Genomic DNA, 230,686 nt, shown 5'->3' with positions numbered 1-230,686 from the left:
GGCCGGGAATGGCCTGGGCAAGCTGAGGTGCAAGGGATATGAGCTGTCTTGCAACCAACGCACGGCTTTCATCCATACGGCTTACATAAACTAAAGTAGGGTCTTCCTCCTTTAAGGAAAATTCCTTTCGCACTTTACTGCCATCCGTTTGGGGTGAAAACTTTTCTGTATCAATCCCATTAATGGTAACAAAAATATCTTCATTGCGCACATGATAATTTTCGATTAAATATCTGCGAATATCCTCACTGACTGCAACAACCTTTTGACCCCAGTTAGTCAAATATTTCAATCCCATCCCTGTATAGAAAACCCAGTGAGCTGACGTCACAAAGGTAAATTTCTCTTTTTTAAATAGCAATCCACAGATAAAACCCGGAATTCTTGCATGAGAATGAACAATATCCACTTTTTCCTTGCGAATGATTTTTTTCAGTAGAAAATAGGATTTAATCATCTTAAATACGTTTCGCTGATGCATGGGTACTTTATAATGCTTAATCCCAACCTCTTCCAATTCTTTTTCGTAAACACCACCATTGGAGGCCACAATGATATCATATCCTTGCTTTTTCAATTCCTTTGACAGCTCAACCACATGGGTTTCCGCGCCGCCGATTTCCAGACCCATTAAAGCCATTAATATTTTGTAATTCATATCCACCCCGCCTGTCACATTTCAATATTTGTAACCTTGATTGTAGGCTTTGCATACTTTGTAAAAACATCCATTTCAGAGTTTACCTTAAGCTCAACCACACCATCCACAAAATATCCATCTTCTTTTTCCATCACAGAGCCATCAATGGTCATTTTCACTCTATAATAATCAGGATATTGGGCACGAACCACACCGCCATTGCCATCGGGCAAATTATAAAACAAAGGAGAGTACTCAATTCCCTTGATTTCACCGATGCAAATTCCTGTCTTATCATCAAATATTAAATCACCTTCATGAAGTGCTTTCACCGTAGGCATACGCACCTTATCAATAAAAGCGGTATATGTGGTTTTCTCCGCCTCTTCATCAACCCCTGAGGATTCCACCCGATTAATGACACCAGTCTTCAGAACGGCTAAAGCAACCACAGCCACTAAAGTTAGTATAATCAGTATATCTACGATATTCGGTCTTCTTTTGGCCATCCTTATTCACCGTCCCTTACTTCGACAACAATACCCTTAAATGCGTACCCCTTGCCCTTTACATTTAACTCCATACCAACCTTTACCGTTGTACCCTCCACGGTAATATCCTTCTCTGTTTCCGTACCGTTACCTTCCACAGTTAAGGCGATATTGCTATATCCTTCCACAGGCAGTTTCTGATACGCGCCTGTTTCCTTGCTGAAAATCACTTCCGTATAGGGTTCGGAGGTAACCTCTTTGGCAACGCCCAAATAAGCACCAGTGGAACTGTTAAAAACTTTACCGTCAATCACAGGCGCCTTGGCCGTTTCCGATAGAACTTCTCTTCCCTCTACAACGTAAGTATAAGTTTTTGTGGCAGAAGTGTCCTGTTTTCCACCGCCCATAAATAGCTTAACTCCAATAATCCCTGCAATAATGATAAGCAGAATCAAAATGATATCCACAATATTGAATATCCCAAATAGTTTTCTGTTTTTCTTCATTTTCTTTCCTCCAAATAGAGCCGCTCAATTCTAGACGTCATTTTCCGGGCAGTAAAGTTCTCTCTTGCCCAAGCTTTGGCATGAACTGCAAGCTTTTGATAATTTTCTTCATCCTCAAAAACCTCGGTAATCCTTTCAGCCAATGCCTTCCAATCCCCTACGGAAACAAGATAGCCATTTTCACCATGACGGATCACTTCATTCACGCCGCCACTGTCTGTACCCACAGCAGGTATTCCCACGCTCATAGATTCAATCACCGATAAGCAGAGCGCCTCTTGCTTCGACGTAATTACGTTCAGATCCAATGCAGCCTCTATTTTTTCCACATCCTTTACAAAGCCTGTAAAGAAAACATGGTCTAAAATTCCCAATTCCTTTGCTTCATCCTCCAAGGAGGCTCTCAAACTGCCATCACCAATAATATAAAAGGCAAAATCCTGTCGATGACTTAAAATTTCCTGAACCGCCAGAAAAAAAGTCTTATGATCCTTCACCTCTTCCAGCCTTGCCACAATGCCAACAGCTTTTTTCAGAGGATCCCCCCCATAGTTTGATAGAATCTCCCATCTTTCTGCCGAAGAAATTGGCTCAATGGCGTCAATGCCGTTATAAATAACCACAATCTGCTTGGGGTCCGTTCCACCGGCAATCATACTATGCTTTACTGCTTTACTTACAGCAATAATGGTGTGGCTGTATAACTTGTTCAGGGTTCTTCTTGCAATTTTTTTCCCTAGAGAGCCCGGTTCCCCTTCCATACAATGCTTTGTATTAATAATTTTAGGAACCTTGGCTTGCTTTGCCGCTATTCTTGCTGACAAACTGGCATGGGTATGAACAATATCCGGTTTTTCTTCCTTAAATAAATCATAAAGAGGCTTTTGTGCCTTTTTATCAAAGGATTTGTCATCCATTTCTTTCATGGGAATCACTGCCACATCCAATGCAGTCACTGCAGCATAAAGGGCGCTGTCGTCAGGCAAAACCACCCAAACGTCAAACTTATCCCTATTATGATGCTTCAGATAGTTCAGCAGCCATCTTCCTGCTCCACCAATATTACGGTCAGTCAAAACATGGAATACTTTTATTTTTCTCTCTGCCACTGCTTTTCACCCACTCTCACGCTTGCCATACCAATACCCATAAAGCACCAGAATAGCAAAACTATACTATAGTCAAACCAAATATGGTCCGTCATTCCCTGTAACAATAATCCCGCAAATCCGCCGAAAAAGGCCGCCAATAGCATATGGAATCGCTTAGGAACTCTAACCATACTGCCATAAAGCTTTTGGAAAAAGAACAGAAATAATACAATTAAAATCACAAAACCTAATATGCCAAGCTCGATAAATTCCTGTAAAAATAAATTATGCACATGGTAAGCATTGGCCGCTTCAAAAGAAAACAGTGGATAAACCTGATTAAAAGCATCCACACCGATTCCTGTTGCCCAATAGTGCTTTACAATCTCCCCACCTGCTCGATAAATTGACAAGCGATATTGAGAAGAAGAATCGCTCATGGTAATTGAGCTTGCCAATCTGGCCCAAAGAGACGCAGGCAATACAAAAGGCATGGCCACAAGTCCCGCCAATCCCAGAGGGATTAACCTCCGCTCCGCCAAAAGCACAAAGAGCCCTGCGGAAAGCATTAATCCAAGCATTGCCCCTCGAGAGTTGGTGGCAAGCAGACCTAAGCAAATCACACCAAAGCAACCTAAATAGAAAAATCTTCCCAACCAATTTCGTACCTTCCATAGCATTCCTGCCGCAAGGGAGCCGATTAAAATCAAATATTCACCTAAAACATTGGGGTTATTAAAGGTTCCATATGCACGGGTTTGGATATTAAAGCTTTCTGCGTCCACCCAAGCCGCGTCCATTTCAACCCCAACAACATATTGATAAACCGCATAAAGGGCAATCAAAACCCCAGTAGAAATCATAACAAAAATTACAAAATCCAGTTTCTCCTCAGTGTCTATACAGTCCTTGGCAACAAAAAACATTGACATAAAAAGTAAGAAAATCGCCATAACTTGTAAAGCTCGGGGGAAATGATAGCTAGTAAAACTGCCATAAATCAAGCAAATACCAAACAGTCCCAAAAATATACTAACTAAGCTTGTTCGCTGTACGCGAATACGCCCTAAGAATAGGTTAATTCCATACAATCCTAAAGTCCCAAAACAAAGGAGCGCCAATAGCATTGTGGGTAAAATGGGAATGGCAAACACAATGGCACATAAACATAAAATAATAAAATTCTGATTGAACACCCGAAGGAAAAAGCTTTCTCCAAAGGCTATTGCAAGGGTATTTCTCTTTTCCTTCACGGCCTTGCCTGAAAGAACCGTCAGCCTATGCCATGCTCTGGGTATTCGTCCATGCCATGTCCCCAAGGAAGCATCCCAATTTCCACGGAAAAACCCAAGGATTCCACTTTGCCAAAATGCATTTCCTATCCCCACGCTAACTTTACTGTAGCAAGCATAAACCAAGCTCCCCATCCAAAGATGAACCACAGTGGTTATGATTTTTTCTATCACACGGAAGCAAAAACTATCTTCAATTATCCAAGAAATTCTTTGGAACATGCGAATATATCCTCTCTGTTCTTTTCTTCTTCTATTATGGTTGTCCATGGAATCGGATTTTCCTCTGTTCCTAAATTTCCCTAATAGTGAAAATACCATTTTGGCTTCCTCAATGCCCAAGGCAAAAGAAAGCAACATATAGGCTGTCCCACCAATTGCGACAGGAATACCCAGAACAAGAACCCGACCGATTAATCGCATACCCACTCTTGCTTCAAGAAAGCGAAAACTTGACAATACGAAAACAAGCATAATCCCAGCACTCAATGCCATCTTACCAAGGCCAATAATCAGCTTTTTATCAATTATTTCAGGGTACTGTTTCACCGTTGGTACCAAAAGCATTACTGCCGCCACTGTTGATGAAGCCGCAGCTGCCAATGCTAAACCGCCAACGCCCATAGGCTCTAATAATAATTTGCACAAAATTGCATTCACCACAACCGATACAACCCCTGAATAAAATGGGGTCTTTCCATCCTGATTTGCATAAAAAGCCCTGCTCAAAATGGTTTGTATCCCATAACCAATCATTCCAAGGGAGAAAAAGAATAGAGCTGTAGAGGTTAAACGGGTTCCTTCAGCGTTGAAAGCCCCTCTTTCATAAATCAACGCAACTAAGGGATAACTCAATGCCATGATCCCAACCATCATTGGAATCAGCAAAAACATCATAGAGCGCAGAGTGGCCTTTACGGTAATACCAAACTCCTCCTGATTCTCACCGCTGGAAATACGGGAAAGCTTGGGGAAAATTAAATTGGCAATGGCCAAAACAAACACACCCACAATAATGGTATATAAGTTATTGGCATAATCCAATACCGAAACACTTTGCTTCCCATTGGAAAGCTGAGAAGCAAAGCGGCAGTTAATCATAAAATTGATAGGCTGTACCCATGTGGCAATCATAACAGGCAACATCAACTTGCCGATTTTTTTCAAGCCCTCATCCCGAAAATGGAAGTCCGGTCGATACCAATACCCTTTTTTCTGCAAAGAAGGAATCTGAATAAATGCCTGCATGGCCCAACCAATTAAAAAAGCCGCAGTTAATCCATATATTCCATATTTCTCATTGAAAAATATATAATATAAGATAATAATTGCGTTGGAAGCCACGCTGATTGCCGCTGGCACATTAAATTCGTCTAAAGATTGCAGAATTCCCACAAAGGAGAAAGCAATAGCAGTAAATAGAATGGTTGGAAAAAGCATACGAGCAAGGGAGGCACACAGTTGCGCCGCTTCGTTATCAAAGCCAACTGCAAACAGCCATACAAACTGTTCGGCAAAGATAATGCCAAATACCATTAAAACAAAAGTTACTACTGTAATAAGGGTAACAAAACGATTGGCAAGAGAAAAGGCTTCTGCTTTCCCTTTTTTTTGTAGATACTCATTAAAGATAGGAATAAAACTTGCTGAAATTGCCGAAGCAAAAACAGCATCAAAAAAAGTCCTGGGAATGCGGCTGGCAAGCATAAATGCCGCTGCTTCCATACCCAAGCCATAATTTGCAGCAAGAAATTGTTCTCGCATCAAGCCAAGAACCTTCCCCACCAATGTTATCATCATCATAAAGCTGACAGCTTTCACTGCCTGATTGCCTTTTTGTGACATAATTGTTCTCCTGTTGAAAAGCTCCCTTAAGGAAGCAAAAATTTTTGCAGACACACAAGATGGGTAGAGATTATTCTCCACCCACCTAATCTTACCTTATTTTGCCCAATTTTACAATAAATACTGTAAATTTGAAAGATTATTATACCTTGCCTATTTCATAAGAAATATCCTGACCCTGAACACGTAATTTCAACATGCTAAAGTTGCCATTTACACTGCCATCTGTCTTCCAAAGATTGGGAAGATTGATATAACGCACACCGTCCTTTGCCGATGTCCACTGGGCAGTACCACAACAGGATACCACAAATACTGTTTTGCCTTGGGCAACATATTTATTCAAAATTCCACGGAAATACGAAGTCTCAGCTGCTGATTTAAATTCTCCAGGTGTTTTATCCATAATAATTACAATCGTGTCATTATTTGAAGCATCCAAATCTCTGGTTAAGCTTGCATACTGGGTAGGGTTTGTGGCACGAATGCCTCCCCCTGACGCAGAAACCATGGCTACGCTTGTGCCACCTCTGCTTAAGAACCGATAACCGCCATTCCAGCTCAAGGTATCCAGCTTGGGTGCCGTTTTAATGTCGTTTGTGCCACCGTAGATTGCCACCTCTGCATTGGAATCCACCGCATCTCTTACCCTTGTTCTTACATCCGCATAAGTTGTATCATTAATCTTTTCTGTGCCGTTGTAAGCCACAGTACCTGAAATATTCAGATAAAAAGCACCATCATTTGCCTTTGTAATTTTCTTTTGCAAAGGATCCTCCGCTGTGGTGGCATTTGGCGTTGTCACAGCCTTGCAGTCCCCAACAGTCACTGAGATATAAGCAGTTTGCCCATCTCTGGTACATTTAATATAGGTTGAACCTGCTTTTGTTGCAGTAAAAACATTGGACTTCATCGTGCCAATGGAAGGATCTGCAACCTCATAATTAGTTGTTGTGGACACCCAATGATTGAAACCATCTGTATCAAGCACCTGCATAGCAATGGTTGCTGTTTCCCCCGCCTTGTTCAGCTTTATACTGTTTGAAGAAGGCTTCAATTTGCTTGTTGTTGCAGAAACAACCCCAGTCTGGGAAGCTGTCTTATCCTTGTAAAGAGCGGTAACTTCAAAAGTTCCCTTCTGAGAAGGAATAAAATCATATCCATTCCAAGTGCCCTCCACGCCAACTGCTTGCATGGTAACCTCATTTGCAGGAATTTCAATTCGATTATAATATTCATCTAAGCCATAAACTTTAAATGTCATTGTCTTATTGGGAAGTGTCCGAACCAAGGATGGCGTAATGGCTATTTTCTCAATTTCACCTGCTTGTGCCCTCTGAAAAATACCTACCGCATTAATTACTTTTCTTTCGGAGCCGTCAGAAACCGTGTTTTTTACAGCTACTGCTGAATCATCCACAGTTTTTACTGCCATTGTTGAAGAACCACCGCCATCTAAATGCATGGCATTATATGCGCCGTATTCTCTCATATACGCACCCATTTCGCTATGGGTTACACCAACGCTGTCACCACGACCATCAACCACCATAAAAATAGCAGTTTTCCCGTCTTGAGAAATACCAAAAGCTGTTCTGGGTTGACGTCCTGTTGCCACAATTGCAGTAGCAGGTGCCTCAGCTCCATCAATGAGAAGCTTTCCGCCACCGCCAAAAGCGAACTCCTTATTTTCAAAATCAACGGAGCTATTAATATTTAAGGTAATAGCATCATTCACCTGAAATACATTGGCTGCATTGTTACGATAATCCTTACTCATCACAATCAAATATCCGTCTTCGGGAACGGCTACAGTTTCTCCCGGTTGTGAAATGTAGGTAATCATGTCACCTTCCACCACAAATTTTACAAGCTCCGGAAAACGTTTGTCCAAATCCGCTGTACTTTTTGCCGCTTGTTTATCAAAATAAATGGGGTAAACCATGGCAGTCACTTTGTTCATAGATGCAAGCTCAATGGCTTTCTGGCTATTGGCAAAGGTTGCGGTCATTTTAAAATAATCGAAAAAGGGATTATTGTTTTCATCCATGAAAAAGGATGCATATAAATCCCCATCATGATTTAAAGATGTACCAGCCGAAACCAATTCTCCATCCCTCATTACTGCTCCAAAAGGTGCCGAATAGCTACCGGACATACCAAAAAAGTCGGAATTTACTCCAGCAAGGGCACCGTTATCAGCCAAAAGCTTTTTCACAGTTTCCTTTAAGCCATATTCAACAGTACTCTCCACTTCTTTAAATTCCAGTGTACTTTCTGTTAAGTCTACCTTTAAAACATGCAGATTCTGAATGCCTGCATCGGTCATACGACTGCTTTTTTCGTAAACAACTCCACGGGTTACTGTCTGCTCTGTTTTTTGATCATAATATGTAGTAGCACCAAAGACCCCTGTGGTGGACACAGAAATAGTCAATGTTGCCGCCAGCAAAGCCCCTAGTAGTCTTCTCATTTTTCCTAATCGATATTTCATTGCCCAATCTCCTTTATTCCATAATTACTATTTAGACGCACTCTTTTGGTTTTTGTTCCCAAAAATTTTTCGGAGATTTCCCAAAAAAGACGTATTCTGTCAACTAACGACTTTCATTTTAGCACTTTTCAGTATAGATTTCTTCCTAATTCAAAAAATTTAATATATATGTAATATTTCAGTATAATGCTTCCAGTTAACTAAATTCCTTTTCTCCCATGGGAAAAAGCTGCTTTTTCTGATGAAAAAGACAGCACAAAAAAAGTTTTCTATCTAACTATCTCGTTGCTTTCACTTGCCTTATTGGAATTTATGAAGGGATATCTTCTTTTTCCCATCCTTCTTCTCATAGAAAATTTGTCCTTTTCATAAAATAATACTGATACAAATTAGGAGGTATTAATGATATGAAGAAAGCAGTAGCCGTTTGTCTTAGTTTACTCCTTCTTTTTAGCCTTGGCGGATGCAAAAAAGAGGAGCCTTTATCAGAACTGGAGACAATACAAAAGCAACTAAACGAAATGGATGGGTATTACTGTACCGCTTCCCTCACCCGCATCTCCAACAAAGGGGAAACCACTTACGGCACCAAGCAGTACGCCAAATCAACGGGGGAATATCGTCTAGAGTTAACCTCACCTGAAAACGTGGCTGGCAACTATACCATATTTGACGGTCAAAAAATTTGCCAGTATAACCCCAGGTTGAATAACCAACTGGTAAGGGATGTTCCTGCTTCCCAGCACAGAAACGAATTATTTTTAGGGCAGTTTATTAAAAACTATATGAAGTCTGAAGGAGTGGGTGTAGAAGCTGCCGCCTTGGATGAGTCCAAATGCATTGTAATGGAAGCCGTAATCCCAGGTACTGATGGTGCTTTATCCTCAGAAAAACTATGGGTAGACCGAGAAACCTATTTACCAAAACGCCTTGTTTTATATGACAACCAAGGTCAAGAGCGTTATCGTCTGGATTATGATGAATTTGTTTATAATCCAGATTTTGAAGAAAATCTTTTTCAAATTAAAGAATAAAGGCTCTATTTCGTGGCAATAATGGTAGCAGTCAGGACAGAAGCCAAATTTTAACATTACATATTTCTATGCCGCTGCTGCCTGATGAATTTTTCAGCGGAGCGTGAGCCTATGATCGTTAGAAGAGGAGATATTTTTTTTGCAGACCTAAGCCCAGTTGTGGGCAGTGAACAAGGGGGAATACGCCCCGTATTAATCATACAAAACGATGTAGGCAATAAATATAGCCCCACTGTCATCTGTGCCGCTATAACATCGCAGATGAATAAAGCAAAGCTTCCAACACACATCCCCCTATCCGCCGCGGAATATGACTTACCTAAGGATTCTGTCATTTTACTGGAACAAATCCGCACCATTGATAAGCAAAGGCTGAAAGAAAAAGTATGCCGCTTGGACACGGAAATGATGCAGCGGGTAAATCAAAGCTTATTGGTCAGCCTTGGTTTGCAGCAAGCTTCGCAACAAAAAGGGGTATCAAATGAATAAGAAGAACACAAGGCGGCTTCCTTTCAGAGAAGCCGCCTTGTTCATATGATTTCATGAAAAAAGCAATGATCTTTATAAAAAATCATTGCTTTTATTTTTTTGTTATCTTAGAAACAATATTTGCTGGCTGTTCATAAATCTATTCAGCCTTTTCTGCCTTTTGAAGCCAACAAAAGCCACAAAAAATATAAGCCGATGAAAACAACAGTAAATAAGATTATATTTTTTATCGTAACAGGCTGGCCTATCATTAGTAATGTGCCATGATAGACTATTGTAGAAAGAATTCCCGTTCCGAAAGCTTTTTTGAATATGTCAAACCAATTCATACCTTATCCCCTTAAATCATGGTACCACACACATGGTTATGTATCCTCTGAATTAATATATCCAGAGCAACCACGTTGTTACCGCCTTCTAATACAATAATATCTGATGAGCGCTTGCTGGGTTCAACAAACTGCTCATGCATCGGCTTAACCGTTGTCAGATATTGAGAAACTACGGAATCCAAACTTCTGCCTCGCTCTTGAACATCCCGCAAAATACGCCGCAAAATTCTTACATCCGCATCGGTATCCACAAAAATTTTTATATCCATGAGATTGCGCAAAAATTCATTTTCAAAAATCAGAATACCCTCTATCACAATAACCTTTGTGGGTTGAATCACCATGGTCTGGGCAGAGCGGTTGTGGTCTGCAAAATCATAAACTGGACACTCTATCTGCATGCCTTGTCTAAGCATCTGAATATGTTCAATCATAAGCTGAGTATCAAAAGCATCAGGATGGTCGTAATTTAATAAGCTGCGCTCTTCATAGGACATATCGTCATGGCGCTTGTAATAATTATCATGATATACCACAGTTACATCATTGCCAAAGCGTTCCTTAAGTCTGTTGGTCAGCGTTGTTTTCCCGCTGCCCGTTCCACCAGCAATACCGATAATCATTATATCATCCACTGAATTTGCCTCCCCTTTCGTTTTACCTACTGTTCCTTTGTCCCCAATATAATTCTAATATCCGCATTTGTCCCAATCTCGTTGGGTGCAACCTCTACCTTTGCATCTTTAAAGAAGGAAATCAGATCGGCACCAATCCCCTCATTCTTCACTTGAATTCTTGTATAGGTATTATGTTGTCCCGTGTAATTAGAGGGTGAACCCACTCGATACCCCGCATCCTCCAGCTTTTTACTATAGGTTGCAGCCAAGCCGTTTATATCCCCTCCGTTGGCAACCTCTATCAAAAGCGCCTTGCTATCTGAGGCAGTACCTTGGGTATCCGATGCAGCTACACTATAAAATACACGATCAACCATCTCTCTGGTTGCTTCTGCATCGTGAAGAAAATAAGACACGCTGCCAACATACTGACCAACACCAGGAAGGGTCTCCATAGAGACGTTACCCATATTTATTTTATCTACATAATTTACATATTTTAATGCGTCCGCCATGGATATATCTGTATCAATGTACTTGTACATAACAGAAATTAAGTCGGGAAGGTTTTTTAAAATTGTTTCTGTGCTTAAAACCTTTTCAGCCAAGGCTTTTAAAAATAATTGCTGCGTTTGAATACGTGCCACGTCTCCCTCAACATAACGACGGAAGCGAACTAACTGCTCAGCTTTTTCTCCATCCAGATGTTGGTCTCCTTTTTTTAGATTAATCAAAGGATCCCCGGTATCCCGCATGTCCCAATACATATCCTGAGGCACATACATATCCACGCCGCCAATGGCATCCACAATGGCACGAAATGCCTCCAAATCTATTTTAACATAGTGGTCAATCTTAATCCCCAATAGGTCTTCTATTTCCAAAACCGTATTCTGACATCCAATTTTTTCACCGCTGTACGCGTGCACCGCATTTAACTTTGTTACTTGATTGTAAGAACGACCCTCAGCTTTGATATTCGCCTTAACTTCATCTGTAAGGGAAACCCTAGTATCTCTCGGCAAAGAAACCAAACTTATGCTTTCAGCCGCACTATCATAATGTACAACAAAAATAACGTCCGTGCGGGTTCCATCCTTATCCACGCCAAATACCGCAACATTCATTTTGATATTGCGTTTTAACAATGCATCCAAAAGGCTGGTATCCGATGCATTGTTTCGCACCACTCCTTTGTCTGCAAAGGGAGGATTACCCGTTATTTTGTAATATGCAAAGCAAGCCCCACCGGCCAGCATTACAAATGCCAAAACAATAGATACTACTATTTTAAAGAACACCTTCACTGGGTTAAAACCCTTTTTCTTTGGTGTAGTTCGTTCTGCTTGCCGTACAGGCTTTCTTTGTTTTCCGCTCATCTTCTCACCTATCTGTCTTTTTTATTCTGCCATATTTTGCTCCGATTCCGGGGTTTCAATACCATAAATTAAACTTTGAATCAAAGCCTTTGTTCCCGCTTCATCCATATCAAAGAATTTCCCACCTTCACCTGGAATGGTAACCGTCGTCATTTTTGCAGGATCAATTTCTTTTAAATATTTCACATATTTCAATGCCTCAGAAAGAGTGATATCACTTTCCGTCTTGTCCAAAGCAACTTGAATGAGACTGCTCATATTTTTTATTATTGATTCTGTACTGCAAACTTTTGCCAAAAATGCACGCATAAAATCCTGCTGAACTTGTATTCTTTTCAGATCCTTTTGGGCATATCCCTCTCGAAAGCGCACCAATTGTTCCGCTTTTTTTCCATCTAAGTGTTGGAACCCTGGTTGAAGGTCAATATACAAATCCTGATAAGGATCAACATAGTAAAGCCTGTCCTTCACCTCCATATCAACGCCGCCGATGGCATCTACAATATCACGAAATGCAGTTAAATCTACCTTAACATAGTAATCAACCTGTATTCCAAGAATTTCCTCCATCATCTTAACGGAAAAAGCACAACGGTTGTCCTTTCCTGCATAGGCATGCAATTCCGTCAGCTTGCATTCTCCATAAACACCGTCTCTCTTTGGAACAGTCCTTCCATTTTTCTCCAAAATAGAAGTCATCTCATTGGTCATTACCACCCTTGTATCTCTGGGAACCCCGATTAAGCTAAGTGCCTTTGTTCTGGTGTTAAAGCTGGCTATCATGCTCACATCAGCACGGAATCCATCCTCATCCGTACCTAAAATCGCCAAATTGATAATTTCATCTTCAATCTCAGAGGGTGAAGAAGCAGAAACCTGAAAAGTTGGTTTCTCAGCCTTTCCTTCCCATTTTTGCAGTGCAACATATGCCTTGGAGCCACCATATACCAACCCCAGAAAAAAAAGAATGCCAAAAACCATAAAAAATCCTTGCATCCTTCTTTTTTGTGCCAATCTTCTGCGCCTGACATTTCGTTTTCCTTGGGGTGCTTTTGCCGGCACCTCTTTATATACCCTTGCAATTGGTTTTTGCTCAACTCTCCTCCGTTGACCCCTTACTTCCTGCCGCCGAGCAACCTGCCTCTTTATATTTATCTCGTCACGTCTATCTCGATACTCATAATCTATTCTTTTTCTTCGCATTCTACGTTTCTCCTCAAACGTCAGCCTACACTGACAATTCTATAACTTATTTATTATACCAAAGCATGCAAAAACTGACAATAAAAAATAGCAGCATTTATAAATCTAAGCTGTTTTTCTACAATTTCAGCACTTACAACCTTTAAGCCTGCATAAAAAGAACGACCATTTGTCAAGTTTCATTCGAAAACCAATTATATTTTCTTCCAAACTTTAAATCGTTTTAACATGAACTCCAAACTAGCCCTTGGTTTTGGAGATATTATGGTGCTTTTATCCACAATTAGATTATACAGGATTTTTCTATGTAAAATTTTACAAATTTCTTAAGGTAAATTCGACATTATTTTGCAATTTCTTTACTTTTATCGAAAAAGCCCTTATAATGCAAGCAATGAAATTTTTTCGGAGGTCTTAAAAATGACAGAATCAAACTTAAACAATAAAGAAAATAAACTTTTCTTATTCCTAAAAAAACATAGACTATGGATTATTTTAATCACAGCCTCAGTTATCATAACTGGAGGGGTCTTTCTCATCACATCAAATCATCTATATTTGCTCTTCCTCAATTTTTTACATTTTCCTGCATTATTCATCTTGAATATTTTACCTGTATTCCTATTAATAGTGCTTGTTTATTTTATAACCGGAAAGGCTGCCTTCTCAGCAACATTAAGCGCTGCTGTTTTTTTTATCTTATCCTTTGTTGACAAAATAAAAATAACTATGCGACAAGAACCACTGCTCCCCTCTGATTTAACCTTGGCGAAAGAGGTATGGGCCATTGTCAAAAACTTTCCACGCCCTCAACTTATCCTCGTTGCTCTTTCCTTCATGGCACTCATCGTTCTTTTGGGTTCGGCATTTTACTTATCAAAAGGAGAAAAGCCTCAATGGAAAATCCGGATAATTGGTTTTCTAGTCTTTCTTGTAATCGGATATGGTGTCAATACATTGTTATTTGCCAATGTTGCCCTATATAATAAATTTCCCGTCATGGGGAACCCCTATTTTCAAGTAAACCAATATAACTCCAAGGGAATGATCTATTCCTTCTGTCATCAATTTAACATTACAAGGGTAACGTCACCTCAGGGTTACGATAAGGCATTTTTTGACCAGTTAGAAAGTGCTGAAACGGTAACCACAGCGCCTAATAAGCCTCATATTGTCATGATTATGGGAGAAGCATTTTCCGACTTAAGTGATAATCCCAACTTGGACTTTACAAATTATAAAGATCCTTTGGAAAACTTTAGGGAGATGGCAAACAGTAAGAACGCAGTCAGTGGTAAAATTGTAGTACCTGGCTTTGGTGGTGGTACTTCAAACACAGAGTATGATGTGCTAACGGCTTGCCCAACCAGACTTCTGAACAATCCATTGCCATCCTATAATTTTATCCGTCAACCCTTTGATGCACTGCCTGAAAGATTGGCACAAATGGGATACGAAACCCAAGCTATTCATCCAGGTTATCAGTGGTTTTATAACCGTAAAAATGTGTATCCAAATTTAGGTTTTGAAAACAGTTACTTTTTGGAAAGCTCCTTCGACTTGGCAACACAGGGAATAGGCGGATATATTAGCGACAAGGCAGCCATGGATAGCATTATAAAGAACTTAGATACCCATATTAAAACAAAGGATACTCCGCTATTTTCTTTTACTGTAACCATACAGAACCATGGGCCTTATGATGGCCATTATGGCACTTTGCCAAAAAGCTTTGATACGGATATTACATTGACAGATACCCAAAATGACTTATTGACTCAATATTTTAAAGGAATTCACGATGCAGACCATGAGTTAGGACGCTTAAGAGATTATGCACAAGAGAGCACCGAGCCTATTGTGATTGTATATTTTGGAGACCATCTTCCCGGTTTCTCCAATGGTATGGAATTTTTTGACCTCCTAGATTATCCTATAAATCCAAACGGCACATTGGAAGAACGCCTTGCTTTATATGAAACACCTTTTCTGATTTGGCAAAATGATGCTGCAAAAAAACAGTGTGCCTTTCATGATACAGCAAAGGATGCGAAGCTGCCTGCCTCTGGGATAATCAATGCCCATTATTTAGGCGCCCTTCTGACGCAGCTGTTAGATATGAAAGGAGTTTCGCCTCTTTTTGATTACGCAAACCAAGCACGCCAAGTACTTCCATCAGGTACAAATAATATTTATGTTGATAACAACGGAAGTTTTTCAGACGTAGCAACAAAGGAACAGTTGGATGTGATACATCGCCTTCAAGACTGGCAATACTATAAACTTTTTGATCAAACAAAAATAAAATAGTCACCAATAATTTTCGCAGTGAGAAATATTTCACTGCTTTTTTCTTTTTATGAAATTAATTACAGTTTGATAAAATTGGTTTGTCTTCTTGATAATACATAAATATACAAATATATTCTTATTTTACTTAAATAATGAATAATAAGTCACTTAAATATTTTTAAAATGCTATGGTTTTATCGCATTTTTTGGTTATATTCCTTGGTCTCAAAACGTATTTTATAAAAATGAATATTATAACGCACAAAAAAAATTATTTATTTTTCATTTTTTTATTGAATTTGATTAATTTTTCATGTAAAATAAAAAGCAATCCATCACCATCTGGAGTTTATGGTAATTGTATGTACACCGCTCGGTGTCACAATGATGTCACGGGGCAAATAATGCAAGATTACTTGGAGGGAGGGCTTAAGGTGTAGCATTTTTTCGTCACACGAAACTTTTGTGGCGAGTAGTTGCTTGATGGATTTGACTAGGAATAGTCAAAACGAAATTATTCATTTTTTTAAGGAGGTATTATATGTCAGCATCATTAGAAAACCGCGGTCAATTTGGCTCCAAACTAGGCTTTATCCTTTCTGCGGCTGGTTCTGCAGTAGGTCTTGGAAACATCTGGAAATTCCCTGGCAAAGCATATAATAATGGCGGTGGATCTTTCCTGGTAATCTACATACTTATGGTAGCTTTAATCGGTACAACAGTAATGCTTGCAGAATTTACGCTTGGTCGTAAAACACAAAAAAACGCAGTTGGTGCTTTGCGCGAACTCAACGCAAAATACTCTTGGGTCGGCGGTCTTGGAATTTTAACCGGTTTTATTATTCTATGTTATTACTGTCAGGTTGGCGGCTGGACCATCAAGTATATTGTTGCTTATCTTACAGAGTCTGCCACCGTATACGCTGACCCTACAGCTTACTTCCTGAACATGTTGGGTGTTAACGGTTTCCCTCTGGAAGGTGCTATCATTTACCCCCTCATCTTCCTTGGTCTGACAGCTTTTATTATCAGCCGTGGTGTTGCTGAAGGTATTGAAAAACTCAGTAAATTCCTTATGCCTTTATTGTTCGTTCTGTTGTTAGGCTTAATGATTCGTGCTTGTACATTGCCCGGCGCAGGCGAAGGTGTTGCTTACATGTTCCACTTTGATCCTTCCACAATCAATGGCAACTCTTTCCTTGTAGCACTTGGTCAGGCATTCTTCTCCCTATCTTTAGGTATGGGCGTTATGATTACTTATGCTTCTTACCTGAGCAAGGACGATAACTTAGTAACAAATACAGGCGTAGTTTGTGTATTGGATACATTAGTTGCATTGTTTGCGGGCTTTATGATTATTCCCGCTGTATTCGCAACAGGTATTGACCCTGGCATGGGTGGTGGATTTGCTTTCGCAACACTCGCCGGTGTATTTATGTCAATTCCAGGGGGTACAATTTTCGGTTTATTATTCTATGCATTATTATTCTTCGCCGCAATTACATCCTCCATCTCCATTCTGGAAGGCACCGTAGCCTTTCTGGTTGAAGAAAAAGGTATGGAGCGTAAGAAAACTGTTGTTTATGTTTCCGTTGTACTATTCTTGATCGGTATTTTCTATACACTGTCTCAGGCATATTTACCCATCAAGGGTGTTTGGTGGTCATTGAATGGTATTGAATTCCCTATCTTTGGTGACTTTATGGAATACCTGACTGACCGTTTACTGTTGCCTTTCGGTGCATTCTTCACAACGGTATTCGTTGGCTGGGTTTGGGGTACTGATAATGCAATTAAGGAAGCAAGCTCTGATGGAAAATTTAAATTTAGTCTTGCTCCCTTCTGGGCATTCCTTGTAAAATTTGCAGCTCCTATCGCTATTTTATGGATTATTGTAGCAGGCCTATTGTTAGGTATGTCTATTTCCTAATACCTATGGATGTAAAAAATACGAGAAGCATTCATATATTCTCCAAAGGGTGTCGACATTGTCGACACCCTTTTTTTAATTCCAAATTTCAGCATACAAAAAGCGGCACATAGTTCAATGCCGCTTTTTAAGACAACTATTCAGATCTTATATTACCAAGATCGTTGCAATACTAAAATAAATGACCAATGCAACAGCATCAACTACAGTAGAAATCAATGGTCCTGCCATCATTGCCGGGTCAAGCTTCAGAGCCTTTGCTAAAATCGGAAGCAAACAACCGATGGTTTTTGCTAAAACAACCACTGCGGCCATACTTAACGAAACTGAAAAATCAATCCAAAAACCTGTATCCCGATTCACTAAAGTCATTTTCAGCATATTAATCAATCCTAATGCAACGCCACATAAAACGCCAACACGAATTTCCTTCCAAACAACCTTTAGTGCATCTCTTATTTCAATCTCTCCTAAGGCCATACCACGAATAATCATAGTAGAAGCCTGTGAACCTGCATTTCCACCTGTGCCTGTAATAATAGGAATAAATCCGGAAAGTACCACAGCCACCTCTAAAAGACTATTGAAATGACCAATAACTAAACTGCTTAGAGTTCCGGAAATCATTAAAACAGAAAGCCAAACAATTCTGTTTTTTGCTAATACCATAACAGGGGTTTTTAGATATTCTTCATCAGATGGGATCAAAGCCGCCATCTTTTCCATATCCTCTGTTGTTTCTTGCTCAATAACATCTACGATATCGTCAACGGTAATAATTCCAACTAAACGCCCTTCTGTATCAGTAACAGGTAAAGCCATCCAGTTGTATTTTTTAAAGATGTTTGCTACCTCTTCCTGATCATCAGTCGTTAATACAGAAACAACGTCATCCTGCATCAGCTCATCTATGGTATTGTCATCCGCCGCACAAATTAGCGTTCTTAGCGGAATAACTCCAATCAGCTTTCTTTGATCATCTATGACATAACAAGTATAGATTGTTTCCTTATCCGTTCCCGTTTGCTTAATCTGCTTCATGGCATTGGCCACAGTCATGCTGCTGCGTAGTCTTACGACCTCAATGGTCATTAAGCTTCCTGCTGAATTTTCAGGATAATTTAAGAAACGGTTAATCAGCTTTCTCGTATCCGCATCTGTGTTACGCAAAACCTTTTTCACAAGATTCGCAGGTGCCTCTTCCAAAAAGTCCACTGTATCATCCAAAAACATCTCGTCCACAATGTTGCGAACTTCTCTATCTGTTATGGAATGAACAATATGCTCCTGGGTATCACTATCCATATAAGAAAAGACCTCTGCCGCCATATCTTTGGTCAGCAAACGGAACACAAAAAGCTGTTTTTCCGCAGTCAATTCTTCAAAATACTCTGCCACATTGGCAGGCTGTTCTGAGTTCAATTCCTCTTTTAATCGAGCATATTCCCCTGATTCCATTAATTTATTTAAGAAATCAAATAATTCCTGCATTTCCTCCATAATCTTCACCCCGTTCCAATAAAAAAACACGACTTATTTTTTTCAAATTAGCCGTGTATTATCCGAAAAAAGGCGTACGAACTGAAGGGTTTAGTCCAAGTCATAAGGCAAACCCAAATACACGGCAATATTTAACTGATACGTTCGATAACTCTCAGGTTCTAAAGGTATACTTTCACTTTTGCCGTCCATTCAAATCCACCTCAGCTTTCATAAAAAAAATTAATATATACTTAGTATATGCTTGAAAAAATTTAACGTCAACACCATATGAGAAATTTCTTCGAAAACTTTCAAACTTCATCAACAAAATTCGCCATTATAAAATGCATTAGCCAGGCTAAAATTATTAAAACAGTTAGTATTTCTTCAAAAAGTTTCCAAACTTAGTATATTGACCTAACCAAGTCAGATCAACGGTACCCGTTGGGCCATTTCTTTGCTTTGCAATAATCAATTCTGCTTGGTTCTTTTTCTCCGTTTCCGGGAAGTAATATTCATCTCGATAAAGAAAAGCCACAACGTCAGCGTCCTGCTCAATGGCACCGGATTCACGCAAGTCTGATAGCATAGGCCTATGGTCACTTCTTTGCTCACAGGCACGGCTTAACTGAGATAACGCAATAACTGGTGATTCCATCTCACGGGCTATTGCCTTTAAATTTCGGGAAATTTCCGATATTTCTTGTTGTCTGGAGTCCGTTCTTCCGTTACCACTCATTAATTGTAGGTAATCAATTACAATCAGCCCCAAGCCCTTTTCCACCTTTAAACGGCGGCATTTTGAACGTACATCCATGGGAGAAATACCCGGAGTGTCATCAATATAAATTGGCGCTTGAGAAAGAGGACCCATAGCACGAATCAAATCTTCCCAATCCTTATCGTTTAATTCTCCGGTTCTAAGCTTTTGCGCATCCAGCATTGCCTCTGAGCAAAGCATACGGTTTACCAACTGTTCCCGACTCATTTCCAAAGAAAATACAGCCACGGGTACATTTCCTCGAATTGCTGCATTTTGAATGATATTCAATGCAAAGGCAGTTTTACCCATGGAAGGACGGGCAGCAAGGAGCACTAAATCTGACTTTTGCAGCCCCGCAGTTTTTGCATCAAAATCAACAAATCCCGTAGGCACTCCTGTTAGCTTGCCTTTAGAGCGGTAAATATCCTCAATTTTTTCAATGGAATCTACAGCAATATCTCTAATATGGTGAAACTCCTCAGAATGACGTTTCTGCATAATATCAAAGATACTTTTTTCCGCCTGATCCATTATGCTGTTGATTGATTCTTTTCCCTCGAAGCTCATTTGAGAGAGATCCCCCGCCGTCCGTATCAAACGACGCAAAACAGATTTCTCTTCAACAATTGCCGCATAGTGGCGCACGTTGACAGAACTGCCCACGGCAGTGGATAGCGTTGCCAAGAAAGGCACACCGCCCACCTGCTCAAATACACCCTTTTCTTCCAGTTTATTTTTTACTGTAACCACATCAATGGGCGATGCATGACGATACAATTCTTCTGCCGCTTCAAAAACCATTCTATGGTCAGGACGATAAAAATCCTCTCCCGAAAGAATTTCAAGGGCAACCGATGCCGCTTCTCTGTCTAAAAACATTGACCCTAATACGGCCTGTTCCGCTGTTTCATCGTGGGGCGGCACGCCACGGATATTTTCATTTTGTTTTTGCTGTTCCATGTATTCCGCCTCCGCTTTAATTAAACCTCTACAATCTTAATGGTTACTTCTGCGGTAACCTTAGGATGCAGCTTAATGGTAGCTGTTCTTTCCCCAACCATTTTAATAGGGTCGCCGATAGAAACCTTCTTTTTATCAATATCTTGTTTCGTTTGCTCTACAATTGCGTCTGCAACTTCTTTATTTGTAACAGAACCGAATAATTTTCCGTTTCCGCCTGTTTTCACCTTGATTGTAACAACCTGATCCTTTAAATTTTCTGCAATTTTCTGAGCATTTTCCAGCTCCTCTTGTTTTCTCTTTTCCTCGGATTTTTGCTTTAATTCAAAGTCATTTAAATTAGACTTGGTAGCTTCCACTGCAAGCTTCTTTGGAAATAAAAAGTTTTTTGCATAGCCTTCACTTGCATTCACTAACTCACCCTTTTTACCAACACTTTTTACATCTTGTAATAAAATCACTTTCATATTACGCTTCCTCCTTCAAATATTCTTCAATGGCATGGCGAATGGCATCTTTTGCTTCTTCTGTGGTAACATTTTGCAGTTGCGCTCCAGAAACCGTAAGATGTCCGCCGCCGCCTAATCTTTCCATAATTCTTTGTACGTTAATATCTCCAAAGCTGCGGGCGCTGATATAAACCGTATCCCCCACCTTGCAGCATACAAAGGACGCCTTCACTCCTGTTACATTCATTAATTCATCCGCCGCTTGGGCTGCCGTCAGGGTTGAATTCTCCACATTAGCAGGGCACACGGATATAGCGATGTTGCCCATAAAAAGCTCTGCATCCTTTACTGTGGAAGCTTTTGCTTTATAAGCATCCATATCATTTTGAAATAATAACCTCACGCGGATGCTGTCTGCCCCGTTACGGCGTAAAAATCCTGCGGCTTCAAAGGTAATAGCCCCCGTCTTTACACAGAAATTTTTTGTATCAACAGTAATACCTGCCAAAAGAGCATCTGCCTCCACACTGGTAAGCTTGACTTTTTTTCCAATATGCTGAATCATCTCTGTGATTAGCTCTGCCGTTGAGGATGCATATGCCTCATGGTAAACCAAAACTGCCTGATCAATGGCATCAGCACTTTTTCTATGATGATCAAATAAAACAATCCTTTTTGCAGCCTCTAATACCTGGGGGCTTTCCACCATGCTTTTGCGATGGGTATCTACAATAATCACCAAGGTTTTAGCATCCATGGTTTTCAAGGCTTCCGCTGTTTTCAACGTTAGATTCAAATGGCTTCCATTGGCCATCATTTTATCCCAAAGTCTGCGAATACCAACGCCCACCTCGTCCATTACAATATTACACCGTTTGTCCATGGCTCTTGCAATAGCACAAATGCCCAAACAAGCGCCCATACTGTCCAGATCCCCGTTCTTATGGCCCATAACCAAAATCCCCGAAGACTCACCCATAAGCTCCCATAGTGCATCTGCCTTTACCCGAGCACGAATGCGGGCATTTCGCCCCATCTCCCCCGTCTTGCCGCCGTAGAAAAGAAAGCTTTCACCCTCCTTCACTACAACTTGGTCACCACCTCTGCCCAGTGCTAAATCAATGGCAGCTTTTGCATTCTGCATGGCTTCATCCAAAGAATTACCACCAATTCCAATGCCCATGCTGACAGTTACAGGGATATGATCTCCCACGCTAATCTCTCGAATATCGTTCAAAATATCAAACTTCTTTTCTTTTAATTGCAATAGCATACCTTTTTTCAGTAAAAAGAAGTATCGATCCTTCTCCAGCTTTCGGATGACACCATCCACATCTTGTGCCAGTTGATTTAACTTTCTGTCAATCAATGCCGACAATATGGGCCAACGGCTTTCATCCAAGTTGTCCACAACTTCCTCATAGTTATCTAAGAAAATCATACCCGCAACAGTTTGCTGTTCTGCCAAGCATATTGAAAGCCGCTGTCTTTCTGTAACATCTACCAAGGTCATAGTCAAAACCGTACCAACAGCACCATTTTCCTCAATGATATCACAATGATCCAAAGCTGCCTCAAAACTTTTTTCACCATAAGAAATCAATATTTTTTTACCACCACCACTGTTTTTTAACAACTTTTCAACAATGGGCTTTACATCTTCAATTTCAGTAAACACCTCGGCAAATAGTTCATTATACATTAATATGTGTCCACGAATATCCAAAACAGCATATGGAATTGGTAAATTATGTGGAATCTGAAAATTCTCCTGCAAAACTGCAGTATCCAAAAAAGAAAGGGGCTCCTCTGTGGCTCCTTCAAAGGGCACATAAAGCTCTTTTAAGAGAGGCCAGCCGAAAAAAACAGCGGCGCCACCAATTAATGTGCCAATACCCAAATAAATATCCACCAAGGTACATACAAAAACTACTACTACAATCAATACAATAGCAAGTATTACGTTGTCTTGCTTTTTCGATTTAAACATTTATACGCCTCCAAAACCCAACGGTTTCCTTCAAGCCTTTGGCCCCAATTCTCGGAGCAATTCCAATAGAGGGGTTTTCCATTCAGGTCTTTCCTCCTCTAATAGGCCAACCTTCAGCTTTGCTGTGGCCTTTTCATCAAGGGATTGCTTGGAAATACCCATCCTAGCCGCTAAAAGATACATTACAATTTCCAAATCGGCCAATATTTCTGCTTTCTCCCCTTTTGTAGCATTTTCCTGCATCGCCGTATAAAATTGCGCCACTGACGACAGCATCCTACACTGCAAATTTTCTGTCATTTTAACATTTTTAGCAACATCAAAATCCTTTCCGTTCATTTAAAAACCGCCTCCTACTAGATGGTTTTGGTTATTATATGCAATAATATATTATAGCATAAACTTTTGTCTATCTCAACATGAAAGTACCCTTTGGATATTCTAAAACTCCAATGATTCGCTGAAATCCACCAATTTATGACCTTTTCCCAGCTTAAACCTAGGTCTTTCTATAGTAAAACTACCTTTTTGAAACTTAACATTCAACACAATAAACCATCAAAAAAAGCTGAAACAGTTTGAAAAAACCATTTCAGCTTATTCTGTCTATTTTTAGAGTATTTCTCTCATTGCAGAAAAAAGAGGAGTGTCCTCTTTCATTCCATAAAATACCGATCCTGAGCGATGGCAAAGCTCACCTAATGCTGCCCTGTGTTCCTTCAATGCTTTATCATATGCCCTTAGCACAGAAGGCGTTAATTCCAAATCACAAGTTTCTCCTGTTTCAGAATCTACAAGACGTACCGCTTGTCCCTCTTTCGGCTGTTCTTCCTCAGAGGCTAATACCTGTACCAAACAAACCTGTTGCTTTTTCCCCAGTAATACACGCAAAGCCTCCTCCAAAGGAGCTTCTGAAAAAAAATCGGAAATCACAAAAGAGATGCCACGTCCCAACTTGCCACTGTAAAGCCCTGCCCGCAAAAGATTAGATCCACCGCTGCTTTCAGCCTTATCTAGTAGACTTAGGAGTTCAAAAAAACCATTTTTTTGTGCAGCGCCTCGCTTTTCCAGAATGATTGAATCGTTCCAAAGAAATAAATTCACACGGTCTCCACTGCAAAGGCTGACGTAAGCCAAGGATGCAGTAATTGCCTTTGCCTGTAAAAACTTCTCTCCTTTTTCCATGGAAGTGCTGCAATCCAAAAAAAGATTGATTTCCGCCTGCTTCTCCTCCATAAAAACCTTAACGTAAAGCTTGCCAAAGCGACCGTAACTGTTCCAGTCCACCCTCCGTAGATCGTCCCCCATAATATAATCACGAAAATCAGAAAACTCTAATGAGCTGCCCTTTGCATGGGACTTTCTGGCACCACTGTAGCCGTCAACGCTTAACCTTTGGCGTAGGGTAACAGAGAGCTTTTCAAGCTGTAATAAATATTCCTTTGTAAATATATCCTGTAACGTTCTCATATCAACAACGCCTCAATGATTTGATCTACTGTAACGCCATCTGCCATACCCTCAAAATTCAGAAAAATACGATGACGCAATGCTGCCTTTGCCACTACTTTCACATCTTCATAAGCCACATTGTACCGCCCAGCCATAAGTGCATACACCCTTGCTGTCATCATAATCGCCTGGGCCCCCCTAGGGCTGGCACCATAACGTACATATTTTTTCACCATCTCTGGAGCATCTGCATAGTCCGGATGGCTTTTTAAAACCACGTCCATAATATACTCTGCCACAGGTGTGGCAACAGGCACTTCCTTGGCAATCTCCCGCATTTCCAAAAGCTGTTCCTGACTGCAAATTTTGTTTGCTTCTCTTGGACTCCCCGTTGTAGTAGAAGTTACAATCTCCAAAAGCTCAGCCTTAGTGGGAAATGTCACGTCAAGCTTGAATAAAAAACGATCCATCTGGGCTTCCGGTAAAGGATAGGTTCCCTCTGATTCCAATGGATTCTGTGTTGCCAACACAAAGAAAGGTTCTGGCAATGTATATGTGGCGTTTCCGCTGGTTACTGTGTGCTCTTGCATTGCTTCTAGCAAAGCACTCTGGGTTTTCGGTGTTGCTCTGTTAATCTCATCTGCCAAAACGATATTTGAAAAAATAGGTCCCTTTCGAAACTCCAGCCCCATTTCTCCCTTAGGATTTTTAGTCATAACCGATGTTCCTGTAACATCTGCAGGCATCAGGTCAGGCGTAAACTGAATTCTTGAGAAATCTAAGTCCAAAACCTTTCCAATGGTTTTCACCAGCTGTGTCTTGCCAAGGCCGGGCAGTCCTTCCAACAAAACATTACCTCCGGCAATCATAGATGTTAATACACCTCGAATCAAATCCTTCTGTCCAATTATAACAGTGCCTATTTCTGCTTCTATTTTTTGAAGTTCCGCCCCAAACTGGCGAATCTTTTCCTCGTTCATTTTGCAAACCTCCTTTTTTTCCATGATTACATTATACGGTCTTTGGACTTCCCCCGTCAATCAAAGGGGAAAAACGTAAAGAAATATAAGGAATTTGTTTTGTTTTTCTTAAAAAAGGGCATGTATACTATCAGAAAACCTTAAAAATTAGGAGTTTAAAAGTAAAGGACTTTCCATTTCTCTATATATGCAGCCGTTATACTTTATTACAAAGTCTTCTATGAAGGGTTTTTTGAACACTGTATCTATTGGAAAACAGAAGAGAAGGTGGCAGTTCTTTAATTTTAAAATAATTGTTATGGAAATATTGTGAAATTCATAGTATTATATTTTATGTAAGATAAAATTTTACAAATGAGGTTAAGGGGAATACCTATGAAAAAAATTGATTTTAAAAACCTAGATAAATCCTATCTAAAAATTTCATTGTATCTTTTTGCTGTTGCAGCAGCCGTTATTTTGTTTGAAAAAATAATTGGACACCTGCCTAATTTAGGAAATGTAATCCATACCTTCCTCATCACCGTACTGCGCTTGGGCTCTCCGTTCTTTTTGGGCTTTGCAATCGCATATGTGATGAACCCTTTTATGAAGTTTTTTGAAAGGATGTTCCTGAAATATATTCCAAAGGCACAAACCCATAAGAGATCTACCCGTATTTTCTGTATTCTAATCAATTACATTATTATTATCGGGGGTATTTTCTGGATTTTCATTTATCTTGTTCCTGAGCTAAAGGGCTCTGTTGTCTCCTTTGTGTCACAGCTTTCCACTTACTCAACACAGTTAAATGAATCTACCACGGATCTTTTCGACCGTATTCATTTTATCAATTCAGAGGATGTAAACAATATCTTAAATAAAGTGCTGGCTCCAATTATGGGCGTATTCCAAAACGTTCCGGCACTGATTACTAATATTCTTACAAACCTTTATTCTGTAGGAAAAATTACGGTGGATATTATCATGGCTATCTTTATTTCTTTTTATATGCTCTATGATAAAGAGAATTTCAGAAACCATGCATTAAAAATCGTTTATGCCATTTCAAGCCGTAAAAGCGCAGAACATCTATTTTATAATGCCCAACGAATCAATCGAATTTTTCAGAACTTTATTGTTGGCAAAGCAGTAGACTCTTTAATTATTGGGATTCTTGCCTTCATTGGCTTTTCCCTGCTAAGCGCCCCCTTCCCTTTGATTTTAAGTTTAATCGTGGGTGTGACAAATATGATTCCATATTTCGGCCCGTTTATTGGTGCAATACCCGCTATTTTCATTTCACTTTTGGTGAATCCAACCACGGCAATTTGGGTGGCACTGTTCATCCTTGCTTTGCAGCAATTTGATGGAAACTTCTTAGGTCCTAAAATTTTAGGAAACTCCTTAGACATCAGCCCGATCTGGATTATTTTAGCAGTCGTGTTAGGCGGCGCATTGATGGGTCCTATCGGCATGTTCATTGGTGTTCCAATTTTAGCGACAATTAAAATGTTCTTAACAGAATATATTAATCATAAATATCAAGATAAATATGCTGAAGATGATCCCCTTGCTCTGGAGAACCATGAATAAAAATCCCCGTTTGTGGCGTAAGCCGGAATAAAAAAAGAAGGATCAGACTTTCAAAGTCTGTCCTGCGGATTTTCGGAGGAAAAAAATGAATCAAACCAAACAAACAAATTTATTTGCATTAATCTTTTTTGTCTTTTTTATTGTAATCGGACAGCTTTTGTATCTTATACCTTTGATGCAAAAAATTCCCTATGTCTGGTTTTCCAGCATCGTGCAGATCGTGTATTGCACTGTTCCCATTACCGGTTACTTTATTTGGACAAAAAAAAATCCTAAGGAGGTTTTTCGTTTATACCCCTTGGGATGGAAAAACTTATTGTTGATTGTTGCCTTTGGCTTTGCCATACAGCCCCTAATGCGTTTTCTTTCCTTCTTTACCTCCATGTTTTTCCCAAATGTTGCCCAAGAATTTGCGGATGCATTGGATGGAACAAGCTTTTTAGGAACCTTAATTACCATGGCAATACTTCCGGCATTTTTAGAGGAGCTCTCCTTGCGGGGAGTATTCCTTTCGGGTTACCGCCGTTTGGGCACTTGGAAAGCAATTTTCTGTACCGCCCTTTTATTTGGACTTTTGCACATGAATCCACAGCAGTTTCCCTATGCATTTTTTGCGGGATTATTTTTCTGCTTTTTGGTGGAAAGAACAGGCTCCATTTGGGCCTCCATTATCCCCCATTTTATTATTAATGCCACAAATGTAATCAGTATGTACCTCCCTATGGCTGAGGATGTTGCTAAAATAGATATGCCTAGCAACACGATTCTTCTCCTTTATACCGGTGTGAGTGCATTTATTTCATTGCCATTCTTAGGTCTGATTTTTTATCAATTTTTGAAAATTAACCCTGTAAGAAATTCCTATGTGCCAAAGGATGGAACAAAAGAGCGCTTTCTTTCCATTCCGATCTTTTGTGTATTTGGGCTGTTTCTAATATTTGGCATTCTTCCATATCTGAATTACTTATTTTAAAATATTAAGGCCCACTTCCTTTTGAGGAGTGGCCTTTTTTAATGGAAAAAATTCCTATTCCTGTGTTAGACGAAAGCGAGGAATCTCATTCCCATCTACTCTTACCATTTCCAAAAACATTTCCTTTGGTCGCACCCATAGACCATGCTCACCATAAAGTTGACGATATACTACCATTTCTTCTAGCGTCTCGGAATGGTACGCCACTCCCACAACACAGTATTTTTTTCCTTTGTAATGCTCATAAATTCCACCAATCACAATATCCATTTGTTTTTTCCTCTCCAAATAAAAATACTTCCATATTTCTGTTCCTGTCACTTTTTCACTGAATTCTATTTCCTTTTATAATGTCTTTTCTACATAACTCTTATCAGCCTATCATATTTTACTCACCCTTACAACACAATAAAATCAGCATTAAAAAACGGCATCCGTTCTGCTTACGGATACCGTTTTTATACTTCAAATTCAAATCAAAGGGTAGTTTATTCATTGAAAATAATTAAACAATTATTGTTCCATCTGTCTGCCCAAAAATCCTGCTGCTGTTTGAGCAAGCTTGCCCTCAACCTCACCCATTTTTTTATCCTTGGAGAGGAAAATAATTGCACCCATGGCATCTCCTTCAGCAATAATAGGGGTAATCAACTGATGATTATAACCCTCCATGCTGTCGTCATCCAAAATTGGCACAAAATTGCTGTCGTTTTTATCGGCAATCAACGTTGTTCTGCGGTTTATGCACTTTTCCATCTCTGGGCTAATGTGTTTTTCATACAGTTCTCTTTTTGAGCCGCCGGAAACGGCAATAATCTGATCCTTATCAACAATACAGGTTACATGTCCGGCAGTTTGTGCCAAGCTCTCTGCATATTCTTTCGCAAATGTCCCTAATTCACCAATGGGTGAATATTTCTTTAAAATAATTTCACCCTCTCTGTCGGTGAATATTTCCAATGGATCTCCTTCTCTAATGCGCAATGTGCGTCGAATTTCCTTTGGGATTACCACCCTTCCTAAATCATCTATTCTTCTTACGATTCCCGTCGCTTTCATAGAAAATACCTCCGTTTACAAATAAGGTTGTTACATTTGATTTCCTTGTGCTTGTATTATTTGTAAAAGAAAAGAAAATATACCTACTCCTTATATAGAATAAAAAATAAAATTTCGATATAACTTCTCATAATAATCTGACTAGAAAAAACAACGGTAAATGAAAGAAAATACTTAAAAAAAGTTTTTCTATATTTAAGAAATCAATACATTTTTTTGTTTTTAATTTCTTAGAAGGCACAAAAAATGCTCCAATTTTATAAAAATCGGAGCATCTCATTTTCATTCAGCCTTACCATCCCTGCTCATTAAATCAAGCACAGCCTGCTCCGCATTTTTGCCTTGGAACAGCACTTCATAAATTGCATTGGTTATAGGCATTTCCACGTTGTGCTCTTTTGCCAGCGTATACGCCGCCTGCACAGTGTTTACGCCTTCTACAACCATTTTAATCTCTGCAAGGGTCTCTGCAAGGGTTTTCCCTTGACCCAATAAAATGCCGGCTCTGCGGTTTCTGGAGTGCATACTGGTACAGGTTACAATTAAATCTCCAATTCCCGAAAGTCCTGCAAAGGTCTCCAGCTTACCACCCATCTCAATGCCAAGACGGCTCATTTCTGCAATACCTCGGGTCATAATTGCAGCCTTTGTATTATCGCCAAAGCCTAACCCATCAGAAATACCTGCTGCTAGAGCCATAACATTTTTCAGTGCCGCACCCATTTCCACCCCAACCATGTCTGTATTGGTGTAAAGGCGAAACCTTGGGTTCATGAATTCCCCTTGTACCATCTTTGCCGTCTCTGCATTTTCAGAGGCGATTAAGCAGGTTGTGGGAATCTCTCTTGCTACCTCCTCAGCATGGCTTGGGCCTGATAGCACACAAACCTGACATTGAGGTACACATTCCTGAATTACCTGAGACAGACGTTTTAAGCTGTTCTCCTCTAACCCCTTGGCAACGTTCACCAAAACCTGATTGGGTTTCAAATATGGAGCAAAATCCATAGCTGTTTGACGTACAGCCTTGGAGGGCACCGAAAGAATAATGATTTCCGCATCCTTCACTGCTTTCTCTCTCTCAGCTGTAAAATTTAAGCCCTCGGGCAATAACACTCCCGGCAAATATTCTTTATTTTCTCTCTCTTTTTGCATTTGCTCCACAGCGTCCTGCCGTCTGGACCAAATCACAACGTCATGTCCATGTTTTTGAAGCATTACAGCCAAAGCCGTTCCCCAACTGCCAGAACCGATTACTGCAACTTTTTTCACTGTTGCCACCTCCAATATAACTCCTACTGCACATTTTTATGCAGTGTAAATTTATTTTCCGTGCCGGATATTAACCGTTTTATATTTGCCCTATGGAGCCAAGTTGCCAAAACCGCCAATGCAGTAAAAATCGCCACTGCTTCTGTTGGCATTCCTAAAAAATAGGCACTGATTGGAATAGAAATTGAAAATAAGATAGAGCCCATAGAAATAAAACCGGAACAAGCTACACCCAAAATCCCTATGGCTATGGTAATCGCCCCAAGAAATGGGGAAAATACAAATGTCAAGGATAGTACAATACCAATGGTAGAAGCAATACCCTTTCCGCCCTTAAATTTCAAATAGAAGGGGAAGTCATGGCCTAAAATGGCTCCTGCACCTGCATAAATACCCGCCAGCAAACTATCATCAGGAAAAATCAGTCTACAAAGAAAGAATGCCACAACACCTTTCAGAATATCCCCAAGAAAAGTCGCCAGACCTGCACGAAAACCCAGCACGCGCAAGGCATTGGTTGTCCCCAAATTTCCGCTTCCTTTTTTTCGTAAATCTGTTTTTGTAAGCTTTCCAACAATAAAGCCCATGGAAATGCAACCAATAAAATACCCGATTAGCAAACTAATGAGTCTAAACATATCAATCCTTTGCCCCTTTTTCCCTCGCTATAAAATGAATTGGTGTGCCAACAAAGCCAAATGCATCTCTCAATTGATTTTCTATATATCTACGATAGGAGAAATGGAATAATTCCTTTTCATTTACAAAAATAACAAAGGTTGGCGGTTTTACCGAAACCTGAGTCATATAATATAGCTTTAACTGACGCCCCTTATCTGCTGGAGGTTGTTGCATCGCCATTGCCTCAATCAATACCTCGTTTAACACACCTGTGCTGATGCGCAAAGCGTGATTTTCGTGTACTGTTTGAATTAATTCCAGCATTTTGCTGATTCTCTGGCCATTTAGGGCGGAAATAAATACCCTTGGCGCATAAGGCATATAAGCTAACTCATTGCCGATATCCTTTAAATAACTGTTCATGGTTTTATCATCTTTTTCAATGGAATCCCACTTATTTACCGCGATAATGGCCGCCTTACCTCTTTCGTGGGCAATTCCTGCAATTTTGGTATCCTGATCGGTAATCCCTTCATTGGCATCAATAACCAAAATTGCCACATCACAGCGCTCCACCGCTGCAACGGCACGAATGATGCTGAAACGCTCAATCTCTTCTTTAATTTTGCTCTTGCGTCGCATTCCCGCAGTATCAATAAAGATATATTTTTTTCCATCGATTGTAATGGGTGTATCAATAGCATCTCTGGTTGTTCCTGGAATATTGCTTACAATTAAGCGATCTTCTCCAAGAATTTTGTTAATCAAAGAAGACTTACCAACATTTGGCTTTCCAATGATTGCAACGCGAATGGCATCTTCCTCTTCACCCATGCTTGAATCATCAGGAAAATGCTCTACAACCTGATCCAGCATATCTCCAAGGCCCAATGCCTGTCCTGCTGAAATGGGCATAGGATCACCAATACCCAGCTCATAAAATTCATAAATATCCAAAGTGTCCCGTTTGGTGCTGTCCACCTTGTTAACTGCCAATACCACAGGCTTCTTGGTGCGTCGCAGCATATTTGCCACCTGACGATCATCATCTGTTACACCTGTTTTTACATCAGTAATAAATAAAACAACATCAGCAGTTTCAATGGCAATTTCCGCCTGCTGTAAAATTTGTTTTTGTATAATTTCTTCAGAACCGATTTCCATACCACCGGTATCTATCAAGGTAAATTTATAGTTCAGCCATTCCACATCCGCATAGATACGGTCACGGGTTACCCCAGGTGTATCTTGCACAATGGAGATTCTTTCTCCAGCTAAGCGGTTAAACAATGTGGATTTCCCCACATTGGGACGGCCAACCACTGCTACGATTGGTCTACTCATAATGATTCCTCCATATTTCTCTCTATCGCAAATAAATTCTTTTTTGCATTAATTAGGTAAATTCAGCCTTAAAAGCCACCTTAGGATTATACCACAGTATTCTTTCCAAATACAATAGCACATCTTTTGTTTTCAGCCCTTCAGCTCCATAATACCCGCCATTACACCCCTGTCTTCTTTCATCTTTCTGTGGGAATAAAAACGCTCTGTGTCGCACATGGTGCAAAGCCCTGCGATTTCGATGTTTTTCACCCCCATATTCTCCAACAAACGGCGGTTTGTCTCCCAAAGATCAATACGATATTTCCCTTCTTCGTTAGGGTCGTCAAATATAATCTCATCTGCAAAGGCTATGTTTTTGCGAAACAGCTCTACCACAGGGGCATCCACCTGAAAACAACATTTCCCAATGGACGGCCCAATTGCCGCAACCACATTTTCGGGTTCTGTTCCAAATGCATCCACCATTGCCTTTAGGGTATGCTCTGCCATACGGTTGCCCGTTCCCATCCATCCGCAATGTGCCATACCAATTGCCTTTTTTTGGGTATCCAATAAAAAAACAGGAACACAATCGGCCCCAAAAATTACAAGGGGTATATTGGGCTCGTTGGTAATCAATCCATCCACATCAAAATATTCCCTTTCCCGCAGTACGCCTTTGCCTTTGTCTTGCCCTTTTATCTGTCGCACGTTTGTCGTATGGGTCTGCTGGGAGGTCACATAGTTTTCTTTGGAAAAACCCATGGCATCCCCAAGTATCTCATAATTTTTCAACACCAGCTCTTTATCTTCACCTCTGGTCAAGCCCATATTCATCGTTGCATAAAAGCCCTTGCTTACACCGCCATGACGTGTGGTAAAACAATGCTTTACCATGCCCGTTTGATTTAGATTGTCAAAAACAACAACTTCCAATTCTCCCAAATTTTCTATTCTCATAGCCCACTCCTTATGCTATCCAAAACGCATTCTCTGTATAACGGAAATATGATTTGCCATTCTCCTCTAATACCTCAGCAACATCAAAACGAAAATCACAATCTAAGGAATATTCTGCAATATATGCCTTTGCTGTGCGAATAATATGCTCCTGCTTACGGTGATTCACCGCTTCGCAAGGCTCACCCTTTTTCCGTCCTGCCCTATATTTTACTTCGGTAAAGATGATGTATGTATCCTTTTTTGCAATAATATCAATTTCTCCCCCTTGGATACGATAATTTCTAGTCAAAATTTCATACCCCAGTCGACGCATTTCTTTGACCGCCATTTCCTCACCAATGACACCTTTGGTCTGATTATCCTCGGGATTGACAAAATTTTTCACGAAGCTTTTGCGATGAATGGGGCAAAGACCATGAACACGTATGCCCGCAATATGCTCCGTTGATCCATAACCTTTATTGGAAGCAAAACCATAACCGGGATATAACTCCTCATAAGCCTCCATCAGCCTGTCACGGTATACCTTTGCCACAATGCTTGCCGCACCAATGGAAAGACTCTTTGCATCTCCTTTTATAATGCCCCTTTGGGGTATAAAAATTTCAGGAATCGTCACCGCATCTGCCAAAATAAACCTTGGCACTGGGTTTAGCTGGGCAAGTGCCTCTCGCATAGCCTCATAAGTTGCCTGCAAGATATTGATTTCATCGATTCTCTCCCAAGAAACCACACCAACTCCATAAGATACTGCTTTTTCTAAAATCTCATCATAAAGGGTTTCTCGTTTTTTTGCTGAAAGCTTTTTAGAATCATCAACACCCTCAATCAAACAGTTTTTAGGTAAAATAACAGCCGCCGCAACAACAGGCCCCGCCAACGGACCACGGCCAACCTCATCTACCCCTGCAACCAAATCAAACCCCTGGGCATAACAAGCCCTTTCATATTCCAATAAGGCATCCAAACGCAATTGCTCTTTTTCAAAGGCGGCTCTTCTTTTCAAAGCCGAAGCAACGGCCAATTGGACTCCCTTTCTCTCATCAGTTTCAAATGCTCCTACAGCTTGATGTAATTCCTCCAAAGGGCATTGCTCTAAGTATTCTTTGATTTCCTTTATTGATTGCATGATCCGTCCCGCCTTTCCTAAAATCATTATATCATAAAAGTGGACGCATGCGCTAAAGGCCAACGGTAAAAAATTTGTTCAAATACTATTTTGGAGAGAATAATAGTAAGAAAGGATTAAATTGAAGCTCTTTAAACATAAATAAAATAAAAATATGAATTGTGTTTTGAGAAAGAAAAGAAGAAGAGACGTCCGCATATCATCGAGGGGCAACTCCATTGTTCTCTCATTTAAACCAATAGTGATAATTATTAAAGACAAGTATTAAGATTGTACATTATTGACTGGAAAACATTGCTGTTCTAAGGTGATGTCCTACTCAGCAAGTTTAACTTAGAATGGTCTAAAACCTGAAATTGGAAAATCTGCTGCTATTGCCTCAAATTTTAAAGACAAGTAAATTTTTGCTTCCCTTATAAACGAAATTTTCAAACAACATCTTCTGTAGGTATCTCCCTGCAGGATATTCAGTCCTCTTCGTTTTTAATCGACCAATGAATCATAAAGGCTAGGGCTGCTCGCAGTACTATAATACCGCCTATAATAAGGATTTCAGAAAAATCATGGACTATAACCGTTCGTAAAATTTCGCCGCCAAGTTTGAACTCAAGTGCCATGGCCATACCTTTGGAGAGATTTAATCGGGTATGGGAATCTCGACGAATATAGTTATAAATCCCCCTAACACCGGCTATAATCATGATTCCCACACCAACAAACTCAAACATTAAAATTGCCGATTCCGTAAGCATAATTAAATATTCTCGTAAAAATAGCATTGCAACAACTCCTTCTAAAAAAATTTTTATAAGTGTACCATTATTCTCGTCAAAAATCTACTTTTTTCGTATAATTTTTAAAATTTCCTAGAATTTTCACAAAGTACAAAAAAATATTTACCAATTATAACGTTTAAAATTAGCAAATTTCACAAATACAATAGAATACTTTCTCTGAAATAATGCCAAATTGTATTGACATAATGATACCAACGCGAATTATCTACTAGTCAAAAAACAAAGTTATTTTTCATTTCAACTGCCCTTTTTCCTTTCGCGACAAAAAATCCCCCAAAAATGCTCTATCAGCATTCTTGGGGGATTTGATTATACATCCATGATTATTGGTAAAATCATAGGGCTTCTTTTTGTTTTCTGCCAGAGGAAATTCTTTAGAGTATCTTTAATGACACCCTTAATATAATTCCAACTGGTGATATTCTTCTCCTCGCAATCCAGTAATGCTTCCAGCACCACTTTCTTTGCCTCGTCCATAAGGTCCTCCGCCACTCGAACGTATACGAAACCTCTGGAAATAATATCGGGTCCGGCAACAATGGTACCACTCTCCCGATCCATGGTGACAACCACCACCATTAAACCGTCCTGAGATAAGTGCTTTCTGTCTCGCAATACAATGTTACCAACATCGCCAACGCCAAGTCCATCTACCATAACACGACCGGCAGGTACTGTGCCGTTAACCTTTGCCTCATTACGTGTTACTTCTAACACCTCACCCAATTTCATAATGAAGATATTGTTTTTATCTAAGCCCATGGAAAGGGCTAAATCTTTATGGCATGAAAGATGCATAAATTCACCATGCACCGGCATAAAGAACTTAGGTTTTGTTAACGCTAGCATTAACTTAAGCTCTTCTTGTCTAGCATGACCGGAAACGTGAATTTCTTCCATATCGCCGTAAATAACATTTGCACCCTTCTTCAACAACTCATTTATCACACGGGTAACATTCTTTTCGTTACCGGGAATTGCAGATGCACTGATAATAATTTTATCTTCAGGCTTCACGCTTACCTGCTTATGCTCATTCATTGCAATCCTAGTGAGGGCGGACATGGTTTCGCCCTGACTGCCAGTGGTGATAATGACAAGCTGTTCATCTTTATAGTTTTTAATTTCGCCAATATCAATCAGTGTGCGAGGAGGAATGGTCAAGTAATCTAACTCAGAAGCAGTTTTCACTGCATTGACCATACTTCTGCCGATAATGGCAACCTTACGTCCATACATATGCGCAGCATTTACGACCTGCTGTATTCGATGGATGTTAGACGAGAACGTTGCAACCATAATACGGTTTTTGGGAGTATCCTCAAAAATCTTCTCAAAAACCTTACCAACGTTCTTTTCAGACATAGTGAAGCCTTTTCTTTCTGCATTGGTACTATCACTCATTAACAGAAGAACGCCTTCTTTGCCTAACTCTCCAAAACGCTGTAGGTCAATAATTTCCCCATCAATGGGTGTATAATCCACCTTGAAATCTCCTGTGTGCACCACCGTTCCGATGGGTGTATGAATCGCCAGAGCGACAGAATCCGCAATAGAGTGATTGGTGTGGATAAATTCCACATTAAATTGACCCAAATTCACCCTTTCTCTTGGAACAACTGTGTGCAACACGGTTTTGTCCAGCATTTTGTGTTCTCTCAGCTTGTTTTCCAACAGCCCTAGTGTTAAAAGCGTACCAAATACCGGTACATTCAGCTGTTTCAGAATATAAGGTAATGCACCAATATGATCCTCATGACCATGGGTCAGTACAATTCCCCTTACTTTGTCTATGTTTTTGATCAGATAAGTTACATCGGGGATAACCAAGTCAATTCCAAGCATATCATCCTCAGGGAATGCCAGACCGCAGTCAATGACCATAATATCATTCCCATATTCAAGCATGGTCATATTTTTCCCGATTTCTTCTAACCCACCCAATGCGGCAATCTTTAACTTTGCCTTGGGTTTTGGTTTTCTTCCTGCCAAAAAACACACCTCCTTTTCATTTCATTTTCCGTTTTCCTTATTTCATAATTATGCCGCAAAAAAGCGGAGTTTAAACCGCAAAAACATAACCCTATACAAATAAAAAGCTTTTTATCTGTTTTTTGGGTATACATAAAAAGGGCAGTCACCAGCATTATTTGAAAGCATCTCTCGCACCATGCTTTCTTCCTAGAGGCTCTGCCAAATCCTATGTAGTTTGTTTTCTTTCTTTTCACGCACATGATGATTCGGCAGTTAGCCTATCATCTATCGTAAACGCTTATTTCGTATGCGTCTTAGATCAATATCATTATATAATTCCCATTAAAAAGAACGGCACTTCACCTAGACCCCTGTTAAATGAAGGAGCTTCCAAAATCAGTGCCCATATATTATTGTATGTTTCTCATATATTAAGGTGAGCAACCCACCCTTTTCATCAAGCTTATTCTGCCACAAAAGGCATTACTTATAAGCATTCCTCTAAAAAAGGAATGCCCACAATTACTGTCGAAAAATAAGGATTGTAAAATAATACTTACTATAGGCGGCCTGTTACCGTTGTTCCTATCAAAGTCCTTATTAAAAAGCTTCACTTTATCTTATGAAAAGAGCTTGCACAAGGGATAGCGTCTGGATATCCTCATCCAAAGGATTCTATCCCTTCTTCACTCATAAAAGTCCTTTTATAAATAAAATCAACTTAGTCAATTTCTACTTCGTAGTCGTCACTCTTTTGTGCAAATAGGTCTGCAACACGGTCAAATTCTGCATCATCTTCAACCATTTCATAGGTTACATCATCTGTATTAATTGAGGTTTCCTTTAAAATTAGGGCCTCTGCCTCATCATCATCAATCAATTCTGTTTCAACAACCAGTAAATACCGCTCGCCACCACAGGCTACATTATCAATAATAGAAAACTCAACTTCTGAACCATCTTCAGCGGTCATTGTCACGGTTTCAAACTCATATTCATTTACTTCGTCAAAAATATCTGCCATATAAACTAGCTCCTTTACATTCCGTCTGCCACAGGCTTATCCTCTGTTTCTGCTATCTAAATAGCCTTGAAGGATATGCACAGCGGCCATCTTATCAATCACACTTTTTCGCTTCTCATGGCTTAACGCCGCCTCACGCAACGCTCGCTCAGCGGCAATGGTGCTAAATCGTTCATCCCATAAAACAAGTTCAATATTGGGAAAACGTCTTTCAATGCGCTCTGCAAAAGCTTTTGTCTTGATACAGCGCTCTCCTTCAGAATTATCCAGGTTTTTGGGATAGCCCATAACAATCACCTCAGGCTGATACTCCTCTGCCAATTCTGACAAACGCTTTAAGCTCTTCTTATATTCGCCAGGGTTATCCCTACGGATAATTTCCAAACCCTGTGCTGTCCACCCCAAGGGATCGCTCACTGCAACCCCAATGGTTTTATCGCCATAATCCAATCCTAAAATTCGCAAATAGGTTCCTCTTTCTTATTCATTACGATTCATGTAGTCCTTTACCAATTCTTCCAGCAGTTCATCTCGCTCCAATTTACGAATCATTACACGGGCATTCATATAGCTGGTAATATAGGTAGGATCTCCGGATAAAATATATCCAACAATCTGATTTACGGGGTTATATCCTTTTTCCTTCAAAGCCGTACTAACAGCGATGAGGATCTTTTTTGCTTCGTTCTCGGGTTCTTTTTCTACTCTACCAAAATATTGTGTTTCGTTGATATTACTCATACTTCTCACTCCCCACCCACTTGATCCATTCGCTCTTCTTAATTATCTTACTTCATCATAATATAAACCAAAGCGGATTGCAACTATATTATCCTTACAGAATAATTACAAAATTGCCTCGCCAAAAGCATTTTCTCCTTGCACTTCAACAATCTTTGTGAAAACCAGCTGATTAGATAAGTCCATTTCGCTTTTTGTCAGCACCTTCATGTAGTTTGAAGTATGGCCTTCATAAATGCCCGCTTCCACAGGTCTTTCATACAAAACCTCCAAGGTTTTGCCAACATATTTATTTAAAAATTCTTCGCTCATTTTATCGCTCAATGCAAGCAATTGATGGCTTCGTTCTGTTTTTACATTACTTGGAAGCTGGTCTTTTCTCTGTGCCGCCGGCGTTCCGGTCTTTGGGGAATAGGGAAAAACATGAATTTTTGCAAAGCCGATTTCCTCTGCAAATTCATAGGATGCCTTGAAATCTTCCTCTGTTTCACCGGGGAAACCCACAATGATATCTGTGGTTAATGCCACATCGGGCAAATACCTTCTTAGAAGGGCCACCGCTTCACGGTATTTTTGCGTATCATACTTACGGTTCATTTCCTTCAGGGTTTTGTCGCACCCACTTTGTAAGGAAAGATGAAAATGATGGCACACCTTCGGCAATTCTGCTATGGTCTTTGCAAACTCATCCGTTACTACATTGGGCTCAATAGAACTAAAACGAATACGACGAATCCCATTCACTTCATGAACCTGCTGCAAAATATCCAAAAGGCTGGTATCTGTCCTATCCTTCCCATAGCTTGCCACATGGATTCCTGCTAAAACAATTTCTTGAAAACCATTTTCTTCCAGCCTCTTAACCTCATCCACTACATCCTTGGGTTCTCGACTGCGGATTGGTCCACGGGCATAAGGAATAATGCAGTAAGAACAATATTGACTGCATCCATCCTGTATTTTTAAATAGGCACGGGTACGATTTGCCAGCTTTTGAATTGAAAGGGGCTCAAACACCCGCTCCTTCATAATATCAGTTACATGGTTTTCCACGCCATTTTGCGGTTGATATTGCTCCACCATTTCCACAATCTGTCCACGGTCTTTGGTTCCAATAACCAAATTTACACCCTCAACAGACATAATTTCATCAGGTGCTGTCTGGGCATAACATCCCACTACGGCAACCACAGCATTTTCATTCTGCCTTTTTACCTTGCGTATCAATTGTCTGGACTTTTTATCTCCAAAATTGGTTACCGTACAGGTATTAATGACATATACATCTGCTGCTTCATCTATTCCTACAATTTCATATCCCTTTTCAGCAAATAACTCGGCAATGGCTTCGCTTTCGTATTGGTTTACCTTGCACCCAAGGGCATAACTTGCTGCTCTTTTCATGGTTCTCTCCGTTCCTTCTCGGTTTCAAAGCCCAGTCAATTCTCGAATGGCTTTGACTACCCCACCGTTATTGTTACTTCCCGCCTGAAAACGGGCGAATCTTTTTACACCGCTGGATGCACCTTCCATGGCGTAGCTGTAATAAGCCTGTTTTAGCATCTCAACATCATTATATTGATCCCCAAAAACCACTGTTTCCTCGGGGGTTATGTTCCACATATTTTGCAAGGCCGCAACCGCCGTTCCTTTTGTAACATCCCTCAACCCTGTGTCTAAACAAGCATCGCCAGAAATCACAAGATTTAAACTGTCATCCAATTTGGGGCGTAATCTATCATAGCAGCTTTCTGCACTTTCTCCTCCATGCGAAATCATGGATACTTTAAAAATGTCATCTTCCACATGATATAAATCCTCTGCTAATCTCATTTCATAATGAAATAGAGGTGATGACAAATAGTCCAAAAGCTCTGGGCTTCTGGTATAACTACAATATTTTGCACAAAGTAAAGGTTCTACACCTTTGAGGGCAAAAACATTTTCCAAACAATGGTTTACTTCCTGCTTTGCCATAGGCTCAACCACAAGCTCTTTCCCATCATCCACCACAAAGGCACCGTTTTCTGCAATTACAACAACATCCTTTATATGCTCATGAAAATGCTTTTTGAGGCTTGGGTATTGTCTGCCGCTGGCAACAACAAAGCGAATTCCCTTTTCCTTAAGCATGGGCAAAATATTATAGATTTCTCCATCAATATTTTTTTCATCATTGAGCAGTGTGCCATCCATATCCGATACAATTAACTTAATCATTTTATTCCCTCTTACACTTTGCTTATTTTAAAAAAAATGGGAAGTATCTTTAATGCTATATCCACATCTTTGCCTGAAAGCCAGACCAAATATCTGCGCAATTGATCCCACTTCTGCCGTTTTAATAACACTTGTGAACAGATTTCTTCCATTTCTCCTAATTTTTCAATTATTTCATCCTTTTCATGCCTAGATAAGCTTTCCATAAACCCAATTTCCAAGCGCAACTGGGTAAAATCAACTTCCATGCTGATGTCTTTTTGCTCTTGGCTCAGGTAATATTCCAATAAACCTTCGTTTTTATAACCGTTCTGACGAAAGCCCTCTAGCCGCTCCAGCATTTTTTTTACATTTTCACGATATGCCTCCGCCTGTAATGCAGTTTTCTCATAGGGTTGAATCACTCTAAGTTCATCACAAAAACCCTCTATAAGCGCTCCATAAGTAACCATCAAATAACGGAATAAAACGGACATTTTCTCTTCATCATACGAGTAGGCATCCCAAGTTTCAAGACTGCGGTCAATATCTTCATCCAACTTGCGACAAAAATCTTTTTCAACCATAAAGACCCCATCCTTTCCAGAACTTTATCCACCCTCGTATGCTTCTGTATCTTTGCAGTATATCATAAATTGAAACGTCTTTGCAAGGCTTCCCATAAAAGGAAAAGAGTCTTTCCCGAAGGAAAAACTCTTTCTTTTACTTAGACCTCATCATCCTCAATAATTACAACCATACCGCCTAAACGTCTGTTTAGCTCGCTTCTGGTAATTTTAATGATGTTAGGGGTAACGCCGTCTGCCTGAACTTCAATGAAATATGGCTCCTCATTGTCACAGTCATTTTCATCCAGCCAACCGCCGAAGAAGGACAAAATTGAACGCATAATTTCTACGCTATGACCCCAATAATCCAGGTCAAGGAAAATCATGCGATTTTTCTCTCCGTTTTTAGAAAATTTACGGCTTTTATAAACCATTGTAAAAAGTCGTCTTTCCTCGCCCTTGTATGTGAAATAAACTGCCATTTCGTTGCTTTCGCCGAAACGATTTTCATAGCGGTTTATTTTTGCACTGGGGTCGAAATATTTTAAAACAAACTGATAAAGCTGTTCCAGTTCTATTTCTTTTGTAATATATCCATGAGTTTTTGCTGTCATAGATGGCACTCCTTTCTAGGCTCTCTCGTGTCAAAAAATAGTTTGTGTGCGAAATATCTCTTCATGATTGCATTATACAGTAACAAAACAGCTCTGACAAGAGCAATACCGCAGAATCATTAGAAAAAAATCGAGGTCATTTTTAGGCACTTTTTTATCCATATATTACAATAAAATACCAAATATATGGATGTGTATGACGTTTTTGTCCTTCTATGTTTATCCCCATGCTATTATATGCAAAATTTATAATTTTTCTAGTATTTTTTCCACCAGGTCACTGCAACGCTTTGCAGCCATAATGCTGAATTTCTCATAGGAAATATTTGCTTCCTCCCCTGCACCATCGGAAATTGCTCGTACAATTAAAAATGGAATGCGGTTTAACCAACATGCATGGGCAATAGCCGCCCCTTCCATCTCCGCACAGGTTCCTTGCACATTCTTTCGGATGGTTGCTTTGCCTTCCTTTGTGCAAATAAATTGATCACCACTGGCAATACGCCCAGTGATAACCCGATAGCCCTCAGCAATTTCTGCTGCTGAAGCTTGAGCCAAACGAATCAATTCCTCGTCAGCTTTAAAGTAGCTTTCCGCCATACGAGGAATCATCCCAATCGGGTCTCCTAAGGCTGATGTATCCATATCGTGCTGTACTGCATCGGTAGAAATCACGATATCTCCAATTTTCAGTTCCTCAACCAGTGCTCCCGCAACACCCAGCACCAGAATATAATCCACACCAAACAAATCAATCATGGCTTGGGTGCAAATAGCGGCATTTACCTTGCCGATTCCACTTCTCACCAAAACGATATTATTCCCATTATATCTGCCAATATAAAAAGACAGGCCAACAACATTTTTTGTCGTAACAATTTCGATTTTCTCTTTTAAACAAAGAATTTCTTCCTCCATTGCCCCAATAATTCCAATGGTCTTCATTTTTGTCATCTCCACTCTGTGTAATGTTTGTTGGACGGTTACATCTTCGCCCATTTATCTGTATTTTAATCATAGCACAATATCCTGCTGTTTTACAAGAGAACATATTTCTCCTTGTCCTCCATTGCAAAACTTTCTCATCTTTTGTATACTATTAGGAAAGTTTATAAAAAGGAAGGATTCTATGCAACCGGTAATCGGCATTACTCCAGACTATGATAGCAGCATCCGTAGATATAAAATTCATGAAGATTATATTTCCGCCATCTTATCTGCCGGTGGACTCCCAATCTTATTGTTTCCCTATGCTGAAATTCCCCCTTTTCTCGATGGAATTATTTTCAGTGGCGGAGGAGACATTGATCCGTTACTGTTCCAAGAGGAACCATTAGCACAAAGCGGAGAAATTTCCCCATTGAGGGATCAATACGAAATCGCTCTGTGCCGTGAAGCCATTGGGAAAAATATACCTATATTGGGAATTTGCCGTGGTATGCAAGTGATTAATATTGCATTAGGCGGAACAATTTACCAGGATATTTTTGTTCAAACGGGCAGTAAACTAAAGCATAGTCAGCAGGCACCCCGTGAATATGGAACCCACAGTATTCTCATTGAAAATGACTCTCTGCTTTCCGCCTTGTTGGGTAAGGAAAAGGTTACGGTAAATTCCTTCCATCATCAGGCGGTTGCCCTTTTGGGTGACGGACTCCGTGTTTCGGCAAAAAGTCAGGACGGTCTCATTGAAGCCATTGAGCATACGCAAAATCTCTTTGTCTTAGGGGTACAGTGGCATCCCGAAGCAATGGTCAATGAAGAACAAAAGAAGCTTTTTTCTGCTTTTTTAGCTGCCGCAGAAAAATTCAAAGAAACAGGAGGAAACAATGGGAAAAATGCAAGGAGTTCTTAGCTTTGAAGCTTTGATGGAAACCGCCGCCACCCTTGGTGTGAAAATTCTTGAAGTTGGAGGCACCTTACTTCTCTGTTGGATTATCATACGTATCTCCAATCGTGTGGCGGAAAAGTTCTTTCAAAAGCAAACACAAAAACAACGTTTGGCTATGTCTGAGAGAAAGGCAAATACGTTAAATACAATCACCTCCAGCGTAGTGAAATATGTTGTTTACTTTGTTGGATTGTTTACAATCTTGAAATTGTTGGGCGTTGACCCAAGATCCTTATTGGTTATTGCAAGTGCGGGTTCTGTTGCCATCGGCTTGGGCGCACAAAGTGTTGTCACGGATATGCTGGAGGGATTCTTCATTTTTTTTGAAGACCACTTTGCCGTTGGAGATGTGGTTACCATTCAAAATATCACAGGCACCGTAGAGAGTGTTACTCTACGCTACACAACAATACGGGATGCTCAGGGAAAAGTTCACATCATCCCAAATGGCTCCGTTGGTATTGTGACAAATATGACCAGCGAATTTATCAATGCCATCGTAAATGTAGGAGTGGGCTACGAAGAAAATATTGACCATGTATTATCCATTCTTGAGGATGAAATGAAGAAAACTTCGGATATGGAGAGCATTTTGGAATCACCTGTTATTCTTGGTATGGTTGGCTTGGATGAATCCGCCGTTACCATTCGAATTGTCGCAAAATGCATGGTAAAGACCAATTTTGCCGTGGAGGTAGAATTACGCAGACGTATCAAAAACCGTTTTGATCAAGAGGGAATACAAATCCCTTTCCCCCAGCGTACCGTTCATATTGTAAAAGAAAAGGAGGAGGCATAAAATATGGTATTTTCAGTTGGAGATATTGTGCAGATGAAGAAGACCCACCCATGTGGTTCCAGCCAGTGGGAAATTCTGCGTGTAGGCATTGATTTTCGTATTAAATGCTGCGGCTGTGGCCATATGGTTATGCTGCCCAGAGTAAAGTTTGAAAAGAATGTAAAAAAAATAGTCTCTGAAAGTAAAGAAGAAAAATAAGATTCTTCATTTTAAACAGACTAAAAGCCTTTCCAAAAAACACCCACAGTATCATCTATGGGAGTGATAGTTTGGAAAGGCTTTTTTACGAGGTTCCTACAACTTTCTTAAATAAGTAGTACCATTTTCTAAAACAATTGATATTCCTAATTTTTAATTGTAAAATTTTAGAAGCTATCTTAAACAATCTACAAACTAGGATCTAAAGATAATTTACTTTACTGTTGCGTAGATTTTACGCACTATTTGAAATTGAAGAGGTGGGATAAACATTGAAAAAATTTATTAAATCTATATTCATCATACTTGGGATATATTTAGCGTGTGATGCACTCATTTTGTCACTGGTAATTAGTTTTAATATCGGTGTTATAGCAACATTTATGGTGGGTGCTGCCTATTTCATCTATGGTTTTTATTACGAAAGGATTCAAAAACTTTCAAAAAAAGGCGTTGTTAAGTGGCTAAAAAATCTATTCTTAATAGGTAACACAATTATGATTTCGGCTATTTTGTTTATTGCTGTCTTTGGTCAAATAGACACTGCAACTTATAAAGAGGATGCTGTGATTGTTCTTGGTGCAGGACTGAACGGCGATAAAATAACCCTTCCCCTTTATTATAGGTTGGAAAAAAGCATAGAATATTTCAATAAAAATCCAAACGCAATGATCGTTGTATCTGGAGGACAAGGCCGCAACGAAACCATAACGGAAGCCTTAGCAATGGAAAGATATTTGCTTTCAAGAGGAATTCCCGAAAATAAGATAATAAAAGAAGACCGTTCTACAAGCACCTATGAAAACTTTGTTTTATCCCAAAAGCTATTAGATACCCATTTTAAAAACGAATACACGTCAGTTTTTATAACAAATGATTTTCATTTATTTAGAGCAAACGAGTTATCTAAAATTGTAGGAATCAATAGTAACTATCTGCACGCAAAAATACAATGGTATTTAGTTCCTGTAAACTATATTCGGGAGGTCCTAGCCCTTATAAAGCTTTTGATACTAAGACAGTAACTATACCAACATTAAAAAATAACGTAGATAGGTTCCTTTAATTGGACAGGCTAAAACTCACTGCGGAGGGAACTATGAAAAAATTAAAAGTATTTTTAGTCGGCGTTGTAATAGCAAGTATATTGGCTTATTTTATTGGTTTTCGATAGACTATCAACGGATAAGAGGGTTCAATGTATTTTCTGAAAATGTCGTACAAGCCTTTGTCTATGAACATGGTTGCCTAGCCGAAAAAGAGAACTATACCCAAATTGACCAGTCTGATTATGAATCTTTATTACAGATAGCATCCAAAATTAAATATATGAATCCAAACATTAATCCACTTTCAATAGATTACATTCTTTACGGTGGTGGTGGGTACGAATTTGAAATTGTCTCAGAAAATGCAGTAACAACCTTTGGTGTCAGTTGCAATGAATTAGAACCTAATATCCGTAGAGTTACTCTTTCTAATGAGAACATAGAAAGGTCTATATCGGCATATGTAAACGAAGATGTTTATAAGGAATATGAACAATTGGCACAGAAATATATTAAAAATTCTAAAAAAGGATCTTGATTCCTGTAATCCTATGGCAATAAAGTAATAAAAAATCGTACTTGCCCTTATTTATCAAATTTTCATTAATAACATCATTTACTATAGTATGATTTACAATAAAAGAACCTTCTGTCTTCACATATAAGACACAGACGGTTCTTTTTTAACAAAACGCTATAGTTTAGTGCCATTTCCATGGACAAAAACCCCTGCAGTGTATCGAGGGTACAAAAAAATGGCAGAGAACGCTTTTTCCAAAAATGAAAACCACATTCCCCGCCAAACATTTGTCTTATAAAATTAACAGTAAATCACTCTGCTGAAAAACCCTCTTATTTTTTATTTCTTTCTCATAGCGTTTAAAATTGCCAATACTGCCACACCAACATCCGCAAAAACTGCCATCCACATAGTTGCCATACCAACAGCACTCAATACCAAAACCAATGCTTTGACGCCTAATGCAAAGGCAATGTTTTGCCTTACGATAACCCGTGTGTTTTTGGCAATGCGAATACCCACAGACAGTTTTCCGATGTCATCATCCATCAGTACCACATCCGCCGCCTCAATGGCCGCATCAGACCCAATGCCACCCATAGCAACACCCAAATCCGCCCCAGCCAAAACAGGGGCATCATTAATGCCATCCCCTACAAAGGCAACCTTTCCGCTTGTTTCTTTACCTTTAATTTCTTCTAAAATACGAACTTTATCCTCAGGCAATAATTCCGCATAGAATTGATCAATCCCCAATTCTTTCGCCATAACTTGGGCATTTTCTTTCCTATCCCCTGTGAGCATTGTCATGTTGTGGACACCCATACTCCGTAAAGAAGACAATGCCTCCTTACAGTTATCCTTAAGGGTATCAGCTACCACAATATAACCCATATACGTACCATCTTTTGCAACATAAACCACTGAACCAATTCCCTCATAGGGCTTGAAGGAAATTTTTTCACGCTCCATTAATCTATGATTTCCTAATAAAACTTGCTCTCCATTTACGCTGTAAGAAACACCAAAGCCACCCAATTCCTTATAATCCATTGCCAAATCTGCAGAGATTTCCTTTGTCTTTTTATATTCCTGAACAATAGCTTCTGCAATGGGATGATTGCTATTGGCCTCACCCAAAACAGCCAAATGCATAAGCTCCTCTTTATTCTCCCCTTCTATTTTCACTACGGAAAATTTCCCCTTGGTTAATGTACCCGTCTTATCAAAAACAAGCTGTGATACATGGCATAAGGTATCCAAATCTCCTCCGCCTTTTACTAAAATACCATTTTTGGAGGATGCACCAATCCCAGCAAAATAGCTTAATGGCACCGAGAGCACCAAAGCACATGGGCAAGATACTACCAAGAAAATCAAAGCACGCCCAAACCACATCTGGAATTCACCAAAGCCTAATACTGGAGGCAGTACCGCTAAAGCTACAGCCAAACCTACTACAACCGGAGTATAAACCCTTGCAAAGCGCGTAATAAAACGCTCTGTTTTGGATTTTTTACCTGCGGCATTTTCAACCATTTCCAGAATCTTCATAACGGTAGAGTCTTTAAATGGTCTTGTTACTTCAACCTTCAAATTACCATCCAAATTAATGCATCCGCTTAAAACATCACTACCCGGTTCTACCCCTCTGGGCAACGCTTCTCCTGTCAAAGCCGCTGTATCTAAATTGGCATGGCCTTCCTTTACCCTGCCATCCAGAGGAATTCTTTCCCCTGCCTTCACCAAGATGATATCTCCAATTTTAACCTCTTCGGGATGCACCCGTTTGATACCACTTTCGGTGATCACTTCCGCCGAATCTGGGCGAATATCCAATAGAGCGGTGATAGATTTTCTGGATCTGCGTACTGCATAATCCTGAAAAGCCTCACCAATCTGATAAAACATCATAACGAATACCGCTTCTGGCATTTCCCCAATGGCAATGGCACCTACGGTAGAGATAGACATTAAAAAGTTTTCATCAAAAATTTGACCTCTTGCAATGTTTTTAATTGCCCTTAGCAAAACATCATAACCAAAAATACCGTAAGAAACCAAAAATAATGGCACCGCCCAAGTGGTCTCTCGCATAAAAACTGCCGCTAAAAACAAAATACCGCCCAGACCAAAACGAATCAGAATTTTTTTTCCTTCTCCTTCTTCCCCTTGCCCATGGTCGTGTCCATGATCATCCTCATGCTCATGACTATCTTCATGTTCATGGCAGCCTTCATTGCAATGGGAACAGGAACAACCGGCAGTCTCTATGGCTCTACTGCTCTCCATGGCTACCACTACATCCGGCTCAAATTTATGTACAATTTTCTCAATTTTGTGCAAAACACCCAGCTCTTCAGTCCCCTCTGATAGAGAAACCTCCATAGTTTGCTTTACTAGGTTAATTTCAGCTTGACGGGTCTCACTCAATGCGTTCACCGCTGTTTCAATCTTTCCCGCACAATTGGCACAGGTTAAACCTTTTAAATATACTTTCACACCAAAACACCTCCACAAATGTTCATATGATTATTTGTTCATATATTGTTTTTTAAGATAGGCTGTCAAAATAATTATTTAACAGCCTTATTCCTTTACTCAGTATACCCACGTTTATGCTGAATATGAGTCATACCTTGCTCTAATATTGTTTGTACGTGTTCGTCATCCAAAGAATAGAAAACTGTCTTTCCTTCCTTACGGTATTTCACCAATAGATTTTGACGCAATACCCGCAATTGATGGCTCACAGCCGATTGGGACATTTCTAAACAATCAGCCAGCTCTCCAACATTCTTTTCACCTGCTAAAAGGCTTTGCAATAATCTGATTCTTGTAACATCCCCAAAGACCTTAAAAAACTCTGCAACATCCCGTAAATAATCTTGCTCTATCTCATCAAGTACATGAATATCGCTAGGCTTGATGGAATCATGCTTCATAGAATCACCTCATTCCTCTGAACACTTGAACATCCATTCATATATTATCATGAAGAACGTTTTCTGTCAACGCAAATTTAATTTTTTTGAAATTCAATTAACTGAATAAATCCTCTTACCGCATGAGGTAGGGTTACATTTTTTAAATGAACCATGCCAATATTGCGCTTTGGCAATGGTGGCGTAATGGGAATTTCGTAAAGACGTTTCTCCTTTAATGCTTCCTCTGTAAACTCCTTAATAACATAGGTCAAACCCAAATTAATTTGGGCAAAGCTTATCAATAAGTCACTGCTGCCCAGTTCCAAAATAGGGTTTAATATAACACCATTATCTTCAGCATAGCGGTCAATATATTTTCTGGAATTACTCAAATCCTCCAATAGAAGTAATGGGTAGCCGGGCAAATCCTTTAGATCTAACCCAACCTCAGACAGGCGCTTATACCGTTCTCCACCAACCAAAATATCATGTATTTCAATGCAAGGTCTTATCTCCAAATCCCCATCATCATTAATTGGCAAATTAATAAAACAAACATCCACGCTTCCGTTTTTCAATAAACGTAAGGACTCATAGGTTGTTTTATTGGTCACTTTAATATTAATGTCAGGATAAAGCTTATGATATTTTTCTAAATAAGGCAGGAGAAAATTTGCAATGACTGTATCACTGGCACCAATTTTCAACTCACCCATTTCCATATTTACCATTTGAAAATATTTTTCTTCTGCGGCGTGAATCAATCCCAAAGCCTGCTCCAAATAAGTATACAGAAGCTTCCCTTCTGCAGTGGGGTATACCCCTTTTGCCGTGCGAATCAAAAGAGGGCTTCCCATGCGATCCTCCAATTGCCGAATTGCCATGCTCACCGCTGGCTGAGAAATGTATAACTCTCTGGCCGCAGCAGACATGTTCCCAGAGCGCACCACAGCACAAAAAATTCGGTACAAATCCAACGAAACATCAACCTTCATGCAAAACTCCCCTTTCATCGTTTATCATACTCGAAAAAAACAGGCTGTGCAATATAAAATAAAAGCACCCTTATATAGATAAAGGTGCGATGACATTCTGATTAATCTTAGATTCTATAAAGGTAACGTCCCTCATGCAAACCTTGCCTGCTATATTAGCTTTCTATGGTATTGACTATATAAAAAATTCCGGCTCGGCTCTTCTTTCGTAAAGCTCCTCCAGCTCTTCCTTGTGATAAATAAATCCCCCATCATCAAAATACTTTGCTCCCGTGGGACATTTTTTAACACAAGCACAGCACTTCATACAAATTCCCGGAATCAAAGAATAATCTTCCTTTGAAATAGCCCCCATAGGACAGACCTCTGCACAAATTCCGCAGTTACAGCAACTTTCATCGGTAACAGGTTTCACCTTACGAATATCGATTGCACCCTCATGCCTATCTCGTGGGGTGAAATAAGGGCGAATGGGTTCTTCCCCTTTTACATATGCAGGCTGGCTATATACCCAACCTTGATTTATTTTTACGCCGATTTTTTCACCAAACTGTGTCAACAAAGTAAGGTCTTTATCATCAGGCCTGCCTGCACCAAGCTTGCGAGAAAAAGAGTGTTCACTGATAAATGCTCCCCCTGCAACGGTTTGAAAACCTCTATCCTCCATGATATTGCGTAGTTCTATTAACGCATCATCATAATCTCTATTTCCAAAGGAAACAACAGGAACACCAATGGCACCTGTACCCTTTATTTTTTCCTTCAAATAAGGCAACAAAAGATTAGGCACCCGTCCTGCAATAACAGGGGTTCCTAAAACCACTAAGTCGCCTTCTCCAAATACGACCTCATTTTCTCTGCCCTGTGGTAATGTAAAATCATAAGTATCATATGCGGCGCAGAGTGCTTTTGCCACCGCTTGTGCCACAGTTGTTGCTACCTTTTCCGTCCCCCCTGTAGGACTAAAAAACACTGCCCAAACCTTCTTGATTTCCATCTTCTGCGGATGCTTTCATTTGATGCACCCTTCCTCCCTTCCTAAACCTCTTCTTTTATGATACTCTATCCTAACTTGTTTTTCAACAAAGAAAAAGAAGAGCTTCTCAATCATTTCTGATTGAAAAACTCCTCCAAACTACTGCTTTGCAACCTTTGTATCGTGGAACTTTTCAAGGCTGTTATAAACCTTATCCACATATTCAACCTTTTGTGCAGCAATCATTTCAGCAAATCTGGCGTCACTATATTCCGCCTGCTTCTGATTCACAAAAGCAGTTTCCGCCATTTTCTTTACCTCACTGTCCTCAGGAACAGTAATCTTATTCACACGCACAACAAAGTAATTATTATCCATCTTAATCGGTTCACTAATCTGACCTACCTCCGGAACAGCATCCATGGCAAAAGAAGATAAAAACTGTGCTTTATACACGGACATTTTGCCACCTTCTGCCTCTTGCTTCGCATTTTCATCTACATCATATTCTTTAAATAAGCTGTTGAAGTCCTCACCAGCTTTCGCCTTCTTTACAACCTCATTTGCCTTATCCAAATCGTTTAAAACAATGGTGTCAATGTCCAGTGTGGTATAGTCATCCTTCATTTGCGCCTTGTTCTGTTCATAATATTGTGCCTTTTCCCCATCATCAACCTCGCATTCAGCTGCTAAGGCTTGATATACCATGGAATATAAGTAGGAGCCTTCCATAAATGGAGTCAATGTTTTAGCATCAATTCCCATTTTCTGAATATCCTCTGCCGGCACATTTGTGACAAACTGTTCAGATGCCTTAGCCGCCGCTTCTTTTTGCTCCTTCGTTAAGGCAATATTATTTTCCTCTGCATACTTTATTGCGGCAATAACACTCTGTAAGGTGTTCAGTGTGCGTTCTGCCACCAATTCATCTGCCGTCTGTCCATCAAAATCCATAGTCCAAATATCGTCACCACCTACGGCAGTAAAGCTCTTTGTGGTTGTATATAAATATACCATATATTCTGATTTCATGATTTCTCTGCCATCAACCTTCATGACAACCTCATCATTAAATTTGCTGGTTTTTCCAGCATCTGCACTACAGGCAGAAAGAGCCATCACGCCGGCAGCCAACAGGCAAAGAAGTCCTTTTTTCTTCATGCTTTATCCCTCTTTCTTCTCTTTTTTATATTTTCAGGAAGTACTTTTCTTTTGTTATTTTAAAATATCTACTCAAAAAGTAAACTCCGTTTCATAATCTTTCCTTGAATATGCTATCCTTTGTCAGAGCGAAATTATGCACTCTCCAAAAAGAAACAGATAAAAAATTCAAATCATAATCATTCAGAAAACACCTAATATTTCTATTATACACACTCCATTATCAAATGACTATCCCTTAATTGCATTTAATAGAAATTTAATTTCCTCTAATACTTTATTTTTTTTATCCTTAGGCAGTTTTAAAGTTAAATAAGGATTTGCCCCGGCTGTAAATAAATATTTCCCCCGTCCCTCCGAAATGATTTTTGTAAGCTTCATGGGGTCGGTACTTCCATCTGTGCGGAACTCAAAAAGAATGCTGTCCCGTTTTTGTACAATAGAAGAAATTCCAAGCTCCCTTGCTTCTCCTTTCAACAACACAATCTCCAAAAGAGTCTGTACACTTTTGGGTAAATCCCCATAGCGATCTTCCATCTCCTCTTGAATGTCAAAATACTCTTCTCGTGTTCTGATAATAGCAATTTTCTTATATAACTCCATACGCTGCTCTTGATTTTTGATATAAAAATCAGGAATGTATGCGCTGATATTTAAATCCACCGTGGTCTCAATTTCCTTCGCCTTTGGTTCCTCACCCTTTAGCTGTTGTACTTCTTCCTCCAGCAATCGGCAATACATATCATACCCCACGGATTCCATGTGCCCATGCTGTTCCGCCCCCAAAAGGTTTCCGGCACCACGAATTTCCAAATCTCGCATTGCAATTTTAAAGCCAGAGCCAAACTCCGTAAACTCACGTATGGTTTGCAAACGCTTTTCAGCCACCTCTCGCAGCATTTTATCACGGCGATACAGCAAGTATGCATAGGCAATGCGGTTACTGCGCCCCACACGCCCCCTCAGCTGATAGAGCTGAGACAGACCCATGCGGTCGGCGTCCTGAATGATAATGGTATTGGCATTGGAAATATCCATACCTGTTTCAATGATGGTTGTACATACCAATACATCCGTCTCTCCGCTGATAAAATCCTCCATAATGCCTTCCAGCTCCCGTTCAGACATTTGCCCATGGGCAAAGGCAATATTGGCCTCAGGTATCATTTTCTGCAGTCGGAAGGCTTCCTCGCTGATAGAGTCCACCCGATTATATAAATAATATACCTGGCCGCCCCTTGCTACCTCTCGATGAATTGCCTCTCGCACAAACTCAGGATTACTTTCCATAACATAGGTCTGTACAGGTCTTCTCTCCTGAGGGGGCTCCTCCAAAAGGCTCATATCTCGTATTCCCGAAAGACTCATATGCAGGGTTCTGGGAATGGGTGTCGCAGAAAGGGTGAGCACATCCACATTTTCCCTTAAACGCTTCAGTTTTTCCTTGTGTGAAACACCAAAGCGCTGTTCCTCATCCACAATAATCAATCCCAAGTCCTTAAATCCCACATCTTTTGATAATATCCGATGGGTTCCAATTACAATGTCAGCATACCCTCGCTCCAAGTTTTTCAAGCTTTCCTTCTGCTGTTTTGGCGTTCTGAAACGAGAAAGCAATTCAATAGTGACAGGATAACCGGACATACGCTGTATAAAGGTGTTATAGTGCTGTTGCGCCAAAATCGTCGTGGGCACCAGAAAGGCCACCTGTTTTCCATCCTGTACAGCTTTGAAGGCGGCACGAATGGCAACCTCCGTTTTTCCATACCCTACATCACCACAGATTAGGCGATCCATAACCTTGCCGCTCTCCATATCGTGCTTCACATCTTCAATGGCATTTAGCTGATCTTCTGTTTCTGCATAAGGAAAGGCTTCCTCAAACTCCCTTTGCCACACGGTATCAGGTCCGTAATGGTACCCCTTTGCCGCCGCTCGTTTTGCATAAAGGGCAACCAAATCCTCCGCCAGTATTTTAATCGCCGCTCGGGTTTTTGCCTTCGCCTTAATCCAATCCTGTCCACCCAGCTTATTCAGCTTGGGAGCTGCACCGCCACTACCAATATATTTTTGTACCATGTCCATCTGATTCACGGGTACAAACAAATTTCCACCATCGCGGTAGGAAATTTTCATATAATCCTTTTGAACACCCTCCACAGAGATTTTTTCCAAGCCACAAAAAATACCGATTCCGTGATTATCATGTACCACAAAATCTCCTAGCTTTAAATCTGTAAAGCTTTCTATTGCGGCACCATTTTTTCGTTTATTCTTTTTCTGCTTCTTTTCTCCCCCGCCAAACAGCTCACTATCTGAAAACACCATAAGATTGATAAATTCATAGCAAAATCCCTTAGATAGACTGCCCTTGGCAACCCAAACAGCACCCTTGGGGATTGGCGCTTCTAGGCTATCCATATAAACCGCAGGAATCCCCATCTCCGATAGCTCTTTTGCCATACGCTGGGCTCTTGAGCCGGTTCCCGCCAAAACAATACTGCGGTACTCATTTTTTCTCAAGTATTCTAATTCCTCGCAAAATAAATCAACTCTTTTGCTGAAGGATGGTGTGGAGCGCACAGCAAAATTCACCTTAGACTTTGGTTCAAAATCTGCTGTTCTCTGGTTGAGCCCAGCAAGTAAAATGCGCCCAAATTTCTCCCCTTGCCGCAAAATATCCACATAGTCGAACAAAAGTTTTGCCTGCCCCGGAAGCAAATACCCTTGGGCAATTCGGCCTTTCATGCTCTCACCATATTCCTCCATAATGGCATTCATATGCTCTCGAATGCGTTCAGGTTCATCAAAGCAAAGGAGGGTATCCTCCGGTATATAGTCCAAAAGGCTAACGGTATCCTCATAAAAATAAGGAATATAGGAACCAATGTTGGAAAGGTTCTTTTCCAGGCGCAAACGCTCCCCATCCTCGCCAATATTTTCTTTTAATCGTTCCGCCTCTTCCGCCAGGCCTTTTTTCATCATGCTTTGCATGGATTTTGCAAATTCCTTGCCCATTTTATTTGCAGCCTGCTCTGCCATGTCCTCATCATAAACCAACTCTCTCATAGGAAAAATACGGGTTTCTTCCAACTTGTCTATGGAACGTTGGCTGGAGGCATCCATCAAGCGAATAGAATCAATTTCATCATCCCAAAACTCTATTCGCACGGCATCATCAGAGGTTAAGGAAAAAATATCCAAAATACCCCCACGCAAAGCAAACTGCCCTGCACTCTCCACAAGCTCAGCCCGTTCATAACCCAAACAAATCAGTTGCTTTGTCAGTTTATTGATATCAACAATATCTCCTATTTTCAAAGTAAGTATAAACCGGGAGAATACCTCTTTTTTGGGGTATCTATCTAGTAACGCCTCCATGGAAGCAACAATAATAGGTCTCTCTCCTGATAACAGTCTCTCCATCGCTCCAAATCTTTGGCGGTTCATCTCCATGCTATGCACATCCGCACTGTAAAAAAGGATATCCTTCGCTGGATAGTAGATTGGGTTTTTATAAAAAAATGACATGTCAGAAAGAATCTCTCTTGCTCGTAACTCACTATAAGTCAAAATCAGCAAAGGCTTTTGACTATGCTCCATAATGGAATATAAAAAATGGGATTTTTCCACATCAATAACCCCTGTTGCAAACACAGGGGTGTTATTTTTCTGTATGGCTTCCAATACTTTTTGATAACCTTCCAGCTCCAATAAAGGCTCCGTTAGTGTTTTCATTCCTCCACCTCACCCTGAGGCTCTTTTTCCTTTTTCACCTCAGCTGTCTTTTTCGGGTTCTCCTTTTGGGGCGGCTTCGGCTTTTGGTTCATTTGATTCATGGCATCCATAATGCCTCGAGTCAAAATCAGCTCCACAGCCCTCACCCCTTTATCGGCTCCCTGGGCTATCATGGGCAAATCATCTTTATCAAACCTAGCCAAAACATAATCCGCCAAATCCCACCCGTTGGGTTTCTCACCAATGCCTACCTTGATACGCCAAAACTCATCTGTCCCCATTTGTGCAATGATATTACGGATACCATTATGCCCACCGTGGCTGCCCTTCTCACGAATGCGTAAATTGCCAACGGGTAAGCTGGTATCATCATAGATTACTACAAAATGATCCTGTGGTATTTTATAAAAATTAACAATTTCACGTACACTTTCTCCGCTAAGATTCATAAAGGTCTGTGGCTTTACCAGAAGCACCCGTCTTCCTTCAATGATTCCATCGCCGATCAATGCCTTGTGTTTAAATTTATCAATCTCTATATTATATTTCTTTCCCAGCCGGTCTACCACATCAAACCCAATATTGTGCTTGGTGCCCTCATATTTGGGCCCGGGATTGCCTAAACCCACAATGACAAAAAACTCTTGTCCTATATCGTTTTTCTTAAATTTATCAAAAAGTCCCATTGTTATCCTCCTGCCATTACACAGATAAAAGCCCTAATTTTTTAGAATTAGAGCTTGTGAATCAGATGTATGTTGTTATCACCAAAATCCGTAAAAAACAGATGTATGTTTGAAATAGCTGTTCATTTACAATCTCTTTTCAAGAATATTTTACAATTATACCATAGCCATATTCTTAATAACAATGGTTTTGCTGAAAAAAATGAAGCAGTTCCTCTTCGTTTCTTTATTGGTTTATCTTAGACGGATTCTAAAATTTCTATACAAAAAGGCGGATACTTTCGTATCCGCCTCATCATTTAAAATCAAAAGATTATTTTACTTCGTTAACCAGTTCTGCGCCAGCCAAGAAAGCCTTAGCATTACCGCATGTTACTTCTGCCATGGAAGTCAAAGCTTCTTCTGTTAAGAATGCCAAGTGACCGGAAACAACAACTTTATCACTAGCAAGCAATCTTGCCAAAGTTTCATCCTTGTCAGCCTTGTCGCTTCTGTCTTCGAAGAAGTATTCATGTTCAACTTCACAAACGTCCATACCAACGCCACGGAATTTGCCAGCTTCAATTGCATCAGCCAATGCAACGGAATCAACCAAACCACCACGAGCAACGTTAACCAAGATTACGCCGTCTTTCATTTTAGCGATTGCTTCTGCATTAATCATATGACGTGTAGCAGGCATCAAAGGGCAGTGAAGAGAAATTACGTCGGAACGAGCATACAGCTCATCCAATGTAACATATTCCAAACCAAGGTTAGGGTTAGGGAATGCATCATAAGCAATGATGTTCATGCCGAAGCCCTTTAAAATATTAATCATGCACTGGCCAATTTTGCCGGTACCAACAACACCTGCTGTTCTACCAACCAAAGCAACGCCGTCCAAACCATTGATGTCAAAGTTGAACTTTGTGGATCTTTCATAAGCCAAATGTGTTTTTCTGTTTACAGCCATCAACAAAGCAGCGCCTTGTTCCGCAACTGATTCAGGGGAGTACGCAGGTACTCTAAGCACAGGCAAACCGCATTCTTTTGCAGCAGCCAAATCGACACTATCAAAACCTGCACAACGTAATAACAGAACCTTAACGCCCAAGTCTTTTAATTTATGTACAGCTTCAGCGGGAACTTCATCATTAACGAAAGAACATGTAGCATCATGACCTGCTGCTAAATGTGCTGTTGCAGGTGTCAATCTTTCATTAAAGAAAGTAACTTCATAACCATATTTTTCAGCCACAGGACCGAAAGAGTCTTTCCAATAAGACTTGGTGTCAAAAAAAGCAATTTTCATATTAAAACTCCTCCTAAAATTATATAAATATTGGTAAAATTAGTTGGGAAACAAAGTCGTTTCTCTAAAAAAATAGAGAACTTACCCTATTTGTCTTACTTTTAACAATATAATCTATTTATTCAGGTTTGTCAACCAACATTTCACAAAATTGTCAGTTTGACCAATCCATGCCTGACTTCCTCTAATAAAGTAATGAGAAACCGTCCTTTTTTGCCACTTATTTTGGAGACATAATCCGATTCCTGTAGGTTTATAGTAAATATAGATAAAAAAACTACCAAATGCATGCAATTGCAAAGACTGTAATACAAAATTTTCAGTTTGAAAATGTAACCTATCGGCTCATTTCATATGTTGACCTCTCCCTATAATTAGGTAACTATTAGAAGCCCCTAGGAGTATATAAAAAACATCTGATATGCAATATGCCTACTAATAATAATTTGTTTCAACAAGTGTCTTATAACACCAATAACAATCCTTTTTCCGCCTAACAAAAAGTTCCTCAGCGAAATACAAACAACGAAAAAAGCTCCTGCTTCCATAGTGATAGGAGCAGGAGCTTTTAATTAGACAGATTAATTTAAATCTTAGTCAAATAATTGAGAAATAGAGCTGCCTTCGTGAATACATCTTAATGCATTCGCAAAAATATCAGCAACAGATACAACCGAAATTTTGTCCGTTTTCTTTTCCTCAGGCAAAGCAATAGTATCAAGAACCAAAAGCTCATTAATTGCTGAATCTTGAATACGCTTGATTGCAGGGCCGCTTAATACTGCATGGGTACAGCAAGCGTCAACCTCAATTGCGCCTCTCTCTTTCAACGCATTTGCAGCATTTGCAATGGTTCCTGCGGTATCGATCATATCATCAATCAAAATTACTTTTTTGCCCTTCACATCGCCAATGATATTCATAATTTCACTGACATTTGCCTTTGGTCTGCGCTTATCAATAATTGCAATTGGAATATTTAATGTTTCGGCAAATTTTCTTGTTCTGGTCACGCTGCCAAGGTCAGGGGAAACGGCAACAAAATTTTGTAAGTCATCACCGTATTTGTTGATATAATAATTTGTAAGCAATGGACTTCCTACTAAGTTATCTACAGGGATATCAAAGAAGCCTTGGATCTGTGCACAATGCAAATCCATTGTCAAAACACGGTTTGCACCCGCTGAAGTCAAAATATTCGCTACCAATTTTGCACTGATAGGATCTCTTGCTCTTGCTTTACGATCCTGTCTTGCATAGCCATAATATGGCATTACTGCCGTAATTCTTGCGGCAGAAGCGCGCTTCATCGCATCAATCATAATCAGCAATTCCATCAAATTGTCATTTACAGGAGCTGAGGTAGACTGAATAATATAAACATCCGCACCACGAATCGTCTCGTTGATTTTCACGGAAATTTCACCGTCACTAAATTGCTCAACTTCCGCATTTCCCAGTGTCATACCCATTTTTTCTGCGATTTCCTCTGCAAGCACGCGGTTGGAATTGCACGCAAAAATCTTGATGTTGCCACCATTAGAATTAATCATTTCAATATCCCCCTAATAATCTTTTGCATTTTATGGTTTGTGGCTGAACAAAGCCCATCGCTTATATGTTACACCCTTCTTGTGTCAATTTCAACTGTATTTCACCGTATTTCATCATTTTTACGATTCTTTTTTCATTTTCTTCTTTTTCCAGCCCTCAATCACCTGTTGTCTTGCCCTTGCTACAGCAAGCACATCCTCGGGAACATCCTTGGTAATGGTGGAGCCTGCGGCAATATATGCCCCAGCCTTTACCGTAACCGGTGCAACCAAGTTCACGTTACAGCCAACAAAAACATTATCCTCTACAACGGTGCGATGTTTCTTCTCTCCATCATAATTCACCATAATACTGCCGCAACCAAAGTTTACCTTTTTCCCTGCATCAGTATCACCGATATAAGCCAAATGAGGAATTTTTGTACCATCCCCCACCGTTGAATTTTTCACTTCAACAAAATCACCAACTTTTACGTTCTGACCAATTTTACAGTTGGGGCGGATATATGCAAAAGGACCTACGGTAGTATTATCCCCGATTTCCGATTCTATGCCTGTTGAAGTTTGGAATGCAACGCCGTTTCCAAGTAACATATCCGTCAAACGTGAGTTGGGACCGATTTTGCAGTCCTCACCAATTTCCGTCTTCCCTTCTAACACACAGCCTGGCAGAATCACTGTATCCATTCCGATTTTCACCTGAGCGTCAATATAGGTACTTTGGGGATCCACAAGGGTCACACCATTTTCCATATGAAAACGGTTAATTCTCTCTTGCATAATTTTAGTCGCCTCTGCCAATTGTACTCTGGAATTCACACCGAAAAATTCCTTATCGTCCTCAGCAGTAACTGCACCAACCTTCCCGCCGGCTTTTAAAATCAACTCCAAACAATCTGGCAAATAGTATTCCCCTTGCACATTATGATTATCCAGTCTTCCCAAGGAAGCAATCAAATCAGCACCTTTAAAAATGTAAATCCCCGTGTTTATCTCATTGATACAACGCTCTTCTTGGGATGCATCCTTATGCTCAACAATTTTCAAAAAATCTCCCTGGGCATCACGTATAATGCGACCATATCCTTCAGGGTTCTCAATCACAGCAGAAACCACCGTTGCACCGAAATTCTGCTGGCGGTGCTTTTCCACCAACTTCTCCAAGGTTTTACCTTGAATCAATGGTGTATCCCCATAAAGAATCAGGATATCCTGATCCGCTTCAAGAAAGCTTCCCGCCATCTTCACTGCATGACCCGTTCCTTTTTGCTTCGCCTGCAAGGCAAATACCACACCATCCTTTTGAATGCCGGCTTTTACCTCGTCTGCCTTATGTCCCACAACAACACAAACCTTCTCGGCACCGCAACCCATTGCCGTATCTATTACATAATCAATCATTGGTTTATTCAAAATTTCATGCAGCACCTTTGGTTTTTTTGACCTCATGCGAGTGCCTTCTCCTGCCGCCAAAATAACAGCCTTCAAATTTTTCATAGGATTCTCCTTTCTCACGGCTTCTGTCCGTAAGCCGCATACAACCTTGGATATTTTCTCATTTCCTAAATGAAATATCAATATACGGTTTTACTAAAAAACTGTTTTTTTTCATAAAAAAGTCAGTCAAACCTCATCGAAACCTTTTATATAATATCAAATCGTGACATTTCTTGAAAAAATCCCCTGCAAAACCAATGTTATAGAAAGCCCAAACAGGCGAAGCAACGCTTCGCCTGTTTTCTTCAAATTATAATCTTGTCCCTTTTTTTAGGATAGCTAAATCCTGGGTTGATTTTCCTATCACCTGTTGTCCATCAGAAAGTATAACCTCTTTATCCAGAATTGCATTTTCCACAACACAATTTTTACCAATTCTGCACCCCTCCATAATAATGGAGTTTTTTACCACTGACCCTTCACCGGTATAAACCTTGCGGAAGATAACAGAGTGCTCTACTCTACCGTTAAATATTGTGCCACTGCCCACAATAGCATCCCGTACATCCGCATCCTTATTGTATTTCGCCGGAGGCTCATCTTTGGCCTTTGTTTCGATATATGGATACTCATTCATAAATGCATCTCTAATTTCTTTTTTCAAAAAATCCATATTTACCTTATAGTATGCACCTATTCCTGTACTTATAGTGTTCCAATAGCCATTAAATTCGTACCCAAAAATTTTCAATTCTTCACGCTTCGCAAGCAAAATGTCCTTTACAAGATCATACTTACCCTGAGGCACAAATTCATTTAACAAGTCAACCAAAAGTATCCTTGAAATTACATAGGTACCCAGCGATGCCTTCTTGGTTTTGGGATATTCAGGTTTTTCTTCAAAAGAAACCAATCGTCCCTCTTCATTCGTCTCTAATATACCAAAATTATTTAAATCCTTGCGCTCCATCTCCTGATACGCTATGGTAATATCTGCGCCCTTTTCCTTATGACTTTGCACCAACTTATGGTAATCCATTTTATAAATGGAATCTCCGCTGGTAATGACTACATATTCTTCATTGCTTCTCATAAGATAAGTCATATTCTGGTAGATAGAATCCGCCGTGCCTCGAAACCAGTTGGAATCGGTACTGCTGATATAGGGTGTAAAAACGAACAACCCACCCTGTTTTCTACCAAAATCCCACCATTTTGACGAGGTTAAATGATCCTTGAGGGAACGGGAATTGTATTGAGTTAAAACAGCAACCTTACCAATTCCACTGTTTGACATATTGCTTAGTGTAAAATCTATGGCACGGTAGCTGCTGCCGATGGGCAAAGCCGCCGCCGCTCTATGGTCGGTTAGGACACCAAGCCGTCCCTCATTGTTACCGCCTGCTAATATGATACCAATGGCCTTCATACTCATTTCCCCTCCCGCACTACCGATTTGCCGCTATCCAATCTGCCTTCTGCATAATCTTCTTCCTGTGTATTGCCATAAATTACGCAGTTTTTACCCACCGTGATACCATCCGGTACTCGGGTGTGGCAGCCAATTACGGTGATGCCGGTATTATAAATATTGGGCTTTGTTTCGTTGGGCACATTCTCGCCCATGCCCATATGTACACCATTGCCAACCACACAATCTTCATCCACAATACAGCGTTCCAACACCGAATTTTCACCAATCACAGTATTTCCCATGATTATAGAGTCCCGCACAACAGCGCCCTTGCCCACAACAACCTGAGAGCCTAAAATGGAATGATAAACCTCTCCATAAATTTCACTGCCATCTGTCACCAAGGATTCTTTCACCACAGCTTCAGGGGAGGTATAGGTAGGAGGCTGATGATCAGAGTTAGTATAAATCTTCCAGAAATCTTCATATAAATTAAATGCTGGCAAAGCCTTAATCAATTCCATATTGGACTCCCAATAAGACTCAATGGTTCCCACATCCTTCCAATAGCCTTGGAAACGATATGCATACATGGTCTGACCTTCATCCAACATCTTTGGTATAATATGCATTCCAAAGTCACTGTCGGGGTGGATTTCTCTATCCTCAACCAGAGCCTCTCTTAATCTGCTCCAAGTAAAAATATAAATGCCCATGGAGGCCAAATTGCTTTTTGGATTGTCAGGTTTTTCCTCAAATTCATAAATCCTGTCATCATCCTTTGTGTTCATAATGCCAAATCGACCGGCTTCTTCAAATGGCACCTCTAAAACGGCAATGGTAGCCGCCGCCCCCTTCTCTTTGTGATAAGACAGCATTCTCGAGTAATCCATTTTATAGATATGATCTCCGGAAAGAATGAGAATATATTCGGGATTATTGCTATCAATATAATCAATATTCTGATAAATTGCATTGGCCGTTCCCATAAACCATTCTCCTGCGTCGCCACCCTTCACATGGGGTGCCAAAATAGTAACGCCACCGTTTTTCTTATCCAAGTCCCATGGAATGCCAATCCCAATATGCTGATTTAGCCTGAGAGGCTGATACTGCGTTAACACGCCCACCGTGTCTACTCCTGAGTTGATGCAATTACTAAGAGGAAAATCAATAATTCTAAATTTCCCACCATAAGCAACCGCTGGTTTTGCCACCTTTCGTGTCAAAACACCCAGACGGCTTCCCTGTCCGCCTGCCAAAAGCATAGCTATCATTTCTTTTTTACGCATTTGTATCTACCCCCTGCCTTTATTTGTCCAAAGTAATCCTTCCAAAAACAAATATATATTAGACAATTCCATATTATATGCCAAAATAAAACCCCATAGCCCAATATTTTTTATTGACTCCTTTTTTTGCTCCATGGCTGTATTTACAGATGATGCGCTTCCAAAAAAAACCATCTCAAAGATTGAAGCCAAAAACCGCCTCCTTGGACAAAATAATGATAAATTACCTTATAAAAATACAAAGCATTTACACCCTCAGATGGCATAACTTTTCATAATTATACCATAACTACCCCGTAAAAAAAATAGGTATTTCCCTCTCCCTTTCTACAGTTTTTTACCTTTCCCACGGTTTTTATAAATCGTAAAATTTTTGGTTTATTTCTGTTAATTTGGTATAAAATTAAATATAGAAATCTATGTAAATGATTGCCTTTCCCATTTTAGTATACTATAATGGATAGCAAAATCATGTTAACGTAAATGATTCATACAACGATAGAGGCGGTAATATATGACAACTCAATTTAAAAATTCAGACCATATCTATTTTATCGGGATCGGGGGCATCAGTATGTCCGGCTTGGCGGAAATTTTAGCAAGCCGTGGACATAAGATATCCGGCACTGATATAAGAGAAACACCGGTAACAAAGCATTTACAATCCTTAGGTATCAATATCAATTTGGGTCATCGGGCAGAAAACATTACAGATGACGTGACCCATGTGGTTTTTACAGCGGCAATTCATGATGATAATCCGGAACTTGCAGCGGCAAAAGCCAAAAATCTAATTATCATGGACAGGGCGCATCTCTTGGGACAAATCATGGAGGATTATAATAGCTCCATTGCTGTTTCAGGTACCCACGGCAAAACCACCACAACTTCTATGGTTGCGGAAATTCTTTTGGCGGCGGAGAAGGATCCTACCATTACCGTTGGGGGTATTCTTCCCACAATCGGAAGCAATTTAAAAATCGGAAATTCTCCTTATTTTGTGGCGGAAGCCTGCGAATATTTTAATAGCTTCCTCCAATTAACCCCTTTGGCGGGGGTAATTCTGAATATCGAAAGCGATCACCTGGACTTTTTTGGGAACCTTGAGAACATTTATCGTTCGTTCCACTCCTTTGGAAAACGTATTCCCCAAAACGGTGTGCTGATTATTAATAAAGAAATTGCCCATCTGAATGAAATTACAGAAGGCCTTTCTTGCACCGTAGAAACCTTTTCTTTAACCGAAGATGCAAACTGGAACGCACGAAACATCATTCATCATGATGATGGCAAAAACACTTTTGACGTATATTATAATAACGATAAAAAAGCAACCATTCATTTAAATGTCCCTGGGGATCATAATATTTCCAATGCTTTGGCGGCAATTGCTACTGCCAGCTTTTTTGGGATTCCTGCTGAGGCATGGGTAAAGGGCCTTTCCCATTTTTCAGGGACAGACCGCCGTTTCCAGCGTAAAGGTGAGAAAAATGGTGTTCTTGTAATTGATGATTATGCCCACCATCCCACAGAAATCCGAGCTACCTTAGCGGCGGCAAAGAAGGTAAAGCACAATACCACATGGTGTGTTTTCCAGCCCCATACCTATTCTCGCACCAAGTTTTTATTTGAAGAATTTGGGGACGCTTTCTTCGATGCAGATGAAATTATCATCGCTGATATTTATGCGGCAAGAGAAACGGATGATGGTACCATCAGTGCAGCGCAATTGGCAGAACGCATTGCTACAACAGGAAAATCTGCCCGCTATGTAGGTAATTTTGACGAAATATTAGCCTACTTGCAAAGCCACTGTCAAGCCGGGGATTTATTTCTCACAGTGGGAGCAGGAGACGTTTACAAAATTGGCGAAGCCTTTCTTGCAGACTGATAAATTGTCAAAAGAATTTCCTGTTCAAATAATAATATAACTAAAAAAATAAGCAGACAGTTTCTCACACAAAGTGAGTACTGTCTGCTTTATCTTTTATTTATGATAAGGCTCTTTTCGGTTTATTTTCTCAGCCCGATAAATTTGTTCCAAAAGAATCACACGCATCATTTGATGGGGAAAGGTCATTGGGGAAAAACTTAGCCAGAAATCTGCCCGTTTCATCACCTCTTGGGATAATCCCAAAGATCCGCCAATAATAAAAACCATATGGCTCACACCACGAACAGCTCTCTCCGCCATAAAGTCTGCCAAGCCCTCTGAAGATAGACTTTTCCCTTCTATCGCCAAAGCCACAGCAAACCCATCCTCTTTTACAGCCTTTAATATACGTAAGCCTTCCTTTTGACGAACCTCATCTTCTTGGGCAGGGCTCATGGTTTCCGGCGCTTTCTCGTCTGGAAGCTCCACAATTTCCAGCTTCATATAACGCCCCAAACGCTTGCTGTATTCCTCAATGGCGCCACGCCAATAGGCTTCCTTTAATTTTCCCACACAAACAATTGTGACCTTCATTCCTTCACCTATAACTCCACCTTAAATCCTGTAGTATGACGATAAGCCATATCCATATTAAAGTGCTTTCCTATCTGAATTCTATTTTTTTGAAGAATTTTTTCCACAGTATCAAATGCCAAATGGGGCTCATTGTTTTCTTGGCTTAAATGGCCCAAAAAAACATGCTTCATCTTTCCATCAACGGCGGCAGAAAGCAATTCTCCCGCTGTTTTATTGGACAAATGTCCTCTGTCACTTAAAATACGCTTCTTCAAATGCCAAGGATAACTTCCCTTTTGCACCATTTCCTCATCATGGTTTGCTTCTAACAAAAGAATCTCACTTTCGGTAATGCTTTCTCTTATCTCATCTGTAATATGCCCAATATCCGTGGCAAGGGTCACTTTTTTTCCCCCGGCAAAAACATTAAACCCCACAGGATCCGCCGCATCATGAGGGATATGAAAAGGCCTAACGCAAATATCATTGATTACGCAATTTTCTCCTGCATATACAAACCGCTTGTTCCCCGGTGAAATTTTACCCAAAGTTTCCTCCATTGCCCCCCATGTCTCACAAGTAGCATAAATGGGAACATCAAATCTTCTTGAGAAAATGCCTGCCCCCTTAATGTGATCCAAATGTTCATGGGTGATGAACAATCCATCGATGTCATCTCCTGTGAGTTTCAGCTCTGCCAGCCCTTCCTGAATTCTTTTTCCACTGACTCCCGCATCAATTAAAATGCGAGTATGCTTCGTTCCCACATAAGTGCTATTGCCACTGCTTCCGCTGGCCAGGGTGCAAAATTCCACTGCCAAAAAAATCCCCCCATTCCAATTTCTATATGACAGAAAGCAGGGTTGCCCCTGCTCCATGTAAAAGCCTATGTTTTATAAAAACCCATTCACCATATGAGTTTTTCAAGAACCTTTCCTCGTAATTCTTTCTTCCACAGTAAAATAAGCGTTTGAAAGAATTCCATTTAAGCACTTGTCATGTGCCATCATCCTTTATCCAAAACACGCTGAATATCCGCACCTAATGCACTAAGCTTCATTTCAACGTCCTCGTAACCCCTGTCAATGTAACGAACACCATCAATTTGGGTGGTTCCTTCAGCAGCCAATGCTGCCAAAATCATAGCGGCACCTGCCCTTAAATCCGTCGCCTCAACCTTTGCACCCTGATAATGGGGAATGCCTTCTATTGTTGCAATTCTACCGTTAATATCTACCCTTGCACCCAGCTTACAAAGCTCTTCTATGTATTGATATCTATTCTCCCAAACGTTCTCGGTAATCACGCTGGTACCGTTGCAAATACTCAAAAGTGCCGCCATCTGAGGTTGTAAATCCGTAGGGAACCCGGGATAGCTCATGGTTTTCACATTTACACCACGCAAAGGCTTATTCGCCATTACACGAATGGAATCATCCCCTTCTTCCATCTTGACATTCATCTCTACCAGTTTTGCAGTCAATGAATCCATATGCTTGGGAATGATATTTTTCACCAAAACATCTCCCCCGGTAATTGCCGCCGCAATCATATAGGTACCCGCTTCAATTTGATCGGGGATAATGGCATATTGAGCTCCATTCAGCTTTTCAACGCCAATAATACGAATCACATCTGTTCCTGCACCTTTGATATTAGCACCCATCATATTCAGATAATTGGCTGTATCAACAACATGGGGCTCCTTAGCAGCATTCTCTATGGTTGTCACACCTTCGGCCATTGTTGCCGCCAACATAATATTAATGGTGGCACCCACACTAACCTGATCCATATAAATAGGCGCACCCACCAATTTATCCGCATAAGCCCTTACAAAACCGCATTCTTCCTCAACCGTTGCGCCAAGGGCACGAAAACCCTTTAAGTGCAAATCGATGGGTCTTTTGCCAAAGTTACAACCACCTGGCATTGCAACCTCTGCCTTTTTATAGCGCGCCAACAGCGCCCCTAAAAAATAATAAGACGCCCGGATTCTTTGCACCTCCTCAAAGGTTGCACAATAATCAATGCCCTCCGAGCAATCAATTTCAATCGTATGCTTATCTCTGTGAATACATTTTCCGCCCAACTTCTCAATCGTATTGCAAATACAGCTTACATCCTCAATGTTGGGTAAATTTTCTAAAACGCTTTTGCCGCCTGCCATAATTGCTGCAGGCAATACCGCCACCGCTGCATTTTTTGCCCCGCTGATCATTACTTCGCCCACAAGGCGTTTTCTGCCTTTTACAAGCAATTTTTCCATTCAACGTTCATCCTTCCAAAGAATTCCCAAAGGATTTCCCCTTTGTACACGAAAGCCGGGCTTGTCTTTCTTTTTTATTCAACCAATGGTATTGTATTCGTTGTCGCCCTAACCATTCGAATTATATCACGAAAAATCCTCTGTGGAAAGTACTTTTTCCTTCTGGAGCATAGAATCCCGGATATGGAAATTTTTCCAGCAAGCATTTACTGGCTATGGAAAAGAACGCTCCCCTAAAAAAAAGAAGAATGCTATTCATCTTGGGCTTAGAGAAAATAAATATCCCTTTCTCCGAAAAATTCTTAAAATTGAAAAGAAAAGTTGAAAATTTTTGCAAGAAAAAGGGGCGGCATTTGCCCACCCCTTTGCTCCATAATTTTTATTTTGCACCGCTTATCTCTACAAAATATCTCCTAATTATTCTTTTTTATAATCTGGCAAGTAAATGCATTTACCAAATATGGTTCCCGCTCTTCCATCAGATAAATACGATAACATGGTTCCAGATAAAGCCCTGTTCCTGATACAGCCTCTCCTTGTTCCAACAAATCATAGCCTAATTCTATTTTCTGTATTGCCGCAGCACGAACATTTTCTCCCTTATTCCATTCTCGCATAAATGTAAGCAACGCCTCATCAGCCATATAGATATCCTTTTTTTCTTGGGTTGTTCCTGTTATCTCACAGTAAGTAAAGTCAATCTCATAAATTCCTTCGTCAGATACAAATAACGAAAAGTGGTTGGAAAAAATACTTTTATCATTTTCAACAGAAGAAAACTCTATTCTCCAGCCTTCCTGGGTCTTAGATACATAGCATAAATCGTTGCTTCCAAAAACACGCTTCATTTTTTCCATTTTGTTTTCAGCTTGTTTTATGGCATCCTCTTTGCCTAAAGTGTTCAAACCTTTTTTTATTAATTGATTGGTAAAGCTCCCGCTATCCCCAGAAAGCACAAGGGTTTTGTTTTCTCCTTTATAAACTGTTTTTGTACCAGGAGAAACCTTTGTTTTTCCCCCATCAAAAAATACCGCTTCCAGATCTTCTTTGGTATAAGAGGGAACTCTTGCCTCCAAACGATTCATGGGGCGGGTATCAATATTCAAATCTGTGTATAAAGTGATTCCATTTTGAGATAGGACTTGAAAAATTGCCTTCTCTTGAGAAGAGGACATGGAATTATCCTGCCTTTGCTTCACATTCAGACCCGCCAAAACCACGTTAATCACCACCAGCAGAATAATCACAAAGCGCTTTGCAACTGTCCATTCCATTGCCCTCACCTCCTTCACTTATCATTGCTTCTATTTCTTTTCTCCTTAAGCTGCACCGTTGGTGGGAGAAAAGGTATCTTTATCGGTTTCTGTAACAAATAAATAGTCATATAATGTGATAAACCACTTGAAACCAATTTCCCCTGTCAGGTCAGCATAATACCCTAAAGAAATATTTTTCACGTCGGTAATCACCTTTTCCTCAACTGTCTCCTGATAATTTTTATTGGCTTCATCCAGTGCATCAATGAACTGAACATTCAATGTCAAATCCTTTGAATCAAGGGGTTTATAATTCACAACATACCTCTGATATTTCTTTACCCTTTGATTTCTTATGGTAATCTCAATGGCATGCTTGCTTCCGATTTTATCTTGAAGGGCAGCAGACAACTCTACTGGCAGGTTATTCACAGCATAATCGAAATAATAAATTGTTTCGTTGCTCTTTTTTTCAATATCCGCTAAAAAAACATTGGTTGATAAGGAAGTGTCATTTTCCAGAAAGCTACAGCTAATCTGGTATCCTTCCAGTAAACCCGTGTTGTTTTCATCATTGCCATAAGCCTCGTAGCTATAATACTCCAGCACCCTTCTATCCGGAAAGTACTTTACTACCGTTTGGCTATCACTGAATATAAAATCACCGCTATCGTCCCTAGTGCTCCAGTCCACAGAGAAATTTCTGAAAAATCCCTTTAACGTATTTTCCATATCCACTCGACTTACCATGCCGTCCTTTTCAAACGCAGGAACTTGGCGCAGTCCGCTATAGCGGTAGGGCAAATCTGCCCACTGAGGTAAAAATAGATTACGCCATATAACAGATGCTCCTGTTTTCTGACCCGTGGATATATAAGTCATTTCCGACCCATCATTCACAAGTTTTTCATAAAATGCAGAGGCGGATTGGCTTTTGACTGTTGTAAAACAAACGCTGTCATTTGTTTTAGAATTTACAAAATAGGCTTTGCTCTCCTCGCCAGGACGTCTTGAAGGGATGATGGTAATATAATCAAAAGAGGTTACCTTGTTATTCTTCAACTTCTTATACTGACTTAAATACTCATCCGCCGAAACCATAAAGTCATATTGCATAACGATACACCGCCCGCCGAGAATTTCCTTCCAATCGGCTGTCACAAATTCCACTTTGTTTTTTCTATCTGATAAAATTTCATTTAATACGCCGTTTGCCTCTTGTAATAAAGCGCTTGTCCCTTTTTGGTCAGGATAATAAACGGAAAAAGTGCCCTTTCCTTCTCCAACTGCATAACGGGTTGCCAAAAGAACATTTCCGTCTGCTTCCTTACTAGTGCTGGCATTTGTCTTCATTAACATATTAAAAAAGTTATGACTCGATGTTCCTTCAAGCCATAACTCTCCTGTTTGAAAAACCGCAGCTATGACCAAAGCAACAATGACAAAATTCGTGATTTTGTATAATTTCATTTGATCCCACCGCTTTTTCTATAATTTTTTTATTAATTCTTTTGCCCTATTCCAGGCAAAGCAATCATATTTTTTAGTTGCTCCTTCACACTCAAGGGCATTCTCTTAATTTCAAAGCTATATGTGGCAGCATCATAACACTGGCTGCTCACAGAAAGATCTATATAATTAGTCCCCAGCTTCAACGGAAGAGAGATACTAAAAATGCCCAAAGAACCTACTTCAAAATTTTCACTGTAATCCTGAAGGGTATTCCCTTCTGCATTCTTTCTGGATACCATCACAGAAATATCCGCAAAGGGGATGGTCTCACCATAAACAATACGTGTATCCTCAAAAGTGGCATCCTGTTTTTCCTCTTCAAAAATCAGGCCACTGGATATTGCTATGGGCGTAGGATTACATATTTCCTGTGCAAAGGCGCAAACGGGCGAAAAAGATAAGAACAGCATCATGACGAATACTGCAATAAACATACTTTTCTGTTTCATTCCCTACACCTCCATCTCCATTGTAAATACGTAAACCAATATACATATATAGTATTATACAACGGAAATATTACATTCATGTTACAACGTGCTTACAGTTTTATAACAACTTTTTCCACTGCAAATCAAGCGGTTTTTTTGCAGTAAAAGAGAGTTATGCTTCTTTGCACGGAGGCTCTGGGGGCTTTTTGGGAAACCACATTGTCATGGTAGTACCCTTGCCATATTCGCTTTCAGCTGTCAATTTTCCTCCATGGCTTTCCATAATTTCCTTGGCAATAGCAAGTCCTAGGCCTGTTCCTCCCATTGCACGGCTTCTTGCTTTATCCACACGGTAAAATCGTTCAAAAATGCGGGGCAAGTCTTCTCTTGCAATTCCCATCCCTGTATCTTTTACAGTGATTTTATAATAGATATCATCCTCTGTAATATAGATTTTGATGGTTGCTTGCTCCAAGCTGTATTTCATGGCATTGGTTACAATATTATTCACAACTTGACCAACACGGTCTCTGTCACCATGAATCACCACATCCTCCTTGTAAGGTTCAAAGGTAAGCTGTTGGTGTTTCCCTTCGGCATGAATCTTATTTTGCTTCACCGTTAAGGATAAAAACTCATTCATTTCAATATCGGTAATATCCAAAAGCACCTGCTTATTATCAAATCTGGAAAGCTGAAGCAAATCACGCACTAAGAAAGCCATTCTATCGGCCTCACTATCGATGATGCCTAAAAACTCCATGGCAATTTCCTTATCATCCATTGCGCCATCCATAAGGGTTTCCGTATAGCTTTTGACTGTTGTAAGGGGTGTTCTTAACTCATGGGATACATTGGCCACAAATTCCTTACGCATGTCATCCAGCTTCTTCTGTTCTGTGATATCCTGCAAAACAACAACCAAGCCTTCAATTTGCCCTGCGGCACTATAATATGGCGTAAATGTTGCGCTGATAAATTGCTTGCCCACAGGGAAAGTTACTCTCTTAGAGGGTTCCGTTCCTACATCCAAATAGACCCCTGAATTAATATCATAGTTTCGAATAAAGGTGGAAAAATCCATGTCTATTTTATCTACCTCAAGCATTTCTGTTGCGGCAGTATTGGCAAGCATAAACTCTCCATCTTTGTTAAAAGAAATCACACCATCACTCATATTATGCAATAGAATTTCCAAGCGATTTTTTTCCTGATAAATCTCCGACATATTCTTGGTTAACTCAGAAGCCATGTAATTAAAGCTGCTGGTCAGCTGCCCGATTTCATCGGAGCTTCTCACCTTAAGGCTTTGTTCAAAATTTCCCTCAGCCATATTTTTGGCACCCCTAGTCAAGGCCAAAATAGGTCCCGTCAAGGTTTGGGCAAATACATATCCCATAATAACTGCCAAAAGAAGGGCAATGGCAACGGCAATAATAATGGTTTTCGTTGTTTGGTCAAGGCTTGCCCGCATGTCCCCCGCATCCAAACGGGTATAAATAATGCAGATAACCTTTCCGTCCTCCCCCAGAATGGGCACTGCATAGCTCATCCATTCCTTCAAAAGGTTAAACGAATCCGTACTTTTCTTACCCGAGGAAAAGGAAGCCGTTCCGTTCATAGCAGCAATAATCGCCTGATCTGTATAAACGGGATAGGGTTTTTGCAATACAGTGTTAGAGGCAATTGTATTCCCTTTGGCATCCAGAATGTTACCCTGTATGCCCATGGCATTGGTGACTGTTTTTAGGAGGGTATCCTGAATATCCTTTAAGTCATTCACTTTAACAACTTGCTCGTCAATTTTTTCAGCACATGCCACCAGTTGCCATCTGGATTTTTCAAGCTCAATATTTCTAAGGCTCAATAAAATATAGGAACCGCTGACAATCATTACAATCAGCACCAACCCAAGATACATGATAATTAATTTCCATTTAATACTTCGCAAAGGCTTCAACCCCGCCTTCCTTAGCAATCAAAATAATAGCCCACACCTCTTTTGGTCAATATATATTCGGGCTTTCCCGGATCATCCTCCAACTTTTCTCGCAAGCGGCGAACCGTAACATCAACGGTACGAACGTCTCCAAAATATTCGTAACCCCAAACTTTCTCCAAAAGGATTTCTCTGGAAAAAACCTGTCCCTTTTGCTGGGTAAGGAATTTTAATAGCTCAAACTCACGCAATGTCAGCTCTAATACTCGACCGTCCTTACGCACCTCATATCGCTCTAAATTAATATTAAGCCTGCCAAAAACCATACCCTCCGTTTCATCAGGGACGGTCTCCTCTTGCACAATTTGACGTCGCAAATTTGCCTTAACCCTAGCCATTAACTCTCTTACACCGAAAGGTTTTGTTACATAATCATCGGCACCAAGCTCAAGACCCAGTACTTTGTCCAATTCCTCAGCACGAGCGGTAAGCATTATGATAGGTGTATTTTTCTTTTCTCTTATTTTTTTACAAGCTTCATATCCATCCATTTTAGGCATCATGATATCCAGCAAAATCAAATCCGGATTTTCTTCCATAGTAAGCCGAACGCCCTCTGCTCCATCACCGGCTCTTAAAATTTTGTAGCCTTCTTTTTTAAGATTGAACGCAATAATATCAACAATGTTTTTTTCATCGTCTACAATAAGTATTTTTTTATCCATTTTTCTCCCCCATAGTATAGGTCAGAATCCTCAATATTTTTATTATACAAAAAATTTTATAAAATGTACAGTTCTTACAGCATACATCTATAAATTACAAGTTAGCATAAAACGCCTAACTCTAAAGGTATCTGTTTATTTTCCCAGCAATACCCTTCCGTTTTTTATATATTCCGACCCGCTATATTTACTTTCACAATCAATTATCATCAAAATCCTAATGAAATACCAACAAGTCCAACATCTGGTTTCAGGAGGAAAAGCTTGCAATTCCTAAGGATTACCTAGATTTTATATGCTGCGCAGCGAAAAAAGTTCCCCTTTACATATGCAAGAATTTTCCATGAAAATCTCTTTCTCTGCTAGTTTAGACTTATCATAATCAAAAAAGTTCCAGAAAAACTCCACCTGTTTAATCTTTTCTTTTTTGCAAAAAGACGTCTGATTTACAGCAGAATAAATTTCTGTTATCCCTATCTTCTTTATTTTTTCTCTTCTTTATACTTCTTCAGCAGCTTTAATAACACACTCATATCAATGGGCTTAGGAATATGCTCAGTCATTCCCGCTGCCATGGTCTCACCAATATCTGATGGAAATGCATTGGCAGACATAGCTAAAATGGGTATGGTTTTTGCATCCTCCCGTTCCATTTTGCGTATTTCTCTACTGGCTTCATAACCATTCATCACAGGCATTTGTATATCCATTAATATGGCAAGATACGCATTCTCCGGGGATTGTCCAAAAAGAGACAGACACTCCCTTCCATCCCCCGCTACATCTACAATTAAGCCGCACATTTCCAAAAGAGTTGTGGCAATCTCTACGTTAATTTCATTATCCTCTACCAAAAGAACTCTGGAATTCTCCAGCTCCGCCAAAAGCCCAGTCTCCACTACCACCAGCTTCTCTGGGGATTCTTTTTCTTTTGGAAAACTGTTGCTTGGTTTTCTCTTTAGCGGAAGCTCAAAGCGGAATACACTGCCATTTCCCTCTTCACTTTCTACATAAATATGTCCTCCCATAAGCATTGCAAGATTTTGAGAGATTGCTAAGCCAAGCCCGGTGCCCCCGGATACCAAGCCCCCCTCCCCTTGCTCAAATGGAAGAAAAATCCTATCCAAAAAGTCCTTTTCTATGCCTATCCCGTTATCTCGCACTTCAATTTGAAGCAAACTCCTATTATCATCTATATCTCGTCCGCTCACGACCAAAAAGATTTCTCCTCTTGGTGGCGTATATTTAAACGCATTACTTAATAGGTTAATCAAAACCTGATTCAACCTTAACGGATCTCCTTCAAAAATACCCTCGGTCCCTTCTTTTAGCAAAACGGAAAACCTTTGCTCTTTAAGCTGTCCTTGTGTGTAACCATAAACAACTGCCTCTTGAAGCAATTCATGAATATCAAAGTCCTTGATGTTGAGGGGCATTTTCCCACTCTCTATTTTACTCATTTCCAAAATATCATTAATCAATGCCAAAAGATATTTTGAAGAGGAATTTATCTTTTTCAAACAATCCAACAACGTTTCCTTTTTCTCCAAGTTAGCCTGGGCAATGGAGGTCATCCCCATAATGGCATTTAAAGGGGTTCTAATATCATGAGACATACGGGACAAAAAATCACCTTTTGCTGTGTTTGCTTGCTCCGCCAGTTTTAACGCATCTTTTAATGCACTTTGCTGCTGTTCATCTCTTGATTTTTGCTCATGGATATTTTTAAAGTATATCATAACGCGCAGGCTATCTGCACTTTCCTCCAAAAGCTGAACCTGAAGACGATGCCAGCGATACATACCCTTGCTGTTTCCCACAGGCATCTCCATCATAATCTCACTATTCCCTTGGTGGAACTCTTTTAGCAAAAACTCAGGCATAAATGTATTTTTTGCCCCTTCCCGATACTCCCATTGAACCAAATCAAAGCAATCATTCATTAAAAAGTCATATAGCCGCTGGTCTCTTGGCAGGAACTTGCCATATTCATCAGAGTCCTTCCAAATATAAGTTTCTCTGCTTATCAAATCCACTTCAATTATCAAATCGTAGAGCTGATTTACCGCCCGTAAAAACCTCTGATTGGACATTCGGCTTTGCTTTTTCTCTCGTTGTAATTTTTCCTCCGCTTTCTGCTGTTCTCTTTTGCTTTCATCAATGGAGCGAAGTGTGCCAACAACTTTTTTTAGTGTTCCATCCTCAAAAATAGGGTTTCCCTGACAAAAAAACCATTCATAGCGCTTATTTCGTTCCACATATATTTCTATCTCTGCGCCGGTAATTTTCCCCTGCAAAATTTCTAAAAATGTTGCTATATGCTCCTCGGAAAGCATGGTAGCCCGCTTCATTTTCTCCATATAATTCCATATTTTTGTTGCACCCTTCTGATTACTTTCCGACGGATAGTAAGCAAAATAATCATCCCTAACATAATATTCGAAAATGCCAACCGCCATGTCTACCACAGCCAAACGGTAGCGCTCTCTTTCTTTTAATAGCTGCATTTGGGTTAGTTTATTGGCGTGAATATCTAATAAAATGAGCAAATAAACTGGGTATCCCTTTTGATAGTCTACAAGCCGGCCCTCACACTGAACCCAAACAATTTTCCCTGTTTTATCGCATACCCTGCATTCAAAGGAGATTGGCAGTCCCTTTTGTCCTTTTTGTTTGATCAGAGATATTACAAACTCTCTATCTTCAATAAAAACGTTGTCACCAACCTGATATTTTCTATCTACCACACCAAAAAAATGGTAGAACGTATCGCTGGCTTCCAAAAAAATGATATCCTCAGCCACCGATATCTTTAAAACATATCCGGGAAGGCTATTAAACAGCGCTTCCTGCTCTGTAAGAAGCTGTTGGGCTATGCCCTTTTCTGACTGGATTTCTTTCCAAAGCATCACTGCCATTCTATCGCTGTAACCCGAATTTCGAGGGAATATCACGCTTCCTCTAACCCAGCGATATGATCCCTCTTTGTTTTGAAGCAGGTAATCATGACTAACTCTTTGGATTCCTTCATTGTAGTCCACTAAAAGCTGTTCCCTGCTATAAACGTGTCTAACCTCAACCTCATGTAAGGGATGAACACATTGATAAAAGTGCTCTGTCATTTCATCATAGCTTTTCCCAATAAAAAATGCATTTCTCCCATAACAATCAGGCAGCAAATTGACATACTCATTCTTGGCTAAATTTACCAGACAGCTGTGAACATATCCTTCCGATAAGATAATATCAATATTTTCTAGGAGGTTTAAATGTACTGCTGCATTTTCTCCTTGTACAACGGGGGTAATCACCACAGAAAATGCAGGGATGTTTTCAATCCCCCATTTTATCCTGGTTACCATTAAACGCAAGATTTTCTTTGAATTATCATCAAATATAGTCTTGGTAAAAGACTCGTTTTCCTTTATGTTTTTCATTACACATTGGTGACACTGTTTCTCCCATAGTTCACGAAGCCTTCTGCAAAGGGCATTCCCTTCTTGCCTCTTTGCCTCATCGTTGCAGCATAACACTTCATGGGTATCCTGATGCACAACAAAAACCGCCACTTCCCCCATGGTATTCAATAATTGTTCATAGCTGTCTTCCCTGTTCGTACTCATTGTGTGGATACCCCTCCCAGTTTAAGGTCAACGCTTCCTTTTCTTCAACAAGTATAATTTCTCACATGTTTTATTGTCAACAAGATTTAAAGATGACTTTTTCTCCTCACTGATGGCTTTTGGGAAGGGCTGATATGGTAATTCCAATTGAAAAAGATTAGACAGAAAAACGTTAAAAAGGGTATCCCAAAATCCGTTTTAAAGAACATTGAGATACCCCGAAAAGTTTCATTTAATAACTTCTTTCATCCTCTTTCACCCGAAATGCTGCCTGTTCCAAAGAATGGGACTTGCTCAAGGTGTTGGAGCGTACTGCCTCCAAATTTTTATTTGCACTTGCCAGCATGAGCTTAATCCGGTTAAGCTGATTGATTTCACTTGCACCAGGATCATAGTCAATGGCAACCACATTAGACAAAGGATATTGCTTACGTAGTTCCTTAATTACCCCTTTGCCCACAACATGGTTTGGCAGGCACCCAAAGGGCTGGGTGCATACAATATTTGCAACACCGGTATGAATCAGCTCAATCATTTCTGCCGTTAAGAACCAGCCTTCCCCTGTTTGGTTACACAGAGAAACAACCTTTTCCGCATATTTTCCCAACTCACGAATGTCTTGAGGGGAATCAAAGCGTTTGCTCATTTTTAGGGCAGTAATCATAGGTTTTTGATATTGCTCAATGACCTTTGCCACCATATCCGCTACCATTCTGCTTCTTGCAGAGCCCCCCAGATATTTTTCCTTCTGTGTTGCATTATAACAGCAATATAAACCAAAGGTAAGCAAATCAGGCACAACAGCTTCCGCACCCTCTCTTTCCAAGAGATTCACCAAATCGTTATTTGCAGTGGGGTGGAATTTCACTAAAATCTCTCCTACCACACCAACTCTTGGCTTTTTCACATCAAGCAATTCCAACTCATCAAACTCTCTGATGATTCCTCGGATATTTTCTGCGTATGTACGGAATTTTCCGGTGGCAACATCCTTCTTTACTTTTTCATTCCATTTTTCATAAAGTGCGTTAGCAGAGCCTTTCACTTTTTCATAGGGGCGCGTACGATATAATACTCTCATAAACACGTCACCATAAACCAAGGCCTGTATTGCCTTATTCATCATGCCTAAGCCAATTTGAAATCCTGGGTTTTTCTCCAATCCAACGGGGTTAATAGAGATAACGGGAATATTTGGCATTCCTGCATTCTCCAAAGCCTTTCGTATCAAAGCAATATAATTTGTTGCTCTGCATCCACCGCCGGTCTGAGAGATCAATAATGCAGTCCGATTTAAGTCATACTTTCCGGAAAACAACCCGTTCATCAATTGCCCTATGGTAATCAGTGCCGGATAACAAGCATCATTGTTTACATATTTCAGCCCTGTATCAATGGCACTTCTGTCCATGGCCTCCATAATCTCCAGATTATAGCCACAAGCTCGCATTGCAGGCTGCAAAATATTAAAGTGTATTGGCGACATCTGAGGGCAAAGTATGGTGTACTTTTCTCTCATTTCCTTTGTAAACAAAACTCTGTGCAGGCTGGCATCCCCTTCTTTTAGGCTGACACCTTTTTCTCTTCTGTCCTCCAATGCAGCAATTAAAGAACGAATACGGATACGTGCTGCCCCAAGGTTGTTTACTTCATCAATTTTCAATACAGTATAAATTTTTCCCGATGCATTCAGAATTGCCTTTACTTCATCCGTTGTAACGGCATCCAGCCCACAACCAAAGGAATTCAGCTGAACATATTCAAGGTTTTCCTGGGTTGTTGCAAAAGCTGCCGATTCATACAGTCTGGAGTGATAGGTCCATTGATCTCGCACAACGGTGGGGCGTTTTGCTTTCCCAAGATGGGCAACGCTGTCCTCTGTCAATACAGCAATGTTGTAGCCAGCAATCAGCTCAGGAATGCCATGGTTGATTTCAGGGTCCGCATGGTAAGGGCGTCCACCGAGAATAATGCCTGTCATACCATTTTCTTTCATATATTGCAGGGTTTCTTCTCCCTTATCGTGCATATCCCGACGGAACTGAGACCATTCGTTCCAACCATCGTAAACCGCTTCTTTGATTTCCTTTTTATCACAGCCTAAGGGCTCGAATTCCTCCGTCAAACGCTTCAAAACAGTCTCTATTTTATCCATGGCTAGGAATGGATTCATAAAAAGAATGTCCTTTTCCTGAAGCTCTTCCATATTGTTCTTAATATTTTCGTTATAAGAGGCCACAATGGGGCAATTATAGTTGTTATCCGCCGCAACGCTGTCTCTTCTCTCATAAACCACACCTGGGTAGAAAATCATATCCACACCCTGTTCAATCAAATACATGATATGCCCATGTACCAGCTTAGCGGGGTAACAAACAGACTCACTGGGGATGGACTCCATACCCTTTTCAAATATACCTTTAGAAGAATTAGGGGAAAGCACCACCCGATATCCCAGCTTTGTGAAGAAGGTATACCAAAAAGGATAGTCCTCCCACATATTCAAGACACGGGGTATCCCCACCGTACCACGCTTTGCTTCTTCAACTGATAAAGGCTCATAGTCAAACAATCTGTGGCGCTTATATTCATAAAGATTTGGCGCAGGATTCTGATTTTTCTCCTTACCCAAACCTCTTTCACAACGGTTTCCAGTTATAAAGCGTCTGTCCCCGTTAAAGCGGTTAATGGTCAATAAACAATGATTGGTACACGCTTGACATCTTGCCATAGAAGAATGTACCTCAAGGGTATTCATAGCCTCTTGAGTAATCAGCGTGGTTTGGAAACCGGCTTCATATTTATCCCTTGCAATCAAACCGGCACCAAAGGCACCCATAATGCCTGCAATGTCAGGGCGAACAGCTTGCCTGCCACTAATCATTTCAAAGCTTTTCAGAACCGCATCGTTATAAAAGGTTCCCCCTTGCACAACCATAGATTTCCCCATGGATTGAGGGTCGGCAATTTTTATAACCTTCAACAACGCATTTTTAATAACAGAATATGCTAAGCCTGCAGAGATATCCGATACATCCGCACCCTCTTTTTGGGCTTGTTTTACCCTTGAGTTCATAAACACAGTACAGCGGGAACCCAAATCTATAGGGTGCTTTGCAAACAAAGCAATTTTTGCAAAATCAGCCACCCCATAGTTCAGAGATTTTGCAAAGGTTTCAATAAAGGAACCACAGCCTGAGGAACAAGCCTCGTTGAGCAAAACACTATCAATCACATGATCTTTAATGCGGATACATTTCATATCCTGACCACCAATGTCCAAAATAAAATCTACATCAGGTCGGAAAAACTGTGCCGCTTTATAATGTGCCACTGTTTCAATATAACCTAAATCAATCATCAGAGCTTCTTTCAAAAGCCCCTCTCCATAACCCGTTACACAGGAATTTCGAATCACAACATCCTCAGGCATCAAGTCATACATTTCATTCAAGCTTTTGGTAACAACGCCTAAAGGGTTCCCTTCATTTCCTGCATAGAAAGAATATAGTAGGCTTCCATCCTCAGCAACCAAAGCGACCTTAGTTGTAGTTGAGCCCGCATCAATTCCTAAAAATGCATCACCATGATATGTAGAAATGGGTGTTCTTTTTACTTTGTTCTGGTCGTGTCTTTCCTTAAAAATCTCATATTCTCTCTCATTATGAAATAAAGGTTCCATGCGGCCTACCTCTGCCGACATTTCCCCTTTTTCATTTAACTTTTTCAGAATAGAGGTAAAGTTGAAATTCGCCTCACCTTTGCAGGAAACTGCGGTACCATATGCTGCAAATAAATGAGAATTTTCAGGTATAATCGCCGTCTCCTCTGTCAGCTTCAAGGTTTCTATAAATCTGCCTCTCAGCTCAGACAAAAAGTGAAGAGGACCTCCCAGAAAAGCAACATGACCGCGGATAGGCTTTCCACAAGCCAAACCTGCAATGGTCTGATTGACTACAGCCTGAAAAATAGATGCTGCCAAGTCCTCCCGCTTTGCCCCCTCATTAATCAGTGGCTGTATATCTGTTTTTGCAAATACACCACAACGTGAAGCAATGGGATAAATCACAGTCTGTCCTTTTGCCAATTCATTTAATCCCGTTGCATCTGTTTGTAAAAGACTTGCCATTTGGTCAATAAAAGAGCCTGTGCCACCTGCACACACCCCGTTCATTCTTTGCTCAACGTTTCCGTTGTCAAAATATATTATTTTTGCGTCCTCGCCACCAAGCTCAATGGCAACATCCGTTAAAGGAGCTGTTGTTTCAAGGGCCCTTGCCGTAGCGACAACTTCTTGAATAAATTCTACTTCAATACTTTTTGCCAGGGATACGCCACCGCTTCCGGTAATCATAACAGTAAAAGAAGCTTCACCCAGTTCATCTTTCGCTTCCTGTATGATATTCTTAACCGTTTTTTTGATTTCAGAAAAATGTCTGCGATAGCAGCAAAATACCATATCCATTTCCTGGTCAACCAATACAACCTTAACGGTTGTGGAGCCAATATCTATGCCCATTTTATATGTATTGCCCATGCTTCCATCATGATACTTCACTTGTAAAACCCCCTTCAATATACTTCTGCTTTCAGCCTTTCAACCGATGCACTTCCATATATGTTTTTATATCAATCCTAATTCGGTGTGTATGTCTCGCCAAATTATCTTTCTCAAAGCCCATGGTTCTAAAAAACACATATTTGTTTATAGAAAAACAAATTCAGACTTCATTTTGCTCTCCTCCAACCCCTGGTTAAGAACTGCTTTTTAAAAATCCATATGGCCTAAATGATTCATTCCCATAAATCACTTCTTGGTGGAATAGACTCCTTCTATTCACTTCACAAAATTTCATTAATGACTTTACTTAATTTCATTATATGCGCAATCCTAGTAAATTCAATATCTTCACCCGCTAAAATCCCGTTAAAATTTTTATTCCATCCTTATTTTGGGGGATTTTTGCAACAAAAAAGGCTATCTCCTTGAAGGGAAAATAGCCTTTTTTTCATTCTAAAATAATAATTTCTTCGATTTTTTCAATCTGATGTGCAACGATCTGATTGTGGGTACGTATGCAAATAAGATTAATTCGATTAATCCCAATCAGTTCTCCTTCAATAATCTTTTTCTGGATTGTCGTCACCTTAATACGCATGCCACGGGTAAACTCCCTCCCATGAAATGTAAGGCTTTGTATGGGGAACAACTCTTTGCATTTTTCATAGACCTCAACCATATCCATGTTTTTTACTTTGAAGCTTAGTTCCTCCTCTTGCTTTCCAAAAAGCTTTTGGAAAAGTCGTATTGCAGAAAAAATAATGTATGCAATACACGCTGCAAGCAACACATCTCTCCAGCCTAACGCCAAAAAGCCTTCCAGCATCCTCATTACCTCTTACCTCTTTTCTATCTTTCTTGTCTTTGCAAAGCTGCAGTCTTACCGTTTTGTGTTTAAATGCTTAAAATAAGCCATTGTAAAAATCAAACAGAATATTTTCATTTATTCTGCCCACGACGGAAAAATAAAACCGCAACCGAGACTCACAGATTTGCCATAATCTCTTTTTATGTTTCATATCTCAATTTATTCATTGGTTTTATACTCTTTATAAATATCTCTCTTTGAAACCCCTCTGTCCTTTGCGGCCTGCTTCATAGCATCCTTTTCTGTCATACCTTGCTGTAAATACCGCTGGATGTGCTCTGGGATGGAAACTTCTTCCCAGCTAGCCTGAGCCTCTTTTTTTTGCGTTTCCAAAGAAAGTCCCTCTATAACCAAAACAAATTCCCCTTTTGGCGTATTTTCATTAAAATACCCTATGTGATTTTCTAAGGAATCCCGTCGCACTTCTTCAAATTTCTTGGTCAATTCCCGAATGGCAGCACTTTCACGATCCCTGCCCAGCACTCGGGCAAGCTCTTCCAATGTATCCAATAAGCGATGGGGTGCCTCATAAAAAATCATAGTGCGATGCTCTTTCTCCAAGGTTTCCAACACCAACCGACGCTCTTTTTTATCCGATGGCAAAAAACCTTCAAATACAAATCTTCTGGTATCCAAACCCGAAAGCACCAGCGCAACCACTGCCGCCGAAGCCCCCGGAGCCACAGTCACAGCCACTCCGGCCTCATAGCAAAGCTTTACCAAATCCGCTCCTGGGTCTGAAATTCCTGGCATTCCCGCATCCGTAACTAAGGCAATGTTCTCACCGTTTAAGAGCTTTTCAACCAAAAAAGGCCCTTTGCCCATTTTATTATGCTCATGATAGCTTGTCATGGGTGTTTTGATCTCATAACGATTTAAAAGCTTTAATGTATTTCTTGTATCCTCAGCGGCAATGACATCTACACTTTCCAGAAGCTTTAATGTTCTTAGCGTAATATCCTCTAAATTTCCAATGGGCGTTGCGCAAAGGTATAATGTTCCTGTCATATCCTGTTTCATGCCTGCCCCTCTCCATAATAAATATCAAATGCTTCTTGGGTATACTTCCCTGCTTCGCTATAAATAATCAGCGGTGGTTCTACCTTCACCATTGGGTTTCCACCCTTTATTCCTTCTACAAGAACCATAGTTGGTGCCTTGTCCTGAAAGGGATGAATGAAACGCAATCTTTTCGGCTCCAGCTTATATTGGCGCATCAGCACCATAATATCCGTCAACCTATGGGGGCGGTGAATCATATAAAATCTGCCACCCTTATGCAGTACCTTATCAGCCGCCGCCACAATATCTTCTAACGAACAAAGAATCTCATGCCTTGCAATTGCCTTAGCACTGTGAGGATTTACTAAACCGCCCCCTTCATTCATATAAGGGGGATTTGAGGTCACAACATCAAAAGTCTGCTTATGAAAAAGAGCACTGACTTCTTTAATATCCCCATGCAAAATAGAAACCCGTTCCTCAAGCTCGTTTAAGTCCACACTACGCAGTGCCATTTCCACGCTTTCTTCCTGTATTTCAAGACCGATAAATTGCTGCCCCTTGGTTTTAGCGGCAAGCAAAATAGGAATAATTCCAGTACCTGTCCCCAAATCCAAAACACACTCCCCTTTTTTCACTCTGGTGAAGCTGCTCAGCAGTACTGCATCTACGCCAAAGCAAAAACGGCTGGGGTCTTGAATGATTTGATAACCATCACGGTGTAAATCATCCACCCGTTCATAGTCGTTAATTTTAATATCAGTCCTCATATGCCTTTAATTCCTCAGGTATTACCTCTTTTTTCTTTTTCTTTGACTTGATTACCTTGATTTCATCAGCGTGATAAAAAGCAATGGTAGGTGGGTCATTTTCTTTTTTTCTCACTGCTGCTTTTACTTGTTGAAGCAACACATTGGTGGAGAGAATTTCTCCGGTGCCTTCCGGTGTTGAAATAATATCGCCAACCTTAGGCATCTTTCTGTTTAATTCTTCGTAAACATCCTCTTCATATTTTAAGCAGCACATCAAACGTCCGCAAATGCCGCTGATTTTCGTAGGATTTAAAGAAAGACTCTGTTCCTTTGCCATTTTAATGGAAACGGGCTGAAAATCACCCAAAAACGTAGCACAGCACAACGTTCTTCCGCAGATGCCAATGCCATTGAGCATTTTTGCCTCATCACGAACGCCAATTTGGCGCAATTCAATACGAGTACGGAAAGCCGCCGCCAATTCCTTAACCAGCTCTCTGAAATCTACTCTACCATCAGAGGTAAAGTAAAAAATCAGCTTATTTCGGTCAAAGGTCATCTCAACATCCACCAGCTTCATATCCAAGCCTAAATGGGCAATATGTCCCAAGCAAATTTGAAACGCTTCAGACTCTTTTTTCTCATTATTCTCCACTGTGCGAGCATCATCCTTTGTAGCCTTGCGCAAAACCTTTTTTAGCGGGGGCACAATGGTCTCCTCTGGTACATGGGTATTTTCTTTGATTACTTGTCCATATTCCACGCCACGGGCAGTCTCCACAATGGCGTAATCTTCCTTGGTTAATGTCATTCCATCAGGATCGAAATAATACATCTTTCCTGCTTTTTTAAATCGAATTCCTACCACTTCTATCATTGGGTTCTATTCTCCTTTAGCTCCATCAGCATAACCTCCATGGTCAGCCTGAAATTTCCATTCTGTATTAAACGCTCTTTCGCCTTTGTCACAGCCGCCGATTTTTTAGCCAAAGCTTCTGTTGGCTCTTTTGCCGCTGAATATAATAATTCTTTTTTATCCTTCTGAATGATAAACCGTTCGTCCCTTAAAGCTTTTGCCGTCATTAAATCTCGATACCATAATGCAATGATATCTAAAAAACGAAAATCATTTTTAAAAATTTCCCATTCCTTTGCCAAAAGCAAAGCCTCTGCTAATCCCATAGACTGCAATTGGCTCATTTGCGCTAAAATATCCTCACGCATCTGCCGAAAAGCAGTATCCTCTATCAGCTCTAACCCATGTCCAATCCTGCCCTGTGCATAAGCCGCAAAAAATCCGCCTTCTTCTGGGGCTACCAATTCTTTTTCCACTAAATATCTGTGGATTTCCTCCTCTGAAAGAGGGCTGATTTTTAAAGTGACTGTTCTCGATAAAACTGTAGGCAAAAAGGCCTCTGTATTTTCTGCCAAAAGCAAAAAAACTGCATATTCCGGCGGTTCTTCCAATGTTTTCAGCAATGCATTTTGCGCCTGTACCGTCATAGTATGGGCTTGTTGCATGATATATATTTTTTTATCATAATGATAAGGCTTGATATCCACTGTTTCTAATATCTGCCCGCGAATTTCATCTACCCCCAGCGTTTTTTTCTGAGAGGTCACATAAATAACATCGGGATGGTTTCCACTTTCAAATACCCGACAACTCTCACAGGTATCACAAGGCTCATCCTGATTGGCGGCACACAAAAGATATTTTGCAAAGGTATTTGCAATCATCTTTTTACCTGACCCTGCCCCTCCTATAAACAAATAGGCATGGGAGGTCTTTTTGTGTTTCACCGCCATACGCAAATGGCGGAGCAGGCGCTGATTGCCCCAAATTTCCTCAAAGCGATACAAAGCGCCCCCTCCTTTCTTCAAACATCATGTTCTTGAGATTCTGACCAGAATATCGAAATATAGTCTTTTTGTCAGAAAGTGATGTATCAAATTCCCAAACATTAAAACTTTTTAAATTGTTCCACATCTACCACAAACACTGTGGCACCCCCGATATTCACCTCTATGGGTGCCAAAATAAAGCCATGCATTGCACCGCAAGAAGAAGGAAGGGTAGCATACTGGGTACGGGACTTACTGTTTTCTTCAATAATCCCCATAGCCTCTTCTACTTTTTCATCCTCAACACCGGTTAAGAGAGTCGTATTTCCGGCTCTTAAAAAGCCGCCCTTTGTTGCCAGTCTTGTTACCTGAAAGTTCGCCTTATTGAGATTGGAGATAACCTCACCTGCGTCTTCATCTTGAATAATGGCAATTATTAGCTTCATAGAAACTCCTCCCATCCAACATAATTTATTTGACTTGAAACAATATTTGTATGAATACTGAAACATACGCTGTAAAAGCGCTTAAAAACCAAATAACCTATCTAGCTCCACCTTTATGTGAGAGAAAACAGCTTCAATTCCTGCACTTGCATCAATCAGACAAATACGCTGTCCTTCCGATTCACACAAAGTTTTGTAACCGTCATATACCCTTTGATGGAACTCTTGTTTTTCCTGCTCCAACCGATCCATCTCGTGGTTTTCTTCCGATATTTTTCTGGCAATTCCAGCTTCTGGAGAAAGCTCCAAGAAAAACGTAATATCCGGAGAAATTCCCCCTGTTGCAATACGGTTTACCTCAGCAACAATCTCACCCAAACCACGGCCAAAGCCCTGATAGGCAATGCTGGAATCGGTAAAACGATCTGTTAATACATGCTTCCCTGCCTGCAAACTGGGTAATATAAATTCCTCCAGATGCTGGGCTCTTGCAGCGGCATATAAAAGCATTTCTGTTTTGGCTTTCATTTCTTTATGAGAAGGATCCAATAACAATTCACGTATTTTTTCAGAAATTACAGTTCCTCCCGGCTCCCTGGTTAGAAGGACCTCCTGATTTTTGCTCTTCAAATATTCATCTATTTTTTTAATCTGTGTGGATTTTCCGCTGCCATCGCTTCCCTCCACCGAAATAAAGAATCCTCTCATTTGACACCTCAAAAATCTTTATAAATTAGGGTAAAACATCAATACGCTTTGATAAACAGTATCATGTTTTGCTATTTCAATTACTTTTCAAACCCTTTCAAAGAAAAGAAATTGAAAAGAATTGTTGTTTTATTATACCACAAAACCAAATTTGTGCCTATTTTTTTTACTAAGGTAATAAGCCATAATTCTTTATGTCTTATTCGTATTAGACATAACTAGAGGTCTCTGGAAGTGTATTTGTGTATTATTCCCATTTTTCCATTTGGTTTTACAAATGCTTGATTATTTTGACAGATTTTCATAAAAACCTTCAGAGATTCATATCCTCCAAAAAAAGAACGTAGGCTTATATAAAGCCATACGTTCCTTTAATAAAATCTCACTTCTTTTGATATTTTTTAATAATACGTATATCATCACCAAAAAACTTCATTTGCTCAAACTCTCCAAAAAAACGAGAAGTAACACGATCAGAATAAAGACTCATCAATTCTGTTGGGCCTAGGTTGGTGGAAATTACAACAGCCCTTTTTGCCAATTTTCTGTCGTTCACAATGCGAAAAAGCTCCGAAGTTGTAAATATAGTGGAAAACTCTGTGCCCAAGTCATCAATAATCAAAAGCTCTGCTTCCAACAGCTCTTGATCCCACTCCTTAGCCTCCTCCTCATCATCATCTCTATGGAACCTTTGCTCCTCCAGCTTTCTGAATAACTGCCCTGCTGTAAGGTATAAAACGGTATGGCCCTTTGCCAATAAATCCTTGGCAATGCAGTTACAAAGAAAGGTCTTTCCTAAGCCCGTTCCACCGTAAATCAAAAGGTTTGCCCCATTGCCAAACTCTTCTACAAACGCTAATGCTCTGCGATAAAGCTTTTCTGCATTTGCTTTTGGAGAAATTCCTTCTTCCTTTGAAGGATTGGAGCTATATAAAGCAAAATTAAAGTTATCAAAATTTTCAACTTTTATCAAATCTCGCACATTGGACTGGTCATAAAGTTTGTCCATCAATCGCCTTTTCATGCAAAGGCATTGCTCCGTACCGATGTATCCGGTGTCTTTGCATTTAGGGCATGCATATTCCACCTCAAGAATTTGGGGAGTTAAGTTATGAACCGCCAAAATCTGACTACGTTCCTCTTCCAAAACCTTTTGCCCCATTTTCAACTGTTCCACAATATCCTTGGCTTCAAGCTCACCCTGCAAAACCATTCTGGCAGTTTTTGTTCCCAACAACGCCATTTCCTGCTCAATTTCTGCTAAGCGGGGCAGTCTTTCAAAAAGCACAGCCTTTCTCTCCCGCAGCTCCCCAGCCTTTTTGGTGCGCAAGCTATCGTACTCCCGTAATATTTCACGAAATATCTGTGTTCTTGTTGCCAAAGCTCCCGCCTCCTTTACCATTTATCTCTTTCTTCTCGTTGCAGCTTCTCCAATTTCTCAAAATCCCATTGTCTTTGGGGATAATTGATAAATCGATTTTGCTTTGGCTGTGTAACCACAGCTTTCTGCTCCCCAGCTTTTACTGTCTTTTTCGCAGCAAAAGCCCGATCCAAAGCTTCTATATCAGCAGGGGATTTCACTCCTGCATCTTTCCATTTTTTTAAAATGCTATCGGCATAAGCAAAACTCACTTTTCCCGTCTGCATGACCGTTCTTTCGCAAGCCACCTTTATGACATCAATGGACATTTCATACTCTCTCAACCATTTTTTCATATAGGTCTCTTCGCCCTCCACAGGCATTCTACCACTTTGCCCAAAGGCACGCATAATCGTATGAAAGCTTGTTTTTCTCATTTCTATGTATTCCACAGCCTTGTCCACAGTTTGGATGCCATCTTCTGCCCAAGCCATGGCCACTTTTTCCACATAACGCATCCCCTTAAATCCATCAGAAACGCAATAGGAAAGCAACACTTCAATCAAATCTATAGAAAAGCCAAGCCAATCATACAAGCCAAATATCATACTGATATCCTGTTGGGTTAAAGGCTTGCCCAATTTGCGCTGAGCCGTTTGCAACAAGGCTTTCATTTCACCATGCTTCATATATTCAGATAACTCCGCCATACTGTATTCAGGCTTTTGCTCCATAAAAACCCTTGTGGATGCCTGTTCAACAGGTTTTGCTCGTTCTCTTTCCTGCCAATATTGCCAAGCCCGAACCACATCACTTTCTAAAACATTCAGCCTTCGGGCAATGGTCGCTGCATCCGCATCCTCCAAGGCTTTTGTCATCAGATAGATAGAAACATACAGCGGGGGTGCCAAAGGCAGTTCTTTTTCAATAAATTCATTTGAAATACAAATTTCCCGTGCCATAAGTAGCCTCCTCTCCATTCTGATATTTTCGTACCTTTCAGTATATCATAACTTATGGGTTAAGAAAAGACTGCCATTGACAAAATACGTCTATGGACAGCCTTTTTTTATTTACTCTTATGTTTAATGTGAACATTAAAATAATAAATAATAAAGCTTAACAAAATTACAGTGAGCAATACCACCACTATAATTCTGGAATCTTTAAAAGAAATAAAAATTGCCAAACACCCTAAACAAAAGCTGATTGCATATAAAATCAACACCGCCTGTTTTTGAGAAAATCCTCGATCAATGAGACGATGATGCAAATGCCCTCGATCAGGCTGCATAATGGACTGGTGTTTCGCCATTCTGCGCAACATGGCAAAAATTGTATCAAATACGGGCAACCCAAGACATAAAACACTGACGCTTACCGCCAAAAGAGCATACCCCTTAAACACACCAAGAATACTGGTTACAGATAAAACAAACCCCAGGAAAGTAGAACCTGTATCACCCATGAAAATTTCTGCAGGATTAAAGTTTCTGGGCAAAAATCCTAGGCAAGCACCTGCCAAAGCAGCTGTTAAAACCACCGCAGTATTACTACCCGTCATAATACACAGTACCATGAGGCTTAATGCTGCGATAGAGGAGACCCCTGCCGCCAAACCATCTAAACCGTCAATCAAATTCACCGCATTGGTTACCCCAACAATCCAAACTAGGGTTATAGGGATGCTGAACTTCTGCAAAGCCGCAGTTACAGGCCAAAGCACCACATTGATTTGTATTCCGGAGAAAATGACAATCAATGCCGCCACAATCTGAACACAAAATTTTAGCTTTGCAGGGAGATTTTTCATATCATCCAAAACACCTAAGGCCGCAATCAACAGCGCTCCGCTCAAAAAGCCAACAAACTGTTTTGTGCTCATACCCCTGTCAAAAAAGAAAATCATCAAAACAGTCACGGTAAAGCCCAATACAATGGCAACACCGCCCATTCTGGGCATGGGTTTTTTATGAACACCTCTGTCCTTTGGATAATCAATGGCACCGCATTTTATGGATATCCATTTGGCAAAAGGGGTTGCAACCAATGTAATGGCAAAGGCACTGGCAAAAGCAGCTATATATAATATCCAATTATGTTGCATTCAAAAATCCTCTCCTAACAGTGGGGAGAAACTCCCTATACAGGAAAATGGGGATCATCATGCCGCAATCTGCCAAGCAGCTTCCACCTCTTAAAAAGATGGCGGCATATGAAAATCCCCTTTACTTTTTCATTTATTTTGTTCCGAAGATTCTGTCGCCTGCATCACCCAAGCCTGGAACGATATACCCATGGTCATTCAGCATGTCATCATACGCCGCTGCATAAATATCAACATCAGGATGAGCCTCCTGAATTTTCTTTACACCGTCAGGGGCAGCTAAAATACAAAGCATGATGATATTTTTTACGCCTTTATCCTTTAAAAATCCGATTGCCGCCTCTGCTGTACCGCCAGTTGCCAGCATAGGGTCAGTCAAGAATACGATTCTTTCTTCAACATCGCTGGGAAGCTTGCAGTAATATTCAACAGGGTTTAAAGTTTCAGGATCACGATACAAACCAATGTGACCGATTTTAGCAGTAGGCATTAAATTGATAAGCCCGTCTGTCATACCGATACCCGCTCTCAAAATGGGTACGATTGCCAACTTTGCATCAATTACACGGCATTGTGCCATAGCCACGGGTGTTTCCACCTCAATATCTGCCAAAGGCAAATCTCTTGTCGCTTCGTAGCATAAAAGCATTGCAACCTCTCCGATAATTTCACGGAATTCCTTTGAACCGGTTTCTTTGTTTCTCAGCATCGCCATTTTGCTTTGAATCATTGGGTGTTCAGATACGAACAGTTTACTCATTTTCGTTCCTTCTTTCTTGTCAGTCTCTTCAGTCTTCAATTTGTTTAATTCTTCTTATATGACGTTCATCATTGGAAAAAGGCGTTTCCAAAAAAGCCTTTACAATTTCCAAAGCAAGACCCGCGCCAGTAACGCGAGCGCCCAAAGCAAGAATATTGGCATCATTATGCTCTCTTGTTGCTTTTGCGGAAAAAACATCACCACAAAGGGCAGCACGAATTCCTTTTACTTTGTTAGCGGCAATAGAAATACCAATTCCTGTTCCACAGATTAAAATGCCCTGTTCACATTCGCCATTTGCAACGGCATGGGCTACCAGCTTGCCAAACTCAGGATAATCCACGGATTCCTCAGAAAAAGTTCCAAAATTTTTATAAGGAATTTTGTTATCATCCAAATATTTTATTACCTCTACCATCAGCGGAAAACCGCCATGGTCACAACCTAATGCTAACATCCTGCTCACTCCTTATCTTTTATTCTGCGTCAATTCGGCTGTAGCCTGCCGCTTTATTCAAGCGATTCATTATGGCCAAGCCTTCTCCAACTTCAGGAAATACCTCGGAATAAACCATATCCACTCCAAGAAAATCAAATTTTCGTAAAAACTTAAATAGGTTTGCACCAATTTCCTCGGGACTCTCCCTCTTTCCAAGAGAGAGTACCACATCTGCCTGATAGAATTCCTTTGTTTCCTCCGTTGCCATAACCCCTGTCTTTTTGCCCTGTGCACTATCAGAGGCACAAAGCTGGTTAATCTTGCGTATCACAGCATTTGAATCCCCTTTTACTAAGGTCACCTTTGCCGCCGGGGAATAGTGTGTATACTTCATCCCTGGGGCTTTTGGGCGCAAATCATCCGAAGGCTTTGACAAAATGGCAGGGTCAATGAGAACCTCATCCACCACAGCCTCCATCATTTCCTTCGTAATGGCGCCGGGGCGTAAAATAATAGGGATTTCTCCCGATACATCAACAATAGTAGACTCCAGCCCCCATTCAGCGGCACCACCATCTACAATCATATCAATTTTACCGGATAAATCAAAGGCAACATGAGACGCCCTTGTCGGACTAGGTTTCCCTGAGGAATTTGCACTTGGCCCTGCAATAGGCAAGCCCGAAGCACGAATGATTGCGATGGCCACAGGGTGGGATGGGAAACGTACTGCAACGGTATCCAAGCCGCCTGTAGTGGTCAAAGGGACAATATCGGATTTTGGAAAAATCATGGTAAGAGGACCAGGCCAAAAAGCATCCATCAGCTTTTGCGCCTTTGGGGGAATTTCCCGCACAATGGGACGCAACTCACTGATTTGGGAAATATGCAAAATCAAGGGGTTGTCCGATGGACGCCCCTTGGCAGAATATATTTTTTTACAAGCCTCGCTATCCAGCCCATTTCCCCCTAAGCCATAAACCGTTTCAGTTGGAAAGGCCACAAGTCCGCCTTCTCGCAAAACACGGGCGGCTTCCTCAACAAGGTCAGCTTCTGGGTTCTCTGTGCTGATTTTAATCAGTCTTGTTTCCATTTTTATTGGTTTGCCCCACAGCATTTTTTGTATTTTTTGCCGCTTCCACAAGGGCAAGGATCGTTGCGTCCGATTTTTTCTCCTTTGATTACTGTACGAGAATTCTTCTGTTCCAACATCATTCTCTTACGTGTCTCACTATCAAAAATTCCATTCCACTGTGGCAAATTGTAAAGATGCTCTGCCTTATATTCAACCATTTTCTTGTAAAGCTTTTCAAAATTAATCTGCAAAGAAATCTTTGTGTCTTCTTTTAAATCTTCCATTTCATATTTTTCTGGCAAGGCTTCGTTAATGCCATCCACAAAAGCAACAAGTTCTTCTGCATTCATATTAAAACGAACTGCCAATTCAGCAACGGTTCCCTCTAAGGATTTTACCTTTTCACCGATAATATATTCATAAATACGCTGTTCTTTTGGCAAATAACTATCCCAAACCGCATCCACACTTCTGCCCTCTTGAGAAAATGCCTTTTCCATCCAGCTTTCATATAAACTCATTTTTTTCTCTCTCCTTTAATTCTATATCTTTATCAAGAAATATGTTACAAAATACAATTCACACGCAGTTTTATCAATGAATGAAAACTATTTTGTTACAGATTTCTCCACTCTTTGCAATGATAATATAATTCTTGTCCGATTGCAACAAAAAATCAAAATTACCTGAATAATCCGTAAAAAAGAGAGCCGTTTTTCGGCCCCCTTTCCTTACACAATCATACGCTGAAGCTTTGTTTCTTCTCTTGCCACCACGTGCAGCATAACTTCTTCGGGGATAATATCAATAATGCGATCCCACTCGCCAAGGGCCTTCTCCTGCTTTGAGGTAGGACCCTCGCCTAAAATCACACGGGTAATCTTCTCTTTTTCCACAAATTGACCCACATATCCAGCCACATCGTTATCACACTGAACATGGATGCAGGCACCCAATCTGCTGCCGTAATCTATCAGTTCTTGTAACCGCTTTAAAGTATCCAATCCATCAAAAACACTGTTTCCCTTTTGCACATGCAAAATATGTAACTCTCCATCGTTTGCCAGAGACATGGAAAAACCATAGTCAATCAATCGTAAGGCATTCTTTTGTGCAGTAACCAGTACCAATACCTTTTCTTTTTTTTCTGAATTCATTTCGGAACTCCTCCTTTATAAATAGAGTATTTCCCCCTTACATGTTTCATTCTAACAGAAAAATCTTAGAAAACGGCTATTTTTTGTTTAAGATTTTCTTACAATTCTATCTCTGTTTTCAAGGCTTCGCCAACAAAATCTCGAAACAGAGGATGGGGCCTATTAGGTCTTGATTTAAACTCAGGATGAAACTGTACCCCAACAAACCAGCGGTTATTTTGGTTCTCTACCATTTCCACCAATCTTCCATCAGGGGATAGGCCTGTGATGGTAAGCCCCGCATTGGTCAATCCTTCCCGATAATTGTTGTTAAACTCAAAGCGATGACGATGTCTTTCCCAAATAACCGCCTCACCATAAGCCTTTCTGGCAAAGGAATTTTCTGCAATCTGGCATTCGTAAGCCCCCAAACGCATGGTACCACCTAGATTCTTAATATCCTTCTGGTCAGGCATCCAATGAATCACAGGGTATTCCGTCTTTTCATCTACCTCTGTGGAATCTGCGGACTTCCATCCCAAAACATTTCTTGCAAACTCGATCACTGCGCACTGCATTCCCAAGCAAATTCCAAAGAAAGGGATATCCTTTTCCCTTGCATAACGTATTGCTTCCATTTTTCCAAGGAGACCTCTGTTGCCAAAGCCGCCGGGAACCAAAATGCCCTGAGAGGAACCAAGAATTTCATGGGCATTTTCTTTTGTTAATTCTTCAGAGTCCACCCAGTTGATTTTTACCTTTGCCTGATGATAAATGCCACCGTGGTGCAGTGCCTCGGCAACGGATAGATATGCATCATGCAATTCTACGTACTTCCCAACCAAAGCAATGGCAACCTCTTGCTTTGGATTACGTTCTTTCTCCAGCATCTCCATCCAGTCACTAAGCTCCATGGGCTTTTCCTCCATACCAAGCTTGCGGCATACGATGCTTCCTAAACCTTCATCCCGCAACATCAACGGCAGTTCATAAAGACTGTCAGCATCCAAATTTTCAATGATACAATCCTCATCTACATTACAAAATAGGGCTAACTTATCCTTCATATCCTGACTGATGGGACGCTCTGTACGACAAACAATAATGTCCGGCTGAATTCCAATGGAAAGAAGCTCCTTAACAGAATGCTGTGTGGGTTTTGTTTTCATTTCTTTTCCTTTGGTTAAATAGGGAATCAAAGTCACGTGAATATAAAGACAGTTTTCCCGTCCCAATTCCCTGCCTACTTGTCGAATGGCCTCTAAAAAAGGTGTACTCTCCATGTCACCTACGGTACCACCAATTTCGGTTATCACCACATCGGCACCCTCTCCTGCAGCGTAAACACGACCCTTAATTTCATTGGTAATATGGGGGATCATCTGCACTGTGGCACCTAAATATTCTCCCTTTCTTTCCTTTTGCAAAACAGACCAATAAATTTTTCCTGTGGTAATGTTGTTGGTTACCTTTAAATTCTCGTCTATGAATCTTTCATAATGCCCTAAATCCAAATCTGTTTCTCCGCCATCCTCGGTAACAAAAACCTCACCATGCTGATATGGGCTCATCGTTCCCGGATCCACATTAATATATGGGTCAAATTTTTGAATGCGCACACGGTATCCCATAGATTTTAAAAGTCTTCCTAAGGATGCCGCCGTAATTCCTTTGCCTAACCCAGAAACCACACCGCCTGTTACAAACACATACTTCGTTTCCATTGTCTCTCTCCTTCTTTTGCATCATCCTAATCCACGGAGCCGATAAACCCCTTATCCTAATTTATTCATATCCATGCTTGTCAGGGTGGCTAAAATCACCTCAAACAAGAGGATATTTCTCTTTATTTCAATATCTACCAATAAAAAGAGAGACTGCAAGCCCGGTTTTATCCCATCTTGCAGTCTCCTTTGACTCCAACTCTTATTCTGTTACATTGCCCGTATTTGAAGTCTGATCAGCTTCTTCAGTGGCTTCTATTTTCACAACAGGCAATCCATTTTCATAGGAAAAAACCGCAGTTGTGTTATCCTCCAAAACAATGCCTTGCCAAATTTCCTCTGTACCATTTAAAAATTTCATTTCTACCTGCCAGCCATCTTCAGGCTTGGGCAGCTCACCACTCAAAGACACAGGCATTTCATAATTTTGCTTCCACGCCTCTTCCTGAAGGAGGTTCTCAGACCAATCATCCTTGTCATTGGGCCGAATTCGCAAAATCCCCACATCAGCGCCTGTTTGGTTAATAAAATCAATGGTAATGCTCTCGCCTTCATCGGCAGAACCTTCTGCTTTCTCACCGCACGCTGTCAAACCCAGAGCCATGGCAATCATCATTGCTCCAACCCACAATTTCTTTTTCATCGCTTCTTCTCCTTGCCACATTACCCATTAGCTCTGTGGTGCATACTTCGTAATTTCAACCTTTTCAATTTTAATATCTTTTAAGGGTTTGTCATTTTCCGCATTTACCTCGGTGGCAGCAATCTTATCCACCACATCCATACCCTCAAATGCCTGCCCAAATATAGTATAAGGCTTTCCGAAAATATATTCAAGCTCAACACTACCGCCATGCTTGGTATAATAATCCAATACAGAATCAGGGAATAATTCATTTAAAGTATAGAATTTTTCACCCAGGGTAATGCCTAATTCCTCATTGCTATCTCTCGTTTCTCGGATAGACTGAATCCCCTGCTCTGTCACCTTATCATTCTGTACAATAAAAAACTGGCTTCCGTTGGTATTTGGACCTTTGTTGGCCATGGCCAATGCACCACGGTAAAAATGAAGATTAGGTGATACCTCATCTTCAAAATCCTTTCCGAAGCTGCTTTCTCCACCCTTTCCCGTTCCTGTAGGGTCACCACTTTGAATCATAAATCCGTCAATAACACGGTGGAAGATAACACCATCATAGTAACCGGAATTTGCCAAAGCCTTAAAATTTTCCACTGCCTTTGGTGCTTCTTGGGGATAGAATTGCAGTTTAATCACACCTTCTGATGTAGTAACCACAGCAATCTCGTCGCCTTCTTTTGGCAGTTCAGATTGCAAAATTGTATCTGTCTTCTCAGAATTATTTCCGTTTTCCGTTTTTGTGGAACAGCCTGCTGCAAAAAGCATCAAAGAAGCCGCAACAAGCAATGCAGCATATTTTTTCATGGCGTATCCTCCTTAATAAATCTATCATTGCGATTTACACCACAAATCACATTTTAGCATTTTATATTTTTTCTTGACATGTGTCAATTTATTTTTCTTAATTATTTATTAAACTTGCTGATTTGAGACAAAACACCCTTCGTCCCATCAGATAAACCGCTTTTTTCCATTTTTTCTATATATTTATTTCTGTTTTCATACAAAGTATGAATATTTTCCATTAAAGATTCTGGTGTCATTTCCTCCTCTGGAAGAACCCTAGCAAAGCCCTGTTTCGCAAAAGAAGCAGCATTTAAAATCTGGTCTCCTCGGCTGGCATTTTTGGAAAGAGGAATCAGCAAATGGGGTTTTTTCAATGCCAAAAACTCACAAATAGAATTACTGCCTGCGCGGGATACAATTATATCCGCCGCAGCAAATAAATCTGCCAGCCCTGCGGAAACGTACTCAAACTGCTTATATCCTTTTTGTTTTAACAGCTTTGTTTCCAAATTCCCCTTACCACAAAGATGAATGATATCGAATTTTTGCGAAAGTGCCGAAAGCTCCTCTCTAAGGCACTGATTCAGCTTCACTGCCCCCAAGGAACCTCCCATCATCAAAAGCACAGGTTTATTGCCGTCAAAACCACATATCTCAAGTCCCTTTTGTCGATTTCCTTCAAACAGCTCCTTACGGATGGGTGAGCCTGTATGTACACCCTTTTGCTTTGAAATATGTCCTAATGTCTCAGGAAACGTTGTACAAATTACCTTTGCAAAGGGCATTGCAATTTTATTTGCCAGGCCTGGAGTAATGTCAGATTCATGAATAATGACCGGAACTCCGTTTGCCTTTGCCGCCAAAACTACAGGCACCGCAACAAAACCCCCTTTGGAAAATACCAAATCAGGCTTAATCTCTTTTATTCTCTTTTTTGCCTCTGCAACACCTTTTACCACACGAAACATATCACTGAAATTATCTTTTGAAAGGTAACGGCGAAGCTTCCCCGTAGGAATACTATAATATGGTATTCCTTCTGCTTCAATCAAGCTGCGCTCGATCCCTTTTTCTGACCCAATATAAATAACCTCCCAGCCCTCTTCTTTTAAAAACGGAATTAGCGCCAAATTCGGCGTTACGTGCCCTGCCGTGCCGCCACCGGTTAAAACAATTTTTTTCATGGTTTTTCCACCTCTAAATTTTACCTAATTTTATATACTTATAGCTTATCAGAAATCCTCATTGGTATCCACACTTATTTTATGCTCTTTCAGTCAAGAAAACAAACTTTTTTGCATAAGATGATAGAAAAAAGAAAAGGAGCCTGACCAATGTATCCATATAACAGAAATACCCGAAATAATAACCCGTCCCTGGAAATGCAAGAACGAGGTACCGGAGTAAACAACACGCCTGGAACAACGGGAACACCCACTACGCCCGGCACCCCTACCATGAATGGCACACCTACCATGGGAGGCACGCCCACCATGACCGGTACACCTACCATGAGGGGTACTCCCACAATGAGAGGTACTCCCACAATGTCGGGTACACCTACCATGAATGGCACGCCCACGATGTCGGGTACACCTACCATGAGGAGTACTCCCACAATGAATGGCACTCCCACAATGTCGGGTACACCAACTACACAAGGCACACCCACGATTACAGGTACGCCTACCATGCGAGGCACGCCTACCATGTCGGGTACACCTACCATGAGGGGTACTCCCACCATGACTGGCACTCCTACCATGAGGGGTACACCTACCATGCGGGGCACACCTACCGTGTCGGGTAGCAACGGTACAAATGGAATCAATGGGGTTCTTACAGAAAATCAAAAGGCTGCATTAGCTGAAGATCGACATTTGATGGAGATATTATACATGGCACAGCAGGATAGTGCTGATATGGCAGAGCGTTATGCAACTCTTATGACCGACCCCAATATGGCATCCTCAGCCAATGTCCTGAAAACAATGTATCTGGATGAATTAAAACATATTAATCAGCTAAAAGAAGCATATTATTTGATTACAGGCACTAGGGATACGACCGAGATAATCGGCACCAAGCCAGATACCGTTGGTCAAGAACTGTTGGAGGATACCCTACTTCTGGAAATTGATAATGGGGATTTTTATCGCTCTTTATTTTTAACCATGCCCAGCCAAGATTTAAGAGATATTTTCTTTGAAATTTCTGCAGATAAGATGAGTCACGGCAATGCCTTAAGCTATCTGTTTGCGAAATATTATGCCGGATAATGCTGTGCAAGGCCATCCTTTCGTGCTATACTGAAAAGAAAACCGAAAGGATGGGCTGCTATGAGCGACTGTATTTTTTGTAAAATCTTAAACGGAGATATTCCGTCTGCCACCATATATGAAGACGAGGAATTCAAAGCAATTTTGGATCGATTTCCCGCAAACGAAGGGCATGTACTAATATTACCCAAGGAGCATTCAGCAAATATTTTTGAAATTGATCCTCAATTGGCAGGCCGCCTTTTTACCCTTGCTACAAAAATTGCTAGGGAAATGAAACATAATTTAGGCTTTGAGCATATGAATGTTATGCAGAATAATGGCACCGTTGCAGGTCAAACGGTATATCATTTTCATCTGCATTTGATTCCCCGCTATGAAAACGACGGAATTACCATTGCTTATCAACCAATGGATTTGACAGATGAGCAAATTTCTGACATGCGCAAAAAGCTGGAGCTGTCACTCTAAAAATTAAAGATGCAGATGAATCAATTCATCACATCAATAGTTTCACATGAAACCCTTGCAAAATAAAAAAATAATAACTTGACTTATTCTGGGACATTCTTTTTATGGAATGTCCTTTCTTTTTTAGGGTAAGCTAAAAAAGAGGTGTTCACAATGGACAAAACAGATTACAGTGTATCAATTTTTTTTCTATTTTTATATGTTTTTATTACCCTTTGCGCACAGTACCCCTATATTAACGCTGTACGCTTTTCTATTATCTGCCTATGCCTGATTCCTGCTATGCGCTACGGCGTTCCTATGGCAGCGGCATTTACCATTCTCAGTGATGGTTTTCTACTGTTTTCCTCCTATGAGAAATTGGGGGTTTTTTTCTTTTGCCTTGTGCAGCTTTTTTATATCTCTTTTTTTCTGGACAAGCGCCCCTCTCTTTGGTGTTTTTTCTTTTGTCTGCCCCTCTTGCTCCTACCTCTGCCTGTTTTGGGTGGAATTTATGCCCTTCTATTTATATTGCATGCCCTTATCGCCTTTTCCCTTTGGAAACAAAAAAAGGTAAAGCCTTTCTTTGGGCTATACCTTTTGGGTCTATTTCTATTCATTTGTTGTGATATCTCAGTGGCAATCGGTTATTTTACCCAGCCAAATCCTGTTCTTATTTGGATATTCTACGCACCTTCACAAATGCTCTTGGCTTTTACTGCCAAAGCGTTGCCACCTCTGCCAAGACCGTCTGTTCCTTATCCTTGAGGAAGGTTAATATTTCAGTCCCATTCTCAAGGGTATTAATATATGTTTTCATAATGACTTGGTCTCCCCGCAAGCACTCTTTACGGTAAACAATACGAACATCCTTCAGTTTCATATTGTCATAAATATCATCGGGAACATCATCCATTGCCCACTCAAGGTATTTTACATTATTGGCATGTCCGTTAGAATCTGTATCCCTCCTGGTAATTTCTAAGGAACGGGAAACAGCATCAGACACCTCGTCCTCCTTAGGCATAAGAAACTTCTCCCCGGGAATTGATGATTCCTGACCGGAATGGTATTTCTCAACCATCTCATCTGGAATATTTCCGGGTTTGCGCTTTTCCAAATCCATATAAATCCAACGGGAAATCCCTTTAATGATAGTCTCGTTTTTTTCGTCTAAAACATGAAAGCATCTGATTGCCTGCATCCGGCGGCATTTTTCGCACCAAGTTTGAACGGTAATCTTTTCTCCCAATTTTGGCATTCTTTCTACTTCCAGATGCCAGTTGATTACTGCCCATCCCGTCTGCATCTCCGTCAAATATTCCACAGAGTATCCCAGAAAATCCGAATGATTGATAGCTGCCTCCTGCAAATCGGAAAACAGCGCCGCTGGCGTCATCAGTCTATTCACATCCACCTGAAAATAAGAAATCTTTCGGCTTTCCTCATATCCAACTTGTATCATTTTACTTCCTCCGTTCCTTAAAGCATAGGCGAAACCAATCTTGCCACAGCTTCCTTTACCTTAAACCACCATTTTCTTCTGTCATACCACTCCTTCGTTATCTCGATGCAATTATCCAAATCTTTTATAAAATCAGCTTCCAACACTTTGGTCAGTTCTGTGTCAAACATAAATGCATTCACTTCAAAATTCAGTGCAAAGCTGCGCACATCCATATTGGCAGTACCAACAGAGGCAACCAACCCATCAATGCAAAGGGTTTTTGCATGGATAAACCCTTTCTCATATTGATAACAGCGCACCCCTGCATCCAGCAGCTCCCCTAAATAAGACATACTGGCCCAATAAACCAAAATATGATCGGGGTTTCCCGGAATCATAATGCGAACATCAATCCCCGAAAGAGCGGCAACCCTCAAAGAATCGAAAATGCCGTCATCTGGTACAAAATATGGGGTTGTTAAATAAATATGATCCTCGGCCTCATTCATCATTTTAAAATACCCATTACGGATATTCTTCCATTGTGTATCAGGCCCGCTGGAAACAATCTGGGTCTCAACACCGTCGTATTGCTCCCTTTCTGGAAAATACTTGTCCTCCAGAGGAACAGCGCCTTCTTTTGCAGTAAAGTTCCAATCCATAATAAAGCGAATCTGCATTTGATCCACCGCATCCCCCTCAAAACGAAGGTGTGTATCTCTCCAAGGACCATAACGCTTCACAATGCCCAAATATTCATCTCCAACATTAAAACCACCGATATATCCAATCTCTCCGTCGATTACGCAAAGCTTTCTATGATTTCGGTAATTAATTCTAACAAAAAACGGTGGTAAAAAGGCAGCCGAATGTCCACCTGCCTGGTGCAGCTGGTGAAAAAAATCCTTGGGTAGAGAAGAGTTCCCCATGCCGTCATAAAGAAGGCGAACCTCAACCCCTTCTCTTGCTTTTTTTGTCAGCTCATCCAACAAACGTTCCCCCAGCTTGTCTCCCCGCCAAATATAATACTCTAAATGAATAAACTTTTTTGCCCGGCGAATATCTCGCACCAATGCTTCAAATTTATCTTTTCCCGCATTGAAAACCGCCACCTTATTGTTAAAGGTCATCCAATTGCCGGAATTTAGATGAAGATACGCCAAATCTGTTAAATACTCTGCCTCAACCAGACGTCCCCTGTTTTCAATCAGTGATTTTTGCCGCTGAATTTTTTCAATGGAATGGCGGTCGTGGAATAAGTATTTATAATAGACCTTTTGATCATAAGCTGCCTTCTCATAAAACATCTTTTCCCGCTTGCCGTTTTTCCCAAAGATTAAATAAGTTAAAAATCCAAGAATAGGTATAAAAAACAGCACTAGGAGCCATGCCCAAGTGCTGGCAGGATTTCTGCGTTCAAAAAAAACCACCAACCCAGCTAAAAACACATTGATAAATAAGAGAATTACAATAAAATACGCTAATATCGTAAAAACTTGTGTATGCATGAAAGTCGCCCCCTTTGATACCCCAAGCTTCCTGTAGTATACTATATTCTTCCAGACATATGCAAGTCATGTTCCGTTCAAAAAAAGTTAAATTTTCTTTTTTCCTACTTCCCTAAAAACAAAATCAATGTTAGAATAGAACAAGTATGAATTGCACATACGTGAACTTTTGTTTACGTAAAAATTAAGGAGGAACTTTTAGTGAATGCTTCAAATGTGAATTTTTCAGATGTATTGATCATTATTATTGTGGTATTAGCCATTATCTTTGCTCTTCTGTACTATTTCAATAAGGTTAGTATGCGTAAAATGGTGCAGGCGCAGGACTTTATAGACAATAACCGTACAACTGTACAAATTTTTATCATCGATAAAAAACAGGAAAAGCCTTCTCCTTCTAATTTACCGAAAGCTGTTTACGAGCAAATGCCTAAAACCTCTAAAATGCGTAAAGCCAATCTGGTTAGAGCAAAAGTTGGCCCCCAGATTGTAACCCTTATTTGTGATAAACCCGTTTATAATGTTCTTCCAGTGAAAAAAAATGTCAAGGTTGACTTAGCGGGAATCTATATCATTGGCATTACAGGCATGAAGCTTGAGGATAAAAAGAAAAAGACGCTTACCGAGAAAATGACTCTCAACCTGAATAGTAAAGTAACTAAAAAGTAATATAATAATCAAAAAACCTCCTTGCCTAGCAAAGAGGTTTTTCTTTTTGTTATCCCTCTACCGTGTAATATTCCCCAAACACCTTCTTAGAAACCAAAAAAAGAATATCACTTCATATTAAATCTCCTTTTTTATGGAAGTAGAAAAACCGATGCATGATGTATGCATCGGTTCTTTTTAGCTTCTTAAAATCTAAGCAAATCAGATAAGGGTTTATGTATAACTGAACCCCTTTAAATTCAGCGGTTAAGCCACCATACCCCCAAGTTTAAATATCCTGCAAAACAAAGCCATAAAATATAAGGAATCTGCAGTTTTGCCGCTAAAGGCGAAACCTTACTAAACGCTTTTGTCATTGCTAAAACCAAAAGTAGAAGTATAATTAGCCAAACAAATGCAAACAAACGCCATTCAAACGTAAAGAAAAAGAAACTCCAGCAGAAGTTAAAGGCAAGCTGGATAAAAAACAGCGTTAGCGCCTCCTTTCTTCCTTCCTTATCAGAACAGCATACCATAGCCGCACCTATACCCATCAGTAAGTATAGCACCGTCCATGCCACAGGAAAAAGCCATGCCGGAGGGGCAAGGGGGGGTTGATTTAACACCTGATATTGGCTCATAGCCTCCATGTTTAAATACCCCGATAATCCGCCCACTATCAACGGCAATAGTACTAAAAACAAACAACGTAATTTTTTTTGCACATAATCCATCTCCTTTGCTCAAAAGATACCGATTCATTCTAATTATATTGCTCGGTTCTATTTTCCATACTAAAAAACCATATTAAGTTGTGGTAATTTTTAGATATCGCAATGGACTGGCTAATATTCTATTTTTACTTATTTCGGCATGCCAGAATTCTTTCTTTCAAAGCTGCCTTCTCTGCCTCACCTAAAAAAGCGGCTTCCGCAGAATATAAAAGCATTTGAAGCAAATCGTCCTCAGTAAAACCCATATCATAGATGCAATGGTCATATTCCTTGTCTAAGGTTAAGCCAAACAATGTCATATTGTCAGTGTTAATGGTAACCCGCATGCCCAAATCATACATTTTCTTCACATAGTGATCTCCATAGCTCATGGTGCTTTGACAGCAAACATTACTGGTGGGGCAAATCTCGAAAGTAGCCCCTTCTTCAATAGCTCTTTGGCATAGAGTCGGATCCTCAAAAACATGATGTCCATGACCAAGCCTCTTTGCACCAAAATTTAAGGCATCCTCAACTGTTTCAGGGCCTTGACTATCCCCTGCATGGCAAGTAAAGGGAAGCTCTAATTCTCTTGCCAAATCAAATATGGGGGCAAAATTGGAAAGCGGCACAATCCCCTCCGCACCTGCCAAATCAAGAGCAACGACACCTTTGCCCAAATACTCCTTTGTCAAGCGAACAGTCTCCAAGTTTTCCTCCATGTTTACGGTTTCCGGACCAATACTCATGGCACACAAAATGATACCAATTCCAACTTGGGGATGCTCTCTAAGACCAATTTCTTTTCCTTCTAAAACTGCATCAATGGCATCCCTCTGGGTCAGTCCCTTTTGGGTGTGCAACTGAGGCGCAAAACGAATTTCTGCATAGGCAACACCTTCTTCTTCTAACCATCCGATTAATTCTTGAGTAACTCTGGTTAAAGAGGCCTTGTCCTGCAAAATTTTCACAGGTATTTCAAATCGTTCTAAGCACTCATTCACATCCTTACAGTCCTCAGGAACCATAATCAAAGGAACAAAGCTTTCATAATCCTTGGCTGGTACTTCTATCCCCTGTTTTTGAACCAATTCCCATGCAGTCTCGGGCAAAATGGAACCATCCAAATGTAAATGTAAATCAATTTTCGGCAAATTGTATTTTCCCATATCAAAAACCTCCTTCATGTTTCTTATCAATAAATATATCATAACGGAAATTTCTCCGTTTTGTCAAAAAATAACCCCCTTTTTCCAAAGGCATACAGCCTGTGATAAAAGGGGATATTATTTCTTATAAAAAGGTTGCTTAATCGATTCCTACTTCTTTCCGTGGAACAGTTTTTTCGTCTGATACTTGGGCTCACAGGTCAAATTTACACCCAGCTTGTGGAACATGCTTTCATCCACATGAGACAGGATGACAGATGAATGTACCTCGGAGCATTTTAATTTTTCTAACTGCTGTAACGCTAAGCTGGCCTTTTCCTCTGTTGATGCACTGATGCATAGGGCAATTAACACCTCATCCGTATGCAAACGAGGATTATGATTGCCAAGATTGTTTACCTTGAGCTTTTGTATAGGTTCGATAACAGTAGGGGAAATAATCTTCTCCTCCTTTGGTATTCCAGCCAATTGCTTTAAAGCATTCAAAAGCATTGCCGAGGATGCACCCAATAAGGGTGTTGTTTTACCAGTCACAATTGCTCCACCCGGCAGTTCAATTGCCGCACATGGTTCCTGGGTTTCCTCCGCCCGCTTCAATGCCGCCGCAACCACAGGGCGGTCAGCAACAGAAACACCTACCTGCTTCATTAATAATTCCAGTCTAAAAATAACATCCTCTTCGATATTACCCTTTCTATGGTCACAAAGAGCATTGTAATATCTACGGATGATTTCATTGCGAGAAGCAGCTTGCACCGCCCCATCATCAATGATGCAATTACCAACCATATTTACACCCATATCTGTAGGGGATTTATAAAATGACATCCCATAAATTTGTTCAAACATAGCATTCAGAACGGGGAAAACCTCCACATCTCGATTGTAGTTGATGGTGGTTTCTCCATAAGCCTCCAGATGAAATGGGTCAATCATATTCACATCGTTCAAGTCCGCAGTAGCCGCTTCATAAGCCACATTTACAGGGTGGCGCAAAGGCACATTCCAAATAGGGAAGGTTTCAAACTTTGCATAACCCGCCTTAATCCCTCTTTTATGCTCATGATACAATTGAGATAAGCAAGTGGCCATTTTCCCACTGCCGGGGCCCGGTGCTGTAATAACTACCAAAGAACGTTCTGTTTCAATGTAATCATTCTTTCCATACCCCTCGTCACTTACAATCAGTGGAATATTTGCAGGGTAGCCCGCAATGGGATAGTGCTTATAAACCTTAAGGCCCAAGGCTTCCAGCTTCTTTTCATAAGCCATTGCTGCCGCTTGTCCATTAAACTGTGCCAAAACAACACTGCCAACATATAAACCATAGCCACGGAAGGCATCAATCAAGCGCAATACATCCATATCATAGGTAATTCCTAAATCACCACGAATTTTATTCTTTTCAATATCTCCTGCGTTGATTACAATAACAATCTCCGCATCATCCTTCAACTGCAACAGCATATTCACCTTGCTGTCCGGCTTAAAACCGGGAAGCACACGGGAAGCATGATAATCGTCGAATAGCTTTCCGCCAAATTCTAGGTACAGCTTTCCGCCAAACTGACCAATCCGTTCTTTAATTCTTTCAGACTGCATTTTTAAATATTTCTCATTGTCAAAACCTATCTGCACCATTGCATGATCCCCCGTATTTCTCGTCCATTTTTTTCACTACGGTATTCAATTATACTATTTTTTTCACTACAATACAAATATAAATTAGCATTCGGCAAAATATTTCCACCCACAAAAATTTCCTCAACTAGATCCTTCATGCTACTCCATCTTTTCCATAGAAGTACTCATCTGGCTTATTATGTACAGTCCCAGAAAAATCACACGCCAAAATTTATCATGATGTAAATCTTTTACTCTGTCACTGAAAGACAAAAAACCTCCACTTTTTTTGCCCCTTCTCGATATAAAGCACGACTGCATTCATTCAGTGTTGCTCCCGTTGTTAGAATATCATCAACCAAAAGAACGCATTTGTCTGAACAATTTTGGGCAATAAAAACATTTTTTATGTTTTTATGCCTCTCTTTGGCAGACAGCTTGCTTTGAGGAATAGTCTCCTTCGTTCTAGCGAGAATGTCCTTTTGATAAGGAATGCCTGTATGAAGGCTGATGCTTTTACAAAGAATATCCGCTTGATTAAATCCCCGCTCCTTCTGTTTATGGGCATGTAAGGGAACCCCTGTTAAAAAATCAATTTCCTCTATGCAATCCCTATGGTAGGAAAGCAAATAATCTGCCATTAAACGGCCAAATACCTTTCCATCCTCCCTAGAGCCATCAAATTTAAACCGAGCTATTCCATCTCGCAATACTTCATAATCAAAAGCAGAAATGCCTCGTTCAAATACAGGTCTGTTTTCCAAACAAGAATGACAAATGTCACCCCATTCCAATGTTCTTCCGCAAAACCCACATCGATTGCCCAGCAAATATGGAATGCTATCAGCACAAGGCTTACATAGGCCATCTTTCCATTCTTCCATAGGCAGCAACTGGCCACATAAAACACAATAAGGAGGATACAGCACATTCAAAAACCCTTGTATGAAGTTTTTCACGGCTGTACCTCCAGTTCATTCATAAAATCGTATAAATTTCGTATGCGTTCTGCCAATGCTGTATAGCGACCAACCTCCCGATTGTTTGCGATCATACTGTTCACCGTTTCCCGAAGACCCACAAGTACTACCAGCTCTTTTGCTCGGGTCACTGCGGTATAAAGCAAATTCCTGGTCATCAGCATAGGCGGGCCGCTGTAAACAGGCAAAATTACCACAGGGTATTCACTCCCCTGAGACTTGTGAATGGTTATGGCATAGGCAAGTTCCAATTCCTCTAGCTGGGTAAAGTCATAATCAACCACCTTGCCATCATCAAAGGAAACCCGAACCATTTCATTTTCCTCGTCAATCTTTACAATACGCCCGGCATCCCCATTATAAACCCCCAAACCTTCATCCGTCCGTTTGCCTTGACAGCTGAAGCAACGCCATACAATGTTATAATTGTTTTTAATCTGCATCACCTTATCTCCCTCACGGAAGGTGGTTTGGCGAAATTCCTTTTCCTTTTTATCATGGGATGGAGGGTTCAGGGTTTGCTGTAATACCTGATTTAGGCTTTGTACACCAAGCATTCCCTTGCGCATAGGCGTCAGCACCTGCATATCAGTCAAACCGTCATGTCCAGTATATTTGGGCAAACGGCTTTTCACCAACTCCTGCACTGTGGATAAAACTTCTTGCCCGTAGGCACGGCGCATAAAAAAGAAATCCGTTCCACCTTCGTTCAAAACAGGCTCTTCCCCTTGATTGATACGATGGGCATTCATAATGATTGCACTCTCTTGGGCTTGACGAAAAACATGTTCTAGTCGAACCACGCGCAGACGCTCACTGCGAATCATATCCTTTAATACATTCCCTGCGCCAACAGAGGGAAGCTGATCCATATCCCCCACAAAAATCACAGATGTGCCGTTTTCTATGGCTCGTAACAGTGCGTGCATCAAATGCAAATCCACCATAGAGGTTTCGTCAATAATCAACACATCCGCTTCAATTGGGTCATCCTCATTTTTATCAAAAACCTGCCTGCGATTGTCATCACTGACAAAGGTTGTACCTAACAGCCTATGAATGGTTTTTGCCTCAACTCCCGTTGCATCGGTCATGCGTTTTGCAGCACGACCTGTGGGTGCGGCAAGAACCACTTCCTTCTCTTCCTTTTCCAATAAACGTAGTATGGTGTTTATGGTAGTGGTCTTTCCTGTACCGGGGCCACCTGTAATAATCAAAACACCGCCACTCATAGCCTCCCGCACAGCTTGCCGTTGTTCCGGTGCCAACTGCACGCCCGTTTCTTTTTCCATTTTGCTAATCTGTCTCTCTAATATCTCAGGATCTGTTTCTTCACAATCCATGGAAAGCTCAATAAAACGCTTTGCCACTGCCATCTCAGCATAATAGTAAAAGTTTAGATAAACAACCTCCAGCCCCGCCAAGTTTTCCTGCCAAATTTGACTTTCCACCTGTAACTCTCTGATGGCATTTTCCACGGCAAGAGGATGTAGTTCTAGCAGCTCCACAGCCTCTGTAATCAGCTTATCCTTTGGCAAATAACAATCTCCATTTGAAGCCGCCTGATTTAGAACATATTTCACTGCCGCCTTAATGCGGTTAGGGTTATCCTCAGCAATTCCTGCATTTGCCGCCATTTTATCCGCCATTTTAAAGCCGATTCCAAAAATATCATCTGCCAAGCGATAGGGATTTGTTTTCACAATATCAAAGGTTCTGCCTTTATACCGTTTGTAAATCCGCATAGTATAGGCTGGAGAAACCTCGAAGCCTTGTAAAAACATCATGACCTTGCGTAATTCATGCTGTTCTCTAAATATCTCTGAAATCCGCTGTGCTTTTTCGTGGGTAATTCCCTTTATCTCCGTCAGTAAATCCGGCTTTTCTTCAATTACATAAAAAGCGGCATCACCAAAACGCTCCACAATTTTTCTTGATGTTTTTGGCCCCAGCCCCTTGATTAAGCCTGAGGACAAATATTTCTCCATGCCATTTTGAGAGGTGGGCATGAATTTTTCATAAAACTGAACCTGCAATTGCTTTCCATATACAGGATGATTAATCCAGCTTCCTCTAACAGAAAGGCTTTCTCCCGAATGAATCAGCGGAACAACTCCAACACAGGTGATTTCTTCCTCCTGTATTTCCATTGTAAATACTGTATATCCGTTTTCCTTGTTTTGAAAAATAATGTCTCCTACCTCACCCTTTAAAAGAACATCTTCCATACGCACCCCTCCTTTCTGTGAAATGAAGTTTAAGTATTCTACCCAAGCTCTTTTGACTTCATAAAAAAGCAAATGCCACCGTTCTTGGGGATTCCGCTGTTTTATTTGTTATAACTATTTTACTAAAAACCTATACCTTCTATAAAACATTTCCCATTGGTCTGGGGGAAGTTTACATTGAATTTATTTTTGAATTCCTTCATCATTCTTTTTGGTCTGAATTTTTACAATTATCTTTTAGTATATCACATCGAAAATAAAAAGGGAACTCTCGTTCCTACTTTTTTCCATAAAAAAGGATGCTGATTTTTTCAGCACCCTTTCAAACATAACCTATTTTCAAAGGATTTATCATGAGAAACAATCCCTTTGAATCCTTAATTAAAATTTATCTTTGAAAACTGCAACCTTATCCAGTTGCTCCCAAGGAAGGTCTAAATCCGTACGACCAAAATGACCATAAGCCGCTACCTGCTTATAAATAGGTCTCTTCAAATCAAAATTCTTGATGATTGCCGCAGGGCGCAAATCAAAGTTTTTGTGTACGATTTCTGTAATTTCTTCATCGGAAATTCTTCCTGTTCCATAAGTGTTTACAAGAATGGATACAGGCTTTGCCACGCCGATTGCATAAGCAAGCTGAACTTCGCATTTTTTCGCAATACCGCTGGCAACAATATTCTTTGCAACATGTCTTGCTGCGTAGCAAGCAGAACGATCTACCTTTGTGGGGTCCTTACCACTGAATGCGCCGCCGCCGTGTGCCGCATAACCACCGTAGGTATCCACAATGATTTTTCTTCCTGTCAAACCGCTATCACCCATGGGGCCACCAATGACAAAACGACCTGTAGGGTTAATATAGTATTTTGTCTTCTCATCCAAAAGCTCCGCAGGAATCACCTTATTCACAACATGTGCAATAATATCCTCACGGATTTGCTCATTGGTTGCTTCTGGGTCATGCTGAGAGGAAATAACCACGGTGTCCACTCTTGCAGGCTTATCATCAATATACTCCACAGTAACCTGAGATTTTCCATCAGGACGTAAATACTTCAACGTTCCGTTTTTTCTCACCTCTGTTAATCTTCTTGTCAGCTTATGTGCCAAAGAGATAGGTAAAGGCATCAATTCCTCTGTTTCATCACAAGCAAAACCAAACATCATACCCTGATCCCCGGCACCTGTATCAAATTCGCTGTCATCCTCGCCTGTTTTTTGCTCTAAAGCCTTGTCAACACCCATTGCAATATCAGGGGATTGACCATGGATAGAGGTAACTACCGCACAGGTTTCACTGTCAAAACCAAACTTTGCACGGTTATAGCCGATTTCATTCAAGGTCTCCCGAACAATTTTTTCTACGTCAACATATGCGCTAGTGGTAATTTCACCCATTACAAAAACAATACCTGTTGTTGTTGCTGTTTCGCAGGCAACTCTGGCATTAGGATCCTTCGCCAACAGCGTATCCAAAACACCATCGGAAATTTGATCACAAATTTTATCGGGATGCCCTTCCGTAACTGATTCGGATGTAAATAATCTTCTACTCATTTCTATTCCCTCCTGTAAAATATAAATAATTGTCTTTGTGAATAGAGTGCAGGGAGAGATGCTCGGCTATACGGACAATCGTTCTACAAAAGCCGCAAGCCTTAACCAAATTTTTAGAATTAAAAAAAACCCTAAACAGGGTTTGTGATTACATTCTCATCTTCCGTTTGAACCAAACGGGGGAATTGGCACCGATGCGTCGAAACGCCGGTTGCCGGGTGTCATAGGGCCCTGTCCCTCAACCACTCTTGATAAGTTCTCTATTCACTTGTAATCCGGATTATAGCATCCTTTTTATCATATGTCAATAAGAATGAGACCATAAAATTAAATTCCCTATCATTTTGATATGAATTACAAGAACACCTGCAATTCCTTCCCCCAAGCTTCAATTAATCCCTCTAAATTCCATGTAGCATTGGCAGGGCTGGTGGAGGGTAACTGAACCATTGGAATCCCTGTTATTTTCTGCTGATGCTTCTGATATAAACGAAAAGCTGTCCCGCCATTTCCAAATATGGGGATCTTTCCTGTTGTTTGGAAAATGGTACTCAAATCCGTAGGAACAACGTTGCGTATGGAGCTGTCACTGCTCCCCTGAATATCGCAGCTTAGAACCACATCATAAAGGGCAATTCCTTGGGCTAATAGAAAAGCTTTTTTCTCTTCATTACTTTGAGGGACCGCAACTCCCGTTACTCCTCCCAAAACCTTCCAAAAGCGATTCTGAGGATGCCCATAATAAAATTGGTTTTCCCGAGATTTCAAAGAAGGTGCCGTGCCAAGGATGAGCACCTTACTGTTTTGATTGCAAACAGGTAAAAATTTTTGAGTTACCCGCTCCCAAGGAATTTCTTTCATTTGCCTGCCTCCCTTTTAAACCTGTGTTTTTTTCCATTCCCGTAACCATGCTTTATCCTCGGGGGAAACCCGGAAAGACTCGCAAGCCTTCTGCACAAATTTCGCCTTCACACTAAGACTTAATTCCGTATTCTTAAGATATTGCCGTACCATTTCCGGATTCTTTGCCCAAGCCGTTGCCAATAGCCAAGCCTGTGCCATCTCTATATAATAAAAATCAGAAGTCACAGCATCAACTAACTGTAGAACCTTCTGCAAGTAAGGCTCCTTTAAATAATAATTCAGCATAATGATTAAGCCTACCCTTACAACCCATGGATTTTCTGCCAAAAGGTATCCTTTTGCATGGGCGAATAATGCCTCTTCATTTTTTCTAGCAATCTTCTTTAATGACGCACAAAATCCATCACAATGAGCCCAGTTTTCCACAAATTCATGAGAAAAGGTGTCGCAGTAACCCAAAAACTCATCAAACTCCATGGGAATTTCCGTTGCCACCAGACCATACAACATGCGCTCTTCATAGCTATCCTTCCCACAGGTGTCAAAAAAATTCCTCCCTGCCGCTTTTGCCACTTCCTTAGCTTTTTGACGTAACAGCGGAGAACGAATTCCAATAACAGGCAACGCCGTGCGTAAGAGCTTTTCTTGAAACAAACGATATTTATCATCCTGTAAAGCCACTAATTCTTTATAAAAGGCCTGATAATCGTTAGTTGTCCATTTTAATTCAGTCACAAAACCACCCTTTCTTATTATTTTTATACAAAGAACAAGCGGCTTTCTTGTGGGAGAAAGCCGCTTGTCCTTAAGGGTCGTCATTGCCATATAACGAAAACAATTGGGGGGCGTTTTCGCTATATTCGGTAAGGCAACAACAAGAAGAGATGAAAAGTTTGATTCAAAATAGTTTGACGTTAGGAGAAAGCATCAAACTACAGAAACAAGCAAACCAATTTTTGCCAAAAAGGCAAACTATCTAAAAAAGGCGTCAAAACATATTATTGTCTTGCGACGCCCTAGTCGTAGCCACACATTTATATTGCCTTATTTTTTCCTTCTTGTCAATGAAAAATTTTTCAAATTAAGCATTTTTTACATTAATTAGGTGAATTTTATAAAACCATTGTCAATTTTCTTTTTTTTTGTTACCATAATAAAAAACAGCTTAGGGAGGAGATCCATTTGAAGGTTCAAGAATCAATGGAAGACTATCTAGAAACAATTTATGTATTGGAAAAGCAAACAGGCTATGTACGCTCAATCGATATCGCTACCGCCCTAGGTTTTAGCAAGCCCAGTATCAGTAACGCCATGAAGAAATTAAAATCAAGCGGTTATATTGAAATGGAAGAGCGGGGCAGCATCAGGTTGACAGAAAAAGGGAAAGAGGTTGCCATAGGCACCTATGCCAGACATTGTGTTATCTCCGAAATATTGGTCTCTTTTGGTGTTTCAAAGGAAACCGCTTTAGATGATGCCTGCCGCATTGAGCATGTCATCAGTGAGGAAACCTTTGACTGCCTGAAGAATTACCTAAAAACAAATCGCAATAATGATAGGTAATTTCAAATCCAAATGAAAAAAACAATTTGGAGAATCAATAAATTTAAAGGGTGCCGGATTCTGGCACCCTTTACTATCTATGAAATCTTACGAAAGGCCCCAATCCTAATATTAGAATTGGGGCCTCCTTTTCAAAATATATTATCTTACTATCTTCACTCTCTTAGAAATATCCTCTTTTTCTTTTGGTGCAGGTTCCTCCCCAATGCCACCAAAAGGCATTTGGCCAATTAGCAAATAGCTTTCAGGCAAATCAAACAGTTCACGCATTTTTTGGTCAATTACAGGGTTATAATGCTGTAAAGAAGCACCGATTCCCAGCTCCCGCAATTCGCTCCAAATGCTGATTTGAAGCATTGCACTGGCTTGCATTGCCCATGCAGGAAAATTTGCCGCATACAAAGGGAATTTTTCCTGCAGCCCCTTTACAACCTCTTGGTCGTAGAAATAAAGAATTGTACCAGCGCCTGCTTTAAAACTATCAATTTTCTCTCTGGGAACCTTTCCTTCAAAAACATCATAGATTGCATCCCATAATGCATTCTGCTTTTCATCTAATGCTACAACCACTCGAGAGCTCTTCATATTAAATGCATCGGGCACCAGCTCTGTTAAAGTTTCAATTGTTTCAATCACTTTTTGGCTATCAACGGGAAGTTCTTTATTGATGTTGTAATAACTTCTTCTTTTTTCCAATGCTTGCATCATACTCATGTCCATTCCTCCTTGGTTTCTATTATCTTATTATTTGTCATATTTCATTTCTTGCTGCAAAAAAGTACCTTGTCTTAATTCTGAAAATGCTTTTTGTAATTCATCCTTTGTATTCATTACAATAGGACCACCCCAAGCCATGGGTTCTTCCAACGCCTTTGAACTGATAAATAATACTTGTGCGTTTTTATCAGTACTTTTTATTTCCGCGCTGTCTCCTAAAGTAAGCTTTGCCGCTGTTTTCTCCTTCACCAGCTCGCCACCTATTGTAACCTCTCCCACCAATGTAAAAATCAAAACCGAGCGGTCTGTTTCTGTATCAATGGTTATAGACGCATTGGGAGAAAGATGAATATCATAATAATCTAAAGGTAAATGTTTACTGCTGAAACCCTGTTTGCCTTTGTATTGCCCTGCAAGGAGCCTTAGCTTTCCATTTTCAATTGCAATCTCCTCAATCTCATGATTTTTGATGCTTTGGTAAGCGGGAGCTGTCATTTTATCCTTTGCGGGTAAATTCAGCCATAGCTGCACACCCAGCATTCTCTCCGACGCTGGCAGCCTTTCTTCATGGAGAATTCCTGAGCCTGCTGTCATCCACTGAACCTCTCCGTCAGAGATAGAATCCTCATTTCCTAAGCTGTCTTTATGCACCATCTTGCCACGATATATGTAGCTGATGGTCTCAATTCCTCTATGGGGATGCATGGGAAATCCAGCAATATAATCCTGGGGATTTATGCTGTCAAAGGAATCTAACATCAAAATAGGGTCATATTCTTCTGTTGTCTCTAAACCCAAAACCCGAACCAGCTTCACGCCAGCTCCGTCCTGTGTTCTAAACCCTGTAACCTGTCTCTTAACTTTTCTCTCCATTGATCTCATCTCCAAACTTTTTTAATAAAGTGACCATCTGTTCTTTTTCCTCTTCCGTCCAATAAGACATCAATTCAATAATTTTAGCCTCATTTCTTGGATAAACTTCACCTATGATTTCTTCTCCTTGGGGGGTAATATGAAGGATACATCGTCTTTTATCTTTACTGTCTGTTTTTCGTATAAGGTATCCCCTTTTTTCAAGATTATTTATAATAAGAGGCATGGTTCCGCTGGAACTCAATATTCTCTCCTGAATTTCACCAACCGTTGCATCACCTTTGTGATATAAAGCCTCTAACACGGCAAATTGCCCCATAGAAAGCTTGTACTCTGTAAAAATCTTAGCGGATTGGCGGTCAATGTAATTCACTGCCCGATGGAGGCCGATTAAGATTTTTAACTCTGCTTTTGCCATTTCCTCACCTCGAATATCTCTATGTAGATATATAATACTCTATGTAGAGATAATTTGCAATACTTTTTTATTTTTTTCTATTTTAGATTAAATTATCCATTTATATAAAAAATAGCCGCCTTTACGGCGGCTACTTACTTCTATATTTTTAATATAATTGCTTATTGAAAATAGGAATATCCATAAAGCTTACCACTCTCCAGCTTCCCATCATGGCGATATTTAGCCATTTCAGAAACTGTTACAAGTTGGTATCCTTGTTTTATTAAATAGGGCACAAGCTTTTCTGTTGCTTCGGCACTGGTTTCATAAATACCGTGCATTAAAATAACCTTTCCATCTAAGTCCCCTTCACTGCGGATTACTTTCATAATTGCATCTGAATTCTTTGTTTTCCAATCCAGTGTATCAATGGACCAAGTCACCAATGCCATAGGAATATGCTTCTTCACAGTATCGTTGCTGTTTCCATAGGGAGGGCGGAATAAGGTAGGCTCAAACCCAACGAATTTCTGAAATGCCGCTGCAGTCTTCTTTACATCCTCATTAATAGCTTCTGGGGTTAGCGTATTGAAGTTCTTGTGTGAATAGGAATGACTCCCCACCTCGCACCCCAAAGCAAGTTCTCTTTTTACTGTATCAGGGTAAGCCTCAACAAGTTTGCCCAAATCAAAAAATGTAGCTACGGCATGGTTTTTTTCCAAGGCATCTAATATCCGTTCGGTAGACCCCGGTTTGGGGCCATCATCAAAGGTCAATGCAACCATAGGCTTGGTAGGATCAATGACCCGTTCAATCTTCTCTGTGGGCTCCTTTACCTCAGGTTCCTTTTCCTCGACCACAGGAGGTGCCTCTATGCCAACTCCATTCAGCAACCCCGCCAACTCGCTGTAGGGAACCAAAAGCTCCACTCTTCCAAGGCTGCCAGGGAAAATATCGTAACGTTCAAAGAACAATAATACACCTTTATCATTTAAAGCAAAACGATCAAAACGTCCCGCATCCGGCGCCAAAGTTTTTCTATAGTCACCAAAAATTCTGTCTTTGTAAGGTTCATTCTCTGTAAAATAACGAATGACATAAGCAGAAACAGCCTCTAAAAATCCATCTTTTCTCAAGGTATCCTCAGTAATTCGCTCTCCTGTTTTGGTATTAAAATGGAAAATGTGAACACGTTCTATGGTATTGGTTTTCTGCTCTGTAGGAGAGATTTTTTGCTCCAACTCTTGTGTTTCATAAAAAATAATACAGATTTTATCTTCACTTACTATATAACTATCATAATCCAAATATAAAAAGGAATTACAATCTTCTTGCGAAAGTCTCTTTTTTTCCTTTTCATCCTTCAGATCATACTTCTGTGCAAACTCCGTTTTCAGCCCATCAATAAACTGTAAAATCTGATTATCAATGGCTTCATTAGACAAATGAGGGTATGCTAAAACATAAGCAAGGGGTGCCGCATATTCAATTGTCGATTCCTTCTCACCAATAAGTTGTGACCTTTTGGGTTCCACAGGTCGTATCGGCCCGGCCTGTAACATCAGCGGTTCGGCTGCCGCAACAGTATTACCACGTCCACAGCCACTTACCCCTAGGGCAACCGCCATTGCCAAAAGGCAAATTGTCCATTTTCTTCTCTTCATTTTTCATTCTCCCATCTAAACTTTATTTCCAGCAAGGGTGAACATACTGTCCTTTTTCTTTCGTTTTTTTGCCATATTGAATTGCACCCTTTGGACATCGATTCACGCAAGCCAAACACAGATTGCATTGTGCCTTCGTCCATTGAGGAATTCCATCGATTAATTCAATACAATTAGCTGTACATATTTTTTCACAAAGGCCACAGTGGATACAATCATCGTTGGCATAAAAAGGTTTGGTCTTTGTTCCATAACGCTGAAAAACTGGATTAACCAATATAGTTAAAAGCCTGCTTACCCTACCCCTTTTAATACGATAAAACTTTCGTTTTTGTTGTATCACTGACTCTAAAATTCGCTCCATGGTTTTCTGTGCCTCTTCCAAATAAGCATTTTGTTTTGCCAAGGAATCCACTTTAAACATAATCACAAAGTTATCAGGCATAACCACAGAATATCCACTATCCATGGTAATTCCTTTTTGGCTTAAAACATCCTCTAAAATATCCATGGTATTCCCAGCTGTACCACCGCATGTACATATTCCATAGGTATAAGGCTGCTTGTCACAAAGAATCACCATCTTTTTTATAAAATCAAGAACCATCTTGGGCGGCGCCCAGGCATATACCGGAAACACAAAACCCAGCTTCTCATCCTCACGCAACTGGAATTTTATTTCTTTATTCTTCATGGCCTGAGAAATATCAATCAAATCCTCATTCAAATGATCGGAAAAAAAACGAGCAACTGCATAGGAATTTCCTGTTCCACTGAAATAAAAAATCATTTCCTTGCCCCCTTTTGTTGTTTGTTTTATCATAACATATTTTTATAAGGAGTAATTGAAGATTTTATTAAATTTTGTAACATTTCGCTGACGATTTTTTCCATTTTATGCTTGGTTTTATTGTTTTCTTTTGTTCCTTATGTTACACTTTTTTTAACGAAAATTACAAAAAGGAGACATATTATGCTTGAAAAAGCAATGATTCTTGCTGCTACAGCCCACATGGGTCAGCTTGATAAAGGGGGAAATCCATACATTCTGCATCCTGTACGTGTGATGCTTCGGTGTAATAGCCTTGCGGAAAAAACTGTGGCTATGCTTCATGATACTTTGGAAGATAGCGATTTAACCGCTGAGGATCTTCTGAAAGAAGGCTTCCCAAAAGAAGTTGTTGATGCCGTGGTCAGTCTAACCAGAAAGATAGGGCAAGACTATATGGAACATATTCAAGAGGTCGCAAAAAACCCTCTGGCTACTACTGTAAAGCTTTCCGATTTGGCGGATAATATGGACCTAAATCGCCTGCCAGGCTTAACCCCTAAGGATTTCCAAAGATTAGAACGATATTTGCGTGCCAAACTAATTTTAGAAGAAGCCCAGAAAAACAGAGATTGCCGTTAATGCTCTCTCTCAACGAAGGACATCCTTCGACTAAAATTACCTTTATATCTCCATCTTATGATTTTTGTGGGAAGAAAAGGATTCCTACCTGTGTTTTTGGCACTTCATCCTTTGATTGAAATGAAAACCCAACGTTGTTTATGCTTTCAGCATAATTCAAAAAGAATGCCCTCCTTATTAGGGAAAATTTCTGAAAAACTAACTTTACATATACATTTATTATGTTAAGATATGGAGACAAGGAGGGATTTTATGAGAAAAGAAATGCGTCGCAAAGACAGATTGGTTACAGAAGATATAGCAAGAGAAATTATTCAAAAAAGCGAATATGGAATGTTGTGTACAGCAGGTTCTGACGGGTATCCCTATGCAATTGCTGTCAGCCATGTTTTGCATGAAAATTGCATTTATTTTCACTGTGCATTGGAAGGAAGAAAGCTTGAAAATATAAAGGACAACCCTAAGGTTTCCATGAGTTTCGTAAGTAAAGCCGATGTTGAACAAGAGAATTATACCGTTCGGTTTGAAAGCGCTGTTGCAGAAGGAATGGCCAAAATGATTGAGGACGAAGACGAAAAATTGTTTGCTCTGAAATTAATTTGTGGGCGTTACAGCCCTGATATGCTTGCAAATCACCTTGACTACATCCAACCCAGAATAAAGCGTACTGGTGTATGCCGCATTGATATTGAACATATTTCTGGAAAAGTAAATCGTAGATAAAACATAATCATATAAAAAGAAACCGGTGGACTCCATTAAAGAAACCACCGGTTTTTATCGTTGAAATTCAAACACATTCAAACACTTTCAATGAATAACAATCAAAAATTATACATTTCATATGCATAAATACTTGTCAGATTCCCTCTCTTAAATTAATTATCGTTCATAACACCCATTTTTTCAAAAAGGTAGAAAAGTAAGCTTAAAGCCATGGCAACCAAAGCCGCAAGAGACATCCCTCTTAATGCAATTGTGCCCAAATTAATTGAAATTCCTGATAAACCAACCACAAAGATAACAGATGTTAATGCAATGTTTTTTGATTTATCATAATCAACCTTGGAGTCAACTAAAATTCTCAAACCGGAAGTACCAATCATACCGTAAAGCAAGAAGGAAATACCACCAATGACTGCACCGGGTATTGTGCCGATTAATACAGTCAGCTTCCCAATGAAGGAACAGACAATGGAAAGAACTGCAGCACCAGCTATAACACGAACGCTGTATACCTTAGTGATTGCCATAACACCGATATTCTCGCCGTAGGTTGTTGTTGGAACAGAACCAATAAACCCTGAAAGCATAGTAGAGAAGTTGTCAGCAAATAAGGAACGATGTAAACCGGGATCCTTTAATAAGTCTCGACCAACAATTTTGCTTGTAACAATCTGATGACCGATATGTTCAGAAATGATAACCATAAGAGCGGGAAGCATAATCAAAATAGCCTCTGCGCTAAACTTGGGAGTAGAGAAATTAGGAAGTGCAAACCAGCCTGCTTCTGCAACAGCGCCAAAATCCACAAGTCCCACAAAATAGGAAGTAATGTAACCGCAAATAACGGCAATTAAGATGGGGATAACCGCAAAAAACTTACGAAATAATACAGAACCGAAAACAGCTACACCTAAAGTAACCAAAAATACAGTAACATTTGCACTGGAGGGGCCGCCTTCCGCCAAAAGTCCCGCTGTATTTGCCGCAGTGCCTGCCAATTCCAAACCAATTAATGCAACCACTGGGCCCATTGCTGCAGGAGGAAGGATAACATTAATCCAATCAGAACCAAATTTCTTGATGATTAAAGCAACAATGCAGCCGCAAAAGCCAACAGCGACAAAACCGCCTAACGCATAGGCATAACCAAATCTCTCTATAATCAAAAGTCCCGGTGCTAGGAACGCAAAACTGGATCCTAAATAAGCCGGGGCTTTACCTTTTGTAATGAAAATAAAGAGTAGTGTTCCGAAACCATTCATAAAAAGAACAACAGCTGAATTGATGCCAAAAAGGAAAGGAACCAGCACCGTTGCGCCAAACATAGCGAACATATGCTGTAAAGATAGGGGTGCAAGAAGAGAAAAAGGTACCTTTTCATCCACTTGAATAATCTTACGGTTTTCCAAAATAATGACCTCCTTTAGTAATCATGAAATAAATCATAACAGTATAATGACCTTTCGGTACAAAACCCCAAAAAAAATTATTGGTCGGAAACCAATAATTAGAATTTAGCACCTGAAAGATTATAGCACTCTCTTTTTTCCCTTGCAATGAAAAGAGTTGAAATACAAGCGAAATTGTCGATATGCTGTAAAATCTCAAAAAATATACAAAGATATGGTGATTTTTTTACAACAAATGATAAGCAAATATTTACATATTTCATTGCATTTATAAACATTTTCCTCATTTTGGCACTTCATTTAACAATGACAGTATCTTTTTATTCAAATAAGACTCCACAAATAACAATGGCTCATGTTTCATTTAAACAAATATACATTGCTTCCATTTAACAGCCTTGCCTCCATCCACATTATTCAGTCTATTCATTGAAAAGTGAATAAGAAATGACCTGTTTGATACATGCCTGTTATCATATGCTAAAGGCGATCCAAAAAAACCTTTGCTAAGCCGAGTAAATTTCTAAACAGTATTTTCGCTGAACGCTACAGGTCACTGCTCCCTAAACTTTTTTAAATATTCCTTTAGCAGGCCTTCCATTTCTTCTAAACTTTCCGTGTAATTTAACTTCCCTCTAAACTCCGCAGCGCCGGGCAACCCCTTTAAATACCATGCCATATGCTTGCGCATTTCCCTAATACCCACGTATTCTCCTTTGTAATCAATCAGCATTTTGCCATGACGCAAGGCCTTTTCCACTCGTTCCGTTGCAGTGGGTTCTGGTAACAGCTCACCTGTTTTCAGATAATGAATAATTCTTTGGAAAATCCAAGGATTGCCTTGAGCCCCTCGCCCTACCATTATGGCATCACAACCGGTATGCTCAAATAAGCTTTTAGCATCCTCAGGGGTAAACACATCTCCATTTCCTATGACAGGGATAGATACAGACTCCTTCACCTGATGAATGATATCCCAATCTGCCTTACCGCTGTAATATTGCTCTCTGGTTCTCCCGTGTACAGCTACCGCAGAAGCACCGTTTGCCTCAGCAATTTTTGCAATCTCGGGTGCATTAATATGCATATCATCGAATCCCTTGCGAAATTTAATGGTAACAGGTTTCTTCTGCCCTTCAACCAAAGCTTTTACGATCTCACCCACACGAAGGGGGTCTTTTGTCAGCGCACTACCCTCACCGTTTTTCACAATTTTTGGGGCAGGACATCCCATATTAACATCAATAATATCAAATGGGTACTCCTCAATTTTTCGCCCCATCTCCCCTAAAATTTGGGGGTCTGAACCAAAAAGCTGTATTGCCGTGGGACGTTCTGCCGCTTCTACCGTCAATAGCTCCGTCGTATTTTTATTGTCATATAAAATCCCTTTGGCGCTTACCATTTCGGAATAGACCAATCCGCAACCCATTTCCTTGCATAACAAACGAAAGGGTAAGTCTGTCACCCCTGCCATCGGTGCCAAAAAGACATTATTCATAAGTTCTACATTTCCAATTTTCACAATAAACACCTCAAATCCTTCTCGGTTTATTATCATACCAAACATTTATATTTCATGCAAGGAAAACTCTTTTGAAGGCACGTATAAATCGGCAACAACACCCAAAGTTATCTGCAATAAAAAAACGGGCAAGCCCGTGTTAGGGTGCCGATAAACTCGACACCCTTTATAGCTTAATTTAATAAGCTTTTTCATATTTTAAATGCATGGCTTCTGTCACAAAAGGTGTTACAAGAAGTAGGGGTACTCTTCCAAATGGAAAAAAATATCCTAGCTTCTCTTCCCAGTGATCCTTTTTAAAATAGGATTCTCAACCCTGTGAATAGTGTAGCCAATCATTATTTATTCTTTTGATATAGAATTTTCAATCCCTTTAACGTCAAAACGGGGTCAAGAATATCAAATATTTCCTTATTGGGGTCAATCACTCTAGCCAAGCCCCCCGTTGCAACTACTTTCATATCCGGAATGCCTAGCTGCTCTCTTAATTGTTGAATGATATATTTTGTTTGACCAATGTGCCCAATGACCAATCCCGCCTGAATACTTCCCACAGTATTCTTCACAATAATGGATTTTGGCTTTTTGATTTCTATTTTTGGAAGCTGTGCCGCCCTTTGATATAGTGCCTCTGCACAGATAGAAATGCCTGGTGTAATTAAACCGGTAATAAATTCTGATTTTTCATTAATTACATCAAAGGTATTGGCAGTACCATAATCAATGACTACTGCAGGGCCGCCGTAAATCTCATTAGCCGCAACCAAATTTACAATACGGTCTGCTCCTACTGCTTTAGGGTTGTCCCGCTTAATGACAATACCCGTTTTCATACCGGCAGAAACAATCATAGGCTCAATATTAAAATATTTCCGAATTCCCTGGGTCAGAGAATACATAATATCTGGCACTACAGAGGAAATAATCACAGCTTCAATGCGACTCACGTCAAAACCTGATGCTTCAAAAAGATTATACAAGAAAATTCCTGTCTCATCAGCGGTTTTATTACTGCCTGTAGCCATACGCCAGCATTTCACCAGCTTTTCACCATGATATACACCCAAAACATAATTCGTATTCCCAACATCAATTACTAAAAGCATTTACTTTCCCCCTGTCGCCTATTCTTGTTCTTTTCGTAAATGAGCCGTAACCCATGCAGAGCAAGAACAGGGTCATAAACATCAAATATCTCTTCCTTTTCATCAATGATTCTTGCAAGACCACCTGTGGCAATCACCTTTAAATCGGGGAATCCCAACTCCTCGCGGATACATTCAATCATATAGATGGTTTCTCCAATATGACTAATCACAAGGCCTGCTTGCATACTCTCAATCGTTGTTTTGGTAATGATACTATCGGGGGCGACTATTTCAAACTTAGGCAAGTTTGCTGCCCTTTGGTATAAGGCCTCGGCGCAAACCTGAAGCCCCGGTGCTGTAATACCCGTTACAAATTCGCCGTTTTCATTCACCACATCGTAGGTTGTAGCCGTACTGTAATCTATTACAATGGCTGGGCCGCCATATCTCTCGTAGGCCGCAACCAAATTCACAATACGATCTGTACCCATTTCTTTCGGATTTTCCATCCGCAGGTTAATTCCCGTTTTCATCCCCGAACGAACAATCATGGCTTCTCGCTTTAAATATTTGCGTATACCGTTTGTCAGGGAATACATTACGTTTGGAACAACAGAAGAAACAACCACTGCTTCTATTTCTATTACGGAAATTCCGGAATGCTGAAATAAAGAGCGGATGAGTATTCCTGTTTCATCAGAAGTTCGAGTGCTTAACGTGGATAATCTCCAATTGGCCACAAGGGCTTCTCCATCAAAAACACCCATAATTGTATTGGTATTGCTCACATCAATTACTAATATCATTTTGCCCTCTCCTCAAAACCAAAGCCTAAAAGGGTACGGGATAACCCGTACCCTTGTGATTTCCCTTAGTTTGAACGAATCTTTTTATATAATACTTTTCTCAGTGTTTTAGAGACCACGCCACCCACAATGCAGGTTGCCGGCATTTCCAATAAACCATTTACACCAACAAAAGTAAGTACAAACGCAAAAATGCTCAAATTGCCGACGCCGGCATTAATAGACTGAATATATTCTGTATTCCAGAAAAACAGCATCAATGCCCCCATAAACAATACTGTATTTAATAATGCGGCAATGATACCGCCTAAAAAAAAGCATATTGTTTTGGAACGATCCAGCTTTTCAACTGCAATAAATAACATACCTGTAAGCCATCCCATAATGGCTCTTGTAGGCACACAAACAAGAAATGTCAAAAAAGGATTGATTCCCAAAAGAGCCGCGCCAAAAGGACTCATCCCAAAGCATTGATAAAAGCTGGTTAACCCAAAAACTGTGCCTAACAGCAACCCAGCTCTGGGGCCGATAATCATTGCACCTATGGCAACGGGAATGGTTATCAAAGAAACCTCCAGTCCTGCTGTTCGCAGATAACCCAAAGGGGTAAAGGACATCAGCAAAATAATGCCGATCATCATCCCTGTGGTGGTTAAGTCCTGTACTGAAAGTCTTCCTCCGCTTCTTACTGCCACTGCTTGTTCACTCATTGTAATTGCTCCTTTCATTCTCACTCTTATGCCCCGCATTGCGGAAGATATAAGATTACTAGGTTTTCATTTGGCAGACTCTCCAAGCATTCAAGTATATCTGGCTTTTTACCATGACATCTTTAATGGCTTTTCCCAGAAAGGTTACCATGCACCATTATATCAGTTAATGAGAGAATTACAATATATTTTTGTGATTTTCGTTAATTTTTGTACAATGTTTTGTCATTTTTTACTGGTTTAAAAGGGTATCCTTTAATTGTTCCCCGTCTTCTGTAAAAAACACAGTAAACCATACCTTTAATGCACTTATCAGCTCTTTTTGAGTACGAATAATTTCTTTTATTTCCAACTCTGCACCAATCTCATCGAAGTTAAAATCATCTTCTTGTTTTACCGTTTCAAAGTAAATTTCACCGTCCTGATGAAAACCCATTAAAAAGGTACAGCCAAGCTTTTGTGCCGTTGTGACACAAATGATACGCACATCCTCCTGAATTGCCTCAGGAAGTGCCTGAAATTTTGGTTCCAAATAATATTTCTGCTTTTCATAGCTTGCCGCCGCCAAAACCAAATCATTCACTGGTCTTTCCTCCTCTAATCGATACTTCTCCGGAAAAAACCACCTCTTTTTTTCCGTTATCCTTTCTAATTACAACCAATTCTCCTTCTGGAGTAATATCCACTGCTTGGGCAAAAAAGGTTTCTTTCCCCAAAACCTTAACTTCCTGATGAATGGTAGAGCATTTTTCTTTGTACCGATCAAGGAAAGGGGCAAAACTGCAATGGGAATCCAAAAGCTCTTGATACAGCTTTTCAAAGTTTAGCAAAACTCGCTGTAAAATATTCTTTCTGGAAAAGGTTCGTCCACTTTCCAAATAAAGAGACGTGGCTACATCCGAGAGTCCTTCTGGAAATTCTGTAGTATTAACATTAATTCCAATACCTACTATAACAAAATGGGTCTGTTGCATCTCACACTCCATTTCAGTCAAAATGCCAACCAGCTTTTTTCCATTGAGCATAATATCATTGGGCCATTTTATGGAAGGAGTAAGGCCTGTTTCCTCCTCTATGCTCTGACAAACGGCCAGTCCTGCCAAAAGCGTTAAGACCGATGCTTGGGAAGGAAAAATATTCGGTCGTAATAATATGCTCATCCAGATGCCGGAACCCGCCGGTGCTTCCCAAGGCCGTCCCCGTCTACCCCGTCCTGCAGTCATTTGTTCCGCAACGGCAATGGCTCCTTCGGATTCACCCCCTGCAGCAATATCACGCAGACGACCATTGGTAGTATCTGTTTCCTTAAAAAAGTATATAGGATAACCCAGTTTTTTTGTAGCCAGCCCTTGGGCAATCTCTTTTTCATTATACATGGTATCATGTAAAATTAAACGATATCCCTTATTGGTAACCGCCTCAATGACATAGCCCTCTTCCCTTAGCTTTTTAATGCCTTTCCAGACTGCCGCCCGACTAATATCCAATCTCTTTCCGATTTCTTCACCGGAAATAAACCCTTTTTCTTGACGTAAAAATTCTAAAATTCGATACATAATCATAGCCTCCGCTAAAAAAAGAGCGCCTGTGAGACGCTCTTAGACTGTGGAAAAACCTATTTCAGAATAGGCTCTGCTCATTCAAGGAAAATAGGGCGTTTCAAGACCTTTTGGTCCCCAAAACGTATCTATTTGCCCTATGCTAGCTTAAAGATAAGTGAAAATCTTGAGGAACCTGCCCACACTCGCAAATCAGCAATTTAATACGCAAAGCTGAAAATCAAGGAAGTTGGGTAACACCCAAGGTTTGCCTACGCTCTAAGTTAATTTTACCCTTTTGCCTTACTATTTACACGGCTCATAAACTTTTTCAAATCAATAATTGCACGGCCATGGGTTCCTTCACAAATTTTATCAACTTCATCATAAGCCTTAATCTGGAAGGTTAAAAGCTTACCGTTTACCTCTGTTACCTCAACAACTACCCGAACCTTCATCCCAACGGGAGTTGCGGCCATATGTTTAAAATCAAAAGAAGTACCAACTGTTTCCCAACCTTCGGGTAAGAAAGGCTTTACTGCGCCAATAGAGGTGCCTTCAATCCAAGATAACAACCTGGGGGAAGCAAAAACGGGAACGTTGTCGTTTCCAAATACAGTGGCTGTATCTGCCTCCTCTACAAAGTATTCTCTCTCAAAGGTAATGCCGGGTACAATATTGTTAAACTCCATTACACTTACTCCTCTCCACTTTTTCTTATGTTTTTAAAACTCAGTAAAACTCATTGTCAAATCGTTTGTGATACCTAAAACCTCGTTACGCACGTCCTGATCAAACAATTTGCGGAATTCTTCCCCTGTTACCTTTTCTTTTTCCACAAGAAGCTTGGAGGAAGCATGTAAAACTTCAATATTTTCTCTCAAAATACGTATTGCCTCTTCATAAGCATGGGTCACAATACGATTTACTTCTTTATCAATGGTTGTGGCTATAGCCTCGCTGTAATTGCGCTGATGTCCCCAGTCTCTACCGATAAATACCTCATTGCCCTCTTCGCCACCAAACTGAATGGGACCCAAAATATCGCTCATGCCATATTTGGTAACCATATTTCTTGCCATTGCAGTTGCCCGTTCGATGTCATTAGAAGCACCTGTAGTAATATCCTTAATTACAATAAACTCGGCAGCACGACCACCCAATAAGCTGATAATCTCCTGCTCCATAAACAGCTTTGTATAATACATTTTGTCCTCGCCGGGCAAAGGCATGGTATACCCTCCCGCCATTCCTGTAGGAATAATGGAAATGCTATGCACAGGATCCAGCTCGCTTAAAACTTCAAACAAAATTGCATGACCGCTTTCATGGTACGCAGTGATATATTTTTCTTTATCGGAAATAACTCTGGTCTTTTTCTCCGTTCCAACGCCAATTTTAATCAACGCCCTTTGGATTTCTTCCATATCAATTTCCGTTTTATTCACTCTTGCAGTCAATAATGCAGCCTCATTTAAAAGGTTTGCCAAATCTGCACCGGTAAAGCCGGCTGTTGTCTGGGCAACCACCTTCAAATCTACCTCAGGAGCCAATATCTTGCCCTTGGAATGTACACGCAAAATGGCTTCTCTTCCCTTTACATCCGGTCTGCCTACATAAACCTGTCTGTCAAAACGACCTGGACGCAAAAGAGCAGGGTCTAAAATATCTGCACGGTTGGTTGCCGCTATAATAATAACGCTATCGTTAATACCGAAACCGTCCATCTCAACCAGCAACTGATTCAGAGTCTGTTCCCTTTCATCATGCCCACCACCAAGACCAGCACCTCTGCGGCGGCCTACGGCATCAATTTCATCAATAAAAACAATGCTTGGTGCATGCTTCTTTGCCTGATCAAACAAATCTCTGACACGAGACGCACCTACACCAACAAACATTTCAACGAAATCAGAACCGGAAATGCTAAAGAAAGGAACGCCAGCCTCGCCGGCAACAGCCTTTGCAAGTAATGTTTTACCAGTTCCCGGAGGGCCTACCAAAAGCACACCCTTGGGAATTCTGGCACCCAAATTTGTAAATTTCTGTGGTGTACGAAGAAATTGTACAAGCTCTTCCAATTCCGCTTTTTCCTCATCACATCCCGCCACGTTTTCAAAGGTAATTTTGTTTTCCCCTTCAACGCTCATCTTTGCCTTGCTCTTACCGAAGGATGCCATCTTTCCTCCGCCACCCTGAAGCTTATTAAACAGCAGGATAAAGAAAAGAACCATGACAATCATCATAATCAGAGAAGGAAGTATTGTGGAAAGCAAGCTTTCCTTTTGCACATCCTTCGTTGTAACTTCAATTTTACTACCGTCGGCGATTTTTTCATCCACGAGCTTTTGGAATGTAGAAACGCTGGGCAGATTTATGTTAATTACACTGCCATCACTCAACGTTGCTTCTACCGATCCAAAATCTCCAACCTCTTTACTTCTGGTAATTTCAAGCTCTTTAATATTGTCTTTTTCCAGTTCAGTATAAAGGTTGCTATAATTATACGCCTTTTGCTCCTTCTGGGGAGCGGTGATTGCCTCGCTATTGAAGGCCAGTACAGCCAAAATCAGAACAAAAATCATCGCATACAGCCCAATGGCCTTCCAGTATTTATTCAATCGATTCCCTCCTGTTGATTCAAAATTCATTCATAAATTTTTACCTAATTAATCCGTATCAGTTTATAATTTTATCACATTTTTACAGAAAAGGCAACGAAGGATTAGAAAAGATTAATCAAAAACACTGCCTTTTCCTACAAAAAAGAAGAAGAATTCCTTACTAGAACTCCTCCTCCTCTTTCATTCTATTCTTCGTCAAAGTTTAATACGCCTACATAATTCAAATTACGGTATCTTTGTGCATAATCTAAACCATAACCTACCACAAAAGCATCAGGAATGGTAAATCCCACATAATCAACAGGTACATCAGCAACGCGTCTGTCAGGTTTATCTAACAACGTACAAATTTTGAAAGCTTTTGGTTCTCTTTTCAATAAAAGATCTCTCAAATGGCTTAGGGTTCTTCCGCTGTCAATAATATCTTCAATTAAAAGGACATTCTTTCCTGAAATATCTTCATCTAAATCCCGCAAAATTTTAATTTTCCCAGTGCTTTCTGTGCCATTTCCATAACTGGAAACATCCATAAAGCTCATTGTAACGGGCATTTTCAATCTTTTCGAAAGCTCTGTTAAGGTCATTACTGCACCCTTTAAAACACAAACCAGCTCAACCTGTTCTCCACCAAAATCTTCATAAATCTGCTCTGCCATTTCTTCCAATCTTTTGCTGATTGCATCAGCGCTGATCATTACCTCTACTCTTTCTTTCATTCTTCAATGAACCTCCGTATCTGAACTGTTAAAAATTTTTTTGTATTTTCATCCGGCTGATATGCCGCAGAAACCCGCTGATTTACCAACCAAAGAACATCTTTTTCCGTGGCAATAAGGGGCAGGCTATCCCGCTCTCCCCTTGGAATTTTTTCATCAATCAAAAAATCCTTCAGCTTTTTTCGTCCGTTTTTAATGGCAAGGCGATCTCCATTTTGTCTGGTTCGACAAAAAAGTGCACAGCCTATTTTATCATAATCAAATACTTTCGTACAGCTATCTTCGCTTTTTTCTGTTCTTTTTTCCGTACAAAGATAAATTCCTACAAAAAGCTTTGCTTCGGGCACAAAAATTTCCTCATTTAAAGGTAAAAGATAAGAAAAAGGCTTACTGATTTCATGTTCTTCTCTCAGAATAAATGAACCATAGCTTAATTCAGCCAAGATATGATTGGGTAAATGTAAGCTTTTTCCACTTTCCTGACCCAAAAAATCTACCAACATTTCATAATGAACAGAGCCTATATCTTTTTTTCTTCCTAGCCCTTCAAAAGCCATTGCAAATACCCTTTTGGCCATAACCCGATGCATGCCCTTTAAGCATTCAGCATCCAAAACAATTTCATTTCTATCTTTTTTCTTCAAAGCCTTATTAAATAATGCGCTAGCTTGTTCTACTAGAAATTCTTCTTCTTCTGCCATAATTTCAGCCGTTTGGGCAATATGCTCTGTGGCCTTTGGATAGATTTCCTCAAGGAGAGGCAAAACCTGATTTCTAATGCGATTTCTGGTATAAATATTTTCTCGATTGGTGCTATCTTCACAATAAGAGAGTCCCTCTTCTTGGCAGTATCTTTCTATTTCCATTCTTGAGCAAAATAATAGGGGACGAATAATAAAATCTCTTACAGGACGTATGCCTGTTAATCCCGAAACACCAGCACCACGGCAAAGGCGCATCAATATGGTTTCACCTTGGTCATTTTTGTTGTGTGCAACAGCAATCAAGCCCCCCTGTCTTTCCCGCTCAAAAGCCTCATACCGCAACAATCTTCCAGTCTCCTCTGTTCCCAATCCTCTGGCTTTGGCTTCTTTTGCCACATCAAAATAATAAACTTTGCAAGAAATCCCCCATTCATGGCAAATTTTCTGCACAAAGTCTCTGTCACCATCAGCCTCTTCTCCCCGCAAACCATGATGCACATGGACAGCTGTTAAGCTCCATCCTTCCTCAACGGAAAACCGATTTAATAGGTGAAGTAATGCCACAGAATCCGCACCACCAGAAACACCAACCACAATATGGGTACCCTGCCGGCACATATTAAATTTTTCAATGGTCTGCCAAACCTTATTTTGCATATGCAACGCTCCCAATTCCCAAACAGTAGCTAGCTTATTGCCTTATCATCGAGCATCATATAAAAAATTATGTTGTAATTCTTGTATCAAAATCAAATATGTATTCACTTTACACGAAATTTTATGGAAAGGCAATATCTACACTATAGATTGCCCATCTTCTACTGCAATCATCAATAAAAAAAGGACCTTCCAAGCTTTTTATGCGAAGGAAGGTCCTGCATCCTCTTTGATGCTAATTACTATTTACTTATTTTCTCCCATTTCTTCTTTTTATCTATACTCCATTTTTTATGCAGTTTTCCTTTTTTTCCAAAAACGTCCTGCCACAACCGTCATATCATCCTTAGGTACATCCTTAATTTCCTTTTGGGCCTCTTTGAGAATATAATCTGCCGCATCCTGCGGGTTTGAAAGCGCCACGCTTTCCAATTTATCCTTCAGCCATCCCCCTGTAAGATTTTCCCCACCCAAGGCTTCCGTGATGCCATCACTTAACAAAAACACCATATCCCCATCCTTTAGCAGCATCTCATTTTTTACAATCTGAACCTGTTGTAAGATTCCTGCCGGCAAGGTATGAGAGGTGACCGTTAAAATTCGTCCCCCACGGCTTATGTAAGAAGAGACTGCACCAAGCTTTATAAATTCTGCTCGCCCATCAAATAAGTCCACCGCACAAATGTCCAGAGTGGCATATGTTTCTGCACCCTTTCGTAACAGCAGGGCGGAATTAATCATTTTCACCGCCAAATCTCGTTCAAATCCCGCTTCTGTAAATTGTTCCAAAAGCTCAATGGCAGTACGACTTTCCTCGGCGGCTCCTTTGCCTTGTCCCATGCCGTCAGACAGTGCCATCATGGCAATTCCCTTATCTGTTTCCAAAAATGCCGTGCTATCACCAATGGGCTGATCCTCCTCGGCTGAAGAGAAGGCGGTAGCCGTTGTTAAACTGTAAGAAGGTACTTCCACAAAGGTAAGGGTACAAATACCGTCCTTTTGGCAATGACAGGTATTTGGATCTTTTAAAACCATGGGTCGGTTCATGGTACGCTTAACCAAAGGTAATAGCTTACTTTTGCACACACCTCTACAGCCGCATCCACGAAAAGAAAGTTGAACCTGTCTGCCATATCGACTCTTTTCCTCCACAACCCGAACATCCTTTAGGCGAATGCCCTCCTTTGCGCATTCCTCCTTTAATAATTGCCCTGCTTGCTCCAAAAAAACACAACCAACCTCTAACTGCCCGGAAAGTCCCATTAAAATATCGCTTACCGCTGTCATTTGCTGGCTGACCAGCTCCCTGCACTCTGCTAAGCGGCCCAACCAAAGGCGATCCCGTCGGTAACCCTCATAGGAATGGTTTACTGCATCTACAAAAGCTTCTTTTCTTGCACACATCTGGCAAAAATATTCTGGAAGCTGTGCTGTTGAAATATGTCCCCGCTCCTCACAATAGGATAAAGCAGAAAATGTCATGCTATATGTTCGATACAGTTCTTCATTCCAGCAATAATGTGCCATCCCACACCCTTGGCAAGCCTTTTCCGCAATGGAATCCACCAATTTGGAAACATCTTTTTTATCCTGTACCTCCTCCTGTTTTACAAAAGTCTTTGACAAAGCCGCAAAGGCCTGGGAGAAACCAAGAAGTCTCTCTTCCAGCAGTTCTTTCTTTCTGATGTATTTATCTTTGCTCCCCTCCTGCTCACGTAAGCTACCTGATATCCAAACAAGACAGCTCTTTGGCGTAAGTAAAAATATAGTGGCGCCTAATGCCCATCCTCCTGCCCATAAAGGCACGATTAATGAAGCATCCGTATAAAATAAAAACAGCAGTGGCGATAAAATCAGCGCCAGCACTAAGGGAAGCCTGCCAATATCCTTTAGGCACCCTGCAATCAGCCCGCTGACACCAAGAACCGTAAAAAGCAATAAATCTATGCCCCCACAAAGATAAAGCAAAAAACCAAACAGTGTCCCCGCAGCCGCTCCACCTCCCATTCCATCGCGCCATGCACATGCAGCTAGAAAAAATGCAATAAAGAATGGTAACAGACCTTGTCGCAGATACGGTACCTCCATGCCGGAAAGTCCGGCTAAAGCACCCCCTAAGAGTAATACCATCCCCAAGGTCTCTTCTCGACTAGGTACCGGAACCCGCCTTTTCTCCCATAAAAACACGGCTCCTTTTTGTGCCAATAAAGAAATGCCAATGACCAGAGCACTTTCAACACCGGCAATGACAAAATAAAAGGTCAGTCCCCCCTTGCTGAATGCATAAAAAACTCCAGCCAGCGCCATGGCAAAAGCACCAAGAATGGCTTTTTTCAACATTTCTTCCCGTTCTGTAAATCTTCCTAGGGTCAACTGAATTGCACATGCCGCCGCCAATGCAGCCCCTGCCTTTAAAGGCATATCTACAACACAGCCTGCCGCCACAGATATCAATGCGCCCCAGAATAGAATCCCTTCACCAAAAAACAAAGAAATATATGCTATGCCCATGGGACGTAAAAATTGCAGCATTTCTGCCTTTCCCCAGCAAACACCCATTCCACATAAGAGCGCAAACTTCAAAATATCCTTGCCACAAATCAGCTTTGGCGTTTTCTCCCCATAAAATGGCACCTCAGGGGGTACCCCAGAACCTTGTCCTACTTGTTCTAAGATGATTTCTGTTTTTTCCATGCGTCTTCCCTCCATATTCCTTATTGTAGGAAAATATGACTGCTTTTTTTGTCATTTGCTGGAGGCATTGCCTAAATTTTTTCGGCAAATTCTTTTATAATCTTACTTATTCTTGGCTTAAGAAAACTACTTTGCATTAACTTCACACATAAAAAAGGACTTGCTGCATTGAACAACAAGTCCTTTTCTGTTTAAATCCATTTGATAAACGATGTGTTTCCACTACGATTTATTGATTTTCTGCAGTTATCTTTGTTACCTTATCTTTGCTGTTGACTTTTAAGGTAACATAACAAGTATCACCCTTGTCTTCGCAGTCATTTAGAAGACTATTTAAACCTTTTAGTGACTTCTTGTAATTGTCCTCATCATATCTTCTGCCCAAGTTATAAGAGATGGTAACATCAGAGTCTACATTCCATGTATATTTTTTTCCTGATTTATCTTTAATCTTAATTTTATCATCTGAGGATGAAACACTGTACAACTCTCCCTTTTCTGGTTTGTCTTCAGTATCATCGTCATTCACAATCTTTGCAACAACTTTTGTAACTTCATCCTTGGAATTGAAATAGAGGGTCACGGTAATACTCTCATCCCTGTCCAACTTATCCAACGCCGAGATAAGCTTGCTCACACTGCTGCTGCTTCCATCCAATGTTACCGTTATGGCACCCGAAGTAAAATTATATTCTTTGGTTTTAGAATCAATTTTTACTTTAATGTACCAATCATCTAGGCTACTCAATGTTCCCTTTTTGGTATCACTAGAGCTCTCATCCTCTGAAGTCGCCACAACTTTTGTCACCTTATCCTTGCTGTTCAATGTCAAGGTAACAGTAATTTTCTCTTTGTAGTTCTTTGCAGTTTCGTTTTCGCTATCCAATTTAGAAGCTGTTGTGGTACTGCCATTTAACGTAATCTTTACATCCGAATCCAAATCATAGGTATAATTTACGTCGCCGGCAGTAATGGCAATCTGATCCCTTTTTGTTTCCACATATCTTAAAGTTCCCTTTGTAGCCCCAGTATTTTTACCCACAATATCAGTAACCTCACCTTTGCTGTTAAAGGTCAACTCCACAGTATAGGTATAGTCCTTATAACTGCTTCTCAAAGAGGATAGGCTTACCGATTTATTGTCAATTTTTATGGAAGGATCCTTTAAATCATATTGGTAGCTCTTACCATCTACAGTAATTTTAATTGTAGATGAGGTTATCTCTTTTAATGTCCCCTTTGACAAACCTGAATTCTTAGATGTTGCAGAAATTTTCGTAACCGAGTCATATCTGTCTAAGGTTAAAGCTACAGAATAAGGAGCACTATCATATTTTTCAGTTAATGTGGACAGTTTACTGCTCTTTCCGTCTATTTCAACGTCTACATCCGGATCAAGATAGTAGCTATAGGTTTTACCTGCAGCCTTTAAATCAAGGCGACGGCTGTTAATAAACGATAATGTTCCATGGGTTTCATCTTCCATGAAGTCTATGGTAATCGTTGTAACATAACCCTTGTTATCCAACTTCAGTGTCACATTATAATTATTGCTTTTATATTCATCTAGTAATGTAGAGAAACGTACAGTCTTTCCATCATATTTGACTGTTACATCCGCATCGGAAAGAGGATATTCATAGTCTTTACTTCCCACCTCAATCTTTAGCCTTGAATTGCTCATAAAGGTCAATTTACCAGCCAGTGGGTTGTTCTTGCTGGTCATAGCTTCAATTTTAGAAACCTCATTTAACTTATCAAAGGTCAGGGTTACAGTATAATCATAATCTTCCATTTCACTGATTAATTTAGAAACGGAGGATTTGCTTCCACCAATTGTTACACTAACACTATCTGACAAACGGAAAGAGGTTTCGTTGCTTCCATCCTTCACAGTAATTTTACTGCTGGTTAATTTCTTCAAAGGAAATACCTTTGTAGAAATGATTCCCGCCTTGGATTTATTGATGACTACCGTACTAATATCTGTATTTGCAAATGTAACCGTAACAGTATCCCCGTTACCAATATCTTTCAGCGCTACAGTTTCATTTTCAAAAGTTACCTTTACGGAAGACTTCTTTCCAAAAAGATTCACCCCTGAACCATTATCCGTTGCCACACTTAAGAAAATATCACCATTGGTCAGCACCATGCTGTTTACAACAGTTCCGCTTACAGTGCCTGAGGTGGGTGATATAGGCGTAGTTGGTGTAGTAGGTGTGGTTGGTGTTTGTGACTTAGAATCATTTAAGAAATTATAAGTCTTAACGGATAACACAGCCATTTCGGAGCGGTTAATTTTTGCGCTGGGATTGAACTTATTATTTGGATCCCCAACCATAAGGTTTTTACTGTTTAATAGTGCCAAATAAGGTACAGCGGCACTTGAAATTTTGCTACTGTCTTTATAGGACAGTGTTGCGCTGTTGTTGGCAGTATAAATTGTGGCCAGCGCCTTACCAAACATCAAGCCTACCTCTTCTCTGGTGGCATTCTGTGTTCCGTTTTTCAATTTTGGCAAGTCACTGTTTTCAATGATTTTATTCTCCAGTACATAAGCTGTAGCGCTGTAAGCCCATGTGGGAATATTATATGCACTCATTACCGTAGTCCATTTTGTAACAGTGTCAGATGAAACATCCTGCTTGGTGTATACCTTCATAATGGAGTAAATCATCTGCACAGATTCACACAAGGTCACGTTGTTTTTTGGCTTGGCATACTTTTTGCCATTTTCGGTATAACCATTCATTAACCCCAATGACTGTGCCTGATTTATAAATTGCGCCGCCCCAGACCAAGGTACTTTGTTTATATCCGCAAAGTCAGCGGCAAAGGCTGTTACGCCCATATTTCCAAAAGTAAACATTGCGGCCAATGTAACCGCTAAAAATCTTTTCATAAGTAAATGCCCCCATTCAACTTATATTCCTTAAAAACGTACAAGCAAAAGTTACTTATACTATAGTTACCAAATTTACTATATCATAGAAAAATTGAAAAATCTTTTCAAAAATATTAATCTTACTAAAAAAATCTGTTTTTTATTGGTAATTTTGGTGCAACCAGCCAAAATATTCCATTTTTTTCACAACATATTCTTTTGCATTCTGTTGCACGCGGCAATTGGGGTTCGTAATCAAATCATAAATTGTCCCCAGCATTACCTTCCCTGAGGTAATATAACAATTTTCATAATCGGATATTTGAAAGCTATCATCATGAAATCTGCCCTTTACACCCGAAAACCCAAATTGTATGGTAGGAATCAGGAACCCCAAGTCCCCCACATCCCCTGAAGCCCCAGAAATAGGGCCTTCCACAATTTCTTCCAAAGAACAATGGAGAAGCATATTTTCCCTCACCACGTTGTTTAACCCCTTGGATTGGGTCAGTGGTAAATAACCCACTGTGTTTAAAATCTTATACTCCAAATCCAAAGCCTTGGCACAGTGCTCCACACATCCATCAAACCGTTTGCAAGCCTCAAACAGTGTTTCATTGTCATTGGCTCTTACATAAGTTTCCAATACCGTTTCATCAGGAATGGTATTCACACTACCACCACCTACCGTCAAAACCGGATTCAGTCTCAATCCCTTTTCCAAAGCAAACTGATCCTTTAAAAAAGAAATGGCATTCATGGCTAAAGTTGCGCCATGTAAGGTGTTCCTTCCTAAGTGAGGTGCCGCTCCCGAATGGGCCGCACGTCCCATAAAAATTGCCTTTTTTGCCATAAAACCAGCCAAGGTAGAGGCTACATCAAATTTCATTCCTTCATCTCCATTGGCATGGGCGGAAAGCACACAATCAACCCCATCAAAACAGCCTAAGGCAATCATATTCTGCTTTCCCGATCGAAATTCCAGTTTTCCAGCGGCAATCAGCCCATCTCTATATTCAAAATCGATATATTCCTCTGCCGGTGTAAAGAAAAAGCTAACCTTGGTATCGGTATTTTCCAGTATCCCTGAATCATGCAGTACCTTTAAAAGGGATAATCCCAAGGTTGTCTGTATGCTATGACCACAGGAATGAATGTTGCCATTTCCGTCTTTTCGGGGCAGGGCATCGATATCGGCTACAAAGGCAATATGATAGCCATTTCCCTTACCAATGGTGGCAATTACGCCTGTTAACGCAATCTCTTTTTTATAAGGTATACCCCATTCCACCAATAAATCCGTTATCATCCTTGCAGTTTCCACCTCACGAAAACCTAATTCAGCACATTGAAAAAATGCATCACCTCTTTGATAGATTGCCTGCTTTTCTTTTTCTAAATGTTTTAAAAGTTCTTCCTTTGTAAGCACTGTATATCACCCCCTATTCCCAATTTAGAACCAATCCAACACCAACCTCTTTCACAGGGCTGTGCTGATGTAGCGCCGCTTTTACCTGAAAAGAAGTGCAATGGCAAGGATATAGGTCTTTAATCTGTTCTTTTGCTAGATAGGAAATGGTTTCCGTTGTTCGCTCATTTGTTTCAAACAGATGAAACCCGCCTAAAAGCCCAAGCACTTTCTCTTTTCCCGTTATCTTTTTTGCATATTCAATAATATTACAAATTCCTCCATGGGAACAACCTGTGATAATATAGATTCCCTCTTGGGTACGATATGCCAATGCTGAGTCATCTAAAATCATATCCTTTTGACTACCCTCATCTTCCTCCAGTACCCCAATGGGATATGGCTCTTCAAAGGAAACCTGTCTGGGAATCTCCCCTAAAAAAACAAGATGCTCCGTCAGCCAATAGGGCTCTTTCGTCTCGAAAAGAGAAAAATGCTCTTGAACCGTTTCTCTATTCATTGGACTCCCAATAGACAGCCCATCAACCGAACGTGGTTTCAGCGCTGATGGATGGCAAATAAGCGGTGGTTTGCTTTTTTCACAAATGGCAGATAGTGGAACCAAACCTCCAGTGTGGTCGTTATGGCCATGGGAAAGAAGAATTCCATCTGCCTTAGTCACATCAATTGACATATCCATAGCATTTTTTAGAAATGCGGAAGAATAGCCAACATCGAACAAAAAGGTTTTTCCCTCTGCCTCAATCCAATAGGAAACACCTGGTTCCCCTAAATAGTAAACGTCGATATTTGTATTATTATCCATCAATACCGTCACACGCATCGTATCTCACCTTCCTTATTTTCCCTACCATTATACGTGAAGTATCAAAGAAACACAAGGAAAGGAAAGCCATACATTTCTGTGACTAGGATTTTTGAAAAAAAGTTCCTCTATTGTAACTTTTTTCTGCTATGTTTTCAGAAAAGAGCCTTTTATAACCGTTTCAAGCAATAGAACAGCTTTATTTAACAAAGGCATATCATTCCCTTAGCCTACCTTATCATCGAATGAAATTTCTAATGGCCAAATAAAAAAGAGTGCAGACACAATGCACTCTTTTGAAACGAAAGTTGGTTTCAGTCTGTATTTTATAAATTAATCAGCAAGCCTATTCTCTAACACAGCCTTCAACTCTTCATATCCCGGCTTGCCAAGCAAAGCAAACATATTTTTCTTATAAGCCTCAACACCGGGTTGGTCAAATGGGTTTACTTCCAAAAGATACCCGCTGATGCCAACGGCCTTTTCAAAGAAATATATCAGTGCACCAAAATGCCATTCATCCATACGGTCTATTTCAACCACCATATTGGGTACCCCACCATCCATATGGGCAAGCATGGTTCCACGAAAGGCCTTCTGATTCACAAATTGCATTTCTTTCCCCGCTAAGAAGTTCAATCCATCCCCATCTGCTTCGTCATAAGGAATGATTGCTGGTGTTTTCGGCTCCTTGCTCCACAAAACTGTTTCAAAGAAATACCTTCCACCTTCTTGAATAAACTGACCAAAGGAGTGTAAATCCGTAGAAAAATTCGCAGAAACAGGGAAAATCCCTTTACCTTCCTTTCCCTCGCTTTCACCGAAAAGTTGTTTATACCATTCTCCGAAGGAAGTCATATGGGGGTCATAATTTGCTAATATCTCAATGTTTTTTCCTTTTTTATAAAATAAATGACGCATAGCCGCATATTGATAGCATTCGTTTTCTTGAATGTTAGGATTTCCGTAGGCCTCCATTGCTGCCTTCGCGCCATCCATCACTGCATCAATATCCACACCGGCAACCGCCATTGCCAGCAACCCTACTGCCGTTAAAACCGTAAATCTGCCCCCAATATCATCTGGGATTACAAAGGTTTCATACCCTTGTTCATTGCACATTTCCTTTAATGCCCCTTTTTTCTCATCCGTAGTGGCATAAATGCGCTTGGCTGCTCCCTCGTTTCCGTACTTTTTCTCCAAAAGCTGTTTGAAAATTCGAAAGGCAATTGCAGGCTCCGTTGTGGTTCCTGATTTTGAAATCACATTGATTGAAAAATCCCTATCCCCTAAAATTTGCAAAATATCGTTTAAATAAGCAGAGCTGATATTATTCCCTGCAAAGTAAATTTCTGGTGTGTCCTTTTTCAGTTGGTTATAATATGGACTTTTGATAAAGTCCAAGGCAGTTCTTGTCCCCAGATAAGAGCCGCCAATGCCAATCACAATCAGCACACTACTATCCTCTCTGATTTTTGTAGCCGCCTTTTTAATTCTAGCGAATTCTTCTTTATTGTAATGTTCTGGTAAATCAACCCAACCAACAAAATCATTACCTCTGCCGGTTTTATTATGGAGTGCCTCATGACAACGACGAACCTCTGCCGAAAGGGCAAAAATCTCCGTTTTTTGTACTGCTTCCCCTTGCACTGTGAATTTAATTCCCATTTAAATTCCTCCTTCTTTCTGTGAAAGGCATACCTCCTGACTTGGAAAGTATGCCCTCTTTGCAGTATATTATAAGGTTCCTCTTACGATGATTTCGGGAACAGGCTGAGTGATAATTTCTTTGGAAATTTCTTTTTCCTCCTGAACAAAACCGTTTATCCTCGTAATTTGAATTGTGCTCTTTTTCTGTCCGGCACGGCCCTGTTGCTTCACTTTTTGATAGCTCTTGGGTTGGGTGTTGTCCGTTTGATATTCATAAGTTTTGGGTTCCACTGTGGTCAAAACTTGGGTTTCTATTGTTTTTACAGAAATCTTGGGCTTACTGATGGGAACATTAAGCACCTGACCCACATGGATGCCTGTTTGTACGGTCATCCCTGGATTTAATTTCAACAAATCTTCCAAAGAACATTCATATTTTTGTGCAATCTTATATAATGCGTCATTGGATACTACGGTATAAGTCCCTGTAACCATTGTGGTGGATTGCAGGGATGCTAAGGCATCCTTTTCTGAAAGGACCTCATCAGAATCCACATAGTCTGTGGCAATGGTAACCGTTTCCAGCCACTCCGTCTTTGCTTCAACCCCTTCAGCAGGAAGGTAAGGCTCCTTTATGGCCTTTAAAACGTTGTTTGCCTGCTCCTCATTAGCCAAAACAACACCTTTTCCTCCATCAATCATAATAATAGCCGCATTCACTTTATATGTAACCATATTTCGAATTTTCGGTATCAAATGTTCCAATGTACAAACATCCTTTTTACGACTGCTTCCAATATGAATGCCTACGGCCTTTATTTCTTCGTTTAATTTTACCTGGGCACCTACAATTCCGGCAAGCTGGGTTTCAATTGTACTGGTAATGGTTTCAGCGCTCACACCACGCCCCTCCAATACACCGACACTTTCTGATCCAACGAAAACTTCAGTACCATCTTTTCGCACAAAAAGGAACAAAATTGTCACGAAAATCAGTACAGCTATCCCCAATAGCATTTGCTTTTTGGGCAATGAAACACGGCTTTTCGGCTTTCTCTTTTGCCCACTTTGGGTCTTTTGCGGCCTTCTTGCCCGTGTTTCGTTATTTTGCTTCGATGCTTTTCTCTTTTTTACTCCGTATATCACCCGCTCATCTCTGCGGGGAAAATTTTCCTTCTCATCGGTCACCTGAATACCACCCACTTTCCTTTGCCTCATTCGACTAAAACTAATGTTATTGTAATTTATTCAACAGCGGATTGCAAGTAAAAGACAGCATTACCGAAAAACTGTGCTGAAACAATAAATTATCTCTTCTTTGAAAAGTATAACTAAAATAAAGGCAATAAAAAACCATAGGGTTCCCTATGGCCTAAATGTTGAACAGAATGATTATTACAAAACAAAGGTAAGCAATGCTAACAGGGCAACTGCTTATTTAGACATAACAGTAAGTTTCTACAAAATGCTAAGTTTATAGAATATGAATGTGAAAGGGTGTCGGAATAACCGACACCCAAACCCAAGCTTTCTTGATTATTTATTGCGAATGGATCGCAAAATAAATTCCGTGTGATATTTGATATGTCCATGGGCAACCGTTGCCCCTTCTTCAGCATCATGATTTTCAATTGCACGCAAAATCCCTCTATGGTGGGCAACAACAGCAGGGATGGTACTATCTGCCTTCAAATGTGCCATACGATAGCGATAAAGCTGAATGCGAAGGTTCTGATAAATCTGAGCTAATTTGTCATTTTCTGTGGACTTTAAAATTAAGTCATGGAAATCCTCATCTAATTGAATGATTCGTTCCAAATCACTTTCTTCTATAGCACGCTCAAACTCGCTCTCCAACTTCTTTAATTGCTGAAGATCTTCCTTTTTCATCTTAACGCAGGCAATACTTGTGGCAAGACTTTCCAGGGCACCTCTGACCTCAAGAATATTCACAATATCCTTTTCGCTCATATCCAGCACTTGTGCTCCTTTTCTGGGCACAAGCTCCACCAGATTTTCCAAAGCCAGCATACGCAGAGCTTCTCTGACAGGGGTTCTGCTAACACCAAGCTTATCAGCCAGCTGATTCTCCATCAGTCTTTCGCCGGGAACCAATTTTCCAACTAAAATTGCCTCTCTCAGGGTATGAAAAACCACGTCCCTAAGTGGCAGGTACTCATTGGTATTGATATTAAATTTTGTTTCTTCCATTTCTTATTTCTCCTCTCTTACCACTATTACCATGGTAAATCTTGGTGGCTACAACTTCCTTCAAACCGAATTTTTTCCGGATTGTCGATGCCGCCTTTTTTGCAATCTCTTCTTCCTTAAACAGCCCAAAAACCGTAGGACCGCTCCCGCTCATCAAGGCACCTTCTGCACCTAGCTGAACCAATTCCTCCTTCAACTGAGCAATTTGCGGATGCATGGGTATTGTCACAGTTTCCAGAACATTTCCCAGAAGCTGTCCCATTTTTGTAATATCCGCCTCAGCCATAGCTTGTATCATCCCTTTTGTATCGGGATGATTCTGGACACTCTGCCAGTCCAATCCACGGTATACCGTCGCCGTAGAAACACTGACAGGAAGCTTTGCCAGTACAACATAACACATGGGGCATGGGCATTTCACCGGTGTCAAGATTTCTCCAACACCCTCAGATACTACTGTTCCCCTTTGAACGCAGTATGGGATGTCTGACCCCAAAAGAAAAGCCAAGCTTTCCAATTCTTTCATGGAAAGCCCTAAATCAAACAAGCGATTCATTCCAACCAATACAGCCGCACAATCCGCGCTTCCCCCAGCTAAGCCTGCCGCCACAGGAATGCGCTTATCAATTTCGATAAAAACGCCTTCCTTGATACCAAACTTTGCCTTCATCAGCTCCGCCGCACGGTACGCCAAATTGCGGTTATCCGTAGGCAGCCAAGAGAGGTTGCTTTTGAGAATAATTTCATTTTTTTGGATTCGCTTCATGTAAATTCCGTCGTATAAGCTAACCGTCTGCATAATGCTTTCAATCAGATGGTAGCCGTCATCACGCTTGCCTGTTACATCCAATGTTAAGTTGATTTTTGCTCTCGCTCTTAATCTAATGTCTTTCAAAATACACCCTCATGAATAATAATACTGTATACATTGTCTTTCTTATTGTACAATATTTTCGACAAAGTTACAACTGCCATCTTATACAAAAAAACTGGTAACTCCTCTATGAAAAACGCTAATAAAAAAAATTTAATGGCTCATTTTTATCCTTTCTTCCTTATAATTTAGACAAGAGTTTTTCTCAAAATTTCCTCTTGCATTTTAAAGTCAGTGGTGTATAATGGTGTCGTAAAAACATAATACCTCTTCAGGGCAGGGTGAAACTCCCGATCGGCGGTAAAGTCCGCGAGCGAAAGCAGGATTTGGTGAAATTCCAAAACCGACAGTATAGTCTGGATGGAAGAAGAGCAAACATAAAAGTGGTGATTTATATTCTTTTCAATTGCCCCTTTCACAGCAATATCTGTGTGCCTTTTTTGGCATACCATAAATTCTTTTCATGGAATTATGAAGGTTTTTTGCTGTTATAAAATGTTTGATATGCCCTGTATGAGCTTTTTGGCACATACAGGGCTTTTTATTGTGAATTTGCGATTTCATTTTTGCGTGTATTTTTACATGCAAAAAAATCGCTTTTCCCCTCTTATCAAGAGGTCTCTTTCTCTATCCATTTCTTTGGGAACTCTTTCCCGCCTTTCCCCTGAAGGAAAGGACGTAATCCCTATGGTAAATGAAACATATATGAAACGTGCTATTACTTTGGCAAAAAAAGCACTGGGTTATACCAGTCCAAACCCATTGGTAGGAGCAGTTATTGTAAAAAACAATAAAATTATTGGCGAGGGCTACCACCATAAAGCCGGGGAGCTCCATGCGGAACGTATGGCTCTGGCCGATTGTAAGGAAAGCCCAAAAGGGGCAACCATTTATGTTACGCTGGAACCTTGTTGTCATCAAGGGCGTACACCCCCTTGCACGGATGCCATTATTGACGCAGGCATTCAGCATGTGGTCATTGGTTCCTTAGACCCCAATCCTTTAGTCATGGGCAATGGTATAAAAAAACTGCGAGAACATGGCATCACTGTAACCTCTCATTTTTTACAAAAGGAATGTGACGAAATAAATCAAGTATTTTTTCACTACATCACAACAAAAATGCCCTTTGTGGCCCTCAAGTATGCCATGACTGCCGACGGCAAAATCGCTACCAAAACTGGTGCTTCCCGCTGGATTAGCAATGAAGTCTCTCGAAATCACGCCCACGAGCTTCGTCATCAGTACAGCAGTATCATGGTTGGTATTGAAACGGTTTTGCAGGATGATCCATTGCTAAATTGCAGACTGGAACATGGAGTACAGCCTATTCGTATTATTTGCGATAGCCGCCTGCGTATACCTTTGGAAAGCCAAATTTGTAAAACAGCAAAAAAATACAAAACCATTATTGCTTACGCCAATGATACCATGGAAAAGAAAGGTATTTTAGAGAGCCTTGGTCTTACCTTATGGCAGTTGCCTGATGAAAACAATAAAGTATCTCTGACCAATCTATTAGAAAAGCTAGGTCAAAATGGCGTTGACAGCGTTTTGGTTGAAGGTGGAGGAAGTATTCATTTTTCTTTTTTAGAAAGTCACCTAGCTCAAAAACTATACATATATTTTTCCCCGAAAATTTTTGGCGGAAAGGAAGCAAAATCCCCAGTGGGAGGAAAAGGCATATCCCTGCCGGAGGATGCCTTTAGCCTAAAGCTTTTGCAAAGTGAGGTTCTGGAAGGAGATATTTTACTGGAGTATGTAATAGAGTCAACCCAAAGGAGTAAAGATGAATTTTGTAACCCGCTTCCCCTTTGAAACTCAAAAATATGGAAAATGGAGAAAATCCTTTCAATTATTTACAAGATGGCTAAAACGTTACACTTTTGCGTAGAAAGTACTTAACCTTTCATAGCTTGGAACAAAACTTATTTTAGAAGAAGGAGATGCCATATGTTTACAGGATTGATTGAAGAAATCGGCTTTATTGAAAAAACCACTTCACAAAACAACTGTGGTCAACTGGTAATTCAAGCAAAAACAATACAAGAAGGCACTAAATTGGGAGATAGCATTGCGGTGAATGGCGTTTGTCTCACTGTAACCAATGTGTCCAAAACCTCTTTTACCGCCGATGTGATGCCTGAAACCTTAAAACGCAGTAATCTTGGCAAGCTGCAAAAAGGTTCCTCTGTTCATCTGGAGCGAGCAATGGCTGCAAACGGGCGGTTTGGCGGGCACATGGTCAGCGGACATATCGACGGCACCGGCATAATCTCTGGAAAAAAGCAAGAGGGAAATGCTATCCGTCTTTTCATTACAACGGATACCCCGCTCCTACGACAGATGATTGAAAAAGGCTCTATTGCCATTGATGGCGTCAGCCTAACAGTCATTACCGTGGAACAATCCCAGTTTTCTGTGGGCATTATCCCCCATACAAATTCACAGACCATTTTATTGGATAAAAAAATTGGGGATAGTGTAAATTTAGAAACAGATATTATCGCCAAGTATATACAGCGTTTTTTTGAAAACAGCACTCAACAGCAGGATAAACCGTTAACCTTAGCATTTTTAAAAGAGAATGGATTTTAGGAGGAGAAAAAATGTATAACTATCACACAATTGAAGAAGCATTGGAAGAACTAAAGCAAGGAAAAATTATTCTTGTCACTGACGACCCGGACCGTGAAAACGAAGGGGATTTTATCTGCGCTGCAGAATTCGCCACACAAGATAATGTAAACTTTATGGCGAAATACGGTAAAGGCTTAATCTGTATGCCCATGAGCGAGGATTTGGGACATAAATTAGGACTGCCCCAAATGGTAGCGGAAAATACAGATAATCATTCCACTGCTTTCACCGTTTCCATCGACCATGTAGATACCACCACAGGAATTTCCGCGGCAGAACGCTCCATCACTGCACTAAAATGCGTAGAAGAAGATGCAAAGCCTGAAAATTTCCGTAGACCTGGGCATATGTTCCCCTTGATTGCCAGAAAAGGCGGTGTCTTAAAAAGAGAAGGGCACACCGAGGCCACAGTGGATTTAATGCGCCTTGCAGGCTTACAGGAATGTGGTCTTTGTTGTGAGATTATGGCAGAGGATGGCACCATGATGCGCACACCAGATCTTTGGAAGGTTGCAAAGAAACATAATCTAAAATTTATCACCATACATGATTTGCAAAACTACTGCCGCCGTCACGAAAAACATGTGCATTGTGAAGCTGAGGCCAATCTGCCAACCCCTTATGGAGAGTTTAAAATCTACGGCTATGTGAACGATATCACTGGGGAACATCACGTTGCCTTAGTGAAAGGAGAAATCGGCAACGGAAAGGATATCCTTTGTCGAGTGCATTCGGAATGCTTAACGGGAGATGTATTTGGCTCCTGCCGTTGCGATTGTGGTCAACAGCTTGCCGCTGCCATGGCACAAATTGAGAAAAAAGGCAGAGGCATTCTCTTGTATATGCGCCAGGAAGGCAGAGGCATTGGCTTAATCAACAAATTAAAGGCATATGCCCTACAGGAACAGGGACAAGATACAGTAGAGGCAAACATTGCCCTTGGCTTTGCACCTGATTTAAGGGAATATTGGATTGGTGCACAAATTTTGCAGGATTTAGGTGCCAAAGAGTTACATCTACTTACCAATAACCCCGAAAAGGTATACGGCCTTAGCGGATTCGGTGTAGAAATTACCAAACGTGTTCCCATTGAAATTGCACCACAAGAATATGATCTGGAATATCTAAAAACCAAGCAAGAAAAGATGGGTCATATTTTTTCCCACGCCCTTTAAAAGTCTCAGTAACAAGTCAATGGAAGCTGACCCAAACTTAATAAACGTTCAAGCTTTCCTTTGCCGGAACCCTATCTTAGATAAACATTGAAAAGGATATAGCATAAACTTATTTTTACAGCTACAGTCAAAAATTAAAAATAATACCACATATTTAGGAGGAATATTACCATGAAATTAATTCAAGGAAATTTAATAGCAACAGAGATGAAGGTAGCCATTGTGGCATCTCGTTTCAATGATTTTATTGTTGGAAAGCTTATTGACGGTGCGGAGGATGCACTCCTGCGTCATGGTGTTGACCCAGACAACATCTCATTGGTGCGTGTCCCCGGGGCATTTGAAATCCCCCCCGTGGCAAAGCTTCTGGTAAACAGCGGTACATACGATGCAATTATTTGCTTGGGTGCTGTTATTCGTGGGGCAACCACACATTATGATTATGTGTGCAGTGAAGTGTCCAAAGGAATTGCCCATCTTTCCATGGAAACAGACACTCCTGTTCTTTTCGGTGTTGTCACCACAGAAAATATTGAACAGGCCATAGAACGTGCAGGAACAAAAGCAGGAAACAAAGGCTATGATACCGCCTTGGCAGCTATCGAGATGGTAAACCTCTCTGGCGAAGTGAGAAAGCTGGGCTAATAATTCATTGATTGTAACACGGGGGATTTCCAATGAATAACATTTTATTTTAAATTTACATTGGAATCCCCTTTTTCAAGTAACTAAAATGGGACTACTAATCAAAGCTTTTTCCCCAAGCTATATCTCAAACTCCGACCAATGGTTAAATTTTCTTTAATTATCTGGAAAATCTGTATTGAATCCTAATTTTGTATTATAATCAATATACATAATACAAAAATTATCCAGAACAGGAGGGATTCTATGGAGGATTTTTATATAAAAAATAAACAAGCAGTACAAAACTTCATTATCCTATGCGGGGGAATATTGGTCTGTTTTCTATTTTTCCGCTATTTATTTCCCATTTTTTTGCCCTTTATTTTGGGCTGGCTATTAAGCCTTATGTTTATACCTTTGGCGGATCAGTTGGAGAAATATCATATCCCCCGTTGGGCAGGGGCTCTTGTGGGAATTCTTATTTTTGTTTCTATCCTTGGGTTCTTAGGATATTTTGCTGGAAATCAACTTTACCAACAGCTTCAAAACCTACTGAATGACCTACCCTATTATTTAGAAAAAATGGAGGAAGGCTTGACTCTATTCTGGATAGAGATAAATAACCTTCTTGTAGATTTGCCTGATGAATTTACAAACATAACCGCAAATTTACAGGATGGGATATTTGGTATTTTGCTTTCCTTGGTTCAAAGCAGTGGCTCTGTTTCAATGATTGCCGCTGTCCCAAAGATTTTGCTGGGGTTTTTCATTGCCCTATTTTCTGCTTTTTTCCTCACAAAGGATAAAGCGGGTATTCGCAGGGCATTTAAAACCCATGTTGAACCACTTCTGGGAGGTTCTTTAGAGGCTACCAAGCGAGATTTAGCCGCTTCCCTTTGGGGATATGCTAAAACACAGTTGATACTGATGGGCTATATTTTTCTTATCTGTATTATTGGCTTGTATCTTCTTCATTCCCCTTATGCTTTGTTGTTGAGTGTAGCCATTGCCATCATTGATGCTCTCCCATTCTTCGGAAGCGGTTTTATTCTTTGGCCTGGTGCAGTACTTCACTTTGTATTGGGCAATAACATTTTAGGAATTGGCTATCTTGTTATTTACGGCGTTGTTCAAGTTGTACGTCAATTGATGCAACCCAAAATACTTGGGGACCAAATTGGAATGCACCCACTACTGGCTTTGTTTTCCATGTACTTTGGTTATCGCTGTATCGGCTTTTGGGGATTGATTCTTGGGCCCGTTGTTGCTGTTGTTTTACGAACCATTCTTCTGTTTCAACAAAAAAATAACCGCAACCTTTCTTCTGGTAATTGAAAAGGTGTCGACTATGTCGACACCTTTTTTGTATACCCTTTTTACTAGTTAAATTCTCTTATTCCAATTAAAATAATCAGATGTAACGGATAAAAAACATAGAAAAAATATTTCGGTAAATATATGTTTCTTTTCCATTCCACCCCCGCTAAAGGAAAAGAAAGAATGGATAAGCCCTGTAACCATGTACCAGTAAAATAGCCATAAACCACCTGCAGAATGCCTTGCCAGTAAAATGAAACTGCCCGAGCAGATTCATAAAAGCCATATAAAAATATGGTAGCAACGCCATACCAGCTATAACTGCATTTGACCCAATAGGATAGAATCAGCAGGCCTCCTGCCAAAAATCTCTCTTTTCCATCTCTTCTCCATAACCATAGCACCACCCCTCCTAAGGCTAGGGTAAATAAAGGGTTAAGGTTATCATTTTCAAATGCCAGTCTGTAAATTGGCTGAGAAATTATCGCCGCCAAAAGAATACGAAAAAGATATCTTTGAAAATTAGATGTATGCGCTACCCCTTGGGCAATGCCATATGCAAACAGCGGAAAGGACAGCCGCCCTATCAGGCGAAACACTATTTGCTCAGGGAAAAACAATGCCCCGATATGATCTATCAGCATCAGAACTGCCGCTAGTGCCGAAGTAACATGATTTCGCCTGTCCATTACTCATCCCCAAACATCGAAGTGGAAAGATAACGCTCACCAGTATCAGGCAAAAATACAACAATATTCTTCTCTGCATTTTCAGGGCGTTCTGCTACCTTCATTGCCGCAAAAATCGCCGCACCGGAAGAAATACCCACCAAAAGTCCTTCTGTTTTTGCTACCTCTTTTCCAAACCCAAAGGCCTCTTCATTTTCAACAGCAATAATTTCATCATAAATTTCAGTATTTAATATAGAAGGAACAAAGTTTGCACCAATTCCCTGAATACCATGGGAACCTGCCACACCCTTAGACAGTAAGGGGGATGATGCCGGCTCAACGGCAATAATCTGAACCTGAGGATTCTTTTCCTTCAGATATTTACCCACCCCGGAAATAGTGCCCCCGGTTCCGATTCCCGCAACAAAAATATCAACCTTACCTTCTGTATCCTGAAAAATTTCTGGGCCTGTTGTTTCATAATGAGCTTTCACATTAGCTGGGTTATCAAACTGTCCCGGCACAAAGGAATTGGGAATTTCCTTTTGCAATTCCTCCGCCTTCTCAATAGCACCTGCCATTCCTTTTGCCCCCGGCGTCAATACCAGTTCTGCGCCAAAGGCCTTCATCAGCATACGTCGCTCCATGCTCATGGAATCAGGCATAACAATAAGGGCACGATACCCCTTCGCCGCAGCCACAACCGCTAAGCCAATTCCTGTATTTCCGCTGGTAGGCTCAATAATAGTGGCACCCTCCTGCAAAATTCCTCTTTCCTCCGCATCCTCAATCATGGCCTTTGCCACTCTATCCTTGGCACTGCCTCCCGGATTCATAAATTCAACCTTTGCCAGTAATTTTGCCTGCAGATTATATTTCTTTTCTAATTGTGTCAACTCCAATAAAGGCGTTTTTCCGATTAACTGTTCAATGCTGTGATAAATCATCTTTTTCATCCTTTCTGCTTCCTTTTATTGTTCAAATGGTACCACTGATGCAAATTCTCATCAAGCAATATCTCTATTGTTATTCCCTTCCTTTTATGCTACTATGAAAAATGAATTTGTAAATCATTTTTTTCGATGTTCTGAAAAAAAATAACATTTCATATCCTTTTCTTGCAATGTTTCTATACTCATTTTTGAAGAAAAGCCTTGAAGAAAATTGTTCAGCACTCGAAATGAATTTAAGAAAGGATCTGACTACTTATGAAACTCGGTCGTAACGACCTCTGCTGGTGCAACAGCGGTAAAAAATATAAGCAATGCCATGGAGCAATGGATGATAAAATTGCACAGTACAAAGCAAAAGGGGCAACTGTTCCCTCACATAAAATTATTAAAATACCGGAGCAAATTGAAGGTATTCGCAAAGCCGGAAAATTAAATACGGAAATTTTAGATATGGTGGCAGAAAAAATTTGTGCAGGTATGTCTACAGAGGATATCAATACTCTGGTACACGAATACACTGTCTCCCATGGGGGCACACCGGCGCCCTTGGGCTACTGTGGATATCCAAAAAGCGTGTGCACCTCCGTCAACAATATCATATGCCATGGCATACCCTCCCCTGATGAGGTTCTGAAGGATGGGGATATCATTAATGTTGATGTTACAACAATATTAAACGGCTATTATGCTGATGCTTCCCGTATGTTCTGCATTGGAGAAGTCAGCCCAGAGGCAAAAAAATTGGTGCAGGTAACCAAAGAATCCGTAGATATGGCATTAAAAGAAGTAAAGCCTTGGGGATTTTTAGGTGACATTGGCTTTGTCATTAGTGAATACATACATGCCAATGGTTACACCGTTTTAAGAGATATTGGAGGTCATGGGGTTGGCAATGATTTTCATGAGGACCCTTATGTTTGCCACATTGGCAAACGAGGAACGGGTATGCTTTTGGTTCCCGGTATGGTCTTCACCATCGAACCTATGGTAAACGCAGGAAAAGAAGAGTTTTTCCAAGATGAAGAAAATGGATGGACAATCTACACGAAAGACGGCTCTTTATCCGCCCAGTGGGAATACACCGTCCTTGTAACAGAAGATGGTGCAGAGATAATTACCCATTAAATTTTATGAGGTCTAGATATGAAAAAGGATAATTTAGTCTATTTTTACGGGGCACTACAAGGAACCTATTGGATGAGCTATGGATGTGTCGCCAGCTTTGCTGCGGTGTATCTGTTAGACCAAGGCTTTACCAATGGGAATATTGGACTTTTGATTGCTGTTTCCAGCTTTCTCTCCGTCCTTTTACAACCCATCATTGCAACAGCGGCGGATAAAGGTACACGCTTTACGGTAAAGGGCGCTTTTGTAATTTTGTGCCTTGCACAAATTGTACCTTTTGTGCTTCTGTCCGTATTCAGCCCTCCTATGATTATTGTAGCTGTCTTATATGGGCTCATTATCCTGTTGGGGCTCTCTATGCAGCCAATCCTTAGCGCATTCGGCATGCAATTGATACAAAACGGAATTCCCCTGAATTTTGGAGTTGCAAGGGGCATTGGTTCCTTCGCCTACGCCGTATTAACATTTTTTTTAGGAACGTTGACTGTACTTTTTTCAACAAGGTGCATTCCTGTGATTGCTTGCGGATTAATCGTTTTGGTATTGCTTATTTTGAAGCAATTCCCTGAATTGGATTCCCAAAAATCCGTAAATCCTATACAGGGTGGTACCCTTACTGTTCTAAAAAGTAATCCCCGCTTTGCCTTACTTGTATTGGGCATTGCCTGTATTTTTATATCTCATAGTGCAATCAATAATTACATGATACATATTTTAAAGCGAATCGGAAAAGGTAACGAAGCTTTGGGGCAGATTATGGCATTTACCGCCCTATTAGAAGTTCCAGCCATGCTTTTGTGCACAAAGATCATTCGGAGATGGGATTGCGGAAAGCTGCTTCAGGTTACAGCCATATTTTTTGTGTTTAAGGCAGTTGGTGTAACCCTTGCTTCCAATATCTCCTTGTTGTATATCGCATTAGGCTTTCAAGCAATTTCCTTTGCGCCCTTTACGGCAGCAATTGTATATTATGTGAGTACTGCCCTAGAAAAACATGATCAGGTGAAAGGCCAATCTCTAATCACCATCGGCATCACCATAGGAAATATCCTAGGCAGCCTTGTTGGAGGATACCTATTGCAATTTTTCAACGTAGGCGTTATGCTATGGCTTTTCTCCGCTCTTTGTATCATTGGTATGGTATTCTTCCTTATGGGTGTGAACCGCCCCCCCCAGGGGGATATTCCCTGCCAAGTCTAGACTTTCACTATTATATCTAAATAAAAAAAGTCCGTTTTTATGTCAATGCCATGACGTAAATTCGGATTTTTTATTTGCATTTGAATATCTCAATCATAAGCATCCATTACGGAACCATCACAGCGCAAAATTAGCTGTGGCGGAGGCGATTGCCAGGAAAATTGCATGGGACTTAAAACAGCTCCATAGCTCCCCGCATTGGAAATTGCTATGAAATCCCCCACATTGAGTTTTGGCATCATCATATCCCTTGCAATGACATCTGATGCAGTGCACAAATTTCCCATGAGAGTTACTTCTTCCTCTTCCTTTTCCTCAGTTAGCGGAACAAACTGAAAGGCATCCTTGCTTGTAAATAAAGGCTCACTGCCATCAGGCGTATTTTCCTTGGCATAATGCAAAACAAGCTGTGCTAAGGAGGGACGGATGAAGCCATTCAGTGTATTATGGAGAATGATAAAGGTAGTTCCCATAGATACCTTTTTATCCATCACCCGTGTAATATAATATCCACTTTCTCCTACTACATAGCGGCCTGTTTCCAAAATAAGCTTTACTCCTTCTAACTTTTCTTGAAAATCCTTCATAAAGGAAAATGTTTTTTCTCCTAAATATTTAGTATCTAATGGAATGTCTTTCTTTGCATAGGGTATCCCCAACCCAGAACCCATATTAATAAAGGTAAGTCTATAGCCAATGGCCTCTTGAAACGCAATTGCCAATAGAAGCATCTTTTTATAATACGCCTCAAGAACCTCCGCCTTCAATTCTTGACTGCGTAAATGAACATGAATACCCACTATTTTTATATGGTTGAGGGTACTCAGCTTTGGAATCCATTCATACATTTGATTCTCGTCTATCCCGAATTTTGAAGAAATACCCTCATCTCCTAAAAAAGTAAAATTGGGATTGATACGAATTCCGATTTCAGCAGTCATATTTCGTTCCTTTGCCATCTCTTCAATCAAGAAAACCTCATTGGTGCTATCCGCAATAATTGTGGAGATAGCCAATGCTCCTTCAATGTCAACCTTACTTTTTCCCGGCGCTGAATATTGTATCTTTTCGGGGGGTAAGCCAAACCTCTTAGCCAATTTTACCTCTTCAAGGCTGGCCGCATCTGCCCCAAAACCCTGTGAGACTATTGTTTTAACAATTGCCGGTGCAGGGTTAGACTTCAAAGAATATAGAAATTCTATTCCATTGAAATCCTCCTTTAATCGATTTGCGGCTGAAATAATTTTACTTTCATCATAGAAATAAAAACTATTGTATTTTTTTGCCTGTTCTAAGATCATTTCTTTGTTTTCCACTATTGTTCACCTCCTAAATATAAAACCAATATAATGTTATCCCACCATTCTGCTTTCAAACTTTAAGGTTATTATAACATAGGAGGCCAATAGAATTGAAAGAATTAATTTAATACAGAAGGTACCGACCCCTACAAGTTTTTCAGCCATACAAAAACATGTGATTTTCATGCCAAACTCCCTGTCCAAATGGAAAAACAAAACTAAAAGGTGCTAGTTGAACAAGTTATAGAAATTATGTTTCGTGAAAATCAATATATTTCATACCAATACTAAAAAAATTGACTTTCTACTTTCTCTTCTTTATTGCCAATCCATTTAAATTAAGATCCACTCCTATAATCCCAATAATCTTTCCCCCCTTTGAATAATAGGGTATTGCTAGGGTAACACAAGGATTTCTGGTAATTCCTGATATATAAATTTTAGAAATATATTGTTCCCCACCAATGCTTCCTTGAAACCATTCCCTAATTGTAGCATTTGCAATACTGGCAGAAGGAATGGAACAGAAAAACCTTCCATTTACATCATTGGTCCATACCGCTTCCACCACCTCTTTATGGGCTTCCTTAAATGTTCGAAGCATTTTATCATGAAGGTTTGGATCATTGGTTAAAAATTTATGGTGAATGGTCAACTCCGTCTGAATTATTTTAAAAAAATCCTGTGCAGTCTCATGAAGCGTATCCATAAACTCTTTGGTTTCAAATTGAACAGGCAGTTGAATGGTGCTATCAGCAATCTCAGATAATTCGTCGGAGGCAACGCCCAATTTCTTGCTCATCTTTGCAATATTTTCTACCCTATCCTTCTGACTTAGCGCAGAATGATAGACCGCATCTGCATTTTGGCTTGTTATGTTTACCAAATCCTCCATACATTCCATTTGTTCTCCAACCATATCAGAAATTTTACTTTGCTCATTGCTAATGGTATTAATCTCTTCAACGGTCGCAATCACTTTTTGAAAGGATTGGCTCATTTCTTGTAGATTTTCTTCTATTAATTTTGATAAAGCCACCCCCCTATCTACGCATTCGTTGTTTTGCCCAATGTCACAGTAAACTTTATTTACATCACTGTTCATGGACAAAATCTGCGCCTCAATATCCTTTACAAATACCTCTGTTATCTGTGTAAGATTTTTAAATTCAGATGCCACCACAGTGAACCCATGCCCCGCCTGACCGGCTCTTGCCGCTTCGATCGTGGCATTCATAGAAATTAACTTCATGTTTGATAAAATTCCGATGATCTCTTTTAGCATACTCGAAATTTTCTGCGAGGTTTCCTTCAAGGTTTCTATGGCGTTAGTGGCATTGCCACTCGTCTGCTTGATGGTTCCAATCACCTCAACAACATTCATAATCTCCGTTTTACTATTGTAAATGGTTTGTTCTGAGCTTCTGCTGTTTTTATCAAGCTGAAAAGCCATATCTCTAGTTGTGCTTGTCAATGAAACAAGGTTTTTCATTGCCACTGATGATTTGGTGATAATTTCATTCACCTCTGCCATTTGTCCTGACATTTGGGTGGACTGCTGAAAAAGAGTTTTTGAATATGTATTGCTTTCATCCACAGTAAGTTCGATTTCTGCTGAAACCGATTTTATACTCCCCGAAGCTACTGATAACTCCTGAGACAATTTATTTTTGTCATTCTTATATTCAACCAAGGTTTTATTCCATACGAGTTGTCCAAAAATCCCCATGAATACACAACCTAATACGCTGACAATCTTAAATAGATTTGTTTCTGCCACAAAACACAAAAGAATTAAAAGAAAGGCCCCTATTCCATGAATAACCACAATTCCATATTTTTTCATAACCAATCCTCCCTAAAAAAATACTCCTTTCAGCGCTTTATTGTATAAACAAATCAACGCTGAAAGGAGCCCCATTACTCGACAAAATTATTTTATTGAAGATATTACCATATAACATGGCATATTGCAAGGATTAGTTCTTTGAGAAAACAGCAAGCAAGCTTATCTTAATTTTCCTGCTTAACCGATTCGCCCTCCCCCTCCAGGGGTTCAAGGGCTTTGATTCGATTTTCAAGTTCTTCTATTTTCGTCTGTAATTCAATATAGGTAGAAATTAAAATTGCAAAAAACAAAGCAATTGTTCCAATGAATGCAATAACGCTTTGTATTATAAGCGGACCAAAGAAAAGAAAAATGCCGCACATAATAAAACATATCACAAATGTCTCAAAAAAACGTTTTATCTTTTTCGCCCCCATCCATACACATTTCTGTAAACAGTATAACATAATTTTACTTTTTTCCCAATAATTTCAGTGGTTAGATGTGAGCATGAGGGCTTTTTAAGAAAAACAAAAAAACTCAACAAATCTTTCGACTGTTGAGTTAATTTATTCAATGATGCGGATGACAGGACTTGAACCTGCACCAGGAAACCCCGACTAGAACCTGAATCTAGCGCGTCTGCCAATTCCGCCACATCCGCATGTGGACAACTCGCTAAGTAATAATAATATATTCGACCATAAAAGTCAAGGGATTTCTTCAATTTTTTTATCCTATAGGAAAAATTGTATTAAAACCGGAACAAGCAACGTGCAAGTTATTCCACTCATAAAGGCGATGACTGCTGTCTTTCCATCGGTATGTTTACTAATCATTCCCAAAGTGGTATCCATAGCTGTCGCCCCTGCTGGTGCAATGGCACTATAAGAATTTAAGTATTTTGCCAAAAAAGGAATTAGAATAAAAGTAAGCATCTCTCGAAATACGTTAGATAAAAAGGATATAGTCCCTCCAACGGGATTTCCCGCATTTGTTAAAATGATTCCAGATAGACTGTACCAACCCAAGCCTGCGGCAATGGCCATTCCTTCTTTAAAATGCATCTGGGAGATCAGTGCTGCAATGGCACCACCGCATAAAGAACCTAAAATTACACCAAGAGGAATCAGGAGGATGCGAAAGCCCAATTGGCGCACCTGACTAAAAACCTGGCGGTTCAGCCCCAAATCTATACCAACAGAAAACAATAATATCAAAAGCATAAAAGATGATGCCTCATCTAAAAAAGCTGCTATCCCCATAGGCATATACATACCTCCAAGAATGCCCAATACCAATACGATTAAAATAGCCATACTCATTTTGCTCCCTCCTTTTCAAAAAACAGCTTACTCAAAAGAAACACAAAAAGGATACTGCCAATGACTGCTAAAATCGCAAATAATAGAGCCTTCCCGCCCAAAGCAGGTAAGTTGCGAATTACCTCACCATTTCTGCCTATGCTAACCCCCATGCAGAAAATCAAGAGCATCAGCCAAAGAGTTTGCAGACGACAATTTAATTTTATATATTTTTCCTTAAGTAGTCCCAAAAAACCAATTGCAAAACCAATTGCCAAAACCAAAAAAATCTTCCACATTTTCATCCCCCCATAAACCTTAGTATAACAATAATTTTAAACAACTATGAATAAAAAAGCTGCCCCCGAAATACGAGGGCAACACTTTTATCAGGCTTCTTTTAACAACTGCACAACTTTATCAATTTCTTCCTTGGAAACATAATTATGGGTCACAAACCGCATCATTCCGTTGTCCTCACCGTTGATACGTATATCTCGATCAGCCATATATTTTACCAAAGCAGAAGAATTCAGCGGGAAGTCTTTTAGGCGGAAAAATACCATATTAATTTGCTGACGTTCCTCATAAACCTCCAAGCCTTCTACTTCTTTCAAGCGTGTGCACAAATATTTCGCATTATCATGATCTTCCTGCAATCTTTTTGACATTTCCTTCAGTGCAAGAATGCCTGCCGCCGCCAAAATACCTACCTGACGCATACCGCCACCAAGAATTTTGCGTTTTCTTCTTGCCTTTGCGATAAACTCATTGCTACCCATTAATAAGGAACCAGCAGGGGCACAAAGACCTTTTGACAAGCAAACAGAAATGGTATCTGCATATTGTGCCATTTCCTTTACATTCACATTTAAATAAGTAGCTGCATTAAAGATGCGGGCACCATCAACATAAACGGGCAATTGATATTTTTCAGCAAGAGCCTTCACATGTTTCATATACTCCAAAGAACGCACTTGGCCATCAGAATCTGCATTTTCATAGCTAATCAGAGCAGTTCTTGGCTGATGAATATCATCCAGATCCTTTCTGATATAATGTTCGACCAAATCCAAAGACATTTCACCCTTCACATTGGGTACAGAGCGCAACTGTGCACCTGCAATAATCCCAGATGCTCCTGCTTCATGGGCAATAATATGGCAGTTATCAGGAAGGATAACCTCTTCTCCCCTTTGTACATGGGTAAATAGCGCAAGCTGATTGGCCATTGTTCCTGTTGGAACAAAAAGTGCAGCTTCTTTGCCAAACATCTCCGCAGCCAATCTCTCCAGCTCATTGATTGTGGCATCATCTCCATAAACGTCATCGCCAACCACAGCGCTTGCCATTGCTTTTCTCATTTCTTCCGTTGGTACAGTTACTGTGTCACTTCTGAAATCAATTTTTCCGTTAATCAATGCTTACGCCTCCTCAGTCAATTTTAAGCGCAAATTATTAATCTCTTCATCTTCCAAATATTCATCATAAGTCATTTGTCTGTCAATGATTCCACCCGGTAGAATTTCAATAATTCTATCAGCAATGGTCTGTACAAACTGATGGTCATGAGAATCAAAAAGCAGTGTACCTTTATATTCAGACAAACCTTCATTTAACGCAGTGATTGCTTCCAAATCCAAATGGTTTGTGGGCTCGTCCATAATCAATACGTTTGCACCACTCATCATCATCTTACAAAGCATACAACGTACTTTCTCACCACCGGATAAAACATGAGCAGACTTCAAAGCTTCCTCGCCACTAAAGAGCATGCGTCCCAGCCATCCACGAATATCCGCATCATACTGCTCCCCTTCCTTGGCAAAGGGTCTCAGCCACTCAATCAAAGATTCTTTACAGCCTTCAAAATATTCTGAATTATCCTTAGGGAAGTATCCTGTTTTGGTTGTAATGCCCCATTTAAATTTTCCTTCATCAGGCTCCATTTCCCCCATCAAAATCTGGAATAAAGCAGTTCTTGCAATTTCGTCCTTACCTACAAAGGCTACCTTTTCGTTAGGACGAATCATAAAGCTTATGTTATCCAAAATCTTCTTGCCATCAATGGTTTTAGAAATATTCTCTACCAATAAAACATCATTTCCTACTTCTCTGTCTTGCTTAAAGCTACAGAAAGGATAACGTCTGCTGGAAGGCTTAACGGTATCCATCTGAAGGTTATCCAACAATTTTTTTCTGCTGGTTGCCTGCTTTGCTTTGGAAGCATTGGCGCTAAAGCGCTGAATGAATTCCTGTAATTCCTTCATTTTCTGCTCTGTCCGTTTATTCTGGTCTTTAATTTGACGCTGGGTCAACTGGGTAAAGCTATACCAGAAATCATAGTTACCAACAAACATTGTAATTTTACCATAATCAATATCCGCAATATTGGTACAAACCTTATTTAAGAAATGTCTATCATGGGATACAACAATAACGGTATTTTCAAAGTTCATTAAGAAGTCTTCTAACCATCTAATTGCATGAATATCCAAATGGTTGGTAGGCTCGTCCAGTAGTAAAATATCAGGATTTCCAAATAACGCCTGTGCCAAAAGCACCTTTACCTTCTGGGTACCTGTCAATTCCTTCATTTTTACATAATGCAATTCATTGGTAATACCCAAGCCATTTAACAAGATTTCCGCATTGGATTCGGCAGACCATCCGTCAAGCTCTGCAAATTCACCTTCTAATTCGGAAACCTTAATGCCATCCTCATCAGTAAAATCTGCCTTGGAGTACAGTTCTTCTTTTTCCTTCATAATTTCATACAATCTTTTGTGACCATACAAAACCGTCTGAACAACGTCCAATTCATCAAACAAGAAGTGATCCTGCTTCAAAACAGCCATTCTTTCGCCGGGGGTTATGAATACAGAGCCCTTATTGGGTTCAATCTCCCCAGATAAAATTTTCAAAAATGTAGACTTACCGGCGCCATTGGCACCAATGAGTCCATAACAATTCCCTTTTGTAAAGTTAATATTTACATCATTAAAAAGCACTCTGCCCCCGTATTGAAGGCTGACACCTTGTGCTGCGATCATAGTATATTCTCTCCTTTTTTCAAGTCAATCTTTTTCATTATAGCATCATCCCACAAAAAAAACAGTATTATTTATAAAATCCATTCATTATCAGCACTTCTCACGTTTTTTTGCAGAAATATATCTCTTTCCTCTTCATTTTTTCAAAAAAATAAACCCCTGCTTTCACAAGGGCCTCAGGATATGGAAATGAAGTAACCATTCCTTGAAAAATGCACTGCTTTTTCAAGGTTTTTTCACTGCATACATTGAAAAATCTCACGCTTTATTACTCTTTATCCTTTGATGAATTGCTTTCTATCAGAGAAATTTCTTTTTCATAGTTAATCGCACTTCTCGCTCCAGATGGAATATCTATTTTTTTCACTTCTCCAAGCTTGGAGATATTTTGCGTGATCGTGTATTTATCAACCTTAATAGGCTCAGTTCCTTCCTGTCCCAATTCCTGCAAAACATGGTTCATAACAATTTCTAAGGTTTTCCCAAAATCAATGGTAAAGGAAATGGGCGTTCCATCCTCTTTTAACTGAATTTCAAAGGGTACAGCTTGCACATCAGAATAATAATTCTCTCCAACACCATTCATACCCGCAATCTGCAGAAAGAATCCCGCTTCTGATACATCATAAACCTTTTGCGCCGGTATCTGCCCTGTTATGGTAACAACACCGCTTTTTGCAGAAACCAGCTTCCATTCATCCCCAGCATCCAACAAAATGCTCATATCCTTAACGGCATCATACATGCCCACAAACTTCATTGCATTTTCTTCTGCCAATGTCATCTCTGTCCACTGTCCATCATATGACATATACATATTTACACCATCATTTACTTTTTCCAAATACATTTGAGAATCCATCGTTGTCTTTCCAAATAAATCTTGGGTTAAAATCCCCACTGCCAATGGTTCCCGAAGCATTTCAATTTTCGCTTTGGTAATAGTTTTGTCTTCCTCTTTGCCCATTTGTGCCTCTGCATAAAAATCAGCAGCAAAGCTTGGGGCTGCTTCCAACTTGGCCTTCGCTGAAGCAATATAATTTTCGGGTCCCCCTTCAGCTAAAGCTACTTCCACATTGGAGGTCGGTTTTGCGTTGCATCCACTTAAGAAAACCATTGCACATAAAGCCATAGTGATTGCAACTTTTATTTTATTTTTCACCCTAACACCTCCTTTTACAATCTCGGAAACCATCATTTTATGGTATCGGGATAATGATAAAAAAGCTTTGAAGCTCTATTCTCCCAAACTGATAAAAAACCATCTTGGTATTGCCCCTCATCCACCTTCACAATTTTAGACAGTGGTGCTTTCTGTGAAGCAAGATTCATAAATTTTATGGTTACATTTATTCTATCCAAATATATTTCCCCTTTCAAGGGATTTTGAAATGTTTCAGAAAAATATAAGAAATGCTTCTTTTTCTTAATAGTTCTCTCCACTTTTCCGATATTTTTTGGAATTTTTTTACTTTATTCGCCACTTAGGCTTTTTTTCACTCCCGCACAATTCCAGCCAAATAACAAATTACCTCACCCGCCAGAACCATCCCTGCAGCTGGAGGAACAAAAGAAAGGCTGCCAGGTATCTGCCTCTTTCCGCTTTCCAGGGATTCTCGTGGTTTTCTTGGCAGCTCCTTGGAATAAACCACCTTAACGTCTCGTATACCTCTCTCTTTTAGCTCTTTGCGCATCACCTTGGCCAAAGGACAAACAGAGGTTTTTGCAATATCCGCCACTTCAAATCTGGATGGATCAAGCTTATTTCCTGTTCCCATACAGCTAATGATGGGCACACCCGCTTTCTTTGCCTCTTCAATTAATATAATTTTTGAGGTAATCATATCTATGGCATCCACAATGTAATCATATTCCCCAAAATTAATCAGCCCTCTATTTTCATTGGTAAAAAGCACAGAATGGTTCTCCACTGTTGTTTGGGGCAAAATATCATGAATACGTTCCTTCATAACCTCTGTTTTGAACTGTCCTACAGTTTTTTGAGTTGCGATGAGCTGACGGTTTATGTTTGTTAAGGACACACAATCTCCATCGATTAAGGTTAAATGTCCAACACCTCCCCTTGCCAATGCTTCCGTAGCAAAGGAGCCTACGCCACCTATTCCAAAAACAGCAACCTTGGCTTGCTTTAATTTCCTTAAGCTATCCTCCCCCAACAAAAGCTCCGCTCTGGATAACTCATGTAATTCTTCCTGCATTTATTTCACCTTTTTCTTTTTTTCACTCCTCAGCTCTTTGGGCAAAGTCTGCCAAGGCAAAGGCTCATATAGATGGAACATTTTACGAACAATGCTGTCGCCTGTACCCTTTAGCTGATAGTCCGACGCCTTCACAGCATCATCACTGGCATCTAATGTTGCGAAAGACAAGTCCGCCGCCTGCATCATGGATGCATCGTTCTTGTTACTTCCGAAAACCACAGTTTTTTTCTGAGACATTTTTTCTAAAAGCCTATTCATCATATATTCCTTTGTGGCATTTTTATGATAAATTTTCAGATGACAATAGTCTTCTGGGGTCTCGGATTTATCCCTTAAAAAGAGAAGCTCCCTCTCTTTATCCATCTCAATCAATTTCTCCGTAACAAAGTCAGCTGTCTCGTCCTTTACTACAAGGAGAATATAAACAACAATGCCATCCTCGGGACGCTCTCCATAAACATAGTTTCTGTGGGGAGAAAGACGCAACTGGTGGTAAAGCTTTTGTTCTTCTTCATTTTTGAAGTCGTGATAATAAATCAGCAGAACATCCTGCCAAACAACATTTAAAAAATAATGTAAATCAAACTCTTTCAAAAAGTTTTCAATCTTTTCTGTCAGCTCTTTTGAAAGACCATGACAAGCCAGATAACGTTTCTCGTTCATATCATAAAGCACAGCTCCATCCATTGCGATAATTGGCAATTTTATATGAAGCATGCCTATATCCGCTATCAGCGATGCAGGTGTTCTTTCTGTTGCAATGGTAAACGCCATGTCATCCTTTAACAACTGATTCAATTCAAAAATACTATAGGGGGTCATACCGGTCTTTTCTCCGTAGATAGCCCCATCAAACCCTGAAACAAAAAGAAAATCCTTCTCTTTTCGTCGGGGTAAATGAGCCATATTTACTCCCAGAGAGACTAAAATTCCCACGATGGTTTCCACAGAACGATTGACTGCATCCATAAGTGGTGTAGAACCAGTGCTTAAAGTAATACTTAATAAAACAACCCCCGCCAAAGCTGAGGCTCCTGGTTTTTTTAACAACACTGTTGTATATAAAACTGGGATAACCGTTAAGGATATCACCAAAAAATGCACATAATCATATTCTGGAGGAATGTATAGGCTCACAGATGCCGCAATTAACCCGAAAACTGCCCCTATGATCGTTCCAATGATACGGTTAAATGCCACATCTACACTATGCTCCACATAAGGCTGCATGCAAATAATTGCAGCAATAGCAGAAAAAATAGGTTTCCCGTTTCCGCCTGTTAAACTGCTGATTAAAAAACATATCCCCACAGCGATTGCTGTCTTAATCATACGCATCCCAATTCTTGGAAAAAATGCCATCCTACGCACTCCTTAGGTCTATTTTTCTCTTCACAAGTATAAAAGCATATGCCACAGCTGTCAAGCTTCAAAAAAGGCTAAAAGTAGCAGTTATTTTGAAAACCACAAAGAAAAAAAGCCTCACTGCTTTACATGGATTTTTTATTACAAATCCTGGAAACATAGGCTTTATATTTTAATAAACAAAGGGTTACCGCTCCTCTTAAAAATCATTCCGTTGAACAATCCGAGGCAAAGGATTACCTCCTTTGCCTCAAAAGTTTCACTCTATGTATTTACATTAAGCGGTTGCCTTCAGATTGAAATCTTCCAGCTCCAAAATTGCCGCCTTAATCATTTCTGTGGTGATTTCATAAGGCGTGTAATCCAAATCATACTTTTTCACAGCTGCCTCTAAAACAGGATCCAATTCTTCAACGGAAACCTCAATATCAGACAGCTTTGTGGGCAAGTTCATTCCCTTGTAGAACGCAAAGAAACGATCCAATAAGTCATACTGCTTATCCAATGTCAATAAAACCAAAGTGCCATAAGAAACAACTTCGCCATGACGATGTCTTTCCTCAACCTGTGGTAGCATGGTCATACTGTTAAACAGCGCATGTGCCAAATTGGTATTATACTTATGGGAATCTACCATATTAGATACCATACCAGTGTTAATGAAAATATCCAAAGCAACCTGCTCAATGGCATGAGAAGGACGGTTTAACCGACAATCCTCCATAGCTTGGATACCATATTTCAACAAAGGCTCTGTACAGCAGCTGCACATAGCAACCCCAGCCTGCTCGGATAAAGTTAATTCTGCCTCTTTACCTCTTGCAGAAAATTTAACTTCTGCTTCCTTGCTCATGCCGTCGCCAATGCCTGCCCAAAGATATACCTCTGGAGCCTCTGCGATAACTTTTGTTGAAATAAATACATGCACAGGTGGTCTTTCCACACGGAAGAAATCACGGAATACATGATTTGTGTGATAATAAATTCCCAATGCGGAAATACATGCACAGGTTGCTGCAATGGTAGGGAAAGTGAAATAAGGTTTTTTCAGATGATCTGCAACCAACTTTGCACAATCAATCGCTTTGCCGCCCCCGACGCAAAAAACCATATCTGCTTCTTTTACCACATCCAATTGCTGCAATTCCTCAGCGTACTCAAAAGCCGCCTCTCCTTTATACCAAATAAAATCGGTAATTTTTACGGAGCTCTCCTGCGTTGCTTCCAATAAATACTCTTTGGTCTTTTCCATCGCTGTTTTGCCGCCAATGACTACCGCCTTTGTCCCATAAGGTGAACATACAGCTTCTATCTCACGATATGCGTTCTCACCAGCTGTATAGCCAGGGAAAAAAATAGAATTACTCTCCATCTCGACAACCCCCTTATCGATATAAAAACAAACCCATTTGTAAAAAGTGATACTATATTGCGTCAAAGAATAAGGAATAAGGAATACTGTATATTGTATTCAAATACAGCTTATACTTTAACTGCATTCCGAAAGCCCCCTATGCCGAAAAGGCAAGGGGCTTACGAAATTCTTAAGTTATATACCGCATTATTTTGTGAAACCTGAGCACACAATTCGGCCTATAAATCATCAGCCGTGCATTATGCGGCGTTGCTTTATTATGCTCCGACAAACAAATTCTTAGTTGTTCGCCTTTGCTGCTTTATATTTTCTGATTGCATCAGCCAATTTAGGCAGGATAACCTTAACGTCACCAACGATACCCAAGTCAGAAACTTCGAAAATGGGAGCTGTGTCGTTTTTGTTGATGGAAATAACCAATTCGGAGTTTTCCATACCTGCAACGTGCTGAATTGCACCGGAAATACCACAAGCCATGTACAGGTCAGGGCGTACTGTCTTACCTGTCTGACCAACCTGACGATCTTTTTCAATCCAACCAGCGTCAACACATGCTCTGGAAGAACCAACTTCTGCGCCCAATGCATCTGCTACGTCTCTGATTAAATCGAAGCCCTGTGCACCGCCAATACCACGGCCACCGGATACGATCAATTTTGCTTCTGTCAAATCAACAGCCTTCTTGTCAGCCTTAACAACTTCAAGAATCTCAACGTTCATATCAGCGTCTGTAAAATCAACGTTGAATTTGATTAATTGGCCTGTTCTTGTTGTGTCTTTTGCAATTCTCTTCATAACACCAGGACGTACTGTTGCCATCTGAGGTTTTGTTCTAGGGCACATCAATGTTGCCATGATGTTACCACCGAATGCAGGACGAGTCATAAGAAGTGCTCTTGTAGGATCTTCACAACCCATAGCTGCTTCCTTAGCATATTCTTCTTCTGTCTTTGCCATTCTCAAGCCTGTTGTATCTGCAACCAAACCTGTTTTTACACGGCTAGCTACACGAGGAGCCACGTCACGGCCGATGGAAGATGCACCAAACAGCATGATTTCAGGATCATATTCCTTAGCGATAGCTGTGATAGCTTTTGTATAAGGCTCTGTTACATACTCTTTCAAATAAGGGCTGTCAACAAGGATAACCTTGTCTGCACCATAGTGGAAAAGTTTGTCAACCTGACCTTCAATTTCATGACCCAACAGGACAGCAACTACTTCATCCTTGAGGTCTTCTTTCAATCTGGTGGATTCGCCGATCAGCTCAAGGCCTACGTTCTGAACCTTGCCGCTTCTTTGCTCTATTACTACAAAAATACCTTTGCTCATAGGTGTTTCCTCCTTAAATTTTTCAGCATCTTACTAAACATAGCCCGGCTTGTCTAGAAAATGCCCTGACCCTTTGCCGTTCAACTGTTTTTACGGCACATTTTATGTATAAGAAAAATTTCCTATCTAATTCAAATTAGATAATGAATTTTTCTTCCAATTTGTTCACAATTGCTTCTACAGCCTGTTCAGGTGTAAGGTCGTTCAATACGGTACCTGCACCCTTCATTTCCTTTGTGAAGGATTTGTATACGTTTGTAGGGGATCCCTTCAAACCAATCATATCCAATTCCAAACCATCCTTCAATTCTTCAAAGCCAATGGTTTTGATTTCTTTGGTATATGCTTCGAATACGCCGCCAACGGACATATATCTAGGCTCAGCTAATTCTGCAATGGCAGTCAAAAGACAAGGTGTTTTTACCTTCACAATGTGGTAGCCATCTTCAAACTGTCTTTTTACAGTAACATAATCTGCTCCTGCATCTACCAGTTCTTCTACATAAGAAACCTGAGGTAAGTGCAATTTTTCAGCAATCTGAGGACCAACCTGTGCTGTGTCACCATCGATTGCCTGACGGCCTGTGATAATAACATCATAGCCAATTTTATCTAAAGCTGCAGCCAAAATTCCGGATGTAGCATATGTATCGGAACCACCGAATTCTCTTGCGGAAACCAAATACGCTTCGTCACAACCCATAGCCAATGCTTCTCTCAAGGCAATATCTGCCTGAGGAGGGCCCATGGATACAACGGTAACTGTGCCACCTATTTTTTCTTTCAATGTCAAGGCAGCTTCAATGCCTGTCTTATCGTCGTGGTTAATAATAGAGGGAACACCGTCACGAATCAGTGTGCCTGTTTTTGGATCAATCTTTACTTCTACGGTATCAGGTACCTGCTTGATACAAACAACTATTTTCATAGGAAAAGTTTCTCCTTTCATATTTTGGAATCTTTAGGATTGTTTTCTTACACCGGAAAACACATCTATAGCAAAATTATTTCAAGCCTAACCAGCTGGAGATAACCATTTTCTGCACTTCGGATGTACCTTCGTAGATTTCTGTGATTTTTGCGTCACGCATCATTCTTTCCATAGGGTAATCTCTTGTATAACCATATCCACCGAATAACTGAACGCATCTTCTTGTTACATCGCTTGCTGTAGAGCCTGCCATGTATTTTGCCATAGCAGAAAGGTGGCTGTAAGGTCTATGAGCATCTTTTTCACAAGCTGCTTTGTAAATCAAAAGCTTTGTAGCTTCCACCTTTGTTGCCATATCAGCCAATTCAAACTGTGTGTTCTGGAACTGACCAATTTTCTTTTTGAACTGCTTTCTTTCCATTACATATTTAACGCATTCTTCAATTGCGCCTTCTGCGATACCCAATGCCTGGGAAGCGATACCGATACGTCCGCCATCCAATGTCTGCATTGCAATTTTGAAGCCTTGTCCTTCTTTACCCAAAAGATTTTCTTTGGGGATACGGCAGTTTTCCATAATCAGATCACAGGTTGCGGAACCACGAATGCCCATTTTTCTTTCCTTTTTGCCGATAGAGAAACCGGGTGTATCTTTTTCCACGATAAATGCAGAAATACCACGGTTGCCCTTTGCTTTATCTGTCATTGCGATAATTACATAAATTTCTGCATAGCCTGCGTTAGTAATGAACACCTTTGTGCCATTCAAAACATATTCATCGCCATCCAGCTTTGCTGTTGTCTGCTGCATGGAGGAATCAGTACCTGCACTGGGTTCAGTTAAACCAAAAGCACCCAATTTTTCACCCTTAGCCAAAGGTACCAAATATTTCTGCTTCTGCTCCTCAGTACCAAACATATAGATTGGGCCAGCACACAAAGATGTGTGGGCAGAAACAATTACTGATGTTGTTGCGCAAACTTTACCAAGCTCTTCCACTGCCATCGAGTAAGATAAATAATCTCCGCCAGCGCCGCCATATTCTTTAGGGAATGGAATACCCATAAACCCGAATCTTGCCAGCTTGCTTATCGATTCCACAGGAAATCTCTCTTCTTCATCAAGCTCTTCTGCCAAAGGTTTAACCTCTGTTTCGGCGAACTTTCTGTAAAGATCTCGCAGTAAAACGTGCTCTTTAGAATAGCCAAACTCCATAAACTTGTTCCTCCTTAAATCATTTTCATATTTAGCATACTAAATTGTTATTTCTCTAACGATTATATATTATCAGCAATTACCGTGCCAAACAAGCCCTTTACTGATTTTACGCTGAAATCTAAATTTAATGATAGATAATTGTTGCAATAAATGTTAGAATGTAACAAAGTAATTGTTATAATATTAATTTCTCACAAAATTGAGGTGTAACTTTTATGAGACTGACAAAAGAGCTGTTTTTATCTCTGGATATTCTCCCTGATGTGTTGGATCGCATCAATGACGGGGTAAATGTGGTAGATACAGATGGTATTCTTGTTTATGTAAATGAGATCAGCGCAAATTATGCTGGAAAAACCAAGGAAGAGATGATTGGTAAACCAATAACAGATTTTTATCCTGCCGCAGTCCTTTTGACTGTTTTGCAAGACCGCAAGCCTGTTTTGGATAAAACCATTCATTTTGTTCCTCCAAAGAAATATATCGTAAACTCCTATCCCATTGTCCACAATGGTAAATTTTTAGGGGCTTTTTCTGTTTTTCAGGATATTCAGGAGCTGGATCAGTTAAACAGCAAAATCAAACAATTGGAAATACAAGTAAAACTCACCAGACCAGAGGGTGATTTTAACCATGTGGTTCATCTGGGAACCATGCAAAGTGTGTTTAGACAAGCTAAAAAAATTGTTGGCTCTTTAGGAGGCCCTCGTCATTCTATCATTACAGGGGCATCAGGCACAGGTAAAACCATGCTGGCAAATTTAATTTATAACTATGCCAAAGAAATTGGTGTAATCAGCAAAAATGCACCTTTTATCGAAATCAACTGTGCACAGTTTACAAACCCGGATATTGCAGCTATGGAAATCTTCGGTTCTGTAGAAGGAGCGTATACAGGTTCAAAAAAGAAAAAAGGTCTTTTTGAGCAAGCAAACGGCGGAATTCTTTTTTTAGATGAAGCCCATACCATTGAAAATTATCAGAACCTTCTTTTGAAAGCAATCGAATCGGGGAAAATCCGTCGTATTGGAGATACAAGGGAAGTTGATATCAATGTTATCGTCATTGCCGCATCCACCAAAAACCTTCACGAGGTCTTTCTCCCCGAGCTTTATCAGCGGTTGGGGCAATATGAAATGTATTTGCCTTCCTTGCAAGAACGTTCCTTAGAGGAAAAAGAGCAGCTCTTTTTGCACTTTGTGAAAAAATATGAAACTGCTGTTTGGGAAGCAAGAAAAATCCACTATCACGTGGTGTTTACACCACAGGCGAAGCATGCTTTGTTAAATGCCGTTTATCCAAGAAATATCCGACAAATGCGCGATGTTATCAATTATAGTATTGATGCCTCATCCCCATTAATTGAGGATATCGGGGAGAAAACAGATATTACCACCACTGTTGGACTGGAGCATATCCCCTTTGATGTTTCAGATAAATCGGAGACAGAAAAAAATGATTCCCTGCCCCCCTCCAATAAAATAACTGAGGATGTTGCTCAATTTATATTTGAACGCTATCAAAATGGAGATGGCCCCAGAAAAATTTCCAACCGCTTGACAGAAATGGGATACGACCTGCCCTATTACAAAGTAGCTTACTACCTGAAAAAAGAATATAACCAAGAAGGGGGCTCAAAATAATGAGAAATCATTGGAGTAAAAAGCATGGAAGAAAATGCATCAATTTTGGCATTGTTCTTATTGGCTTTTACTTATTTATTGGAATTGTCTATGCGGCTCCACCTATGGCTTCTGTTTATATCAATAATCAGAATATTCCCTTTTCAACAGGTACAGGCTATCCCTTTACGGATAGCAATGGACGGATGCAGGTTCCCTTACGGGCAACTATGGAGGCCTTTGGCTGTGAAACTGCATGGAATGAAGCAGAAAAAACAGTGACACTAATAAAGGAAAACACCACGGTACAGGTTCCCATCGGAAAGAATTACTTGGTCATAAATGGTATACAAAAGACTACAGATACCTGTGCCCTTGTAAAGGACGGCCGCACCTACCTGCCAATTCGCTCTGTTTTGGAGGCCTTTGGTGCAAAAGTTAGTTGGGATGGAAAAAAGAATATACTGGGCATTACCCAAGAAATAGACGGCATATTAACGGTGCATTTTATTGATGTAGGGCAAGGGGATGCCATTTTGATAGATAATCAAGATTTTGAAGTTCTTATAGATGGTGGAAATAATAAGGATGGAAAGGCTATTGTGACTTATCTGAAAGATTATATTGACGGAAATCTGGATTTGGTGATTGCCACCCATCCTGATGCTGACCATATCGGCGGTTTAGATGATGTGATAAAGGCCTATGATGTATCCAAAATTATAGACAGCGGCGCCACAAAAGATACCAAAACCTATGAAGATTATTGGCAGGCCGCCCAGAACGAGCCTAATTGTAAAGTACTATATGATGATGATATGGTTCTTGATTTAGGCAATGGTGCCAGTCTGAAAATCATAGAAACAGGTGACGACTATAAAGATTCCAATGATAATAGTGTTGTGACACAATTAAATTATGGCGAAGTTTCTGTTTTATTTACTGGAGATATGGAGCAGGAAGCAGAGGCAACTTCCCTTTCTAAATTTGGCAAGGTAAACGTATTAAAAGCTGGTCATCACGGTTCTAAAACGTCATCATCCCAAAATTTTTTAGATGTGCTAAAACCCGAATACGTTATTATCTCCGCCGGGAAGGGAAACAGCTATGGTCATCCCCATAAAGCTGTTTTGGAGCGTTATTTTAATAGTGGAGCTACCGTTTACGGAACCTTCCGCAGTGGTACAATTATTATGAAAACCGACGGACACAGCCTTTCCTTTCAAACAAACAACCCTGTTGTCTTAGGGGATGCAGGGGATAAAAAGCAAGCGCTAGCTGGGTGAATCAAAGCCATTTGGGTCAGCAATTCCATCCTAAAACTATCTTTGGAACAAACAGCACTTCTATGCCAATTGTCCTTAAACTTTAAAGGGGTGCCTACATCGTAGACACCCCTTTTTTTGTTACAAATTTTCCATACCTCATTGGCTATCCTAGAGATTCAAATACTTTTAAAACTATGCAAGAATATTTAAATAAACGCTTAAAAAAGAGAGTGTCAACTTTGTCGACACCCTATTTTTTATAAAAGTTTTTGGCTCTTGCTTTTTTTCAAAAGATTTTGGCGAAGCCCAAGGTCTATAGTTCTTCGTCTCTTTCTTTCTTTTCACCGTTTAGAATCTCCATAAATTCGTCCCCGGTTATCGTTTCTTTTTCCAGAAGGTATGCAGCAATTTCATCCATCTTTTCTCTGTTTTCCGAGATTATCCCATACGCTTTGTCATGGGCTTCCCTTATCATTTCAATGACAGCTTTGTCAATTTTTGCGGCGGTTTCGTTAGAGCATGCCAGTGTGGTATCCCCACCCAAATATTGATTATTCACCGTTTCCAGAGCTACCATGCCAAACTCTTCACTCATGCCATAGCGGGTAATCATGGCTCTTGCCATTCGGGTTGCCTGCTCAATATCATTAGAAGCGCCAGTGGTAATAGAGCTAAAACATATTTCCTCTGCAACACGTCCACCTGTTAAAGTTGCAATTTTATTAAAAGCTTTTTCCCGATCCATAAGGAAAAATTCTCCTTCGTCTACCTGCATAGTGTAGCCGAGGGCTCCTGAGGTTCTTGGGATAATGGTAATTTTGTGAACCGGAGCAGAATTTTTCTGCTTTGCCGCAACCAGTGCATGTCCCACTTCGTGATAGGCGATAATCTCCTTTTCATGCTTGGAAACAACTGCACCTTTTCGTTGATAGCCTGCTAAAATTACCTCTACACTCTCCTCTAAATCGCTTTGACTTACTTTAGAACGACCCAAGCGAACGGCTCTTAGGGCACCCTCGTTAATAATATTTGCAAGCTCAGCCCCAGATGCACCGGCTGTCGCCCTTGCAATCGGACCAAAATCAATGTTATCTTCCATGGTTACTTTTTGTGCATGAACCTTTAGAATGGACTCTCTTCCTTGTAAATCAGGCAATTCCACAGGGATACGTCTATCAAAGCGACCAGGACGAAGCAATGCTTTATCCAATGTTTCCGGTCTGTTTGTAGCCGCCAAAATGACAACACCTTTTTTGCCGTCAAACCCATCCATTTCCGTTAAAAGCTGATTTAATGTCTGCTCTCTTTCATCATTGCCACCCATTCCATTTCCGCCATCACGCTTTTTGCCAATGGTATCAATTTCATCAATAAATACAATGCAAGGTGCTTTTTCGTTAGCCTGTTTAAATAAATCTCTCACTTTGGCAGCACCCATACCAACAAACATTTCAACAAACTCCGAGCCGGATATGGAGAAAAATGGTACATTTGCTTCTCCGGCGACAGCTTGTGCCAAAAGAGTTTTTCCTGTTCCCGGAGGTCCTACCAATAAGGCACCCTTTGGCATTTTCGCCCCAACCACCGTATATTTAAATGGGTTGTGAAGGAAATCAACTATTTCGGTGAGGGCTTCCTTTGCCTCATCCTGTCCAGCCACGTCTACGAAGGTCTTTCCTGTTTGAGCTTTCACATAAACCTTTGCGTTGGACTTACCAAAGGACATGGCGTTACCACCCATGCCGCCCATCTTTCCCATCATCTTACTCATAACAAATCGCCAGAACAAAGCAAATACAACTAACATGACCACGGTGCTAATAAGTGGTGAAAATTCTTTCGGCTTTACTTCGTTAAACTTAACCCCAGCATTGTCCAACCGATCAACAAGCATGCTATCATCCATACGGCTGGTTACATAAACCTTCTCCGGCTGAACTCCGGTCTCCCCATCCTTGGTTCCTTTTAAAATAAAATATATATTATCTTCATTAACCTGCACTTCACTGACATTTTCATTTTTTAAATCACTTAAAAACACATCATAGCTTACCTTTTCCATTGCATCCTTTGTAAACAAAGGTAATAAAAAGGTGTTGAAAAGAAACATGGCCAATAAGGCCAATATCCAATAATATATAAACGGCTTCTTTTTATTCTCCATATAGTTCACTCTCTTTCTTTTCTTCCCCGGTCTCTCACAAACATTGATTGTTATGTATTTATTTGTCCATCTCGTTTTTTTTCAAATCAACCAAATTTTCTTTTATTTTCTCAAGCACCTTATAAAAAACCATCCACTCTTCATCCAAAATATTTTTTGTCATTTTCTGTTCCATAAGACAAAGCTGTTGTAAGATATCACGGTAAAGACGATTTGCATCTTCTGTAAGGGTTATTTTTTTTAACCTTGCGTCATGAGCAACGTTTTGTCTTGTGATATATCCTTTTCTTTCTAAAATCTGCAGAATACCTGATACAGTTGATCTTCTAATATTAAAATCAGCTTCTAAATCCCTTTGAAAAACATCTCTATCCTGATTGTCATAAAGATAGTGAATAATCCAAATCTGCATTGTAGTTAAGTTTTCTGCTTCTTTATTACTTGGCTGTTGGGCGATTTGTCTGCAAATAGAATTGACAATAGATTTTAATTCCACACAAAATTTTGACTGAAACTCCATAAAATCACCTCCGATTGTTAGGTTGCTGACAGTATAACATCCTAACAATCGTAAGGCAATTAAAATACAGTTAAGATTTGCTATATAATTGCTAATTTTCCTCGGTACGCTGAATATCTGCGCCCAAGCCCCTTAATTTCTCGTCTATTTTATAATACCCTCGCTCAATATGGTGAATGTCACCTATTTCTGTTTCCCCCTTTGCTGCCAAAGCTGAAAGAATCAACGCTGCACCCGCTCTTAAATCCGTTGCACGTACCTTACTGCCTGTCAACTCATCCACGCCCTCAATCACTGCATTACGACTCTCAATTCGAATATCTGCACCCATTCGCTGAAGCTCACCAGCGTGGGTAAACCGATTTTCAAATACCGTTTCTGTAATGACACTGGTTCCTTTCGCCACAGTCATTAAACTCATAAAAGGTGCTTGCATATCTGTGGGAAATCCAGGAAAAGGCATTGTTTTTAATTGTAATGGTTGAAGCTTTCCTTTTCTATATACATGGAGTCCTTCTGGAATTGTTTCAATCTTCACATTGCATTCCGCAAGCTTTGCAATTACCGGTTTCAAATGTTCTTCTCTTACATTCTCAAGAATAATGTCTCCACCTGTAATTGCCGCTCCTACCATAAAAGTGCCCGCTTCAATTCGATCAGGAATCACTTGATGTTTGGTACCTCCAAGTTCTTTCCCACCAATTATCTCCACCGTATCAGTGCCGTCTCCTTGCACATCTGCCCCTAATTCTCTAAGGAAATCAGCTAAATCTATAATTTCCGGCTCTGCTGCTGCGTTCTCAATGACTGTTTTGCCTTTTGCTAGAACTGCTGCCATCATAATATTTTCCGTTGCCCCAACACTGGGAAAATCCAAATAAATATTTGCTCCCTTTAACTTTTTTGCAGTTAATTCTATGATTCCGTGTTCCTGCTTACTTTTCGCCCCCATGGCATGAAAGCCTTTTAAATGCAAATCAATGGGTCTGCTTCCTATCTGACAGCCTCCGGGATGGGGCAATCTTGCTTGACCATATCTGGAAAGCAATGGTCCCGCCACAAGAAAGGAGGCGCGCATCTTCCCTGCCTGTTCATAAAAACTTTCAATTGATGTCAATTCTTTTGCACAAATAGATATAATTTCTTTTTCCTTATCATAGGAAACTTCTGCACCAAAACCTTTCAAAATCTCCAGCATATTCAAAACATCCGTGAGAGGCGGAACATTCTCAATAATGCAGGGCTCCTGTGTTAATAAACAGGCTGCTAAAATTGGCAAAGCCGCATTTTTTGCACCACTAATACGAACTTTACCTTGAAGCAAGTCTGTATGATGAATTACAAACTTTTCCATACCCATCCCTCGCATTTCTAAAAAAATAATAATGATTGCGACTTTATTATGTCCGTCGGAAACAAAAGCAACCGATAAAATATTCTCCGAATTTGTAAAATTTTTGTTTAAATTCACGCTTTACAGTTGGCAATCTTCTGTTATAATAGATACATATCTTCGCGGATGTAGTTCATCGGTAGAATGAAAGCTTCCCAAGCTTTAGAGGTGGGTTCGATTCCCATCATCCGCTTTTTGCAGTATTACCAGAAAGCTCATAAAAATATCAAGAAGCCTTGTATTATCAAGAAATATTTGGAATAAATAGTGTGCGTTTTTGTTTTGAACACAAATATTGGTATTTTATTGTGACTTAGCTTTTAAAATCTACTCGTGTTGAGTGGATTTTTTTATTTTATCCAAATGACTAAACAAACATCAAATTATGAATTCACAATTTTAAAAGACATGACAAATAAAAAAAACACAGAGAAAAATTCCCGTGTCTTTTTTAAAATTCTTCTATTATTTTTCTTTTAATAAATCTCTAATTTCCTCCAATAATAAGACCTCTGCCGCAGGCTGTGGGGGTGCAGGATTTTCTTCCTTTTTTCTCACTGAAATTATCTTAATAAAAATAAAAATAGAAAATGAGATAATCAAGAAATCAACAATAGACTGCATGAAAGAACCATATAAAATTGCTACCTCGGGCACATTTCCCACGCTAGGGGTAATGACGTACTTCAAATCCCCAAAATTGATTCCTCCCAAAAGCAAGCCAAGAATGGGCATCAAAACATCATTTACCAACGAAGTAACAATTTTACCAAAAGCACCACCTATGATAACACCTACAGCCAGATCAATCACATTTCCTTTTAACGCAAACTTTTTAAATTCCTGAAGCATGAAAACAACCTCCTTTTATATCCAACAAAAGAGCAAATCTAATTTTCTTTTCAATATACAATATTCTACAAAAAATATCAATCATATTACAAAATATGCTACGGCACCCTTCCACAATAGAATACAAATATTTTTCAAATAATACTTTGGCCCCTATATTTTGTCCTCAAAAATACTTCCAATAATTGTATTTTATTCTTAGTTTTTTTGCGTTTTTTAACAATGTAACCTTATAAATTATGCCAAATTGGATATAATGAAATAAAAAATTGCACTGAAATATTTTCTTTTCTATTATTTAGCGGTATATACAATTTTTCGCTTCAGTGTTATACTAAAAGGTAGAAATAGGGCTTTATTTGTCTAAATCAAACTTATTTGAAAGGCATGAGAATTTTGATTATATTCCATAATGTATCAAAAACCTATCCAAATAATGAAATGGGTGTGGAAAATGTTTCTCTTGAAATAAAGGATGGGGATTTTGTATTTCTTGTGGGGCAAACAGGCTCAGGAAAGAGTACGTTAATTAACCTTTTAACAGGGGAATTAAAGCCAACAACAGGAGATATTACTGTAAATAATCTCTCACTAGGCAGTTTGAACCATAAAGATTTTCCCTATTACAGAAGACTTTTGGGTATCATTAATCATGATTGTTTATTAATTGATCATAAAACTATTTATCAAAATTTAGAAATACCCATGCTAGCAACAGGTCATTCCAGCAAATCCATTCGAGAGGCCATTCCTTTGGCCCTTGGTCTGGTTGGAATGAGTAAAAAAATGTATGACTATCCCAGTAATTTGTCAGGCGGCGAAACCTTTAAAGTTCTTATGGCAAGGGCTGTGGTAAATAATCCGAAAATTATAATTGCTGACGAGCCCACTGCCCATCTTGATTATGATTCTTCCCTTGACATCATGTCTTTATTTAATGAAATCAATCAATTGGGAATCACAATCATTATTGCCACCCATGCAAAAGAGTTTGTGGATATCATGAAAAAGCGTGTGATTACAATGCAAAACGGCAAAGTTCTTGGTGATGTGAGTAAAGGAAAATATGGTTGGATTATATGAAAAAACGAAAACGGAAAAAAAATAATGGAAGAAAATTTTTTAGTACAGTATTTGTTGGAACATATATCAGCTTTTTGTTCTTTCTGTATTTATTTGCTACCCGCATAACCCCATGGGATGTGGATTATTTTATAAACGGTGTCTCCCAGCACGCCTCTCAACTGGTATTAACAATAAAAACAGAAAAGGCAGCTTTTGATGCAAAGCGGGAAGCGGCTGCTTTAGCAAAAGCTCTCGCGGCTGAAAAAAAAGCCGCTGAGGAAAAAGAATCCTCAAAAAAAACAAAAAAAGAAGAAAGCAAAAAGGAAACAGAAGAAACCACTCTGCATTCCGACACAATTGACTTGGTCTATTATTCCCAGAATGATTCTCGCTGGAGAACGGAATTTTACGGCGGAGATAATATCATCGGTGTTTTTGGTTGTGGGCCTACCACCCTTGCCATGGTGGTTAGCAGCCTGACAGAAAATGAAGTGACTCCCGAGATCACTGCAAAATGGGCTTTTGACAATGGTCATTTTTGTAACAACAGTGGCTCCTACCATTCCATCATTCCAAAAGGCGCACAAAATTATGGCCTTGTCTCAAAGAGTTTGAAAAACCCCACAAAAGAAACCATTATTCAAGAGCTCTCTGGGGGAAAATTGGTAGTGGTGCTCATGGATCGCGGACTATTCACTTCCCAAGGGCATTTTATTATTCTTCGTGGTGTTACACCTAATGGCAAGGTTTTGATTGCCGATTCCCAAAGCCCAGAAAATAGCAAACAACCTTGGGATATTCAAACAATCTTAGATGAAGCAAAATATTCTGCAAGTTCAGGAGGTCCATTTTGGTCCATCGAAAAAGCCTCCTAGTCTACTCACATATCTTTGTCATTCATTATTAAAGGCTTATGCACACTCCATGCATAAGCCTTTTTTTATTTCTAGTATGTACTGAGCAGGTGTTTATTCCTCTTTATTTCTATAAAAAGAATCATTCCCTCCAATTTTAAGGCTAATTGCTTTATCAAATTGAATTGTGCTTTCCACGCTTCTTTTTATCTTACAATAGATTTCGTTCATTCGCCTAAAATCTTGATTTTCCAGAAATGATGCTTCCACGTCTAATGTCAGTACGCTTTTCACCAAAGCTTCCTCTTTTTCAGACAATTTTCGTATCAATTCTTCTTGTATGTACTGCAAGTTATCTAGTTCAAGCATAATTTCTGTGCGCATTTCTAGATACAGCTCGAACGCATATAAATCGTTTCGCTGCAAGCAGTCCGCCATTTGCTTTGTAACATCCTGCAACTCATTTGCCTTATTATATTTCTTTTGGAGGTTTAGTATAATCTCCATCCATGCTGTATTCATATTGGCACATCCTCTAAGATTCTAATTTTTCACCAACTCCGCCTGGGTGATACGATCCGCCTCTTTAAAGGTATTTTTAAGATCCAAAATCATAGATCTTAAATTGTGAATCAACTCAACATTTCTTCCCGCTTTAATTCTGGCAACTTGAAACTGGAAAAACTCATACAGCTTAGAGATTTCTTGCCCGATGGGATAAGTCTTATCTAAAGTCGAGTCTAGATATCTGATGATCTCCGTGACCCTGTTCATGGATGCATCAAACTCAGGAAAATTCTCAGCCTTTATTGCCATCTCTGCCTTAGTAAGCCTTTTTGCGGATTCATCAAAAAGAAGCGTCAATAGCTCACCGGAGGTCATTGTGCTAACGGACTGCTGTTTATAATTTTGATAACCATAATTGTTCATATTGTATGCCAACCCTTTCAACCAATTACTGGCTACTATATTGACTCAGCCAACCACTTTGGGTGTTCATTTTCTGCATAACCACTTCTAATCGTGTAAATTGGTTCTGATATCTTGTTCGCTCTGATTTTAATTTTGTTTCATATTTTTTTATCGTTTTATCAATATCGTTCATTTCTGTAAGCAAAGCATTTTTAAGCATTGAGCTAGGGGACTTTGCATTACCGGCTTTTTCTATTAATTTACCTTTTGTTGCCCCTACAGTTGCAGCATACTTATCTGTGATTGCCTTCATTCTGGACATAACCCCGCCCGTCATAAGGTTATTATCTGTCAATTCCTCTGTAAAAAGCTCTTTAACTCTCTCGGGATCGTCCTGCAATGCATTTTTCAACTTAGTCTCGTCCAGTGTTATTTTACCATTATCAGACCAACTTGAAGAAACAGAAATACCTATATCAGATAATTGATTACTCTCGCTGCCTGTCTTCATAAAAACAAATCTTAAATCGTTTGCTAAGCTAGATATATCTGAATCTCCAAACAACAGACCTGCTTTCGCCTTCTTCTCCCATGCAGTGATTTCTGACTCTGACATGTCCTCTTTTTGTTCATCTGTTAGAGGAGTATAAGTTCTGTCACGTTTTTCCTTAATTGCCGCATTACTATCCGCAACCAAGGTGTTATATTCATCAATCATACTCTTGATAGCTTTGATTACTTTATCTGTGTCAACGCTGGCACTAAATTTAATGCCCTCTGTTCCTCCCACATACTCCAGTGCACCAGACCCATTATCCTGATAGCCAAAGGTATTGTTCGCTACAATCTTCATTCCGTTTAGATTAAAAGAATTTGTTGAACGAGAAATTTCCGTGGCATCTGCTCCGCCTTCTCCGTCATAGTCCACCAGGATGATTGCATCCTGACCTTTGACCTCTTTTCCATTCAACATTTTATTGTTAGAATCAATGGTCCCATCAGCGTTACGCTTACCAAAAAGCAATTGTTCCAGCTCATTTAATTGAGTTACATTCCCATCCGCATCTCTAGCGCCTATTGTTACAGAACCAGAGGCACCATTTTGTGAAGAAACAATGGAGAAGGAATCACTATTGGTTTGATAGGAAATGTTCACATCGGCACTTTTATTCGAATTGATCGCATTCATAATGTCCTTCAGTGATGTTTTATCCTTTTCATATTTAATTTTAATACTTTCCCCATTAATGGTAATTTCATATTCATTACCATCCACAAGCCCTGCATTTTCAACATCCTTTATTCCTGATTTTTCTAGGGTTGTTGTCAGGTTCAATTTATTTGATGAGCCATTCTCAATGCCAAAAACACTGCCCTCTCCCGTAATACCAATAGAGGAGCTGGAAACGTATAGTACAGATGATTTATCCTCGGCTCCAGATGGGAGTACTGTTTTAAATTGAAACGTATTATCACTGCCTTGCGTCAATTGAACTCTGCCTTTACCAAATGCGGTATCCAATTCATCTTGCAAATACTTTTTGAAATCTGTCTCATTTAGTTTTGTTTCATCATTAAAGGTAATGACCTTTCTTGTGCCATTGTATTCAAAGGAAAGGGATTTGCCCTTCATTCTTTCAGCAAAAGTTGTTTCCTTTTTCAGGTCCTCCGGTTTAATCTCTGCAAGGGCATTTAATCCAGAAGATGTAATGCTCTTATCCATAATGGTGGAAGAACCTGAAATAATTCCCAACGTTTTGAAAAGTTCGGCATCGCCATTGACAATTTTTAAAGCATTGCCAGCTTCACTGGTATTTTTAAAGTTTAATGTTTCTCCATCAGCAGAAACATTCATAACGCTGGCTAAGGTTTTATTTCCGCCAATGTCTACATTTTCTAATGCCTTATTCATGCCTTTTGCTACTTCTTCCGCATTGGTATAAGGGCCGCCCCCTTCTTTCGGAGGCATGTATGCAGTATATTGTTTATCTCCATATTTAACGATAAAGGCTTTCCCCAATAACGTAGATACATCCTCATTGCCAAAATTAACTGCGCCGGTTTGTATGTAGTTATCTGATAATGTTTCTGTTGTAGTAAAGTTTGCATCTTGTGCCAATTGCTTAATCCCATTTACAGTGAACTGCTGATCCCCGGTAACACTTCCACTGGCTGTAACATATTTGCTGTTGCTCCCAGATGGGGTAATTACACTTCTTGAGTAAAAATTTGCACTATAAAGGTTTGTGCTGGATGAGTACGATGTGTAATTATCAGCAAATCCTACCAGCTTATCACTAATTGCCCGGTAAGCATCTGTCTTCCATGACAATAAGGTTTTATTTTGCTTTTGCTTTGCAATCTTACTTCTTGTACTCGCCGTCATTCCATCTATCAATTCATCGGTATTCAAACCACTGACAAGACCACCAATTCCCTTTGATTGGCTTCCATATGCATTACTGGATGATGACGTAGAAGTGAGGCTTGATATTGTTGCCATAGTATTCCTCCTTCAATATAGTAAATGATGTGCTCAATATCCATTCTTATCTAATTTTCCTCTATACTTATTTTTCGACATATAGTATACTTTTATTAATAGTTTGGTACCACAATTTAAAAATTATGAGGTGATACTCGTGTCAGTAATCATTACTTTAACAAATCAAAAAGGTGGGGTAGGGAAAACAACAACCACCGCCACGCTTATTACAGGCTTATCCCTTCAAGAATATAAAGTTCTTGGTATAGATTTAGATCCACAAGGAAACTTAGGCTTCTCCTTAGGGCTTGATATAGAAAATACAGCAACGATTTACGACGTGTTTCGTGGCGAAGCGAACATTGAGGATGTGATTCAGGAAACAGAATATGGTGATATCATTCCTTCAAATATTTTGTTAAGCAGTGCGGAGCTTGAATTTAACCGTTCCGGAAGAGAATACCTTCTGAAAGAGGCACTGGAATCTGTCATGGATAAGTATGACTTTATCATAATTGACACACCGCCGGCATTAAATATATTAACAGTGAATGCCTATGTTTGCTCTGATCACCTGATTGTACCTATGGTTCCCGAGATTCTGAGCCTTTTGGGCGTCAGCCAATTAAAGGAGACCGCACAAACGGTAAAGAAATTCTATAATTCAAAATTAAATGTTCTGGGCTTGCTTTTGACAAAATATAATAGTCGTACAAATCTAGCCCTTGAAGTTGCTGATATGGCAAACGAAATTGCAAGTCAGCTGAATACCTCTGTTTTTTCTGCTAAAATTAGAGCCAGCGTGGCAGTTGCTGAAGCCCCTGCCCACGGTTCCTGTGTGCTGATGTATGCTCCCAGATCAAAGCCAACTCTTGATTATATCGACTTCATTGAAGAAGTCCTAATTCGTTGTAAGAGAGCAAGAAAATAATCAAGGGTTCATTGCATCCCCTCAATAAATAGGGGTGTTTCACTGCATTTTTTTTAACTTATTGCTCTGAATCAACAATCTAACTTTTACAGCATATCCCATAACAAGTGCCTGTTATGACGTTTCATGATATGCTTTGTTTATTATTTATTTGAAAAGAGGTATTAAAATGGCGCGTAAAACCAATAAGACCGCCCATGTCCTAAACCTGATTTCTAAGGCAAAGGATGAGCATCAAGCTATGGATGAACAAATGGAAATTGATAATACCGGCTCTGATGTGTCAAATGACTTAATGTTTATGGGAATCGAACCTTCCAATGATAAATCCATTTCGGAAAAAATAAATGAAAACTTAGAGGCTCTTATAGAAGAGGAAGATATCCCCTCCTCCGTAGCACAAGAACCTATGGAAAATGAGCTTTTGGAGAAAGAAAATACTGTGGAAGAATCTGTGGATATAAATACTATTGAACCGGTTACAGAAGTCACAGCGGAGGTTCCTATCCCAGAGTCACAGATGCAACCCAAGGAAGAAACATACGTGGCTGATTCCACTATAATCACTCATCAGGCCCTACCTGTGGAAGCACCCAAGGAGCATGTTTTTCACTATGTGAATGTTTACGAGAAATTGGTATTGGAACGTCTGGAAGAGTTTCAAACTATGTTTGAGGTTTGTTCCTGCCCAAGATGCACTGCTGATGTGATTGCAATCGCACTTACAAACCTACCTGCAAAATATATCGTTGTAGATAATCCTAAAATCATTCCTTTGCTTAGTTTTTATCGGGAAAAATTTAAAACCCCCGTTGCCACCCAGCTCTCTAGTGCTTGTGTGACTGTAAAGGAGAAACCCCTGCATTAATGCAAGAAGCAGATACATCCTAACTGCCTAAGAATAGGAATAACTTTAGATGTAAAAAAGCCCCATTGCCACCTACAGTTTTTTCAGTGTAGACTTAGCAATACGGGCTTTTAATTTTATAAAAAATATATTGAATTGATTTTTATCTTTTTTTCTTTTCAAGCAAATGATCGATAACTTCAACCAAACTTCCAATCTCAGGCTTACTAATCTGCTCATCTGCACCAATCTGCTTTCCTTTAATGTAAAGCTCTTCATTAATCAGTGAGGAGAAAATAATAACAGGAAGCTCCTTCAAAAGCTTATCACTCTTAATTAATTTTGTTAGTCTATGACCATCCATAGCTGGCATTTCAATATCGGTTATCACTATAGATACTTTTTCAGCAAGGGCAGCCTCATCATGAATGCTATGTAAATAGTCCCATGCCTCTTGTCCATTATCAAATTTTGTGATGTTTTTATATCCTGCTTTGTGCAAGCATTCTAGTATCATTTTAGATAGTAAAATGGAATCTTCTGCCAAAACAATAGGGGCATTGCTCACTTTTCTCTCCCCTAGCTTAGCAATATCCTCTGTCTGTATGCCAGTACGAGGGGCAATTTCAGATACTATTTTTTCAAAGTCCAAAATAACAACCAAATCTCCATTTATTTCAGTAATGCCTGTTGCTACACCCTCTTCACCGCCACTTACAGTTTTATCGGGCTTTTGAATGTCTGTCCAAGAAATTCTGACAATGCCCTCCACGCTATTTACACGGAAAGCGATGTGCATTCTATTGAAATTTGTCACAATAAATAAATCTCGTTCACCATTGGTTGCATCATTTCCATACAAATATTTTCCTAAATTTACTACAGTAATAACGGAACCTCTTGGCTTAAAAACACCCTCCACAACAGGATGAGCCAGGGGCATTGCCGTAACAGCCTCAGCTACCATAATCTCTCTTACTTTGGCAACATTGATACCATAGAGCTTATCGTTGATCTTAAACTCCATAATTTCTATTTCATTCGTTCCTGTTTCAAGTAAAATTTCGCTCTTATTTTTTACGGCCATATGTATTCCTCCATTAAATTGTAGTAATCCTTTGTTGCGTAAACCTGTTACAAATAAATTGAAAACTACATATTCGTGATGATATGCAAATACCTTTGCTAACATAATACCACAAATTTTTACAAAAAAACGGCAATTAGAAAAATTCATTAAAAAATTATGCATACCATTGCATTATTTATCTTTCGGCTCTGTTATCTAAAGTTCAGAATCCAAATTTCATTAAAAAATAACTTCTTTTCTACCGAACGATCTAATATTCCCTTGGCCGTTGCTGCAATCAAAAACCAAAGTTCTGGCAAAATTCCCGCCTACTTCCTCACTGATAATAGGTATGCCTTCCTCTCGTAACGTACTACGAACACTCTCTATATTCCGCTGACCGATATTGCCTAAGGAACCACCCCCTGGAATATCGAACATTTTGGCACCCCCGGCGATTTTCGCCGTAAGTCTTCTTTTCACAGCGCCAAAAACTTCCATTTTCTTGATTGTGGCACGAATCCCCGTGTCAGCAAACTTATATACATTTGCATCTGCACTATTTTCTAATCTCTGCGGAAGCATAATATGTACCATGGCTCCAACCTTTGCAATGGGGTCATATAAACAAACCCCAACACATGAGCCAAGGGCATATGTGATCAAGCGTCCTTCCATCCTGGTAAATTTCATATCTGCAATTCCCACTGCAATCTCTTTATCCATTAAAAACACCCAGCTTATTTAATAAAAAATTTAACGATTTGATGTCCGGCAGCATAATCAAATTGCTGGTCATCTCTCCGCCATTATAAATGAACTTACCATCAACAACCATAATCGTATCGGTCACATATCCGTATTCTATCATAGGAACAGACATGATTCCTCCCAACATATTAATTGCCATGGCAGGTACAGAAAGGTTGATTGATATACTGCTTAACTGGGATACTGCATTCGCATAGGATGAAATGATGATATTGCTGACCTCAGCAATTGCAGATGCTCTGATTTCGTCAATATCTTCAAAATGCTCAATTTTACCAAGGGAAAGTCTTTCAAAAACAATGTTTACAAAGTCAAAATCCAATAAATAAAGCATAATACCGCTGAATTCACCGGTCATATGCACCAAAACCGCTGAAACTATTTTTTCAGGCCCACCTAAAAAATCAATGACTTGATTATAACCCATAATTTTCACTTCAGGTAAAGACATTGAAATCTTAGCTGACAATGTGTTAGAAAGGGCTGTTGCGGCATTGCCGGTGCCGATACTGCCGATTTCACGAAGCATATCTATGGCAAATCCGTTCATTTCTTCATATTTACTTATCTTCATAGTCCCTCCAGCCATCTAGAATGTTATCCGTCATCTTAAATTATTAACCAAATTTTGAATTTCATCTGTTGTCTGAACCACTCTAAGAGAATATTGATAAGCTCTTTGTGCTTCAATAACCTTCACAAATTCCTTAGAAATATCTACATTTGAGCCCTCAAAGGCTCCACTTGTTACCTTCGCTTCCACCAAAAAAGGCTTTCCGTTTTTCTCAACCGGTTCAAAGTTTGTATCACCAATGCTTATCATACCCTCAGTTCTGGGGAAATCAAACACAGCGGGCTTTGCATCTTTAATGGAAACAGTTTCACCATCCAGAGGGTTGCCGTCCTTATCTGTTTCTTCCTCCGTCAAATTTCCATCATTCGTTTTAATTTTAATGGGATTTCCGTTCTCACCAATAACAAAATAGCCCTCTTTCGATGTTAAATAGAAGCCATCCTCCTTCTGGGACAAAACAAAACTTCCATTTGTAGTATAACAATACTTTTTTGTCTGAGGATTTTGCAGAGCAAAAAATCCTCGCCCTTCAATGGTAAAATCCAAATCTGAGGAAGATAAATTCATGCTGCCTTTTTCAAAGGAAATACTGGTTCTATCTGCCTTTGCACCACTGCCTACCTTAACTTTAGATTCTAAACCATCTTTTCCCGCCATATTGTTGTACATCAAATCAGAAAAAGATTGATTTTTCGTTTTGTATCCAGCTGTATTTACATTTGCAATATTATTGGCAACTACATCCAGCTTTGTCTGTTGTGCAGCAGCTCCAACCTTCCCATTATAAAATGACATTTCCATATCCGATTCTCCTTTGCAAATAAAACCATTGGCAATTCACAATCTGCCAATAGAAGACGTCAAAACAAGTTATAAAGCATTTATAATCCTTATTTATACTCTGCCAAGTTCCGTTGTGGCTTTGGCTGCCATAGCATCATACATCTTCAATATCTGCGCTGCACTTTGCAAAGTTCTTTGGTTTACCAACATATCTGTCATCTCCCTGAGGGGATCCACATTAGAATTTTCAACATACTTCCACATAACAGTTGCGTCTGTTTTTTGTACTGTTCCGCCGGAAAAAACACCCTCAGTAACCTTGCTCATGTCCTCATAGTTTTCAAAATCCACAACTTTCAGCTTGGAAATCAGATTGCCTGTAGCATCATAAATTCCTCCATCAGGCTCAACCTGAAAATCATCAGACTTAATCAGAATAGGGCCATTTGTCCCGCTTACCCGGCCTATACCCTGGAGCACCAAATATCCCTCTTGATCCAAGCTAAAAGAACCGTTTCGGGTATAAACTTTTTCCCCTTGTTTATCAATTTCAAAAAAACCTTTCCCATTAATTGCAAAATCCGATATTCCTCCGGTCTCCTCCCAGCCACCATCAGAGAAGTCTGTCACCGTTTCATAAGGTACGGTAATCATGGAGGAATTGCCCAAAGGATTCCCTTCTGCCCCTGTAATATTATTACCGGTTCTTGACATCACTGCATCCTGAAATGTTCCTGAAACCATTTTATCTGACTTATAACCGCTGGTGGAAACATTGGCTAAGTTATTACTCACGACATTTAAATTTTTATTTTGGGTGAGCATACTGGATGATAAATTGTAAAATCCTTTAAACATTTTCCCCCTCCTTCTGGAGCGTTTCTAATCCACTTTTTTATGACTCCATCTCATGCTTTTTATAAGAGATGATTCTAAACTATTCTTTCAAATACAACCTAAGCTTTCTTAATGCATTAGAATGTATCTGAGAAACCCTGGGCTCACTGACACCTAAAACTGCTGCAATCTCTTTCATATTCAAATCCTGCACATAATGCAGTGAGACAACAAGCTTTTCTCTTTCTCTTAAGCTTTCCAAACCCATTTTAATTTCCCGCTCCAGCTCCACGCTATCAAGGTAATGCTCGGGCATGGTTTCCGTATTGGTGTTCATAACCTGATTATGATATCCACCATTTTCCCCATCCTCCAATAACATCTCAAAGGATAGAACATTCATCAAATTGGTTTTACGTAAATCATCATAATATTTTTCAACAGTAACATTTAAATATTCTGCAACTTCCTCGTCGGAAGGAGCTCGTCCCAACTCTGTATACAAGGCACTTATTGCTTTATCAATATCTTTTGCCGCCTTACGCACACTTCTAGGTACCCAATCATTTTTTCTTGCAATGTCAATTACAATTCCACGCATGCGCTTAGCGATGAAACTTTCAAACTTCACATTCTTATCCATGTCAAATTTATCAATTGCATGCATTAATGCAAGAACACCTTCATTTATGATGTCATCAATTTGTGTAAAATCATGATAGACACCACGCATTTGAATCGCCACATTTTTTACAATATGTACATACCTTAAAACCAGCTCATTTTTAATTCCCAAATCACCGGTGGCCTTGTATTCAGCAAAAAGCTCTTCATTTGTCATTTCGTTGCGTTTTTTCTTCAATATGATTCGCTCCTATGTTATAACACAATATTTCCAATGGATTGAATTTGAACATTATTGGCTATTTCGTTAAAGGAAATAACACTGACATTGGGATAAAACTGCTCTATTAATCGATAGAAATAAACTCTTACTACATGGCTTGTCAATATTACGGGTTTGATTGAAATATCATTGAATTTTTTCACATTTTCAGATACCTGCAATAATACCTTCTGCAATACATCGGGACTAAGTGAAAGATATATGCCATGCTCGCTTTTTGCCATGCTTGAAACAATTAGCTTTTCAAGCTCTGCATCTAGGGTTATTACCTTCATTTGTCCACCTTCGCAGAACTTACGGGTAATGGTACGCTTTAGAGCAACCCTTATATTTTCCGTAATCATATCTAAATCCTTGGTGGTAGAAGAAGAATCTACAATGGTTTCAATAATCGTAACCAAATCCTTGATTGGCACACCCTCCTTTAGGAGGTTGGACAAAATTTTCTGGAAACTACTGTAGGAAATAATATTTGGAAAGGCTTCCTCCACAAGTTCCGGAATACTCGCCTTCACATTCTCAATCAACTGCAACACTTCTGCCCTGGAAAGCAGCTCATAGGAGTGCTTGGAAACTACCTCAGACATATGTGTCAACATAACAGAAAGGGGGTCAATGACTGTATAGCCATAAATTTCAGCCAATTCCTTATTCTCAGGCAATATCCACTTACTGGGTATTCCATAAGCTGGTTCAATGGTGTCAATACCGTCAATTTCTCCCGCCAAATCAGAGGGTTCAATGGCCAAATAATAGTCCACAAGGATTTCTCCCGAGGCTATTTCTTCGCCTTTTATTTTAATGGAATATTCATTGGGATTCAGGGACGCACTATCCCGCAACCGAATGGAAGGAATGACAAACCCCATATCCTGAGCATACTGCCGCCGGAAAATAACAATTCTGTTGATCAGCTTTCCCCCTCCGGCATCGTCCACCAAGGGAATCAAACTATACCCAAACTCCATTTCAATAGGTTCTACATTCAATAACGGATAAATATTGTTTACATCCTTGAAATAATCCTCTTCGCTGGCCATCTGCGGGGGAAAATCTGCTTCCTGAGCCACAGCATCCTGAGCAATGGCGAGCTTCATATTCTTTCTTGAGAAATACCCCAAAGACAGAAGCATTGATGAGGTTAATAGCAATGGAATAGTAGGCATTCCGGGAATCACGGAAATCAAGCCTACCAGTGAACCGCCCATGAGCATTGACTGTGGCTGGGCTAAAAACTGAGTGGCAACATCAGTATTCAAGCTTCCGTCTGATACCGCTCTTGTTACAATCATACCTGTAGCAGTTGAAATCAATAATGCGGGAATCTGTGAAACCAAACCATCACCAATGGTAGCAATGGAATAAACCTTCAATACCTCGGAAAAAGACATCCCCGATTGTACCAAACCAATGATAACACCAGCGCAAAAGTTGATTACCGTAATGATTATAGACATTATGGCATCGCCTTTTACAATCTTGGTGGCACCATCCATTGCACCATAGAAATCCGCTTCTTTTTGGATTTTATATCTTCTAACCTTTGCTTCAGTCTCAGTAATCAGTCCCGAGTTTAAATCGGCATCAATTGCCATCTGTTTACCGGGCATTGCGTCCAGTGTAAATCTTGCCGCAACCTCAGCAACACGTTCGGCACCCTTTGTAATTACAATAAATTGAACAAGCACGATAATAATGAAAATAATCGTACCTACTACTACATTTCCTTGTAAAACAAAGGTACCCATGGCCTCAATAACCTGCCCTGCTTCACCTTGTTTCGTAAGAATCAATCTGGTTGAAGATATATTCAAACCAAGGCGAAACAGCGTTGTAATTAAAAGCAGCGATGGAAAAATGGAGAACTCCAAAGACTCCTTTATATTCATTGTAATCAGCAGTATAATGAGGGATACTGAAATATTTATAATAAATAAAGTATCCAACATAAACGGCTTTAAGGGAATAAGCAACAGTAATACAATTAGGATTACAAACAAAGAAACTGAGTTTTGTAATAGCTTTTTCATATCTCACACCATTTCAAGTTAAAGTAGCTTTTTATTTTTCAATTGATATACATGTACCAAAATTTCCGCAACGGTGCCGTAAAAATCTGCGGGTATTTCTTGGTTTAAATCAGTCATTGCATATATAGCCCTTGCTAAGGGCTTATTCTCCAGAACATAAACATCGTTCTCTTCAGCCGTTTTTATAATTCGAAGCGCAACCTCATCTTGCCCCTTGGCAAGGAGTATGGGTGCGCTGTCTTTTTCTAAATCATATTTTAAAGCAACTGCAAAATGGGTAGGGTTTTTTATAACAACATCCGCCTGGGGAACAGCCTGCATCATTCTTGACATGGCCATTTTCCGCTGTACCTCTTTAATCTTGCCTTTAATTTGAGGGTCACCTTCCATTTGCTTATATTCTTGCTTCAATTCGTGCTTAGACATCTTAATTTGTCGTTCATACTCCCACCATTGGAAAAAATAATCCAATACGGAAATGGCGATAAAAGCCAGACAAATTTTGAATACAAGGGACATTGTCATATTCAGCAACAATGCGCAGGATGGATAAACATCTCCTTGTATGGTTCGTGTAACTGATAATATACTTTTGGAAATAAAGGAATATAGTAGTACAATTAAAATGGTTATTTTTATGATTCCTTTTATCACATCAAATAAGCTTTTTACAGAAAACAGCTTTTTTATCCCTTGGAGGGGATTCATTCGACTAAACTTCGGTTTTAGACTGTCTGCAACAAAAATAGGCTTCGTTTGCGCAACGGTTGCAAGGATTGATAATGCAACAGAAATACAAATAACAGGTGCCGCAATTTGAAAAAAAGCAAGCATGGTTTCCTTGGATACTTCCATTGCAAAATCGTTGGTAATCTCCGTTTTGGTTTGAGCATACTGAAAGGCTTTATAAATAAACGTGTTTATGGTTTGTATCATCTGAGGGAAAAATACTTTCAAAGCGAAGAAGGTTCCTATCAAGGATACAACAGCAATCACGTCCTTGCTGATTAAAACATTGCCCTTCTTCCGCTCGTCCTTCCTTCGCTTGGGCGTGGCCTTCTCGGTTTTAGAATCTCCAGCCAATGTTCTCCCCCCTTATACAAATCCTTATTTGTGGGATAAACCTCCCAAATCATTTCTATGGATTGGGCACCATTTTTAGCCCATTTGCATTAGAATTTGCCTTACGCTGTCCACCATAGTTATCACTAATGTATTCAAAAAATCCGCCATCGGCGAAAATATAAACAACATGGTCAACAATCCCACAAAAATTTTAAGCTGTATATCAACAACAAAAACATTGATTTGTGGAATGGCTCTCATCAAAATACCCATACCTACCGCACATAAAAATTCAATTGCAATAACGGGAAATGCCATTTTCAAAGCCAGCTCACTGCATAAAACAAAAGTATCCATTATGCCCTGGGCTAAATTCTGCCCTAAAACAATCTGTCCATAGGGCACCACTTGGGCAGAATTTAATAAAATATGTATAATTGCTAAATGGGCATCCATTGCAAAGAACAAAAACATAAATAAAATGTTGTAGTAGGTTGCGCTCAGTGCAATAGAGGTATTACTTTGGGCATCAAATATTTTTGACATGGATAATCCCAGCTGCATATCAATGATTTCACCTGCAAAAATAATGACAAATAAAAACAAACTGATTACAAAGCCAATGGCCGCACCTGCCGCAAATTCCTTAATCAAAAGCACGGCGTACTCAAACATGCCCGAAAGTTCCATCTGCTGTTGTGGCAAAGAAGTAAATACAATCATAGCCAAAGCAAGAATCAATCCGGATTTCACAATACCAGGAATATTTTTCCTCCCAAAAATAGGATTCAACAGAACAAATCCCGACATTCTCATTAATATAAACGAGAAGAAAACAAAGTTTTTATAATAATCCATCTGTTTCTCTTGCCTCCGAAATTACATTAGTGCAAAATGTATTTTCCTTTTCCCACTTCGGTGTAAATAACAACCCATTAAAGCATAAGCTTAAACACTTCATACACAAAGTCCTGCAAGGTTTCAAGCATCCATGGCCCGCAAATAATACAAACAAATACAATCAATAAAACCTTTGGAACAAAAGTGATTGTTTGTTCATGAATTTGGGTTGCCGCCTGTATGATTGATATAAAAACACCAACAATCATACTAAGTAAAAGGATGGGTCCACCAATTTTCATTGCAACCATAATGGCTGAACGCATAATATCTAAAGCTTCTCCGTTTGTCATATATTATCCTCCCGACTAATTAAAGCTTTTAATCAAAGTAGAGAATAACAACTCCCACCCATTTACCGTAATAAATAATAAAATTTTAAACGGCAGTGAAATCATAGCGGGAGGTAACATAATCATACCCATTGACATTAGTGTACTAGATACCACAATATCAATTAATAAAAAGGGAAGGAATAACAAGAAACCCATGATAAAAGCTCGTTTCAGCTCGCTTGTCATAAACGAGGGGATAACAACCGTTAACGGCAAGTCCTCATAATCATCCGTAATCTTTTCCCCTGAAAAATCCATGAACATATCTAAAGTTTCCTTTTCTGTCTGTTTCAGCATAAAGGTCTTCATGGGCACTGATGCCCGATCCAATGCCTCCTGCCCGTTGATTTGCTCATTTTTATAAGGTATGTATGCCTCTTCGTTAATTTGATTCAACACCGGGGACATAATGAAAAGCGTAAGAAACAAGGCAATACCCACCAAAACTGTATTTGGTGGAGTCTGCTGCATGCCCAGCGCATTTCGCAAAAAAGACATCACAATAATAATTCTTGTGAATGACGTTGTCATAATAACAATGGAAGGCAGCATTGTAAGAACAGTTATCATTAATATCATTTCTAATGATTGAATCTGTCCGCCGTTTATATTGATAAAAGCATCATTCATGATAAACTCCCTCGTACACTAAATACATTTCATCCCCTGTGTTTCCTATGTATTCATGAATTTTATTTCTTTTTCCCCGGTAAATACTGAGACAAGATTTCCTTGAAGTCGTATTCACCAATACTACGAAGCTCTTCCGTATTTTGAAAGGCCTCTTCATCTATATTATCTAATTCCTTAATGAGTCCGACCCCATTGGGGGATAAAGACAGCAAATAATAATTTTTCTGCACTTTTAAAACAACAACAGATTTATCCTGGGAAATGGATAACCTATCGACAATTTCCATGTGTCGTGAAGACCTGAATTTCATCGTCTTCGTACCCACATATTTTGTAAACCAATAGCTCAGAAATAAAATTAAGATAACTGATAAAAATGTCAAAAAAATCATAAAAAAATCTTCAAAAATCAGACTCTCCTCCTGTCCAGCTTACCCCAGTACAGTTGTGACTGTCTTCAAAATTCTATCAGGCTTAAAAGGCTTAACTATGAAATCTTTTGCACCGGATTTAATTGCCTCAATTACCATTGCTTCCTGACCCATAGCAGAGCACATAACCACATTTGCAGTAGGATCTATTTGTTTGATTGCTTTTAGTGCACCCAAACCATCCATGTTAGGCATGGTAATATCCATAATTACCAAATCAGGATGAATTTCTGTATACTTCGCAACCGCCTCAACACCGTCCGCCGCTTCGTAGATGTCACTATAACCATTTTTTGTCAGTGCATCCTTAATCATCATTCTCATGAAAGAAGCGTCATCCACCAATAAAATTTTAGCCATTATAACCATTCCTTTCTTTTCCTATCTTTTTTCGTATTTTCCATTGTCATTTCTAACTTATATTTTCTTTAAAACTTCTGTCACACGTACACCAAAATTATCATCAACGACAACCACATCGCCCTTTGCAATACATTGACCGTTTACATAAATATCAACCTGCTCACCGGCAAGCTTATCCAAAACAATCAATGATCCCTTATTGTATTCGAGAATCTCGCGCACATTTTTCTTGGTGCGACCAATTTCCACAGAAATCTCCAGAGGTACACCCATAATCAAATCTAAATTTTCCTTGCGCTCTTGATCCAGAGAGCTTTCCCCTCTGTTTAAATCAGCGTTTGGCTTTACATTAATGACCTTGGGTTGCGCCGGGGGAGTGTTTGCCGCAGGCGCATAGCTTTGCTGTGGTGCATAGCTTGGTTGTGGTGCAGGTCTTGCAGATGTATTTTCCATTGGCGGTGCAACCACATTATTCTGAACTGCCGCTGTTCTAACTGGTTCAGGCTGGGTAGCAGGCGCATCATTCTGAAAGCTTTGAGACAGAAGCTTTTCAATTTCCTCTTGACTCATCTTTCCTCCGGAAGACGTATTTTCCATAGGGGTTTCCACATGGGTTTGTGCCGCCTCTTTCTTAACCGGTTCAGGCTGAGTATTGCTCTGAGACAGTAGTCTCTCAATCTCCTCCTGGCTCATCATGCCACCGGAGGATGGCACTGCGGTTTCTGGTTCTTGGAAGTTTTGAAAATTCATTTCCTGAGTTTCCACCGCAGGTGTAGGTGGTTCAGACACAGCTTCTAAATTATCATCGGGCAAATCCCCAATTGGCACCCCGAAACATGACAGCAGCTTTCTTGCCAAATCCACCGTCATAATGTTTAAAAATTCGCTTTCCAAAGATTCTTCTACTTTTAGTGAAAACCTTACCACAACCATAGGTTGGTCATCCAGTAAGTACTTTTCAGCAAATTCTGCTACCGTATTAATTTCAAACGAGGTGGGTGTTGAAATATTAACAGGCTCTCCCAATAACTCCGCCAAAGCGGTGGAGGATGACCCCATCATTTGATTCATTACCTCGCGTATTGCACTCATATTGATGTCATTGAGCTCAAATTCTTCTTCAGGGATTTCCGTTCCCATGAGAATTTCAACAATCACCTTAACATCGTGTCGTTTCAGCAACATGATATTATTGCCGCTTAACCCTGTAACATAAGTGATTTCCACCGCAACTGCCGGCTCCATATATGTAAACTCAAAGCTTTCTTTGCTCGATATCATTACAGTCGGAACAGTAATATCAACTCTTCTGTCAAGCATAGTTGATACTGCTGTAGCAGATGCTCCAAGGCTGATGTTTAAGATTTCGCCAATGGCGTCCATCTCTAAAGAGTTAAAAATTTTATTGGCCATAACAATTAATCCCCCCTTTGGCTTTTCCTAGTTCTTATTTATTTCACTTATTCTCACTGCCATATTTTTATTATGAACACCCAATTTCCCCTGGAACCAGATATTATCCTCAACAAAAACATCAACAAATGAGTTTTGGGGCCTATTTAAATTAATAATATCACCCTTCTTAAGATCATAAATATCTTGCAACATTACAGTAGCATCACCAATCCTAGCAGTAATTTCCAGATCTGATTCCTTGATGGATTCAAAGATATCTCGTGAAGTATGGTCAACTGCTCCACCAGAAGATCTGCTATTGGGAGATTTTTTGTTATCCAGTATCCCAAAAATATTCGTCAGTAATGTACTTGGGATACAAACATTTATTTTGCCTGCAACATTATTAATAATTACCTCAATTACAACAATGACTACGATTTCGTCCATCCCAATTTCCTGCATCAAGCCATGAGAGGTTTCTACCTTTTCAATATCAAAGTCAATCTCAAGATAATTTGCCCATCCATCTTTCATTACACCAACCAAATATTTTGTAATATTCTCGTAGAGTAAAAGCTCTATATCTGTATATGCATACTGAGAAGATACATTTTGTGGCTCTTCGCCCTTTCCTCCAAGCATTCGGTCAATCATGCTAAGCATCAGTGGTGTGGTAATATGCATGATAACCGTGCCACCGCCGTCTTTACTTAGCAATGATGCATTGATTAGTGTCAATGCATCATTGTCCGATAAGGCATTACTAAATTCATAATAGCGCTCTTCTTCTACAGTAACAAGCGTAACCTGGCTGGATGATCTAAGCAAGCTGTTCAATCTGGAAGAAACCAGCCTGCAATAGTTCTCATGGGTGTTTTTTATTATATTCAATTTGTCCTTCGTGTATTTCTTGGGACTGTAGAAATCATATTTACGGTATTTCTCGCCAGCATCCTTAGAGACTTCTTTCTCAATGCTGCCTCCACCAACTACTGATGCAAGAAGTGCATCAATCTGACTCTGGCTTAATACTTCAGACATCTTTCGCGTTCACCCCTACCATATTTTATTAGGTTCGTTTTGCTTGCCCCTCTCGCAGATTTGCAAAATCTTTTTCATTCTGATTCTGTAAATAACAAAAGAAGACTGAGACATATAACGATATTCCTAATTCCCCAAAAATCATTATTTAAGTGCTTCTACTGAGCACCTATGCCTTTAAATTGATCATTACTTAATTCTGTGTTTGAGTTTCACCAGTACCATACACTTCATTATAATAGTTATCAAGTGATCTCACAACACTGTCATTTTTGGAAATTATTATCTCAACACGCCTGTTTTTTGCTCTGCTTTCTCTAGTCTCAAAAGAGCTGATAGGTCTAAACTGCCCAAAACCAATGGAAACCAGCTTATCAGGATCAATAATATTTTTCTTTTGCATATAAACAAGCACCTCTGCAGCTCTGTCTGATGATAAAAATCTATCGCTCTGGATCTCATTTGGCTCTGTCGGACTTGCCTGAGAAGTATGACCCAAAATTTGTATTTCACCAATAGAGTTATTCACATCTTTAAGAATCTTACACAATTGATCCAGAACATTTTTTCCATCTTGCTTTAACACATAGCTATCACCATCAAAAAAGATATTATTTCGGAACGTAATAAATGTATATCCATCCCCCTTGGTAACCTCAACATCAGCAGAAAGACCATTTACCTCTACATACTTAGACAATTTATAATACATTTCATCAAAGTCATCTGCAAACTGATATTCTTCTCCATCACCTAACATACCGCCTTCCACATCATAGTTTCCGCCGGTCTCCTCTGCGTTTTGAACAATCTGACTTACCTCCGCATCTGTTGGATTAAAGCTTTTTACAATCATTTTCCACTTTGCACTATCAACAGATGATATTGAATAGAGCAATACAAAGAAACATAGGAGAAGTGTCACCATATCACTATAGGTGTTCAGCCATTCGTTAGAAATGCCTCCACTTCTTTTTTTCTTCATTGTTTTATCCTCCTTTGTACTACGTCGTCGCCTATGCTTAATTGGAATTATTTTCACAAGAATTCATCCTTTCAAAGCGGTGGATTGGCGAACATTAACGATTACATTCATAAATTTTTTCTTTCTTTTCCATAATGGAGGATGTTTTCAATTTCTTGAATTCCCTTTGCACGAAATAAAACTTATGCAGTTTCAAGCCTCCGGCACGCTGAATAGCGGTATTTTTTATTCCTCTTCTGCTGCTCCACCTTTACCTTTTTTTTGTTTTTTGGATTTTTCATATTGTGGTAAATAAGCAATCAGCTTTTCTTTTAAGAAATTAGGGTTTTCACCAGCCTGAATTGCTAATATACCTTCGATGATAATTTTCCTGCACAAGTACTCTTCGTCACTGCGCACTTGCAATTTCTTCGCAATGGGCATAAAGAACATATTCGCCATCAAAGACCCGTAGAAGGTTGTAATCAATGCGATAGCCATGTTCTGGCTGATCCCATCTGCACCCGTATCCATATTCATGGATTTTAACATATTAACCAAACCAATCAGCGTTCCTACCATACCAAACGCCGGTGCATAACCTGCACCCTTTTCATAAAATTCAATAATCTCACTATGTCTCTCTGAAATATAATCTAATGTGTTATTTAAAATTTCATTTACCTGCTGCGGTGTGGTCGAATCCACAATCAGCATCAAACCTTCTCGAAAAAAGGGATCTTTCATGGTATTTGCTTTTTCTTCCAAAGCAAGAAGTCCACTTTTACGTGCAATAATTGCCAACTCATATAATTGATCTATGAATTCCATAGCATTATATGGATTTTTTAACAATATCTTAAACTGCTTTGGTAGCTGTTTCAGCACCCTTGCAGGATAACTGGCAATTAACGCAGCATAAGTCCCACCTACTACTATAACTACGCTCTGCAGATCCCAAAAGTTCCCAAGATCTTTTACGCCAATGCCGTAAAGAACAAGCACCATGCCTGCTATAATCCCTATGAACGTTGTTAAGTCCATATTGCGCCTCCAAAACTATTTTTCAAAATTACCTCAATTTTTAAGCATCTTGATTTAAATTCATGGTGTGTATTGCCGATAAATACTTAATACTCTTTTCAATAATCTCATCCGGTGTTTCTCGCACTATATAAAAGCTTAAATTATTAAGCAGTATCTTGGACTCCGGAATGCTCTCTATCACAATGATCTGCTCACAATTTAAAACAAATTTTTCTCCGTTAAGCTTTGTTAATTTTATCATCTTTTCCTCCTGAGATGTCCACATTCAGTTCAGTAATCGCCTAAAACGCTGATAAAATATACCTTATTGCCCAACGCCAAAGGTCTTTTCCAAATATCCTAAAGCAATCCTATCTTATCCAACGCAACGTCTGTATATTAAAGGATTTTAAGCTTTAATTGAAAACCCATTTAACCAATACCCCATAATTACACACTTACAAATTCATTCTTATTTTTAAAACTTGCCTTAAGAGTAGCAAACCGCAGCCCATATGGCAGCGGTCTGCACTCTAGTAAAATTATCGTTTAATATTTACAAGCTCTTCAAGCATCTGGTCTGTAACAGTGATAATCCTTGTATTTGCTTGAAATCCTCTCTGGGTTGTTATCATTTCAGAGAATTCCTTTGCTAAGTCAACATTTGACATTTCTAAGCCATAGTTCAAAATTTTTCCTGTAGTGCCTTCACCGGGTTTATATGGCACAATGTAACCAGTATTCTCACGGATGGAGTAGTATGGTCCCTGTGTCTTCTCAAGGGCATTAGGGTTAGGTACATTCGCAATGGCAATCATGCCGACACTGACTGTTTTGCCTGCGGAGTCGGTACCTGTAATTTCACCTGTTTTAGAAATACTGATACTATTCAGCTTCAAAGGTGTTCCAGAGCTATCTCCTGGCGTAAGAAGTTTTCCATCCTTGTCAACATATGGCACTCGGATTGGTTGTAGCGTACCCTCATTCAATGCACCATCTTTATACATAAAACCATAGATTACATTGCTGCTGCCATCCACGAGAAAACCATCACCATCAAAGGTAAAGTTACCCACTCTAGAGAGTGTATACTTGGACATTGCCTCAGACATTTCCTTGGGGTCTGTCTTTATCTCAGTCTCACCATTCTTTTGGCCTACAATAAAAAATCCCTGTCCATCAATCATACAATCCATGGAGCTGTCAGTTGGTGCATAAGAACCGCTGGAAAACATAAGGTCAATGGTTCCCACCTGAGAACCATAACCAACCTGAGAAGGGTTGGAACCACCAAAAACATCGTTACCTCCACTAGAGGAGGATGTTGTTTGATAAATAGATTCCTTGAACGTTACTCTTCCGGCTTTATAACCGAATGTATTTACGTTAGCGATATTATTACCGATAACGTCCATTTTTTGCTGATGTGCTCGGAGTCCTGCGATACCCGAAAACATTGACTTTACCATACTATGAAATCTCCCTTCGCATTGCTATCAAATTTACATTAATAATTTGAGCAACCTCATTGCTCTTTGACTATTTCAGGTTTTCAGCCAGATTATTCACTATTTGCGCCTGTTCCATTTCCAGTGTTATCATTCGCCCCACTACTTGTAGGCTCAGAAGAATTTATCTCAGGAAGTTTCCCGACGGCCATAATGGATGATAATTTATAGCTTTTTCCATCTACAAACACCACTTGCTCTCCAGAATACATGCCTGTGGCAGTAACCGTTCCATAAACTTCTGTTATCTTTCCACCGCTGCCTACCTGCCCTACGGTTACATCCTTCCCAACCAGAGAAGCCGCATAAGAAATTAATGAAACGTTGGTAATATCAGTAATTGATTGAATTGTGGACATCATAATCATCTGATTCATAAACTCGCTTGTATCCATAGGATTTGTCATATCCTGATTTTGCAGCTGGGCTGCAAAGAGTTTAAAAAAATCTTCCATATCCAAAGTGCTTTTTCCTGTTGCCTTGCTGGTTTGTTCACTATTCGCTTTTGTCGTAGCACCAGTGGGAATATTTGTCATGTAGTTATTAACAGAAGCCACATTTACACCTCCATTGTTTCAATATTTTCAATGCCTAGACGCAACTTTTGGGCAAAGTCCAAATCTGCTTGTTCTTGCTCCTTATTCCTGTTGTTTGAGTCTCCTTGATATTGTCCCTGGCCTTTTCCATCAAAATTTTCACGATTAGTATTTTGACCTTCAGCCTTATCATAAGAAATATTCACATTTGCTTCTTGCATCAAGCTGGATTGAACCACCTTTGATAAGGATTCCAAATTTGAAGCCAGCAGTGTCCTTGTACTCTCATTACTGCAATTTAGAGAAACAGATATTTTGCCATTCTTTATAGCAAATTCCACTGCAATTTCCCCCAAATCTTTAGGGTTTAGCTTAATGCTAACCTTTTGTATCTCATTGTTGACTTTCTCAACCACCATATTTCCAATTTCTTCAGCAACCTGCTTCCAAGAGGTTTCTAAAGAGGGGTCTCCCACTTTAATCGTCACTACGGAGTCATGGGTGCTCTCTGTTTTCAGTGGTTTTAAATCCGTTACCATAGAACTGTTTTCCATTTTCCCATTTTCCTCAGAGAAAGCGCCTTCCGTATTCTGCTCCTTCGGGAATGCGCCTTGTTTTATTTCAACCGTCTCATGAGGATTGTCCACCACAGCTTTCGTTGTGACATCCTGTTTTAGCAAGGGTTGAGTGCTTTCATTGGTATCATTTTCCGTCACCGGTTGCGCCGCATATTCAAGCGGAACAACTCCCCTTGTTTGTTTTTCCTCAGCTCCCATTGGAACAGGAATTGTTTGCAAGCCATCCATATTTACTTCCTGTATGCCCTTTTGCATATCCCCTTGTGCCAAAACAGCGTTGTCTACTGGAGCCTGTTCTTCTACAGGAGCTCTGACCAATTTTGCCAACTGAATTGGATCAATCATAACCGCAGACGATGCAATGAATGCAGCCAGCTCGTTAACACTGCTCCCCTCATCCTTAGCTACCCCATTATCATCAGTTGTTCCCTTTTCTTTGGTTGTTTCTTTTCCTCTCTGTGCACCTTCATTGCTTGCATTTTTCATGTCTTTCTTGACATCATTTCCCTGACTTTTGGTTTCAGGGGATTTCCTTGATGATACATTTCTTATCATGTCTTTAAAGCTATCCTCTGATTTGCCGCTTTTTGGCTGTACTACCATTTTACTATTTTCAGAAATACTCAAATTTGCTGAAACAGGCGTAGTATTCAAGCAATCACCCCCTTAAACATAATGCTTAACATAACACCATTGAAAACTTGTAAAATTACCTTCTGTCATTTCATATTTATTACTCCCCGATTTGGATAAAAAATAATTGCACGAGAAGTTTTTATTACATTATTTCTAAATTTTTTTAGCTAAACTATTCATAATTTTCATAAGTGATATAAATGTATTCATCCTCACTGCATTTTTCCAAAACATTACATTTGTTAATAAATAACCACTTCTATGCATACATCGTCAATATATGCCAAATTCAGCTAATAACATATCTATAGTAGCATAATGCCCCCTCTTTTTCAATAGAAAGGCCTCGCATTTAATAATTAGTTTTTGAATATTTATTATCTAACCGTGATGGTTTGTTATTTGTTTCTTCCTATATAATTCGTTCTCCATTTTTATACAATAACATCACACAAAATAACAAAAAAATACATTTTTGTATTAGTAAAAATACCCGACAGGCGTAAAAATTACTGATGTAAAACGTCAATTTGCTTGAATTCATTGTTTTTCAAACATTTCATAAAAAATAACCCAATAATCGTTTGACATCCCATCTTAATCAATGTAAAATATACAGTGCAGTTTGTGCACTCTTAGCTCAGGGGATAGAGCGTTCGGCTCCGGACCGAAAGGCCGCAGGTTCGAATCCTGTAGAGTGCAGAAAGAAAAGCCCAGAAAACCAAGGTTTTTTGGGCTTTTTTTATTATAATAAAGGGGTAAGTGATTTCAATTACTTCTATAAGCAACTGCCAGTGCACTTCTAAGCTTTATAACCAGTCAACATAAAATCCACACATAATCACAAAGTTATAATTATTTTAAAAATATTTAATTATAAAAAATCGACCAATCCTACGCCTAAGTATACTAAAATATCACCCTTCCATTAAGAAGCAGGCAGCATTTCCTCATACTATCTGAAACAATTCATTTTCTCTTTCTATAAAAAAAGCAGGGCAGACAATCAAATTTGTCTGCCCTAAAAAAACTTTTGTGTTATTCACAACTTACAAAACACTTTTTTCCTTACGATATGAATTGCTGTGTCCAGTAGGATTTGGCTCTAATTCCACCCTCTAATTCCTTATCAACAAATTTCATATACAAGAAACCTGCGATATTCGTATTCTTATCGGATAAAGCATATGGGAAGTTAATTACTGAGTTATTGTAAATTCCGCTAAACCTTATAGTAACAGAGGTTAATGCACTTTCACCTGAATCTGTACTTGCTGTTTTAAAGGATATTACTTCAAGTTTCATATTTCCAGAATCTTCATTTTCCGCAAGTCCAATCTCCAGTCCCTGTTTAAACACAGTAACATCCAACGGTTTTAAAGCCGCCTCTTCCTTAGGAAGATAGAACATTGGTTCAGAGAAAGTTAAGGTTAGCGTGCCCTTATACGGTGTTTGTGCATAAATATCACCGTAATTTGTAATAACTGTATCTGCAATTACAGTTGGCTTGGTTTTATCCGCCGGTGTAATATTGATTACCTTAATAATAGTGGAATCGCCACCGCCAGCAGGACTTTTTGCCACTGCGTAGAAATTGTAATATACATTTCTTTCTATGTTATTAATCGTAATGGTTGCTCTGGCTAATGTGTCACCCTTACTGATTTTTGCCGTAGCAGAGCCAAAATCAATGGGTCTGTATGCGATATTTTCCTCTCTCTTTCGAATAAAATCTCCGTTTATAACGGTTTCCAAAGGCATGGACTGCTTATTAAATACAATCCAATCAATATCCGCTTCCTTGTCGAGAGCAATATCAATAATCGCAGAATTCTCTAACCTATCCCGAATATATGCACTATCCAGCTTTGGAGGTGCAACAGACACGGTGGTGAACTTTATTTCCTTCATTGGAGAGGTTGCTGCCGGCGTTCCTTTCAAGAAGCAGTACATTACGTAGTTCACATTGGGTTTTAGGCCTTCAATCCTAAACTCGTACTCTGTCTCTGCACTTACAATAGGAAAGCTTCCATAAACCCCATCTTGCGGTTTATATGTTCCATTCATAATACCATCCGCTGTGGGGTTTACCACAGTTCCTTCTTTTGCAATCAAGTAATAGAAGGTTGACTGCTTTGTTACCATTACCAATGGGCGAATCAGAGTATCCCCCACCTTGCTAGCCCCTTCTGCATTTACAAGGGCAGGATATCCTACTGAAAATTCAGGTATGATGGTATCTGTAAAGTAAACCTTCACGCTGAAATCCTTAGGATAATTTACAACTGTAACTTTCCCTGCGCCAATGGCTTCCACAAGTCTGTCAGTAGGATTATCGGAAACAGGACTCAAGGCTGAACTGCCGCCTATGATGCACTTAACACCGAAAATAACAGTGCTGGACCACCCTTTTTTCGCCGTATCTCCATTGATTGAAACAATTTTTATTCCATATTCCGTCTGCTTTAAATCTTTAAATCTTTCATAGTTATACTGATTATCTTCATCAGGGTCACTAAAAATCTTATCCTTTATATTTTGAAGGGAAACTGACTTACCCTTTTCCACGATAACTACACTTTTTCCTCCAGAAGTGACTTTTGTAAAGTTTGCACTGCCCTTTGGCTTTTCATAAACTTCAAAGCCTACCTTTTCATTACTCTGGAACACAATGTCATAAAAAATATTATCGTTTGTTTCTGTAACCTGTGGTGTCAGCTCAAATGACATGTCTAAATCTGCTGAAGAAACTGTTTCCATAATCTCCACCATAGGCGCCACAGTATTAAAGGAAGGCAGCAAGGTTTTCTCATCCATTCTGTTTCCCGAAGTATCCGCAATTTTATTCAGCTCAAATTCATATGCGTTACCGCTGTTTAAGCCCAGTACTCCTTTAGGGAAGGTAACCACAGTTTTTCCATCAATATCTTCTACCAAAACCTCGGAGAAATCAATGGGAACTACAGGCCTTCTTAATGCAGACAAATCATACAAAGTTATATTTTTCTCAAGCTCGGATTTATCCAATGTAGAGAGCTTTTTCTTTGTAGCGTTATCCACAACCTCTTCACTGAATTTGATACGAATTTCACTTCCTGCAACCACATCGCCGCTAATGGTTTCTTCAAACTCTAATACAGCTTTCGGTGCTGTGAAGTCAGCTGTTTTTACGTCCATGTAAATTACATTGGAAATATTATTAAAGCTATCTTGGGCTACAATATAAAGATTATATGGCGTTTCTGCCGCCAATCCTGTGATACTTATTTTTCCCTCTGTGTTTTGTTTGGCAGTTACCTTACCGTTCTTTAGACCGCTGTTGCCCAACACAACCTGATTTTTCGCCTCATCGGAATCCAGTGTTGGCTGTACTCCGCCGGGAGTGGCAGGAAGGGGGAAGGTATCCCCTTTTTTGCACAAAACATAATAAATGGTTGCATTTTCATTTACCTTAAACTTAACATCCAACGATTTATCTGCCACCTTGTCCAATGCAGGGTATCCATTGGCAAAAATAGGAGGGGTTAAATCTGCCGTTTGAATTTCAAGCTTGTTTACTGCGGAGCTTGTTAATCCATCAGTAACGAGGATATAAAACTCATACTCAGCAAATTCTTTTAACCCACTTACCGTTAAAACCTTCTCTTCATTCTTCTTGCAGTCATCTAGAATTCCCATATTGGTGGCACCAGAAATCACTTGTGCCTTCAAATTTACTTCCGTGGGTGCAATGCTACCCTTAGGCAGAATTGCCCAATAGGCTTTACAGTTTTTTGTTACATTCACAGCAATATCAGCAGATAAATTTTTAATTGACTGTACTCTGGGATAGCCCGTGATAAAATCAGGCTTAGCTTCAATGGAAACTTTCTTAATTTCCGATAAATTACCACTTTTATCCTGAGCTACAAAATAAACATCATACTCCCCTTCGGGCTTCAAACCAGATAACTTTATTAAAGTCACCGTATCCGCCTTCATATTAGAGGACTTACCTGTTTTTTCTGCACCTTTTCCTTTGATTACCTGCTGTTTTGCGTCGTCAGAGGAGAAGAGAGGCGCATCAGCATCAGGCCGCTCCTTCACAGGGAAGGAGGTTCCTCCCTCATAAATTGCATAATAAACTAGCCCCTCTTCATTCAGGCTAACCCCAATTTCCGTACTTGTTTTATCCGTCGCAGTGATTTTTGGATAACCTAAGTTAAACTGTGGTGGTGTTGCATCTGATGTGTTAAAAGAAAGTCTTGTCACCGAAGATTCATTGGTACCATCGGACAACAAAATATAGCAATCATAGCTGCTTAATTCCTTCAAGCCTGAAATATCAAGGGTTCCCCCCTCATATTTCAAACACTTCGTTTTTATGCCGTTTTTCACCGCTCCATAAAGCTTTTGAGATTTAAGTCCTTTTGCATCCGGCGCAGGATACCCCTTTTCATATACCGCCCAATACATATCGCTGTCCTTTAAGGTAACATACTCAATGGCAGCTGCTACATCTGTAACCGACTTTATTCGAGGATATCCGGATAAGAAGCCGGGCTTACTGTTATCCATGGTAGTAAAATTAGCGGTTTTTCTGGCGCTTCTATCATCTCTGTCATCCACCAAAACTGCCGACAGGATATACTCCATGTTTATTTCAAGTCCTGTTATTCTTACTGTGTATTCCTTATCTGACTCCACTGGAAGAGAACCATTTTTCTTGATTTCCGTATTATACTTTCCAGGCTTAATCAATTCATCAATGCTGGTTCTGCCATCCTCATAACGAGTAACCGCCCAATAGATGATGCCGGGCTTATTTGTTTTAAACTTAGCCACTGCATCCCCTGGACCAACATCCTCCATCTCGGGATAATCCACTAAAATTTTAGGGCCGGAAGATGCCTCGTCTGCATCCTTGCTTGTCATATTCTTTCCTTTTACATTGGCAGTTAAGCCTGGTCTTACCTCAATATCATCAGGTAGCATTTCTATCTTACTGCCTGCGGAATTCACTTTTAAATATCCAATTTCACCGGTACCGGAAATATCCACACCTACATCTAAATAAGCTCCATTTACATAGGTATTGCTATCTAAGAAAACCTTGCTGTTTACAGCCTCTTCATCAATAACCAGGTTTTCCACGGTATCCTTGTCCACATACAAATTATTTTGAGGTCCCTTCACAGTTACCTTATCGAATAGTCCTGCCAAGTGAAGTGCTGTTTTTGCTGGTCCATTCAATACAACATTTTTAAAACCGCCGCCTTTGCTGGCCATCTCCTCCAGATAGGCATTGGTCTTAACTAAGGTTTCATCAACAATTGTATTCCCAGTTAGCTTAATAGACTTAATGGTACCCTTTGTATCGGGAATGATCAGGTTAGTAATGGTACAATCTTTAAAGGTTATACTGCTTTTACCCGCCTGGCTTTCCCCAGTTCCGTTTACAATCACTTCGCCCAAAACAAGCACATTGTCAAAAACCGTGCTCCCAAGGCCAACGCCTCCTGTAATATAAAGGTCTCCCCTAACTACAGTATCCTTCAGGGTGACCCCGGAAGCAGCTATGGTTACATTTCCATTTTGAGTGCCTAAAGTTCTTGTTCCAGAATGGTTCACCAGCTCACCAACAGCATCTGTAAGCACCTTAGCCACCTCAGCTCTGGTAATATTATTTCCCGGCCTAAAGGTATTGTCCCTATAGCCTGAAATAAAGCCCTTTGATGCCGATGTATTTACAAAGCCCCTGCTCCAATTAGCAATACTGTTGTTATCTGAAAAAGAAGAGGATGCTCCAGGCATTTCCTCAATTTGCAGGTTTCTGCCCAATAACGCAATGGCCTGCTCACGGGTTAGCAACCCCTTGGCATTGGCCGTTCCTTTTCCATCGCCGGAAAAATACCCTTGGTTATAGGCAATAGCAATATCCTTGGCATACCATTCAGTCCCCTTAATGTCTTTAAAGGGCGTTTTCCCTGTTTTGGTATAACCGAAGGTACGGTTTATAATTGAAATAAATTCTGCTCTAGTGATAGGCTTATCAGGATTCATATTTCCGTTTTTATCCCCACTCATAAGCCCTCTGTTATATAAATTACGCATAAAGGATTCTGCCCAATGGTTTTCGCTCCCCATATTAAACGAAGCAGCATATGCGTTTTCCGTATGTACAAAGCTAAAACTCGTCACAGTCATGGCTACAGTCAAAGTAAGTGCGGCCATTCGTTTCAGTTTACTGTGCAACGATTTCTTAAACTGCATCATCTTCATCCATCCTTTTTCGTCTGTAGTTAATTGCCTGTATTTTAAATACACTTGCCCTTAACAGGCACTCCTGCGTTCTTAACAGACCAAGAAATTCGCATCCATAGGCAAATTGATTATAATTCGCCTCCTCCTTGCGTAATATCTTGAACTTCACCAGAAATGGTGTATCTAACCAATTGGCTAAAAACTCATACTCATAATCCCTACTCAACTCTTCCTGGCAAACAATACACATGCCGCCACAACTTAAATCACGAAGTTGAACCTCAACAGGAATATCCTTCCCATCCTCAGAATAGAAAATTGTTGATTTCATTTCAACTTCCACTCGTACGTCTCTATGTAATAATGGTGCCAAATTTCTTACTTCCTGTAAATGTAGTTTGCCATAGGAAATTTCAGTGATATCAGCATCATATATCTGATTAAACTTATCCTCCACCTGAAAAACAACCTTATCTCCTGCATGAAACTGATTTAGCGTAACCTCTTCATAGGGAACCAAAAAAGTATCATCACTCCCCAAAAAACTCAAATCCGCATAATCAATTAAATTATTTCGTTCGTCCAATAAAATACACTTAATTGACATTGTTTATCCCTCCAAGCGATTCCTTTCTATTTACGTTTGCCCCTAAGCGTTAGCTCTTAGTCGTATCCGTTTCAGAGGCACTGCGTATATTTGACGGTGAAAACTTCAAAAAATATACATATATATCAACAATTGCTTTATATAACTCTTCCGGAACCTCTGCGCCAAGCTCAAGTCTGGATAAAATTGTAGCTAAGGAGGTATCCTCATAAACAGGCACACGGTTTTCAGCAGCAAGCTCTACAATCTTTTCAGCAACATGGCCCATACCCGAAGCCACAATCACAGGAGCCACTTGATCGCCGTCATATTTCAAAGCCACAGCCTTTTTATTAATTTTATCACTATATCTTGACATTAACGGTATTTTTCCTTTCATAAATTTTAGGAAATACTTCGGATATGCTGATTGGCGCTTTGCTTTTCTCTACTGATATAGATTTGATAGCAAGCCCATTGCGCTCCATAATTTCTGTCAGCCCTGCACGGATTCCTTTATCCATAGCAAGAACCTTTTCCGGACAGAACAATTGCATATCGATTTTCCCTTTGCTATGCAGTATAATTAAGTCAAAAAATCCCACGTCTTTTATATCAAACTTAATTAGCAATTTTGCCTTTCTCTCATCCTCCCCCGTCTTCCCCTCCTCATCATCAGGATCAATCCAAAGCTCGGAAAACATCATCGTCCCATCCACATTTAAGGGTAATGTCATATGCAGCAACGGCACATAAACACTTTCGTTTAAAAGCATAGAAGATAATATCCCCTTAAACATATCTATATTCTCGTAGCCAGCTTCTCCCTTTATTCCTCTTTCCAAAATATCAATCAGCTTTTGGTTATACTCATTTCCCTTGCCATCCGCCCCATGCATCTGTATCAACACGTCAGCAAATGTTTGGGAATCTATATTCCCAAGCTTATCCTTTATTACATTATAATTCATAATGCCTTCAAATGCATCAATAAATCCATTTTTATTTGCATTTTCATAACGGGCGATGTTTAACATCAACGAGGAGATGAAATCTCTAACCCGACCAAAATCGTTTGTATAACTAATATATTTCGATAAGAAGGGAATCATTTCTTTTTTTAATATTTCTAGATTTTTAGAAACATCACCGGGCTTTGCATTTTGATCTAAAAGCTTTGTAATTTCCAAAAGCTGAACGGAATAACTTTTGGGCAGGCTTTTTGATAAATTAGACAAATCAATCACAATGCTATTTAAAATATGCTTACTAGAGGTAAAATCATTATATTTTTTTAATAAATCAAGTATTTTGAAATTTAATTCAGAGGAATTCGATTGGGCAAGGGCGCCTCTTAAAAAATCAAAAAATGCTCCTGAAAATTTTGTTGCCCCCTCAGCCTGACTTTTTAAATGTCCCCCAAGGGCTTCCTTGGAGAGCTTGATCATTTCAAGAAAACGGGAAATCTCCTCTGCGAAGTTCTCATCAATTCCTGAATTCACCAAATTTCCTAGTTTTACGAACATTAAATCCCCCATCAGCTCCGTCATGGAAGGGGTTTCTCTTAAAGCACGCAAAAAACCTTCATAGTTTGACTTATGGTTTTGAACAAATTCATTCTGTTGGTAATCCGCATTTGCAGATTTACCATCAGGTCTTGTCACTTTATTAATATTTGTTATATTATTAATATTAGGATCGTTTGTTGTAATGGGATTCGTTCTGGAAGCATTTTCATATCCTGATACAGGGGTAGTTACTTTCATTATATTTGACATTATTTCACATCCTTTCCACTCAACTATTATATTTTCCCTCTTTTTGTCGAATTAAATATGTAGTATAATTAACCAAAAGGTATAAAAAATGGAATAACATATTCTTTACTAAGGTGGTGCTCAAAAATGAACAACGGCATGGATAGTATGATCGATATGTATCTTTTCGAAACAAATTCTCTACTGGAACAGTTGGAAAACATCATGCTTGAGGCGGAAAAGGCTAAGGCTTTCTCCTCCGCAGATATTGACGAAATTTTCCGAATCATGCACACAATCAAAGGTTCCTCAGCGATGATGGAATTCGATTCCATCTCTAAAGTTGCCCATAGATTTGAAGACCTTTTCTTCATCTTCAGGCAAAATAATACAACCGATTCCTTGTCCGAAGGGATGCGCAAAGAGCTTTTTAATTTGATTCTAAGAACGAATGATTTTATGCGCACAGAAGTGGCAAAAATCGAGCAAAATGAACCTATCTCTGATAATATCGACCATTTTATAAACGATATTAATACTTTTATTGAAAAATTGAATGCAGATGAGCCAAGCACCTTAGAAGCCGCTGAAATGACAAACGCACCCGCTGAAACTAACGTAACACAGAACAGTGCTGTTTTGCAATCTATTCCCGCAACCGCATCTCCTTATATCGTTAAAATCCTTTTTGATGATGGCAGCGGTATGGAGCATTTGCGTGCTTTTATTGTAAAAAATGCAATATCTGATGCCATCGGTAACAATTTTAAGTTTTATCCTGAAGATGTGGAACATAATTCAGAAACCTGCAATTATATTATTGATCATGGTTTTTTCATCTTCCTTGATGATGAATCTCTCATGGATGCAACCATTTCCGCAATAAAAAGTGCACCAAACATTGCTTCCTTCGAGGTCATCGCCAATCCCACTGTTGAAGCTACAAAAACCGAGGAAGCGAAACCGGAATTACAGCAAAAAGAAGTCACCCAGAGTGCAACCGCCCCAGTCCAAAATAAATCGGCAAAGGGAAGTACTCCCCCTGCTGCCCAGTCACAACAGGCAAAGCAGAGCATTATTAGTGTGAATTTATCAAAATTAGACAGCCTTATGGCCATTGTGGGGGAAATTGTTATTACGGAATCCATGGTGACCTCCTCCCCTGACTTAAAAGGTCTGAAGCTGGATAATTTTTTGAAATCAACCAGACAGCTTAGAAAACTGACAGATGAATTGCAAGATATTGCTATGTCCATGCGTATGGTTCCCATCTCAGGTGTATTTAATAAGATGAACCGTATTGTTCGTGATATGGGTCAGAGTTTGAATAAAGATGTACGCCTTACGATTATTGGTGAAAATACCGAATTGGATAAAACAATTGTGGACAGCATCAATGATCCATTGATTCATATTGTTAGAAATGCTATGGATCATGGCATTGAAGAAACCGTAGAAGAAAGACTTGCCGCAGGCAAAGAGCCCCAGGGCGAAATCGTTTTGGAAGCAAAGCATACCGGCAGCGATATTATGATTACGATTGCCGATGACGGCGTTGGCGTAAATACTGAAAAGGTTTTAGAAAAAGCAAAAAGAAACGGTATCTTAACAAAACCTGAAAGTGAGTATTCAAAAAGAGAAATTCTCATGCTTCTTCTCGCCCCAGGTTTCTCCACAAACGAAACCGTTACCGAATACTCCGGTCGTGGCGTTGGCATGGATGTTGTAAAACAGAATATTGAAAAAGTAGGCGGTATTGTTTCCATCGAAAGCGAATTGGGAGAAGGCACTTGTATCACCCTGAAAATCCCCCTTACCTTGGCAATTGTGGATGGAATGGAAATTGCCGTTGGTAAATCTACCTTTACCTTACCCATCACAAATATCAGACAGTCCTTCAAATGCACTCAGGAAGAAATTATATATGATTCTTTAGGGCATGAAATGATTGAGCGTATGGGAAATTATTACTCTATTGTGAGACTGCATAAGCTTTACAATTTAGAAACAGAGGTTACAGATATTGAAGAAGGAATTTTAGTATGGGTTGAAGCCAGCGACATTTCCTATTGTCTGTTTGTAGATTCTTTTATCGGCGAGCAGCAGGTGGTTGTAAAACCTTTACCTCCATACCTAAACGGTTTTAATATTAAAAACTCCGGAATTGCAGGTTGTACTATTCTGGGTGATGGAAATATCAGTATTATCTTAGATGCCCTAAGCCTGCAAACAGCATTTGAAAATTCATTATAAGGGGGGAATGTTACAATGAAAATGGAAAATAATTTGACCGACGAATTGTTGGATGACGAATTTAACTTAACAGAGGCAGATGAAAACTTAAACAAATACCTTACTTTTATCTCTGCCGAATTGGTATATGGCATCCCAATCGACAATGTAGTTGAAATCATTACAAATCCGGGCATTACCTCTTTGCCTATGGTTCCGTCATATGTAAAAGGTATCATGAACCTGAGAGGGCAGATTGTCCCAATTATAGACATTCGCCAAATTATGAATAAGCCCGTAAATGAAGATGCTGCAATTACATGTGTCATCATCTTGGAAATCGACTCCATTTCCATTGGTGTTTTGGTGGATACAGTTTTACAGGTAATCAACGTGAACAATAAGCTTTCCGACCCTCCTTCCAAAAATCTGGACTTTATCAATGGCATGACAAATCTCATTGATGGAACCGTTATGTTCTCCTTGGATTGCCAAGCGTTGATCAGCAATAAATAATAAGGTGGTTAAGCCATGAATACTTTAAACGAAAATGACTTCATCCGTCTTTATACTTTTATTCAAAAAAAGTACGGAATTAATCTTTCTAAAAAGAAGCAGCTCATTGAAGGACGTCTGAATTCCACACTGTTTACTATGGGCTTCAATGATTTTTCTGATTATGTAGATTTTATTCTTACAAAGTCTACGGAAAAAGATGTGGAGGTTCTGTTGAATAAATTAACAACGAACTACACATATTTTATGCGAGAGAAAACCCATTTTGATTTTTTTTCGCATAATATCCTTCCCGCTCTCGTAAAGAATAAAAAGGAAAAAGTCTTGAGTGTTTGGAGTGCAGGATGTTCAACAGGTCAGGAACCTTATACCCTTTCTATTCTAATGAAAGAGTTTTTAGGTAAGGATGCCCCCAATTGGGATACCCGTATTTTGGCAACGGATATTTCTCAAAAAGTCCTTTTGCAGGCGCAAAAAGGAATTTATCCTGGGGATTCCCTAAAAGATATGCCAAACGAGTGGGTTCGTAAATACTTTACCCGTGTTGCAAACACAGATCAATACGAAGTAACCCTCGAATTAAAGGCAAACGTAATCTATAAAACGTTTAATTTAATGGATCCCATACATTTTAGAATTCCGTTTGATGTTATTTTCTGTCGAAACGTTATGATCTACTTTAATCAGCCCACAAAGGATGCTTTGGTAGACCGCTTCTATGATTCCACGAATCCTGGAGGATATCTTATTATTGGTCTTTCAGAAACCATTAATAAGAACAGCACAAAGTACAAATATGTTGTGCCTGCAGTATACAGAAAAATATAAGGAATTCCTAAAAAAGAAAGGTAGTTCTCTATGAATGAAAAAATCAAGGTATTGGTCGTAGACGACTCTCTGTTTTTCCGAGGAGTACTTACAAAAAAGCTTGCTGAATTTGACCATATTGAGGTTTTGGGGTATGCTAGAGATGCCTTTGAGGCGAAAGAAAAAATACCCCAGCTTAATCCTGACGTGGTTACATTGGATGTGGAAATGCCCAAACTAAACGGCATTGAATTTTTAAAACAACTTCTTCCGGAACGCCCAATTCCTGTTGTATTGGTTTCAGCCCTTAATATCAGCGTATTTGATGCGCTGGCTGCCGGTGCAGTGGAATTTGTAAAAAAACCGGAGCTATCCAAATCCGACACGATCTCCACCTTTATTGAGGAGCTGGCTGCAAAAATAACCATTGCAAGTAGAGCAAAAGTGACACCGCCCTCAGGTGCAAGTAAGATTTCTGTTGCTGCTAAGCCAAGTTTCGCACCAATCAATCCTTCTAGGCTGGCAAACACAACAGTTATCGCTTTGGGCGCATCCACAGGAGGTACAGAGGCCACTATTTCCGTAATCAAAGATTTGCCGGAAGATACTCCTGGTATTTTGATTGTGCAGCATATGCCCCCCGGTTTTACGAAAATGTATGCCGAAAGACTAAACCGCCTTTGCAAAATGGAGGTACGTGAAGCTGTGGATGGGGATATTGTAAAAAACGGATTGGTTCTTATTGCCCCCGGTGATTACCATATGAAGCTTGCAAAGCTGGGCTCCAATTACGTTGTAAAATGCTTTCAGGCAGAGAAAGTCAGCGGACACAGACCCTCTGTTGATGTTTTGTTTAATTCCGTGGCAGAGGTTGCAAAAAAGAATGCTGTCGGTATTATCATGACAGGAATGGGCAGAGATGGTGCCCAAGGGCTTTTGAATATGCGCCAACAGGGTGCATATACCATCGGACAAAACAAAGAATCTTGTGTTGTCTATGGAATGCCCATGGTGGCAAAAAATATTGGGGCTGTTATGATTGAAGCCTCCAACGAAAATATTCCTTTGGTTTTACGCAGGTATCTGGCTTCCCTGTAGTATTAAGATTTAGCCACTGCCTAATCCCGAAAATTCTATAAAATATAAGCCGAAAAACAGAATCCCCGTAATGGTGAAATCATATCTGTTTTTCGGCTTTTTTATTTAGATTTTACAAGTAGGCACTTGCACCTCTTTCAACTATTCACAATTACTCTACAGAATGATACATTTCTAAGCGTTGTAATGCTTATAAAAAAATCTAATTTATGTTTTTTATCCAAATAATATTATTTATATATCCAAAATGCCGATATAATTAAGTGAGTACAAATTGTCTGTTACTATAAATATTAAGGGGAAATTTTTATGAAAGTTACTGGAAACCATTTTTTTAATCTGCAATCAAATGCAGCAAATAAAGATAAAAGTACCTATATCTCCTCACAGAGCCCTTCTGTTTCTAGGGCTAAAAACTATGACGAAATCATTATATGCGGAAAAACAGAAACTCCAGAGCAGAATAGCTTTGTAGATGCACTAAAAAATAAAATTTCCAAAGAAGTAGCAACTCCTACCTCTGAAGAGAAAATTGCTGATTTGAAGCAACAAATCGAAGCAGGAACTTATCAAATTGATATTGATCAAATTGCAAAAAAAATGCTCTTAAGTTAATTGAAAAGGACTGAAAAAAATGACAACTTTAATTGATTTTCATAACATTGTGATTCATTTAATTGAGTTATTGGAAGCACTTATCGCAATCGAAAAGGAGAAGTTAGAAGCCGTTACCTCTAAAAATTTAGATACTTTAAACAACTGTATCAAAAATGAACAGGTTCTGGTTTTGAAACTCAAGGGCTTTGATAAAAAGCGGGAACAAATTCTTTCAGCCTTGGGTTATGATGGCCTATCTTACAAAGAAATAATAGCTCGCCTTCCTGCTGAACAGAAGGAAGAAAGCAATAAACTTTTCACAACACTTCAGCAAGCGACAGATGAATTTCATGCAATCAATGATAGCGTGAAAATTGCTCTTGATGTAAATTTACATGTAATCAACACGACACTTAGCAAATTAGGTATAAACCCAGAAACCCAACAAACACCCTCTGGGAATAATTTAAAAAATAGATTTGCTTAACTCTTGATTTATTACCAAAGGGGGAAAACTTCATGCGTTCAACGTTTGGCGCTTTTACTACTGCTCAGTTAGGTCTTCGCGCAAGTCAGTATGGGCTGGATGTAACAGGACAGAATATTTCAAATATTAATACACAAGGTTATACAAGACAGGTAGTAGACCAAATCAGCTTAAACCTTCAAAATAGTGGGCGCTATGCTTCTGTTGCCAATGTAGGTTATGGCGCTCTGGTTACAGGTATCTCCCAAGTAAGAGATCCTTACTTGGATATCAGATTCAGAAACGAAGTAGCCAAGGTTGGTGAAGCCGACGAAAAATTGGGGGGCCTGCAAGAAATTGAATCTGTAATTGATGAAGTTGCTACAGATGGTATACAAAAACAATTAAGTGACTTAAATACTATGCTTCAGAAACTTGCTGGAAATGTTAGTAGCCAAGAATACGAAAATATGGTGAAGTCCTCTGCAGATTCTTTGACAAAATATATGAATCAAGCTGCAAAACAGCTGGAAACCATTCGTAGCAATCAAGAATACAACCTGAAAGAGGTTCAAATTCCTGAAATCAATAACATATTAAAAAATATTTCCGAATTAAATAAATCAATTAAGGACGGTCAGGTAAATGGTTCTTCAGCTTTGGAGCTGATTGATCAGAGAAATGTTTTGATTGATAACTTAGCAGGTTATCTAAAAATTGACGTAACCTATGTTCCAACCAAAATCTCCGATAGTTTAACCATCGACGAATTAAAGATCGATTTGGTTGGTGCAAACAATACAATTAACCTCTTAAACCATCTGGATCATGTAAATCTGGATATACCCGAAGGAACAACTCAGCTGAATATTTTAGATGCTAAGGGAAATCCCGTTAAAAATAGCAGTGGCGATGTGATTGGTACAGATGTATTCAAAGAACTGACAGGCGGATCAATCAAAGGCTCTTTAGAATTCTTAACTTCCAACGGAGCTTTTGATAATAACAAAGATTCATTTCAGGGTATTGGTTACTATCAAAAAATGCTAGACCTTATGGCGAATACCCTTGCCTCAACCTTTAATGAAATTAATAATGCTGGCCTGCCCAGCGGTACCTTGCATGATATGTTTGGTACCTCCGATGGCAGTACAACCATTACAGCGAAAAATATCTGCGTTGCATCAGGTTGGTCAAACTCAGAATATGGTCTAACTGCATCCGTTAACGCAGATGGTAGTACGCCGGCCTCCGGTGCCCAGGAAAATATCTTAAAAATGCTTGATGCCCTAAAATCAGATCAATCCTTTATAAAAAAAGGTGTTCCTCCAGCGTCCGATTTGACAATTTTTAAGGGTACTTTTCACTCATTCGTATCTAATTTAAATACAACCTTAGGTATCGATATAAAATCTGCAAAAGCGCTATTAAACAACCATGTATCTGTAGCAAACGAAATCGCAAACGCAAAAAGTTCTATTTCCTCCGTTAGCTTAGATGAGGAAGGTATGAATTTGCTTAAATATCAAAAGTCCTTTGCGGCTGCTGCAAGATTAATGACAACGCTAGATGAAGCTTTGGAAACCATCATTAATAAGATGGGTGTTGTTGGACGATAATGAAAAGGAGTTGCTTTAAATGAGAATAACAACAAATCAGGTTTTGAGCAATTATCAAACAAACCTCTCAAAAACCACAAATGAACTAGATACAGCAAGAAATCGTGTGCTTACAAAACGGAATTTCATGAAAGCATCTGAAGATCCCGCTTCTGCAGCAGTTGCATATAAATTGAGAAAAGAATATATCGAAACTGGCGATCATATTGAAAACGTGAAAGACGCTTCTTCTCAATTTGATGCCGTAGAGAGCAGTGCCATGGAAATGACAACCATTGCGAAAAAAGCAAATGCCCTTATCTTAGAGGGTATCTCAGGCAATACCAGTTTAGAATCACGAAAAACCCTTGCTACAAGTCTTAGACAAATGCAAGAATCCATTGTTATGTCTGCAAATTCAAAATTGGGTGAATCCTTCCTGTTTGGTGGGCAAACAACTGACTCTACCCCCTTTGAAATGGTAGATGGAAAGCTCCAATACTTTGGGTTGGACGTATCAAGCACTGATCCTGCCGTACAAACAAAATTAAAAGATATGTCTAAAGCACCAGTTTATGTTGACTTAGGCTTTGGTCTATCCTTCACCAATGGAAACGTGGACACAAACAGTGCTTTCAATATTGCTATTTCAGGTCTAAATGCCCTTGGTTTTGGACAAAGCGACGATGGCAAAGAACAAAATTTGGTTAACATTCTAGGTAGCATCGCCGATGAGCTGGAAAAGGATCCTGCCGACTCAGAAAAGTTGGATGGACTTAGCAAACAATTTACAGAATCCTCAAGTAAACTGGCTGACTTTGTTACCTCTATCGGCACAAAAAGTAACTTTTTAGAATTAACTCAGACACGTCTGGAAGATAATCAATTTACACTCAATGAAAAAATCGTGTCCGTTGAAAATGTTGACTTGGCTGTAGCAATTTCAGATTATTCTTGGGCACAGTATGCTTACAATTCTGCATTAAAGGTTGGAAACAGCATTCTCAGCCAATCTTTTATAGATTTTATGAATTAATAAACCATTCTGATACGTAGAAGGGAGGGCAAAAACGGTGGAACCTTTATTGAAAATTACCACAGTACCTTTAAAGTTTGAAATGACTGTAAACAATGCACGCTTGGAATACAATAATTCAAATGCACAGCTAGAAATTTCTCGAGATGATGGCGGTCTGAAAATTAAAAGTAACCCCATTAAATTAGATATTGATTCCTTTGAATGCTATAACTCTATAAACCCAACAGCAAGAACAAGCATTAGGGATGCTGCAGAAAAAGGTAAAATGGCCGCCTATGAGGCAACCGCCGCTTATGCAAGGGAAGGTAAATTATTTTTAAATGCAAAAATAGGTGAGGATGTCATTAGTAAAATCGCTGCGTCAAAAACAGAGGTGAACACCAATGTGGGAATAACCTTTACCCCTACCGCCAGACCCGAATTGAATTGGTCAAAACCGGAAATCATGATGGAATATGAATTGGATAAGCTTAATTTTGACTGGAAGGTTATGAACGGAAACTTTGAGTTTATTCCCGGAAACATTGAAATTTCCATTACCCAGCGACCGGATGTTGTGATCGAATACATAGGGAACCCTATCTATGTTCCACCAAGCGCAGACCCTCAATACGTTCCGATTACCGATTTAAGAGCATGATTATTCAAACGAGGTGAATAAATGGAACTGGTAACAAAATATTTTTCCAATATGACATATGAAGACAATGATGTTATTTTATTCAATCATGGACTTTTTGGGTTTGAGAAATATAAAAAATTTCTCTTAATCCGCTTCGACGACCATGAAAACTCTCCTGTTTGTCTTCAAAGCATTGAAGATGCAGATATTGCTTTTGTGATGATAAATCCCTATAATTTTATTCATGATTATAATGTTTCTCTATCAGAAACAGATATTCAGGATCTAAAACTAAAGGATGCGGACAATCTGACTGTATATAATATTTGTGTCCTTCTAGACTCCATCCCCCAGAGCACAACAAATTTAAGGTGCCCTGTCATTGTTAATACGGAAACCAGATTGGCAAAACAAATTATATTGGAAAACTCGGAATATCCCTTTAAATACCCATTTAAAGATCTTATTCCTAAGGAGGGCTGATATGCTGGTATTGCAAAGAAAAATTGGTCAATCTATCTATATAGGCGACGATATTTTAATCACCATACAAGATATTTCTGCCGATAAGGTAAAAATTTCTATTGATGCGCCAAAAGATATTATGATTATGCGTGAGGAACTTAAGCTGGCTACCATGAGCAATCAGGAAGCATTGTCCTCCTCGGGTGACTCCGTTGCAATGTTAAAAAAATTATTTCAGAAATGATTATAAAAAGGAAGCACTATTCGTTGAAAAATAGCCCTTCCTTTTTTGCTGCCCATTAATATTGACACCTTTCAAAGTTCTTTAAGCTTTTTTTCTAATATAGAAAATAGTTGCACTCTGCCACCAAAAGGCCTTGAAAGCGTTTTGTCCTTGAATGACCAAACGCCCATCCCTTAGATTTCCAAGTCTGATTTACAAGATTAAAACACATCCTGATTTCTGCTAAATCTCTAGTTTTAAAGAAAAAAATAAGTGTATCGGTTTTCACCAATACACCCTTATGTTAAATATAAGCTTTCCCCTTAGCCACAATAGAAACATGACCTGAAATTTCCAGGGCAGTAATCTTCCCATCCTTCATGACCACCTGAACACCCATGGTGCCTCCGGGTTGATTGCAATCTACAGAAACAGTTCTTCCTGCCTGCATTGCTAAAAAAACACCAATGGCAGAGGTTCCGCTTCCGCAACCCCTTTCCCAAATGAGGCTTGTGCCTTTCACACAAACCAACGGCTCCAGGCTTTGGGTCTCTCTATCCCACAAAAGTATGCCAAATGCATTCGGCATGCTGTCTGACCATAGTGTTGAAGCCTTCTCCGCTTTCACTCTGGCATATTCACCCCAAATGTTGCGCTCCACTATAATATGTGCAATGCCTTCAAAGCGAACCACAGGCAATGTGAAAGTTTCACCGTCAAGAGCAAGCTCTTCCCAATCCACAGATAGGGGCAAAGGCATGCTAACCTTCCCCAAGTATCCCACTTCTAACTTTTGCATTTCACACGGAACCAAATTTTTGGCACCAGATACCTCTAATAAAACAGTTTCTGTGGCATTCAAGGGAAGTCTTTTCTCCTCCATGAGACAGGCTGCCAAGGATAGGGTAGCATTTCCACAAAATTCCCCTGCCATCATACGTAATGCCTTTGCCGCATGTTTATCCTTAGGCTCTTGAATAAAGCCCACCTGCTCCCCGTAAATGCTATTGTAAGCCATTAGTTTTTCTGCCACTGCTAGGTGTTCCTCATGGGGAAGTGGCGTTTCCACTAAAATTGTCATGTTTTCCGTTGGGCTGGTTTTAATAAAGTCTATTTCCACAAAATTCCCACCTTACTGTTGAAAACGTCCCAAAAATGCTTTTGTTCGCTCCTGCTTGGGATTATTGATTACCTCCTCAGGGGCTCCTTCTTCTACAATCACACCGCCGTCCATAAAAATAATATGGTTGGAGACATCTCTGGCAAAGGACATTTCATGGGTTACAATCACCATAGTCATATGCTCTGCAGCCAAATCCTTAATTACCTTCAAAATCTCCCCTGTTAATTCTGGGTCTAGGGCAGAAGTGGGTTCATCAAAAAACAAAATTTTCGGTTTCATAGCTAATGCACGGGCAATGGATACACGCTGCTGCTGTCCACCGGAAAGCTGATATGGATAAGCATCCTCCTTTTCAGAAAGACCCATTTTTGCCAAAAGCACCCGTGCCTCCCCGTAAACCTCGTCCTTTGACCGTTTTCCAATTAAAATAGGAGGTTCCGTAATATTCTTCATCACAGAATAATGGGGGAATAAATTAAAATTTTGGAACACAAGCCCAAAGTGTTTTTTAATCTCTCTAAGCTTATTTTCATCCACATAGGTGGATATTCCATTCTCATCTGCCTTAGCCGCATAGTTCCCCAGATAAATCAAATCTCCTCCATCCATAGTTTCCAATAGGGTTGCACAACGCAACAAGGTAGATTTCCCAGAACCTGATGGTCCGATAATCGATACAACTTGTCCCTCTGAAACAGAAAGAGATATATCTTTCAAGACTTCATTCTCTCCAAATTTTTTATTGCAGTGATTTATTTCCAATACCTTCATGTTCATCCCTCCCTTAACGATAATAGCTCAAGGCCTTTTCCACTCGTTCCATAACATATGCCACAACCCAATTAAACATAAAATAGAAGGCACCTGCAATGAATAGAGGAATAATAGTGGTTTTTGCCGCCGCAATTTGTTTTGCCAGCGTAAACATTTCTGTGTAATTTAAAACAAACGCCATAGCCGTATCCTTAACTAATGTAATGATTTCATTGGTCACAGGGGGCAAAATCCGCTTTACCATTTGGGGGAATACAATCTTAAAAAAGGTCTGATATTTATTATAACCCAAAACTGAGGCCGCCTCATACTGCCCAACAGGAATGGATTCGATACCCGAGCGATAGATTTCTGCAAAATAAGCCGCATAATTGATAGAAAAACCAATTAAAACTGCAATCAGTCTATATTCTTTACTTAAGTTAATTCCAAAAACATAGTATGGTGCAAAATAAACCACCAAAAGCTGAAGCATTAAGGGCGTACCCCTTAAAATAGAAATATATACTTTCGCCAAAAATTGAATTGGCTTAAAGTTTCCTGACCATCCCCTTAATCCTCCAGTAGCCACAACCTTCCCCAAAGAACCTTCTTTTTGAAGCAAAAACCCAAAGGGGGTCCATTTTGACATACGGGCAAAGGCCACCAAAAGACCTAATGGCATAGAAAACACCAATGTTAAAACAAAAATAAGTAGTGTTGCCAGCATGCCATCCCCAAGCTGGTAGATGATATTGAAATATTCGGCAGAACCCATAAGAAAACCCCCATATTTTGCATTTTTACATATCCTTGAAAAAAGCAAGGATAAGCGTGTCGGATTACCGACACGCTTGTATCACCCATTTATTTTACACCAAATTACTTTCCAAGGCAAATCATTTGATCCAAATTATAATCCTTATAATTTGCTGCAATGGTGTCAATGGTACCATCCTTTTGCATTTCATATAAGGTTTCTTGAACTTGATCACGAAGCTCTGTGTTTCCCTTCTTAAAGCCTATTGCATACTGCTCTGTGGATAAAGGCTCTTCCAATTTGGCAAATTTATCTCCACGTGAGGTTAACTGGTACTGTGCCACACCAATATCAACAGCAATTGCGTCAATGGAACCGGCTTCTAAATTCATAAAAGCTGAGTTATAATCTTTCGATTGCTCCAAGGAAGCGAAGCTTGCCGCCAATGCAAGATTTTCATCATTGTTTTCTTGATTTGTCAGAGCGGTTAATGCAGAAGAATCTGCCTGAGTCATAACAACTTTTCCCGCCAAATCAGCCTTCATTTTAATGCCGGAGTCTGCTCTCACCACAAAAACAATGCTATTGTCAACATAAGGATCAGAGAAAGTATAGCTATCCTCTCTTCCTGTCATCGTAAAGCCATTCCAAATACAATCAATAGAGCCACTGTTGAGTTCCATATCCTTGGCATCCCAATCAATTGGCTGTTTCACCAATTCCCAACCACGACGTTGGCAAACCTCTGCCGCCAAGTCCAAGTCAAACCCAACATAATCGCCAGCATCATTACGATATCCATAAGGAGGATATTCAGCATCAAAGCCAACAATTAACTTTGTACGTTCTGCCGCTGCTGCATCTTTTGCAGGTGTTGCGTTTGTTTTTCCATCACTGTTGCCACAACCTGCTAACACAGAGACACCCATTAGCATTGCTACAAATATTCCCAAATATTTTTTCATACTTCATTTCCCCTTTTTCATTTTTTTCTACATTTTTAGGCCTATTGACCTAAGCTCTTTATTATATTATCACATTACCACGCTAAAGTAAAGGGGTTTTTTTGATTTGCCGTTCCTTTTTTAAGCATAAAAAAAACAGACAGTTCTCTGTCCGCCAAAATAATAGAATCTAATCCACTCCTCATGAAATAGCTTTATTTTCTCATAATACGGTTCATACCAGCTCTTTCCATGTTGCTTAATGAAATACTAGTCCAACAACTTCCATTGCTTAGAAAGGCTTTTAGGTGCCAAATAGAGTTTATCACAATACGGATTAATCTCTTTCATATACATCCACCGCCTAAAAAGGCGGTGGAATTCAAAAAAATCGTTGAAATAACCCGCATATACTACTGTTAATGCATCATCTTGATAATTAGTAGCTTCTGACCAGGATAGATTTTATCAGGATCCTCAATGTCGTTTACCATTAAAATCCGATCAATTGTGGTATCAAAATGTTTTGCAATCTTCCATAAACTGTCCCCTGGCTGCACAGTATAAATTACGGCACCTGCCATGGGTTTTTGAGGTGTATCTGTATTTTTCAGACGAATATCCGTTACAAGCTGAGTTGTTTCCTGCCTTTTCGCATCTGCCTCAAGTACAATGGATGCAAATAACTCACCTTCCCGATCGGATAAAATCTGAAAGTCGATTTCCTCAAGTCTACCCTTCACATTTATTTCATCAGTAGGCATAACACCCTTCATCTCAATTTTTTGGCTAAAAGGAATTCCTTTGTTTGCCATGCAAACTGCGTGATCATCCTCTTGGCATAAATACATGATCTCCACATTCAAAACGCCCTCAACTTGAATCATATCCTCTTGGGGGCTTACGTCTTGAATATGCAGCGTTCCCCAAGTTTTTCCTGCCTGCAGCATAGGACGCTCGCTTTGATCCAATGTGATTTTCTCTTTCAAGGAAAATTGATTTTTTGCTCTTCCCATGCAGATAGGATAGGTGACGGTTTCCCGCATAACCTCTGTTTCCATTCCCGGTGCATAGGCGTCAGTAACCACAGTTTTCTCTGTTGAATCCCAAGCTGACATCTCGCTCATAATAGATGCATTCACATCTAAAACTCTAGGTTCGCCGTCGTCATCAAGGCTGGTTTTAATTGAGGCCTCATCGATGGTTAAATTCACATCCACTGTACTTTTCGGTGTAATCTTATCTGCTTCTAAATACCCGTTAAATGGTATTTTCTCGCTCCATGAATGCACAGTTCCTGTACCCTGATCATCCGTATATAAAATATCAACGATGAGATTACTACGGATCATTACCTTGCCATCCATTGGGCGAACTTCTTGATCTGTCAGATTAAAGTCGCAACTCAAAATTTCTCCAACAGCTGGTGCCGTCTGAGGTAACGTAATTTCCTCTTTAACCGTGAATCCTTCTTTCTTCTCAGCGACAACTTCCTCCATACGAATCTTACCTTCCAAAAAGGCCATTCCGCCGCTGTCGCCAGGTGCAACTACATTAACTTTATGTACACGTTCTGCATTTGCTGTCAAGCCAATGACTGCCTTTATTCCCAACTTTCTATCATTGATTACTTGGCAATCCAAATGCTCCAGTGTTGTTGTTAGTTTTACCTGCATATCCTTTTCCAGTCCATCCATGTATATAATATCTTCAATGGGTAAACTGGATTTCATCGCATATACTGCATCGTCGCCTTTGTCAGAAGAATATAGGATAGTAAGGTCCAAGTCCCCAGAGAGGTTGATGCGATCGTCCCCCACCCGTACATCCTTCATCTTTACTTTTCCATGGCAACACAAAACTTCATTTACATCAGGCTTGCTGTCAGGCGCGATGATATCCCCTTCCAGCAAGATTTGGGAGGCTTGTTTCCCACCCTGCTGCTTCAATACAATTTCTTCTCTTTCCCATTCCATCGGCATAAAAAACCTCCTTCGCTATTCTTGCGGCAGTTTTCAGACACTGATTTCGGGCTTTTCCTTTTTTTCGGTCACCATCCACCCTTTGTCTATATATAAATATATTGAAATTCTTCTATTGTATTCCTAAAAATAAGGGTTTCTCTGAAAAATGTTGTTTCACTTTTTCAATCTATAGAGAAAAAGTGAAATAAAAAATCCCATTATACATGCTTGACGAAAACATGAATAATAGGACTTGCTTTTTTTGCATAGAGTTACGTTCATTTTATGGAAAAGACGTTCAGGCTTTACAGATATTACATCAACGGGAAAAGTTAGGATAAATCTTCATACAAAAAAAACAGCGTTTCACTTGCTCTATCATACGAGAATCAACTAAAAATCTTAATAAACAGCCGTTTTACAATAAATCTTATCTCCTATCACTTCTTTTGAGCCTCAAAATCCCCTCAGTTCCGTAATCGGGAACCATCGAAAAACAACCTTTCCTGTCAAATCACCACGGGAGATGACCCCCATTTGACGGCTGTCATAACTTAAATCTCGATTGTCACCCAACACAAACACTGTGCCTTGTGGAATGGTCATATCCACGACTCCATTGGTGGGCCCATCTATATACTCTTCTTCCAGTATTTCACCATTAATTTCAACAAGGCCATCAGGAAGCAGTCGAATATGATCCCCCTCGGTAGCCACAATTCTTTTTAAAACTGTTTTTACCTTTCCGCTATCATTGTACTGAAAAACGATAATATCTCCTTTTTCATACCACCCCATCTGAACAAAAAAGCGACTCATACAGATAATATCACCATCATTTAAGGTGGGGTCCATAGAACTTCCCTCTAGCTTCACTGGCCATAAAAAGAAAAATAATATTATTATGATAATTGACGCCCTAACAATTACATTCGCCCAATCTTTTACAACTTCATTCAAAACCATTTACCTCTCTGTGCAATTATTTTCTGGTGACAAATTGTTACCACTCTATATAAAAGTATACAAATTTCTCCAAAAATAGCAAGACAAAAGAAAAGGTAAATTTAGGAATTATTAATAATTACCAAAAGTAAACTTTTTTTTACTCTAAGACAAAAAAAATAAGCCTCATTTTATTCGGGCTTAGATATAATTATAGCATATGTCTTTGCGGCATTTTCTCTTCAGAAATACTATGTTTAACAATGTTTTATATTCTTTCCATAAAGCTATATCCCAGAGCTTCTAACGCCACCTGTGCTTTAAAACTATTCTCTTTCTTAATTAAAATATAATCTGTATCAAAAGTCGATACTGCAAAAATACTAATTTCATTTTTTGCTAAACATTCTGATATCTTTGCTAAAATTCCCACCATGGAAAACTCCATCTGTCCCACAACGCGAAAACAGCTCCATCCATCTTCATGTACCTCAACATCTCGGGGTAAACGTTTTGTAGGGCAAACCAAAGAAAGCTCATGATCTGTTCTTGACCAAAAGCTAAAACGTCCCAAATCCGTTATTTCATGAGCTCCTATCCATTTCGCCACTGAAAAATCTATATTTAACCATTCTAATAACATTTATTTTTCCTCAGTTTTGCTTTTGCACTGTTTTATATTCATCTTCCAAACGATAATAGGGACAATCATTGTTCTCGTCCTTCAAAAATCGCTCCATTTCATCTTCATCTAAATTCACTTGACAATAATATTCATCGTACATTTCATCGTAACTAAAGTATCCACATGTATCACAATTTGACTTCATTTCTTTCTCCCATTTATATAAAGATTTATCTCTCTTTTGGAATAAAAATAAAAACCACTTCTTAATTTAAGAAGTGGTTTAAGTATGGGAGTTACAGGGCTCGAACCTGTGACCCTCTGCTTGTAAGGCAGATGCTCTC

General features: G+C 39.8%; 208 protein-coding genes, 3 tRNA genes, 1 pseudogene and 2 riboswitches (1 of these 214 cut by a window edge). Of the genes and pseudogenes, 44 read left to right on the top strand and 168 right to left on the bottom strand.

Annotated elements, in window-relative coordinates; genetic code table 11:
- The 6 genes from csaB to NE558_RS07575 all read right to left on the bottom strand — a co-directional run.
- Positions 1-658 carry the 5' end (the start) of a polysaccharide pyruvyl transferase CsaB gene (csaB, locus tag NE558_RS07600; RefSeq protein ID WP_256149402.1) on the bottom strand. 1,586 nt of this gene lie to the left of the window's left edge, so 658 of the gene's 2,244 nt are visible here — the first part of the coding sequence; its start codon is at positions 656-658; its stop codon lies beyond the left edge, outside the window.
- Positions 659-672: 14 nt separating this feature from the next.
- A complete protein-coding gene (locus NE558_RS07595; protein ID WP_256149401.1) occupies positions 673-1,149 on the bottom strand; it encodes a DUF4330 family protein in 477 nt (158 codons plus the stop codon).
- 2 nt (positions 1,150-1,151) lie between these two features.
- Positions 1,152-1,637 carry a DUF4330 domain-containing protein gene (locus tag NE558_RS07590; protein ID WP_256149400.1) on the bottom strand — a complete coding sequence of 162 codons (486 nt, stop codon included), beginning with the start codon at positions 1,635-1,637 and terminating at the stop codon, positions 1,152-1,154.
- On the bottom strand, positions 1,634-2,746 hold the full coding sequence (locus tag NE558_RS07585) for a glycosyltransferase (protein ID WP_256149399.1): 1,113 nt from the start codon (positions 2,744-2,746) through the stop codon (positions 1,634-1,636). Before NE558_RS07585 ends, NE558_RS07590 begins: the two co-directional genes overlap by 4 nt.
- Entirely contained in the window at positions 2,728-5,865 is a 3,138-nt protein-coding gene (gene murJ, locus NE558_RS07580; protein WP_256149398.1) for a murein biosynthesis integral membrane protein MurJ, read from the bottom strand. Before murJ ends, NE558_RS07585 begins: the two co-directional genes overlap by 19 nt.
- A 142-nt stretch (positions 5,866-6,007) precedes the next feature.
- Positions 6,008-8,359, bottom strand: a complete 2,352-nt coding sequence (locus NE558_RS07575; RefSeq protein ID WP_256149397.1) for a phosphodiester glycosidase family protein — start codon at positions 8,357-8,359, stop codon at positions 6,008-6,010.
- A gap of 407 nt (positions 8,360-8,766) precedes the next feature.
- Between NE558_RS07575 and NE558_RS07570 the strand changes: the two genes are divergently transcribed.
- On the top strand, positions 8,767-9,393 hold the full coding sequence (locus NE558_RS07570; RefSeq protein ID WP_256149396.1) for a LolA family protein: 627 nt from the start codon (positions 8,767-8,769) through the stop codon (positions 9,391-9,393).
- A gap of 111 nt (positions 9,394-9,504) precedes the next feature.
- Complete coding sequence (locus NE558_RS07565; protein ID WP_256149394.1) at positions 9,505-9,882, top strand: type II toxin-antitoxin system PemK/MazF family toxin; 378 nt, start codon at positions 9,505-9,507, stop codon at positions 9,880-9,882.
- Positions 9,883-10,025: 143 nt separating this feature from the next.
- Here NE558_RS07565 and NE558_RS07560 read toward each other — a convergent pair whose 3' ends face one another.
- From NE558_RS07560 to NE558_RS07545, 4 genes are read right to left on the bottom strand one after another with little or no spacing between them, the layout of a single operon-like run.
- Complete coding sequence (locus tag NE558_RS07560; protein WP_256149393.1) at positions 10,026-10,211, bottom strand: hypothetical protein; 186 nt, start codon at positions 10,209-10,211, stop codon at positions 10,026-10,028.
- Positions 10,212-10,222: 11 nt separating this feature from the next.
- Positions 10,223-10,837, bottom strand: coding sequence for a uridine kinase (udk, locus tag NE558_RS07555; protein WP_256149452.1), 615 nt, complete (start codon positions 10,835-10,837; stop codon positions 10,223-10,225).
- A gap of 38 nt (positions 10,838-10,875) precedes the next feature.
- Positions 10,876-12,210, bottom strand: a complete 1,335-nt coding sequence (locus NE558_RS07550; protein WP_256149391.1) for an LCP family protein — start codon at positions 12,208-12,210, stop codon at positions 10,876-10,878.
- A gap of 21 nt (positions 12,211-12,231) precedes the next feature.
- The gene (locus tag NE558_RS07545) at positions 12,232-13,413 is read right to left on the bottom strand and encodes an LCP family protein (RefSeq protein ID WP_256149390.1); all 1,182 of its coding nucleotides are present in this window, start codon (positions 13,411-13,413) and stop codon (positions 12,232-12,234) included.
- 420 nt (positions 13,414-13,833) lie between these two features.
- On the opposite strand from NE558_RS07545, the gene NE558_RS07540 reads away from it, so the two are divergent.
- On the top strand, positions 13,834-15,723 hold the full coding sequence (locus NE558_RS07540; RefSeq protein ID WP_256149389.1) for an LTA synthase family protein: 1,890 nt from the start codon (positions 13,834-13,836) through the stop codon (positions 15,721-15,723).
- Between the two features lie 523 nt (positions 15,724-16,246).
- On the top strand, positions 16,247-17,635 hold the full coding sequence (locus NE558_RS07535) for a sodium-dependent transporter (protein WP_256149388.1): 1,389 nt from the start codon (positions 16,247-16,249) through the stop codon (positions 17,633-17,635).
- 147 nt (positions 17,636-17,782) lie between these two features.
- On the opposite strand, the gene mgtE is transcribed toward NE558_RS07535, so the two are convergent.
- From mgtE to NE558_RS07500, 7 genes are all read right to left on the bottom strand, one after another.
- Positions 17,783-19,126, bottom strand: a complete 1,344-nt coding sequence (gene mgtE / locus NE558_RS07530; RefSeq protein WP_256149451.1) for a magnesium transporter — start codon at positions 19,124-19,126, stop codon at positions 17,783-17,785.
- Between the two features lie 367 nt (positions 19,127-19,493).
- Entirely contained in the window at positions 19,494-20,840 is a 1,347-nt protein-coding gene (gene dnaB / locus NE558_RS07525; protein WP_256149387.1) for a replicative DNA helicase, read from the bottom strand.
- A gap of 20 nt (positions 20,841-20,860) precedes the next feature.
- Positions 20,861-21,307, bottom strand: coding sequence for a 50S ribosomal protein L9 (gene rplI, locus NE558_RS07520; protein WP_256149386.1), 447 nt, complete (start codon positions 21,305-21,307; stop codon positions 20,861-20,863).
- A 1-nt stretch (position 21,308) separates the two neighbouring features.
- Complete coding sequence (locus tag NE558_RS07515) at positions 21,309-23,279, bottom strand: DHH family phosphoesterase (RefSeq protein ID WP_256149385.1); 1,971 nt, start codon at positions 23,277-23,279, stop codon at positions 21,309-21,311.
- A gap of 30 nt (positions 23,280-23,309) precedes the next feature.
- The gene (locus tag NE558_RS07510) at positions 23,310-23,618 is read right to left on the bottom strand and encodes a MazG-like family protein (RefSeq protein WP_256149384.1); all 309 of its coding nucleotides are present in this window, start codon (positions 23,616-23,618) and stop codon (positions 23,310-23,312) included.
- A gap of 273 nt (positions 23,619-23,891) precedes the next feature.
- Positions 23,892-24,749, bottom strand: a complete 858-nt coding sequence (locus NE558_RS07505; protein WP_256149383.1) for a DUF58 domain-containing protein — start codon at positions 24,747-24,749, stop codon at positions 23,892-23,894.
- Complete coding sequence (locus NE558_RS07500; RefSeq protein WP_256149382.1) at positions 24,746-25,711, bottom strand: AAA family ATPase; 966 nt, start codon at positions 25,709-25,711, stop codon at positions 24,746-24,748. Before NE558_RS07500 ends, NE558_RS07505 begins: the two co-directional genes overlap by 4 nt.
- A 375-nt stretch (positions 25,712-26,086) precedes the next feature.
- Here NE558_RS07500 and NE558_RS07495 point away from each other — a divergent pair, with 375 nt between their 5' ends.
- The gene (locus tag NE558_RS07495; protein ID WP_256149381.1) at positions 26,087-27,286 is read left to right on the top strand and encodes an AI-2E family transporter; all 1,200 of its coding nucleotides are present in this window, start codon (positions 26,087-26,089) and stop codon (positions 27,284-27,286) included.
- Positions 27,287-27,371: 85 nt separating this feature from the next.
- Positions 27,372-28,259 carry a type II CAAX endopeptidase family protein gene (locus tag NE558_RS07490; protein WP_256149380.1) on the top strand — a complete coding sequence of 296 codons (888 nt, stop codon included), beginning with the start codon at positions 27,372-27,374 and terminating at the stop codon, positions 28,257-28,259.
- Positions 28,260-28,313: 54 nt separating this feature from the next.
- On the opposite strand, the gene NE558_RS07485 is transcribed toward NE558_RS07490, so the two are convergent.
- The 18 genes and pseudogenes from NE558_RS07485 to NE558_RS07400 all read right to left on the bottom strand — a co-directional run bounded on the left by NE558_RS07485 (position 28,314) and on the right by NE558_RS07400 (position 43,492).
- The gene (locus NE558_RS07485) at positions 28,314-28,529 is read right to left on the bottom strand and encodes a DUF1653 domain-containing protein (RefSeq protein WP_256149379.1); all 216 of its coding nucleotides are present in this window, start codon (positions 28,527-28,529) and stop codon (positions 28,314-28,316) included.
- A gap of 243 nt (positions 28,530-28,772) precedes the next feature.
- Entirely contained in the window at positions 28,773-29,318 is a 546-nt protein-coding gene (gene spoVT / locus NE558_RS07480) for a stage V sporulation protein T (protein ID WP_066052632.1), read from the bottom strand.
- A gap of 282 nt (positions 29,319-29,600) precedes the next feature.
- Positions 29,601-30,590, bottom strand: a complete 990-nt coding sequence (locus tag NE558_RS07475; RefSeq protein WP_256149378.1) for an NAD(P)H-dependent glycerol-3-phosphate dehydrogenase — start codon at positions 30,588-30,590, stop codon at positions 29,601-29,603.
- 23 nt (positions 30,591-30,613) lie between these two features.
- Complete coding sequence (gene plsY / locus NE558_RS07470; RefSeq protein WP_256149377.1) at positions 30,614-31,228, bottom strand: glycerol-3-phosphate 1-O-acyltransferase PlsY; 615 nt, start codon at positions 31,226-31,228, stop codon at positions 30,614-30,616.
- Between the two features lies 1 nt (position 31,229).
- Positions 31,230-32,555, bottom strand: coding sequence for a ribosome biogenesis GTPase Der (der, locus tag NE558_RS07465; RefSeq protein WP_256149376.1), 1,326 nt, complete (start codon positions 32,553-32,555; stop codon positions 31,230-31,232).
- Between the two features lie 132 nt (positions 32,556-32,687).
- The gene (gene pgeF, locus NE558_RS07460; protein WP_256149375.1) at positions 32,688-33,497 is read right to left on the bottom strand and encodes a peptidoglycan editing factor PgeF; all 810 of its coding nucleotides are present in this window, start codon (positions 33,495-33,497) and stop codon (positions 32,688-32,690) included.
- A gap of 10 nt (positions 33,498-33,507) precedes the next feature.
- On the bottom strand, positions 33,508-33,885 hold the full coding sequence (locus NE558_RS14675; protein WP_334303603.1) for a YraN family protein: 378 nt from the start codon (positions 33,883-33,885) through the stop codon (positions 33,508-33,510).
- Positions 33,871-34,629: pseudogene (locus NE558_RS07450) on the bottom strand (ribonuclease HII); the annotation flags it as partial. The gene NE558_RS14675 and the pseudogene NE558_RS07450, both read right to left, overlap by 15 nt.
- Positions 34,630-35,096: 467 nt before the next feature.
- Entirely contained in the window at positions 35,097-35,408 is a 312-nt protein-coding gene (locus NE558_RS07445) for a DUF1622 domain-containing protein (protein WP_256149374.1), read from the bottom strand.
- A 327-nt stretch (positions 35,409-35,735) separates the two neighbouring features.
- Complete coding sequence (locus tag NE558_RS07440) at positions 35,736-37,418, bottom strand: ribonuclease J (protein WP_256149373.1); 1,683 nt, start codon at positions 37,416-37,418, stop codon at positions 35,736-35,738.
- A 703-nt stretch (positions 37,419-38,121) separates the two neighbouring features.
- Positions 38,122-38,424, bottom strand: coding sequence for a DUF1292 domain-containing protein (locus tag NE558_RS07435; RefSeq protein WP_256149371.1), 303 nt, complete (start codon positions 38,422-38,424; stop codon positions 38,122-38,124).
- 36 nt (positions 38,425-38,460) lie between these two features.
- Entirely contained in the window at positions 38,461-38,889 is a 429-nt protein-coding gene (gene ruvX, locus NE558_RS07430) for a Holliday junction resolvase RuvX (protein WP_256149370.1), read from the bottom strand.
- A gap of 15 nt (positions 38,890-38,904) precedes the next feature.
- Positions 38,905-39,165, bottom strand: coding sequence for an IreB family regulatory phosphoprotein (locus tag NE558_RS07425; RefSeq protein ID WP_066052659.1), 261 nt, complete (start codon positions 39,163-39,165; stop codon positions 38,905-38,907).
- Between the two features lie 105 nt (positions 39,166-39,270).
- On the bottom strand, positions 39,271-40,569 hold the full coding sequence (mtaB, locus tag NE558_RS07420; RefSeq protein ID WP_256149369.1) for a tRNA (N(6)-L-threonylcarbamoyladenosine(37)-C(2))-methylthiotransferase MtaB: 1,299 nt from the start codon (positions 40,567-40,569) through the stop codon (positions 39,271-39,273).
- A gap of 24 nt (positions 40,570-40,593) precedes the next feature.
- The gene (locus tag NE558_RS07415; protein WP_256149368.1) at positions 40,594-41,385 is read right to left on the bottom strand and encodes an HAD family hydrolase; all 792 of its coding nucleotides are present in this window, start codon (positions 41,383-41,385) and stop codon (positions 40,594-40,596) included.
- Between the two features lie 11 nt (positions 41,386-41,396).
- Positions 41,397-41,951, bottom strand: a complete 555-nt coding sequence (locus NE558_RS07410) for a hypothetical protein (protein ID WP_256149367.1) — start codon at positions 41,949-41,951, stop codon at positions 41,397-41,399.
- A gap of 140 nt (positions 41,952-42,091) precedes the next feature.
- Complete coding sequence (locus tag NE558_RS07405; protein WP_256149366.1) at positions 42,092-42,547, bottom strand: hypothetical protein; 456 nt, start codon at positions 42,545-42,547, stop codon at positions 42,092-42,094.
- A 246-nt stretch (positions 42,548-42,793) separates the two neighbouring features.
- On the bottom strand, positions 42,794-43,492 hold the full coding sequence (locus NE558_RS07400; RefSeq protein ID WP_256149365.1) for a 5'-methylthioadenosine/adenosylhomocysteine nucleosidase: 699 nt from the start codon (positions 43,490-43,492) through the stop codon (positions 42,794-42,796).
- Positions 43,493-43,676: 184 nt separating this feature from the next.
- Here NE558_RS07400 and NE558_RS07395 point away from each other — a divergent pair, with 184 nt between their 5' ends.
- From NE558_RS07395 to NE558_RS07380, 4 genes are all read left to right on the top strand, one after another.
- Entirely contained in the window at positions 43,677-44,402 is a 726-nt protein-coding gene (locus NE558_RS07395) for a gamma-glutamyl-gamma-aminobutyrate hydrolase family protein (RefSeq protein WP_256149364.1), read from the top strand.
- Positions 44,377-45,237 (top strand): mechanosensitive ion channel family protein, encoded by an 861-nt coding sequence (locus NE558_RS07390; RefSeq protein ID WP_256149363.1) that lies wholly within the window; start codon positions 44,377-44,379, stop codon positions 45,235-45,237. Before NE558_RS07395 ends, NE558_RS07390 begins: the two co-directional genes overlap by 26 nt.
- 3 nt (positions 45,238-45,240) lie before the next feature.
- On the top strand, positions 45,241-45,435 hold the full coding sequence (locus tag NE558_RS07385) for a DUF951 domain-containing protein (RefSeq protein WP_066052689.1): 195 nt from the start codon (positions 45,241-45,243) through the stop codon (positions 45,433-45,435).
- A gap of 272 nt (positions 45,436-45,707) precedes the next feature.
- Positions 45,708-46,460 (top strand): YdcF family protein, encoded by a 753-nt coding sequence (locus NE558_RS07380; protein ID WP_256149362.1) that lies wholly within the window; start codon positions 45,708-45,710, stop codon positions 46,458-46,460.
- Positions 46,461-47,343: 883 nt separating this feature from the next.
- On the opposite strand, the gene NE558_RS07375 is transcribed toward NE558_RS07380, so the two are convergent.
- The 13 genes from NE558_RS07375 to NE558_RS07315 all read right to left on the bottom strand — a co-directional run bounded on the left by NE558_RS07375 (position 47,344) and on the right by NE558_RS07315 (position 64,669).
- Complete coding sequence (locus NE558_RS07375; protein ID WP_256149361.1) at positions 47,344-49,506, bottom strand: heavy metal translocating P-type ATPase; 2,163 nt, start codon at positions 49,504-49,506, stop codon at positions 47,344-47,346.
- Positions 49,507-49,601: 95 nt separating this feature from the next.
- A complete protein-coding gene (locus NE558_RS07370; RefSeq protein ID WP_256149360.1) occupies positions 49,602-49,949 on the bottom strand; it encodes an ArsR/SmtB family transcription factor in 348 nt (115 codons plus the stop codon).
- A gap of 77 nt (positions 49,950-50,026) precedes the next feature.
- Positions 50,027-50,926: a LysR family transcriptional regulator gene (locus NE558_RS07365; protein ID WP_256149359.1), complete on the bottom strand. Its 900-nt coding sequence runs from the start codon at positions 50,924-50,926 to the stop codon at positions 50,027-50,029.
- A 175-nt stretch (positions 50,927-51,101) separates the two neighbouring features.
- The gene (locus NE558_RS07360; RefSeq protein ID WP_312060462.1) at positions 51,102-51,899 is read right to left on the bottom strand and encodes a 4Fe-4S binding protein; all 798 of its coding nucleotides are present in this window, start codon (positions 51,897-51,899) and stop codon (positions 51,102-51,104) included.
- A gap of 162 nt (positions 51,900-52,061) precedes the next feature.
- Entirely contained in the window at positions 52,062-53,063 is a 1,002-nt protein-coding gene (locus NE558_RS07355; protein WP_256149357.1) for a peptidyl-prolyl cis-trans isomerase, read from the bottom strand.
- Between the two features lie 231 nt (positions 53,064-53,294).
- Complete coding sequence (gene mfd / locus NE558_RS07350) at positions 53,295-56,801, bottom strand: transcription-repair coupling factor (RefSeq protein WP_256149356.1); 3,507 nt, start codon at positions 56,799-56,801, stop codon at positions 53,295-53,297.
- Positions 56,798-57,487, bottom strand: a complete 690-nt coding sequence (gene pth, locus NE558_RS07345; RefSeq protein ID WP_256149355.1) for an aminoacyl-tRNA hydrolase — start codon at positions 57,485-57,487, stop codon at positions 56,798-56,800. The genes mfd and pth overlap by 4 nt, the downstream gene beginning before the upstream one ends.
- Before the next feature lie 313 nt (positions 57,488-57,800).
- Positions 57,801-58,781: a 2-hydroxyacid dehydrogenase gene (locus NE558_RS07340; protein ID WP_256149353.1), complete on the bottom strand. Its 981-nt coding sequence runs from the start codon at positions 58,779-58,781 to the stop codon at positions 57,801-57,803.
- Positions 58,782-59,374: 593 nt separating this feature from the next.
- Positions 59,375-60,334, bottom strand: coding sequence for a ribose-phosphate diphosphokinase (locus NE558_RS07335; protein WP_256149352.1), 960 nt, complete (start codon positions 60,332-60,334; stop codon positions 59,375-59,377).
- A 120-nt stretch (positions 60,335-60,454) separates the two neighbouring features.
- Positions 60,455-61,831 carry a bifunctional UDP-N-acetylglucosamine diphosphorylase/glucosamine-1-phosphate N-acetyltransferase GlmU gene (glmU, locus tag NE558_RS07330; RefSeq protein WP_256149351.1) on the bottom strand — a complete coding sequence of 459 codons (1,377 nt, stop codon included), beginning with the start codon at positions 61,829-61,831 and terminating at the stop codon, positions 60,455-60,457.
- A 250-nt stretch (positions 61,832-62,081) separates the two neighbouring features.
- Complete coding sequence (glgD, locus tag NE558_RS07325) at positions 62,082-63,200, bottom strand: glucose-1-phosphate adenylyltransferase subunit GlgD (protein WP_420314587.1); 1,119 nt, start codon at positions 63,198-63,200, stop codon at positions 62,082-62,084.
- A gap of 2 nt (positions 63,201-63,202) precedes the next feature.
- Positions 63,203-64,477 (bottom strand): glucose-1-phosphate adenylyltransferase, encoded by a 1,275-nt coding sequence (locus NE558_RS07320; protein WP_256149348.1) that lies wholly within the window; start codon positions 64,475-64,477, stop codon positions 63,203-63,205.
- Between the two features lie 6 nt (positions 64,478-64,483).
- On the bottom strand, positions 64,484-64,669 hold the full coding sequence (locus NE558_RS07315) for a hypothetical protein (protein WP_256149347.1): 186 nt from the start codon (positions 64,667-64,669) through the stop codon (positions 64,484-64,486).
- Between the two features lie 322 nt (positions 64,670-64,991).
- Here NE558_RS07315 and murC point away from each other — a divergent pair, with 322 nt between their 5' ends.
- On the top strand, positions 64,992-66,368 hold the full coding sequence (gene murC / locus NE558_RS07310) for a UDP-N-acetylmuramate--L-alanine ligase (RefSeq protein WP_256149345.1): 1,377 nt from the start codon (positions 64,992-64,994) through the stop codon (positions 66,366-66,368).
- Positions 66,369-66,464: 96 nt separating this feature from the next.
- On the opposite strand, the gene rlmH is transcribed toward murC, so the two are convergent.
- From rlmH to NE558_RS07165, 29 genes are all read right to left on the bottom strand, one after another.
- Positions 66,465-66,944: a 23S rRNA (pseudouridine(1915)-N(3))-methyltransferase RlmH gene (rlmH, locus tag NE558_RS07305; RefSeq protein ID WP_256149344.1), complete on the bottom strand. Its 480-nt coding sequence runs from the start codon at positions 66,942-66,944 to the stop codon at positions 66,465-66,467.
- Positions 66,945-66,952: 8 nt separating this feature from the next.
- On the bottom strand, positions 66,953-67,741 hold the full coding sequence (locus NE558_RS07300) for an MBL fold metallo-hydrolase (protein ID WP_256149449.1): 789 nt from the start codon (positions 67,739-67,741) through the stop codon (positions 66,953-66,955).
- Between the two features lie 191 nt (positions 67,742-67,932).
- Entirely contained in the window at positions 67,933-69,195 is a 1,263-nt protein-coding gene (locus NE558_RS07295; RefSeq protein WP_256149342.1) for a UDP-N-acetylglucosamine 1-carboxyvinyltransferase, read from the bottom strand.
- Positions 69,196-69,608: 413 nt separating this feature from the next.
- Entirely contained in the window at positions 69,609-70,469 is an 861-nt protein-coding gene (gene yycI, locus NE558_RS07290) for a two-component system regulatory protein YycI (RefSeq protein ID WP_256149340.1), read from the bottom strand.
- Positions 70,470-70,514: 45 nt separating this feature from the next.
- A complete protein-coding gene (locus NE558_RS07285) occupies positions 70,515-71,921 on the bottom strand; it encodes a hypothetical protein (protein ID WP_256149338.1) in 1,407 nt (468 codons plus the stop codon).
- Positions 71,922-71,953: 32 nt separating this feature from the next.
- The gene (locus NE558_RS07280) at positions 71,954-72,412 is read right to left on the bottom strand and encodes a hypothetical protein (protein ID WP_256149336.1); all 459 of its coding nucleotides are present in this window, start codon (positions 72,410-72,412) and stop codon (positions 71,954-71,956) included.
- Between the two features lie 154 nt (positions 72,413-72,566).
- On the bottom strand, positions 72,567-74,354 hold the full coding sequence (locus NE558_RS07275) for an ATP-binding protein (protein ID WP_256149334.1): 1,788 nt from the start codon (positions 74,352-74,354) through the stop codon (positions 72,567-72,569).
- 11 nt (positions 74,355-74,365) lie between these two features.
- Complete coding sequence (locus NE558_RS07270) at positions 74,366-75,058, bottom strand: response regulator (protein WP_256149332.1); 693 nt, start codon at positions 75,056-75,058, stop codon at positions 74,366-74,368.
- Between the two features lie 482 nt (positions 75,059-75,540).
- Positions 75,541-78,681, bottom strand: a complete 3,141-nt coding sequence (locus tag NE558_RS07265) for an ATP-binding protein (protein ID WP_256149330.1) — start codon at positions 78,679-78,681, stop codon at positions 75,541-75,543.
- A gap of 232 nt (positions 78,682-78,913) precedes the next feature.
- Complete coding sequence (locus tag NE558_RS07260; protein ID WP_256149448.1) at positions 78,914-83,218, bottom strand: acyl-CoA dehydratase activase-related protein; 4,305 nt, start codon at positions 83,216-83,218, stop codon at positions 78,914-78,916.
- A gap of 472 nt (positions 83,219-83,690) precedes the next feature.
- Positions 83,691-84,074: a hypothetical protein gene (locus NE558_RS07255; RefSeq protein WP_256149328.1), complete on the bottom strand. Its 384-nt coding sequence runs from the start codon at positions 84,072-84,074 to the stop codon at positions 83,691-83,693.
- A gap of 195 nt (positions 84,075-84,269) precedes the next feature.
- Positions 84,270-85,118, bottom strand: a complete 849-nt coding sequence (rsmI, locus tag NE558_RS07250; protein ID WP_256149447.1) for a 16S rRNA (cytidine(1402)-2'-O)-methyltransferase — start codon at positions 85,116-85,118, stop codon at positions 84,270-84,272.
- 8 nt (positions 85,119-85,126) lie between these two features.
- On the bottom strand, positions 85,127-85,882 hold the full coding sequence (locus NE558_RS07245; RefSeq protein ID WP_256149326.1) for a tRNA1(Val) (adenine(37)-N6)-methyltransferase: 756 nt from the start codon (positions 85,880-85,882) through the stop codon (positions 85,127-85,129).
- Positions 85,872-86,741: a PSP1 domain-containing protein gene (locus NE558_RS07240; protein ID WP_256149324.1), complete on the bottom strand. Its 870-nt coding sequence runs from the start codon at positions 86,739-86,741 to the stop codon at positions 85,872-85,874. Before NE558_RS07240 ends, NE558_RS07245 begins: the two co-directional genes overlap by 11 nt.
- The gene (gene holB / locus NE558_RS07235) at positions 86,738-87,727 is read right to left on the bottom strand and encodes a DNA polymerase III subunit delta' (RefSeq protein WP_256149322.1); all 990 of its coding nucleotides are present in this window, start codon (positions 87,725-87,727) and stop codon (positions 86,738-86,740) included. The genes NE558_RS07240 and holB overlap by 4 nt, the downstream gene beginning before the upstream one ends.
- A 101-nt stretch (positions 87,728-87,828) precedes the next feature.
- On the bottom strand, positions 87,829-88,155 hold the full coding sequence (locus NE558_RS07230) for a cyclic-di-AMP receptor (RefSeq protein ID WP_256149320.1): 327 nt from the start codon (positions 88,153-88,155) through the stop codon (positions 87,829-87,831).
- An 81-nt stretch (positions 88,156-88,236) separates the two neighbouring features.
- Positions 88,237-88,863, bottom strand: a complete 627-nt coding sequence (gene tmk, locus NE558_RS07225; RefSeq protein WP_256149318.1) for a dTMP kinase — start codon at positions 88,861-88,863, stop codon at positions 88,237-88,239.
- Positions 88,864-89,245: 382 nt separating this feature from the next.
- The gene (locus NE558_RS07220; protein ID WP_256149315.1) at positions 89,246-90,244 is read right to left on the bottom strand and encodes an ATP-binding protein; all 999 of its coding nucleotides are present in this window, start codon (positions 90,242-90,244) and stop codon (positions 89,246-89,248) included.
- Positions 90,245-90,258: 14 nt separating this feature from the next.
- Positions 90,259-91,185, bottom strand: coding sequence for a DnaD domain protein (locus NE558_RS07215; RefSeq protein WP_256149313.1), 927 nt, complete (start codon positions 91,183-91,185; stop codon positions 90,259-90,261).
- Between the two features lie 107 nt (positions 91,186-91,292).
- Positions 91,293-92,330, bottom strand: a complete 1,038-nt coding sequence (locus NE558_RS07210; protein WP_256149311.1) for an MraY family glycosyltransferase — start codon at positions 92,328-92,330, stop codon at positions 91,293-91,295.
- Positions 92,331-92,463: 133 nt separating this feature from the next.
- Positions 92,464-93,090 (bottom strand): uracil phosphoribosyltransferase, encoded by a 627-nt coding sequence (upp, locus tag NE558_RS07205; protein ID WP_256149309.1) that lies wholly within the window; start codon positions 93,088-93,090, stop codon positions 92,464-92,466.
- Between the two features lie 28 nt (positions 93,091-93,118).
- Entirely contained in the window at positions 93,119-93,547 is a 429-nt protein-coding gene (rpiB, locus tag NE558_RS07200) for a ribose 5-phosphate isomerase B (RefSeq protein ID WP_256149307.1), read from the bottom strand.
- Between the two features lie 19 nt (positions 93,548-93,566).
- Entirely contained in the window at positions 93,567-94,622 is a 1,056-nt protein-coding gene (locus NE558_RS07195; RefSeq protein ID WP_256149305.1) for an L-threonylcarbamoyladenylate synthase, read from the bottom strand.
- A 2-nt stretch (positions 94,623-94,624) separates the two neighbouring features.
- Positions 94,625-95,125 carry an SEC-C metal-binding domain-containing protein gene (locus tag NE558_RS07190; RefSeq protein ID WP_256149303.1) on the bottom strand — a complete coding sequence of 167 codons (501 nt, stop codon included), beginning with the start codon at positions 95,123-95,125 and terminating at the stop codon, positions 94,625-94,627.
- Between the two features lie 210 nt (positions 95,126-95,335).
- Positions 95,336-95,761 (bottom strand): hypothetical protein, encoded by a 426-nt coding sequence (locus NE558_RS07185; protein ID WP_256149301.1) that lies wholly within the window; start codon positions 95,759-95,761, stop codon positions 95,336-95,338.
- Between the two features lie 98 nt (positions 95,762-95,859).
- The gene (locus NE558_RS07180; protein WP_256149299.1) at positions 95,860-97,464 is read right to left on the bottom strand and encodes a CTP synthase; all 1,605 of its coding nucleotides are present in this window, start codon (positions 97,462-97,464) and stop codon (positions 95,860-95,862) included.
- A gap of 202 nt (positions 97,465-97,666) precedes the next feature.
- Positions 97,667-98,107 carry a hypothetical protein gene (locus NE558_RS07175; protein WP_256149297.1) on the bottom strand — a complete coding sequence of 147 codons (441 nt, stop codon included), beginning with the start codon at positions 98,105-98,107 and terminating at the stop codon, positions 97,667-97,669.
- Positions 98,108-98,134: 27 nt separating this feature from the next.
- Entirely contained in the window at positions 98,135-98,911 is a 777-nt protein-coding gene (locus tag NE558_RS07170; protein ID WP_305145017.1) for a peptidylprolyl isomerase, read from the bottom strand.
- A gap of 101 nt (positions 98,912-99,012) precedes the next feature.
- Entirely contained in the window at positions 99,013-100,077 is a 1,065-nt protein-coding gene (locus NE558_RS07165) for an undecaprenyldiphospho-muramoylpentapeptide beta-N-acetylglucosaminyltransferase (RefSeq protein WP_256149295.1), read from the bottom strand.
- A 150-nt stretch (positions 100,078-100,227) separates the two neighbouring features.
- Between NE558_RS07165 and NE558_RS07160 the strand changes: the two genes are divergently transcribed.
- The 3 genes from NE558_RS07160 to NE558_RS07150 all read left to right on the top strand — a co-directional run bounded on the left by NE558_RS07160 (position 100,228) and on the right by NE558_RS07150 (position 102,390).
- On the top strand, positions 100,228-101,172 hold the full coding sequence (locus NE558_RS07160; RefSeq protein WP_256149293.1) for a hypothetical protein: 945 nt from the start codon (positions 100,228-100,230) through the stop codon (positions 101,170-101,172).
- A gap of 60 nt (positions 101,173-101,232) precedes the next feature.
- Positions 101,233-101,643 (top strand): HIT family protein, encoded by a 411-nt coding sequence (locus NE558_RS07155; protein WP_256149291.1) that lies wholly within the window; start codon positions 101,233-101,235, stop codon positions 101,641-101,643.
- Positions 101,644-101,796: 153 nt separating this feature from the next.
- Positions 101,797-102,390, top strand: coding sequence for a lysoplasmalogenase family protein (locus NE558_RS07150; RefSeq protein WP_256149289.1), 594 nt, complete (start codon positions 101,797-101,799; stop codon positions 102,388-102,390).
- Here the strand turns inward: NE558_RS07150 and NE558_RS07145 are convergent.
- Positions 102,338-103,087: an acyl-[acyl-carrier-protein] thioesterase gene (locus tag NE558_RS07145; protein WP_256149287.1), complete on the bottom strand. Its 750-nt coding sequence runs from the start codon at positions 103,085-103,087 to the stop codon at positions 102,338-102,340. The two genes, NE558_RS07150 and NE558_RS07145, sit on opposite strands and share 53 nt — an antisense overlap.
- 17 nt (positions 103,088-103,104) lie before the next feature.
- A complete protein-coding gene (cls, locus tag NE558_RS07140; RefSeq protein ID WP_256149285.1) occupies positions 103,105-104,577 on the bottom strand; it encodes a cardiolipin synthase in 1,473 nt (490 codons plus the stop codon).
- 201 nt (positions 104,578-104,778) lie between these two features.
- On the opposite strand from cls, the gene NE558_RS07135 reads away from it, so the two are divergent.
- The gene (locus tag NE558_RS07135; protein ID WP_256149283.1) at positions 104,779-105,246 is read left to right on the top strand and encodes a hypothetical protein; all 468 of its coding nucleotides are present in this window, start codon (positions 104,779-104,781) and stop codon (positions 105,244-105,246) included.
- A 239-nt stretch (positions 105,247-105,485) separates the two neighbouring features.
- Here the strand turns inward: NE558_RS07135 and NE558_RS07130 are convergent, their stop codons facing one another.
- The 8 genes from NE558_RS07130 to NE558_RS07095 form a co-directional block, all read right to left on the bottom strand.
- On the bottom strand, positions 105,486-105,950 hold the full coding sequence (locus NE558_RS07130) for a TspO/MBR family protein (RefSeq protein WP_256149281.1): 465 nt from the start codon (positions 105,948-105,950) through the stop codon (positions 105,486-105,488).
- A gap of 134 nt (positions 105,951-106,084) precedes the next feature.
- On the bottom strand, positions 106,085-107,107 hold the full coding sequence (add, locus tag NE558_RS07125; RefSeq protein WP_256149280.1) for an adenosine deaminase: 1,023 nt from the start codon (positions 107,105-107,107) through the stop codon (positions 106,085-106,087).
- Between the two features lie 150 nt (positions 107,108-107,257).
- A complete protein-coding gene (locus NE558_RS07120; RefSeq protein WP_256149279.1) occupies positions 107,258-108,748 on the bottom strand; it encodes a DUF1846 domain-containing protein in 1,491 nt (496 codons plus the stop codon).
- 233 nt (positions 108,749-108,981) lie between these two features.
- On the bottom strand, positions 108,982-109,689 hold the full coding sequence (locus NE558_RS07115) for a ComF family protein (RefSeq protein ID WP_256149278.1): 708 nt from the start codon (positions 109,687-109,689) through the stop codon (positions 108,982-108,984).
- A complete protein-coding gene (locus NE558_RS07110) occupies positions 109,686-111,938 on the bottom strand; it encodes an ATP-dependent RecD-like DNA helicase (RefSeq protein ID WP_256149277.1) in 2,253 nt (750 codons plus the stop codon). The genes NE558_RS07115 and NE558_RS07110 overlap by 4 nt, the downstream gene beginning before the upstream one ends.
- Before the next feature lie 381 nt (positions 111,939-112,319).
- Positions 112,320-113,498, bottom strand: a complete 1,179-nt coding sequence (gene metK, locus NE558_RS07105; RefSeq protein WP_256149276.1) for a methionine adenosyltransferase — start codon at positions 113,496-113,498, stop codon at positions 112,320-112,322.
- A gap of 153 nt (positions 113,499-113,651) precedes the next feature.
- A riboswitch (SAM riboswitch) is annotated at positions 113,652-113,756 on the bottom strand.
- A 96-nt stretch (positions 113,757-113,852) separates the two neighbouring features.
- Positions 113,853-114,359: a DNA-deoxyinosine glycosylase gene (locus NE558_RS07100; RefSeq protein WP_256149275.1), complete on the bottom strand. Its 507-nt coding sequence runs from the start codon at positions 114,357-114,359 to the stop codon at positions 113,853-113,855.
- 15 nt (positions 114,360-114,374) lie between these two features.
- Positions 114,375-115,097: a DNA alkylation repair protein gene (locus NE558_RS07095; protein ID WP_256149274.1), complete on the bottom strand. Its 723-nt coding sequence runs from the start codon at positions 115,095-115,097 to the stop codon at positions 114,375-114,377.
- Between the two features lie 447 nt (positions 115,098-115,544).
- Between NE558_RS07095 and NE558_RS07090 the strand changes: the two genes are divergently transcribed.
- Positions 115,545-115,925, top strand: coding sequence for a metal-dependent transcriptional regulator (locus tag NE558_RS07090; RefSeq protein ID WP_256149273.1), 381 nt, complete (start codon positions 115,545-115,547; stop codon positions 115,923-115,925).
- 141 nt (positions 115,926-116,066) lie between these two features.
- Here the strand turns inward: NE558_RS07090 and NE558_RS07085 are convergent, their stop codons facing one another.
- The 5 genes from NE558_RS07085 to NE558_RS07065 form a co-directional block, all read right to left on the bottom strand.
- Complete coding sequence (locus tag NE558_RS07085) at positions 116,067-116,639, bottom strand: nitroreductase family protein (RefSeq protein WP_256149272.1); 573 nt, start codon at positions 116,637-116,639, stop codon at positions 116,067-116,069.
- A 30-nt stretch (positions 116,640-116,669) separates the two neighbouring features.
- Positions 116,670-117,515 carry a pirin family protein gene (locus tag NE558_RS07080; RefSeq protein WP_256149270.1) on the bottom strand — a complete coding sequence of 282 codons (846 nt, stop codon included), beginning with the start codon at positions 117,513-117,515 and terminating at the stop codon, positions 116,670-116,672.
- On the bottom strand, positions 117,499-117,933 hold the full coding sequence (locus tag NE558_RS07075; protein WP_256149269.1) for a MarR family winged helix-turn-helix transcriptional regulator: 435 nt from the start codon (positions 117,931-117,933) through the stop codon (positions 117,499-117,501). The genes NE558_RS07080 and NE558_RS07075 overlap by 17 nt, the downstream gene beginning before the upstream one ends.
- 161 nt (positions 117,934-118,094) lie before the next feature.
- Positions 118,095-119,579, bottom strand: a complete 1,485-nt coding sequence (locus tag NE558_RS07070; RefSeq protein ID WP_256149268.1) for a polysaccharide deacetylase family protein — start codon at positions 119,577-119,579, stop codon at positions 118,095-118,097.
- A 22-nt stretch (positions 119,580-119,601) separates the two neighbouring features.
- Complete coding sequence (locus tag NE558_RS07065) at positions 119,602-120,369, bottom strand: EFR1 family ferrodoxin (RefSeq protein ID WP_256149267.1); 768 nt, start codon at positions 120,367-120,369, stop codon at positions 119,602-119,604.
- Positions 120,370-120,552: 183 nt separating this feature from the next.
- On the opposite strand from NE558_RS07065, the gene NE558_RS07060 reads away from it, so the two are divergent.
- Together NE558_RS07060 and NE558_RS07055 are read left to right on the top strand one after the other, a co-directional pair.
- Positions 120,553-120,990, top strand: a complete 438-nt coding sequence (locus tag NE558_RS07060; RefSeq protein WP_256149266.1) for a GTP pyrophosphokinase — start codon at positions 120,553-120,555, stop codon at positions 120,988-120,990.
- Between the two features lie 252 nt (positions 120,991-121,242).
- Positions 121,243-121,713: a pyridoxamine 5'-phosphate oxidase family protein gene (locus NE558_RS07055; protein WP_256149265.1), complete on the top strand. Its 471-nt coding sequence runs from the start codon at positions 121,243-121,245 to the stop codon at positions 121,711-121,713.
- Between the two features lie 155 nt (positions 121,714-121,868).
- Here the strand turns inward: NE558_RS07055 and uraA are convergent, their stop codons facing one another.
- The 19 genes from uraA to ispE all read right to left on the bottom strand — a co-directional run bounded on the left by uraA (position 121,869) and on the right by ispE (position 146,064).
- Positions 121,869-123,125, bottom strand: a complete 1,257-nt coding sequence (gene uraA / locus NE558_RS07050) for a uracil permease (protein ID WP_256149264.1) — start codon at positions 123,123-123,125, stop codon at positions 121,869-121,871.
- 553 nt (positions 123,126-123,678) lie between these two features.
- The gene (gene dusB / locus NE558_RS07045; protein WP_330643397.1) at positions 123,679-124,659 is read right to left on the bottom strand and encodes a tRNA dihydrouridine synthase DusB; all 981 of its coding nucleotides are present in this window, start codon (positions 124,657-124,659) and stop codon (positions 123,679-123,681) included.
- Between the two features lie 329 nt (positions 124,660-124,988).
- Positions 124,989-125,756 carry a type III pantothenate kinase gene (locus NE558_RS07040; RefSeq protein WP_256149263.1) on the bottom strand — a complete coding sequence of 256 codons (768 nt, stop codon included), beginning with the start codon at positions 125,754-125,756 and terminating at the stop codon, positions 124,989-124,991.
- A complete protein-coding gene (locus NE558_RS07035; protein ID WP_256149262.1) occupies positions 125,747-126,544 on the bottom strand; it encodes a type III pantothenate kinase in 798 nt (265 codons plus the stop codon). The genes NE558_RS07040 and NE558_RS07035 overlap by 10 nt, the downstream gene beginning before the upstream one ends.
- 65 nt (positions 126,545-126,609) lie before the next feature.
- Entirely contained in the window at positions 126,610-127,254 is a 645-nt protein-coding gene (locus tag NE558_RS07030) for an ECF transporter S component (protein ID WP_256149261.1), read from the bottom strand.
- 232 nt (positions 127,255-127,486) lie between these two features.
- Entirely contained in the window at positions 127,487-127,837 is a 351-nt protein-coding gene (locus NE558_RS07025) for a DUF6145 family protein (protein WP_256149260.1), read from the bottom strand.
- Positions 127,830-128,810 (bottom strand): biotin--[acetyl-CoA-carboxylase] ligase, encoded by a 981-nt coding sequence (locus tag NE558_RS07020; protein WP_256149259.1) that lies wholly within the window; start codon positions 128,808-128,810, stop codon positions 127,830-127,832. The genes NE558_RS07025 and NE558_RS07020 overlap by 8 nt, the downstream gene beginning before the upstream one ends.
- Positions 128,811-129,082: 272 nt before the next feature.
- Positions 129,083-129,484, bottom strand: coding sequence for a thioesterase family protein (locus NE558_RS07015; protein ID WP_256149258.1), 402 nt, complete (start codon positions 129,482-129,484; stop codon positions 129,083-129,085).
- 33 nt (positions 129,485-129,517) lie between these two features.
- On the bottom strand, positions 129,518-131,413 hold the full coding sequence (gene ftsH, locus NE558_RS07010) for an ATP-dependent zinc metalloprotease FtsH (RefSeq protein ID WP_312059407.1): 1,896 nt from the start codon (positions 131,411-131,413) through the stop codon (positions 129,518-129,520).
- A gap of 188 nt (positions 131,414-131,601) precedes the next feature.
- Positions 131,602-132,132, bottom strand: coding sequence for a hypoxanthine phosphoribosyltransferase (gene hpt / locus NE558_RS07005; RefSeq protein ID WP_256149256.1), 531 nt, complete (start codon positions 132,130-132,132; stop codon positions 131,602-131,604).
- A complete protein-coding gene (gene tilS / locus NE558_RS07000; protein ID WP_256149255.1) occupies positions 132,129-133,493 on the bottom strand; it encodes a tRNA lysidine(34) synthetase TilS in 1,365 nt (454 codons plus the stop codon). Before tilS ends, hpt begins: the two co-directional genes overlap by 4 nt.
- Before the next feature lie 291 nt (positions 133,494-133,784).
- A complete protein-coding gene (gene spoIIE, locus NE558_RS06995) occupies positions 133,785-136,187 on the bottom strand; it encodes a stage II sporulation protein E (protein ID WP_256149254.1) in 2,403 nt (800 codons plus the stop codon).
- Positions 136,188-136,416: 229 nt separating this feature from the next.
- Positions 136,417-139,092 (bottom strand): S-layer homology domain-containing protein, encoded by a 2,676-nt coding sequence (locus NE558_RS06990; RefSeq protein ID WP_256149253.1) that lies wholly within the window; start codon positions 139,090-139,092, stop codon positions 136,417-136,419.
- Between the two features lie 142 nt (positions 139,093-139,234).
- Entirely contained in the window at positions 139,235-140,503 is a 1,269-nt protein-coding gene (locus NE558_RS06985; protein WP_256149252.1) for an amidohydrolase, read from the bottom strand.
- A 13-nt stretch (positions 140,504-140,516) separates the two neighbouring features.
- Complete coding sequence (locus NE558_RS06980; protein WP_256149251.1) at positions 140,517-141,326, bottom strand: MBL fold metallo-hydrolase; 810 nt, start codon at positions 141,324-141,326, stop codon at positions 140,517-140,519.
- 315 nt (positions 141,327-141,641) lie between these two features.
- Complete coding sequence (locus tag NE558_RS06975; RefSeq protein ID WP_256149250.1) at positions 141,642-142,976, bottom strand: glucose-6-phosphate isomerase; 1,335 nt, start codon at positions 142,974-142,976, stop codon at positions 141,642-141,644.
- A 69-nt stretch (positions 142,977-143,045) separates the two neighbouring features.
- The gene (locus tag NE558_RS14580) at positions 143,046-144,161 is read right to left on the bottom strand and encodes a G5 domain-containing protein (RefSeq protein WP_256149249.1); all 1,116 of its coding nucleotides are present in this window, start codon (positions 144,159-144,161) and stop codon (positions 143,046-143,048) included.
- A gap of 333 nt (positions 144,162-144,494) precedes the next feature.
- Positions 144,495-145,169, bottom strand: coding sequence for a GntR family transcriptional regulator (locus NE558_RS06965; RefSeq protein WP_256149248.1), 675 nt, complete (start codon positions 145,167-145,169; stop codon positions 144,495-144,497).
- Positions 145,150-146,064, bottom strand: coding sequence for a 4-(cytidine 5'-diphospho)-2-C-methyl-D-erythritol kinase (ispE, locus tag NE558_RS06960; protein ID WP_256149247.1), 915 nt, complete (start codon positions 146,062-146,064; stop codon positions 145,150-145,152). Before ispE ends, NE558_RS06965 begins: the two co-directional genes overlap by 20 nt.
- Before the next feature lie 242 nt (positions 146,065-146,306).
- A riboswitch (FMN riboswitch) is annotated at positions 146,307-146,419 on the top strand.
- Between the two features lie 311 nt (positions 146,420-146,730).
- Here ispE and ribD point away from each other — a divergent pair.
- The 5 genes from ribD (at position 146,731) to ytvI (ending at position 151,820) form a co-directional block, all read left to right on the top strand.
- Positions 146,731-147,861 carry a bifunctional diaminohydroxyphosphoribosylaminopyrimidine deaminase/5-amino-6-(5-phosphoribosylamino)uracil reductase RibD gene (gene ribD / locus NE558_RS06955; protein ID WP_256149246.1) on the top strand — a complete coding sequence of 377 codons (1,131 nt, stop codon included), beginning with the start codon at positions 146,731-146,733 and terminating at the stop codon, positions 147,859-147,861.
- A 135-nt stretch (positions 147,862-147,996) separates the two neighbouring features.
- On the top strand, positions 147,997-148,641 hold the full coding sequence (gene ribE, locus NE558_RS06950) for a riboflavin synthase (protein WP_256149245.1): 645 nt from the start codon (positions 147,997-147,999) through the stop codon (positions 148,639-148,641).
- Between the two features lie 11 nt (positions 148,642-148,652).
- Positions 148,653-149,858: a bifunctional 3,4-dihydroxy-2-butanone-4-phosphate synthase/GTP cyclohydrolase II gene (locus NE558_RS06945; protein ID WP_256149244.1), complete on the top strand. Its 1,206-nt coding sequence runs from the start codon at positions 148,653-148,655 to the stop codon at positions 149,856-149,858.
- Between the two features lie 171 nt (positions 149,859-150,029).
- The gene (ribE, locus tag NE558_RS06940; RefSeq protein WP_256149243.1) at positions 150,030-150,503 is read left to right on the top strand and encodes a 6,7-dimethyl-8-ribityllumazine synthase; all 474 of its coding nucleotides are present in this window, start codon (positions 150,030-150,032) and stop codon (positions 150,501-150,503) included.
- A 246-nt stretch (positions 150,504-150,749) separates the two neighbouring features.
- Positions 150,750-151,820: a sporulation integral membrane protein YtvI gene (ytvI, locus tag NE558_RS06935; protein ID WP_256149242.1), complete on the top strand. Its 1,071-nt coding sequence runs from the start codon at positions 150,750-150,752 to the stop codon at positions 151,818-151,820.
- Between the two features lie 44 nt (positions 151,821-151,864).
- Here the strand turns inward: ytvI and NE558_RS06930 are convergent, their stop codons facing one another.
- Positions 151,865-152,491, bottom strand: a complete 627-nt coding sequence (locus NE558_RS06930; protein ID WP_256149241.1) for a TraX family protein — start codon at positions 152,489-152,491, stop codon at positions 151,865-151,867.
- Positions 152,491-153,429 (bottom strand): cysteine synthase A, encoded by a 939-nt coding sequence (gene cysK / locus NE558_RS06925; RefSeq protein WP_256149240.1) that lies wholly within the window; start codon positions 153,427-153,429, stop codon positions 152,491-152,493. Before cysK ends, NE558_RS06930 begins: the two co-directional genes overlap by 1 nt.
- Positions 153,430-153,681: 252 nt before the next feature.
- Here cysK and NE558_RS06920 point away from each other — a divergent pair, with 252 nt between their 5' ends.
- Together NE558_RS06920 and NE558_RS06915 are read left to right on the top strand one after the other, a co-directional pair.
- Positions 153,682-154,551 carry a methionyl aminopeptidase gene (locus tag NE558_RS06920; RefSeq protein WP_256149238.1) on the top strand — a complete coding sequence of 290 codons (870 nt, stop codon included), beginning with the start codon at positions 153,682-153,684 and terminating at the stop codon, positions 154,549-154,551.
- Between the two features lie 18 nt (positions 154,552-154,569).
- Positions 154,570-155,751: an MFS transporter gene (locus NE558_RS06915; RefSeq protein WP_256149237.1), complete on the top strand. Its 1,182-nt coding sequence runs from the start codon at positions 154,570-154,572 to the stop codon at positions 155,749-155,751.
- Between the two features lie 89 nt (positions 155,752-155,840).
- On the opposite strand, the gene NE558_RS06910 is transcribed toward NE558_RS06915, so the two are convergent.
- From NE558_RS06910 to NE558_RS06840, 15 genes are all read right to left on the bottom strand, one after another.
- Positions 155,841-157,067 (bottom strand): diaminopimelate decarboxylase family protein, encoded by a 1,227-nt coding sequence (locus tag NE558_RS06910; RefSeq protein ID WP_256149236.1) that lies wholly within the window; start codon positions 157,065-157,067, stop codon positions 155,841-155,843.
- Positions 157,068-157,356: 289 nt separating this feature from the next.
- Positions 157,357-158,898, bottom strand: a complete 1,542-nt coding sequence (locus NE558_RS06905; RefSeq protein WP_256149235.1) for a methyl-accepting chemotaxis protein — start codon at positions 158,896-158,898, stop codon at positions 157,357-157,359.
- A gap of 562 nt (positions 158,899-159,460) precedes the next feature.
- Positions 159,461-159,544 (bottom strand) — tRNA-Leu (locus NE558_RS06900).
- Positions 159,545-159,617: 73 nt separating this feature from the next.
- Entirely contained in the window at positions 159,618-160,205 is a 588-nt protein-coding gene (locus tag NE558_RS06895; protein WP_256149234.1) for a lysine exporter LysO family protein, read from the bottom strand.
- On the bottom strand, positions 160,202-160,483 hold the full coding sequence (locus NE558_RS06890; protein WP_256149233.1) for a LysO family transporter: 282 nt from the start codon (positions 160,481-160,483) through the stop codon (positions 160,202-160,204). The genes NE558_RS06895 and NE558_RS06890 overlap by 4 nt, the downstream gene beginning before the upstream one ends.
- 90 nt (positions 160,484-160,573) lie before the next feature.
- The gene (ltaE, locus tag NE558_RS06885; protein WP_305145016.1) at positions 160,574-161,605 is read right to left on the bottom strand and encodes a low-specificity L-threonine aldolase; all 1,032 of its coding nucleotides are present in this window, start codon (positions 161,603-161,605) and stop codon (positions 160,574-160,576) included.
- A 3-nt stretch (positions 161,606-161,608) separates the two neighbouring features.
- On the bottom strand, positions 161,609-163,237 hold the full coding sequence (locus NE558_RS06880; protein ID WP_256149232.1) for an ABC-F family ATP-binding cassette domain-containing protein: 1,629 nt from the start codon (positions 163,235-163,237) through the stop codon (positions 161,609-161,611).
- Positions 163,238-163,505: 268 nt separating this feature from the next.
- Positions 163,506-164,399 carry a hypothetical protein gene (locus tag NE558_RS06875; RefSeq protein ID WP_256149231.1) on the bottom strand — a complete coding sequence of 298 codons (894 nt, stop codon included), beginning with the start codon at positions 164,397-164,399 and terminating at the stop codon, positions 163,506-163,508.
- 32 nt (positions 164,400-164,431) lie between these two features.
- Positions 164,432-164,599 (bottom strand): hypothetical protein, encoded by a 168-nt coding sequence (locus NE558_RS06870; RefSeq protein ID WP_256149230.1) that lies wholly within the window; start codon positions 164,597-164,599, stop codon positions 164,432-164,434.
- A 134-nt stretch (positions 164,600-164,733) separates the two neighbouring features.
- On the bottom strand, positions 164,734-165,456 hold the full coding sequence (locus NE558_RS06865; RefSeq protein ID WP_256149228.1) for a tRNA threonylcarbamoyladenosine dehydratase: 723 nt from the start codon (positions 165,454-165,456) through the stop codon (positions 164,734-164,736).
- Positions 165,457-166,821, bottom strand: coding sequence for an HAD hydrolase family protein (locus tag NE558_RS06860; RefSeq protein WP_256149227.1), 1,365 nt, complete (start codon positions 166,819-166,821; stop codon positions 165,457-165,459).
- Between the two features lie 280 nt (positions 166,822-167,101).
- Positions 167,102-168,196, bottom strand: coding sequence for an iron-containing alcohol dehydrogenase family protein (locus NE558_RS06855; protein ID WP_256149225.1), 1,095 nt, complete (start codon positions 168,194-168,196; stop codon positions 167,102-167,104).
- 282 nt (positions 168,197-168,478) lie between these two features.
- Entirely contained in the window at positions 168,479-169,531 is a 1,053-nt protein-coding gene (locus tag NE558_RS06850) for an electron transfer flavoprotein subunit alpha/FixB family protein (RefSeq protein WP_256149224.1), read from the bottom strand.
- 136 nt (positions 169,532-169,667) lie between these two features.
- A complete protein-coding gene (locus tag NE558_RS06845; protein ID WP_256149223.1) occupies positions 169,668-170,459 on the bottom strand; it encodes an electron transfer flavoprotein subunit beta/FixA family protein in 792 nt (263 codons plus the stop codon).
- Between the two features lie 76 nt (positions 170,460-170,535).
- On the bottom strand, positions 170,536-171,678 hold the full coding sequence (locus NE558_RS06840) for an acyl-CoA dehydrogenase (protein WP_256149222.1): 1,143 nt from the start codon (positions 171,676-171,678) through the stop codon (positions 170,536-170,538).
- Positions 171,679-171,896: 218 nt separating this feature from the next.
- Between NE558_RS06840 and NE558_RS06835 the strand changes: the two genes are divergently transcribed.
- Entirely contained in the window at positions 171,897-173,324 is a 1,428-nt protein-coding gene (locus tag NE558_RS06835; protein ID WP_256149221.1) for a sigma 54-interacting transcriptional regulator, read from the top strand.
- The gene (locus NE558_RS06830) at positions 173,324-174,589 is read left to right on the top strand and encodes a stalk domain-containing protein (RefSeq protein WP_256149219.1); all 1,266 of its coding nucleotides are present in this window, start codon (positions 173,324-173,326) and stop codon (positions 174,587-174,589) included. Before NE558_RS06835 ends, NE558_RS06830 begins: the two co-directional genes overlap by 1 nt.
- Positions 174,590-174,884: 295 nt before the next feature.
- Here NE558_RS06830 and ftsH (NE558_RS06825) read toward each other — a convergent pair whose 3' ends face one another.
- The 3 genes from ftsH (NE558_RS06825) to murA form a co-directional block, all read right to left on the bottom strand.
- Positions 174,885-176,735: an ATP-dependent zinc metalloprotease FtsH gene (ftsH, locus tag NE558_RS06825; RefSeq protein WP_256149218.1), complete on the bottom strand. Its 1,851-nt coding sequence runs from the start codon at positions 176,733-176,735 to the stop codon at positions 174,885-174,887.
- 58 nt (positions 176,736-176,793) lie between these two features.
- The gene (locus tag NE558_RS06820; protein ID WP_256149217.1) at positions 176,794-177,255 is read right to left on the bottom strand and encodes a MarR family winged helix-turn-helix transcriptional regulator; all 462 of its coding nucleotides are present in this window, start codon (positions 177,253-177,255) and stop codon (positions 176,794-176,796) included.
- Between the two features lie 91 nt (positions 177,256-177,346).
- Positions 177,347-178,609, bottom strand: coding sequence for a UDP-N-acetylglucosamine 1-carboxyvinyltransferase (gene murA, locus NE558_RS06815; protein ID WP_256149216.1), 1,263 nt, complete (start codon positions 178,607-178,609; stop codon positions 177,347-177,349).
- A 161-nt stretch (positions 178,610-178,770) separates the two neighbouring features.
- Between murA and NE558_RS06810 the strand changes: the two genes are divergently transcribed.
- Positions 178,771-178,841, top strand: a tRNA-Gly gene (locus tag NE558_RS06810).
- A gap of 272 nt (positions 178,842-179,113) precedes the next feature.
- Here the strand turns inward: NE558_RS06810 and mscL are convergent.
- Positions 179,114-179,500, bottom strand: a complete 387-nt coding sequence (gene mscL, locus NE558_RS06805; protein WP_256149215.1) for a large-conductance mechanosensitive channel protein MscL — start codon at positions 179,498-179,500, stop codon at positions 179,114-179,116.
- 387 nt (positions 179,501-179,887) lie between these two features.
- On the opposite strand from mscL, the gene NE558_RS06800 reads away from it, so the two are divergent.
- On the top strand, positions 179,888-180,583 hold the full coding sequence (locus tag NE558_RS06800) for a cell division ATP-binding protein FtsE (RefSeq protein WP_256149214.1): 696 nt from the start codon (positions 179,888-179,890) through the stop codon (positions 180,581-180,583).
- On the top strand, positions 180,580-181,440 hold the full coding sequence (locus NE558_RS06795) for a C39 family peptidase (protein ID WP_256149213.1): 861 nt from the start codon (positions 180,580-180,582) through the stop codon (positions 181,438-181,440). Before NE558_RS06800 ends, NE558_RS06795 begins: the two co-directional genes overlap by 4 nt.
- 93 nt (positions 181,441-181,533) lie before the next feature.
- On the opposite strand, the gene NE558_RS06790 is transcribed toward NE558_RS06795, so the two are convergent.
- From NE558_RS06790 to fliD, 3 genes are read right to left on the bottom strand one after another with little or no spacing between them, the layout of a single operon-like run.
- Complete coding sequence (locus NE558_RS06790) at positions 181,534-181,941, bottom strand: hypothetical protein (protein ID WP_256149212.1); 408 nt, start codon at positions 181,939-181,941, stop codon at positions 181,534-181,536.
- Between the two features lie 21 nt (positions 181,942-181,962).
- Positions 181,963-182,349 carry a flagellar export chaperone FliS gene (gene fliS / locus NE558_RS06785; RefSeq protein ID WP_256149211.1) on the bottom strand — a complete coding sequence of 129 codons (387 nt, stop codon included), beginning with the start codon at positions 182,347-182,349 and terminating at the stop codon, positions 181,963-181,965.
- Positions 182,350-182,374: 25 nt separating this feature from the next.
- On the bottom strand, positions 182,375-184,834 hold the full coding sequence (fliD, locus tag NE558_RS06780) for a flagellar filament capping protein FliD (protein WP_256149210.1): 2,460 nt from the start codon (positions 184,832-184,834) through the stop codon (positions 182,375-182,377).
- Positions 184,835-184,973: 139 nt separating this feature from the next.
- On the opposite strand from fliD, the gene NE558_RS06775 reads away from it, so the two are divergent.
- Together NE558_RS06775 and NE558_RS06770 are read left to right on the top strand one after the other, a co-directional pair.
- Positions 184,974-185,747, top strand: coding sequence for a ParA family protein (locus tag NE558_RS06775; protein ID WP_256149209.1), 774 nt, complete (start codon positions 184,974-184,976; stop codon positions 185,745-185,747).
- Positions 185,748-185,916: 169 nt separating this feature from the next.
- Positions 185,917-186,615, top strand: coding sequence for a late competence development ComFB family protein (locus NE558_RS06770; RefSeq protein ID WP_256149208.1), 699 nt, complete (start codon positions 185,917-185,919; stop codon positions 186,613-186,615).
- A 142-nt stretch (positions 186,616-186,757) separates the two neighbouring features.
- On the opposite strand, the gene NE558_RS06765 is transcribed toward NE558_RS06770, so the two are convergent.
- The 21 genes from NE558_RS06765 to NE558_RS06665 form a co-directional block, all read right to left on the bottom strand.
- Positions 186,758-187,681, bottom strand: a complete 924-nt coding sequence (locus NE558_RS06765) for a chemotaxis protein (RefSeq protein ID WP_256149207.1) — start codon at positions 187,679-187,681, stop codon at positions 186,758-186,760.
- 222 nt (positions 187,682-187,903) lie between these two features.
- Positions 187,904-188,389 carry a chemotaxis protein CheD gene (locus tag NE558_RS06760; RefSeq protein ID WP_256149206.1) on the bottom strand — a complete coding sequence of 162 codons (486 nt, stop codon included), beginning with the start codon at positions 188,387-188,389 and terminating at the stop codon, positions 187,904-187,906.
- Positions 188,382-189,008 (bottom strand): chemotaxis protein CheC, encoded by a 627-nt coding sequence (locus NE558_RS06755; RefSeq protein ID WP_256149205.1) that lies wholly within the window; start codon positions 189,006-189,008, stop codon positions 188,382-188,384. The genes NE558_RS06760 and NE558_RS06755 overlap by 8 nt, the downstream gene beginning before the upstream one ends.
- A gap of 30 nt (positions 189,009-189,038) precedes the next feature.
- Entirely contained in the window at positions 189,039-189,809 is a 771-nt protein-coding gene (locus NE558_RS06750) for a flagellar hook-basal body protein (RefSeq protein WP_256149204.1), read from the bottom strand.
- 93 nt (positions 189,810-189,902) lie between these two features.
- Positions 189,903-190,649, bottom strand: a complete 747-nt coding sequence (locus NE558_RS06745) for a flagellar hook-basal body protein (protein ID WP_256149203.1) — start codon at positions 190,647-190,649, stop codon at positions 189,903-189,905.
- Positions 190,650-190,728: 79 nt separating this feature from the next.
- Complete coding sequence (locus tag NE558_RS06740; protein WP_305145014.1) at positions 190,729-191,490, bottom strand: sigma-70 family RNA polymerase sigma factor; 762 nt, start codon at positions 191,488-191,490, stop codon at positions 190,729-190,731.
- 17 nt (positions 191,491-191,507) lie between these two features.
- Positions 191,508-193,565 carry a flagellar biosynthesis protein FlhA gene (gene flhA / locus NE558_RS06735; protein ID WP_256149202.1) on the bottom strand — a complete coding sequence of 686 codons (2,058 nt, stop codon included), beginning with the start codon at positions 193,563-193,565 and terminating at the stop codon, positions 191,508-191,510.
- 18 nt (positions 193,566-193,583) lie between these two features.
- A complete protein-coding gene (gene flhB, locus NE558_RS06730) occupies positions 193,584-194,648 on the bottom strand; it encodes a flagellar biosynthesis protein FlhB (RefSeq protein WP_256149201.1) in 1,065 nt (354 codons plus the stop codon).
- 75 nt (positions 194,649-194,723) lie between these two features.
- Positions 194,724-195,488, bottom strand: a complete 765-nt coding sequence (locus NE558_RS06725; protein ID WP_256149200.1) for a flagellar biosynthetic protein FliR — start codon at positions 195,486-195,488, stop codon at positions 194,724-194,726.
- 77 nt (positions 195,489-195,565) lie between these two features.
- Positions 195,566-195,823 (bottom strand): flagellar biosynthesis protein FliQ, encoded by a 258-nt coding sequence (gene fliQ, locus NE558_RS06720; protein ID WP_256149199.1) that lies wholly within the window; start codon positions 195,821-195,823, stop codon positions 195,566-195,568.
- 15 nt (positions 195,824-195,838) lie between these two features.
- On the bottom strand, positions 195,839-196,495 hold the full coding sequence (gene fliP / locus NE558_RS06715; RefSeq protein ID WP_256149198.1) for a flagellar type III secretion system pore protein FliP: 657 nt from the start codon (positions 196,493-196,495) through the stop codon (positions 195,839-195,841).
- A 62-nt stretch (positions 196,496-196,557) separates the two neighbouring features.
- A complete protein-coding gene (locus NE558_RS06710) occupies positions 196,558-196,890 on the bottom strand; it encodes a flagellar biosynthetic protein FliO (protein ID WP_256149197.1) in 333 nt (110 codons plus the stop codon).
- A 39-nt stretch (positions 196,891-196,929) separates the two neighbouring features.
- Positions 196,930-197,289: a response regulator gene (locus tag NE558_RS06705; RefSeq protein ID WP_305145013.1), complete on the bottom strand. Its 360-nt coding sequence runs from the start codon at positions 197,287-197,289 to the stop codon at positions 196,930-196,932.
- A 57-nt stretch (positions 197,290-197,346) separates the two neighbouring features.
- On the bottom strand, positions 197,347-198,705 hold the full coding sequence (gene fliN / locus NE558_RS06700; protein ID WP_256149196.1) for a flagellar motor switch protein FliN: 1,359 nt from the start codon (positions 198,703-198,705) through the stop codon (positions 197,347-197,349).
- Positions 198,706-198,732: 27 nt separating this feature from the next.
- Entirely contained in the window at positions 198,733-199,731 is a 999-nt protein-coding gene (locus NE558_RS06695; protein ID WP_256149195.1) for a flagellar motor switch protein FliM, read from the bottom strand.
- Between the two features lie 193 nt (positions 199,732-199,924).
- A complete protein-coding gene (locus NE558_RS06690) occupies positions 199,925-200,716 on the bottom strand; it encodes an OmpA/MotB family protein (protein WP_256149194.1) in 792 nt (263 codons plus the stop codon).
- A gap of 225 nt (positions 200,717-200,941) precedes the next feature.
- Positions 200,942-201,739: a motility protein A gene (locus NE558_RS06685; RefSeq protein WP_256149193.1), complete on the bottom strand. Its 798-nt coding sequence runs from the start codon at positions 201,737-201,739 to the stop codon at positions 200,942-200,944.
- A 40-nt stretch (positions 201,740-201,779) separates the two neighbouring features.
- Positions 201,780-201,983, bottom strand: coding sequence for a flagellar FlbD family protein (locus NE558_RS06680; RefSeq protein ID WP_256149192.1), 204 nt, complete (start codon positions 201,981-201,983; stop codon positions 201,780-201,782).
- Between the two features lie 280 nt (positions 201,984-202,263).
- Positions 202,264-203,190 carry a flagellar hook-basal body complex protein gene (locus NE558_RS06675; protein ID WP_256149191.1) on the bottom strand — a complete coding sequence of 309 codons (927 nt, stop codon included), beginning with the start codon at positions 203,188-203,190 and terminating at the stop codon, positions 202,264-202,266.
- A gap of 92 nt (positions 203,191-203,282) precedes the next feature.
- Positions 203,283-203,786: a flagellar hook assembly protein FlgD gene (locus tag NE558_RS06670; RefSeq protein ID WP_256149190.1), complete on the bottom strand. Its 504-nt coding sequence runs from the start codon at positions 203,784-203,786 to the stop codon at positions 203,283-203,285.
- A 2-nt stretch (positions 203,787-203,788) separates the two neighbouring features.
- Positions 203,789-204,997, bottom strand: coding sequence for a flagellar hook-length control protein FliK (locus tag NE558_RS06665; protein WP_256149189.1), 1,209 nt, complete (start codon positions 204,995-204,997; stop codon positions 203,789-203,791).
- A 611-nt stretch (positions 204,998-205,608) separates the two neighbouring features.
- On the opposite strand from NE558_RS06665, the gene NE558_RS06660 reads away from it, so the two are divergent.
- A tRNA-Arg gene (locus tag NE558_RS06660) sits at positions 205,609-205,681 on the top strand.
- Between the two features lie 366 nt (positions 205,682-206,047).
- On the opposite strand, the gene NE558_RS06655 is transcribed toward NE558_RS06660, so the two are convergent.
- Genes NE558_RS06655 through NE558_RS06640 form a run of 4 tightly spaced genes read right to left on the bottom strand, consistent with a single transcriptional unit; the run spans position 206,048 to position 213,586 of the window.
- Entirely contained in the window at positions 206,048-211,234 is a 5,187-nt protein-coding gene (locus NE558_RS06655) for an S-layer homology domain-containing protein (protein WP_256149188.1), read from the bottom strand.
- Positions 211,221-211,829 carry a PilZ domain-containing protein gene (locus NE558_RS06650; RefSeq protein ID WP_256149187.1) on the bottom strand — a complete coding sequence of 203 codons (609 nt, stop codon included), beginning with the start codon at positions 211,827-211,829 and terminating at the stop codon, positions 211,221-211,223. The genes NE558_RS06655 and NE558_RS06650 overlap by 14 nt, the downstream gene beginning before the upstream one ends.
- 49 nt (positions 211,830-211,878) lie before the next feature.
- The gene (locus NE558_RS06645) at positions 211,879-212,187 is read right to left on the bottom strand and encodes an EscU/YscU/HrcU family type III secretion system export apparatus switch protein (protein ID WP_256149186.1); all 309 of its coding nucleotides are present in this window, start codon (positions 212,185-212,187) and stop codon (positions 211,879-211,881) included.
- Positions 212,174-213,586: a hypothetical protein gene (locus tag NE558_RS06640; protein WP_256149185.1), complete on the bottom strand. Its 1,413-nt coding sequence runs from the start codon at positions 213,584-213,586 to the stop codon at positions 212,174-212,176. Before NE558_RS06640 ends, NE558_RS06645 begins: the two co-directional genes overlap by 14 nt.
- Positions 213,587-213,712: 126 nt before the next feature.
- Here NE558_RS06640 and NE558_RS06635 point away from each other — a divergent pair, with 126 nt between their 5' ends.
- From NE558_RS06635 to NE558_RS06585, 11 genes are all read left to right on the top strand, one after another.
- The gene (locus tag NE558_RS06635) at positions 213,713-215,818 is read left to right on the top strand and encodes a chemotaxis protein CheA (RefSeq protein ID WP_256149184.1); all 2,106 of its coding nucleotides are present in this window, start codon (positions 213,713-213,715) and stop codon (positions 215,816-215,818) included.
- Between the two features lie 15 nt (positions 215,819-215,833).
- Positions 215,834-216,313 (top strand): chemotaxis protein CheW, encoded by a 480-nt coding sequence (locus tag NE558_RS06630; protein ID WP_256149183.1) that lies wholly within the window; start codon positions 215,834-215,836, stop codon positions 216,311-216,313.
- Between the two features lie 15 nt (positions 216,314-216,328).
- Positions 216,329-217,141, top strand: coding sequence for a CheR family methyltransferase (locus NE558_RS06625; RefSeq protein WP_256149182.1), 813 nt, complete (start codon positions 216,329-216,331; stop codon positions 217,139-217,141).
- Positions 217,142-217,171: 30 nt separating this feature from the next.
- Positions 217,172-218,218 carry a protein-glutamate methylesterase/protein-glutamine glutaminase gene (locus NE558_RS06620; protein WP_256149181.1) on the top strand — a complete coding sequence of 349 codons (1,047 nt, stop codon included), beginning with the start codon at positions 217,172-217,174 and terminating at the stop codon, positions 218,216-218,218.
- Positions 218,219-218,527: 309 nt separating this feature from the next.
- The gene (locus NE558_RS06615) at positions 218,528-218,833 is read left to right on the top strand and encodes a flagellar biosynthesis anti-sigma factor FlgM (RefSeq protein ID WP_256149180.1); all 306 of its coding nucleotides are present in this window, start codon (positions 218,528-218,530) and stop codon (positions 218,831-218,833) included.
- A gap of 19 nt (positions 218,834-218,852) precedes the next feature.
- On the top strand, positions 218,853-219,302 hold the full coding sequence (locus NE558_RS06610) for a flagellar protein FlgN (RefSeq protein WP_256149179.1): 450 nt from the start codon (positions 218,853-218,855) through the stop codon (positions 219,300-219,302).
- A 32-nt stretch (positions 219,303-219,334) separates the two neighbouring features.
- Positions 219,335-220,900, top strand: a complete 1,566-nt coding sequence (flgK, locus tag NE558_RS06605) for a flagellar hook-associated protein FlgK (RefSeq protein WP_256149178.1) — start codon at positions 219,335-219,337, stop codon at positions 220,898-220,900.
- A gap of 19 nt (positions 220,901-220,919) precedes the next feature.
- On the top strand, positions 220,920-221,915 hold the full coding sequence (locus NE558_RS06600) for a hypothetical protein (RefSeq protein WP_256149177.1): 996 nt from the start codon (positions 220,920-220,922) through the stop codon (positions 221,913-221,915).
- Positions 221,916-221,952: 37 nt separating this feature from the next.
- A complete protein-coding gene (locus NE558_RS06595) occupies positions 221,953-222,558 on the top strand; it encodes a DUF6470 family protein (RefSeq protein WP_256149176.1) in 606 nt (201 codons plus the stop codon).
- A 21-nt stretch (positions 222,559-222,579) separates the two neighbouring features.
- On the top strand, positions 222,580-223,023 hold the full coding sequence (gene fliW / locus NE558_RS06590; RefSeq protein ID WP_256149175.1) for a flagellar assembly protein FliW: 444 nt from the start codon (positions 222,580-222,582) through the stop codon (positions 223,021-223,023).
- 1 nt (position 223,024) lies between these two features.
- Complete coding sequence (locus NE558_RS06585; protein ID WP_256149174.1) at positions 223,025-223,249, top strand: carbon storage regulator; 225 nt, start codon at positions 223,025-223,027, stop codon at positions 223,247-223,249.
- A 283-nt stretch (positions 223,250-223,532) separates the two neighbouring features.
- Here the strand turns inward: NE558_RS06585 and NE558_RS06580 are convergent, their stop codons facing one another.
- The 8 genes from NE558_RS06580 to NE558_RS06545 form a co-directional block, all read right to left on the bottom strand.
- Positions 223,533-224,348, bottom strand: coding sequence for a hypothetical protein (locus tag NE558_RS06580; RefSeq protein ID WP_256149173.1), 816 nt, complete (start codon positions 224,346-224,348; stop codon positions 223,533-223,535).
- 12 nt (positions 224,349-224,360) lie between these two features.
- Positions 224,361-225,122: an amino acid ABC transporter ATP-binding protein gene (locus NE558_RS06575; protein ID WP_256149172.1), complete on the bottom strand. Its 762-nt coding sequence runs from the start codon at positions 225,120-225,122 to the stop codon at positions 224,361-224,363.
- Between the two features lie 13 nt (positions 225,123-225,135).
- Positions 225,136-225,882: an amino acid ABC transporter permease gene (locus NE558_RS06570; RefSeq protein WP_256149171.1), complete on the bottom strand. Its 747-nt coding sequence runs from the start codon at positions 225,880-225,882 to the stop codon at positions 225,136-225,138.
- 104 nt (positions 225,883-225,986) lie between these two features.
- Positions 225,987-226,829, bottom strand: coding sequence for an amino acid ABC transporter substrate-binding protein (locus NE558_RS06565; protein WP_256149170.1), 843 nt, complete (start codon positions 226,827-226,829; stop codon positions 225,987-225,989).
- Positions 226,830-227,227: 398 nt separating this feature from the next.
- Positions 227,228-228,790, bottom strand: coding sequence for a DUF3794 and LysM peptidoglycan-binding domain-containing protein (locus NE558_RS06560; protein WP_256149169.1), 1,563 nt, complete (start codon positions 228,788-228,790; stop codon positions 227,228-227,230).
- Positions 228,791-229,228: 438 nt separating this feature from the next.
- Complete coding sequence (lepB, locus tag NE558_RS06555) at positions 229,229-229,732, bottom strand: signal peptidase I (protein ID WP_256149168.1); 504 nt, start codon at positions 229,730-229,732, stop codon at positions 229,229-229,231.
- Between the two features lie 253 nt (positions 229,733-229,985).
- Entirely contained in the window at positions 229,986-230,360 is a 375-nt protein-coding gene (locus NE558_RS06550; RefSeq protein WP_256149167.1) for an ACT domain-containing protein, read from the bottom strand.
- Positions 230,361-230,370: 10 nt separating this feature from the next.
- Positions 230,371-230,547: a DUF6472 family protein gene (locus NE558_RS06545; protein WP_256149166.1), complete on the bottom strand. Its 177-nt coding sequence runs from the start codon at positions 230,545-230,547 to the stop codon at positions 230,371-230,373.
- Positions 230,548-230,686: the final 139 nt, after the last annotated feature.

The sequence above is a fragment of the Anaerotignum propionicum genome (assembly GCF_024461735.1).
Taxonomy (GTDB): domain Bacteria; phylum Bacillota; class Clostridia; order Lachnospirales; family Anaerotignaceae; genus Chakrabartyella.
Note: the sequence above shows the minus strand (reverse complement) of the source record. Positions and strands in the feature narration are given on the sequence as shown.

What these genes read in the sequence shown, in the direction of transcription:
- NE558_RS06615 (WP_256149180.1), top strand. Translation starts at nt 218,528, where the DNA reads ATGAAAGTTACTGGAAACCATTTTTTTAATCTGCAATCAAATGCAGCA.
- NE558_RS07030 (WP_256149261.1), bottom strand. Translation starts at nt 127,254, where the DNA reads ATGAGTGAACAAGCAGTGGCAGTAAGAAGCGGAGGAAGACTTTCAGTA.
- pgeF (WP_256149375.1), bottom strand. Translation starts at nt 33,497, where the DNA reads ATGAGAATAGAAAATTTGGGAGAATTGGAAGTTGTTGTTTTTGACAAT.
- rsmI (WP_256149447.1), bottom strand. Translation starts at nt 85,118, where the DNA reads ATGACAGGAACATTATACCTTTGCGCAACGCCCATTGGAAATTTAGAG.
- murC (WP_256149345.1), top strand. Translation starts at nt 64,992, where the DNA reads ATGACAACTCAATTTAAAAATTCAGACCATATCTATTTTATCGGGATC.
- NE558_RS07185 (WP_256149301.1), bottom strand. Translation starts at nt 95,761, where the DNA reads ATGAATTCAGAAAAAAAAGAAAAGGTATTGGTACTGGTTACTGCACAA.
- NE558_RS06800 (WP_256149214.1), top strand. Translation starts at nt 179,888, where the DNA reads ATGAGAATTTTGATTATATTCCATAATGTATCAAAAACCTATCCAAAT.
- NE558_RS07180 (WP_256149299.1), bottom strand. Translation starts at nt 97,464, where the DNA reads ATGGAAACGAAGTATGTGTTTGTAACAGGCGGTGTGGTTTCTGGGTTA.
- NE558_RS07535 (WP_256149388.1), top strand. Translation starts at nt 16,247, where the DNA reads ATGTCAGCATCATTAGAAAACCGCGGTCAATTTGGCTCCAAACTAGGC.
- tmk (WP_256149318.1), bottom strand. Translation starts at nt 88,863, where the DNA reads ATGAGAGGATTCTTTATTTCGGTGGAGGGAAGCGATGGCAGCGGAAAA.
- NE558_RS07320 (WP_256149348.1), bottom strand. Translation starts at nt 64,477, where the DNA reads ATGCGTAAAAAAGAAATGATAGCTATGCTTTTGGCAGGCGGACAGGGA.
- NE558_RS07265 (WP_256149330.1), bottom strand. Translation starts at nt 78,681, where the DNA reads ATGAGTACGAACAGGGAAGACAGCTATGAACAATTATTGAATACCATG.
- NE558_RS06965 (WP_256149248.1), bottom strand. Translation starts at nt 145,169, where the DNA reads ATGGAAGAAACAAAATTTAATATCAATACCAATGAGTACCTGCCACTT.
- NE558_RS06975 (WP_256149250.1), bottom strand. Translation starts at nt 142,976, where the DNA reads ATGGGAATTAAATTCACAGTGCAAGGGGAAGCAGTACAAAAAACGGAG.
- NE558_RS06690 (WP_256149194.1), bottom strand. Translation starts at nt 200,716, where the DNA reads ATGAAGAAAAAAAGAAGTGGAGGCATTTCTAACGAATGGCTGAACACC.
- NE558_RS07540 (WP_256149389.1), top strand. Translation starts at nt 13,834, where the DNA reads ATGACAGAATCAAACTTAAACAATAAAGAAAATAAACTTTTCTTATTC.
- NE558_RS07080 (WP_256149270.1), bottom strand. Translation starts at nt 117,515, where the DNA reads ATGGAGAGAAAAGTTAAGAGACAGGTTACAGGGTTTAGAACACAGGAC.
- NE558_RS06725 (WP_256149200.1), bottom strand. Translation starts at nt 195,488, where the DNA reads ATGGATTATTATAAAAACTTTGTTTTCTTCTCGTTTATATTAATGAGA.
- NE558_RS06945 (WP_256149244.1), top strand. Translation starts at nt 148,653, where the DNA reads ATGTATAACTATCACACAATTGAAGAAGCATTGGAAGAACTAAAGCAA.
- glmU (WP_256149351.1), bottom strand. Translation starts at nt 61,831, where the DNA reads ATGAAAAATTTGAAGGCTGTTATTTTGGCGGCAGGAGAAGGCACTCGC.
- NE558_RS07295 (WP_256149342.1), bottom strand. Translation starts at nt 69,195, where the DNA reads ATGGAAAAATTGCTTGTAAAAGGCAGAAAACGCCTTGTGGGCGAAGTA.
- NE558_RS07035 (WP_256149262.1), bottom strand. Translation starts at nt 126,544, where the DNA reads ATGATATTAGTAATTGATGTGAGCAATACCAATACAATTATGGGTGTT.
- NE558_RS07270 (WP_256149332.1), bottom strand. Translation starts at nt 75,058, where the DNA reads ATGGATAAAAAAATACTTATTGTAGACGATGAAAAAAACATTGTTGAT.
- NE558_RS07070 (WP_256149268.1), bottom strand. Translation starts at nt 119,579, where the DNA reads ATGAAGAGAAGAAAATGGACAATTTGCCTTTTGGCAATGGCGGTTGCC.
- mscL (WP_256149215.1), bottom strand. Translation starts at nt 179,500, where the DNA reads ATGCTTCAGGAATTTAAAAAGTTTGCGTTAAAAGGAAATGTGATTGAT.
- metK (WP_256149276.1), bottom strand. Translation starts at nt 113,498, where the DNA reads ATGAGTAGAAGATTATTTACATCCGAATCAGTTACGGAAGGGCATCCC.
- NE558_RS06865 (WP_256149228.1), bottom strand. Translation starts at nt 165,456, where the DNA reads ATGCAGGAAGAATTACATGAGTTATCCAGAGCGGAGCTTTTGTTGGGG.
- NE558_RS07285 (WP_256149338.1), bottom strand. Translation starts at nt 71,921, where the DNA reads ATGAAATTATACAAAATCACGAATTTTGTCATTGTTGCTTTGGTCATA.
- NE558_RS06790 (WP_256149212.1), bottom strand. Translation starts at nt 181,941, where the DNA reads ATGAATACAGCATGGATGGAGATTATACTAAACCTCCAAAAGAAATAT.
- NE558_RS06585 (WP_256149174.1), top strand. Translation starts at nt 223,025, where the DNA reads ATGCTGGTATTGCAAAGAAAAATTGGTCAATCTATCTATATAGGCGAC.
- NE558_RS06850 (WP_256149224.1), bottom strand. Translation starts at nt 169,531, where the DNA reads ATGAGCAAAGGTATTTTTGTAGTAATAGAGCAAAGAAGCGGCAAGGTT.
- NE558_RS06745 (WP_256149203.1), bottom strand. Translation starts at nt 190,649, where the DNA reads ATGTTTAAAGGATTTTACAATTTATCATCCAGTATGCTCACCCAAAAT.
- NE558_RS07165 (WP_256149295.1), bottom strand. Translation starts at nt 100,077, where the DNA reads ATGAAAAAAATTGTTTTAACCGGTGGCGGCACGGCAGGGCACGTAACG.
- NE558_RS07145 (WP_256149287.1), bottom strand. Translation starts at nt 103,087, where the DNA reads ATGATACAAGTTGGATATGAGGAAAGCCGAAAGATTTCTTATTTTCAG.
- mtaB (WP_256149369.1), bottom strand. Translation starts at nt 40,569, where the DNA reads ATGAAAAGAGCAGCAAGTTATGCCCTTGGGTGCAAGGTAAACCAATAC.
- NE558_RS06770 (WP_256149208.1), top strand. Translation starts at nt 185,917, where the DNA reads ATGGCGCGTAAAACCAATAAGACCGCCCATGTCCTAAACCTGATTTCT.
- NE558_RS07405 (WP_256149366.1), bottom strand. Translation starts at nt 42,547, where the DNA reads ATGACAGCAAAAACTCATGGATATATTACAAAAGAAATAGAACTGGAA.
- NE558_RS07510 (WP_256149384.1), bottom strand. Translation starts at nt 23,618, where the DNA reads ATGAACGGAAAGGATTTTGATGTTGCTAAAAATGTTAAAATGACAGAA.
- NE558_RS06645 (WP_256149186.1), bottom strand. Translation starts at nt 212,187, where the DNA reads ATGTCAAGATATAGTGATAAAATTAATAAAAAGGCTGTGGCTTTGAAA.
- NE558_RS07040 (WP_256149263.1), bottom strand. Translation starts at nt 125,756, where the DNA reads ATGCTTTTAGTAATTGATGTTGGGAATACGAATTATGTTTTGGGTGTA.
- NE558_RS07120 (WP_256149279.1), bottom strand. Translation starts at nt 108,748, where the DNA reads ATGGTGCAGATAGGTTTTGACAATGAGAAATATTTAAAAATGCAGTCT.
- NE558_RS06635 (WP_256149184.1), top strand. Translation starts at nt 213,713, where the DNA reads ATGAACAACGGCATGGATAGTATGATCGATATGTATCTTTTCGAAACA.
- NE558_RS06835 (WP_256149221.1), top strand. Translation starts at nt 171,897, where the DNA reads ATGAGACTGACAAAAGAGCTGTTTTTATCTCTGGATATTCTCCCTGAT.
- NE558_RS07210 (WP_256149311.1), bottom strand. Translation starts at nt 92,330, where the DNA reads ATGCAACATAATTGGATATTATATATAGCTGCTTTTGCCAGTGCCTTT.
- NE558_RS06565 (WP_256149170.1), bottom strand. Translation starts at nt 226,829, where the DNA reads ATGAAAAAATATTTGGGAATATTTGTAGCAATGCTAATGGGTGTCTCT.
- NE558_RS07195 (WP_256149305.1), bottom strand. Translation starts at nt 94,622, where the DNA reads ATGGAAACAAGACTGATTAAAATCAGCACAGAGAACCCAGAAGCTGAC.
- NE558_RS06685 (WP_256149193.1), bottom strand. Translation starts at nt 201,739, where the DNA reads ATGGACTTAACAACGTTCATAGGGATTATAGCAGGCATGGTGCTTGTT.
- NE558_RS07485 (WP_256149379.1), bottom strand. Translation starts at nt 28,529, where the DNA reads ATGGATATTGTGATTGGTGGAATTTATGAGCATTACAAAGGAAAAAAA.
- NE558_RS07595 (WP_256149401.1), bottom strand. Translation starts at nt 1,149, where the DNA reads ATGGCCAAAAGAAGACCGAATATCGTAGATATACTGATTATACTAACT.
- NE558_RS07055 (WP_256149265.1), top strand. Translation starts at nt 121,243, where the DNA reads ATGAGAAAAGAAATGCGTCGCAAAGACAGATTGGTTACAGAAGATATA.
- murJ (WP_256149398.1), bottom strand. Translation starts at nt 5,865, where the DNA reads ATGTCACAAAAAGGCAATCAGGCAGTGAAAGCTGTCAGCTTTATGATG.
- fliP (WP_256149198.1), bottom strand. Translation starts at nt 196,495, where the DNA reads ATGAATGATGCTTTTATCAATATAAACGGCGGACAGATTCAATCATTA.
- der (WP_256149376.1), bottom strand. Translation starts at nt 32,555, where the DNA reads ATGAGTAGACCAATCGTAGCAGTGGTTGGCCGTCCCAATGTGGGGAAA.
- NE558_RS06755 (WP_256149205.1), bottom strand. Translation starts at nt 189,008, where the DNA reads ATGAAGATAAGTAAATATGAAGAAATGAACGGATTTGCCATAGATATG.
- mfd (WP_256149356.1), bottom strand. Translation starts at nt 56,801, where the DNA reads ATGAAAACACTAACGGAGCCTTTATTGGAGCTGGAAGGTTATCAAAAA.
- NE558_RS06765 (WP_256149207.1), bottom strand. Translation starts at nt 187,681, where the DNA reads ATGGCCGTAAAAAATAAGAGCGAAATTTTACTTGAAACAGGAACGAAT.
- NE558_RS06820 (WP_256149217.1), bottom strand. Translation starts at nt 177,255, where the DNA reads ATGGAGTTTCAGTCAAAATTTTGTGTGGAATTAAAATCTATTGTCAAT.
- yycI (WP_256149340.1), bottom strand. Translation starts at nt 70,469, where the DNA reads ATGGAATGGACAGTTGCAAAGCGCTTTGTGATTATTCTGCTGGTGGTG.
- NE558_RS07500 (WP_256149382.1), bottom strand. Translation starts at nt 25,711, where the DNA reads ATGAACGAGGAAAAGATTCGCCAGTTTGGGGCGGAACTTCAAAAAATA.
- NE558_RS06550 (WP_256149167.1), bottom strand. Translation starts at nt 230,360, where the DNA reads ATGTTATTAGAATGGTTAAATATAGATTTTTCAGTGGCGAAATGGATA.
- fliS (WP_256149211.1), bottom strand. Translation starts at nt 182,349, where the DNA reads ATGAACAATTATGGTTATCAAAATTATAAACAGCAGTCCGTTAGCACA.
- ribE (WP_256149245.1), top strand. Translation starts at nt 147,997, where the DNA reads ATGTTTACAGGATTGATTGAAGAAATCGGCTTTATTGAAAAAACCACT.
- NE558_RS07550 (WP_256149391.1), bottom strand. Translation starts at nt 12,210, where the DNA reads ATGAGCGGAAAACAAAGAAAGCCTGTACGGCAAGCAGAACGAACTACA.
- NE558_RS07110 (WP_256149277.1), bottom strand. Translation starts at nt 111,938, where the DNA reads ATGGAAGATGTTCTTTTAAAGGGTGAGGTAGGAGACATTATTTTTCAA.
- ftsH (WP_256149218.1), bottom strand. Translation starts at nt 176,735, where the DNA reads ATGGAGAATAAAAAGAAGCCGTTTATATATTATTGGATATTGGCCTTA.
- NE558_RS07015 (WP_256149258.1), bottom strand. Translation starts at nt 129,484, where the DNA reads ATGGAGTTTAACAATATTGTACCCGGCATTACCTTTGAGAGAGAATAC.
- NE558_RS07575 (WP_256149397.1), bottom strand. Translation starts at nt 8,359, where the DNA reads ATGAAATATCGATTAGGAAAAATGAGAAGACTACTAGGGGCTTTGCTG.
- NE558_RS07170 (WP_305145017.1), bottom strand. Translation starts at nt 98,911, where the DNA reads ATGAAAAAATATGCTGCATTGCTTGTTGCGGCTTCTTTGATGCTTTTT.
- NE558_RS07100 (WP_256149275.1), bottom strand. Translation starts at nt 114,359, where the DNA reads ATGAAAGAAATTCCTTGGGAGCGGGTAACTCAAAAATTTTTACCTGTT.
- ribD (WP_256149246.1), top strand. Translation starts at nt 146,731, where the DNA reads ATGGTAAATGAAACATATATGAAACGTGCTATTACTTTGGCAAAAAAA.
- fliD (WP_256149210.1), bottom strand. Translation starts at nt 184,834, where the DNA reads ATGGCAACAATATCAAGCCTCACTTCTACGTCATCATCCAGTAATGCA.
- NE558_RS06930 (WP_256149241.1), bottom strand. Translation starts at nt 152,491, where the DNA reads ATGGACAGGCGAAATCATGTTACTTCGGCACTAGCGGCAGTTCTGATG.
- NE558_RS06980 (WP_256149251.1), bottom strand. Translation starts at nt 141,326, where the DNA reads ATGCGTGTGACGGTATTGATGGATAATAATACAAATATCGACGTTTAC.
- NE558_RS06575 (WP_256149172.1), bottom strand. Translation starts at nt 225,122, where the DNA reads ATGAAGGTATTGGAAATAAATCACTGCAATAAAAAATTTGGAGAGAAT.
- cls (WP_256149285.1), bottom strand. Translation starts at nt 104,577, where the DNA reads ATGCATACACAAGTTTTTACGATATTAGCGTATTTTATTGTAATTCTC.
- mgtE (WP_256149451.1), bottom strand. Translation starts at nt 19,126, where the DNA reads ATGCAGGAATTATTTGATTTCTTAAATAAATTAATGGAATCAGGGGAA.
- NE558_RS07340 (WP_256149353.1), bottom strand. Translation starts at nt 58,781, where the DNA reads ATGAAAATTGCTTTTTTTGACACCAAGTCTTATTGGAAAGACTCTTTC.
- NE558_RS06610 (WP_256149179.1), top strand. Translation starts at nt 218,853, where the DNA reads ATGACAACTTTAATTGATTTTCATAACATTGTGATTCATTTAATTGAG.
- NE558_RS07155 (WP_256149291.1), top strand. Translation starts at nt 101,233, where the DNA reads ATGAGCGACTGTATTTTTTGTAAAATCTTAAACGGAGATATTCCGTCT.
- upp (WP_256149309.1), bottom strand. Translation starts at nt 93,090, where the DNA reads ATGAGTAAACTGTTCGTATCTGAACACCCAATGATTCAAAGCAAAATG.
- NE558_RS06840 (WP_256149222.1), bottom strand. Translation starts at nt 171,678, where the DNA reads ATGGAGTTTGGCTATTCTAAAGAGCACGTTTTACTGCGAGATCTTTAC.
- NE558_RS06705 (WP_305145013.1), bottom strand. Translation starts at nt 197,289, where the DNA reads ATGGCTAAAATTTTATTGGTGGATGACGCTTCTTTCATGAGAATGATG.
- rpiB (WP_256149307.1), bottom strand. Translation starts at nt 93,547, where the DNA reads ATGTTAGCATTAGGTTGTGACCATGGCGGTTTTCCGCTGATGGTAGAG.
- NE558_RS06620 (WP_256149181.1), top strand. Translation starts at nt 217,172, where the DNA reads ATGAATGAAAAAATCAAGGTATTGGTCGTAGACGACTCTCTGTTTTTC.
- NE558_RS07565 (WP_256149394.1), top strand. Translation starts at nt 9,505, where the DNA reads ATGATCGTTAGAAGAGGAGATATTTTTTTTGCAGACCTAAGCCCAGTT.
- NE558_RS07410 (WP_256149367.1), bottom strand. Translation starts at nt 41,951, where the DNA reads ATGGTTGAAAAAGATTTTTGTCGCAAGTTGGATGAAGATATTGACCGC.
- NE558_RS07370 (WP_256149360.1), bottom strand. Translation starts at nt 49,949, where the DNA reads ATGAAGCATGATTCCATCAAGCCTAGCGATATTCATGTACTTGATGAG.
- NE558_RS07230 (WP_256149320.1), bottom strand. Translation starts at nt 88,155, where the DNA reads ATGAAGCTAATAATTGCCATTATTCAAGATGAAGACGCAGGTGAGGTT.
- NE558_RS07085 (WP_256149272.1), bottom strand. Translation starts at nt 116,639, where the DNA reads ATGAGTATGATGCAAGCATTGGAAAAAAGAAGAAGTTATTACAACATC.
- NE558_RS06675 (WP_256149191.1), bottom strand. Translation starts at nt 203,190, where the DNA reads ATGGTAAAGTCAATGTTTTCGGGTATCGCAGGACTCCGAGCACATCAG.
- ytvI (WP_256149242.1), top strand. Translation starts at nt 150,750, where the DNA reads ATGGAGGATTTTTATATAAAAAATAAACAAGCAGTACAAAACTTCATT.
- cysK (WP_256149240.1), bottom strand. Translation starts at nt 153,429, where the DNA reads ATGAAAAAGATGATTTATCACAGCATTGAACAGTTAATCGGAAAAACG.
- fliQ (WP_256149199.1), bottom strand. Translation starts at nt 195,823, where the DNA reads ATGACAAACGGAGAAGCTTTAGATATTATGCGTTCAGCCATTATGGTT.
- NE558_RS06895 (WP_256149234.1), bottom strand. Translation starts at nt 160,205, where the DNA reads ATGAGTATGGCTATTTTAATCGTATTGGTATTGGGCATTCTTGGAGGT.
- NE558_RS06570 (WP_256149171.1), bottom strand. Translation starts at nt 225,882, where the DNA reads ATGGGTTCTGCCGAATATTTCAATATCATCTACCAGCTTGGGGATGGC.
- dnaB (WP_256149387.1), bottom strand. Translation starts at nt 20,840, where the DNA reads ATGGAACAGCAAAAACAAAATGAAAATATCCGTGGCGTGCCGCCCCAC.
- NE558_RS06920 (WP_256149238.1), top strand. Translation starts at nt 153,682, where the DNA reads ATGAAACTCGGTCGTAACGACCTCTGCTGGTGCAACAGCGGTAAAAAA.
- flhA (WP_256149202.1), bottom strand. Translation starts at nt 193,565, where the DNA reads ATGAAAAAGCTATTACAAAACTCAGTTTCTTTGTTTGTAATCCTAATT.
- NE558_RS06830 (WP_256149219.1), top strand. Translation starts at nt 173,324, where the DNA reads ATGAGAAATCATTGGAGTAAAAAGCATGGAAGAAAATGCATCAATTTT.
- NE558_RS07395 (WP_256149364.1), top strand. Translation starts at nt 43,677, where the DNA reads ATGCAACCGGTAATCGGCATTACTCCAGACTATGATAGCAGCATCCGT.
- NE558_RS07545 (WP_256149390.1), bottom strand. Translation starts at nt 13,413, where the DNA reads ATGCGAAGAAAAAGAATAGATTATGAGTATCGAGATAGACGTGACGAG.
- NE558_RS07335 (WP_256149352.1), bottom strand. Translation starts at nt 60,334, where the DNA reads ATGATTAATTCTAATGGTGGCAACATCAAGATTTTTGCGTGCAATTCC.
- NE558_RS07365 (WP_256149359.1), bottom strand. Translation starts at nt 50,926, where the DNA reads ATGAAGGTTGATGTTTCGTTGGATTTGTACCGAATTTTTTGTGCTGTG.
- NE558_RS06650 (WP_256149187.1), bottom strand. Translation starts at nt 211,829, where the DNA reads ATGTCAATTAAGTGTATTTTATTGGACGAACGAAATAATTTAATTGAT.
- pth (WP_256149355.1), bottom strand. Translation starts at nt 57,487, where the DNA reads ATGGGACTTTTTGATAAATTTAAGAAAAACGATATAGGACAAGAGTTT.
- NE558_RS07190 (WP_256149303.1), bottom strand. Translation starts at nt 95,125, where the DNA reads ATGAGTTTATATGAAAGCTGGATGGAAAAGGCATTTTCTCAAGAGGGC.
- fliN (WP_256149196.1), bottom strand. Translation starts at nt 198,705, where the DNA reads ATGGCCAATAAAATTTTTAACTCTTTAGAGATGGACGCCATTGGCGAA.
- NE558_RS07560 (WP_256149393.1), bottom strand. Translation starts at nt 10,211, where the DNA reads ATGAATTGGTTTGACATATTCAAAAAAGCTTTCGGAACGGGAATTCTT.
- NE558_RS06630 (WP_256149183.1), top strand. Translation starts at nt 215,834, where the DNA reads ATGAAAATGGAAAATAATTTGACCGACGAATTGTTGGATGACGAATTT.
- NE558_RS06560 (WP_256149169.1), bottom strand. Translation starts at nt 228,790, where the DNA reads ATGCCGATGGAATGGGAAAGAGAAGAAATTGTATTGAAGCAGCAGGGT.
- NE558_RS07515 (WP_256149385.1), bottom strand. Translation starts at nt 23,279, where the DNA reads ATGTTTAAATCGAAAAAGCAAGACAACGTAATACTTGCTATTGTATTG.
- NE558_RS07435 (WP_256149371.1), bottom strand. Translation starts at nt 38,424, where the DNA reads ATGGCAGATATTTTTGACGAAGTAAATGAATATGAGTTTGAAACCGTG.
- NE558_RS07445 (WP_256149374.1), bottom strand. Translation starts at nt 35,408, where the DNA reads ATGCTATTTTTACGAGAATATTTAATTATGCTTACGGAATCGGCAATT.
- udk (WP_256149452.1), bottom strand. Translation starts at nt 10,837, where the DNA reads ATGATTATCGGTATTGCTGGTGGAACGGGCAGCGGGAAAACAACGCTG.
- NE558_RS06545 (WP_256149166.1), bottom strand. Translation starts at nt 230,547, where the DNA reads ATGAAGTCAAATTGTGATACATGTGGATACTTTAGTTACGATGAAATG.
- NE558_RS06600 (WP_256149177.1), top strand. Translation starts at nt 220,920, where the DNA reads ATGAGAATAACAACAAATCAGGTTTTGAGCAATTATCAAACAAACCTC.
- glgD (WP_420314587.1), bottom strand. Translation starts at nt 63,200, where the DNA reads ATGAAGGCCATTGGTATCATATTAGCAGGCGGTAACAATGAGGGACGG.
- plsY (WP_256149377.1), bottom strand. Translation starts at nt 31,228, where the DNA reads ATGTTTAGACTCATTAGTTTGCTAATCGGGTATTTTATTGGTTGCATT.
- NE558_RS07060 (WP_256149266.1), top strand. Translation starts at nt 120,553, where the DNA reads ATGCTTGAAAAAGCAATGATTCTTGCTGCTACAGCCCACATGGGTCAG.
- NE558_RS07570 (WP_256149396.1), top strand. Translation starts at nt 8,767, where the DNA reads ATGAAGAAAGCAGTAGCCGTTTGTCTTAGTTTACTCCTTCTTTTTAGC.
- spoVT (WP_066052632.1), bottom strand. Translation starts at nt 29,318, where the DNA reads ATGAAAGCGACGGGAATCGTAAGAAGAATAGATGATTTAGGAAGGGTG.
- NE558_RS07280 (WP_256149336.1), bottom strand. Translation starts at nt 72,412, where the DNA reads ATGAAACAGAAAAGTATGTTTATTGCAGTATTCGTCATGATGCTGTTC.
- NE558_RS07245 (WP_256149326.1), bottom strand. Translation starts at nt 85,882, where the DNA reads ATGAGGACTGATATTAAAATTAACGACTATGAACGGGTGGATGATTTA.
- NE558_RS06855 (WP_256149225.1), bottom strand. Translation starts at nt 168,196, where the DNA reads ATGGAGAGTAATTCTATTTTTTTCCCTGGCTATACAGCTGGTGAGAAC.
- NE558_RS07020 (WP_256149259.1), bottom strand. Translation starts at nt 128,810, where the DNA reads ATGTATCGAATTTTAGAATTTTTACGTCAAGAAAAAGGGTTTATTTCC.
- NE558_RS07400 (WP_256149365.1), bottom strand. Translation starts at nt 43,492, where the DNA reads ATGAAGACCATTGGAATTATTGGGGCAATGGAGGAAGAAATTCTTTGT.
- NE558_RS06845 (WP_256149223.1), bottom strand. Translation starts at nt 170,459, where the DNA reads ATGAAAATAGTTGTTTGTATCAAGCAGGTACCTGATACCGTAGAAGTA.
- NE558_RS06625 (WP_256149182.1), top strand. Translation starts at nt 216,329, where the DNA reads ATGAATACTTTAAACGAAAATGACTTCATCCGTCTTTATACTTTTATT.
- NE558_RS06860 (WP_256149227.1), bottom strand. Translation starts at nt 166,821, where the DNA reads ATGGCATTTTTTCCAAGAATTGGGATGCGTATGATTAAGACAGCAATC.
- NE558_RS07495 (WP_256149381.1), top strand. Translation starts at nt 26,087, where the DNA reads ATGAAAAAAATTGATTTTAAAAACCTAGATAAATCCTATCTAAAAATT.
- NE558_RS06640 (WP_256149185.1), bottom strand. Translation starts at nt 213,586, where the DNA reads ATGTCAAATATAATGAAAGTAACTACCCCTGTATCAGGATATGAAAAT.
- NE558_RS06905 (WP_256149235.1), bottom strand. Translation starts at nt 158,898, where the DNA reads ATGAAAAAATATGGAATTGTGGTTATTCATGGAATAGGGGCCTTTCTT.
- NE558_RS07160 (WP_256149293.1), top strand. Translation starts at nt 100,228, where the DNA reads ATGTATCCATATAACAGAAATACCCGAAATAATAACCCGTCCCTGGAA.
- NE558_RS06880 (WP_256149232.1), bottom strand. Translation starts at nt 163,237, where the DNA reads ATGATCGCAGCACAAGGTGTCAGCCTTCAATACGGGGGCAGAGTGCTT.
- rlmH (WP_256149344.1), bottom strand. Translation starts at nt 66,944, where the DNA reads ATGAAGGTCACAATTGTTTGTGTGGGAAAATTAAAGGAAGCCTATTGG.
- NE558_RS07425 (WP_066052659.1), bottom strand. Translation starts at nt 39,165, where the DNA reads ATGAGTAATATCAACGAAACACAATATTTTGGTAGAGTAGAAAAAGAA.
- murA (WP_256149216.1), bottom strand. Translation starts at nt 178,609, where the DNA reads ATGGAAAAGTTTGTAATTCATCATACAGACTTGCTTCAAGGTAAAGTT.
- NE558_RS07490 (WP_256149380.1), top strand. Translation starts at nt 27,372, where the DNA reads ATGAATCAAACCAAACAAACAAATTTATTTGCATTAATCTTTTTTGTC.
- NE558_RS06680 (WP_256149192.1), bottom strand. Translation starts at nt 201,983, where the DNA reads ATGATAAAATTAACAAAGCTTAACGGAGAAAAATTTGTTTTAAATTGT.
- NE558_RS06990 (WP_256149253.1), bottom strand. Translation starts at nt 139,092, where the DNA reads ATGAAAAGATTTTTAGCGGTTACATTGGCCGCAATGTTTACTTTTGGA.
- hpt (WP_256149256.1), bottom strand. Translation starts at nt 132,132, where the DNA reads ATGAAAGAAAGAGTAGAGGTAATGATCAGCGCTGATGCAATCAGCAAA.
- NE558_RS07355 (WP_256149357.1), bottom strand. Translation starts at nt 53,063, where the DNA reads ATGAAGAAAAAAGGACTTCTTTGCCTGTTGGCTGCCGGCGTGATGGCT.
- NE558_RS06890 (WP_256149233.1), bottom strand. Translation starts at nt 160,483, where the DNA reads ATGTGGAAGATTTTTTTGGTTTTGGCAATTGGTTTTGCAATTGGTTTT.
- NE558_RS07075 (WP_256149269.1), bottom strand. Translation starts at nt 117,933, where the DNA reads ATGGCAAAAGCAGAGTTAAAAATCTTAATCGGCCTCCATCGGGCAGTG.
- NE558_RS06695 (WP_256149195.1), bottom strand. Translation starts at nt 199,731, where the DNA reads ATGTCTGAAGTATTAAGCCAGAGTCAGATTGATGCACTTCTTGCATCA.
- NE558_RS06750 (WP_256149204.1), bottom strand. Translation starts at nt 189,809, where the DNA reads ATGGAAATGTCATTTTATAATGGGAAGGTTGGAGCTGCTGCACAACAG.
- NE558_RS07150 (WP_256149289.1), top strand. Translation starts at nt 101,797, where the DNA reads ATGGACAAAACAGATTACAGTGTATCAATTTTTTTTCTATTTTTATAT.
- NE558_RS07590 (WP_256149400.1), bottom strand. Translation starts at nt 1,637, where the DNA reads ATGAAGAAAAACAGAAAACTATTTGGGATATTCAATATTGTGGATATC.
- NE558_RS07390 (WP_256149363.1), top strand. Translation starts at nt 44,377, where the DNA reads ATGGGAAAAATGCAAGGAGTTCTTAGCTTTGAAGCTTTGATGGAAACC.
- fliW (WP_256149175.1), top strand. Translation starts at nt 222,580, where the DNA reads ATGGAACTGGTAACAAAATATTTTTCCAATATGACATATGAAGACAAT.
- ribE (WP_256149243.1), top strand. Translation starts at nt 150,030, where the DNA reads ATGAAATTAATTCAAGGAAATTTAATAGCAACAGAGATGAAGGTAGCC.
- NE558_RS06655 (WP_256149188.1), bottom strand. Translation starts at nt 211,234, where the DNA reads ATGATGCAGTTTAAGAAATCGTTGCACAGTAAACTGAAACGAATGGCC.
- NE558_RS07175 (WP_256149297.1), bottom strand. Translation starts at nt 98,107, where the DNA reads ATGAAAAAGAAATTGTGGGTTGGAGCAATGATGATTGCCATGGCTCTG.
- NE558_RS07415 (WP_256149368.1), bottom strand. Translation starts at nt 41,385, where the DNA reads ATGATTAAGTTAATTGTATCGGATATGGATGGCACACTGCTCAATGAT.
- tilS (WP_256149255.1), bottom strand. Translation starts at nt 133,493, where the DNA reads ATGCAAAATAAGGTTTGGCAGACCATTGAAAAATTTAATATGTGCCGG.
- NE558_RS06710 (WP_256149197.1), bottom strand. Translation starts at nt 196,890, where the DNA reads ATGATTTTTTTGACATTTTTATCAGTTATCTTAATTTTATTTCTGAGC.
- NE558_RS07065 (WP_256149267.1), bottom strand. Translation starts at nt 120,369, where the DNA reads ATGATTTTTTATTTCAGTGGAACAGGAAATTCCTATGCAGTTGCTCGT.
- NE558_RS07385 (WP_066052689.1), top strand. Translation starts at nt 45,241, where the DNA reads ATGGTATTTTCAGTTGGAGATATTGTGCAGATGAAGAAGACCCACCCA.
- NE558_RS06795 (WP_256149213.1), top strand. Translation starts at nt 180,580, where the DNA reads ATGAAAAAACGAAAACGGAAAAAAAATAATGGAAGAAAATTTTTTAGT.
- flgK (WP_256149178.1), top strand. Translation starts at nt 219,335, where the DNA reads ATGCGTTCAACGTTTGGCGCTTTTACTACTGCTCAGTTAGGTCTTCGC.
- NE558_RS07260 (WP_256149448.1), bottom strand. Translation starts at nt 83,218, where the DNA reads ATGGGCAATACATATAAAATGGGCATAGATATTGGCTCCACAACCGTT.
- spoIIE (WP_256149254.1), bottom strand. Translation starts at nt 136,187, where the DNA reads ATGGAAAAAACAGAAATCATCTTAGAACAAGTAGGACAAGGTTCTGGG.
- NE558_RS06760 (WP_256149206.1), bottom strand. Translation starts at nt 188,389, where the DNA reads ATGGATAAAGAGATTGCAGTGGGAATTGCAGATATGAAATTTACCAGG.
- NE558_RS07505 (WP_256149383.1), bottom strand. Translation starts at nt 24,749, where the DNA reads ATGAGAACGTTACAGGATATATTTACAAAGGAATATTTATTACAGCTT.
- rplI (WP_256149386.1), bottom strand. Translation starts at nt 21,307, where the DNA reads ATGAAAGTGATTTTATTACAAGATGTAAAAAGTGTTGGTAAAAAGGGT.
- NE558_RS07215 (WP_256149313.1), bottom strand. Translation starts at nt 91,185, where the DNA reads ATGGCACGGGAAATTTGTATTTCAAATGAATTTATTGAAAAAGAACTG.
- add (WP_256149280.1), bottom strand. Translation starts at nt 107,107, where the DNA reads ATGGGAAAATACAATTTGCCGAAAATTGATTTACATTTACATTTGGAT.
- NE558_RS06915 (WP_256149237.1), top strand. Translation starts at nt 154,570, where the DNA reads ATGAAAAAGGATAATTTAGTCTATTTTTACGGGGCACTACAAGGAACC.
- NE558_RS07255 (WP_256149328.1), bottom strand. Translation starts at nt 84,074, where the DNA reads ATGAGGATGCTGGAAGGCTTTTTGGCGTTAGGCTGGAGAGATGTGTTG.
- NE558_RS07240 (WP_256149324.1), bottom strand. Translation starts at nt 86,741, where the DNA reads ATGATAGAAGTGGTAGGAATTCGATTTAAAAAAGCAGGAAAGATGTAT.